The sequence below is a fragment of the Enterococcus columbae DSM 7374 = ATCC 51263 genome (assembly GCF_000406925.1).
Lineage (GTDB): Bacteria > Bacillota > Bacilli > Lactobacillales > Enterococcaceae > Enterococcus_E > Enterococcus_E columbae.
Map to the genome: position 1 here is coordinate 162,025 of NZ_KE136347.1, position 230,686 is coordinate 392,710.

Annotated in this window: 210 protein-coding genes, 3 tRNA genes, 1 pseudogene, 1 riboswitch and 1 other annotated feature (1 of these 216 cut by a window edge); of the genes and pseudogenes, 191 read left to right on the top strand and 23 right to left on the bottom strand. The window is 36.4% G+C overall.

Annotated features, from left to right (window positions below; all coding sequences use genetic code 11):
* Nucleotides 1-2: 2 nt before the first annotated feature.
* A tRNA-Gln gene (locus RK02_RS00825) sits at nucleotides 3-74 on the top strand.
* A 194-nt stretch (nucleotides 75-268) separates the two neighbouring features.
* Nucleotides 269-976 (top strand): GntR family transcriptional regulator, encoded by a 708-nt coding sequence (locus tag RK02_RS00830; protein WP_016182338.1) that lies wholly within the window; start codon nucleotides 269-271, stop codon nucleotides 974-976.
* A gap of 87 nt (nucleotides 977-1,063) precedes the next feature.
* Here the strand turns inward: RK02_RS00830 and RK02_RS00835 are convergent, their stop codons facing one another.
* The gene (locus RK02_RS00835; protein ID WP_016182339.1) at nucleotides 1,064-1,693 is read right to left on the bottom strand and encodes a YigZ family protein; all 630 of its coding nucleotides are present in this window, start codon (nucleotides 1,691-1,693) and stop codon (nucleotides 1,064-1,066) included.
* A gap of 178 nt (nucleotides 1,694-1,871) precedes the next feature.
* On the opposite strand from RK02_RS00835, the gene RK02_RS00840 reads away from it, so the two are divergent.
* The 19 genes from RK02_RS00840 (at nucleotide 1,872) to RK02_RS00930 (ending at nucleotide 20,334) form a co-directional block, all read left to right on the top strand.
* Nucleotides 1,872-2,204 carry a PTS sugar transporter subunit IIB gene (locus tag RK02_RS00840; protein ID WP_016182340.1) on the top strand — a complete coding sequence of 111 codons (333 nt, stop codon included), beginning with the start codon at nucleotides 1,872-1,874 and terminating at the stop codon, nucleotides 2,202-2,204.
* Nucleotides 2,205-2,325: 121 nt separating this feature from the next.
* A complete protein-coding gene (locus RK02_RS00845) occupies nucleotides 2,326-3,198 on the top strand; it encodes a DEAD/DEAH box helicase family protein (RefSeq protein WP_016182341.1) in 873 nt (290 codons plus the stop codon).
* Between the two features lie 587 nt (nucleotides 3,199-3,785).
* Nucleotides 3,786-4,937 (top strand): RNA-guided endonuclease InsQ/TnpB family protein, encoded by a 1,152-nt coding sequence (locus RK02_RS00850; protein ID WP_016182342.1) that lies wholly within the window; start codon nucleotides 3,786-3,788, stop codon nucleotides 4,935-4,937.
* A gap of 243 nt (nucleotides 4,938-5,180) precedes the next feature.
* Nucleotides 5,181-5,633 (top strand): helicase-related protein, encoded by a 453-nt coding sequence (locus RK02_RS00855; RefSeq protein ID WP_016182343.1) that lies wholly within the window; start codon nucleotides 5,181-5,183, stop codon nucleotides 5,631-5,633.
* Nucleotides 5,614-6,291, top strand: a complete 678-nt coding sequence (locus RK02_RS00860) for a ComF family protein (RefSeq protein ID WP_016182344.1) — start codon at nucleotides 5,614-5,616, stop codon at nucleotides 6,289-6,291. The genes RK02_RS00855 and RK02_RS00860 overlap by 20 nt, the downstream gene beginning before the upstream one ends.
* 144 nt (nucleotides 6,292-6,435) lie before the next feature.
* Complete coding sequence (hpf, locus tag RK02_RS00865; protein ID WP_016182345.1) at nucleotides 6,436-6,990, top strand: ribosome hibernation-promoting factor, HPF/YfiA family; 555 nt, start codon at nucleotides 6,436-6,438, stop codon at nucleotides 6,988-6,990.
* Nucleotides 6,991-7,216: 226 nt separating this feature from the next.
* Nucleotides 7,217-9,730: a preprotein translocase subunit SecA gene (gene secA / locus RK02_RS00870; RefSeq protein ID WP_016182346.1), complete on the top strand. Its 2,514-nt coding sequence runs from the start codon at nucleotides 7,217-7,219 to the stop codon at nucleotides 9,728-9,730.
* 99 nt (nucleotides 9,731-9,829) lie between these two features.
* Nucleotides 9,830-10,943, top strand: a protein-coding gene (gene prfB, locus RK02_RS00875; protein ID WP_143139390.1) for a peptide chain release factor 2 whose coding sequence is annotated in 2 segments (ribosomal slippage) — nucleotides 9,830-9,901 and nucleotides 9,903-10,943 — 1,113 coding nt in all. Because the reading frame shifts where the segments join, the coding sequence is not laid out codon by codon here.
* A gap of 100 nt (nucleotides 10,944-11,043) precedes the next feature.
* Nucleotides 11,044-11,730 (top strand): cell division ATP-binding protein FtsE, encoded by a 687-nt coding sequence (gene ftsE / locus RK02_RS00880; RefSeq protein WP_016182348.1) that lies wholly within the window; start codon nucleotides 11,044-11,046, stop codon nucleotides 11,728-11,730.
* The gene (gene ftsX / locus RK02_RS00885) at nucleotides 11,723-12,610 is read left to right on the top strand and encodes a permease-like cell division protein FtsX (RefSeq protein WP_026231387.1); all 888 of its coding nucleotides are present in this window, start codon (nucleotides 11,723-11,725) and stop codon (nucleotides 12,608-12,610) included. Before ftsE ends, ftsX begins: the two co-directional genes overlap by 8 nt.
* 348 nt (nucleotides 12,611-12,958) lie before the next feature.
* The gene (locus RK02_RS00890) at nucleotides 12,959-13,813 is read left to right on the top strand and encodes a phosphate ABC transporter substrate-binding protein PstS family protein (RefSeq protein ID WP_016182350.1); all 855 of its coding nucleotides are present in this window, start codon (nucleotides 12,959-12,961) and stop codon (nucleotides 13,811-13,813) included.
* Nucleotides 13,814-13,933: 120 nt separating this feature from the next.
* Entirely contained in the window at nucleotides 13,934-14,845 is a 912-nt protein-coding gene (pstC, locus tag RK02_RS00895) for a phosphate ABC transporter permease subunit PstC (protein ID WP_425387160.1), read from the top strand.
* A gap of 1 nt (nucleotide 14,846) precedes the next feature.
* Nucleotides 14,847-15,731 (top strand): phosphate ABC transporter permease PstA, encoded by an 885-nt coding sequence (gene pstA, locus RK02_RS00900; RefSeq protein WP_016182352.1) that lies wholly within the window; start codon nucleotides 14,847-14,849, stop codon nucleotides 15,729-15,731.
* 13 nt (nucleotides 15,732-15,744) lie between these two features.
* On the top strand, nucleotides 15,745-16,551 hold the full coding sequence (gene pstB / locus RK02_RS00905; protein ID WP_016182353.1) for a phosphate ABC transporter ATP-binding protein PstB: 807 nt from the start codon (nucleotides 15,745-15,747) through the stop codon (nucleotides 16,549-16,551).
* Nucleotides 16,552-16,571: 20 nt separating this feature from the next.
* Nucleotides 16,572-17,330 carry a phosphate ABC transporter ATP-binding protein PstB gene (gene pstB / locus RK02_RS00910; protein WP_016182354.1) on the top strand — a complete coding sequence of 253 codons (759 nt, stop codon included), beginning with the start codon at nucleotides 16,572-16,574 and terminating at the stop codon, nucleotides 17,328-17,330.
* Nucleotides 17,331-17,341: 11 nt separating this feature from the next.
* Complete coding sequence (gene phoU, locus RK02_RS00915; protein WP_016182355.1) at nucleotides 17,342-18,013, top strand: phosphate signaling complex protein PhoU; 672 nt, start codon at nucleotides 17,342-17,344, stop codon at nucleotides 18,011-18,013.
* 163 nt (nucleotides 18,014-18,176) lie between these two features.
* A complete protein-coding gene (liaX, locus tag RK02_RS00920; RefSeq protein ID WP_016182356.1) occupies nucleotides 18,177-19,661 on the top strand; it encodes a daptomycin-sensing surface protein LiaX in 1,485 nt (494 codons plus the stop codon).
* A 25-nt stretch (nucleotides 19,662-19,686) separates the two neighbouring features.
* Complete coding sequence (locus RK02_RS00925; protein ID WP_016182357.1) at nucleotides 19,687-19,983, top strand: PspC domain-containing protein; 297 nt, start codon at nucleotides 19,687-19,689, stop codon at nucleotides 19,981-19,983.
* Nucleotides 19,984-20,334: a phage holin family protein gene (locus RK02_RS00930; RefSeq protein WP_016182358.1), complete on the top strand. Its 351-nt coding sequence runs from the start codon at nucleotides 19,984-19,986 to the stop codon at nucleotides 20,332-20,334.
* A gap of 288 nt (nucleotides 20,335-20,622) precedes the next feature.
* Here the strand turns inward: RK02_RS00930 and RK02_RS00935 are convergent, their stop codons facing one another.
* A complete protein-coding gene (locus tag RK02_RS00935) occupies nucleotides 20,623-21,981 on the bottom strand; it encodes an ISL3 family transposase (RefSeq protein WP_016182232.1) in 1,359 nt (452 codons plus the stop codon).
* Between the two features lie 330 nt (nucleotides 21,982-22,311).
* Between RK02_RS00935 and hprK the strand changes: the two genes are divergently transcribed.
* The 6 genes from hprK to RK02_RS00965 are packed head-to-tail and all read left to right on the top strand — an operon-like array spanning nucleotide 22,312 to nucleotide 27,104.
* Nucleotides 22,312-23,247 (top strand): HPr(Ser) kinase/phosphatase, encoded by a 936-nt coding sequence (gene hprK / locus RK02_RS00940; protein ID WP_016182359.1) that lies wholly within the window; start codon nucleotides 22,312-22,314, stop codon nucleotides 23,245-23,247.
* Between the two features lie 8 nt (nucleotides 23,248-23,255).
* The gene (lgt, locus tag RK02_RS00945; RefSeq protein ID WP_016182360.1) at nucleotides 23,256-24,086 is read left to right on the top strand and encodes a prolipoprotein diacylglyceryl transferase; all 831 of its coding nucleotides are present in this window, start codon (nucleotides 23,256-23,258) and stop codon (nucleotides 24,084-24,086) included.
* Nucleotides 24,087-24,116: 30 nt separating this feature from the next.
* On the top strand, nucleotides 24,117-25,133 hold the full coding sequence (locus RK02_RS00950) for an NAD(P)H-dependent glycerol-3-phosphate dehydrogenase (RefSeq protein WP_026231315.1): 1,017 nt from the start codon (nucleotides 24,117-24,119) through the stop codon (nucleotides 25,131-25,133).
* A gap of 25 nt (nucleotides 25,134-25,158) precedes the next feature.
* Nucleotides 25,159-26,043, top strand: a complete 885-nt coding sequence (gene galU / locus RK02_RS00955) for a UTP--glucose-1-phosphate uridylyltransferase GalU (RefSeq protein WP_016182362.1) — start codon at nucleotides 25,159-25,161, stop codon at nucleotides 26,041-26,043.
* Nucleotides 26,044-26,055: 12 nt separating this feature from the next.
* Entirely contained in the window at nucleotides 26,056-26,487 is a 432-nt protein-coding gene (locus RK02_RS00960) for a DUF948 domain-containing protein (protein ID WP_016182363.1), read from the top strand.
* Between the two features lie 2 nt (nucleotides 26,488-26,489).
* Nucleotides 26,490-27,104: a YtxH domain-containing protein gene (locus tag RK02_RS00965; protein ID WP_016182364.1), complete on the top strand. Its 615-nt coding sequence runs from the start codon at nucleotides 26,490-26,492 to the stop codon at nucleotides 27,102-27,104.
* Between the two features lie 47 nt (nucleotides 27,105-27,151).
* Here RK02_RS00965 and RK02_RS00970 read toward each other — a convergent pair whose 3' ends face one another.
* A complete protein-coding gene (locus RK02_RS00970) occupies nucleotides 27,152-28,255 on the bottom strand; it encodes a M24 family metallopeptidase (RefSeq protein WP_016182365.1) in 1,104 nt (367 codons plus the stop codon).
* 186 nt (nucleotides 28,256-28,441) lie between these two features.
* Here RK02_RS00970 and ccpA point away from each other — a divergent pair, with 186 nt between their 5' ends.
* Nucleotides 28,442-29,446, top strand: coding sequence for a catabolite control protein A (gene ccpA, locus RK02_RS00975; protein WP_016182366.1), 1,005 nt, complete (start codon nucleotides 28,442-28,444; stop codon nucleotides 29,444-29,446).
* 89 nt (nucleotides 29,447-29,535) lie between these two features.
* Here ccpA and RK02_RS00980 read toward each other — a convergent pair whose 3' ends face one another.
* Nucleotides 29,536-31,935, bottom strand: a complete 2,400-nt coding sequence (locus RK02_RS00980) for a transglycosylase domain-containing protein (protein WP_016182367.1) — start codon at nucleotides 31,933-31,935, stop codon at nucleotides 29,536-29,538.
* Between the two features lie 174 nt (nucleotides 31,936-32,109).
* On the opposite strand from RK02_RS00980, the gene tyrS reads away from it, so the two are divergent.
* The 8 genes from tyrS to RK02_RS01020 all read left to right on the top strand — a co-directional run bounded on the left by tyrS (nucleotide 32,110) and on the right by RK02_RS01020 (nucleotide 40,895).
* Nucleotides 32,110-33,378: a tyrosine--tRNA ligase gene (gene tyrS / locus RK02_RS00985; protein WP_016182368.1), complete on the top strand. Its 1,269-nt coding sequence runs from the start codon at nucleotides 32,110-32,112 to the stop codon at nucleotides 33,376-33,378.
* 63 nt (nucleotides 33,379-33,441) lie between these two features.
* A complete protein-coding gene (locus RK02_RS00990) occupies nucleotides 33,442-34,347 on the top strand; it encodes an AEC family transporter (protein WP_016182369.1) in 906 nt (301 codons plus the stop codon).
* A 149-nt stretch (nucleotides 34,348-34,496) separates the two neighbouring features.
* Nucleotides 34,497-35,018, top strand: a complete 522-nt coding sequence (locus tag RK02_RS00995; RefSeq protein WP_016182370.1) for a hypothetical protein — start codon at nucleotides 34,497-34,499, stop codon at nucleotides 35,016-35,018.
* Between the two features lie 261 nt (nucleotides 35,019-35,279).
* The gene (locus tag RK02_RS01000) at nucleotides 35,280-36,167 is read left to right on the top strand and encodes a deoxyribonuclease IV (protein WP_016182371.1); all 888 of its coding nucleotides are present in this window, start codon (nucleotides 35,280-35,282) and stop codon (nucleotides 36,165-36,167) included.
* Nucleotides 36,168-36,267: 100 nt separating this feature from the next.
* On the top strand, nucleotides 36,268-36,489 hold the full coding sequence (locus tag RK02_RS01005; RefSeq protein WP_016251863.1) for a YneF family protein: 222 nt from the start codon (nucleotides 36,268-36,270) through the stop codon (nucleotides 36,487-36,489).
* A 118-nt stretch (nucleotides 36,490-36,607) separates the two neighbouring features.
* Nucleotides 36,608-38,362 carry an ABC transporter ATP-binding protein gene (locus tag RK02_RS01010; RefSeq protein WP_016182373.1) on the top strand — a complete coding sequence of 585 codons (1,755 nt, stop codon included), beginning with the start codon at nucleotides 36,608-36,610 and terminating at the stop codon, nucleotides 38,360-38,362.
* Nucleotides 38,362-40,152 carry an ABC transporter ATP-binding protein gene (locus tag RK02_RS01015; RefSeq protein WP_016182374.1) on the top strand — a complete coding sequence of 597 codons (1,791 nt, stop codon included), beginning with the start codon at nucleotides 38,362-38,364 and terminating at the stop codon, nucleotides 40,150-40,152. Before RK02_RS01010 ends, RK02_RS01015 begins: the two co-directional genes overlap by 1 nt.
* On the top strand, nucleotides 40,149-40,895 hold the full coding sequence (locus RK02_RS01020; RefSeq protein ID WP_016182375.1) for a GNAT family N-acetyltransferase: 747 nt from the start codon (nucleotides 40,149-40,151) through the stop codon (nucleotides 40,893-40,895). The genes RK02_RS01015 and RK02_RS01020 overlap by 4 nt, the downstream gene beginning before the upstream one ends.
* A 69-nt stretch (nucleotides 40,896-40,964) precedes the next feature.
* Here the strand turns inward: RK02_RS01020 and RK02_RS01025 are convergent, their stop codons facing one another.
* The gene (locus RK02_RS01025) at nucleotides 40,965-41,885 is read right to left on the bottom strand and encodes a MurR/RpiR family transcriptional regulator (protein WP_016182376.1); all 921 of its coding nucleotides are present in this window, start codon (nucleotides 41,883-41,885) and stop codon (nucleotides 40,965-40,967) included.
* Between the two features lie 177 nt (nucleotides 41,886-42,062).
* Here RK02_RS01025 and RK02_RS01030 point away from each other — a divergent pair, with 177 nt between their 5' ends.
* The gene (locus RK02_RS01030; RefSeq protein ID WP_016182377.1) at nucleotides 42,063-43,490 is read left to right on the top strand and encodes a 6-phospho-beta-glucosidase; all 1,428 of its coding nucleotides are present in this window, start codon (nucleotides 42,063-42,065) and stop codon (nucleotides 43,488-43,490) included.
* Nucleotides 43,491-43,554: 64 nt separating this feature from the next.
* Here the strand turns inward: RK02_RS01030 and RK02_RS01035 are convergent, their stop codons facing one another.
* Nucleotides 43,555-44,916, bottom strand: a complete 1,362-nt coding sequence (locus tag RK02_RS01035) for an MATE family efflux transporter (RefSeq protein ID WP_016182378.1) — start codon at nucleotides 44,914-44,916, stop codon at nucleotides 43,555-43,557.
* 114 nt (nucleotides 44,917-45,030) lie between these two features.
* Between RK02_RS01035 and trxB the strand changes: the two genes are divergently transcribed.
* The 6 genes from trxB (at nucleotide 45,031) to RK02_RS01065 (ending at nucleotide 52,565) form a co-directional block, all read left to right on the top strand.
* On the top strand, nucleotides 45,031-45,966 hold the full coding sequence (gene trxB / locus RK02_RS01040; RefSeq protein WP_016182379.1) for a thioredoxin-disulfide reductase: 936 nt from the start codon (nucleotides 45,031-45,033) through the stop codon (nucleotides 45,964-45,966).
* 292 nt (nucleotides 45,967-46,258) lie between these two features.
* The gene (locus RK02_RS01045) at nucleotides 46,259-47,983 is read left to right on the top strand and encodes a phospho-sugar mutase (protein ID WP_016182380.1); all 1,725 of its coding nucleotides are present in this window, start codon (nucleotides 46,259-46,261) and stop codon (nucleotides 47,981-47,983) included.
* A gap of 144 nt (nucleotides 47,984-48,127) precedes the next feature.
* On the top strand, nucleotides 48,128-49,384 hold the full coding sequence (locus tag RK02_RS01050) for a homoserine dehydrogenase (RefSeq protein WP_016182381.1): 1,257 nt from the start codon (nucleotides 48,128-48,130) through the stop codon (nucleotides 49,382-49,384).
* Nucleotides 49,385-49,388: 4 nt separating this feature from the next.
* On the top strand, nucleotides 49,389-50,447 hold the full coding sequence (gene thrC / locus RK02_RS01055) for a threonine synthase (RefSeq protein WP_016182382.1): 1,059 nt from the start codon (nucleotides 49,389-49,391) through the stop codon (nucleotides 50,445-50,447).
* Nucleotides 50,444-51,313: a homoserine kinase gene (gene thrB / locus RK02_RS01060; RefSeq protein WP_016182383.1), complete on the top strand. Its 870-nt coding sequence runs from the start codon at nucleotides 50,444-50,446 to the stop codon at nucleotides 51,311-51,313. The genes thrC and thrB overlap by 4 nt, the downstream gene beginning before the upstream one ends.
* Nucleotides 51,314-51,315: 2 nt before the next feature.
* Nucleotides 51,316-51,556 (top strand) — a binding site (T-box leader).
* A 61-nt stretch (nucleotides 51,557-51,617) separates the two neighbouring features.
* Nucleotides 51,618-52,565, top strand: coding sequence for a homoserine O-succinyltransferase (locus RK02_RS01065; RefSeq protein ID WP_016182384.1), 948 nt, complete (start codon nucleotides 51,618-51,620; stop codon nucleotides 52,563-52,565).
* Nucleotides 52,566-52,670: 105 nt separating this feature from the next.
* Here RK02_RS01065 and RK02_RS01070 read toward each other — a convergent pair whose 3' ends face one another.
* A complete protein-coding gene (locus tag RK02_RS01070; protein WP_016182385.1) occupies nucleotides 52,671-53,537 on the bottom strand; it encodes a pyruvate, water dikinase regulatory protein in 867 nt (288 codons plus the stop codon).
* Nucleotides 53,538-53,732: 195 nt separating this feature from the next.
* Between RK02_RS01070 and RK02_RS01075 the strand changes: the two genes are divergently transcribed.
* The 19 genes from RK02_RS01075 to glyS all read left to right on the top strand — a co-directional run bounded on the left by RK02_RS01075 (nucleotide 53,733) and on the right by glyS (nucleotide 71,760).
* On the top strand, nucleotides 53,733-54,173 hold the full coding sequence (locus tag RK02_RS01075; protein WP_016182386.1) for a Fur family transcriptional regulator: 441 nt from the start codon (nucleotides 53,733-53,735) through the stop codon (nucleotides 54,171-54,173).
* 141 nt (nucleotides 54,174-54,314) lie between these two features.
* A complete protein-coding gene (rpsU, locus tag RK02_RS01080) occupies nucleotides 54,315-54,491 on the top strand; it encodes a 30S ribosomal protein S21 (protein WP_002287321.1) in 177 nt (58 codons plus the stop codon).
* A gap of 24 nt (nucleotides 54,492-54,515) precedes the next feature.
* Nucleotides 54,516-54,962 carry a GatB/YqeY domain-containing protein gene (locus RK02_RS01085; protein WP_016182387.1) on the top strand — a complete coding sequence of 149 codons (447 nt, stop codon included), beginning with the start codon at nucleotides 54,516-54,518 and terminating at the stop codon, nucleotides 54,960-54,962.
* Nucleotides 54,963-55,146: 184 nt separating this feature from the next.
* Nucleotides 55,147-56,109, top strand: coding sequence for a PhoH family protein (locus RK02_RS01090; protein ID WP_016182388.1), 963 nt, complete (start codon nucleotides 55,147-55,149; stop codon nucleotides 56,107-56,109).
* 30 nt (nucleotides 56,110-56,139) lie between these two features.
* Nucleotides 56,140-58,341 carry an HD family phosphohydrolase gene (locus tag RK02_RS01095; RefSeq protein ID WP_016182389.1) on the top strand — a complete coding sequence of 734 codons (2,202 nt, stop codon included), beginning with the start codon at nucleotides 56,140-56,142 and terminating at the stop codon, nucleotides 58,339-58,341.
* Nucleotides 58,342-58,821 carry an rRNA maturation RNase YbeY gene (gene ybeY, locus RK02_RS01100; RefSeq protein WP_016182390.1) on the top strand — a complete coding sequence of 160 codons (480 nt, stop codon included), beginning with the start codon at nucleotides 58,342-58,344 and terminating at the stop codon, nucleotides 58,819-58,821.
* Complete coding sequence (locus RK02_RS01105; protein WP_016182391.1) at nucleotides 58,805-59,197, top strand: diacylglycerol kinase family protein; 393 nt, start codon at nucleotides 58,805-58,807, stop codon at nucleotides 59,195-59,197. The genes ybeY and RK02_RS01105 overlap by 17 nt, the downstream gene beginning before the upstream one ends.
* Nucleotides 59,198-59,314: 117 nt before the next feature.
* Nucleotides 59,315-60,214 carry a GTPase Era gene (gene era, locus RK02_RS01110; RefSeq protein ID WP_016182392.1) on the top strand — a complete coding sequence of 300 codons (900 nt, stop codon included), beginning with the start codon at nucleotides 59,315-59,317 and terminating at the stop codon, nucleotides 60,212-60,214.
* Between the two features lie 17 nt (nucleotides 60,215-60,231).
* The gene (gene recO / locus RK02_RS01115; protein WP_016182393.1) at nucleotides 60,232-61,002 is read left to right on the top strand and encodes a DNA repair protein RecO; all 771 of its coding nucleotides are present in this window, start codon (nucleotides 60,232-60,234) and stop codon (nucleotides 61,000-61,002) included.
* 151 nt (nucleotides 61,003-61,153) lie between these two features.
* On the top strand, nucleotides 61,154-62,701 hold the full coding sequence (gene hisG, locus RK02_RS01120; RefSeq protein WP_016182394.1) for an ATP phosphoribosyltransferase: 1,548 nt from the start codon (nucleotides 61,154-61,156) through the stop codon (nucleotides 62,699-62,701).
* Entirely contained in the window at nucleotides 62,698-63,978 is a 1,281-nt protein-coding gene (hisD, locus tag RK02_RS01125) for a histidinol dehydrogenase (RefSeq protein WP_016182395.1), read from the top strand. Before hisG ends, hisD begins: the two co-directional genes overlap by 4 nt.
* Nucleotides 63,975-65,039 (top strand): histidinol-phosphate transaminase, encoded by a 1,065-nt coding sequence (hisC, locus tag RK02_RS01130; RefSeq protein WP_016182396.1) that lies wholly within the window; start codon nucleotides 63,975-63,977, stop codon nucleotides 65,037-65,039. Before hisD ends, hisC begins: the two co-directional genes overlap by 4 nt.
* Entirely contained in the window at nucleotides 65,032-65,625 is a 594-nt protein-coding gene (hisB, locus tag RK02_RS01135) for an imidazoleglycerol-phosphate dehydratase HisB (protein WP_016182397.1), read from the top strand. The genes hisC and hisB overlap by 8 nt, the downstream gene beginning before the upstream one ends.
* A 57-nt stretch (nucleotides 65,626-65,682) precedes the next feature.
* On the top strand, nucleotides 65,683-66,306 hold the full coding sequence (gene hisH, locus RK02_RS01140) for an imidazole glycerol phosphate synthase subunit HisH (protein ID WP_016182398.1): 624 nt from the start codon (nucleotides 65,683-65,685) through the stop codon (nucleotides 66,304-66,306).
* The gene (gene hisA, locus RK02_RS01145; RefSeq protein ID WP_016182399.1) at nucleotides 66,303-67,028 is read left to right on the top strand and encodes a 1-(5-phosphoribosyl)-5-[(5-phosphoribosylamino)methylideneamino]imidazole-4-carboxamide isomerase; all 726 of its coding nucleotides are present in this window, start codon (nucleotides 66,303-66,305) and stop codon (nucleotides 67,026-67,028) included. Before hisH ends, hisA begins: the two co-directional genes overlap by 4 nt.
* Entirely contained in the window at nucleotides 67,018-67,770 is a 753-nt protein-coding gene (gene hisF / locus RK02_RS01150) for an imidazole glycerol phosphate synthase subunit HisF (protein WP_016182400.1), read from the top strand. Before hisA ends, hisF begins: the two co-directional genes overlap by 11 nt.
* Before the next feature lie 15 nt (nucleotides 67,771-67,785).
* Nucleotides 67,786-68,433, top strand: a complete 648-nt coding sequence (gene hisIE, locus RK02_RS01155) for a bifunctional phosphoribosyl-AMP cyclohydrolase/phosphoribosyl-ATP diphosphatase HisIE (protein WP_016182401.1) — start codon at nucleotides 67,786-67,788, stop codon at nucleotides 68,431-68,433.
* A gap of 341 nt (nucleotides 68,434-68,774) precedes the next feature.
* Entirely contained in the window at nucleotides 68,775-69,686 is a 912-nt protein-coding gene (gene glyQ, locus RK02_RS01160; RefSeq protein WP_016182402.1) for a glycine--tRNA ligase subunit alpha, read from the top strand.
* A 4-nt stretch (nucleotides 69,687-69,690) separates the two neighbouring features.
* A complete protein-coding gene (gene glyS, locus RK02_RS01165; RefSeq protein WP_016182403.1) occupies nucleotides 69,691-71,760 on the top strand; it encodes a glycine--tRNA ligase subunit beta in 2,070 nt (689 codons plus the stop codon).
* Nucleotides 71,761-71,820: 60 nt separating this feature from the next.
* Here glyS and RK02_RS01170 read toward each other — a convergent pair whose 3' ends face one another.
* The 4 genes from RK02_RS01170 to RK02_RS01185 form a co-directional block, all read right to left on the bottom strand.
* Complete coding sequence (locus RK02_RS01170) at nucleotides 71,821-72,501, bottom strand: metal-dependent hydrolase (RefSeq protein ID WP_016182404.1); 681 nt, start codon at nucleotides 72,499-72,501, stop codon at nucleotides 71,821-71,823.
* 74 nt (nucleotides 72,502-72,575) lie between these two features.
* Nucleotides 72,576-73,523, bottom strand: a complete 948-nt coding sequence (locus RK02_RS01175) for an AEC family transporter (protein ID WP_016182405.1) — start codon at nucleotides 73,521-73,523, stop codon at nucleotides 72,576-72,578.
* Between the two features lie 120 nt (nucleotides 73,524-73,643).
* Nucleotides 73,644-74,609, bottom strand: a complete 966-nt coding sequence (yidC, locus tag RK02_RS01180; protein WP_016182406.1) for a membrane protein insertase YidC — start codon at nucleotides 74,607-74,609, stop codon at nucleotides 73,644-73,646.
* 99 nt (nucleotides 74,610-74,708) lie between these two features.
* A complete protein-coding gene (locus RK02_RS01185; protein WP_016182407.1) occupies nucleotides 74,709-74,996 on the bottom strand; it encodes an acylphosphatase in 288 nt (95 codons plus the stop codon).
* A gap of 94 nt (nucleotides 74,997-75,090) precedes the next feature.
* On the opposite strand from RK02_RS01185, the gene RK02_RS01190 reads away from it, so the two are divergent.
* From RK02_RS01190 to RK02_RS01200, 3 genes are all read left to right on the top strand, one after another.
* Complete coding sequence (locus RK02_RS01190; protein WP_016182408.1) at nucleotides 75,091-75,855, top strand: TrmH family RNA methyltransferase; 765 nt, start codon at nucleotides 75,091-75,093, stop codon at nucleotides 75,853-75,855.
* Nucleotides 75,856-75,945: 90 nt separating this feature from the next.
* Nucleotides 75,946-76,437, top strand: a complete 492-nt coding sequence (locus RK02_RS01195) for an HD domain-containing protein (RefSeq protein ID WP_016182409.1) — start codon at nucleotides 75,946-75,948, stop codon at nucleotides 76,435-76,437.
* A 220-nt stretch (nucleotides 76,438-76,657) separates the two neighbouring features.
* On the top strand, nucleotides 76,658-77,380 hold the full coding sequence (locus tag RK02_RS01200; RefSeq protein WP_016182410.1) for a DUF5105 domain-containing protein: 723 nt from the start codon (nucleotides 76,658-76,660) through the stop codon (nucleotides 77,378-77,380).
* 54 nt (nucleotides 77,381-77,434) lie between these two features.
* On the opposite strand, the gene RK02_RS01205 is transcribed toward RK02_RS01200, so the two are convergent.
* Nucleotides 77,435-78,754 (bottom strand): serine hydrolase, encoded by a 1,320-nt coding sequence (locus tag RK02_RS01205; RefSeq protein ID WP_016182411.1) that lies wholly within the window; start codon nucleotides 78,752-78,754, stop codon nucleotides 77,435-77,437.
* A 218-nt stretch (nucleotides 78,755-78,972) separates the two neighbouring features.
* Between RK02_RS01205 and RK02_RS01215 the strand changes: the two genes are divergently transcribed.
* The 3 genes from RK02_RS01215 to RK02_RS01225 all read left to right on the top strand — a co-directional run bounded on the left by RK02_RS01215 (nucleotide 78,973) and on the right by RK02_RS01225 (nucleotide 81,845).
* Nucleotides 78,973-79,971 carry a Gfo/Idh/MocA family protein gene (locus tag RK02_RS01215; RefSeq protein ID WP_016182412.1) on the top strand — a complete coding sequence of 333 codons (999 nt, stop codon included), beginning with the start codon at nucleotides 78,973-78,975 and terminating at the stop codon, nucleotides 79,969-79,971.
* A 15-nt stretch (nucleotides 79,972-79,986) separates the two neighbouring features.
* The gene (locus RK02_RS01220) at nucleotides 79,987-81,177 is read left to right on the top strand and encodes a DEAD/DEAH box helicase (protein WP_016182413.1); all 1,191 of its coding nucleotides are present in this window, start codon (nucleotides 79,987-79,989) and stop codon (nucleotides 81,175-81,177) included.
* 62 nt (nucleotides 81,178-81,239) lie between these two features.
* Nucleotides 81,240-81,845: a VanZ family protein gene (locus tag RK02_RS01225; protein ID WP_016182414.1), complete on the top strand. Its 606-nt coding sequence runs from the start codon at nucleotides 81,240-81,242 to the stop codon at nucleotides 81,843-81,845.
* A 533-nt stretch (nucleotides 81,846-82,378) separates the two neighbouring features.
* Here RK02_RS01225 and RK02_RS12210 read toward each other — a convergent pair.
* Both RK02_RS12210 and RK02_RS01235 read right to left on the bottom strand, forming a co-directional pair.
* Nucleotides 82,379-82,528, bottom strand: coding sequence for a hypothetical protein (locus RK02_RS12210; RefSeq protein WP_018451610.1), 150 nt, complete (start codon nucleotides 82,526-82,528; stop codon nucleotides 82,379-82,381).
* Nucleotides 82,529-82,586: 58 nt separating this feature from the next.
* Nucleotides 82,587-82,787: a cold-shock protein gene (locus RK02_RS01235; RefSeq protein ID WP_016182415.1), complete on the bottom strand. Its 201-nt coding sequence runs from the start codon at nucleotides 82,785-82,787 to the stop codon at nucleotides 82,587-82,589.
* Nucleotides 82,788-83,176: 389 nt separating this feature from the next.
* Here RK02_RS01235 and RK02_RS01240 point away from each other — a divergent pair.
* The 22 genes from RK02_RS01240 to RK02_RS01345 all read left to right on the top strand — a co-directional run bounded on the left by RK02_RS01240 (nucleotide 83,177) and on the right by RK02_RS01345 (nucleotide 106,672).
* Nucleotides 83,177-83,250: transfer RNA gene (locus RK02_RS01240), tRNA-Arg, on the top strand.
* Between the two features lie 37 nt (nucleotides 83,251-83,287).
* Entirely contained in the window at nucleotides 83,288-84,205 is a 918-nt protein-coding gene (locus RK02_RS01245; RefSeq protein WP_016182416.1) for a peptidoglycan DD-metalloendopeptidase family protein, read from the top strand.
* A 177-nt stretch (nucleotides 84,206-84,382) separates the two neighbouring features.
* Nucleotides 84,383-87,094, top strand: a complete 2,712-nt coding sequence (locus tag RK02_RS01250; RefSeq protein WP_016182417.1) for an exonuclease domain-containing protein — start codon at nucleotides 84,383-84,385, stop codon at nucleotides 87,092-87,094.
* Nucleotides 87,095-87,187: 93 nt separating this feature from the next.
* Nucleotides 87,188-87,682: a cell wall elongation regulator TseB-like domain-containing protein gene (locus tag RK02_RS01255; protein WP_016182418.1), complete on the top strand. Its 495-nt coding sequence runs from the start codon at nucleotides 87,188-87,190 to the stop codon at nucleotides 87,680-87,682.
* Nucleotides 87,683-87,708: 26 nt separating this feature from the next.
* On the top strand, nucleotides 87,709-88,896 hold the full coding sequence (locus RK02_RS01260; RefSeq protein ID WP_016182419.1) for a pyridoxal phosphate-dependent aminotransferase: 1,188 nt from the start codon (nucleotides 87,709-87,711) through the stop codon (nucleotides 88,894-88,896).
* A 48-nt stretch (nucleotides 88,897-88,944) separates the two neighbouring features.
* Nucleotides 88,945-90,243 (top strand): asparagine--tRNA ligase, encoded by a 1,299-nt coding sequence (gene asnS, locus RK02_RS01265; protein ID WP_016182420.1) that lies wholly within the window; start codon nucleotides 88,945-88,947, stop codon nucleotides 90,241-90,243.
* 130 nt (nucleotides 90,244-90,373) lie between these two features.
* Entirely contained in the window at nucleotides 90,374-90,817 is a 444-nt protein-coding gene (locus RK02_RS01270) for a GtrA family protein (protein ID WP_016182421.1), read from the top strand.
* 114 nt (nucleotides 90,818-90,931) lie between these two features.
* On the top strand, nucleotides 90,932-92,170 hold the full coding sequence (mltG, locus tag RK02_RS01275; protein WP_016182422.1) for an endolytic transglycosylase MltG: 1,239 nt from the start codon (nucleotides 90,932-90,934) through the stop codon (nucleotides 92,168-92,170).
* A gap of 22 nt (nucleotides 92,171-92,192) precedes the next feature.
* Nucleotides 92,193-92,666 (top strand): transcription elongation factor GreA, encoded by a 474-nt coding sequence (gene greA, locus RK02_RS01280; protein WP_016182423.1) that lies wholly within the window; start codon nucleotides 92,193-92,195, stop codon nucleotides 92,664-92,666.
* Between the two features lie 92 nt (nucleotides 92,667-92,758).
* The gene (gene liaF, locus RK02_RS01285; protein WP_018451612.1) at nucleotides 92,759-93,499 is read left to right on the top strand and encodes a cell wall-active antibiotics response protein LiaF; all 741 of its coding nucleotides are present in this window, start codon (nucleotides 92,759-92,761) and stop codon (nucleotides 93,497-93,499) included.
* On the top strand, nucleotides 93,496-94,560 hold the full coding sequence (locus RK02_RS01290) for a sensor histidine kinase (protein ID WP_016182425.1): 1,065 nt from the start codon (nucleotides 93,496-93,498) through the stop codon (nucleotides 94,558-94,560). The genes liaF and RK02_RS01290 overlap by 4 nt, the downstream gene beginning before the upstream one ends.
* Nucleotides 94,557-95,186: a response regulator gene (locus tag RK02_RS01295; RefSeq protein WP_016182426.1), complete on the top strand. Its 630-nt coding sequence runs from the start codon at nucleotides 94,557-94,559 to the stop codon at nucleotides 95,184-95,186. The genes RK02_RS01290 and RK02_RS01295 overlap by 4 nt, the downstream gene beginning before the upstream one ends.
* Nucleotides 95,187-95,216: 30 nt before the next feature.
* The gene (locus RK02_RS01300) at nucleotides 95,217-95,882 is read left to right on the top strand and encodes a potassium channel family protein (RefSeq protein ID WP_016182427.1); all 666 of its coding nucleotides are present in this window, start codon (nucleotides 95,217-95,219) and stop codon (nucleotides 95,880-95,882) included.
* Between the two features lie 20 nt (nucleotides 95,883-95,902).
* Nucleotides 95,903-96,196 (top strand): HesB/YadR/YfhF family protein, encoded by a 294-nt coding sequence (locus tag RK02_RS01305; RefSeq protein WP_016182428.1) that lies wholly within the window; start codon nucleotides 95,903-95,905, stop codon nucleotides 96,194-96,196.
* Between the two features lie 140 nt (nucleotides 96,197-96,336).
* Nucleotides 96,337-97,134, top strand: a complete 798-nt coding sequence (locus RK02_RS01310) for a DUF1189 family protein (RefSeq protein WP_016182429.1) — start codon at nucleotides 96,337-96,339, stop codon at nucleotides 97,132-97,134.
* A 197-nt stretch (nucleotides 97,135-97,331) separates the two neighbouring features.
* A complete protein-coding gene (locus RK02_RS01315) occupies nucleotides 97,332-97,940 on the top strand; it encodes a superoxide dismutase (protein WP_016182430.1) in 609 nt (202 codons plus the stop codon).
* Between the two features lie 172 nt (nucleotides 97,941-98,112).
* Nucleotides 98,113-98,313 carry a cold-shock protein gene (locus RK02_RS01320; protein ID WP_016182431.1) on the top strand — a complete coding sequence of 67 codons (201 nt, stop codon included), beginning with the start codon at nucleotides 98,113-98,115 and terminating at the stop codon, nucleotides 98,311-98,313.
* A gap of 179 nt (nucleotides 98,314-98,492) precedes the next feature.
* Nucleotides 98,493-100,010 carry a phosphohexomutase domain-containing protein gene (locus RK02_RS01325; protein ID WP_026231321.1) on the top strand — a complete coding sequence of 506 codons (1,518 nt, stop codon included), beginning with the start codon at nucleotides 98,493-98,495 and terminating at the stop codon, nucleotides 100,008-100,010.
* Between the two features lie 282 nt (nucleotides 100,011-100,292).
* Nucleotides 100,293-101,432: an LCP family glycopolymer transferase gene (locus tag RK02_RS01330; protein WP_016182433.1), complete on the top strand. Its 1,140-nt coding sequence runs from the start codon at nucleotides 100,293-100,295 to the stop codon at nucleotides 101,430-101,432.
* 292 nt (nucleotides 101,433-101,724) lie between these two features.
* Nucleotides 101,725-103,791, top strand: coding sequence for a penicillin-binding transpeptidase domain-containing protein (locus RK02_RS01335; protein WP_016182434.1), 2,067 nt, complete (start codon nucleotides 101,725-101,727; stop codon nucleotides 103,789-103,791).
* Nucleotides 103,792-103,815: 24 nt separating this feature from the next.
* Nucleotides 103,816-105,714: an ABC-F family ATP-binding cassette domain-containing protein gene (locus RK02_RS01340; protein WP_016182435.1), complete on the top strand. Its 1,899-nt coding sequence runs from the start codon at nucleotides 103,816-103,818 to the stop codon at nucleotides 105,712-105,714.
* A gap of 10 nt (nucleotides 105,715-105,724) precedes the next feature.
* Complete coding sequence (locus tag RK02_RS01345) at nucleotides 105,725-106,672, top strand: thymidylate synthase (protein ID WP_016182436.1); 948 nt, start codon at nucleotides 105,725-105,727, stop codon at nucleotides 106,670-106,672.
* 50 nt (nucleotides 106,673-106,722) lie between these two features.
* Here RK02_RS01345 and trhA read toward each other — a convergent pair whose 3' ends face one another.
* A complete protein-coding gene (trhA, locus tag RK02_RS01350) occupies nucleotides 106,723-107,376 on the bottom strand; it encodes a PAQR family membrane homeostasis protein TrhA (RefSeq protein ID WP_016182437.1) in 654 nt (217 codons plus the stop codon).
* Nucleotides 107,377-107,509: 133 nt separating this feature from the next.
* On the opposite strand from trhA, the gene RK02_RS01355 reads away from it, so the two are divergent.
* From RK02_RS01355 to RK02_RS01425, 15 genes are all read left to right on the top strand, one after another.
* Nucleotides 107,510-108,352 (top strand): DegV family protein, encoded by an 843-nt coding sequence (locus tag RK02_RS01355; protein ID WP_016182438.1) that lies wholly within the window; start codon nucleotides 107,510-107,512, stop codon nucleotides 108,350-108,352.
* Nucleotides 108,353-108,449: 97 nt separating this feature from the next.
* On the top strand, nucleotides 108,450-109,334 hold the full coding sequence (locus RK02_RS01360; RefSeq protein ID WP_016182439.1) for an SGNH/GDSL hydrolase family protein: 885 nt from the start codon (nucleotides 108,450-108,452) through the stop codon (nucleotides 109,332-109,334).
* A complete protein-coding gene (locus tag RK02_RS01365) occupies nucleotides 109,327-109,956 on the top strand; it encodes a YpmS family protein (RefSeq protein WP_016182440.1) in 630 nt (209 codons plus the stop codon). The genes RK02_RS01360 and RK02_RS01365 overlap by 8 nt, the downstream gene beginning before the upstream one ends.
* Before the next feature lie 58 nt (nucleotides 109,957-110,014).
* Entirely contained in the window at nucleotides 110,015-110,533 is a 519-nt protein-coding gene (msrA, locus tag RK02_RS01370) for a peptide-methionine (S)-S-oxide reductase MsrA (protein WP_026231322.1), read from the top strand.
* Complete coding sequence (locus RK02_RS01375; RefSeq protein WP_016182442.1) at nucleotides 110,520-110,750, top strand: YozE family protein; 231 nt, start codon at nucleotides 110,520-110,522, stop codon at nucleotides 110,748-110,750. The genes msrA and RK02_RS01375 overlap by 14 nt, the downstream gene beginning before the upstream one ends.
* Nucleotides 110,751-110,938: 188 nt before the next feature.
* Nucleotides 110,939-112,333: a S41 family peptidase gene (locus tag RK02_RS01380; protein ID WP_016182443.1), complete on the top strand. Its 1,395-nt coding sequence runs from the start codon at nucleotides 110,939-110,941 to the stop codon at nucleotides 112,331-112,333.
* Nucleotides 112,334-112,447: 114 nt separating this feature from the next.
* Complete coding sequence (locus RK02_RS01385) at nucleotides 112,448-113,905, top strand: Y-family DNA polymerase (RefSeq protein ID WP_245555686.1); 1,458 nt, start codon at nucleotides 112,448-112,450, stop codon at nucleotides 113,903-113,905.
* Nucleotides 113,905-114,120, top strand: coding sequence for a hypothetical protein (locus RK02_RS01390; protein WP_016182445.1), 216 nt, complete (start codon nucleotides 113,905-113,907; stop codon nucleotides 114,118-114,120). Before RK02_RS01385 ends, RK02_RS01390 begins: the two co-directional genes overlap by 1 nt.
* A gap of 307 nt (nucleotides 114,121-114,427) precedes the next feature.
* Nucleotides 114,428-116,206 (top strand): sigma-54-dependent Fis family transcriptional regulator, encoded by a 1,779-nt coding sequence (locus RK02_RS01395; protein WP_016182446.1) that lies wholly within the window; start codon nucleotides 114,428-114,430, stop codon nucleotides 116,204-116,206.
* 362 nt (nucleotides 116,207-116,568) lie between these two features.
* Nucleotides 116,569-117,918, top strand: coding sequence for a dihydrolipoyl dehydrogenase (gene lpdA, locus RK02_RS01400; protein WP_016182447.1), 1,350 nt, complete (start codon nucleotides 116,569-116,571; stop codon nucleotides 117,916-117,918).
* A gap of 18 nt (nucleotides 117,919-117,936) precedes the next feature.
* A complete protein-coding gene (locus RK02_RS01405; RefSeq protein WP_016182448.1) occupies nucleotides 117,937-118,905 on the top strand; it encodes a thiamine pyrophosphate-dependent dehydrogenase E1 component subunit alpha in 969 nt (322 codons plus the stop codon).
* Between the two features lie 18 nt (nucleotides 118,906-118,923).
* Entirely contained in the window at nucleotides 118,924-119,955 is a 1,032-nt protein-coding gene (locus RK02_RS01410; RefSeq protein ID WP_016182449.1) for an alpha-ketoacid dehydrogenase subunit beta, read from the top strand.
* A gap of 15 nt (nucleotides 119,956-119,970) precedes the next feature.
* Complete coding sequence (locus RK02_RS01415; protein ID WP_016182450.1) at nucleotides 119,971-121,170, top strand: dihydrolipoamide acetyltransferase family protein; 1,200 nt, start codon at nucleotides 119,971-119,973, stop codon at nucleotides 121,168-121,170.
* 19 nt (nucleotides 121,171-121,189) lie between these two features.
* A complete protein-coding gene (locus RK02_RS01420; protein ID WP_016182451.1) occupies nucleotides 121,190-121,492 on the top strand; it encodes a DUF6506 family protein in 303 nt (100 codons plus the stop codon).
* 167 nt (nucleotides 121,493-121,659) lie between these two features.
* Nucleotides 121,660-123,042, top strand: coding sequence for an NAD-dependent succinate-semialdehyde dehydrogenase (locus RK02_RS01425; RefSeq protein ID WP_016182452.1), 1,383 nt, complete (start codon nucleotides 121,660-121,662; stop codon nucleotides 123,040-123,042).
* A gap of 159 nt (nucleotides 123,043-123,201) precedes the next feature.
* Here RK02_RS01425 and RK02_RS01430 read toward each other — a convergent pair whose 3' ends face one another.
* A complete protein-coding gene (locus RK02_RS01430; protein ID WP_016182453.1) occupies nucleotides 123,202-124,041 on the bottom strand; it encodes a MurR/RpiR family transcriptional regulator in 840 nt (279 codons plus the stop codon).
* A 119-nt stretch (nucleotides 124,042-124,160) separates the two neighbouring features.
* Between RK02_RS01430 and murQ the strand changes: the two genes are divergently transcribed.
* The 5 genes from murQ (at nucleotide 124,161) to RK02_RS01455 (ending at nucleotide 129,778) form a co-directional block, all read left to right on the top strand.
* Entirely contained in the window at nucleotides 124,161-125,066 is a 906-nt protein-coding gene (murQ, locus tag RK02_RS01435; protein ID WP_016182454.1) for an N-acetylmuramic acid 6-phosphate etherase, read from the top strand.
* 12 nt (nucleotides 125,067-125,078) lie between these two features.
* Nucleotides 125,079-126,503, top strand: coding sequence for a PTS transporter subunit EIIC (locus tag RK02_RS01440; protein WP_016182455.1), 1,425 nt, complete (start codon nucleotides 125,079-125,081; stop codon nucleotides 126,501-126,503).
* Between the two features lie 3 nt (nucleotides 126,504-126,506).
* Nucleotides 126,507-127,565, top strand: a complete 1,059-nt coding sequence (locus RK02_RS01445) for a MupG family TIM beta-alpha barrel fold protein (RefSeq protein WP_016182456.1) — start codon at nucleotides 126,507-126,509, stop codon at nucleotides 127,563-127,565.
* Between the two features lie 164 nt (nucleotides 127,566-127,729).
* Nucleotides 127,730-128,149, top strand: a complete 420-nt coding sequence (locus RK02_RS01450; RefSeq protein ID WP_081617806.1) for a PTS sugar transporter subunit IIA — start codon at nucleotides 127,730-127,732, stop codon at nucleotides 128,147-128,149.
* Between the two features lie 459 nt (nucleotides 128,150-128,608).
* Nucleotides 128,609-129,778, top strand: a complete 1,170-nt coding sequence (locus RK02_RS01455; protein WP_016182458.1) for a hypothetical protein — start codon at nucleotides 128,609-128,611, stop codon at nucleotides 129,776-129,778.
* Nucleotides 129,779-129,871: 93 nt separating this feature from the next.
* On the opposite strand, the pseudogene RK02_RS12420 reads toward RK02_RS01455, so the two are convergent.
* From RK02_RS12420 to RK02_RS01480, 4 genes and pseudogenes are all read right to left on the bottom strand, one after another.
* Nucleotides 129,872-130,816: pseudogene (locus tag RK02_RS12420) on the bottom strand (siderophore ABC transporter substrate-binding protein).
* Nucleotides 130,817-130,844: 28 nt separating this feature from the next.
* Nucleotides 130,845-131,603 carry an ATP-binding cassette domain-containing protein gene (locus RK02_RS01470; protein ID WP_016182461.1) on the bottom strand — a complete coding sequence of 253 codons (759 nt, stop codon included), beginning with the start codon at nucleotides 131,601-131,603 and terminating at the stop codon, nucleotides 130,845-130,847.
* Complete coding sequence (locus tag RK02_RS01475) at nucleotides 131,600-132,322, bottom strand: iron chelate uptake ABC transporter family permease subunit (protein ID WP_016182462.1); 723 nt, start codon at nucleotides 132,320-132,322, stop codon at nucleotides 131,600-131,602. The genes RK02_RS01470 and RK02_RS01475 overlap by 4 nt, the downstream gene beginning before the upstream one ends.
* Nucleotides 132,323-132,479: 157 nt before the next feature.
* Nucleotides 132,480-133,466, bottom strand: coding sequence for an AraC family transcriptional regulator (locus RK02_RS01480; RefSeq protein WP_016182463.1), 987 nt, complete (start codon nucleotides 133,464-133,466; stop codon nucleotides 132,480-132,482).
* Between the two features lie 163 nt (nucleotides 133,467-133,629).
* Between RK02_RS01480 and rhaB the strand changes: the two genes are divergently transcribed.
* The 13 genes from rhaB (at nucleotide 133,630) to RK02_RS01545 (ending at nucleotide 149,003) form a co-directional block, all read left to right on the top strand.
* Complete coding sequence (rhaB, locus tag RK02_RS01485) at nucleotides 133,630-135,090, top strand: rhamnulokinase (protein WP_016182464.1); 1,461 nt, start codon at nucleotides 133,630-133,632, stop codon at nucleotides 135,088-135,090.
* A 31-nt stretch (nucleotides 135,091-135,121) separates the two neighbouring features.
* On the top strand, nucleotides 135,122-136,375 hold the full coding sequence (gene rhaA / locus RK02_RS01490; RefSeq protein ID WP_016182465.1) for an L-rhamnose isomerase: 1,254 nt from the start codon (nucleotides 135,122-135,124) through the stop codon (nucleotides 136,373-136,375).
* An 18-nt stretch (nucleotides 136,376-136,393) separates the two neighbouring features.
* Nucleotides 136,394-137,209 (top strand): rhamnulose-1-phosphate aldolase, encoded by an 816-nt coding sequence (rhaD, locus tag RK02_RS01495; protein WP_016182466.1) that lies wholly within the window; start codon nucleotides 136,394-136,396, stop codon nucleotides 137,207-137,209.
* 154 nt (nucleotides 137,210-137,363) lie between these two features.
* On the top strand, nucleotides 137,364-138,515 hold the full coding sequence (fucO, locus tag RK02_RS01500) for a lactaldehyde reductase (protein ID WP_016182467.1): 1,152 nt from the start codon (nucleotides 137,364-137,366) through the stop codon (nucleotides 138,513-138,515).
* Nucleotides 138,516-138,786: 271 nt separating this feature from the next.
* Nucleotides 138,787-139,635, top strand: a complete 849-nt coding sequence (ylqF, locus tag RK02_RS01505) for a ribosome biogenesis GTPase YlqF (protein ID WP_016182468.1) — start codon at nucleotides 138,787-138,789, stop codon at nucleotides 139,633-139,635.
* The gene (locus RK02_RS01510; RefSeq protein WP_016182469.1) at nucleotides 139,628-140,398 is read left to right on the top strand and encodes a ribonuclease HII; all 771 of its coding nucleotides are present in this window, start codon (nucleotides 139,628-139,630) and stop codon (nucleotides 140,396-140,398) included. Before ylqF ends, RK02_RS01510 begins: the two co-directional genes overlap by 8 nt.
* Nucleotides 140,399-140,449: 51 nt before the next feature.
* On the top strand, nucleotides 140,450-141,328 hold the full coding sequence (dprA, locus tag RK02_RS01515) for a DNA-processing protein DprA (RefSeq protein ID WP_016182470.1): 879 nt from the start codon (nucleotides 140,450-140,452) through the stop codon (nucleotides 141,326-141,328).
* A 231-nt stretch (nucleotides 141,329-141,559) separates the two neighbouring features.
* Complete coding sequence (topA, locus tag RK02_RS01520) at nucleotides 141,560-143,638, top strand: type I DNA topoisomerase (RefSeq protein ID WP_016182471.1); 2,079 nt, start codon at nucleotides 141,560-141,562, stop codon at nucleotides 143,636-143,638.
* Nucleotides 143,639-143,655: 17 nt separating this feature from the next.
* Nucleotides 143,656-144,963: an FADH(2)-oxidizing methylenetetrahydrofolate--tRNA-(uracil(54)-C(5))-methyltransferase TrmFO gene (gene trmFO, locus RK02_RS01525; RefSeq protein WP_016182472.1), complete on the top strand. Its 1,308-nt coding sequence runs from the start codon at nucleotides 143,656-143,658 to the stop codon at nucleotides 144,961-144,963.
* A gap of 379 nt (nucleotides 144,964-145,342) precedes the next feature.
* Entirely contained in the window at nucleotides 145,343-145,891 is a 549-nt protein-coding gene (gene hslV, locus RK02_RS01530) for an ATP-dependent protease subunit HslV (RefSeq protein WP_016182473.1), read from the top strand.
* Nucleotides 145,892-145,902: 11 nt separating this feature from the next.
* Complete coding sequence (gene hslU / locus RK02_RS01535; protein ID WP_016182474.1) at nucleotides 145,903-147,306, top strand: ATP-dependent protease ATPase subunit HslU; 1,404 nt, start codon at nucleotides 145,903-145,905, stop codon at nucleotides 147,304-147,306.
* 22 nt (nucleotides 147,307-147,328) lie between these two features.
* A complete protein-coding gene (gene codY / locus RK02_RS01540; protein ID WP_016182475.1) occupies nucleotides 147,329-148,117 on the top strand; it encodes a GTP-sensing pleiotropic transcriptional regulator CodY in 789 nt (262 codons plus the stop codon).
* A 13-nt stretch (nucleotides 148,118-148,130) separates the two neighbouring features.
* On the top strand, nucleotides 148,131-149,003 hold the full coding sequence (locus RK02_RS01545) for an aldose 1-epimerase family protein (protein ID WP_016182476.1): 873 nt from the start codon (nucleotides 148,131-148,133) through the stop codon (nucleotides 149,001-149,003).
* Between the two features lie 82 nt (nucleotides 149,004-149,085).
* Here RK02_RS01545 and plsY read toward each other — a convergent pair whose 3' ends face one another.
* Nucleotides 149,086-149,715 carry a glycerol-3-phosphate 1-O-acyltransferase PlsY gene (gene plsY / locus RK02_RS01550; protein WP_016182477.1) on the bottom strand — a complete coding sequence of 210 codons (630 nt, stop codon included), beginning with the start codon at nucleotides 149,713-149,715 and terminating at the stop codon, nucleotides 149,086-149,088.
* Nucleotides 149,716-149,848: 133 nt separating this feature from the next.
* Between plsY and RK02_RS01555 the strand changes: the two genes are divergently transcribed.
* From RK02_RS01555 to RK02_RS01645, 19 genes are all read left to right on the top strand, one after another.
* On the top strand, nucleotides 149,849-150,271 hold the full coding sequence (locus tag RK02_RS01555; RefSeq protein ID WP_016182478.1) for a CoA-binding protein: 423 nt from the start codon (nucleotides 149,849-149,851) through the stop codon (nucleotides 150,269-150,271).
* 143 nt (nucleotides 150,272-150,414) lie between these two features.
* Nucleotides 150,415-152,439: a DNA topoisomerase IV subunit B gene (gene parE, locus RK02_RS01560; RefSeq protein WP_016182479.1), complete on the top strand. Its 2,025-nt coding sequence runs from the start codon at nucleotides 150,415-150,417 to the stop codon at nucleotides 152,437-152,439.
* 11 nt (nucleotides 152,440-152,450) lie between these two features.
* Nucleotides 152,451-154,910, top strand: coding sequence for a DNA topoisomerase IV subunit A (parC, locus tag RK02_RS01565; protein ID WP_016182480.1), 2,460 nt, complete (start codon nucleotides 152,451-152,453; stop codon nucleotides 154,908-154,910).
* Between the two features lie 275 nt (nucleotides 154,911-155,185).
* A complete protein-coding gene (gene pflB / locus RK02_RS01570; RefSeq protein ID WP_016182481.1) occupies nucleotides 155,186-157,468 on the top strand; it encodes a formate C-acetyltransferase in 2,283 nt (760 codons plus the stop codon).
* A 136-nt stretch (nucleotides 157,469-157,604) separates the two neighbouring features.
* Nucleotides 157,605-158,372 (top strand): pyruvate formate-lyase-activating protein, encoded by a 768-nt coding sequence (pflA, locus tag RK02_RS01575; protein WP_016182482.1) that lies wholly within the window; start codon nucleotides 157,605-157,607, stop codon nucleotides 158,370-158,372.
* Between the two features lie 92 nt (nucleotides 158,373-158,464).
* Nucleotides 158,465-159,394 carry a manganese-dependent inorganic pyrophosphatase gene (locus tag RK02_RS01580; RefSeq protein ID WP_016182483.1) on the top strand — a complete coding sequence of 310 codons (930 nt, stop codon included), beginning with the start codon at nucleotides 158,465-158,467 and terminating at the stop codon, nucleotides 159,392-159,394.
* A 172-nt stretch (nucleotides 159,395-159,566) separates the two neighbouring features.
* Complete coding sequence (locus RK02_RS01585) at nucleotides 159,567-160,382, top strand: DUF1803 domain-containing protein (RefSeq protein ID WP_016182484.1); 816 nt, start codon at nucleotides 159,567-159,569, stop codon at nucleotides 160,380-160,382.
* Nucleotides 160,383-160,814: 432 nt separating this feature from the next.
* On the top strand, nucleotides 160,815-162,704 hold the full coding sequence (glgB, locus tag RK02_RS01590; RefSeq protein WP_016182485.1) for a 1,4-alpha-glucan branching protein GlgB: 1,890 nt from the start codon (nucleotides 160,815-160,817) through the stop codon (nucleotides 162,702-162,704).
* A gap of 50 nt (nucleotides 162,705-162,754) precedes the next feature.
* Nucleotides 162,755-163,897, top strand: a complete 1,143-nt coding sequence (locus RK02_RS01595) for a glucose-1-phosphate adenylyltransferase (protein WP_016182486.1) — start codon at nucleotides 162,755-162,757, stop codon at nucleotides 163,895-163,897.
* The gene (gene glgD / locus RK02_RS01600; protein ID WP_016182487.1) at nucleotides 163,887-165,035 is read left to right on the top strand and encodes a glucose-1-phosphate adenylyltransferase subunit GlgD; all 1,149 of its coding nucleotides are present in this window, start codon (nucleotides 163,887-163,889) and stop codon (nucleotides 165,033-165,035) included. Before RK02_RS01595 ends, glgD begins: the two co-directional genes overlap by 11 nt.
* Nucleotides 165,036-166,469, top strand: a complete 1,434-nt coding sequence (gene glgA, locus RK02_RS01605) for a glycogen synthase GlgA (RefSeq protein ID WP_016182488.1) — start codon at nucleotides 165,036-165,038, stop codon at nucleotides 166,467-166,469.
* A 187-nt stretch (nucleotides 166,470-166,656) separates the two neighbouring features.
* Nucleotides 166,657-169,068: a glycogen/starch/alpha-glucan phosphorylase gene (locus RK02_RS01610; protein WP_016182489.1), complete on the top strand. Its 2,412-nt coding sequence runs from the start codon at nucleotides 166,657-166,659 to the stop codon at nucleotides 169,066-169,068.
* A gap of 3 nt (nucleotides 169,069-169,071) precedes the next feature.
* Nucleotides 169,072-170,883, top strand: a complete 1,812-nt coding sequence (locus tag RK02_RS01615) for a glycoside hydrolase family 13 protein (RefSeq protein WP_016182490.1) — start codon at nucleotides 169,072-169,074, stop codon at nucleotides 170,881-170,883.
* Nucleotides 170,884-171,020: 137 nt separating this feature from the next.
* The gene (locus tag RK02_RS01620) at nucleotides 171,021-171,773 is read left to right on the top strand and encodes a hypothetical protein (RefSeq protein WP_016182491.1); all 753 of its coding nucleotides are present in this window, start codon (nucleotides 171,021-171,023) and stop codon (nucleotides 171,771-171,773) included.
* 93 nt (nucleotides 171,774-171,866) lie between these two features.
* Complete coding sequence (locus tag RK02_RS01625; protein WP_016182492.1) at nucleotides 171,867-172,478, top strand: DUF4230 domain-containing protein; 612 nt, start codon at nucleotides 171,867-171,869, stop codon at nucleotides 172,476-172,478.
* Nucleotides 172,479-172,774: 296 nt separating this feature from the next.
* Nucleotides 172,775-173,992, top strand: a complete 1,218-nt coding sequence (locus RK02_RS01630; RefSeq protein WP_016182493.1) for a pyridoxal phosphate-dependent aminotransferase — start codon at nucleotides 172,775-172,777, stop codon at nucleotides 173,990-173,992.
* Nucleotides 173,993-174,064: 72 nt separating this feature from the next.
* Nucleotides 174,065-175,243: a hypothetical protein gene (locus RK02_RS01635; RefSeq protein WP_016182494.1), complete on the top strand. Its 1,179-nt coding sequence runs from the start codon at nucleotides 174,065-174,067 to the stop codon at nucleotides 175,241-175,243.
* 52 nt (nucleotides 175,244-175,295) lie between these two features.
* Nucleotides 175,296-176,618, top strand: a complete 1,323-nt coding sequence (locus RK02_RS01640; RefSeq protein WP_016182495.1) for a C1 family peptidase — start codon at nucleotides 175,296-175,298, stop codon at nucleotides 176,616-176,618.
* A 133-nt stretch (nucleotides 176,619-176,751) separates the two neighbouring features.
* Nucleotides 176,752-176,834, top strand: a tRNA-Leu gene (locus tag RK02_RS01645).
* Between the two features lie 64 nt (nucleotides 176,835-176,898).
* On the opposite strand, the gene proC is transcribed toward RK02_RS01645, so the two are convergent.
* A complete protein-coding gene (gene proC / locus RK02_RS01650; RefSeq protein WP_016182496.1) occupies nucleotides 176,899-177,714 on the bottom strand; it encodes a pyrroline-5-carboxylate reductase in 816 nt (271 codons plus the stop codon).
* 210 nt (nucleotides 177,715-177,924) lie between these two features.
* Here proC and nagA point away from each other — a divergent pair, with 210 nt between their 5' ends.
* The 49 genes from nagA to murC all read left to right on the top strand — a co-directional run bounded on the left by nagA (nucleotide 177,925) and on the right by murC (nucleotide 229,114).
* Nucleotides 177,925-179,082 carry an N-acetylglucosamine-6-phosphate deacetylase gene (gene nagA / locus RK02_RS01655; protein ID WP_016182497.1) on the top strand — a complete coding sequence of 386 codons (1,158 nt, stop codon included), beginning with the start codon at nucleotides 177,925-177,927 and terminating at the stop codon, nucleotides 179,080-179,082.
* A gap of 443 nt (nucleotides 179,083-179,525) precedes the next feature.
* Entirely contained in the window at nucleotides 179,526-180,485 is a 960-nt protein-coding gene (locus RK02_RS01660) for an aromatic acid exporter family protein (RefSeq protein WP_016182498.1), read from the top strand.
* A gap of 75 nt (nucleotides 180,486-180,560) precedes the next feature.
* Complete coding sequence (locus RK02_RS01665) at nucleotides 180,561-181,067, top strand: hypothetical protein (RefSeq protein WP_016182499.1); 507 nt, start codon at nucleotides 180,561-180,563, stop codon at nucleotides 181,065-181,067.
* A gap of 19 nt (nucleotides 181,068-181,086) precedes the next feature.
* On the top strand, nucleotides 181,087-181,698 hold the full coding sequence (locus RK02_RS01670) for a glycoside hydrolase family 73 protein (protein WP_016182500.1): 612 nt from the start codon (nucleotides 181,087-181,089) through the stop codon (nucleotides 181,696-181,698).
* 122 nt (nucleotides 181,699-181,820) lie between these two features.
* Nucleotides 181,821-181,918: riboswitch (purine riboswitch) on the top strand.
* Between the two features lie 80 nt (nucleotides 181,919-181,998).
* Nucleotides 181,999-182,580 carry a xanthine phosphoribosyltransferase gene (locus RK02_RS01675; protein WP_018451618.1) on the top strand — a complete coding sequence of 194 codons (582 nt, stop codon included), beginning with the start codon at nucleotides 181,999-182,001 and terminating at the stop codon, nucleotides 182,578-182,580.
* Between the two features lies 1 nt (nucleotide 182,581).
* Nucleotides 182,582-183,859, top strand: a complete 1,278-nt coding sequence (locus RK02_RS01680; protein WP_016182502.1) for a nucleobase:cation symporter-2 family protein — start codon at nucleotides 182,582-182,584, stop codon at nucleotides 183,857-183,859.
* A gap of 150 nt (nucleotides 183,860-184,009) precedes the next feature.
* Nucleotides 184,010-184,498 (top strand): 5-(carboxyamino)imidazole ribonucleotide mutase, encoded by a 489-nt coding sequence (gene purE, locus RK02_RS01685; RefSeq protein WP_016182503.1) that lies wholly within the window; start codon nucleotides 184,010-184,012, stop codon nucleotides 184,496-184,498.
* On the top strand, nucleotides 184,482-185,609 hold the full coding sequence (purK, locus tag RK02_RS01690; protein WP_026231325.1) for a 5-(carboxyamino)imidazole ribonucleotide synthase: 1,128 nt from the start codon (nucleotides 184,482-184,484) through the stop codon (nucleotides 185,607-185,609). Before purE ends, purK begins: the two co-directional genes overlap by 17 nt.
* Nucleotides 185,610-185,624: 15 nt before the next feature.
* The gene (gene purB / locus RK02_RS01695) at nucleotides 185,625-186,917 is read left to right on the top strand and encodes an adenylosuccinate lyase (protein WP_016182505.1); all 1,293 of its coding nucleotides are present in this window, start codon (nucleotides 185,625-185,627) and stop codon (nucleotides 186,915-186,917) included.
* A gap of 218 nt (nucleotides 186,918-187,135) precedes the next feature.
* A complete protein-coding gene (purC, locus tag RK02_RS01700; RefSeq protein WP_016182506.1) occupies nucleotides 187,136-187,849 on the top strand; it encodes a phosphoribosylaminoimidazolesuccinocarboxamide synthase in 714 nt (237 codons plus the stop codon).
* Between the two features lie 12 nt (nucleotides 187,850-187,861).
* Nucleotides 187,862-188,116: a phosphoribosylformylglycinamidine synthase subunit PurS gene (gene purS, locus RK02_RS01705; RefSeq protein WP_016182507.1), complete on the top strand. Its 255-nt coding sequence runs from the start codon at nucleotides 187,862-187,864 to the stop codon at nucleotides 188,114-188,116.
* Between the two features lies 1 nt (nucleotide 188,117).
* Nucleotides 188,118-188,795 carry a phosphoribosylformylglycinamidine synthase subunit PurQ gene (gene purQ / locus RK02_RS01710; RefSeq protein WP_016182508.1) on the top strand — a complete coding sequence of 226 codons (678 nt, stop codon included), beginning with the start codon at nucleotides 188,118-188,120 and terminating at the stop codon, nucleotides 188,793-188,795.
* The gene (gene purL, locus RK02_RS01715; protein WP_016182509.1) at nucleotides 188,795-191,014 is read left to right on the top strand and encodes a phosphoribosylformylglycinamidine synthase subunit PurL; all 2,220 of its coding nucleotides are present in this window, start codon (nucleotides 188,795-188,797) and stop codon (nucleotides 191,012-191,014) included. The genes purQ and purL overlap by 1 nt, the downstream gene beginning before the upstream one ends.
* Nucleotides 190,999-192,444, top strand: a complete 1,446-nt coding sequence (gene purF, locus RK02_RS01720) for an amidophosphoribosyltransferase (protein ID WP_016182510.1) — start codon at nucleotides 190,999-191,001, stop codon at nucleotides 192,442-192,444. The genes purL and purF overlap by 16 nt, the downstream gene beginning before the upstream one ends.
* A gap of 11 nt (nucleotides 192,445-192,455) precedes the next feature.
* Entirely contained in the window at nucleotides 192,456-193,499 is a 1,044-nt protein-coding gene (purM, locus tag RK02_RS01725; protein WP_016182511.1) for a phosphoribosylformylglycinamidine cyclo-ligase, read from the top strand.
* Nucleotides 193,496-194,068 carry a phosphoribosylglycinamide formyltransferase gene (gene purN, locus RK02_RS01730; RefSeq protein WP_016182512.1) on the top strand — a complete coding sequence of 191 codons (573 nt, stop codon included), beginning with the start codon at nucleotides 193,496-193,498 and terminating at the stop codon, nucleotides 194,066-194,068. The genes purM and purN overlap by 4 nt, the downstream gene beginning before the upstream one ends.
* Before the next feature lie 18 nt (nucleotides 194,069-194,086).
* On the top strand, nucleotides 194,087-195,628 hold the full coding sequence (gene purH / locus RK02_RS01735; RefSeq protein ID WP_016182513.1) for a bifunctional phosphoribosylaminoimidazolecarboxamide formyltransferase/IMP cyclohydrolase: 1,542 nt from the start codon (nucleotides 194,087-194,089) through the stop codon (nucleotides 195,626-195,628).
* Between the two features lie 15 nt (nucleotides 195,629-195,643).
* Complete coding sequence (purD, locus tag RK02_RS01740; RefSeq protein WP_016182514.1) at nucleotides 195,644-196,900, top strand: phosphoribosylamine--glycine ligase; 1,257 nt, start codon at nucleotides 195,644-195,646, stop codon at nucleotides 196,898-196,900.
* A gap of 106 nt (nucleotides 196,901-197,006) precedes the next feature.
* Entirely contained in the window at nucleotides 197,007-197,921 is a 915-nt protein-coding gene (locus RK02_RS01745; RefSeq protein ID WP_016182515.1) for an aldo/keto reductase, read from the top strand.
* A 165-nt stretch (nucleotides 197,922-198,086) separates the two neighbouring features.
* Nucleotides 198,087-199,064, top strand: a complete 978-nt coding sequence (gene guaC, locus RK02_RS01750; RefSeq protein WP_026231326.1) for a GMP reductase — start codon at nucleotides 198,087-198,089, stop codon at nucleotides 199,062-199,064.
* 173 nt (nucleotides 199,065-199,237) lie between these two features.
* Entirely contained in the window at nucleotides 199,238-199,726 is a 489-nt protein-coding gene (locus tag RK02_RS01755) for a LysR family transcriptional regulator (protein ID WP_033415303.1), read from the top strand.
* A gap of 543 nt (nucleotides 199,727-200,269) precedes the next feature.
* On the top strand, nucleotides 200,270-200,524 hold the full coding sequence (locus RK02_RS01760; RefSeq protein ID WP_245555671.1) for a hypothetical protein: 255 nt from the start codon (nucleotides 200,270-200,272) through the stop codon (nucleotides 200,522-200,524).
* 83 nt (nucleotides 200,525-200,607) lie between these two features.
* Complete coding sequence (locus RK02_RS01765; RefSeq protein WP_016182519.1) at nucleotides 200,608-201,195, top strand: LysE family transporter; 588 nt, start codon at nucleotides 200,608-200,610, stop codon at nucleotides 201,193-201,195.
* A gap of 430 nt (nucleotides 201,196-201,625) precedes the next feature.
* Nucleotides 201,626-202,732 (top strand): pyruvate dehydrogenase (acetyl-transferring) E1 component subunit alpha, encoded by a 1,107-nt coding sequence (gene pdhA, locus RK02_RS01770; protein WP_016182520.1) that lies wholly within the window; start codon nucleotides 201,626-201,628, stop codon nucleotides 202,730-202,732.
* Between the two features lie 2 nt (nucleotides 202,733-202,734).
* Nucleotides 202,735-203,712 (top strand): alpha-ketoacid dehydrogenase subunit beta, encoded by a 978-nt coding sequence (locus tag RK02_RS01775; protein ID WP_016182521.1) that lies wholly within the window; start codon nucleotides 202,735-202,737, stop codon nucleotides 203,710-203,712.
* A 22-nt stretch (nucleotides 203,713-203,734) separates the two neighbouring features.
* Nucleotides 203,735-205,663, top strand: coding sequence for a dihydrolipoyllysine-residue acetyltransferase (locus RK02_RS01780; RefSeq protein WP_016182522.1), 1,929 nt, complete (start codon nucleotides 203,735-203,737; stop codon nucleotides 205,661-205,663).
* Between the two features lie 7 nt (nucleotides 205,664-205,670).
* On the top strand, nucleotides 205,671-207,077 hold the full coding sequence (gene lpdA / locus RK02_RS01785) for a dihydrolipoyl dehydrogenase (protein WP_016182523.1): 1,407 nt from the start codon (nucleotides 205,671-205,673) through the stop codon (nucleotides 207,075-207,077).
* 223 nt (nucleotides 207,078-207,300) lie between these two features.
* Entirely contained in the window at nucleotides 207,301-207,513 is a 213-nt protein-coding gene (locus tag RK02_RS01790) for a helix-turn-helix transcriptional regulator (protein WP_016182524.1), read from the top strand.
* Nucleotides 207,510-208,265, top strand: a complete 756-nt coding sequence (locus RK02_RS01795; RefSeq protein ID WP_016182525.1) for a DUF3169 family protein — start codon at nucleotides 207,510-207,512, stop codon at nucleotides 208,263-208,265. The genes RK02_RS01790 and RK02_RS01795 overlap by 4 nt, the downstream gene beginning before the upstream one ends.
* Before the next feature lie 152 nt (nucleotides 208,266-208,417).
* A complete protein-coding gene (locus RK02_RS01800; RefSeq protein ID WP_016182526.1) occupies nucleotides 208,418-209,320 on the top strand; it encodes an ABC transporter ATP-binding protein in 903 nt (300 codons plus the stop codon).
* Complete coding sequence (locus RK02_RS01805) at nucleotides 209,313-210,575, top strand: ABC transporter permease (protein WP_016182527.1); 1,263 nt, start codon at nucleotides 209,313-209,315, stop codon at nucleotides 210,573-210,575. Before RK02_RS01800 ends, RK02_RS01805 begins: the two co-directional genes overlap by 8 nt.
* Nucleotides 210,576-210,760: 185 nt before the next feature.
* Entirely contained in the window at nucleotides 210,761-211,036 is a 276-nt protein-coding gene (locus RK02_RS01810) for a UPF0223 family protein (protein ID WP_016182528.1), read from the top strand.
* A 9-nt stretch (nucleotides 211,037-211,045) separates the two neighbouring features.
* Nucleotides 211,046-211,819 carry an inositol monophosphatase family protein gene (locus RK02_RS01815; protein WP_016182529.1) on the top strand — a complete coding sequence of 258 codons (774 nt, stop codon included), beginning with the start codon at nucleotides 211,046-211,048 and terminating at the stop codon, nucleotides 211,817-211,819.
* A gap of 121 nt (nucleotides 211,820-211,940) precedes the next feature.
* Nucleotides 211,941-212,093, top strand: a complete 153-nt coding sequence (locus RK02_RS12300) for a hypothetical protein (RefSeq protein ID WP_016182530.1) — start codon at nucleotides 211,941-211,943, stop codon at nucleotides 212,091-212,093.
* Nucleotides 212,094-212,214: 121 nt separating this feature from the next.
* A complete protein-coding gene (gene typA, locus RK02_RS01820; protein ID WP_016182531.1) occupies nucleotides 212,215-214,056 on the top strand; it encodes a translational GTPase TypA in 1,842 nt (613 codons plus the stop codon).
* A 106-nt stretch (nucleotides 214,057-214,162) separates the two neighbouring features.
* Nucleotides 214,163-215,203, top strand: a complete 1,041-nt coding sequence (locus tag RK02_RS01825; RefSeq protein ID WP_016182532.1) for a M42 family metallopeptidase — start codon at nucleotides 214,163-214,165, stop codon at nucleotides 215,201-215,203.
* 118 nt (nucleotides 215,204-215,321) lie between these two features.
* Complete coding sequence (locus RK02_RS01830) at nucleotides 215,322-215,621, top strand: DUF1507 family protein (protein ID WP_016182533.1); 300 nt, start codon at nucleotides 215,322-215,324, stop codon at nucleotides 215,619-215,621.
* Nucleotides 215,622-215,750: 129 nt separating this feature from the next.
* Nucleotides 215,751-216,914, top strand: coding sequence for an FtsW/RodA/SpoVE family cell cycle protein (locus RK02_RS01835; RefSeq protein WP_018451621.1), 1,164 nt, complete (start codon nucleotides 215,751-215,753; stop codon nucleotides 216,912-216,914).
* A gap of 575 nt (nucleotides 216,915-217,489) precedes the next feature.
* Nucleotides 217,490-220,912, top strand: a complete 3,423-nt coding sequence (locus RK02_RS01840) for a pyruvate carboxylase (protein WP_016182535.1) — start codon at nucleotides 217,490-217,492, stop codon at nucleotides 220,910-220,912.
* 176 nt (nucleotides 220,913-221,088) lie between these two features.
* Complete coding sequence (locus RK02_RS01845) at nucleotides 221,089-221,517, top strand: YlbF/YmcA family competence regulator (protein ID WP_016182536.1); 429 nt, start codon at nucleotides 221,089-221,091, stop codon at nucleotides 221,515-221,517.
* Nucleotides 221,507-221,854, top strand: coding sequence for a YlbG family protein (locus tag RK02_RS01850; RefSeq protein ID WP_016182537.1), 348 nt, complete (start codon nucleotides 221,507-221,509; stop codon nucleotides 221,852-221,854). Before RK02_RS01845 ends, RK02_RS01850 begins: the two co-directional genes overlap by 11 nt.
* A 64-nt stretch (nucleotides 221,855-221,918) precedes the next feature.
* Nucleotides 221,919-222,473 carry a 16S rRNA (guanine(966)-N(2))-methyltransferase RsmD gene (gene rsmD, locus RK02_RS01855; protein WP_016182538.1) on the top strand — a complete coding sequence of 185 codons (555 nt, stop codon included), beginning with the start codon at nucleotides 221,919-221,921 and terminating at the stop codon, nucleotides 222,471-222,473.
* A 17-nt stretch (nucleotides 222,474-222,490) separates the two neighbouring features.
* Complete coding sequence (coaD, locus tag RK02_RS01860; protein ID WP_016182539.1) at nucleotides 222,491-222,982, top strand: pantetheine-phosphate adenylyltransferase; 492 nt, start codon at nucleotides 222,491-222,493, stop codon at nucleotides 222,980-222,982.
* The gene (locus RK02_RS01865; RefSeq protein WP_016182540.1) at nucleotides 222,969-223,985 is read left to right on the top strand and encodes a SepM family pheromone-processing serine protease; all 1,017 of its coding nucleotides are present in this window, start codon (nucleotides 222,969-222,971) and stop codon (nucleotides 223,983-223,985) included. The genes coaD and RK02_RS01865 overlap by 14 nt, the downstream gene beginning before the upstream one ends.
* Nucleotides 223,986-224,026: 41 nt before the next feature.
* Nucleotides 224,027-224,422, top strand: coding sequence for a DUF1149 family protein (locus RK02_RS01870; RefSeq protein ID WP_016182541.1), 396 nt, complete (start codon nucleotides 224,027-224,029; stop codon nucleotides 224,420-224,422).
* Nucleotides 224,423-224,460: 38 nt separating this feature from the next.
* On the top strand, nucleotides 224,461-224,835 hold the full coding sequence (locus tag RK02_RS01875; RefSeq protein ID WP_016182542.1) for a VOC family protein: 375 nt from the start codon (nucleotides 224,461-224,463) through the stop codon (nucleotides 224,833-224,835).
* A gap of 121 nt (nucleotides 224,836-224,956) precedes the next feature.
* Nucleotides 224,957-227,137 carry a Tex family protein gene (locus RK02_RS01880; RefSeq protein WP_016182543.1) on the top strand — a complete coding sequence of 727 codons (2,181 nt, stop codon included), beginning with the start codon at nucleotides 224,957-224,959 and terminating at the stop codon, nucleotides 227,135-227,137.
* The gene (locus RK02_RS01885; RefSeq protein ID WP_016182544.1) at nucleotides 227,130-227,573 is read left to right on the top strand and encodes a SprT family protein; all 444 of its coding nucleotides are present in this window, start codon (nucleotides 227,130-227,132) and stop codon (nucleotides 227,571-227,573) included. Before RK02_RS01880 ends, RK02_RS01885 begins: the two co-directional genes overlap by 8 nt.
* 206 nt (nucleotides 227,574-227,779) lie before the next feature.
* Nucleotides 227,780-229,114, top strand: coding sequence for a UDP-N-acetylmuramate--L-alanine ligase (gene murC / locus RK02_RS01890; protein ID WP_016182545.1), 1,335 nt, complete (start codon nucleotides 227,780-227,782; stop codon nucleotides 229,112-229,114).
* Nucleotides 229,115-229,195: 81 nt separating this feature from the next.
* Here the strand turns inward: murC and RK02_RS01895 are convergent, their stop codons facing one another.
* Nucleotides 229,196-230,686, bottom strand: partial view of a fructose-bisphosphatase class III gene (locus RK02_RS01895; protein ID WP_016182546.1) — the 3' portion only. It continues 420 nt past the right edge of the window; only the last 1,491 of its 1,911 coding nucleotides appear in the window; the start codon falls outside the window, past its right edge; its stop codon occupies nucleotides 229,196-229,198.

The following is a 230,686-nucleotide window of genomic DNA, read 5'->3' on the forward strand; positions in this document are numbered from 1 at the left end:
ATTGGGGTATAGCCAAGCGGTAAGGCAAGGGACTTTGACTCCCTCATGCGTTGGTTCGAATCCAGCTACCCCAGTTATATTATTATGAAACAAGAGTTTATGCTCTTGTTTTTTTATGTTTAATCAAAATTAAGGAATCTAGTGAAAAAATACTAAGAGAGCTATTATCTCAAAGATAGAATATGCTATAATGAACGTAACTCAATTTCAAACAAGCATTTGATAGTGGGAATTGTTGATTTTATTTAGTGGATTAGAGGGAAGAGATATGGCTGATTCAATACCCATTTACATTAAAATACATGATGAGATAAAAGAAAAAATCGAGAATAATTATTGGCAAATAGGTGATCGGTTGCCATCTGAGCGTGAACTAGCGCTTTTTTTTGGCGTTAGCCGTATGACCTTAAGACAAGCTATTCAAGCTTTATCAGATGAAGGAATATTAGAGCGTAAAATTGGTTCAGGAACCTATGTAGCAAGGCAAAAAGTCCAAGAACAAATGAAAGGAACGACCAGCTTCACTGAAATTATGCTAAATCAAGGGCGTAAACCCTCGAGTAAAGTGTTGGCCTATTCCATTGTTGCGGCAAGTACGAGTGAACGCGAAAAGCTGCAATTGCCTGAGCAGGCGATGATTTTACGGATGGAGCGGATTCGTTATGCGGATATGGAGCCGATTTGCTATGAGGTGGCTTCAATACCGGCGGATCTAATTAAGCAATTTAGTAAAGAAGAGGTGACTGCTTCGCTTTATGCAACTCTGGCTGAAAAAGGTGGTTATAAAATAGGCGCGGCCAATCAAACGATTACTGCTGTATTAGCCTCTGAACAAATTGCGGAATATTTAGCAGTTAAAAGAGGCGATGCGATTTTGCGCATGAAACAATTGACCTTTTTTGAAGATGGAACACCTTTTGAATATGTTCGTTCGCAGTATGTGGGTAGTCGATTCGAATTCTATCTCGAAAAATAAAACTTCAGGTTGCGGCTCTTCAGCAAAAGGCTGATTGCTTTGCAAGCTGAAGTTTTTTTGTTAAATTGCCCAGTCAGTTGAAAAGGGTTAGATTCTTTGCTCTATGTAGCTTTTTTCCCCCAGTTCAATCGTTACTTGATTATTTAATAAATCAATCATTTCTGCAGTTAAATCGTCAAGTAATAGCTGATCACACATAATTGTCACAGTGATATTTTCTAAATAAGTCGTTTCTTTAATAAAGATGTTTTTTTGTTCAAGAAAATTTTGTAATCTACCTAATAAGGAATATTCGATGGTAAGCTTTACTTCCTGTTGTAAAATACCTTGAACAATCCCGATTTCTTTAAGCGCTTCAGCTACACTTGATGCGTAGGCTCTAATCAATCCTCCAGCTCCTAATTTGATCCCACCAAAATAACGTGTGACAACGGCTAAAACATTTTGTAGCTCATGCTTTTTTAATACCTCTAGCATCGGCACACCTGCAGTCCCACTAGGCTCACCATCATCTGAGCTCCGCTGAATCTCTTGGTTCTTACCCAAAACAAAGGCGCTACAATTATGATTAGCTTTCCAGTGTTCTTTTTTTATTCGTTGAATGAGTTCTTTTGCATGCTCTTCTGTTTCAATTCGATATAAGTGACAAATAAATTTTGATTTTTTTATTTCAATTGTATGTTCGCCGTCTTTTTCAATCGTATAATAATCTGCCAAATGAATGCCTCCTTGTAAAATCTCTTGTCATTAGTATAGAAAATTTTATGCGGATAGGCAACTATGGATAGTTGTAAAGAGTGGTTATAATAACTATAGATGAGATTTGACAAATTGTCTGAAAATTGACTATAATAGACGAAGATGAGTTTGAGTTAATGAGTGAGGAGTCTTTTCATTGGAATCAAAAGTGATTGTGATTGTATGTACACTTGGGATGAGTTCGAGTCTATTAATATCAAAGATGCAGCAGTATGTTTACGAAAGTGATTTGCCTGTAAAAATTCTAGCTGTTTCTTCGGAAGAGGCCCTAGAATATGCGAAGGACCATCAAGTTGATTTAGTCTTTTTAAGTCCACAGGTGCGTTTCTTAAAGAATAAATTTGTTGAAAGCTTGGCTAATCAACCTACCAAGATTGAGACGATTAGTATGTCAGATTATGGTTTGTTAGATAGTCGAAATATTTTGAAACAGGCTTTTCAGCTTTTAGCAATTGATGCACCATTATAAAAACGAAACAATCCTTATTATTTCTAAAAACTGTTTTATTGCTTTGGCGATAAAGCAGTTTTTTGCGTATTTAATAATTGAAGGTGGGAGTGCCTAATTATTGCTGAAAAGAAAGGGATGAATGCAAACGATGTATGAAGATGGTTATGTTCAGGTGTTAGATAGTACACAGTGTCAACAGCTCTCAAAAGATCAATGGTTCATTCGACCAGCTATTATTCCCCAAAAATTCAACGCCATTTGTACGAGATGTAATCAGCTGATTAGCGCTGACTATCAGTTAGCTGATGGCAGGTATTATTGTCCTTTTTGTCTATCATTCGGTAGATTAACAAGTCGAGATTATCTTTGTTCCAAAAAGCCAAGAGAGGCGACTAAGCGTATTGTTGAGTTGACATGGATGGGTCAATTAACTCGTTATCAACAACACATAGCTGATCAATTATGTCACAATTATCTCTTACAGCAGCACACGTTAATCTGGGCGGTCACTGGTGCTGGCAAAACCGAAATGCTGTTTCCTTTAATCTATCAGGTGCTTGCTGAAGGAAAGCGAGTGTGTCTTGCTTCACCGAGAATCGATGTTTGTCTTGAACTTTTGCCAAGAATTCAGCAAGCCTTTCAAAAGGAAGCAATCTTTTTGTTGTATGGCGATAGTGAGGAGGCTTATCAAGAAACAAATTTGTTAATTTGCACAACTCATCAATTGATTCATTTTTATCAATCGTTTGATCTATTAATCATTGATGAAGTCGATGCTTTTCCTTATGCCGATGATTTGTTGTTGAATTATGCAACGAAACAAGCTTTAAAGGTAACGGGCATACAAGTCTTTTTAACAGCCACACCTTCCAATAGATTATTAAAAGAAGTAAAAAAAGACCAGTCATTTGCGATTTGCAAGCTACCATTGCGCTTTCATCAGCGACCGTTGCTGCAACCTAAGTGTATATGGTTTAATCAATGGGTAACAAAACTGTTACAACAAATTTAAATAAATCTACGCAAATGTGCATAGAAGTATAGATTTTTTTGAACAGAAAGCCCTGCGTATCTGGTGACAGGTGCGTACTAAAGGAGTTAAAACGGTGGAAATCCTAAAGCCTTATTGACTACAACGTAACTAGAAATGGTAAGCGTGAAAGTTGCGAAAGCAGAAAAAACAATAAGGATAGTCTAAGTTGAAATAAAATCTAATTAGGTCTTATGAATGGATAAACGTGACACATAAGATACGTTAGGCACTAAGGACGGTAATAATGGAAGTTCCGTTACGAAAGCGCTAAGTCTTATTTTTAAGATATGCGAAACGTCTAACGACTAGCCCCTTGAGGGGGATGTACAACGCAAGCGAATGGCGTTGGAAAAATTCCGTTCTTTAATATATTTAAAGAAAAACATATAGTCTACGCTCATGTGAAAGCATGAGAGGTCTACTCGTAAGAGAAAGACTGCTATAAAAGTTGCGTTTTATAGTGAATGAGAAAAATATATACAATTCTAAATGAATATTTATAACCCCTTCTTTATTGGACAAATAAATCATTTATAATGGTTTTAACAAAGAAGGGAGGTACAGAAATGATAACAGCGATTAAAATAAGATTGAAACCGACAAAAGAACAAGAAATCTTATTTAGAAAATCATGTGGGGTAGCGAGATGGTCTTACAATTATTTTCTAGCTGAAAGCGAGAGTTATTATGCAGCGCATAAAAAGACACTCAAAGAAACAGAAGTTAGAAAATATATTAACAATGTATTAAAACCAACTACCCATACGTGGTTAAAAGAAGTCGGAAGCAATGTAATGAAGCAAGCAGTAAAAGATGCGAATTTAGCTAGACAAAGATGGTTTAAAGGTATAAGTGATAAACCAAAATTTAAAAGCAAACATAAATGTAAAGATAGCTTTTATGTGAATTATGAAAGTCTAAAAAGAACCAAAGATGGTTTCAGAGGAGAAAAGATAGGCAACGTTAAGACGTGTGGTTCATTACCTAAACTTAAAAAGAATGAGCATTATTTGAATCCTAGAATATCATTCGACGGTAAACATTGGTATTTGTCTGTTAGTTACGAAAAAGAATTTGAACAAGTTAAACTAACAGATGAAAGTTTAGGGATTGACTTAGGGATTAAAGACTTAGCTGTTGTTTCTAATGGTAAAGTTTATAAAAACATTAACAAGACTAAAAAAGTCAAACGTCTTGAAAAAAAGCTAAAACGTGAACAGCGAAAACTTAGCAGAAAGATAGAGAACAATATTTCAGGCTATACCAAAAACAGAAAACCTATCTATAAGAAACCGTTAAGAGAAATGAAAAATATAGGTAAACAACAAAAAGTGATTAAAAACCTATATAAAAGACTTTCAGACATCAGAAAAAACCATTTACACCAGACAACGAACGATATAGTGAAAACCAAACCGTATCGAATTGTAATGGAAGATTTAAATGTAAGAGGTATGATGAAAAACAAACATCTAGCTAAGGCTGTTGCTAGTCAGGGCTTTTATGAATTTAAAAGACAAATAAAGTACAAATCAGCAAGATTAGGAATAGCATTTGTAGAAGTAGACAGATGGTATCCTTCATCAAAAACTTGTTCACATTGTGGAAAAATCAAGAAGGATTTAAAACTAAGCGATAGAACATTCTGTTGTGAATGTGGATTCACGCTAGATAGAGATTTTAATGCTTCGATAAATTTAGCAAGTTATCAAATTTAAACTTAATCACCAAAAAGATGGTTTAAATATGTACCTATCGATGCTAGGGAATTTAAGGCTCTGGACTGTTATATAAACGAAAGTAGGAGTTCCAAAATCGGACAGGATGAACGAGCAAGGCACAAAACGAAAGTCTAAGGATATAAGTTGTGCCACAGTAGAAATATAAATATTTAAATAGAAATGTATATATTTTTCGCATCGGAGCAGATTCCGTTTAATCGATATAAAGGTCGAAAATTTATGCGCCTGTTGTTAAAACTTTGTGCAAGTCAACTGGTTTTGGTCTTTTGTCCGAGTATCCAATATAATCATCAATTATATTGCTATGTTCGTCAGCACTTACCGACCATTGAGATGACAGAGGTCTCTTCTATAGATGAACAGCGTAAAGAAAAGGTAATAAAATTACGCAAACATCATTATCAAATCATATTTACGACGACAATTTTAGAAAGAGGGGTGACGATTGACAATGTTTCCATTGTGATTGTAGGGGCGAACCATGAAATATTTTCTAAGTCAGCCCTAGTGCAAATCGCCGGACGCGCAGATCGCAAAGGTAAGATGAAAAATGGCGAGGTCTATTTTTTACTTTCTGATTATACGCCAGCGATTAGGCATGCTTGTCAAGAAATTGCAGCAATGAATCGATTAGCAAAGAAGTGGTTAGCAGATGAAGTGTATTTGGTGTAAGCAATCATTGACGAAAAATTTAACCTTTATGGAGATTTTAAATCCTTTTTTTGTACAGGAGCATAGGTTATGTGCTAAATGCCAACAAAAGTTTGAACCATTAATAGGTGGTTGTCAGTTGTGTGGCAAGCCAACTGTACAACCGATATGTTCCGATTGTCAATATTGGCAGCGAAAATATCCAACTTACGCCTTTAAGCATACGGCTTTATATCATTATAACGAAGGGTTTCATGAGTGGATGGAGCAATATAAGTATTTGGGCGATTATCAATTACGTTATACTTTTTCATACGAACTAAAACGTTATTTCAAAGATAAAAAGGACTGTTGGATTGTCCCTATTCCGTTAAGTAAGGAAAAAAGAGAGAAACGTGGCTTCAATCAAGTTGAAGGTTTTTTAGAAGCAATAGGTATTAAATATCAACCGATTCTATCTAAAAAAAACGATACTCTGCCGCAAGCTAAAAAAGGTCGTTATGAGCGATTAAAAATGAAACAACCATTTAGTTTGAATATTGATGGAGGATTAATTGCCAATCAAGATATTATCCTAGTTGATGATGTCTATACAACGGGTAGGACATTATTTTATGCGGCGGAGTGTCTGTTACCTTATCATCCAAAGAAAATAATGACATTTTCCTTAGCAAGATAAAAATAACTATAAATTTACCTAACAATCGTTTTTGATAGCGATTTATTTTGCAATTTTTGAAATATAGGTTATAATATAGATAAGAAGAAGATTAAAGAGTGGTCCTTTAAACTTCTTTAGTGGCAGATGAAAGGGGCAATTGTTATGTTTAGATACAATGTTCGTGGAGAAAATATTGAAGTTACTGAAGCAATCCGTAATTACGTTGAAAAGAAAGTAGGCAAGCTAGAACGCTATTTTGATAATGCACCGGATGCAACTGCTCATGTAAACTTAAAGGTTTATACTGAGAAAACAGCAAAGGTTGAAGTGACGATTCCTCTTCCTTACTTAGTGTTACGTGCAGAAGAAACTTCACCAGATCTATATGCAAGCGTTGATTTGGTTGTTGATAAATTAGAACGTCAAATTCGTAAGTTCAAAACAAAAATTAATCGTCGCACACGCGAAACAGCATTAGTTGATGTTGAACCAGTTTTTGCATTAGATGTTAATGCGGACGAAGAAACCAAAGAAGCTGAGATTGATATCGTTCGTACAAAACGCCTTTCATTAAAACCAATGGATAGTGAAGAAGCCGTTTTACAAATGAATATGCTTGGTCATAACTTCTTCATTTTTGAAGATGCTGAAACTAATGGAACAAGCATTGTTTACCGTCGTAAAGATGGCAAATATGGCTTAATTGAAACTAATTAATTAAAGACAAAAAAGGTAGCTGTAAGTTTGACTTGCAGCTACCTTTTTTGTCTTTAATGGGTTAAGAGTAAAAGGCTTCTCTTTCAAGACAAGCCTAGAATCAATCTTATTTTGAATAAATTACACCTTGATTGCAATTAAATTATTTCATTTATTCTATTTTAGTGATAAAATAGTAGGGAGATTGTGCTGTAAGCAATGAAACATTTAAAGGAGTTTATAATAAATGGCAAATATTATTCGTAAAATGGTTGAGAATGATAAAAAAGAATTAAAACGTCTTGACCGGATTGCTAATAAAGTTGAAAGCTATGCTGATCAAATGGCAGCGTTAAGTGATGAAGCTTTACAAGCAAAAACTGATGAATTTAAAACAAGATATCAAAAAGGGGAAACCTTGGACCAATTACTACCTGAAGCATTTGCAGTTGTCCGCGAAGCTGCTAAGCGTGTTTTAGGTTTATATCCATATCACGTGCAATTAATGGGTGGAATTGTCTTACATGATGGAAACATTCCGGAAATGCGTACTGGGGAAGGTAAGACTTTAACAGCTACGATGCCCGTATATTTAAATGCCTTAACTGGTTTAGGCGTACACGTAGTTACTGTAAATGAGTATCTAGCTACACGTGACTCAACTGAAATGGGCGAGTTATATAATTGGCTAGGTTTGACAGTTGGTTTAAACATTAATTCAAAAAGTCCAGAAGAAAAAAGAGCTGCTTATGCTTGCGATATTACTTATAGTACTAATAATGAACTTGGTTTTGACTATTTAAGAGATAACATGGTGGTTTATCGTCATCAAATGGTACAAAGACCATTAAATTATGCCATTGTCGATGAGGTTGACTCGATTTTAATCGATGAAGCCCGTACACCGTTAATTATTTCAGGACAAGCAGAAAAATCAACGGCTTTATATACTCGAGCAGATATGTTTGTTAAGAAATTAAAAGAAGAGGAAGACTATAAAATCGATATCCAATCTAAGACGATTAGCTTAACTGAAGCTGGGATTGAAAAAGCCGAAGAATACTTCACTTTGACCAATTTATATGACATTGAAAATACAGCTTTGACCCATCACCTTGATCAAGCTTTACGTGCAAATTATATTATGCTTAAAGACATCGATTATGTGGTGCAAGAGGGTAAGGTTTTAATTGTTGATCAATTTACTGGTCGGATTATGGATGGTCGTCGATATTCAGATGGTTTACATCAAGCGATTGAAGCCAAAGAAGGTGTTACAATTGAAGATGAAACCAAAACCATGGCGACGATCACCTTCCAAAACTTCTTCCGTATGTATAAAAAATTAGCAGGAATGACGGGTACTGCTAAAACCGAAGAAGAAGAATTCCGTGAAATTTATAATATTCAAGTTATTCAAATCCCTACAAATAAACCAGTTATTCGTGATGATCGTCCAGATATTTTGTATACAACGTTAAATAGTAAGTTTAAGGCTGTGGTTCAAGATATCAAAGAACGCTATCGTAAAGGTCAACCGGTGCTAGTAGGTACGGTTGCGGTTGAAACTTCAGAATTATTATCTGATTTATTAACAAAAGAACGCATTCCTCATGAGGTGCTAAATGCGAAAAATCACTTTAAAGAAGCAGAGATTGTCTTAAATGCTGGACAAAAAGGTGCTGTTACGATTGCGACAAACATGGCCGGTCGTGGTACGGATATCAAGCTTGGTTTAGGGGTGGCTGAACTAGGTGGTCTAGCAGTTATTGGTACCGAACGTCATGAATCACGTCGGATTGATAATCAGTTACGTGGTCGTTCAGGACGTCAAGGTGACCCAGGTGTTTCTCAATTCTATCTATCTTTAGAAGATGATTTAATGAAACGCTTTGGTTCGGATCGAGTGAAGAATTTATTCGACCGTATGAAATTGGCTGATGAAGATACAGTCATTCAAAGTAAGATGATTACTAGACAAGTGGAAGCTGCGCAAAAACGTGTTGAAGGAAATAACTACGACACACGTAAAAATGTCTTACAATACGACGATGTGATGCGTGAACAACGTGAAGTGATTTATGGTCAACGCCAACAAGTTATCTTAGCGGAAGAACCGTTAGATGAAGTTTTAATGAACATGGTTCGTCGGACAATCGATCGTATTGTTGATGCGCATACACAAGTCGAACAAAAAGACTGGAATTTAGAGGCCATTGTTGATTTTGCCAAAAATGCCATTGTTGATGAAGATAGTATTTCACTAGCAGATATTCAAGGCAAAACCCAAGCTGAGATTAAGGATGATTTATTTAATCGTGCGCAAGCCGTGTTTAATGAAAAAGCCAGTCATTTAAATAGCCCAGAACAATTATTAGAATTTGAAAAAGTAGTTATCTTGCGTGTAGTTGATGCCAATTGGACTGAGCATATCGATGCGATGGATCAATTACGTCAGTCAATTGGTTTGCGTGCTTATGGTCAAAACAATCCATTGGTCGCTTATCAAACAGAAGGCTTTACAATGTTTGAAGAGATGATCGGAGCAATTGAATTTGAAGTCACTCGTTTATTTATGAAAGCTGAAATTCGTCAAAACGTACAGCGAGAACAAACGCAAACCGTTCAACAAACCAATTTAGAGGATGCTAATTCGGCTGAGCGTAAGCCAATCCGTGTGGAAAAAGTTGGTCGGAATGATCCTTGTCCATGTGGTAGCGGCAAGAAATTTAAAAATTGTCATGGTAAAAATGTAAAATAGTATTTTTCACAAGGGTGAGTCATCGCCCTTGTGTTTTACTTTAGTAACCTTTCTAAATAGGCTATAATTTAGAAAAATAAGTAGATAAGGAGCGTTTTTATGGAAATCGCAGATATTAAATCACAGTTAGCATTGATTGCTGATAAAATTCAAAGCTTTAGGGGGTCTCTTTGACTTAGAAGGACTAGAAGAGGCAATTGCCCAAGCTGAGCATAAAATGGCAGATCCTAGTTTTTGGGATGATGCAGCAAATGCCCAACAGATTATTAATGAAAATAATCTGAATAAAGAAACTTATGAACAGTTTCAACAAATGAATCAAGCTTATGAAGATTTAGAAATTTTGCTTGAAATGTATGTTGAAGAAAATGATGCTGAAGTAGCAAAAGAATTGATTGAGGGTTTAGATAATTTAACTGAACAGCTAGAAAGTTATGAGTTATCCTTACTTTTAGATGAGCCGTATGATCATAATCATGCTATTTTAGAGCTTCATCCAGGTGCTGGTGGAACAGAATCCCAAGACTGGGGAAGCATGTTGTTAAGAATGTATACACGTTGGGCAGAAAAGCATCATTTTCAAGTGGAAACTTTGGATTACCTAGCTGGTGATGAAGCAGGAATCAAAAGTGTGACCTTGTTAATTAAAGGGCACAATGCATATGGTTATTTGAAATCGGAAAAAGGGGTGCATCGTTTAGTTCGGATCTCACCTTTTGATTCAGCCAAACGCCGTCATACCTCATTTTGCTCGGTGGATATTATGCCGGAATTAGATGCGAATATTGATATTGAAATTAATCCGGATGATCTAAAAATTGATACCTTTAGAGCAAGTGGTGCAGGGGGGCAACATATTAATAAAACCGAATCAGCGGTCCGGATTACCCACTTGCCAACGGGAATTGTGGTATCTAGCCAAGCACAGCGTTCACAATTAAAAAACCGTGAACAAGCGATGGGCATGTTAAAAGCGAAACTTTATCAATTAGAATTAGAAAAACAAGAACAAGAAGCAGCTGCTTTACGTGGAGAGCAAATGGAAATTGGCTGGGGCTCACAAATTCGTTCCTATGTCTTTCATCCGTATTCCATGGTTAAAGATCACCGTACGAACTATGAATCAGGAAATGTACAAGCTGTAATGGACGGCCAATTAGACGGTTTCATTGATGCTTATCTAAAATATCGCTTACAGCAAAAACAAGATTAAAAGTTATTATAATGAAATAAAATTGTAACTTACTGCAAGCAATTTGCAATAAAAAAATGCTATACTTGGAAAGTATGAATGAAGATTTGGAGAGATAGCCATGATTGAAATGAAGGATGTTATGAAAAAATATCCCAACGGTACAACAGCTATAAGAAATATTACAATCAATATTGATCAAGGCGAGTTTGTTTATGTAGTTGGCCCTTCAGGTGCTGGTAAATCAACATTTATCAAACTAATGTATCGTGAAGAAAAAGCAACAAAAGGTATTTTAAAAGTTGCTGATTATGATTTATTAAAAATAAAAAATCGCGAGGTACCTTATTTACGAAGAGAAATAGGGGTCGTTTTCCAAGACTATAAATTATTACCAAAGAAAACCGTTTATGAAAATGTTGCCTATGCGATGCAAGTAATCGGTAAAAAACCTCGAGAAATCAAAAAACGGGTAATGGAGGTTTTAGATTTAGTCGGCTTAAAGCATAAGGTTCGCGTGTTCCCAAGTGAGCTTTCTGGGGGCGAACAGCAACGTGTTTCAATTGCACGAGCAATCGTAAATATGCCAAAAGTTTTAATCGCTGATGAACCAACAGGAAATCTTGATCCTGAAAACTCTTGGGAAATTATGAAACTTTTAGAACGGATTAATGCACAAGGGACTACTGTTGTGATGGCAACACACAATAGTACGATTGTTAATACGATCCGTCATCGTGTAATCGCCATTGAAAATGGTCGTATTATTCGTGATCAGGTGGAAGGAGATTATGGATATGATGATTAGGACCTTTTTCAGACACTTATTAGAAAGTTTGAAGAGTTTAAAAAGAAATGGCTTAATGACCATTGCTTCAGCTACAGCTGTAACCATTAGTTTAACCTTATTGGGGATTTTTCTCGCGTTAATTATGAATGCAACTAAATTGGCTGAAGATATTGAAAATAATGTAGATGTTTCGGTTTTAGTTGATATCGGTACTTCTCAAGAAGATATCGATAAACTAAAGGATGAATTAGAAAATCTACCAAATGTAAAATCAGTTTCTTTTTCAAGTAAAGATGAAGAATTGAAAAAATTAGAAGACAGCATGGGTTCTGTTTGGTCTGTTTTTGAAGGGGATAGTAATCCACTTTATGATAATTTTATTGTAAAAGCCAAAGATCCTCAAACAATTAAAGCGGTAGCCAAGGCTGCTGGTAAATTAAAAAATGTTCATCGAGCAGATTACGGTGGTGCACCTTCAGATAAAATCTTGAAGATTACACAAGGGATGCGTACTTGGGGCTTAGGTGCTGCGGTATTATTAGTCTTTGTCGCTATTTTCTTAATTTCTAATACGATTAGGATTACGATTATGTCGCGTCAACGTGAGATTCAAATTATGCGCTTGGTAGGTGCGAAAAATGGGTATATTCGTTGGCCGTTCTTTTTAGAAGGAGCTTGGATTGGAATTATCGGTTCAATCATTCCGTGTGTAATCATTTTCTTTGGTTACCGTTCGGCCTTTAGAGTATTGAATCAACCCCAAATTTTAGGTTCAAGTTATCATCTATTACCACCAAGTACATTTACTATTCAAATTTGTGGTTTATTGGTATTAATTGGTATTTTAATTGGTGCATTAGGTTCAGTGATTTCAATGCGTCGTTTCTTAAAAATTTAAATTTAATCGATCGAGTCTTTTTAGGCTCGATTTTTTTTTATAGGTGATTTATAAAATGGCTAGGTAAGGTCAAATCAGTATGATCTAGCCAAAAATAGGAGAGTATCTATATTTGCTTTAGCTATCTTTGAGCGGTCAGCTATCTAGGAGGTAGCAATGTCAGTAGTTGAAGCTTTTGTAAAGATTCGGTTTATTTGTCTGGTTATAAAATACAAGTGTTGCTAAATTACTTATGTTATCAATGGTTGTTGAATGGTCTTGATTTGCGTAATGTAAAGAAAATGATACAATAAAATTGATTCAGAATGATTCTGATGGAATTATTGTAAAATAAGGAGCTTTATTTGAATGAAAAAATTAAAACTCATTTTACCAATTTTATTAGGTACAATTTTATTAAGTGGCTGTAGTAAGTGGGTCGATCACGGTCAATCGATTACCGCAGTTGGTTCGACCGCTTTGCAGCCATTAGTTGAAACGGTTGCTGAGGAGTATCAATCGAAACATCCTGGAAAATTTATTAATGTCCAAGGTGGCGGTAGTGGTACTGGTCTTAGTCAAGTACAATCTGGTGCGGTAAATATTGGGAATTCTGACGTGTTTGCTGAAGAAAAAAGCGGAATTAATGCGAAAGAATTGGTCGATCATCAAGTTGCGGTAGTAGGTATCACACCGATAGTAAATAAAAAAGTTGGCGTAAAAAATATATCTATGCAAGATTTACAAAAGATTTTTACCGGTGAGATTACCAATTGGAAACAAGTCGGTGGAAACGATGTCGATGTAGTTATTTTAAATCGTGCAAGTGGCAGTGGGACGCGTGGAACATTTGAACGTTGGGTGCTTGATGGGAAAGAAGCTAAGCCTTCGCAAGAACAAGATTCAAGTGGAACGGTACGCCAAATTGTCGCTGATACACCTGGGGCGATTAGTTATGTTGCTTTTTCTTATGTAACAAAGGATGTAGCGACCCTTTCAATTGATGGGATCGCACCCACAGTTAAAAATGTCACAACGAATCAATGGGTGATTTGGTCATATGAACATATGTACACTAAAGGACAGCCTAAAGATTTAACCAAAGCATTCTTAGACTATGTATTATCTTCTCATGTGCAAAAAAATCTAGTTGGTAAATTAGGCTATATTCCAATTTCTGCTATGAAGGTTAAGCGTGATTGGCAAGGAAATGTCATTGCCTAAATCTTTACACAAAATTTACAATCTTTACTCGGTTTTCACAAAAGCTTTATTCAAAATTGATATTGAAAAGGTAAACTTAGAAAAGATGAAAGAATTGGAGGAGGAAACCTCTTGGAAGATATGAAAGAAATTTTAATGAAGAAATCAAAAAGAGCAAAGATGGAGCAGCGCGGAAAGCTGATTAGCTTTATTTGTATTGCAATTATTGTCTTAGTCGTTGTTTCAATCTTTTATTTTGTTGCAAGCAAAGGCTTAGCTACTTTTTTTGTCGATAAAGTCAACGTTATGAACTTTTTATTTGGCACTGAATGGAATCCAGCTGAATTAGGTGCAAATGGGCAACCTAAAGTAGGGGCCTTACCAATGATTTTGGGCTCATTTCTCGTTACCTTTTTATCAGCGATTATTGCCACTCCTTTTGCAATTGGGGCTGCTGTTTTTATGGTTGAGATTTCACCTAAGCAGGGCCAAAAATTCTTACAGCCAGTTATCGAGCTGTTGGTAGGAATTCCTTCAGTTGTTTATGGTTTTATTGGTTTATCTGTCATTGTTCCTGCTGTACGTTCTGTTTTCGGGGGAACAGGTTTTGGTATTTTAGCAGGGACCTTTGTGTTGTTTGTCATGATCTTACCGACTGTCACAACGATGACTGTAGATGCATTAAAGGCAGTTCCAAGACATTATCGCGAAGCATCGCTAGCTTTAGGAGCAACGCGTTGGCAAACCATTTATAAGGTTGTTTTACGTTCAGCCGTTCCTGGTATTTTAACAGCCGTCGTTTTTGGGATGGCTCGTGCTTTTGGGGAAGCATTAGCGATTCAGATGGTTGTCGGCAATGCTGCCTTGATGCCAACTAGTCTAGTTACCCCTGCAGCTACCTTAACTTCTATTTTGACGATGGGAATTGGGAATACGATTATGGGAACTGTTGAGAACAATGTTTTATGGTCATTGGCCTTAATTTTATTAGCAATGTCATTAGTTTTCAATATCGTCATTCGAATGATTGGTAAGAGAGGAGCCTTAAAGTAAGATGAATGCAAAACGTGTAGATAAAATTGCTACTGGCATTTTATATGCCATTTCTGGAATTATTGTATTAATTTTAGCTGCCATGCTATTATATATCCTATTTCGAGGGTTACCTCATGTTTCATGGAAGTTTCTAACCTCGCCATCTAAAGCCTATCAAGCAGGTGGAGGGATTGGTATTCAGCTCTTTAATTCGCTTTATTTATTGCTGATTACCTTAATTATCAGCTTCCCTTTATCCTTAGGGGCAGGGATCTATTTATCAGAATATGCCAAGAAAAATTGGTTGACAGACTTAATTCGTACAGCAATCGAGATTTTGAGCTCTTTACCATCAGTAGTTGTTGGTTTGTTCGGTTTTTTAGTTTTTGTTATTCAATTTCAATATGGCTTTTCCATTTTATCCGGAGCCTTAGCTTTAACTTTGTTTAACCTACCTTTATTGACTCGTAATATTGAAGAATCGCTAAGAGCCGTTCATTTTACTCAGCGTGAGGCTGGTTTGGCCTTAGGACTTTCGCGTTGGGAGACAGTTATTCATGTCGTTTTACCAGAAGCTTCACCAGGGATTTTAACTGGTTTAATTTTGAGTTCTGGTCGTATTTTTGGTGAAGCTGCTGCTTTAATTTATACAGCAGGTCAATCAGCGCCAGCACTTGATTTTACCAACTGGAATCCATTGAGTGTTTCAAGTCCGATTAGTATTTTCCGTCAAGCTGAAACTTTAGCTGTGCATATTTGGAAAATCAACTCTGAAGGGACAATGCCGGATGGTGCAGCTGTATCTGCCGGTGCATCAGCAGTCTTAATCATCGCCGTGTTGTTGTTTAATTTTGGCGCACGTGCTTTAGGTAAGAGATTGCACAAAAAAATGACTTCAGCTTAAGGAGAGTAACAAAATGAAGACCTATAATTTAGATGATCGTCATGTCATTTCTTTAGAGGAAGGAAAAGAAATCGCCTTACATACTGAAGATTTACATGTGTGGTATGGGCAAAATGAAGCAATTAAAGGGGTAGATTTACAATTTGAAAAAAATAAGATTACGGCCTTAATTGGTCCATCTGGTTGTGGTAAATCGACCTATTTACGCTCATTGAATCGAATGAACGATAGTATTGCGAACACTAAAGTAACTGGCAAAATTATGTATCGGGGAGTAGATATCAACTCACCTGCCGTCGATGTGTATGAAGCAAGAAAGCATATCGGTATGGTGTTTCAACGACCAAATCCTTTTAGTAAATCAATCTATGAAAATATTACCTTTGCTTTAAAGCGTCATGGGTTAACTGATAAGCAGGAATTGGATGAAATTGTTGAAACGAGCTTAAAGCAAGCAGCCTTGTGGGATCAAGTCAAAGATAATTTAAATAAAAGTGCACTGGCCCTATCAGGTGGGCAACAACAACGTCTATGTATTGCTAGAGCGATTGCAATGAAACCAGATATTTTGCTGCTTGATGAGCCGGCTAGTGCGTTAGATCCTATTTCAACAGGAACCGTCGAAGAAACACTGATTCATTTAAAAGATTCATTTTCAATTGTGATCGTCACTCATAATATGCAGCAGGCTGCGCGTATTAGTGATTATACTGCTTTCTTTTATATGGGAAATGTGATTGAATATGATAAAACGAGAAAAATCTTTACGCGTCCAAAAATCCAAGCGACCGAAGATTATGTATCTGGACATTTTGGTTAAGAGAAGTGGAGGGAAAAATTTTGGCTGAAACGATTATTTCCTCTCGTGATTTACATTTGTATTACGGGAAAAAAGAAGCATTAAAAGGAATTAATTTAGATATTCATCAAGGTGAAATTACTGCAATGATTGGTCCTTCTGGTTGTGGCAAATCCACATATTTACGTTCATTAAATCGTATGAATGATTTAATTCCAACCGTCACCATTACTGGTAGTGTTCTATACAAAGGTAATGACATCTATAGTCCAAAAACAGATACGGTTGAGTTGCGTAAAGAGATTGGCATGGTTTTTCAACAACCTAATCCATTCCCTTTTTCAATTTATGAAAATGTGGTGTATGGTTTACGCCTAAAAGGGGAAAATGATAAACAAAAATTAGACCGAATTGTTGAAGAAAGTCTTAAAGCAGCCTCTGTTTGGGACGATGTAAAGGATAAATTACATCAAAGTGCGCTATCTTTATCTGGTGGTCAGCAGCAACGGGTTTGTATTGCACGTGTGTTGGCAGTTGATCCAGAAATTATTTTGTTAGATGAACCAACAAGTGCACTAGATCCGATTTCATCTGGTAAAATTGAAAACACTTTGTTAGAATTAAAAGAAAAATATACAATGATTATTGTCACTCATAATATGTCGCAAGCCTCACGTATTTCTGATCGAACTGCCTTTTTCTTAGATGGTCATTTGATTGAATGCGATAAGACAAAAAATATCTTTTTAAGTCCGAAGATGAAAGAGACTGAAGATTATATATCTGGAAGATTTGGTTAGGAGGAGCCTTTATGTTACGTTCACAATTTGAAGAAGATTTGCTAAATTTGCATAACCAGTTTTATGAAATGGGGATGTTGGTAAGTAAAGCCATCCATAAATCTGTTCGTGCATACGTCCAACACGATAAAGAATTGGCTAAAGAAGTTATTGCTCAGGACGAACAAATCAATAATATTGAGATACTGTTAGAAAAGAAAAGCTTTGAGATGATTGCTTTACAACAACCGGTGACGACTGATTTACGTCGAATTATTACAGTAATGAAAGCCAGCTCTGATTTAGAGCGTATGGGTGACCATGCAGTCTCTATCGCTAAATCGACTATTTTGGTTAAAGGGCAAAATCGGATTTTGGAAATCGAAAAAGAAATCTCTGAGATGTCTGATTCAGTGAAGAAAATGGTGGATAACGTCTTGGTTGCTTATGTTAAGATGGATGAAAAAGATGCACGGATGATTGCGGCGATGGATGAGAGAGTCAACCAACATTTTCGTGAAATTTATGATCATGCCATCAGCGCAATGAAAGCCAATCCAGAAACCGTAGTCTGTGGGACGGATTATTTAAATGTCGCGCAATATTTGGAGCGAATTGGTGATTATGTAACCAATATTTGCGAATGGATTGTATATTTGGCCACCGGGAAAATTACTGAATTAAATTCAAATCGAGCTCAATAAAAGCAGAAAGCTGCAATCAAAGTGATTTTGATTGCAGTTTTTATAGTTTAAGAAAGTTTTATATCAATCAAATGATAAAATTCGTCCTTAAGACCTATGTGTGTTTAAACAAAATCTGTCATACTATTAATGTAGAAAAACTACAATTAGGAGGCAATATGAAATGAACGAAAGAAAACGTATTTTTGATTTGGTTAAGCAGGGAGTTATCTCTACTGAAGAGGCACTAGTTCTTTTAGAAAATATTGCCAAAGAAACCGGTCATAACTCTTTAAGACCAGATGTTTCTAAAGCAACCATTTCTAAGAAAGAGTGGTTTCAAGTGCCTGAACAAGATGCAGCAAATGAAGAGTTTAAAGAAAGTGAATTTGAAGAATATACGGATCAATTAAGTCAAGCTTTAGCGGAGTTAGATTCAGTGAATGAAAAAATTGCTGATTTGAATCAACAATATACTGAATTAAATGAAAAAATGAATCAAGAAGCATTAGCAAATGCTGATCATGCTGAAGAGCAAACCAATCTTTTAGCGCAGCAGCATCAAATAGCTGATGAGCTTGCCCAGTTAACCAAACGGAAAAAAATACTTGAAGATAAGTTAGAACAAGTAACTAATGAAGAAAATCAAGAGAATTCAACTGCTTATACGGATTATAAATTTTCTGATGATTGGAAAGAACAGGCCAGTGAAACCTTCAATCAAGTCAGTGATAAGCTGACAGAAGTTGGTAGCCAATTAGGTCGCTTCCTAAAAAAATCATTGAAAAATGTTTCGCAAACAGTAGAAGAAAACGTCGAGTGGAAGTCAGTTAACATTAAAGTACCGGGGTTAGCAGTAGCTAGTGTGGAGCATGTATTTAAATATGAAGGTTTTCAACCCACTATTTTAGACTTTAAGGTAGCTCATGGAAAGGTTCAGTTTAAAACTTGGTCAGAAGATCACATTCAAATTTTAGCGAAAATGAAAATCTACGGTAAATTTGATGAGCATGATCCATTAGCGGCTATTTTAGCGCGAACAGATAGTGCGATTGATCAAGATTGCTTACGCTTTTATCTGACCAATAAACGAGTAAAAGCGGATTTGGAGGTCTTTTTACCTAGCAAAAATTACGATCATGTTGCTATTAAAATGTTAAATGGTCGTATGAATCTTGAACAAATTCAAGGCAAGGATTTCTATTTGAAATTAACCAATGGCGATATTTCCTTGAATGCTTTTGAAGCAACAATGTTGGAAATAGAAGGGACTAATGGTAATATTGAAATTACCAATAGTATTTTAGCTGATACGATTATTGAGACCGTCAATGGTAATGTAACGATGGATACAACACCTGTCGCTACTAAGATTAGTTTGATTAATGGAACGGTTCGTCTTTCTTATCGTGAGGAGAAACTAGAAAAACTAAATGTTAGTACGGTAAATGGCGATATCAAGTTATCACTACCACAAGGATTAGGCTTAGAAATGTCAGCCAAATCAACTTTTGGTAGCATTCAAAGTCGCTTGACTAATGTTGAACTGCTAAATGAAAAAAATGATAAGATGAATCGTTTGCTTGAACTGAGAAAGGTTGCTGATGCTATGGCTGATATTCAATTATCCAGCAATACAGGAACTATCTATTTAAAAAATAATGATTAATTTTAGATGAAATGAGTGAATGAAGATGAAAAAGCTGACCAAATCAAGTAATAAAGTAGTCAGCGGCGTTATAGGTGGATTTGCTGATTATTTTGGCTTTGATGCAACAATATTAAGAATTATCTTTGTTGTTTTTATATTCATCGCCGATTTTGGTTTTGTTTCAGCGTTGATTTTGTATATCTTGTTGGCAGTCATTATGCCTAAGCCAGATCAAAATGCTACGCCAATGAAACCTAAGCGTCAGAATCGCAATGTGAATGTTCGCCCACGAAAGGATGCTGAAAAAATTGATAATGAAGATGATTGGAGTGACTTTTAGATGTCCTATTTTGGAAAAATCGTTGTGACCATGCTTACTTTCATTGGCATTACTGTTTTTTTCCCAAATTTACTTTTTGTAGACAGCTTTATGACTGCCTTACTGGCGAGTTTTATTTTATCGCTACTTAATTTATTGGTTCGACCAATCTTATTATTATTAACCTTACCCTTGAATATCTTAACATTAGGGTTGTTTACCTTTATCGTTAATTCCTGTATGTTATTGATGACATCTAATATTCTAGGGAAAGATCATTTTTCATTCCCATCATTTTTATCAGCAATCGGCGTGGCTATTTTGATGACTATTGTTAATGCGATTGTCAATAATTATCATGCGAATCGATAAGCATGTGGTAATGGCAAATACTTACTTCTAACTTTAAAGCTAGAAGTAAGTACTTGCCTTTTTTAGGTTCTTTGTCAACTAGTGTTGTTGGCAATTAAGTCGATGGGAGAGGAAGTTATTTTTTCGATGACTTTCTCTCCTGTTTTTATTTTCTTTTTCAATCGATGCTTTTTGTCAAACAGGCAGCTAAGCGTGCAAGGGTGACCGAGACGAAGATCGGTCACTTGCAAAGCCCTTGCACAAGCGAAAGCTCGCCTGTTACAATAGCAGTCTGATTGAGAAAGAGATTTAGGCGGATTTCTCCCCACAATTTCTTTTAGTTGGTTGTTTTGTATGCCAATTTTCTTCGTATAAAAAGATTCTTCTTCGCATATTACTAAAGTTTCTAAATCCAAAAGCCACTCGCTGAAAGACCTTGATTAAATTGTTTTTCCCTTCTAATTTTCCGTTGGAGTAAGGGGATTGTATCGCATTTTTTATAGCGTGTGTATGTTTGATTAAATATTTCAGCGATTTTTTAAAGGCTATATCTAAGTCTTCAGGTAGCGTGTGAAGAATATGGAAGAATTCGTCTAGCTGCTTTTGATGAAAACAAGCAAGTAGCTCTTGATAAATCTGGTAACACTGTCTGAATGCATCATCAAAACTAAGTAACGTATCCACCACCTCAGTCTGTGTCACATATCTTCGATCGAATAAGGGATATTGTACATATTTCTCAAAGTTTAAGTGATCTTCAGGCATTAAAAGCAACTTCCAATAGCGTTTGAATTTATTGTAAGCACGTTGATTTTTATAGCGCAATGCTTTCATCACTTGAATTCTTTTTTTATTCAACGCTCGAGTGAGTTGTTGGATAATATGGAAACGATCAATGACAATTGATGCATTGGGCAATACTTCTTTAATGACATAAGGATAAGCGGCATTCATATCCATGACCACATATTTGACACGATTTCGACTTTCCAAACTAAAACGTAGAAAAAAGTCTTTAATTACGAAATTTCTGCGATCGTCTAAAATATCAATGATTTTCCCGGATTGTCCATCACTTAAAATAAAGCACATTTTCCCGTTACAATCGCTCGTTCCTTTGAATTCATCAATGAGCAGGCATTCTGGTAGTTGCATATGGTAAGGATTTAGCTCATAAGAGTAAGACTTTAAGATTCGTTCAACTGATTTAGGCGAGACAAAATAGCGCTTGGCGATATCCGTCATTGCACATTTTTGCTTCAAATCATGTAGGATAGCGAATTTCAATGCATTTGAAAGATAGCAACGTTCATCAACGATGTTTGTCGTAGCGGAAAACGTTTGTCCGCACGCTTTACAACGATAACGTTGCTTGTATAAACGCAGGTAGGTCGGCACATTTTGATAAGGAATCATTTGAATCAAACTAGCTTTAGGCGTATGCTTAATAACCGTACCTGACTTTCCACAAGAAGAACAACAATGGGGATTTTCAGGGTAGGAAAGCAAACCAGAAAAGACTTTAGAAAACACGCCATGGACCTTCTCGTCAGAAAATGCGTAAGCATAAGCAGGAAAAGTAATATGTTTATCCTTAATATTTAGGATATTTTTGATAAGATTCGTTGTACTTGCACAAGTTTTTTTGATATTATGTAAGAAAGACATCATGTTTCACTCCTTAATGGTTTTGGTCGACTTAATTATAGAGGAAACAGATGTCTTTTTCTATTGTTTCAAACAAAAAAAGATATTCAGCGTTATCCTCAATTTGAGTAACAACACTAAATATCATAGAACCCTTTTTTTGTTGGCGATGTAGCCGTTTTCTTTTATAATGGAATGAAAGATAAATGTTTGTTCATTTTTTTCATCTGATTATAAAAAACAGCAAAAATCCTTTAAAATAATCAATGAATTAGTGAATAAAGTAGTCATATTAGATGACAAATGGTAAAATGGAGATAAGTAGATTGTTTTAAAAAGAGGGTGTTATTTATGAGTGAAACCGTAAAAGTAATTGATTTAGTCAATGCTTTGCAGCTTGAAATGATTACAGAAGATGAACAAGCCTTACAGCGAGAAATAAAAATCAGTGATATTTCAAGACCAGGTTTAGAATTGACTGGTTATTTTACGTATTATTCATATAATCGAATTCAATTATTTGGTAGTAAAGAAATTACCTTTGCTCAAAAAATGTTACCAGAAGAACGTTTAATGGTTATGCGTCGCATGTGTGCGCCAGAAACGCCTGCTTTTGTCATCTCTCGAGGGTTAGAAGTACCTAAAGAGTTGATTCAGGCCTGTGAAGAAAATCAAATTCCAGTTTTACGTTCAAAGGTTTCAACTTCACGTTTACTTGGTCAATTATCTAGTTTCTTAGATAGTAAATTGGCTGTCCGTGAAAGTGTACATGGTGTTTTAGTGGATGTTTATGGTTTAGGAGTTTTAATCCAAGGAAGTAGTGGCATCGGGAAGAGTGAAACTGCCTTGGAATTGATTAAGCGAGGACATCGTTTGATTGCCGATGATCGTGTTGATGTGTATAAGCAAGATGATTTAACCTTAATTGGTGAACCACCTAAGATTTTAGAGCATCTAATCGAAATTCGAGGCATTGGCATTATTGATGTGATGAATCTATTTGGTGCCAGCGCAGTACGTGGTTCTATGCAGGTGCAACTAGCTGTGTATTTGGAAGCTTGGGACAAAGACAAGAAATACGATCGTCTAGGCTCCGATAATGAATCCGTTGAAATTGGCGAAGTGGCTATCCCACAGATTCGCATTCCAGTAAAAACCGGCCGAAATGTTGCGATTATTATTGAGGTTGCCGCAATGAACTTCAGAGCGAAAACGATGGGCTTTGATGCAACAAAAAAATTTGAAGAGCGCTTATCAATGTTAATCGCTGAAAACTCTGGAAAGTAGGAAAGACAATGAGTAGTGAACAAGTCAATCGCGTAGCTTTTGAATTATTTGGCTTACCGATTTATTGGTATGCAATTATTATGGTATCAAGCATTGCTTTAGCTATGTATCTGAGTTCTAGAGAGGCTGTTAGAGTTGGTATGAAGGCGGATGATGTATTCGATTTTATGCTAATTGGCTTACCCCTGTCTTTTATTGGTGCTAGGATTTATTATGTGGTATTTAATCTGCAGCCTTATCTAGCTGATCCAATCCAAATCTTTAATTTTAGAGCGGGTGGTATTGCTATTTATGGTGGGTTGATTGCAGGTGGCGCGTGGTTGTTTTATTATTGCTATACCCATTTGATTAATGTATGGACTTTTTTAGATATTGCTGCACCAAGTGTGATTTTAGCACAAGCAATTGGTCGTTGGGGAAATTTCATGAACCACGAAGCTCATGGTGGACCGACGACTCTGGCTTTTTTAGAAAGGCTCCATTTACCTAAGTTTATTATTGAAAATATGTATATTGATGGTCATTACTTTCAACCAACCTTTTTGTATGAATCACTTTGGAATTTAATGGGCTTTATTATATTAGTGCTCTTAAGAAAAAAGACGCACTTGTTAAAACAAGGCGAGGTATTCTTGCTATATCTTATTTGGTATAGTTTTGGGCGTTTCTTTATCGAAGGCATGCGTACGGATAGCTTGTATTTATTTGGACCAATTAGAGTTTCACAGGCTTTGTCATTTGTTTTATTTGTTGGCGCAATTGGCCTTTTGATTTATCGAAGAAAACAGCAGCTACCTTTTTATGATCGTAGTAAAGGACAAAATGAATGGATAGTTTAAGTTAGTATCAATCTATGAGGAGGAATTATGTTGAAACAAAAAATTGCGGTTTTAGGACCAGGATCATGGGGCAGTGCTTTAGCACAAGTATTAGCCGAGAATGGACATGAAGTAACAATTTGGGGGAATAATCCCGCGCAAATTGATGAGATCAATACCTATCATACGAATCGCCATTATTTACCTAATATAAAATTACCGAATACTATTATTGGTGAGAAGGATTTAGCCAAAGCGGTAAAGGATGCAGACGCAGTTTTATTTGTTGTCCCAACGAAAGCGATGCGCTCAGTTGCCCATGAATTTGCTAAGGTTTGTGAAAATACCCCTTATATTATTCATGCTTCAAAAGGGTTAGAGCAAGGGAGCCATAAACGAATTTCGGAAATTTTATATGAGGAGATCCCTCAAGCTAAACGCAAAGAAATTGTGGTGTTATCTGGTCCTAGTCACGCAGAAGAAGTTGCTGTGCATGATATCACAACGATTACAGCGGCAAGTGTGGATGAACAAGCAGCAAAGTATGTGCAACAATTGTTTACGAATGAATATTTTAGAATTTATACGAATACAGATGTGATTGGGGTAGAAACTGGCGCTGCCTTAAAAAATATCATTGCAATCGGAGCGGGTGCCATTCACGGTTTGGGCTTTGGAGATGATGCCAAAGCTGCAATTATGACTAGAGGTTTGGCTGAAATTAGCCGCTTAGGTGTAGCGATGGGCGCTAATCCATTGACCTTTATTGGCCTTAGTGGAGTAGGCGATTTGATTGTGACTTGTACAAGTGTTCATTCTAGAAACTGGCGTGCCGGTAACTTACTAGGTCAAGGTAAGCAATTAGATGAAATTTTGGAAAATATGGGCATGATTGTTGAAGGCGTGGCAACTACCAAGGCTGCCATGGAATTAGCTGAGCAATTAAATGTGGAAATGCCAATTACGCATACCATCTATCGCGTCTTATATGAAGGAAAGGATATTAGACAGGCAGCTAAGGAAATCATGCTACGCGATAGTAAGGTAGAGAATGAATTTACAATGTAGAATTGAAGAAAGAAGGTAGTTTTTTTTGAAAGTACGTAAAGCAGTAATCCCAGCAGCTGGGCTTGGTACCCGTTTTTTACCAGCCACAAAGGCGATGGCTAAAGAAATGTTACCAATTGTTGATAAACCAACGATTCAATTTATCGTTGAAGAAGCCTTAAAATCAGGTATTGAAGATATTTTGATTGTTACTGGTAAAGGCAAACGACCAATAGAAGATCATTTTGATGCCAATATTGAGTTAGAAACAAATTTAAGAGAAAAGGGTAAGGATGACTTATTAAAATTAGTCGAAGAAACCACCGATGTGAATCTACATTTCATCCGTCAGTCACATCCACGCGGTCTTGGCCATGCTGTTTTACAAGCCAAAGCCTTTGTTGGCAATGAACCATTTTTGGTGATGCTTGGCGATGATTTAATGGAGGATAAAATTCCTTTAAGTAAACAGCTAATCAATGACTATGAGCGCACACATGCCTCAACGATAGCAGTTATGGAAGTGCCACATGAGGATACATCAAAATATGGAATTATTAATCCGGGTGCACAGGTCGTTAAAGGTTTGTACAATGTGAAAAATTTTGTCGAAAAGCCCTCACCAGATAAGGCACCAAGTAACTTAGCAATTATTGGTCGTTACTTGTTAACACCGGAAATCTTTAATATTTTAGAAACACAAGCACCTGGCGCCGGTAATGAAATCCAATTGACAGATGCTATTGATCGCTTGAATCAAACCCAACGTGTTTTTGCTCGTGAATTTAAAGGTGAACGTTTTGATGTAGGCGATAAATTTGGCTTTATGAAAACTAGTATTCAATATGGCTTAAAGCATCCAGAAGTTAAGGATTCTTTACGTCAATATATTATTGAATTGGCAAAGGAATTGTCACAACCCAAAAAATAAGGAGGGATTTTTATGAATGGATTTGAAATTGCAGCATTGATTGCCGCGATTGCCTTTGCAGTGTTGATTTACTTTTTAATTCGATTAGTTGGGCAAGTGAATCAAGTGGTGGCTCGAGTAGGAAATACAATTGATGAGACAAATAAAACCATTCAGGTCGTTACTAAGGATGTGGATATTTTATCTCGAGAAGTAGAAGGCTTATTGGTAAAGAGTAATGAGTTACTTAATGATGTCAATCAAAAGGTTGCGACCATCGATCCATTATTTACGGCAGTGGCTGATCTAAGTCAAAGTGTGATAGATTTAAATGATGCTGGGCGTAATTTGGTTGCCCATGTGGAAACACTTGGTAAATCAACCGCCCAAGCCGCTGTTGCCGGTAAGGTTGGTAAAATGGCAATCAAATACATCAAAAAAAATAAAGAAACAACGGAGGGATAGTTATGAGTAATAAAGGTGGATTTTTATTAGGTGCATTAATTGGTGGAACAGCGGCAGCAGTTACTGCGTTGTTGTTAGCTCCTGAATCAGGTAAAGATTTGCGCAATCGTTTGGCCAAACAAGTGGATGATTTGTTAGACACTACTTCTGATTATGGTGATCAAGCAGCCAACAAAGCAGACGCCTTGAAAAAATATGCCCAAGAAAAAGCTGTTCAATTTGCGAAACAATCAGAAGAGCTTTCCGCACTATTGAAGGAAAAAACGGGTTATACAACCAATGAAATCTATCAAGATTTAAAAGAGCAAGTTACTGATTTAACTAAAAAAGTAAAAGATTCCGTTAAAGAGATTGATGAGGAAGTAATTGAGCCAGTTGCTGAAGATATTGTCTTAGATTTTGAAGCATTGGCCCAAGAAGAGCAAGAACAAGCCCAGACTGAAGAGGATGTCTTGATTGAAGATATTCATGCGATTATCGATCAAGTAGCTGCTGAAACTAAAGAAACGCCTGATACGACGATGGCTGATGCCATGGAAAAGGCAGTAGAGGCTGTCGATGATGTAAAGCAAGCAACTGAAAGTAAAGCAGTAGCTGAACTAGAAAAAGATAAATAGTAAAAAAGATAGCCTCCAAAGGAACGCTGACCTTTGGAGGCTATTATTTAGGCTAAAACTTGTAAAGCTTTTGGTGTTTTGGTTAATGGAATGCAACCATCCTTGGTGACATAAACGCAATCTTCAATACGTACGCCGACTTCATTTGGAATATAAATCCCGGGTTCAATTGAAAAACACATGCCTTCTTCAATTCTTAAGTCATTCCCCGCAACGATTGATGGATATTCATGAACGGTTGTACCGATACCATGGCCTAATCGATGAGTAAAGTATGGACCGAATCCTGCTTCAGTGATGATATCACGAGCAATTTGGTCTAATTCTTGTGCGCTAATCCCTGGTTTAACGGCTGCTTGAGCGGCTTGCTGAGCTTTTAAAACTGTTTCATAAACGGTTATTTGCTGTTGGGTGGGTTCCTTGAAAGCAACGGTACGAGTTGCATCGCTACAATAGCCTTTCCAAATCACGCCTAAGTCAAATAAAGCCAATTGATTTGCTTGAAGACTAAGTGCACCTGGTGTTCCATGTGGATTAGCAGCATTTTCACCAAATAATACAAGCGTATCAAAGGACATTTTGGCTACGCCACGACGTTTTAATTGATATTCAATTTCTGCAACCACTTCTTGTTCGCTGATATTTTCTTTTAATGCTTGAAAGCCGATTTCAAAAGCGACATCCGCCCAATTTCCGGCTTCAAGTAAGGTATCTAATTCATCTGTCGTTTTGATTAATTGCATTTTTTGTAAGACATTGGTGATATCAGCTGTAAAATCAGTATTTGTAAATGCTTGGGTTAAGCGTTCAAAACGATCGACAACCAAAGCATTTTTTTCCAAAGCCATACGTTGAGGGATTGAATAGCGGTTGGTAATTTCTTGAATAATGATTTGCCAAGGATCTTGCGTATCTTGATAACCAATCACATCAAAGCTAAAGCCGCTTGCTTTGGCGCTAGCTACTTCCATGGCTGGTGTAAAAAGAAAAGGATCTTTATCGCAAGGAATAAACAAGGCTAATACCCGTTCATGTGGATCGCTCTCAAAGCCAGAGAGATAAGCGATGGAGCTAGGGTGACTCACGTAACTTAAATCAACTTGTGCTTCTTTCATCCATTGTTGCAATTCTTTTATTTTCTTGATGTTCATCAAAAAACCTTCCTTCAATTGATTTAATTACATTGTAACCAATATTGTGAGAATCGCAAAGTAAATTTCAAAAAAAGATGAAAATAGTGTTAAAACGGTTGCAAATTGTTGGAAATTCTGCTATTCTAACAAAGAAATGTAAATGGTGTTTTCTGAAAACACGAAATTATTTAAAGGAGAATAACAATGGATAAACAAACAATTACGATTTATGACGTTGCTCGTGAAGCTGATGTGTCAATGGCAACCGTTTCACGTGTGGTAAATGGTAATCCGAATGTTAAACCAGCAACTCGTAAAAAAGTACTAGAAGTGATTGAACGTTTAGATTACCGTCCAAACGCAGTTGCCAGAGGTCTAGCAAGTAAAAAAACAACTACTGTGGGAGTAATCATTCCAGATGTAAGCAATATGTTTTTTGCTTCATTAGCTCGAGGCATCGATGATATTGCTACGATGTATAAATATAATATTATCTTAGCTAATTCAGATGGCGACAACTTAAAAGAAGTGAATGTATTAAACAATCTATTAGCCAAGCAGGTAGATGGCATTATCTTTATGGGTCATCATATTACTGATGAAATTCGTGGAGAATTCTCACGTTCTAAAACACCAGTTGTACTAGCTGGTTCAATCGATCCAGATATGCAAGTCGGTAGTGTAAACATTGACTATAAGGCGGCTAGTAAAGAAGCGGTTAGCTTACTTGCTAAAAACGGTCATAAGGAAATCGCCTTTGTTAGTGGCGCTTTAATCGATGCGATTAACGGTCATGAACGCTTAGGTGGATATAAACAAGCATTAGAAGAAGCCGGTATTGAATATAACGAAGGTTTAATTTTTGAAGCAGCCTATAGCTATAAAGAAGGAGTTCGTTTAGTTGAACGCTTAAGAAATACTGGTGCAACCGCAGCCTTCGTTTCTGATGATGAATTGGCTGTTGGTATTTTAGATGGTTTATTAGATCAAGGTGTCAAAGTACCAGAAGAATTTGAGATTATCACAAGTAATAACTCATTATTAACCGATGTAGTTCGTCCTAAATTGACGACCATTACGCAGCCTTTGTATGATATCGGTGCGGTATCAATGCGTTTATTAACTAAATTAATGAACAAAGAAGAAATTGAACAAAAAACGATTACCTTACCATTTGGTATTGCGAAAAAAGGTTCAACTAAGAATTAATCGTAAACTATCTTTCTGTCTAGCGCTTGGCTAGGCAGTTTTTTTATAGAGAAAAAAACTCAGGAGCAATGAAGCGCCTGAGTTTTTAATTAGTTTTCTTGATTTTTTTGCTCTTGATTTTCAGTTTTTTTGTCTTTTTCTTCTTTATCCTCAGTTTTTTTAGTAGAACTGAATTTTTTCCAATAATCGGTGTAATTGGCGTCAGTTCCGCCAATACCGAATTTAAAGGTAGTATCCACTGGTCCGTTTTTGGCCCAAAGTGAGGTTGTTTCTTCACCAAAGTTGGTAATTTCAGCATTATTTAATTTAACCGTGCCTTGATTTTTCTGACCAGTAAATTTAGCAACCTTTTCTTTTTGAACACTATCAGCTAAACTAAACGTTTCTCCATTACCAAAAACAGTCGGCTTGACTTGATAAATTCGGTTGACTAAATTAGCAAGATAAAGTGAGGTTCGTTTACCAGCATTGCTATTAGTTGCACGATTATCTTCATAACCTGACCAGCTACTAATTGTAATACTTGGTGTGGAGACAATTAACCATGAATCAGCCCAGTCGTTAGTAGAACCTGTCTTACCAACCCAATCAAAATTGGCTAGTTGCGCATTTAAGCTTGCTAAATTTGACTTGTAGCTAGTAGTGATTTGATCTTTTAAAACGCTGCGCATTAAGTCATTCATAATCGTCGCAGCTGCTTCAGAATAAACACGTACAGGATTGGCAGTATGCTGATAAATGGTTTCTCCTTTGGCTGATTTGATGGATTCAATCATATACCCTTGCTGATAGACCCCACGATTGGCTAGTGTTTGAAAACCATTTGTCTGGGTTAGGGCAGTTACGGTTGTAACACCAAGTGGAGCAGATTCATATTGCCAATTATTGGAGGCTGGATAATTCATTTTAGCAAGATAGTTCGTATAAACAAAACTACTATCGCCAGTTTGCTGAATAATATCTTGATAAATATTATAAGCTGGAATATTATTTGACCAACTTAGCGCTTCACGTACAGTTTGGAAAGTATTGCTGCCTTTATTGGTGGCATTAACAATTTCTTTACCAGCATCTGTCCCATTTTTCCAGGTAGTTGCGTAATCAGAAACCCGACTCTCAGAACCAATAAGTCCTAAATCGATGGCTGGACCATAGACCAGTACGGGCTTGATGGCCGACCCTGCTTGGCGTTTGGCATCGAAGGCATGGTTAAATTGATTGGTTTGGTAATCTCTCCCACCGACAAAACCGAGAATTTTTCCGGTTTGATTTTCCATCAGCACATTTCCTACTTCAACCGGATCGCCAGTTTGAATGTCTAACATATAGCCATAATCACTCACAGCCTCTTGCATCGCTTGGTATACATTGGCATCGATGGTTGTTTGTACGGTATAGCCACCATTAGCTAGCTTTTCTTGGGCGGTTTGTGCATATTCATTGTAGATGTCTGGATCATCTAGTTGAGAATTGGTTAAACCATCATCGGTCGCTAGTTTATTGATGAACAAGTCGATGGTTTGTGTCATGACTTCATCATAAAGATAGCCATGCGCAGTGTTCTCAGCTTGTTGTGGTGGTAAGAAATCTTTGGTTAAATCATAGTTTTTAGCTGCTTCGTATTCTTTTTTAGTAATATCGTGATTACGGTACATACTAAATAAGACAATATCTTTACGCTTTAATCCATAGGTAAAATCCTTCTTCAACTGGCCATCATTGGTATAGGGACTATAGATGATCGGACTTTGTGGTAGACCAGCGATAAAAGCCGCTTGCGGCAAGGTTAAATCATTTGCATTCTTACCAAATATGCCTAATGCAGCTTCTTGTACACCGGCAATATTTTGTCCTTGGTTATTCCGACCAAAAGGCGAAACATTTAGATACATCGTGATAATTTCATCTTTGGAAAAGTTTTTTTCGACTTCTAAAGCCAACAAAATTTCATTTGCTTTTCTTTTAAAGGTGGTTTCACTAGATAAAATTTGTTGTTTAACTAATTGTTGCGTTAAGGTTGAGCCACCACCACCAGCTCCCCCAATGGCTTCAGATAAAAGTGCACGCAAGACAGCTTTGGGTACGACCCCATGATGCTTATAAAAGTATTCATCTTCAGTTGCGACAATGGCCTTTTTTAGCCAAGGTGAGATTTGGTTAGAAGGGACATTGGTTCTACGTAAATCTGAGCGAATATCAGCAATGGGCGTCCCATCTGCATAGAGCAATTTAGAGGTTTGAGTAATATCTCCTAAATCTTGCTGCAACTCTACTTTAGTAGGTACTTTTGTATCTTCTACTAAAAAAGCAAAATAGCCCATGCCAATTCCTAGGCCTAAAGCAGTTAAAAGAATGATAAAGGCCATCATAACTAAAAATAGTGCCTGAATCACTCGAACAGAAATATTAAAAAATAGAAATTTATCTATTGAGGTCTTCTTGGGTTCTGGCTTTATTTTTGCATGATTCCTTGTGTTTTTGTCTGACACAAAATCACCTCTTGGTATTTTATCTTGTTGTATTATAGCAAAGTTTCATTAAAATAGGTAGTGTCTTTAACTGGAGGAAGAAAGGACTTTTTTGATAAGTTGTTAGGAAAAACTTTCCTTCACAGCTATTTTCAGTTATGATAGGAATGTATATTTTGCTAAGGAGGAAGAAAAATGACAGCTGACCTATTTCAAGAATTAAAGGAAAGAGGCTTAGTCTATCAGACAACTGATGAAGAAGCTTTAGTCAAACATTTAAACGAAGAGTCTGTCAAATTATATGTTGGTTTTGATCCAACTGCCGACAGTTTACATATTGGCCATTTATTACCAATCTTAATGTTGCGTCGATTCCAACAACATGGGCATGTGCCGATTGCTTTAGTTGGAGGAGGAACAGGTATGATTGGCGATCCATCTTTTAAAGATCAAGAACGCCAATTAAATACTTTAGATACCGTCAAAAATTGGTCCCAAAGTATTAAAGATCAACTTTCTCGTTTTATCGATTTCGATAACCAGGAGAATCCAGCCGTTATTGCGAATAACTACGATTGGTTTGGCAATATGAGTATGATCGACTTTTTACGTGATGTGGGTAAGAACTTTACTATTAACTATATGATGAGTAAAGAAAGTGTCAAACGCCGAATTGAAACCGGGATTTCTTATACCGAATTTGCTTATCAATTATTACAAGCTTACGACTTTTTAAAACTATATGATAACTATGGTTGTTTATTGCAATTAGGTGGTTCTGATCAGTGGGGAAACATTACCTCTGGGATTGAATTATTACGTAGAGAACGTGAGGTACAATCCTTTGCTTTAACGATGCCGCTTATTACTAAAGCTGATGGCACAAAATTTGGTAAATCAGAGGGCAATGCGGTTTGGTTAGACCCTGAAAAGACGACCCCTTATGAATTTTATCAATTTTGGATTAATACGGATGATCGTGATGTGATTAAATTCTTGAAATATTTCACTTTCTTGAGTTTAGACGAAATTGCAGCGATTGAAAAAGAATTTTTAGCGGCTCCGGAAAGTCGAGTAGCGCAAAAAGCATTGGCTAAAGAAGTAACGACCTTGGTGCATGGACAAGCTAGCTATGAGCAAGCGGTGCATATTTCACAAGCGCTCTTTAGTGGGGCGATTGCTGATTTAAGTTTGGCTGAAATTAAACAAGGCTTTAAAGGAGTTCCAAGCTATACCGTTGCTAAAGAAGCGGATTTGAAATTATTAGAATTATTAGTTACTTCTGGCTTAGTAAGTTCTAAACGCCAAGCTCGTGAAGATTTACAAAATGGTGCAATTTATATCAATGGTCAACGCATTCAAGATGTAGACTATGTTTTAAGTGACAAAGATAAAATTGGTGAGGAAGTGTGCGTCTTAAGACGAGGAAAGAAAAAATACTTCTTATTACACTTTGCTAAATAATTGATTAACTAAAAAACTATGGCCTAATTTGCGGTCATAGTTTTTTTAGAGAGAAGGGGAGCCATGCAGAAAGTTTTTATCCAATCATTTAGTTTGTTACTGATTATTAGTTTAGGCTATCTGATGAAGCGAATAAATCTATTGTCTAAAAAAGATGGGGATATTCTTTCTAAAATTATTGTGTATTTAACTTTACCGGCAGCTATTATTGTTAATCTCTGGCATTTAGCTGTTGATGTACATTTAGTCCAGCTTATTTTTTGGGGGATTATCTGGTCAAGCTTACAAATTGGCTTCGCTTATTTATTTAGTCGTCACCAAAATATTTTACAACAAAAATTTTTAATGTTTTGTGGCTCAGGTTTTAATATTGGTAATTTTTTAATTCCGTTTATTCAAAGCGTCAATCCTTTATTGGTCCCCTTTATTTCAATGTTTGATATTGGCAATAGTATCATGCTTACTGGGGGCACCCAAGCGATGGTTGAACGATTAACTAGTCGACGCGCAGATTTTTCTATCACTAAGCTATTCAGACAATTATTGCGCTCGCTTCCGTTTTTATGTTACATTGTAATGCTGATTTTTAGAAGTGCTGCTTTTAACTTGCCAGATCAGCTATTGGTGTTACTCACACCGATTGCCAATGCAAATATCTTTTTGTCAATGTTTATGATCGGCTTGTATTTGGATTTACGCATCCCTTTAAAAGCGATGAAAACGATCGGTCAACTGTATGCTTTGCGTTTTGGCGTAGGCTTGATATTGGTGGGGCTGCTTTATTTTAGTCCCTTACCTAGTCAGCTTAAGCTTATTCTTAGTTTGCTAGCGGTTTCGCCGATTCCTTTATTTGGGGTGATTAATGCTGTTTTAGCTGGAGTGGCTGAAGAAGAAGTCGGCTTTGCCTCATCACTTAGTTTTATTGTTAGTTTAGTTTTGATGACGACTGTTATGCTTTTTTTTAGTTGATGTCTAGGTTATCATTTGCAAAAATTTTATAGGTGAAGTTATAATAATGTCATGAGAAATCGTACGTACGTTACTCAATTTTAGTTACTATGAATCGTGAAAAATGAAGTGTTTGTCATTTGATAATTAAACAGGAAGGACGATACATTATGGTAAAAAAAGTTGCAGTAATTACTTTTGAACAATCAAGCACTGCGTATGAAGCATTTTCTAAAATTAAGAATTCTCAAGGAGCAGCTTATACAATCAAGCAATTTGCTGTAGTGGAAAAAAATGAAGCAGGTACACGCTTTACGGTAAAGGATTATCTTGATTTAGAGACACAAAATAAAGTCTTTACCGATGGCTTTATCGGTATGATTATCGGTATTTTAGTCGGACCATTAGGAATTTTATTTGGCTGGATTATTGGTGATCTAGTTGGGATGGGGCGTTCGGCTGCTTCTCAGAAAAAGACCCGTACGATTTTTGACGAAATCTCTGATCGGATAACTGCCGGCCAAACTGGTTTATTGATGTATTTTGATGAAGGCGATGAAGAATTGTTAGATACCATTGTCAAAACACAATTACATGGGGAAATTACGCGCTTTGATTATCAAACGGTAAAAGATCAAGTCGAAGCAATGAAAAAAGAACATGATAAAGCGGAAAAAGAATTAAAAGCGTAGGGGGATTTAACTAATAAAGGTTTAGTCTGCTAAAATACGCTTGTAAATATAAGCATTTCATCATCACCCAAAAAAGCTCTGGTTTCCAGAGCTTTTTTTATGTTTTTTGACTGATTGCATGAAAAATCAATGAATGAAGCGCAAGTTACTTGCTTTTTACCTCTATTTCACCTTAAGATTAATCAGTAGCTGTTTCACTGAATAGGTGGCGGCGTGCATTAAATGAGCTAGCAAATAAAAATAAATGCTTGGAGGAAAAAGATGTTAATTGGTTCACATGTATCAATGAGTGGGAAAGAGATGTTTTTAGGTTCTGTTAAAGAAGCCTTATCCTATCAAGCCAATACCTTTATGATTTATACAGGTGCCCCTCAAAACACAAGACGGAAAGCAATTAGTGAAATGAGAATTGATGAAGGCAAAGCATTGATGGCAGCCAATAATCTGCATACAATTGTCGTTCATGCCCCTTATATTATCAATTTAGGCAATACAGTAAAACTTGAAAATTTTGGTTTTGCTATTGAGTTTTTAAGAGCTGAGATTTTGCGTGCCCAAGCCTTAGGTGCCCAGCAAATAACTTTACATCCAGGGGCCCATGTGGGTGCTGGGGTAGATGCCGGTCTTGCCAAGATTATTGAAGGATTAAATGAAGTCTTAACCAAAGAACAAACCGCCCAAATCGCCTTAGAAACGATGGCTGGTAAAGGCACCGAGCTTGGTCGTAGCTTTGAAGAGTTGGCTCGTATTATCGATGGGGTCCATTTAAATGAAAAATTATCAGTTACCTTGGATACTTGTCATACGCATGATGCTGGCTATGCCATCAAAGAGGACTTTGATGGGGTATTAAATGAGTTTGACCATATTATTGGTCTGGATCGCTTAAAAGTCTTACATTTAAATGATTCTAAAAATATTCGCGGAGCACAAAAAGATCGACATGCCAATATTGGCTTTGGTGAAATTGGTTTTGCGGCATTAAACAAAATTGCGCATCACCCTCAATTAAGTCATATTCCTAAAATTTTAGAAACCCCTTATGTCGGTAAAGAAAAGAAAACTGCGCAAGCGCCTTATGGCAGAGAAATCGCCATGCTTAGAGAACAACAGTTTACAGCCGATATTTTTGATGATTGGTTAGTATAAATTGACAATTAAAGCAATAATCGTGAAGTAGGTGTTTCTTTTTTTCTTATTTTTTAGTAAAATATAGAATTGAGAGTAATCAAGAGAAAGGAAGAACATGATGGTATCTACTGGTATTTTAGTATTATGTATTGTCATTGCTTTAGCTGTCGGCGCTGTTGGTGGCTTTTTCTTAGCACGTAAATACATGCAAGACTATCTAAAACAAAATCCTCCAATTAATGAGGAAATGTTGCGTACAATGATGGCACAAATGGGTCAAAAACCATCTGAAAAGAAAGTACGTCAAATGATGCAACAAATGAAAAATCAAATGAAATAGTTGCACTTTAGCTTTAGAATTAGTCGGTATGGCAGATTATTCTTCTCATTAAGAAGAGATGCTATACCGATTTTCATTTTGTCTAAAAATTGATCAAAGGAAAAACAAGGAGAAAAATATGGCAATATTTAGAAAACTCTGGTGGTTTTTTGAACGTGAAAAAAAACATTATTTATTGGGAATTACGGCTTTAATTATTGTTGCACTAGCGCAATTACTGCCACCCTGGGTCATCGGTAAGGTAATTGATGAAATTGCTAGTAAGCATGTACATATGCGCAACATTCTTTTTTACATATTTCTACTGGTGATGTCAGCGATTGTCCAATATAGTTTTCGCTATATTTGGCGAACCAATATTTGGGGCAGTGCGGCTCGCTTAGAAAAAACCTTACGTGAGCGTTTGTTTGATCATTTTACCTTAATGGATCAAATTTTTTATCATAAATATCGTACGGGTGATTTAATGGCCTATGCAACGATGAATCTAACAGCTATTCAAAATGTCGCTGGTTCTGGAATCTTAACTTTTATCGATTCGTTTATTACTGGAACGATTACGATTATTGCGATGATGATTTTTGTGGATATTCGTCTGACTATTTTAGCTTTATTACCCTTGCCCTTACTTTCATTAATGGCGAAATTTTTAGGGGATCGTTTGCATGATGCCTTTCGTAAAGCCCAAGATGCCTTTTCAGATTTAAATGATAAGGTTCAAGAGAGTGTGACGGGAATTAAGGTGATTAAAACATTTGGTCAAGAAAAAGAAGATGTGCAAGATTTTAAAGAAAAAGTCAATCTTGTGATTGCTAAAAATAAAAAGGTTGCCTTATTTGATTCGTTATATGATCCCTTAATCACCTTAATCATCGGCTTAACCTATGTTGTAACGATTATTATCGGTGGGGGCTATGTGGTTAAAGGAACCATTTCAATCGGTCAGTTAGTTTCCTTTATGAGTTATATTGGTATGTTGGTTTGGCCAATGTTTGCGGTCGGTCAATTATTTAATGTCCTTGAACGCGGCAATGCTAGTTATGACCGTGTTTTTGAATTATTCAAAGAAAAAAGCCATATCATTGAAAAACAAACAGGTATTGCTGAAAAGGCACGGGGCACAATTCAAATAGACCTTGATGAATTTACCTATCCGGATGGCCAAAATCCTGTATTGCAAGACATTCATCTGCAAATCCCAACTGGTAAAACATTGGGCATTGTTGGTAAAACCGGTTCAGGTAAAACCACTTTATTAAGTCTGCTATTAAGAACCTATGATGATTATAAAGGCAGTATCTATTTTGGTGATTACAGTATTAAAGATTATCGTTTAGATGCGTATTTACCAGCGATTGGCTATGTTCCACAAGATCACTTCCTATTTTCAACGACGATTGCTGAAAATATATGTTTTGCCAATCCTGAATACGGTGAAGAAAAAATGATTCAAGCTGCCAAACAAGCAGCAATTCATGAAGATATTTTGCAGATGCCTAATGCCTATGAGACATTGGTTGGTGAACGAGGTATCTCGTTATCAGGTGGACAGAAGCAACGGATTTCCATTGCCAGAGCTTTTATTACTGAACCGAATTTATTGATTCTAGATGATGCATTATCTGCGGTGGACGCTAAGACAGAAGAAGCGATTTTAGAACAAATTCGTCAGAAGGAAAATCATTCCTCAATGATTATTGTGGCCCACCGCTTAAGTAGTGTGATGCATGCAGATGAAATTATCGTATTAGAGGATGGTCGGATTGCTGAGCGTGGTACGCATCAAGAATTATTAGCCAATCAAGCTTGGTATGCGAAGATGTGGCATCAACAGCAATTAGAAAATGATTTCGATCAAAGGGGGGCTGAATAATGCAACAACAATCAGAATGGGCCAAATCATTTACCTTAAAAGAGCAGGTTCGTATTTTAAAGCGAATCTTTCAATTTGCTCGCCCTTTTGCGCTGACTTTTTTCTTTGCGGTAATTTTTTCAATTAGTTTGGCAATTATCAATGTCTATATGCCACAAATTTTACAGTATTTTATGGATCATTATCTGCAAACAAAATCTGCTAGCATGCGTATTTTATATTTGTTTGCGGGTCTATACTTTGCAGCTTCTATCATCAAGGCTTTGATTTGGTTTGGTCAATGGTACCTATATTCAGTTGCCTCAATCAAAACCTTAAATCGAATTCGGGTTTTATTATTTGAAAAGTTACAAGAGCTAGGGATTCGCTATTTTGATCAAACACCAGCTGGCTCGATTGTCTCAAGAGTAACCAATGATACAGAAACCCTTTATGATTTTTGGAATGTCTTTATGATGGTATTGACAGGGATTTTATCTTTGGTAAGCTCATTTATTGCTATGTATAGCTTGGATAAAAAGATTGCCTTGATTAATTTGGCCTTTTTACCCTTGTTAATGTTAATTATCATTACCTATCAGCGCTTATCTTCAAAAATCTATCGCCAAATGCGTGAACGCTTGAGTGAGTTAAATACCAAATTAAATGAGTATATTTCAGGAATGCACATTATTCAGCAGTTTCGTCAGGAAAGTCGCTTGAAAAAAAGCTTTGAGCAGACGAATACAGATTATTTACAGACGCGTTATGCGATGATTAAGACCAATACTTTATTGCTGGCACCGATTATTAATTTTTTGTATGCGATTGGCTTAAGTATTAGCTTAACACTGTTTGGTATGCAGGCGACGAATATGGTTTTAGAAGTTGGGATGATTTATGCCTTTACGACCTATGTTCAAAACTTCTTTCGACCAATGACTCAAGTGATGGATTCACTTAGCACCTATACCGATGGCTTGGTCGCTGCTAGCCGTATTCTAAAATTGATGGATACCCAAGAATTAATTCCGGTCCAAAATCATTTAGCTAATGCCAAAATTACCAAAGGAAAAATTGAGTTTAAAAATGTCAGCTTTTCTTATGATGGTAAAAATCAGGTGTTAAAGGATATTAGCTTTGTTGCTGATGAAAACCAAACAGTGGCTTTAGTTGGTCACACAGGTAGTGGTAAAAGCTCGATTATTAATGTCTTGATGCGCTTTTATGAATTTGAAGAGGGGCAAATTCTAATCGATGACCAGGATATTCGTGATTTTACCTATCAAGAATTGCGTGAAAAAATTGGCTTGGTCTTACAAGATCCATTTATGTTTTACGGAACGATTGCGGATAATATTCGACTACTTAATCCAAATATTACAGATGAAGCGATTATTCATGCGGCCAAATTTGTCCAGGCAGATCAGTTCATCGAAGAATTAGCAGAGGATTATCAAGCTAAAGTGATTGAAAAAGGTGCAGCTTATTCAAGTGGGCAACGTCAATTATTATCATTTGCGCGTACCATAGTGACCAATCCTAAAATTTTAATTTTGGATGAAGCAACTGCCAATATTGATACAGAAACTGAAAGTCACATTCAACAAGGCTTACAGAACATGCGTCAAAATCGTACGACGATTGCCATCGCCCATCGTTTATCGACCATTCGCGATGCTGATTTGATTTTGGTATTAGATAAAGGTCGAATTGTAGAACGTGGGAATCATGAAGAATTATTAGCCAAGGGTGGCTTATACGCCCAAATGTATGCCTTACAAGCAAGCGGTGAAGGAGAAGACGAATGAATCAGTTTTTAGACTTAACCGATGAGAAATTAGTCATTTTTCAATCCTGGTCCAAGCATATGGTTCGCTATGGTTTAAAGGCTAAAATTGGCCGAGCATGGTTATCATCAAAGGGCGGAATAGCTTATCAAATCGGCTGTTTTCTTTTTTTAGCAGGTGAAGTCGATGACAGGCTTTTACCTTCGCAATTAGCCTACCTTATCTTGATTAGTGAACAAGAAAATTGGCAGGCTTATCTTAAAGAACAGAACCAATTTATCGGTTTTACACGGTATGCATTTGATTTACCTAATCAGCAGACTTTGAACACCTGCCAAAGTATACTGAATAACTTGTCAGGTAATTATCAACTTGAATCATTGTCTGCACCAAGCTTTATCGAGTGTCAAAAGCAAGAATGGTCGGCTGATTTACAAGGTGTTTTTACCAGCTTCAGTGATTTTAAAAAACAAGGTGCTCTAGGTTTTGTCATTTATAAAGACAGACAATTAGTTGGCGGTGTATCCTCTGCTTTTGTTTATCAGCAGGCATTAGAGGTTGAAATCGCTGTGCATCCTGAATTTCAGAGACAGGGGTTAGCCAAAATTTTGGGTGCAAAGCTAATCATTGAAGGATTCAAAAAAGGAAGATTACCGTTATGGGACGCACATAATCTCGCTTCTTATAAGGTAGCGATAGCTTTAGGTTATCGCTGTTTAGAAAGCTATTCAGCCTTTGAAATTTCAAATACGTGGGATAATTAAGCAGCAGATCTATAAACATTAAAAGACTGCCAAAAGTTAGTGTAAAAAGGCTAACTTTTGGCAGTCTTTTTAATTAGGCCGAAAAGAATCCTGAATTTGATAATGTATTTTTTGTTTTTCTTCCTGCATAATACTAGAGCTGCTTTGTCGAATGTCAATCATCTCTCCCATCTCCAATACATGATTCAGATTTTGTTGATAATTGATAGAAAAATATAAACCGTATAAAACATCTAGCAAATAAGCAATAGAAGTATTAATGGTAAAGCTAGCAATTTTAGAATATAATTTTTCTCTTGTTGTCAAAAAAAGTGTGCAGTCACTGTATTTAGAAAGTTGATTTTCACCAATACTTGTTAAAGCGATAATCGGTGTTTTTTTCTTTTTTAACATTTTGGCAATATTGATAATCATGGGATTTTCCCCCGTGTACGAAATTAAAATCGCACAGGTCTCAGGATTAGTATTGTAGGCTTGATATAAGGTTTCGCCAATCACATCTGACATTTCAACTGGACAATTTAATCGTTGCATTTTAAGCATAAAATCTTTAGCTACCATCAAATTCCCACTGCTACCAAAGATTTTGATTTGTTTGGTTGATTTAAAAATATTTTTGGCTTGTTTTAGTTTTTGAGGTGTCAACAGATCAAACGAATCCGTAATAGTGGCACTTTCGAGTCGAGCCAGATTATTAGCAATAAGCATTTCACTGTCATTTGCCGAAAAAGGAAGATTTGGATCGATGTCGTAAAAGTGCGTTTTTAAATAAAGCTGCTCTTCTTTAAAGGCTTGCCGTAAGCTCAACCAACCATCGAAGCCAAGCTTTTTAGCCAAACGAATAAAGGTAGAGGGATGAACAAATAATTGTTTGGCTAGCTGTTGAATGGAATACTGTTCTAATTCAAAAGGAAATTGATACATAAAATGAACAATATTTTGTTCGGCAGGGGCTAATTTACTTTGTTTCATTTTTTCGGTTAGTAGCATATAATTCACTCTTTTCCTTGATTAATGCAATTAATTACTGAAATGGTATTTACAAAAAAATATAGCATTGAAAGCGTATTTTGTAAATGCTATTGCATAATTAAGCCAAAATATTGTGTTTTTATTTACAAATAGGATAATAAAAATGTAAATAATTAACAGAAAGTAGGAATGAAAATGGGTTTTAGACAAGATTTCTTATGGGGTGGCGCAACAGCAGCCAATCAATGTGAAGGAGGCTATAATGAGGGCGGTCGTGGTTTAGCCAATGTGGATGTTGTGCCAATTGGTCCTGATCGTTTTCCAGTGATTACCGGACAAATGAAGATGTTCGATTTTGATGATGAACATTTTTATCCTGCCAAAGTAGCGATTGATATGTATCATCGTTATAAGGAGGATATTGCTTTATTTGCCGAAATGGGCTTTAAGGTCTATCGTTTATCCATTGCTTGGAGTCGAATTTTTCCAAAAGGCGATGAGCTAGAGCCAAATGAAGAAGGACTAAAATATTATGAAGATTTATTTAAAGAATGTAAAAAATATGGCATTGAACCCTTAGTGACCATCACCCATTTTGATTGTCCAATGCATTTAATCAAAGAATATGGTGCTTGGCGTAATCGTCAATTAGTTGAATTTTATGAACGTTTATGTACGGTAATTTTTAATCGTTATAAAGGATTGGTTAAATATTGGTTGACCTTTAATGAAATCAATATGATTTTACACGCACCATTTATGGGAGCTGGTTTATATTTTGAGGAAGGCGACAATCAAGAGCAGGTCAAATATCAAGCCGCTCATCATGAGTTAGTGGCTTCTGCTATTGCAACTAAAATTGCTCATGAGGTGGATCCGGAAAATAAAGTCGGCTGTATGTTAGCCGCGGGCGCTTACTATCCTTATACCTGTAAACCAGAAGATGTGTGGGAATCACGTAAATCAGACCGTGAAAATTACTTCTTTATCGATGTGCAAGCGCGTGGAAAATATCCGAATTATGTTTTAAAAGAATTAGAACGAAAAGGGATTACCATTGAAATGCAGCCAGGTGATGAGGAGTTACTCAAAGCACATACGGTTGATTTTGTTTCGTTCTCTTATTATTCTACGCGCGTCGCTACTGCGGATGCATTAGAAGAAACGCAAGGGAACATTTTTGCTTCAGTTAAAAATCCATATCTTAAAGCCAGTGAATGGGGTTGGCAAATTGACCCATTAGGCTTACGGATTACCTTAAATGACATTTACGATCGCTATCAAAAGCCGCTATTCATTGTTGAAAATGGTTTAGGTGCAGTCGATGTGCCGGATGAAGCTGGTTATGTAGCCGATGATTATCGCATTGAGTATTTAGCTAGTCATATTCAAGCGATGAAAGACGCAGTTGAATTGGATGGAGTTGATTTATTAGGCTATACCACTTGGGGCTGTATTGATTTAGTTTCAGCTGGTACCGGCGAAATGAAAAAGCGCTATGGCTTTATCTATGTCGATCGTGACAATGAAGGTAATGGTAGCTTAAAACGGACGAAGAAAAAATCATTTGACTGGTATAAAAAAGTGATTGCTTCAAATGGAGAAGACTTAGCGATGAATTAGACGACTAATAAAAAGGAAAACGGTGTGTTGTTCGAAATTGGCCAACACACCGTTTTCCTTTTTATTAAGCTTTGGCTTCGGTAATTACTTTTTCCTTCCATTTACCCGCCTTCCAACGACTAATCATCAAAATTGAACGTAAAGATTCATCTAAAGCATAGGCAATCCAAACACCGACTAAACCTAATTGACAAACAATTGCCAATAAATAAGAAAATGGCAGGCTAATTAACCATAAAACAATTAAGCTACAGGTAAGTGGAAATTTCACATCGCCACTCGCATTTAAAGAACCGACTAAAGTCATATTGACTGCTCGAGCAGCTTCTAAAATAATCTCAACTAAGAATACCCAACGTGCAATTTCAATAATTTCTTGGTTTTGCGTAAATATGTGCATAATCGGCTCTATTGCTAAATATGTAATAATGCAGATAGTCGTTGAAATGATTACACCTTGAATTGTCGAACGCATGCCACGTGTATAGGCGCGGTCAAATTGATGGGCACCAACATTACGGCCAATCATGATTTGATTTCCTTGACTTAGAGCGGCTGCAGTTAAAAAGACAAACTGCGTAATGGCAGCAACATAGGATTTAGCAATCAAAACATTGGCCCCTAATGAAGCAACAATCATTGTAACTACTACTTGAGAGCCTTGATAGGAAACTGATTCGCCTGATGAAGGCAATCCTAACTTTAGGATTTGTTTCAAAAATGTTCCGGAAACCTTGTGGAATCGAAAACTAGCGAGCGAAAAGCGCACATATTTTTTGAGTAAATTTGCAGCAATTATGCCAGCACAAAAATTACCAAAAATAGCGGATAGTGCTAGCCCCTTTACGCCTAAACTTGGTAAGCCAAAAGGTTGATATAAGGCAATATAATTGCCGAAAACGGCTAGAATACTAGCTGTCATAGGAACAATCAATGCTTGTTTAGTGAAACCATGTGTTCTTAAACAGGCAATCATAATGGCATTAATGGCCGAAATAAAGATTCCCCCGCCATAAATTCGGATATAAGGCACACCAATGGTAATGACGTGTTTAGGTAAGTTCATAAAAGCCAATAATTGATGCGGAAAAAGTGCAAAACACAAACTTAATAGGCTACCGATCATTAACGCGCCTAATAGTGCTGTTTGAATCACGGTCGGAATCTCTTTTTGGCGTTTGGCACCGATGAATTGTGCAATGACAATTTGGGTACCAATGGTGATGAAGCCATAGATATTTACAGATAATCCAAGCAATTGATTTGTAGCGCTTACAGAAGCGACCGCTAATTCATTATAATGCGAAATCATCCATACGTTGATATTGCCGATAATCACTACCATTAACAATTCTACAAAAATTGGCCAACTTAAGTAAAATAACTCCTTGTCAGAACGATTAAAAAAAGTAATTTTACTTGTCAAAAGAATTCCCCTCCTATAATATGGTTTATAGCTTTGAATAATCTAAGCGATAATGTATGAATGATTATACTACTTTTAATCAATGAGTAAAAGAGAATAGAGGAGATTATTTAAATGAATTATGATGTTATTATCATTGGTGCTGGTCCTGCGGGGATGACAGCAGCTTTATATACTGCCCGTGCTAACCTAAAGACCCTTCTTTTAGAAAGAGGAATTCCAGGTGGACAAATGAATAATACCGCTGAGGTGGAGAACTATCCAGGCTATGATTCTATTTTAGGCCCTGATTTAGCGTTAAAAATGTATGATGGAATTACTCGCTTTGGGGTAGAACATGGCTACGGTAATGTGACAGGAATCGAAGTGGTTGGCGCCTACAAGAAGGTGATGACCGAAGATGCCAGTTATTTAGCCAAAACAGTGATTATTGCGACAGGCTGCGAGCATCGCAAATTAGGCGTTGAAGGCGAAGAAACTTATTCTGGTAGAGGGGTTTCTTATTGTGCGGTTTGTGATGGTGCATTTTTCAAAAATAAAAAGCTAATCGTTGTAGGTGGCGGTGATTCTGCGGTTGAAGAAGCGATTTATCTAACGCAATTTGCTTCTGAAGTTAAAATCGTCCATCGTCGCGATGCGTTACGTGCCCAAAAAATCATTCAAGATCGTGCTTTTGCTAATGAAAAGATTTCTTTTATTTGGGATAGCGTAGTCGAAGAAATCAAAGGAAATAATCAAGTCGTAACAGGCGTTCAAATTAAAAATGTCAAAACAGGTGAAAAAGTTTTAGAAGACTGCGATGGTGTCTTTATTTATGTCGGATTAGATCCATTAACCGAGCCATTTGTAGCTGCTAATATTACTGATGAAGCTGGTTGGATTATCACCAATGAACGGATGGAAACAGCAATTCCTGGCGTTTTTGCCTGTGGAGATGCTCGTCAAAAAGAATTGCGTCAAATTACTACTGCAGTAGGTGATGGTGGCGTGGCTGGTCAAAATGCTTATCAATATATTGAAAGTAATCAAGCCAATTTTGTAAGTGAATAACAAATAAAAAATTAAATGAGCAAGAGTTGATAATCTATCAGCCCTTGCTCGTTTTTTTAGTTGGTTCGGTCAATTGTTAAAAAATATAAATCAAGGATGATTCATCATTTTTAGTCAGTAAAACTTCTTTGAAATAGCACTATTTAAAAAAATAAACCGGTAAGTGGTTATTTTAAAGTAGACAAGTGAAACTTTTGTAAATTGACTAGGATTCATCCTATAAAAATGTTATACTAACCGTGAGATATTTCTCTTTGATAACAGTCTTTAATTTTTGAAAGAGGTGTTTTGTATGTCTTGGGAACAAGTCTACCAACTGTGGAAAGAAAATGAAAATCTAGAATCGCATTTAAAAGAAGAGCTTTCAGTCTTGGCTGAAAACAAGACTGAATTAGAGGATGCATTCTATGCTCCATTAGAATTTGGAACAGCCGGAATGCGCGGAATTTTAGGCCCTGGTATTAATCGAATGAATATCTATACTATCCGTCAAGCAACAGAAGGCTTAGCTCGTTTTATGGATACACAAGATCCAGAGACTAAACGACGAGGGGTAGCTATCGCCTATGATTGCCGTCATTTCTCACCTGAATTTGCAATGGAAGCGGCCAAAACATTAGCAAAACACAATATTCCATCCTTTGTTTTTGAAAGTCTACGCCCAACACCAGAATTATCTTTTGCGGTAAGATATTTGAAAGCATTTACGGGTATTATGATTACTGCTTCACATAATCCGGCTAATTATAATGGGTATAAAGTATATGGCGAAGATGGTGGACAAATGCCCCCAGCTGATGCAGATGCATTGACAAAATTTGTTCGTGAAGTAGCTAATCCACTTGAAGTTGAAGTATTAAGTGAAGAAGAAGCCAAACATAGCGGTTTAATCAACATTATTGGTGAAGAGGTTGACCGTGCCTATTTAGAACAAGTCAAGAGTGTCACCATTAATCAAGCATTGGTGGATGAAATGGGCAAAGAATTGAAATTAGTCTTCACGCCTTTACACGGTACAGGTAAAATGCTAGGTGAAAAAGCCTTAAAACAAGCTGGTTTTGAAAAATTTGTGATTGAACCATCTCAAGCAGTGGCTGATCCGAATTTTAGCACCGTGAAATCTCCTAATCCAGAAGAGCATTCAGCTTTTGAATATGCGATGAAGCTTGGTCAAAAAGAAGATGCCGATGTTTTAATTGCTACTGATCCTGATGCCGATCGTTTAGGTGCTGCAGTGCGTTTACCTGATGGCAGTTATCAAGTGCTAACGGGTAATCAAATTGGCGCAATTATGACTAAATATATCCTAACCGCGCATAAGGAGGCAGGAACGCTTCAAGCCAATGCAACCATTGTGAAATCTATTGTATCTAGTGAGTTACCAGCAGCGATTGCTAAAAGCTTTGGCGCAACTACCTTTAATGTTTTAACTGGTTTTAAATTTATCGCTGAAAAAATTCAACAATTTGAAGATACGGGTTCCAATACTTTTATGTTTGGTTTTGAAGAAAGTTACGGTTACTTAGTCAAATCCTTTGTTCGTGACAAAGATGCTATCCAAGCTTTAGTGTTATTGGCTGAAGTTGCAGCTTACTATAAAAAACAAGGTAAGACTCTTTATGATGGATTACAAGAAATCTTTGAAGAATATGGTTATTATGCAGAAAAAACCATTTCTGTAACTTTAAGTGGCTTGGAAGGAGCAGCTAAAATTAAAGAAATGATGGCGACTTTCCGTCAAGCTGCTCCAACTGAATTTGCGAATATTCCAGTCGCTATTACTGAAGATTTCCAAGCGCTGACGAAAGTTTTTGTATCTGGTGAAAAAGAAGCCTTAACGACACCACCATCAAATGTATTGAAATATACCTTAGCAGATGAAAGCTGGATTGCTGTACGCCCATCTGGAACAGAACCAAAAATTAAATTCTATATTGGGGTTAAAGCGGATTCTAGCACAGCTGCTAATCAAAAAATTGCTGATCTAAAAGCTGCGATTGAAGCGATTACGGCTTAAATTATTGAAAAAATGAACAAAAAAACTAGAACTTTGAAAATTTATTTTAGAAAGTTCTAGTTTTTTTATGCTTTTTTTGATATGCTAATAGAAAAAATTATGAGAATTAAATGAATTATTTCTAATTCAAGGTAAGGAGTCTATATGAGCAAAACACTAAGAATTGGCTTATTAGGACTAGGTGTCGTGGGTGGCGGCGTTGTCCAGGTGTTAGCCAAAGAGAAGGAAAAATTACAAAAACAGACTGGTGTGGCGATTTCTATTGACAAAGCTTTAGTCAGGCCTGGCGAGGATAAATCTGCAATGGCAGCAAAGTACGGTTTTACGTTGACCACTGATTTTGACGCGTTAGTTGAAGATGAAAGCTTAGATGTAATTATCGAGTTAATTGGTAAGGTTCATCCAGCTAAAGAGTTTATTGAAGCGGCATTACGTCATGGTAAGCATGTGGTGACAGCTAATAAGGACCTGATTGCCCAGCACGGTGTATCTTTAAATGCATTAGCCAAAGAAAATAAAGTTTCATTATTTTATGAAGCCAGTGTAGCTGGCGGAATTCCCATCTTACGTACATTGACTAATAATTATTTAGCCGATGAAATTACAGATGTGATGGGGATTGTCAATGGAACAACCAATTATATGTTGACCAAAATGTTTGAAGAGCATCTTTCTTATCAAGCAGCTTTAGAAAAGGCGCAAGCATTGGGTTTTGCTGAATCTGATCCGACTAATGATGTTGATGGTATCGATGCAGCCTATAAAATGGTGATTTTATCACAGTTTGCTTATGGGATGGATGTGACAATGGACGATTTAGAGATTGAAGGGATTCGTTCATTAACTGAGCTAGATGTATATGCAGCCAAAGAGCTTGGCTATGAAATTAAATTGATTGGTCGAGCTAAAAAATATGATCAGCAAATTGCGGTATCAGTTGGTCCAACCCTTGTGCATGCAAGTCATCCAATTGCTTCAATCAAAAATGAGTTTAATGGTATTTTTATTGAAAGTAGTGGGATTCATCAATCGATGTTTTATGGCCCAGGAGCGGGGGCTTTACCGACAGCAACGAGCGTGTTATCTGATGTGGTGGCTATTGCGAAAAATAAGGCATTGAAGCTTGAAGCGCCGCTGTTTAATCAATTTTCACTGCCAACTGCTTTGGCTAATGATGAGCAACAGCTGAGTCGTTATTATCTAGCATTAAATGTGAAAGATTATGAACAATTAGAGCCAATCTTCTTAAAGTATACAATCAAGGTTGAACGCCAGCTTAAAAAAGATGCGCATCTGTTTGTTATTTGTGAACCAATTTCCAAGGCAAAATTAAAAGAATTTACCCAAAAATTAACAAATTATGCTAGAATTGAACGCGTAATGAAAGTGATAGGAGCGTAGGATCATGTATGAAGGATTACTAAAAAGATATAAGGAATATTTACCAATTACTGAAAAGACCCCAATGATTTCATTATGTGAAGGAAATACCCCATTGATTCCTTTGCATAATCTGTCTAAAGAGTTAGGCATTACTTTATATGGAAAATATGAAGGATTGAATCCAACTGGTTCATTTAAAGATCGTGGAATGGTCATGGCAGTGGCTAAAGCTGTTGAAGAAGGAGCGAAAGCAATTGTTTGTGCTTCTACCGGCAATACTAGTGCGGCAGCGGCTGCTTATGGTACAAGAGCCGGGGTAAAGGTTTATGTCGTTATTCCTGAAGGTAAAATTGCCATGGGAAAATTAGCCCAAGCGATTGCTTATGGTGCAGATATTATCTCCATTCCAGGTAATTTTGATGAAGCCCTAAAAGCAGTTCGTGACATTGCTAAAACCGAAGACGTTGCTTTAGTTAATTCTGTCAACCCATATCGTTTAGAAGGTCAAAAAACGGCGGCCTTTGAAATTTGTGAACAATTAGGCTTTGCGCCAGATGTTTTAGCTATTCCAGTTGGCAATGCTGGGAATATTTCAGCTTATTGGAAAGGGTTCAAAGAATGGCATGAAGTAAAAGGGACTAGCTTACCACGCATGCATGGATTTGAAGCCCAAGGTGCTGCAGCAATTGTTCGCAATCAAGTGATTGAAAAACCGGAAACAATAGCTACTGCGATCCGCATCGGTAATCCAGCTAGTTGGCATTTGGCAACAGCTGCTCGCGATGAATCCAACGGTTACATTGATGAAGTAAGCGATGAAGAAATTTTAAATGCTTATCGCAAAGTTGCGGCTATGGATGGTGTATTTGTTGAGCCGGGTTCAGCTGCTTCTTTAGCGGGTGTGATTAAGCATGTTCAAGCTGGTAAAATTAAACCAGGAGAAACAGTCGTTACCGTCTTTACAGGTAATGGCTTGAAAGATCCTGATACAGCAATCAAAGAAGTACATGCCGATATTCATCGCATGGCTGATGTTGAACAGATGCGTTTGCATTTACGTTCAGGAGTGGCCGAAGCATGAAAATCCAAGTGCCAGCAACTTCCGCAAACTTAGGACCAGGTTTTGATTCTTGTGGGATTGCACTAGCTAAATATCTAGTAGTTGAGGTGATTAAACCGCAAGAAAAATGGGAGATTATTCATCATCTAGGCAGCGAAATTCCAAGTGATGAAAATAATCTACTCATTCAAACAGCTTTACAGGTAGCGCCTGAGATTATGCCGCATCAATTGAGAATGATTTCGGATATTCCTTTGACAAGAGGCTTAGGTAGTAGCTCTTCAGTAATCATAGCGGGAATTGAATTAGCCAATCGTTTAGCCCATTTAAATTTATCTGCTGAAGAGAAGTTAACGATTGCTACTAAAATTGAAGGGCACCCTGATAATGTGGCTCCAGCTATTTTTGGTGATTTTGTGGTCGCTTGTTACGATGAAGCAACAGAACAAGTGCTCTCGGTGAAGCATTATTTCCCAGAATGTGAGATTATTGCCTATATTCCTAGTACAGAACTACTAACCAAAGAAAGTCGCCAGGTTTTACCACAAAGCTTTGAATATAAAGAAGCGGTTAAAGCAAGTGCGATTGCCAATGTGATGATTGGTGCTGTAATTAACGGCAATTTAGCGTTAGCTGGCCGCTTGATGGAGCAAGATTTATTCCATGAAAAATATCGGGCCAAGTTAGTTCCGCATCTTAGTCAAATTCGACAAATCTGTCAACGCAGTAAGGCTTTTGGCTGTTTTTTAAGTGGTGCTGGACCGACTGTATTAATTTTGACACCAAAAGAGGAAGTCGCTACATTGATGGACCAATTACGGTTATTAGATAATCATGCACAGATTGAACAACTAGCGATTGATCGTGAAGGGGTCCAAGTCTTTTAAATAAGTATACGATGAAAAGATAAGTAAAAGGATGTTGGATTTTACAGAGAATCTGAGTAGCTGAGAACAGAGAAATTCATTCCTTTGAAAATGGTCTTGGAGTATTAATTGTGAAACAATAGCAATTACGGTTTGTTTTCGTTATCAAACAGAAAATAATACTTTAAAAAGTATGTTTTCATTAAGACATTCAAAGATGAATGTGAACCAAGGTGGTACCGCGAAAAGATTTTCGCCCTTATTTAGGGAGAAAATCTTTTTTTGTGCTTAAGGAGTTATAAATTATTCAGAAAGGAAGATGATTATGCCGATTAAATTAACTGAAGGATTTCCAGCTGCCAAAATGCTAGAATCGGAGGATATTTTTGCCATTGAATATAAGCGGGCACAACAACAAGATATTCGACCATTAAAGTTATTATTACTTAATCTAATGCCGAATAAATTAGATACAGAACTACAGTTTCTCCGTTTAATCAGTCAAAGTCCTTTGCAAATTGATTTGGATTTTTTAAGAGTTGCCTCACATGAAGCCAAAAATGTTAGTGCGCATCATCTTTTAAAGTATTATTTAGAATTGAAAGATGTAAAAGATAAATGCTATGATGGTTTGATTATTACCGGTGCGCCGGTAGAAACCTTGGCCTTTGAGCAAGTCGATTACTGGGAAGAGTTAAAGCAGATTATGGACTGGAGTAAAACAAATGTTACCTCAGTTATCCACATTTGTTGGGGCGCACAGGCCGGGTTATATTATCATTATGGAATCGATAAAATCATGTATGAACAAAAATTATTTGGTATCTATCCGCAAGAGCTACAAATTCATCATCGTTTATTTAGAGGCTTTGATGATCGATTTTATGGGCCACAGTCAAGATATACTGGAATTAATGAATCACAAATTCAACCAGAAAAATTAAAAGTAGTAGCTAGTAATCCAGACATTGGTGCGACCATTTTAATTTCCGCTGATGATCATGATATTTTTCTATTAGGACATTTTGAATATGATACAGATTCATTAAAAAAAGAATACTTACGGGATAAAAAACGTGGTTTGGATACAGCTTTACCAGTAAATTATTTTGAAAATGATCAAATCGAGGGGCGCGTTTTTAACTGCTGGCGTGGCAACGCCCATTTACTTTACCATAATTGGATTAACGATGTTTATCAACAAACGACCTATGAATTAAGTGAAATTCCGCAGATGTTAGCCAAACGGCGAAAGAAATTAGCAACATACTAGAAAAATCAAGGATTAAAAGAAGACGTAGCGTCAAAGACAATAAGCAAAGTTCGATGCATGAGTCCTTTGCTTATTTTTGACTACTACGTCTTTTAATTCGCTATTTTACCTATAGAAATTACCAGCTTGATCATTATCGGTAATAAAATAACTATGATCTTCTAAATTCAGTTCATTTAAAATCATTGAGGCGGTTTCTTCAATGGATAAGGTAGCGACATTGATGACTACGCAACCAAGTTTTTCGTATAATTTATTGGCAAAATCAAGTTCTTCACGAATCTTATCAATATCTGAATAGGCGGTGTCTGGATCAAGCCCATATGCACGCATTCTTTCCTTACGAATCCCGTTTAATACCGCAGGATCATTGGTCAAGCCGACAATTTTTTTAGGATCAACCTGCCACAATTGTTCTGGAATTTGTGCTTGGGGCACTAAGGGTAAATTGGCCACTTTTAAATTTTTGTTAGCTAAAAATAAAGAGAGGGGTGTTTTTGAAGTACGAGAAACGCCTAATAAGACGATATCTGCCTTTAAAAAGCCTCTAGGATCTTTTCCGTCATCGTATTTAACCGCAAATTCCATCGCTTTAATTCTTCTAAAATAATTTTTATTTAAATGATGTAAGGCACCTGGCTCGCCCGTTGGTTCAATATTGGCTCTTTTACTAACTTCTTGAACAGGCGGGGTTAAAACATTGAAACTATAAATTTGTGCTTGTTCACAGAAATCTTCAGTTAGGGCGACCAATTCAGCATTAATAATCGTATAAATAACCATCGCATCTAACTTTTTCGCATCGGTTAGCGCTTGCATTAAGGCGTCTTTATCTTGAATAAAAGTCCGTCGATAGACTTCAAAGTCAACAGTCGGATATTGGGCCATTGTCGCTTGTGCTAATTTAGAGGCAGTTTCACCTGCTGAATCAGAGATGACAAAAATGATAATTTTTTTAGTCGATTCACTCATGTATAGACCTCATTTCTTAAAAATTATAGCTAAATTATAGCATAGAAAGCAGCTAAAAAGCGGATAAATTTAGAAGAATTTTGTGTATATTCCCTATTAATCATTTAATAGTAGGAGCAAGGATAAAGAGTATCAATCGAAAAATTTTTTAAATTGTGCTATACTCTACAATAGAAAAAATAAAGAGGGAAAAAAATGGATCATACAAAAGAAATTGTTCAACGAGCACTAGCCTTAATTAAAGAGCATGGCTTAAAGTATACTAAAAAAAGAGAAACCTTGATTAAATACTTGGCTGATAAAAATCGCTATGTCTCAGCTCGTGAAGTACATGAATATATGAATAGCGTGTTTCCAGGGTTAAGCTACGACACGGTCTATCGAAATTTACATGATTTTTCGGAGCTAGGTATTTTTGAAGAAACGGATTTTAATTCGGAAATGAAGTTTCGTCTGCATTGTTCACTGATGGGCGCTGATCACCACCATCATCATTTTATTTGTAAATATTGTGGCAAAACAAAAGAAATAAAAATTTGCCCTATGGATTTTTTTCAAGAGCAGTTGGTTGGCTGTACAATTGAAGGTCATCGTTTTGAAATCTATGGCCGTTGTGAACAGTGTCAAAATGTCTAAAAAAAGTTTGCTTGTCTTTTACAGATAAACTTGACAACTTTTCTTAACTTAGCTATAATTCCAAAAGGACAATGTTTTTTTTTGAAAGTTAATTTCGATAACAAAAACGGTTACTTTTTAAGCTCGGAGGGAGGGATTTACATGTCAAAAACAGTGGTTCGCAAAAATGAATCTCTTGACGATGCTCTTCGTCGCTTCAAACGTTCCGTGTCTAAAGCTGGTACTTTGCAAGAATCTCGTAAACGTGAGTTCTACGAAAAACCAAGTGTTCGACGCAAGAAAAAATCTGAAGCTGCTAGAAAACGTAAAAAATTCTAGGAGTAAAGAAATGGAGCTGGTAGTGTGTCACTACTAAGTACTTTGAACGATGACATGAAGACGGCGATGAAAGCGAAAGATAAGGATACTTTGCAGGTTGTCCGTATGCTCAAGGCATCGATTCAAAATGAACAAATCAAAGCAGGCCATGATTTAAGCGAAGATGAGGAACTAACTGTGTTGTCTCGTGAGATGAAACAACGACGTGATGCGCTCTCTGAGTTTGAACAGGCTGGTCGTGATGATTTAGTTGAAAAAGTAAAAGTGGAGATTGCAATCGTTGAAAAATATTTACCTGCTCAGTTAAGTGAAGCTGAGTTGCGTGAAATCATTCAAAACGCAATTAGCCAAGTAAATGCAAGTTCTGCTAAAGAATTTGGTAAAGTCATGGGCGTAGTTATGCCACAAGTTAAAGGCAAAGCCGATGGTAATCAGGTTAATGCAATCGTAAAAGAATTACTAAATAAGTAATCAAACACTTCAATTGAACAATGCAGCTGGTTTTTAACCAGCTGTTTTTTTTACTTGTTGGATAAAATAGTTGTTCAAAGTATCAACCATCGAATTTTACTGGAAATTATGTTATAATCAGCGATATAGTAATGCTTCATAAAAATGAGATGAATTAGTTTGATGATAAAAGGAGCGATTTTTTTTGCCGGAAGAAAAAAAGATACTGGATCTTAGATTTAATGCAGATACTGATTTGGGACTATTATTTGGGTCACACGATAAACATTTGAAAGTCATTGAAGAAAATCTAGACGTAATTATCCGTACAAGAGGAGAAATGATTCAAATCGAAGGAGAAGCGTTGTCAGTTGATGATGCAAAGGCTGTTGTAGATGGATTGGTGGAATTAATTGACCGAGGGATTCCGGTGCATACCCCTGACGTAGTGACGGCTTTAAACCTTTTAAAAAATGGTCGTTTAAATCAGTTTGTTGAACTTTACGAACAGGAATTACTAAAAGATCGTAATGGACGAATTATTCGCGTTAAAAATCGGGGTCAGCATCGCTATATTGAGGCGGTGAAAAATCATGATGTTGTCTTTGGCATTGGACCTGCAGGAACGGGGAAAACCTTTTTAGCGGTTGTGCTAGCTGTATTGGCCCTAAAACGTGGCGAAGTACAACGGATTATTTTAACACGTCCAGCAGTGGAAGCGGGGGAAAGCCTAGGTTTTTTACCTGGAGATTTAAAAGAAAAGGTCGATCCTTATTTGCGGCCTGTTTATGATGCTTTACATCAAATTTTTGGTGTAGAACATACTACACGTTTAATTGAGCGAGGAGTCATTGAAATTGCTCCGCTTGCTTATATGCGTGGTCGTACATTAGAAGATGCTTTTGTTATTTTGGATGAAGCGCAAAATACGACTATTTCCCAAATGAAAATGTTTCTAACCCGTTTAGGTTTTCAATCGAAAATGATTATTAATGGGGACACGAGTCAGATTGATTTACCAAAGGGTGTAATTAGTGGGTTAATGCATGCAGAAAAAACCTTGAAACATTTACCACAAATTGCTTTTGTCCATTTTGAAGCCAGTGATGTTGTTCGTCATCCGGTAGTTGCTCAAATTATTCAAGCGTATGAAAAGGCAAATCATTAGTACAACAACCGATAGCTAGGAGATGAAAATATGATTGTTGAACCTTTATGGAAGTTAAGACAACGTTTAGGACGTTGGTTGTTACCAGTAATTTTTTTGCTGTTTTTTGTAGCAACAACAGCACTCATCTTTTCTAGTGTAAAAACCAAGACAATCGATTATTATGAAGGTCAAGTAGTTGATGAAAGTATTCGTGCAAATAAAACGATTGAAAATGTTGCTGCTACTGAGAAACGTAAACAAATCGCTGCTGAAGCGGTGAGCCCTGAGTATACGTTTCAAGAGGATGTAGGAAAAAATCAATATAGCTTGGTTAGTCGATTGTTTGAATTGGTCACTAAGGTGAAAAAGCAAGCGCAAGAACAATACCAAGATGCGTTGGCTAATCAAAAAGCTGGCGACGTGGTACCTTCAATTTCGATAGCAGATGAACTCGTTGATTTAAAAAAACAATTTGAATCACTAGACACAGATAATTTAAACTTTTATCAAAAATTCGATGATACTTTCTATCAAAACCTATTTACGCTATCAGATGAGGAATATAATCAAGTTAAAAGTCTGGCATTGAAATATTTAACCAAGGAATATAAAAAGCAAATTAAAGAAGCCGATATCACCGCTATTCAAAAAGAATTAACTAATCAGGTTGCAAAGCTATCTTTAGATACGCCGGCCAAAAATATTCTAGAAACTATTTTTAAACAAGCAATTGTTCCTAATGCTTTTTTGAACGAAAAGAAAACCAATCAGTTACGTCAAAAAGCACGTGATGATGTGCAACCGGTCATGATTTATCAAGGGGAGATTATTGTTCGTGAAGGCTCGCAAATCGATGCGACTGCGATGGAAAAATTAAAGCTATTAGGCTTAACTTCACAAAAGGGTTCGGTTTTCCCTTTAGTTGCTTTAATTATGGCAATTATTTTACAGCTTTTAGTCTTGCTAAGTGTTGTTTTACAAGAAAGTAATTTGAAAAAACGCTTGGTCAAAATAGTTGCGTATTTGTGCCTGATGTTTAGTGGTTTATTAATTATGAAGGTCATTCAGGTAATTCAAAATGAATCCATTTCTTACCTATCTTTACTTTTTCCAGCCACATTTGTTCCTTTTACCATTAATGCTTTATTAGAGCGGCGATTAGCTATTTTGGCTGCGCTTTTTCAAGTATTGATGGCAGCATTTATTTATTATGATGCTGTGGGAACAAGTATTGTAACGATTATTTTTATTTCCTATTTATTTTCAGGTTTAATGGGTACGTTTGTTAAGAAAAGTACCATCTACCGTCAACGTTGGCAAACCTTGCTTTGGTCGGTTGCTTATCCTGTTTTGATGAGTTTAGTAATTGTGACGATGCAGGGAATGAGCTTTGTTGATTGGAAAACCTGGCTAACAATTATTTGTAGTGGGTTAGGCAATATCATCTCTTTATTGTTTATTGTGGGCTTGTTTCCATATTTGGAGTTATTGGTTTCTGATGATAGCATGATGGTCTTAAATGAATTAAGTAATCCAAATCATCCTTTATTAAAACAGCTATTAGAGGAAGCGCCTGGAACCTATCACCATAGCATGATGGTAGCTAATCTTAGCGCCAATGCGGTTGCTGCCATTGGCGGACGTTCGCTGTTAACTCGAGTGGCCTGTTATTATCATGATGTGGGCAAACTAAAGCATGCCAACTTTTTTGTAGAAAACCTGCCTCATGGCGCTGAAAACCCGCATAACTTTTTATTGCCTGAGGACAGTAAGCAGATTATTTTTGGTCATGTGATTGATGGAGCTAAAATTTTGGCTCAATATCATATGCCGCAGATGGTGATTGATATTTGTAATCAGCATCATGGCACGACCTTGATGAAGTATTTTTATGTAAAAGCGAAAGAGCGCAATCCTGAAGTAAAAGAACAGGACTATCGCTATCCAGGTCCCAAGCCACAAACCAAAGAAGCAGCAGTTGTAAGTATTGCCGATAGCTGTGAGGCAGCTGTAAGAGCTATGGATAATCCAACTAATCAAAAGATTAAAGAATTTGTTCATCAGTTGATTGAATCGAGAATTTTAGATGGCCAACTAGATGAATCAGGTTTAACACTAAATGAAATTCATACTATTGAACATTCAATTGTTAATGGCTTATGTAGTACATTCCATTCTAGAATTAAATATCCAAAAATGGAATCAGAAGCTAAGAGTATGAAAGAAGAACAAGAAAGAAGAGAAAATTAAATGGAAATCACCTTTATTGATGAACAAAATAGAGTAACTGCTACCAAGATTACTGAAATCGAAAAGTTATTACAATTTGCTGGTAGCTATCTATCATTGCCTGAAAATACTGAGATGTCGGTTACTTTTATGGACAATGAAGAAATTCGGATGATTAATCGAGACTATCGCAATAAAGATCAGGCCACAGATGTCATTAGCTTTGCGTTAGAGGAATTAGGCGAAGACGAGTTAGCGATTCATTTTGATGAGGAAGATGACTTTGACTTGCCACGAAATATAGGCGATATTATGATTTCAGTCGAACGTGCACAAGAACAAGCGCAAGAATATGGCCACAGTTTTGATCGGGAACTTGGATTTTTAGCTGTACATGGCTTTTTACATCTGAATGGTTATGATCATATGACACCTGAAGATGAGAAGGAAATGTTTGGCTTACAAGAGGAAATATTAACTGCCTATGGACTTAAAAGATAAACAGACAACAAAAAATAAGCATTTTAGCTATTCATTAGATTTTGCTATCAGCGGTCTTAAAGTAGCCTTCAAAGAAGAGCGAAATTTACGGTTTCATATTTGTTCATTAATAGCGGTCTGTCTATTAGGAGTGATTTTGAAGCTTTCATTAAATGAGTGGCTCTGGATATTATTAAGTGCAGTTTTGGTAATCGTGGCTGAATTAGCCAATACTGCTTTGGAGAATACGGTTGATATGGTGACCAACTATCATTTCCATCCCTTAGGCAAAAAGGTTAAGGACATTGGCGCTGGGATGGTTTTGGTACAAGCGTTGTTTGCTTTAATAGTTGGCTGCTTCATTTTTGTACCTAAGCTATATCATCTATTCTTTTAACTGATTGGGTTAAAAATTATCTCAATACGTGATAAACATCGTCATTGTCTATCATGTATTGAGCTTTGTTTTTATTATTTAATGACAAAAAAATAAAAAATAGAAAAGAGGATAAAAATGAGCATTGAAAAATCAGGCTTTGTAGCGATTGTGGGCCGACCAAATGTTGGAAAATCAACCTTATTGAATCGAATTGTTGGTCAAAAAATTGCTATTATGAGTGACAAAGCCCAAACTACGCGTAATAAAATTCAAGGGGTGTATACCACAGATAAGGTACAGATGGTATTCATTGATACGCCAGGAATCCATAAACCTAAGCATCGATTAGGTGATTATATGGTGGAAGCAGCTTACAGCGCTTTAAAAGAAGTCGAAGTCGTTTTATTTATGGTTAGTGCCGATCAAAAACGAGGAAAAGGCGATGATATGATCATTGAACGCTTAAGAAAATTACAGGTTCCTGTGTATTTAGTGATCAATAAAATTGATAAAATCCATCCAGATGAACTATTGCTTCAAATTGAAGATTATCAAAAGCAGATGGATTTTGCTCAGGTGATTCCAATTTCAGCAACTCAAGGCAATAATTTTGAAACTTTAATGCATGAATTAAGTGAGCAAATGCCTGCTGGACCTCAATATTTTCCAGATGATCAAGTAACCGATCATCCAGAATATTTTGTCGTATCAGAGCTCATTCGTGAAAAAATCTTACAGCTTACGCGTGATGAAGTACCCCATTCAGTAGCAGTTGTTATTGATTCAATGAAACGCAATCAAGATGATAAGGTTCAGGTCCAAGCAACCATTGTTATTGAGCGTGATAGCCAAAAAGGAATTATTATTGGTAAAGGCGGAGCGATGCTGAAAAAAATTGGTACGCAAGCACGTAAAGACATTGAACAGCTTTTAGGCGATAAAGTCTTTTTAGAATTATGGGTTAAGGTACAAAAGGATTGGCGCGATAAACAGACTTATCTAACTGATTATGGTTATCGCAAAGAAGATTATTAATATTAGGAGATGGAAAAATGGCGTTAGCTGAATCAAAGGGGCTGATTTTATTTACGCGTAATCACAAAGAACATGACATGTTGGTAAAAATCTTTACCGAATCGGCTGGGAAGCAAATGTTTTATGTGAAGGGAATTCATCGCAAAAATCATCCATTGAAATCAGCCGTTCAGCCGTTTACTGAAGCGATTTATATTGGTACCTTTAAAACAGAAAATCTTTCCTTTTTAAATAGTGCCAAAGCAATCCATCCCTTTAGTAATATTCAACAAGATATTTTTATGTCGGCTTATGCTACTTATTTGCTTAATTTAGCGGATGCAGCGATTGAAGATCGAATTTATGATCCTAACTTATATCATTTTTTGCGTGAAGCACTCTTTTTAATTGACCAAGGTTACGATGCTGAAATTATCACCAATATTTTTGAAATTCAAATTCTTCAACGATTTGGGGTTATTTTTAATTGGCAGCAATGCGCAGTATGTGGCCAAGCAAATCACCAATATTATTTTTCACATAAATACCATGGGTTGTTATGTGAAAAACATGTGATTTTAGATACTAAACATTATCCAACTAGTCCAAAGATCATGTACTTGGTTGGTCAGTTAGCTAATGTTCATTATGAACAATTAAATCATTTGTCTTTTAAACCACAAACCAAGCAAGAACTACGCAAGTTTATTGATTTTTTATATGAGGAATACGTGGGTATCCATTTAAAAAGCAAAAAATTTATTGATCAAATGAAAAACTGGCAGGATATATTAGAACCAAATCATTAAAAATAAAAAATGAAATAGATTAACCTTTGTTTAATGAATGTAACTCCATTAAACAAAGGTTTTTTTATGGCTTTAAAATTAAAGAGGTTGACTAAAATTTAATTTAAGTTTAATATTGTTTTAATAATTATCACAGATTGGAAGTGGAATAATGGAAGAATATTTAAAATATTTATCGACTGAAGAACAAAAAACCATTCAATTGAAGGCATTATTCCAGCATCATCACTTCCAGCGTTATTACTTAAGTGCTTTTGAAAGCTATGATGTATATGTGCAAAGTCGTAATTACCAAGCTGAACAAGAGGTGATTACCTTTATTGGTTCTAATGGGCAAGTGATGGCATTAAAACCAGATATTACGCTATCGATTATTCAAAATACTGGAGCTAATGAAGCAAAACGTTGCTTTTACGATGAAGATGTGTATCGACATGATTATAAAAATCAAGAGTATCGACGTATTCATCAATTAGGTGTTGAGCAAATAGGGCAACTAAGCTTAACAGATGAACAAGAAATATTACAGTTGGCAATTGATAGTTTACAGTTATTTGGGCAAGGTCAGATTGCTTTTTCACATCGCATTTTACTTGATGAAGTCCTTACTTGGTTTGATGATAAGCAAAAAGGCGCTGTTTCACAGGCACTCAAACAAAAAGCCGTTCACGAATTAAAGAAGTTAACCTTATTAATCCCCTTTGCTGATGAAAAATGGCAATTACTGCAAAAATTATTATTTACCGAAGAGACAGTTTTGCGACAAATTGAGGATGCCTTAATGCTTTTTAATGATTCAGCTAGCCAGCAGGTGTTGAATAATTTAAAACAACTGATGCGAACATTACCTAAGCAGGTTTTTCGTTTAGATTTATCGATTATTGACGACAAAGAGTATTACAGCGGATTGATTTTTCATGGTTTCTTACCAGATGTAGCTACGCCGGTTTTAATTGGTGGACGCTACGATCAATTATTATTACGGCAAGGTAAAAAACAGCAAGGAATTGGCTTTGCAGTTTATTTAGACGAACAACTTTTTCATCCAGCAAGCTTATCTTTGACAGCGGTGAAGGATGATTATGTGAAAGTGGCACTTCCTAAGGGACGGATGGCAGAAAAGGTTTATCAATGCTTTGTTGAGGCCAATTTATGTGCAGAAAATATTTTACAGGCGAATCGTCAGCTAATTTTTACAGATGAGATGAATAAACTTCAATTCTTTTTAGTGAAGCCTAGTGATGTGGCAATTTATGTGGAGCATGGAGTCGCGGATATTGGTGTAGTCGGTAAGGATGTTTTACTTGAAAGTACCCCAGATGTATTAGAATTATTAGATTTAAAAATGGGGCGTTGTTTTTTAGCAATCGCAGGGCCAAAAAATCAACAGGTGGATCAAACGCGTGCGTTAAAGGTAGCAACGAAATATCCGCAAATTACCCGGAATCATTTTTCAGCCCATGGGCAAGCGGTTGAATTAATCCAATTACATGGTTCTATTGAGGTAGCCCCCTTATTAGGCTTAGCTGATGTGATTGTCGATATTGTAGAAACAGGCCAAACTTTAAAAGAAAATCATTTATCAGTATTACAAAAGATAGCTGATTCGTCTGCTAGATTAGTGGCCAATCAGACAGCCTATCGCTTTAAAGGGAAAAAAATAAATGAAATTGTGCAGAAGGTGGCAAAGCAATTATGATAAGAAAATATACAACTAAAACGGATGCACTCACAACGATTCTTAAGAGAAAAGCTAGTGAAACACTCGATGTAACAGATAAGGTTCGTGAAATTATTGAGGCAGTAAAAACCAATCAAGATGATGCTTTGAAGCAGTTTAGCTATCAATTTGATCAATATCAAGCTACTGAGTTTCTAGTTAGCCCTACTGAGATTAAGCAAGCTTTTGAACTGGTTGATCCAGCGCTAGTTGAAGTTATGAAACAAGCATGGCATAGAATTTATCAATTTCATGAAAAACAAAAAAATAATGGTTATATTATGACTCAAGCTGGTCAGGTTATGGGACAACGAGTTTTGCCTTTAGATTGCGTAGGTGTTTATGTTCCAGGCGGGACTGCGGCTTATCCGAGTACAGTTTTGATGGATGTAGCCCCAGCTAAGGTCGCTGGTGTTGAAAAAATTATTTTAATCACACCACCAGATAAAGAGGGCAAGGTCAATCCGAATGTTTTAGTTGCTAGTCAAATTGCTGGTGTGGATCAAATCTATAAAGTAGGTGGAGCACATGGCATTGCCGCATTAGCCTATGGGACGCAAAGCATCCCTAAAGTTGATAAGATTGTTGGACCAGGGAATATTTATGTGGCTACGGCCAAACGATTGGTTTATGGACAGGTGGATATTGATATGATAGCTGGACCAAGTGATGTTTTAATCATTGCGGATGACTCGGCGAATGTTGAGTGGTTAGCGGCTGATTTACTCGCGCAAGCAGAACACGATACCTTAGCGCAGGCCATTTTATTAACTGATAGTCAACGAATTTTTGAACAAATATCAGAAGAACTACAAAAACAACTGGCCAACTTACCACGTAAAGCTATTGCTAGTCAATCCATTGAAAATAATGGCAAGGTGGTATTAGTAGAAAATATTGAAGAAGCTTGTCAAATAGCCAATAAAATTGCTCCTGAACATTTAGAACTAGCAGTTTTAGAACCGTTTGCCTATTTAGGACAAATCAAACATGCTGGCAGTATTTTCCTAGGTCATTATACACCAGAGGTTTTAGGAGATTATTTAGCTGGTCCAAATCATACATTACCAACGGAAGGGACAGCTCGTTTTTATTCAGCGTTAAATGTTGATGATTTCGTGAAGAAGAGTAGCTATTTATATTATTCAAAAACAGCCTTACAACAGCAAATTACTGCCATCGCTCATTTTGCACAGGCTGAAGGTCTTCAGGGCCACGCACAATCGGCACTGATTCGAAGGGAGGATGAACAATGAGTTTTTTCAATCAAAAATATCACAGCTTGATTCCTTATACGCCAGGTGAGCAAGTCAATGAGCAGCAAATTCTTAAATTAAATACAAACGAAAACCCTTATGATCCTCCACAAGCAGTTCTAGAAGCCGCTAAACAGGCAGCCATGACCTTATCTCGATATAGTGATCCGACTTGTCGGATGGTACGCCAACCCTTAGCCAAGCAATTAGGGGTCAAAGAAGAGCAAATTTTTATCGGAAATGGTAGTGATGATGTTTTAGCCCTACTTTTTCAAGGGTTTACGGAGCATGGGGTGGCTTTTCCAGATATTAGTTATGGCTTTTATGACGTCTATCGTCATTTTTATCAAGTACCAGCTAAAATTGTTCCTTTAAATGCAGCCTTTCAAATTGATTTAGCGGATTATGAAGGAAGCAGTGAGACGGTAGTGATTGCTAATCCGAACGCACCGACTGGTTTGGTTATTTCAAAAGAGCGCATCATTCAGTTTTTAAGCCAAAACCCTCATCGGCTATTAATTGTGGATGAAGCCTATGCTGATTTTGGTAAAGAATCAGTCGTTCAAGAGGTGGCGCATTACCCTAATTTGATCGTCGTTGGCACTTTTTCTAAGGCAAGACAGTTAGCTGGTGCTAGGTTGGGATATGCAATTGCTAATGAGCAAATCATTCAGGATATGAATCGATTAAAATTTAGTATCAATCCTTATAGCGTAAATACCATGAGCTTATACTGTGGAGCAGCTTCTTTAAACAGTCAGGATTATGTGGATGAATGTATTGAAAAAATTATTACGACCAGAGAGTATGTTTGTAGTGCATTACAACAATTATCCTTTGAGGTTTTACCTAGCCAAGCAAACTTTATTTTTGCAACACATCCTAAAATTACCGGACAGCATTTATATCAGCGATTAAAGCAAGACAATATTTATATTCGTTGGTTTGATCAAGAACGTATTCGTAACTTTATTCGTATTTCAATTGGTACCCAAGAAGAAATGGTTTATTTTATTGAAAAAATAAAAGAAATTTTGCAGGAGGAAAATATTCATGCGTAAGGCAAAAATTACTCGCAATACCGCAGAAACGAACATTCAACTTTCCCTAGCTATCGACGGCAAGGGAGATAGTCAAATTCAAACAGGCGTTGGCTTTTTCGATCATATGCTGACTTTATTTGCTAAGCATGGCCGTTTTGATTTACGCATTTCTTGTGATGGGGATATTCAGGTAGATGCGCATCATACAGTTGAGGATGTCGCCATTGTACTTGGCCGTGCTTTTTCTCAAGGACTAGGTAATCGTAAAGGGATTACTCGTTATGGTAGCATGCTTTTGCCGATGGATGAGGCCTTAGTTATGAGTGCGATAGATATCAGTGGGCGTGCGATGGCTGTCGTTGAATTACACATTCCAAGTGAAAAGATTGGTACACAATTTGATACAGAACTCGTGGAAGAATTTTTTATTGCTTTTGCTAGAGAATTAGGTGCTACGATTCATTTACATCAAATTGCTGGTAAAAACAGTCATCATATCGTTGAAGCAACTTTTAAAGGCCTAGCACGAGCCTTAAGTCAAGCTGTGGCGATTAATCCTGCTGCGCCAGAGGAAATCCCTTCAACTAAGGGGACGATTTTATAGCTTGTGTTAGATTTATATTTAACATGAAGCCTAGTTAAAGCATGAGGAGGAAATGATTTGATTGGGATTGTAGATTATGGAGTAGGAAATTTATTTAGTGTTGCTCGCTCCTTAGAATACTTAGCAATTGAACGCGTGATTACAAGTGATTGGCATATCTTAGAGCAATGTGATCAAATTATTTTACCAGGTGTTGGTGCCTTTAGTGATGCGATGAGTCAATTAAAAGCAACTAAGCTAATTGAACCAATTCAGCAATTAGCCAATCAGGGGAAACCCTTATTAGGAATTTGTCTTGGTATGCAATTGTTATTTGAAGAAAGTGAAGAATTTGGTTCACATCAAGGCTTAGGTCTTATTGGTGGACGGGTTGTCTCGTTAAAAAATGCCTTTAATGAACAAAATATTCAGCTAAAGGTGCCACATATTGGTTGGAATGCCTTAAAGTTTCAGCAAACTAGTCCTTTAATTAGCAAAATCACTGAAAATGATCAGGTGTATTATGTCCATAGTTTTTATGCCACGGATTGTGCGCATCAAATTGTGGCAACTAGTGAGTACGGGATTAACGTCCCGGGTATTGTCCAACAAAACAATGTCTTTGGCGCGCAATTCCATCCAGAAAAAAGTGGACAAGTAGGGTTAAATATCTTAAAAGCATTTTCGGAGGTGAAAGGATGAAGATTTTTCCGGCGATTGACGTGTTGAATCAAAAGGTCGTGCGTTTATATCAAGGCGACTATAATCAAAGTACAGTCTTTGGCGAAGATCCAGTGGCTTATGCCCAAAATTTTGAAGCGCAAGGGGCTAAATATCTGCATCTAGTGGATTTAGATGGTGCTAAAGATGGACAACAACGTTATTTTGAAGTAGCTAAACAAATTGCTGAAACGACGAATTTATTTGTGGAACTAGGTGGTGGGATTCGCGATGAAAAGGCGATTAAACGCTGCTTAGATTCTGGGGTTAGCCGGGTGATTTTAGGGACAATTGCGCAAAAAGATCCTGAATTTACGCAAAAAATGCTAGCGAAGTATCAAGATAAAATTGCCATTGGTGTCGATGCTAGAGAGGGGAAAGTCGCAGTAGAAGGTTGGCTGGAAACGACAGAAACCGACGCCTTTACCTTTTGTCAGCAACTAGCTAAATGGCAAGCTAAAACTGTGATTTTTACCGAAATTTCTCGAGATGGTACCGGACAAGGCTTGAATATTGAACTTTATCAAAAACTGCTGACGATCGAAGGTTTAGAGATTATCGCTTCTGGTGGCGTTGCTTCAATGGAGGATATTTTAGCCTTAAAAGCAATTGGGATTCATGGCGTCATTGTCGGTAAAGCATTATATGATCAGAGCTTAAAATTGGCTGAAATATTAAAGGTGGTTGATGAAAATGATAGCTAAGCGGATTATTCCCTGTCTTGATGTGAAACATGGTCGGGTCGTAAAAGGGGTCCAATTTGGTGATTTAAAAGATGTCAATGATCCCGTTGCTTTGGCCAAGTTTTATAACGATCAAGGTGCAGATGAGCTGGTTTTTTATGATATTACCGCTTCAGCTGAAGAAAGAGGCATTTTTACTGATATTTTAACGCAGGTAGCCTCAGAGGTGTTTATTCCTTTAACAGTAGGTGGCGGGATTAATCGTTTAGCTGACTTTGAACGTGTTTTACGTTGTGGTGCGGATAAGGTTAGTGTCAATTCGGGGGCCTTACGTCAACCTGAATTGATTGCTAAAGCGGCTAATCGTTATGGCAGTCAGTGTGTCGTTTTATCAGTCGATGTGAAACGTGTAGGCAATCAATGGCATGTTTTTGCTAAAGGTGGGAGAGAAGATACTGGGCTTGATGCCTTAGCCTGGATTCGACAAGGAGTAGAATTGGGCTGTGGCGAATTAGTCATCAATAGTATGGATACAGATGGTGTGAAACAAGGCTTTGATCTTCCACTACTACAAGCAGTCAGTCAAATGGTTGAGGTGCCAATTGTTGCCTCAGGTGGCGCTGGCAAGGTGCAAGATTTTATCGATTTATTTGCATTACCGAATATTGAAGCGGGTCTTGCTGCTTCAATCTTTCATTATGGAGAAGTTAAAATTCCTGATTTAAAACAAGCCTTACGTTTAAAAAATATTCCAGTGAGATAAAAGGTGGGTGACAAAATGCTTGCAATAGAGCGCTTAAAATATGATGAGCACGGACTAATCCCAGTAGTTGTGCAGGATGTACATACGAAAAAGGTTTTAACCCTTGCTTATATGAACGAGGAAAGTTTACGTTTAACCTTAAAAGAAGGACTGATGACTTATTATTCGCGCAGTCGAAAAAAATTATGGAAAAAAGGAGAAACCAGTGGTAATTTTCAACATCTGGTTCAGCTAAAGGCTGACTGTGATTGTGATGCTCTAGTGGCACTTGTGGATAAAGAGGGGCCTGCTTGTCATTTAAATACTGATTCTTGCTTTAATACCGTTATTGAGGAAAAACAGCATGTGGTTGATTTTTCCTTAGCTGAATTAACCCAATTAATTACCCATCGCAAGGTGCAGCCTAAAGAGGGAAGTTATACCAATTATTTATTTGATAAAGGCTTAGAAAAAATTCTTAAAAAAGTCGGCGAAGAGTCCACCGAAGTGATTATTGGTGCGATGAAACAAGATAAGCAAGAAACGATTTTTGAGTTGGCTGATTTAGCTTATCATTTATTGGTTTTGATGATCGATCAAGGCATTAGTCTGAACGAGGTTAGTCAGGAGTTAGCTAAGCGACATGTCATTGATCATAAGGTTAAACAAGAAACCATGCAATAATTCTTGATTTGTGCTTGACAAGATAAGTTTTTAACGAGTAAACTAAAGAAGAATTGAATAGCTACTAAGAACAATGGAAAGATGAAAATCTCTGTTATTAGCGAATTCGGGAGGGTGTGAGCCGAAAACATATTTTTATCTGTGGCAGTTGGGAGTAGCCAAATGAATGAAGTTGCCGATGATTCGGAAATAGGGTGGAACCGCGAAATTTGTTTTTCGTCCCTATAGTGATGCTTTTTGCATTGCTATAGGGGCTTTTTTATTTAACGATGTGAAGTCAGTCGATTGATATAGATTTCACAAGAATGTTTTGTTTAAAAACAAAGTAAAGGAGATTGTTCATGTCAACAAAATTAACCGTTCAAGAAATGATTTTAACGCTACAAAAATTTTGGTCTGATAATGGCTGTATGCTAATGCAAGCCTATGATACTGAAAAAGGGGCTGGAACGATGAGCCCATACACTTTTTTACGTGCAATTGGTCCAGAGCCATGGAATGCCGCCTATGTAGAGCCATCAAGACGACCAGCAGATGGCCGCTATGGAGAAAATCCTAACCGTTTATATCAACACCATCAATTCCAAGTGGTGATGAAGCCCTCACCAGAAAATATCCAAGAACTTTACTTAGAAAGCTTGAAATTATTAGGAATTGATCCTTTAGCTCACGATATTCGTTTTGTTGAAGATAACTGGGAGAATCCTTCGATGGGTTGTGCTGGTTTAGGCTGGGAAGTTTGGTTAGATGGTATGGAAATTACCCAATTTACTTACTTCCAACAAGTCGGTGGCCTAGCTTGTCAGCCAGTTACAGCAGAGATTACTTATGGCCTAGAGCGTTTGGCTTCTTATATTCAAGAAGTAGAAAGCGTCTATGATTTACAGTGGACTAAAGAGGTCAAATATGGGGAAATCTTCCGTCATCCTGAATATGAACATTCAAAATATTCTTTTGAGCTAAGTGATCAAGAATTATTACTAGCAAACTTCAATCGTTTTGAAGCAGAAGCCAAACGTTGTATTGCTGAGAATCTAGTTCATCCAGCTTATGATTATATTTTGAAATGTAGTCATAACTTTAACTTGTTAGATGCCAGAGGAGCAGTTTCTGTTACTGAGCGTGCAGGTTATTTAGCTCGTATTCGTAATATGGCTAGAGAAGTTGCTAAAATCTTTGTTGAAGAACGTAAAAAACTTGGCTTCCCACTTTTATCACGTGAAGAAGCAGAAAAATGGTTAACAGAGGAGTAAAACTATGGCTAAGAATTTTTTATTAGAAATCGGATTAGAAGAAATGCCAGCACATGTGGTATTTCCTAGTATGCAACAACTAAAAGAAAAGACAGAAAAATTTTTGGCTGAAAAACATTTGGCCTATGATGAAATAAAAAGTTATTCGACACCTCGTCGTTTAGCGTTATTTATTACCAATTTGGTAGAAAAGCAAGCGGATATTCACGAAGAAGTAAAAGGACCGGCTAAAAAAATTGCCATTGATGCTGAGGGAAACTGGACTAAAGCAGCACAAGGCTTTGTACGTGGTCAGGGCTTAACTACTGATGACATTACTTTTAAGGAATTAAAGGGAGTGGAGTATGTTTATGTAACGAAGCATACAGCTGGTAAAAAAACAACAGAGGTTTTACAAGAGTTACCAAGTGTGATTACTAGCTTGACCTTCCCAGTAACCATGCATTGGAATAAATATGATTTTGAATATATTAGACCCATTCATTGGTTAGTTGCACTTTATGGAAGTGAAGTTGTTCCATTTACTATTTTAGATGTTACTACCGATCGTTTTAGTCGTGGTCATCGTTTCTTAGGACAAAAAACTTCCTTTGAACAAGCGGACGATTATTTAGTAAATCTAGAAAAAGAATTTGTCATTGCCGACCAAGTCAAACGTCAAGCCATGATTGAAGAGCAAATTGCTCAAATTGCTAAGGAAAATAACTATCAAGTGAGCCTTGATCCAGAGTTACTAGAAGAAGTGGTGAACCTCGTTGAATATCCAACTGCCTTTGTGGGTAACTTTGATCCTAAGTATTTGGCTGTTCCTCAAGAAGTTTTAATTACATCAATGAAGGAGCATCAACGCTACTTCGAGGTAAAAGATCAACAAGGAAATTTATTACCACACTTTATCTCTGTGCGTAATGGGAACCAAGAACATTTGGCCAATGTGATTAAGGGCAATCAAAAAGTGTTAACCGCGCGTTTAGAAGATGCTGAATTCTTCTATGCAGAAGACCAAAAATTAACGATTGATTTTTGTGTGAACAAGCTGAAAAATGTAGCCTTTCATGAAAAAATCGGTAGTCTTTATCAAAAAATGCAACGTGTAACAGTCATTGCCGAATTATTCGGCCAACAAATCGGTTTATCTGCTGAAGAATTAGCTGATCTTAATCGTGCAAGTCAAATTTATAAGTTTGATTTAGTGACGAATATGGTCGGTGAATTTCCTGAGTTACAAGGAATTATGGGTGAAAAATACGCTTTATTGCAAGGGGAAAAAGCCAGTGTTGCAAAAGCGATTCGTGAGCATTATTTACCAATTGCAAGTGAAGGGGACTTACCAGCTTCTAAGATTGGGGCAGTTTTAGCAATTGCTGATAAATTAGATGCCGTTTTAACTTTCTTTGCAGCCGGTATGATTCCAAGTGGTTCAAATGACCCTTATGCTTTGCGTCGTCAAGCTTATGGAATTGTGCGAATTTTATTAGATCAACAATGGTCATTTGCTATCCGTACATTGATTCAAGCAATTGCCGCTAAATTAAATGAGCAAGTTGCTGAATTTGGTTTTTCTTTAGATAATATTACTGAAGAAGTAACTGAATTCTTTGCAGCTCGCTTGAAACAGGCTTTAAGCTTAGCAGAAATTCGTTATGATATTATCGATGCTAGCCTTTATAGCAATCAAGAAGATTTGCTATTACAAGCCAAAGCAGCCCAATTATTGCAAGCACATAGCCAAGCTGATAGCTTTAAGCCAGCAATGGAGGCTTTAACACGGGTAGTGAACCTAGCGAAAAAAGCGGATCAATCAGTTGAGATTGATGAATCACTATTTGAAACGGAGATTGAGCGTGAGTTTGCAGAAAAAGTTCAAACAACTCTAGCCGGCCTTTCTTTAGATAATCTAGCAGCTAACTATGAGGCGTTAGTAGCACTTGAGCCAGTTATTGTGAAGTACTTTGAAGAGACGATGATTATGGCAGATAACGAAGCTGTTCGTAATAATCGCTTGAGTTTATTGAAGCAGTTGGCGACTGAAGTGGAAAAAATTGCCAAATTAGACGTATTAATTACTAAATAAGTTATCGACAAAAAAGCTACAGTTGGTAAAATACTCACTGTAGCTTTTTTATTATTTTAATCAGATTTGATATATTTCACCCAGTGGCAAAACTATGCCTTTTGCCTCAGTCAATAAATCAATGAAGGCTTGCGGGTCTTGTTGAATGACCGGGAAGGTGTTGTAATGAATCGGCAATACCTTTTTTGCTTTGATCCGTTTGGCACAACGAGCGGCTTGTTTGGGTCCCATTGTATAATTATCACCAATTGGCAGACAAGCAAAGTCAATGTCAAAATCTTCACCAAGTAAATCCATTTCCATAAACTCAGCTGTATCACCGGCATGATAGAGGGTTTTGCCATCTGCTTCAATCATAAAACCAGCTGGATTACCTAAGTAGTGGACAGTTCCTTCATATTCTAAGCTAGAGGTATGTAAGGCATGTGTCATGCTTACTTTACCAAATGGAAATTCAAAGCTACCCCCAATATTCATTCCATGAACCTTTTGGCCTAGTTTGCCAAAGAAGTTAGCAATTTCAGCTACTGCAATGATAGTAGGTTGTTGGTGCTTGATTAACTCAAAAACACTTGCAACATGATCACTATGCCCATGAGTGAATAGGATATAATCGACTTTTAGATTTTCTGGTTGCCATTTTGCCGGTAGCTGATGGTCAATAAACGGATCAATGATTAATTTGGTTTGATCAGCCAGCTCGATATAAATGGTGGAATGCCCTAAATGTGCTATCTTCATAGAATCACCTCGTTTTTCTTTTATTATACTGCTTTTCCTTCAAATCTGTCATTTGGCTTGTTTACTCTTTTTAATTAAATATGTGGTAATAGTATTAATAACAAAGGAATATAGAATAAATAAATGAATACTGAAAAACTCATGGTACTAGCAGCAAAGGCCTCATCAGCTTGATAAGTCCTGGCTAAAATAGGAACCGAATTTTGTACTGGCATCGAGGATTGAACCAAAAAGACCAACAGCATCATTTTAGGAATATGAATCCACTGTGCACACAGCCAAACAATCAAAGGGGAAAGTAAAAAACGTCCTATTAAAACCAACAGCATTTCTCTATTGATTTTTAGGTTTTGAATTCCTTGGAAATACATCATAATGCCAATTGCAAACATGGATAAAGGGGTGGTCAGATTGCCTAAATGATTGCCTAAATGAATGACACTTTTTGGAACTGGCCATTGGCATAATACCCAAATTAAACCCACGATAAATCCGAGTAAAGCGGGTGAAAATAATTTTTTCAAAAAGACAAGTGGGTGAAAACTAAGAGTTGCTTGCTGATAATAGGGACTATCTTTGGTGATTTGAAAAACACCAAATGTCCAAAACAGACTTGTATTCACAATATAATAAAGTAAAACATAAGGGACTGCTTTTTCACCAAAAATAGCCAAATTGATAGGTAGCCCAATAAAAATCGTATTGGAGCAGGTAAACATAGTGACAAAAACCCCACGTCGATTTACCTGAACGAGTCGACTTCTACTAAGCAGGATGCCAATAAAGAACGTACAACTCATCGATAATAAGGGAATAATCATTCCGGAAAATAATGCTAGGAATTCTTGCTTAGTAAATTGAGAAGTAATATTAATGAACATATTACAAGGCAAGCCTAAATTTAGTACCATTTTTGAAAAGGTATCGGCAGTATGATTACTAAACCACTGTTTAAATGAAAGAAAGTAACCCAAAAACATTAAAATAAAAATCACAAAAATATTAAAATAGGATTGTAGCATGTATTTTTCCTCCTAATGTCTACTAGCTTAGTAAAATTTTGCGAATCAATCAATAGGATTGCGAAAAAAAGTAAATAAAAAAACCAAATGTAATCTTAAGACTACATTTGGCTTTTTTATTTATTTTCTTCGACGATTTTGTTTTCCGGCATTGCGTCCAGCGTTCTTAGTCGCCGCAATATTTTTAGGTGCCTGTTGATTGCGAGGTGGTCGTTTCTTATCGACAGTATTGTTTGGTGCTTCAGAAAGTGAATAATTTTCCGTTACAATAATTTTTGGTGGATGCAACTTCATTTCTTCAGCAATTTGTGCTTTAATTCTTGGTCGTAGAATAAAGTTGACAATTAATGTTTGGATACAAGCAATTACCCCACCGACTGTCCAATATAAAGCCACGCCAGCTGGTGAACTAAAGGAGAAGAAAATCATCATAATTGGTGATGCATACATCATGGTTTGCATTTGTTTTTTCTGCTCTTCTGGAATATTTAACATACTCAAATAGCTTTGTAAGAAATACAACGCTCCAGTAATGATGACTAAGAATAAGCTACTCTTACCTAAAGGAATGCCGTAGAAGCTAGCGCTAGCAATTCCAGGCGTATATCTTGCGGTAGCAAAAAGAGCGGCGAAGATTGGCATTTGAATTAACAGCGGTAGACAGCCAGCTCCCATTCCACCAAGCATGCTCACATTATTTTCGGCATAGATTCGTTGCATATCTTTTTGGGCTTTTTGCTGTTGCTCGACCGTTTTTGCTTCCTTCATTTTTCTTTGAATAATGTCTAATTGTGGTTTGATGAATTGCATCTTTTCAGATTGCACCGTCATCTTATGTGATTGATAGATACTTAGCGGTAAAATAATTAGACGTACAACAACGGTAATAAAGATAATCGCCCAGCCATAATTCCAATCAAAATGATTGACTAAATAATGAATAAGATTACCTAAGGGTTGAACTAAAAAGCGATAAATCAAACCGTTTGGGTCTGGATTGCCACTTTTATCTAATTTGACACAACCAGATAAAAAGACAATCATTGAAAGTAGACCACTAGTTAAAAGCCATTTTTTTAATTTCATCTGTTTCTTCCTTTGCATTTAATTTACACAAGAAATACTATACTAAAAAATAATGGCTATTTCAATGAATAGCGTGTAAATAATCATTTTTTTAAATTTTTAATTACGTATGCTAAAATTTTGTGAATCTTTGATGGTGCAATCTTTATTTATTGTCGTGTGTGTTACTTTACCAAAAGGAGAAGGGGAGGCTTTTACTTTTTCAATAAATTTGGCTAGTGTTGGATAATCACCAATCGCTTCAATTGTGACTGAACCGTCCATTTCATTCCACACCCCACCAGTTACCTTTAATTCATCAGCTAAAACTTTAGTCATATATCGAAACCCTACTCCCTGAACTTTTCCCTGAACATTGATTCGTAATTTTATTTTTGCTGCTGTCATGGTTGTTCCTTCTTTTCCTTTTTTCTTTCATTATAATTGATTTTCACTATTTGTGGGTAAGAAACTATGCTATAATTTTTTTCGAGGTGAAATTATGAAAGAAATTCTTTCAACCAAAAATGAGTTAATCAAAAAAGTGGTCAAACTACATAAACGTAAGTATCGCTATCAAGAAAGACAATATATTATTGAAGGGTTTCATCTAATTGAGGAAGCCGTTTTACATCAAAGCCAGATTGACTATCTGTTTGTGACGTCAAAAGCTTTAGCGCAATATGGCGATTGGTTTAATGAACAAACAATTGAAGTGATTGTAGTAAGCGAAGAGGTTTTGCAAAAGCTATCTGAATTACCGACTCCTCAAGGCATGCTAGCTGTAGTGGCGATGCCGATGCAGCCAACTACTCTTAAAAAAGGCAATTGGTTATTGCTTGATTGTGTGCAAGATCCGGGCAATGTCGGTACCATGATTCGTACTGCTGATGCGGCTGGGTTTGCTGGTGTCATTTTAGGAGAGGGCTGTGCAGACATCTATACGACTAAGACTTTACGCAGTATGCAAGGCAGTCAGTTCCATCTCCCTGTAATTCAGCTATCCTTAAAGCAGGCAATTGAACAGTTGCGTGCTTTAAAGGTGACCATTTATGGTACGGAATTAAATGAACAAGCGGTTCAATATCATCAATTACCTATGCAAGAAAATTTTGCTTTATTGATGGGCAATGAAGGACAGGGACTAGCTAAGGAATATTTAGCTTTGACAGATCAAAATATTTATATTCCCATTTTCGGTCAAGCAGAATCCTTGAATGTAGCCATTGCAGCAGGTATTTTGATGTATGGATTAATTAAAAAGTAAAATATCTTTTAAGATGAAAAAGAAATCTATTCAAGGCTATGTTCTAGTGGTATACTAGCAACAGATTGAAAAAAGTAAGGTGGCAATTGAATGACAAAAAAATGGCAATATGACCAGGAGTATTTGGCGTGTGTAGGGGATTTGTTGGCAACAGAAGAAGTACAGCGCTTGGCTGAATTTACACAGCATTTTCATTCAACGCGATTAGATCATTCAATAAGTGTATCTTATTATAGCTATCGTATCGCAAAAAAATTGGGTTGGAATGCCAAAGCAACTGCAAGAGCAGGTGTCTTGCATGATATGTTCTATTATGATTGGCGAACAACTAAATTTTCGCAAGGCTCTCATGCCTATATGCATCCTAGAATTGCAGTGAAAAATGCTGAAAAGATTACTGAATTATCAGACTTAGAACGTGATATTATCATTAAACATATGTGGGGCGCAACGATTGCTCCACCTAGATATAAAGAAGGCTATGTGGTGACTTTTGTCGATAAGTATTGTGCGATTAAAGAAGCTTTAACACCGATGCTACGAAAGTTTAAAGTCAAACCTTCGCAAACTATTGCAAGATAATATGTAAACTTCAATATTTAAGAGTGTGATGGATTTCGCACTCTTTTTTTTATTTTTAGGTTTAGAAATGATAGCGATTATCTGTTTTTTAGAAAAATTGAATAATATTCGTTTTATTTTTTTGTTTATTAGCTAGTAATAACTATGTAAAGGTAGCGAGTTGGTGCTTTATTTGTTTTAAGCTATAATAAAATTAGCGAAAGGATTGGAGATGAAAGTAATGAAAAAGTGGCTAGTTTTATTGTTTAGTTTGTTTTTTTTAACTGCGTGTAGCTCTAGTAAAGCATTGTCAGAAAAAGAAGCAGCGAGTGTTTTTATCGATGCAATTATCTATAATAAGCAAACACAATTGTTTAAGGAAAATTTTGTTGATGCGACTGAAGCGTTAAAGGTGATGCATGGAAAGGATGAAGAGGCATTTACTCAGGAGTTGATTCAAGGGATTATGCAAACATCGAATATTTCTAAAGATGAGGCTGCAACAATTTCTTCTAGTATGAAACAGGTATTAAAAGAGCAAACCAAATATCAAATTAAGTCGGTAAAAGAAAAAAAGAACCATGCTTATGAGGTAACCTATGAAATTTATGGGGTGGACTTTATTCAAGGTTTCAAAACGGCGATGACCAATATGTTTGAGCAAATGCTGAAAAATCCGGCGCTGGCTCAAGACACGAATAATTTAGCAAAAGAATTAGCAGTCGAGCTTAGTCAAGGGCTTAAGGATGCGGGGATTGTGAAAAAACCGGTTGAGGTCAAGGTTGAATTAACCAAGGAGAAGGACAAGTGGCGTATAGCCAACAGTCAGCTTAAGAACTTACAAAATTTAACCCTTGCCTTTTGGTTTGGGAAAAAAGATCAGCAAGACTTTATTAAAGAGACGATGCAGGTTATTACGGATCTTTCCAATGAGTTTCAAGAAAAAATGTTACAAGGACAATAAAGACAAAAAGCCAAAGTCAGACATGAGTGTCTTTAGACTTTGGCTTTTTTTAGCTTAAAACAGATTAGTGAAGAAGGCTTTTACTTTTCGACCGAAGATCACTAAGAAATTGGCTTTTTCAACTTTTTGAGTGGTTATTATCTTACCATAAGTGGCTTTTTCTAAATCTTTCGTTAAGTAACCATAAGGATCTGTTGGATTTTTGGGAATAATTTGACCGACAATAGTGCCTGAAGCTGCTGGGGCAATTAATTGCTGATCGCTAATTGCTTTACCAGACAATTGATAACTGTATTGAATATTTTTTAGGTCTGTACCATTTTGAACCCATAGCGTAATGGGTTCTTGATTTGCGACAGGTACCTTTTGCTCTTTACCATCAATGACATTGATTTGTTTTAAATTTGGCAAGGCTTGATTTTTGGGTAAGACTTCTACATACTGCCATTGCTCTAAGGCGTAATCCATTAATTTGCTAGTTTCAATAAAGCGCGCACTGCTATTATTAGGATGGTCATTCGCGTGTAAGACGACCGTAATCACCCGTCGATTATCCTTGGTAATAGTACCTACAAAACAAGCACCAGCTAAATCAGTTGTTCCGGTTTTTAAGCCATCCACACCTGATTTTTCATCGCTAAAGCCAGGCAACATTCTATTCCAATTGGTCATTATTGTCGGGGTAGCTGTATTGGCGCCAAAGGTTTCTTGAGTTATTTGACTAATTTGTAAAACTTCAGGATAGGTATTAATAAGATGTCTAGCTACTATAGCGACATCTTGTGCAGATAGCTCATTTTCATCCTCCGCACTTGATCCAGGATAAATCATATCCCCTAAATAACTATTATTTAAACCAGATACATTGACGATTTTAGCATCCTTAATCCCTAGTTTGATTAAAGTTTCTTTCATCATATCAACAAATTTATCTTGTGAACCCGCTACTTTTTCGGCTAAAGCCATAATGGCAGCATTGGCTGATTGGATTAAACTTGCATGAATTAATTCTTCGACAGTATAGCTTTGACCAGCAGTAAGTGCTACATTGGATAAATCAGGATGAACACTTATGGCTGCAATTTCTGGTGAAATAGTGACCGTATCTTGTAAAGAAAGTTTACCAGCCTTAAGCTGATCTTCTACTACCAATATACTGATAATTTTAGAAATTGAAGCAATGGGCAGCGGTGTTTTGGCATCCTGACTGTAAAAAATCTTGCCAGATTGAGCATCTACAGCAATTGCGGCCTTAGCATTGATAGAAAAAGTGCTAGTAGTTGAATCATCATCGGCCATTACTGGATGAACCCAGCCAATAAAAATTCCCACTGCAATAAGTAAGGTAAAAATAATTTTTTGTTTAAATTTCAAAATATTCTCCTCCCGAAAGTTATACCTAATACAAAATTCTATCAAAATCAAAAACTAATGGCAATGTATTCCGTAGAAAATGAAGAGTTTTATTACATTTTTTTAGTTGGAATCAAAAAATCTAGAAGAAATAAACTGATAAACCAGTGTTTTTGGCTTTTATTATTGGGATAAGGTATAATTGAAGTGAATAAAATAGGTGGAAAGGAAGATAAGATATGTTAAAATTAGGTATTATTGGTACAAATTGGATTACGGATCAATTTATTGAAGCTGCCTTGTCTACAAATTGTTATGAATTAACTGCCGTTTATTCCCGTCGTTTGGAAACAGCTAAGCAATTTGCTGAAAAATATGCAGGAGAAATTCGCTTATTCGATCAATTAGCATTGTTTTTTAAAAGCGATGTAGATGTCGTCTATATTGCTTCACCGAATAGCTTGCATTTTGAACAAACCAAACAAGCGATTTTAGCTGGAAAAAATGTTATTGTCGAAAAGCTAGCTTTTTCAACTCAAGAGGAGATGGCTGAAATTGTCGCATTAAGCCAGCAACAAAAGGTTTGTGTCATTGAGGCAGCTAGACATTTACAAGAGGAAAATTTTGCTTTAGTTAAGGAATTTTTGGCAAGTAAAACAATTATCGGTGCGAACTTTACCTATATGAAATATTCTTCTCGCTACGATCAAGTCCTAGCAGGAGAAGAACCAAATATATTTTCACCTAAATTTTCAGGTGGAGCAATTGCTGATATTGGCGTTTATCCAATCTATGCAGCAGTCGGTTGGTTTGGCAAACCAGCTGAAGCCTATTATTTTGCTCGAAAAATTGCTACCGGTGTTGATGGATTAGGGACAATTATTTTACGCTATAAGGATTTTGATGTAACGATTCAACAAGGGAAAATTGCGGATTCAAATTTACCATCAGAAGTCTATTTAACGGATGGTACACTTTATTTAAATGGGATTAATGCAATTGAACAGGCTAATTATTACAATCGTCAGGCTAAACAAACTTATCCAGTAGCTAATGGAGTGGCAAATAATCCAATGGTTGAGGAAGCTTTTCAATTTGCTAAAATTATTGAAAACATTGATGATAGAATCATGCAAGAAAAATATCAGCAATTACAAAGCCAGTCCATTATTGTAAATGAATTAATTACGACGATGCGCAAACAAGCAGGAATTGTTTTTGCTGCAGATAAAAAATAGATAAGGAATGATGAAATGCAAGTAAATCATTTGCCAGATGCTTGGCAAAAACGTTGGCAACAGCAACAATTTAGCCAACCAACAAAAATTCAAGAAGAGGCCTTCAATCGAATGATACAAGGTGAGTCATTTGTGGGGGTTTCGCCGACTGGTTCAGGTAAAACCTTAGCCTACCTTTTACCGGCTATGCTTCAGATAAAAGAGAAACAACTGACGCAAGTTTTGATTTTAACTGCCACCCAAGAATTAGCGATGCAGGTTACGGAGGTTGCTAGAGCTTGGGCGAATGATTTAGATTTAAAGGTGCAACCTTTAATTGGTGGCGCAAATATTAAACGTCAAATTGAAAAATTAAAAGAAAAACCGGAAGTGATTATCGGAACTGTCGGTCGGGTGGTTGAATTAGTCCAGCAACGAAAACTAAAGTTGCATTTAATCAAGACGTTAATTTTGGATGAAGCGGATCAGTTATTAGCCAGTAAAGAAGCGAGCTTATTAGGACATGTTATGAAAGCTGTCGATAAAAATGTTCAACTAACAGCTTTTTCAGCAAGTGGACAAAATTTACCTACATTATTTGCCAAATATTATCAAAAAAATCTATCACTTGTGGATGTGACTGATCAAGATGATAGTCAAGGGAGGATTTTCCATGGCTATATTATTTGGCCAAAACGCCAATCTGTAGATGCCTTGAGAAGGATTGCCCACATTCCATCGATGCAAGCTTTAGTATTCTTTAATCAATTAAGTGATTTAGGGGCTGCAGAGGATAAATTATTGTATCATCAATTAGCCGTTTCTTCTTTAGCATCTGATCAAAATAAACTGATGCGTAAGCTGGCTCTAACTGCCTTTAAGGAAGGAAAATCAACCCTATTACTGTCTACCGATATTGCAGCTAGAGGTTTAGATATCGTAGAACTGCCTTATGTAATCAATGTTGATATTCCTCAAGATAAAGCTAGCTATTTGCACCGTGCAGGCCGAGTAGGGCGAATGGGGCATGATGGAATGGTGCTTACGCTTCTTGAAGCGCATCAGGTACGCGAGTATAAAAAATTATTGCAGGATTTGGATTTAACTGCCGAGGAATACTATCTATACGCAGGGCAAGTTACCAAAGAAAAACCACAAAAAGAAAGTGGTGCAAAAACACCTAAAATAAAAAAGAAAGATAAAAATAAAAAAATTCGTAAAAAATAAAAATTTCAAAACCTAGGTCAGCAGACTTAGGTTTTGTAGTCTACAAGTTGGAGGAATGTATGATGGAAAAGTTGAAAAGGCTACTTCTGTCTACAAAATTTTTAGATGTAATAACTTTTGTTTGCTCTTTTCTAATTTGTCGATGGTTCTATATGAACTTTGTCTATTTTTATGCTATTGGCATTATTGGCTTTGCTAATAGTGGCGTTGATTTTTGGCGTCCTTTAATAATGATACTTATTCTTACTATTATTTTATTTTTGTGTATCAGGACTGTTTATACGAGGCAACTAAGCTTAAAATTAATTATCTTGTTATATGTTATCTATTTTTTAGGGATATTTTTCGTGTTGTTTTTGAAAAGTCGTGGTGTCCAAGGGTTGAATCTTAATGTAGTAACCTATTTTAAGGATATGGCTAGCATAGATTTTTTGGTTCCACTTTTCAATCTACTAATGTTTGTTCCACTAGGCTTACTTTTTAAATTGAATTATAAAAATATACTCTTATTCATAGCTTTTATTTTTTTCTGTGAAGTTTTACAGTATAGCTTAAAGGTGGGAGTGTTTGATATAGGTGATCTTTTATTAAATACTCTAGGTTTTATTTTTGGCTTACTAGTATCATGTAGCAAATGTGGGAACTATGTCAAAAAATGGATTAAATAATCGAATGATTGAAAGCTTAAATACGAAAAACTATCTTGGAAAGGTATATGACCTTTTCAAGATAGTTTTTTTAGTAAAGACAATTAGATTAGTCAGCTGGGCAGAAAATTTGCCAGTCTTGAATAAATTTTTTACTTTTTCAAGACTGAGTAAATTCCAATTTTCTCATGTTTAACCAACTTGTTTCACACTTTTAAATAAAAATAAAAAAGTCTATCGTTAAACGATAGACTTCAATAGAGCTAATAAATATTATTCTATGAGTGAACTACTCTCCACTTAGCTAAACCTAACGGTTCTTAACGCTTGAAGTGGGAGCTTCTTGGGAATAGAGCATACTTGATAGCTTATTTTTTCACTAACAGCGGTGTCTCTTATATACCAAGCTATCCCCGTAGTTCCTACGGTTTTTTTTGATTTATTTTTATCGTCGGTCGAAATAATAACCACACAACGTTATGATAGATTCAGTTTGTTTTTCACTCTAGTCATAATCATTGTTACACTCGCATCGTCACGAATGTCTTCAAGTCTTACAGTTTTACTTGTGGCGCTAACTCAATATCTTTCACTTGAGCGCCTTCACACTGGAATTGCACCATCATGCTTGGAATCAAACTAATTGTAGCATTTATCTTTTCGGTCTTCGAGTTACCAACAGTAACCCTCATACCGAATGGCATTCATCACCCACCTATAGAGGATGGGCGATGAATGCCTGAATTACGTTAAAATTTATAATTAGCCTTTTACCACGTTTGTCGCTTGTGGTCCGCGTGCGCCTTGTTCTACATCAAAAGTAACAGATTGTCCTTCTTCTAATGTTTTGAAACCTTCGCCTTGGATAGCTGAAAAGTGTACAAATACGTCGTTTCCATCTTCACCTGTGATAAATCCGAATCCTTTTTCAGCGTTAAACCATTTAACTGTACCTGTTTGCATAAATAAATATCCTCCTTGTGTTAAAACACATACTTTATTGCAATTACTTGTTCAGGCGAACTTGTGGAAGATGTTTATTATTCGATGAAACAAGCTACCATAAATTACCATTACAAAAAACTACAATGTTATTGTAACATATATTTTTATAATTTGATAGCGATTTTCACTAAAAATACAAAAAAATCGAAAAAATTAATAATATTAGGCAGAAATTGCAAAATATTGTTCGCCATTCTCTTTCAAAGAGGCTTTTTGTTCCTTTAATTTTAAATAATGCTTAGTTTTTAGCTGAAGATTGCTGGTTTGCAAATTTTATTATTGGCGGAAGTGCTTGAATTTATAATCAACAAATAGTAGAATAACTTTTGTTAATTAATATTTCCATTGTCCTCGTACCTCAGTAGGATAGAGGGACCGCCTCCTAAGCGGTATGTCGCTGGTTCGATTCCAGTCGGGGACGTATTTTACAATAAATTAATGAATTAGGACTGAGAAAAATGAAGAAGTTATTAGGTTTTACTTTAGCAACAGTCTCACTATCAGTATTGCTATTTTTCCCAACCCTTACTAAGGCTGATGTTCAAGCTAAGAGCATGTATCGTATGTATAATCCAAATAGTGGGGAGCATTTCTATACTAGTGCACTAGCTGAGAGAAAAAATTTAGTTAGTCTAGGTTGGAAATATGAAGGTGTTGCTTGGTATGCGCCAGCAAATGGGCAACCGGTGTATCGTTTATATAATCCTAATGCAGGAGATCATCACTATACTTTAGATGGGAATGAACGTCAATTTTTAATTCGAGCAGGTTGGCGTGATGAAAATATTGGGTGGTATTCTGATTCTAATCAAGGAGTACCTATTTATCGAGCTTTTAACCCTAATGCGAGGGTTGGTACCCATAATTTTACTGCAAGTTTAGGTGAGCAAAATGCACTTGTTAAGCTAGGCTGGCACGATGAAAAAATTGCATGGTATGGTTTAGCTAATATACCACAATTTCAATCACCTTTAAAAACACCATTATATGTTACCAGTCCGTTTGGCAATCGAGAAGATCCGACTGGCCAATCGGGGACTCAGCATGATGGCATTGATTTATATGGAACAAGAAATCAAGAAATTCTAGCTGCTAGAGAAGGGGTTGTGGTAGATACTGGTAATCACTATAGTGCCGGTAATTATGTCGTTTTACAACACGATAATGGCTTGTATTCCTATTATTTTCATTTAACCAAGAGTTTGGTGGTAAAAAATCAAGAAATTACAACTGGTCAGGTTATTGGATTAATGGGGGATACTGGTTATGCGACTGGTGTTCATTTACATTTTGGTTTATCCAAACAATTCTGGCGTGAATATATTAATCCACAGCCTTACCTTGAATCATATATTCAAGATTGGTTTTGGAGTTAAGGGCAGCTATTGCTATATAGTTTGGCGCTTATTGAGTTTTTCTCGATGTTAGTGCTTTATCTAGATAGCAATACTGTTTTTTTATTGTTTTTTTTCCTAAAAATTGGTTATACTAGGTAAGTGTAATCTTGTAATAATGATGTCCAGATAATTAGGCTAATAGGAAGGAGGATTCATTTGGGAAAAATCTATGCAGTTGTCGATATTGAAACGACAGGAACAAATGCTAAGGAAGACCAGATTATCCAGTTTGCTTGTACTTTAGTGGAAAATGGGCAAATGATTCATACCTTTGCTACCGATATTAATCCTGGCAAACCGATTCCTAAAATGATTCAGCGATTAACACATTTAGATAATCGTCGGTTAAAAAATGCTCCGTATTTTGAGGATGTCGCTGAAACCATTTATCATTTATTAGCTGGAACTATTTTTGTAGCCCATAATGTTCATTTCGATTATACTTTTTTATCTAAAACCTTTGTCAAATATGGGTTTCCAAAGCTTACAATTGATGCAATCGATACGGTTGAATTGGCTCAAATTTTTCTACCAACAGCCAAAAGCTTTCGTCTAAACGATTTAGTTGAAAGCTTAGGTTTTAAGCATGACCGTCCACATCAAGCGGATAGTGATGCTTATGTAACGGCACAATTATTTTTGCATTTAACTGAGAAAATAAAAAGCTTGCCCTTAGCCACCTTGGGACAAATTTTACCTTTAGCGCCTAATTTAAGCCGACAAACAGGTGAATATATTCAAAAAATTTATCACCAAAGAGAGGTCGCACCCGAGATTTTTGATCCAAAGCAATTTTTTAAAGTGGACGACTTGGTTTTAAAAAGGCGAACAGTTTTAAATGAGCGCCAGTTCGCCATAGACAGCAACCTTTCATTTCCTAAAACCAAAAAAGGCAAGGAAAAGTATTTTGCCAATCAGTGGACACTAGGTAAAGAACAAGCTAAGCTGATGAATTTGTTACATCAACAATTTTCAACTGAAGGACAAACAGAACCCCTGCTAATTGAATTGTCGGCTAGTCAATTTACGCCTAGACTTTTCTTCTTGCCAATTGAATTTCAAGTGAGAGCAAATCAGCCGATTATTTTGAGTTACGCCTCAGATGAATTTGTTAAAGAGTGGTATGCCTTGAGTTCAAATGAGCAGGTACAATTTACTTTTATGAATCAAATGATGAATTATTATGCTGAAGAGTCCTACATTGATTTATTTAAGTTTAAGTTAAGCCTCGAAAAAAAAACTGATCAGAAATTAACTGCTTTATATCAAATGATGATTTTGGTTTGGCTGACGGAAACGACGACTGGCGAATGGAGCGAGCTTGGCTTATATAACGAAGACCAACCGTTTTTTAAAGAAGTTTCTTGTCAGAAAGACCAAACGATTAAGTTGCCGTCTATATTTGAGCAGGCTGATTTTATTACCTGGCGCAACCAACGTTTGTTGACCAGTCAAGTTGTTTTAGTGAATCATCAGCAATTATGTGAACGAAAATTAGATGATTTATTAGCAAATGAACGTTTTAAGCAGATTTTATTTGCTGAGTTTCAATATTTATTGGCTACTCTCACTAATCGTCCGGCTATGGTATTTAATAATAAACAAGCAGATAAATTATTAGCCCGTGTGTTAGAGTGGGCAAATGCGCAACGTCCATTATTAATCGAGCCAATTAAGCAATCACTAAATCATTTGGCGGCAGTTGTAAGACTAGTTGATGAAATACAACGACAATTTTTTGAAGAATGGATTGAATATTTCAATCATCCTTCAGAACAAATTTGGACCCAAGCAAGGGCTACTCAATTACCTGTGCGCTTATATCGAAATAGTCAACAATTATTGAAAGCCTATGCCGAAATTGTTACTTTAATTGACCAATTAAAAACGCAAGCAAACAATAAACAGAATCATTCGGAGGTAGACTATCCTTTTGTTAAAGAATGTTTTGAATATGCCCAAGCGTTACAAGAACATCAACAAATTTTAAAAGATTGGTTTGAAGATTGGCAGACACCGACACTACATACGTTTTTAATTGATGCTGCCAAGCAACAGGTCACGCTAAATTACTATGCTTTTGCTCGTTTACATCCAATGTTTGCTTATTTAAATGAGCAATTTACTAAGGTGATCGCTGTTGGCAGTGGGTTTTATCTACCTTTTGATAAAGACTATATTCAACGTCGCACACATATTCAAGCGCCGATTAAGCGCCTAACCTTTGCTGAAGAAAATTTACAGGTAAAGCTTTTGGTGCCCAAAAACGGACTATCTATACCAGAAGCTGATACGGATAGTTATGTTGATTATCTTTCAAGTAAAATTAGGCAAGCATTAGTCAAAGAAGAAGCTTGTCTGGTTGTGTTCAATTCACAAGAAGTGTTGACAGGAGTCTATCAAGCAATTCATGAGCAACTAACTAAGCAAGGCCAAGAAATTTTGGCAGTAGGGGTGAATAGTAGTTTAGCTAAAATCTTGAAACGCTTTGAATCAGCGAATCATCCATTAGTCTTTATATTGATGCAGCATCTAGTTGATAGTAATTTAAGCAAGCTACATTTTCCTAAGGTGATTATTGCTCGTTTGCTGTTTAGTAATCCTACATCAACAAAGACCAAATGGTATTATGAATATTTAAAAAAACAAGGGCTAGATCCTTTCTACAATGATTCCTTGCCGCAAGCAACTTTGCGTTTAAGACGTGCTTTTGATTTGCTAGATTTTTCTAAGGAAAGTACCTTAATGGTATTAGATAAGCGCATTGTAACGACCGCTTACGGGAAGAAAATGCAGAAGATTTTACCTAAGCAATTGCACTGGCAAGAATATTTAGTGCTTGCTGATGAAAGTGATGAAAAAAATTAAATTTCTTTCTATTTATTTTTGAAAATAGCAGTAATTACTGGATAATCTGCTATAATAATAAATGCCAAAAATGGAAAGGAGATAGGAAGTTATTTGAAACGAAGCAAAGCAAAAGAACATAAGCTAAATATTTTCTTGCTAGGCGGAATTTATTTTTTATTAGCAATTATTTTATTGAGTTGTCTATTTTATTTAAAAGCGACTAAGCCCTATCGCCAAGCTCGCAGTGAGGCTAGTGAAATCGCGACAAAATACGCTAAAATTGCTGAGATTGATCAATTTTATTGGTTTAATCGTAAAGCGACCTATTTTAGTGTGTTAGGTAAGGATGATACTGGAAAATCCAAGCTAGTCTTGATTAATCAAAAAAGTGGTAAAGTGCACATTTATAATCAAAAAGATGGCTATAGTGAAGCTGAGATTTCTCAGCAGGTGGCTAATGATTATCCGAATGAAAAGATTACTAAACTAGCGATTGGTATGAGAAGAAAACAGGTGGTTTGGGAAGTAGTCACCAAAAATAGTGAAGGAATTTTTCAATATCATTTTTATGGTTATAAAACTGGTGAAAAATTAAAAAATGAGTAAGACAATAGAAAAAAGGGATGAGTGAAATGAATTTATCAAAAAAAGTTCAAGCGTTAGCACCATCTGCTACTTTAGCAGCGGCTGCTAAAGCCAAGGCATTAAAAGCACAAGGAATTGATGTTTTAAGCTTAACGGTTGGTGAGCCTGATTTTGCAACACCAGAAAATATTCAAAAGGCGGCTATCGCAGCGATTCAATCAGGAAAGGCAAGCTATTATACACAATCTGCAGGTATTCCGGAATTAAGACAAGCGGTTGTTGATTATATGCAGAAAAATTATGGCTTGACATATAATGTAAATCAGACGATTATTACAGATGGGGCAAAATTTGCTTTATATCTACTTTTTCAAACTATTTTAGATGAAGCAGATGAGGTCATTATTCCACTACCTTATTGGGTAAGTTATAGTGAGCAAGTAAAATTAGCTGGCGGGGTACCTGTTTTTGCTACCTCTGATGAAGAAGATAGTTTTAAAGTGAGTGTGGCTGATTTAGAAAAGGTGCGTAGTGCTAAGACTAAAGCAATCATCATTAATTCCCCCTCTAATCCAACTGGCATGATTTATAGCCCAGAGGAATTACAAGCGATTGGTCAATGGGCAGTAGACAATCAAATCTTAATTGTAGCTGACGATATTTATGGTCGCTTAATTTATGGTGAGCATACCTTTACTTCAATTGCGATGCTAGGTGAAGCGATTAAAGACAATACAATTGTCATTAATGGTGTTTCTAAAACCTATGCAATGACTGGTTGGCGAATTGGTTTTGCAGTAGGAAAAGAAGAAATTATCCAAGGAATGATTAAGATTGCTTCTCAGTCTACGAGTAATCCAACGGCAGTTAGTCAATATGCAGCTTTAGAAGCCTTAACGGGTGATCAGTCTTCAGTGGAAGCGATGCGTAAAGTATTTGAAGAACGGCTCAATCGCCTTTACCCGCTATTAAAAGAAATTCCAGGGTTTAAGGTTCAAAAACCACAAGCTTGTTTTTATTTCTTTGTCAATGTTAGCGAAACCTTGAAGTTGTGTGGTTATCAAGAGGCAAGTAGCTTTGTAGAGGACTTGCTAAATGAAGCACATGTGGCTTTAGTTACTGGTGCTGGTTTTGGGATGGATCAATATGTCCGAATTAGTTATGCAACTGATTGGGAAACAATAGAAAAAAGTGTTCAACGGATCAAAGCTTTTGTTGAAAGAAAAGCTCAATAATCATCCGTTAATATATATTTTTTGAAAAGATAGATTGGAGAGACTCTCGTGAAACAAATTCAAATTGCTGATTCAAGAAATCACGTTGGTGAAGTTGTTAAGATCGGTGCTTGGGTGGCTAATAAGCGTTCAAGTGGGAAAATTGCTTTCTTACAGCTTCGTGATGGAACTGCGTATTTCCAAGGCGTAGTGGTTAAAAGTGAAGTGCCTGAAGAGGTATTTCAATTAGCTAAAGGATTAAACCAAGAAACCTCTGTTTGGATTATTGGTGAAATCAGAGAAGATGCTCGTTCAAAATTTGGTTATGAAATCGGCATTCAAAATATCGAAGTAATTGGTGAAAGTCATGAATATCCAATTACGCCAAAAGAGCATGGAACAGACTTTTTAATGGATCACCGTCATTTATGGTTACGTTCATCAAAACAACATGCGATTATGCAAATTCGTAATGAAATCATTCGTGCATCCTATGAGTTTTTCAATAATCATGGTTTTGTAAAAGTAGACCCACCTATTTTAACTGGTTCTGCGCCTGAAGGTACGACTGATTTATTTGAAACGAATTATTTTGATCAAAAGGCTTACTTATCACAATCTGGTCAATTATATATGGAAGCTGCTGCAATGGCGATGGGACGCGTGTTCTCGTTTGGGCCAACCTTCCGTGCTGAAAAATCAAAAACGCGTCGTCATTTGATTGAGTTTTGGATGATTGAACCAGAAATGGCGTTTATGCATCAAGAAGAAAGTCTAGAAATTCAAGAGCAATATGTGGCTTATTTAGTTCAAAATGTTTTAGATCATTGTGATTATGCTTTAGATGTTTTAGGAAGAGATCGCAGTGTATTAGAAAAATATACTAAACTACCATATGCGCGTATTAGCTACGATGAAGCGATTGAACGCTTGCAAGCAAATGGCTTTGATGATATTCAATGGGGAGATGATTTTGGCTCTCCACATGAAACATTTATCGCTAATTCCTTTGAACAACCAGTATTTATCATGAATTATCCAAAGGCAATTAAGCCGTTTTACATGAAACCACATCCAACACGAGATGATGTGGTAATCTGTGCCGATTTAATTGCACCAGAAGGTTATGGTGAAATTATCGGAGGTTCAGAACGGGCAACTGACTATGACTATTTACTAGCGCAAATTAAGCAACACGGCTTGGACGAAAAAGAATATGCTTGGTACTTAGATTTACGTAAATATGGGACTGTGCCACATTCTGGTTTCGGTTTAGGCTTAGAAAGAACCGTGACTTGGATTGCTGGTATTGACCATGTGCGTGAAGCCAGCCCATTCCCACGTTTATTAAACCGGATTTATCCATAAACTATTTTAGACACGAGCTTAAATGGCTTGTGTCTTTTTTAAGTGGTTTAAAGCTTAAATTTTTCTTTTGTGATTTGCTATTTTAGAGTAAATTGGTTACAATGGTCTGGTGTAAATTAGTGAGGTGAAGATGTTGCGCCTAATTGTGCAGGTGAAAAATTATTTAGAAGAAAAAAATTTGTGGGAAATTATCGCCTATCTTTTTTTTGGCGGTCTGACTTTTTTGGTTAATTTTGTTACCTATTTTGTATTTTTAAGTATTTTGGATGTGAATTACGTTGTCAGTAATTTTATCTCTTGGGTAGTTTCGGTGCTGTTTGCTTATATTACGAATAAGTTGTGGGTATTTCAGTCGAAAAATAAAACGTATTCGGAAACGTTGAAAGAGTTAGTTTTATTCTTTGCTGCTCGGATTGTTACTTTAGGATTAGATATGGGTTCATTATCTTTTTGTTTAGAGATATTAAAGACAAATAACTTTATTGCTAAGTTTGTTTCGCAATTTATTGTCATTGTCTCTAATTATGGATTTAGTAAATTGGTTATTTTTAAAAAAGCAAAAGAGAAAATATAAAATAACTTAAAATTTATAAAATGATAAGAACTTTATAAAAAATATTTCTATCTTAAACAGTTTCGTGTATAATAAAACGAGTTAGTAGTAATTTGTATTAAGGAGGCTTATGTTTTGAGTAAACAGCCAACTAATGAACAGACGTCAGTTAATCGTTCAGAGACTGCTTCGACACAGGAAGCATCAGCCAGACGTCAATCTCGTCAGCATTATCGAAAAATTACACCTGAAATGCGTGCGAAATATCAAAAAGAAAAAAGACTGAATCGACGTAACACTGAAGATAGAATTGTAAATAAAATCGTAACGATCGTCGTCGTCGTTTTGGTTTTAATTATTTCTATTTTAGGTTTTACGGTTTTTAGATATGTACAATCAAGCTTAAATCCGTTAGACCCTCAAAGTACAAAAAAAGTAGAAATTACCATTCCAAATGGTTCGTCGAATAAAATGATTGGCGAAATCTTAGAAAAAGGGAAAATTATTAAGAGCGGTTTGGTCTTTAACTATTATACTAAGTTTAATAATTTAACTGGTTTTCAAGCAGGAACCTATCAGTTAAGTGCCAATATGACCTTAGATACCATTAGCAAGAAGCTACAAGGTGGGAAGGGTCTTAGTGTAGCTGATGTGAAATTAACCATTCCAGAGGGCTTTACGGTTGAACAAATCGCTGATAAGCTAGCTGATAAAACAGAATTGAAGAAGAAGGCTTTCTTGAAGCTGATGAATGATGATCAATTCTTTGAGCAAATGTTAGCCAAATATCCTAAATTGTTAACCTCAGCTAGCCAAGCACAAAATGTGAAGTATCGTTTGGAAGGCTATTTATTCCCAGCCACCTATGACTATCTAAAAGGAATGTCATTAGAAGATTTGGTTGGTCAAATGATTGCTAAGACCGATGCGATAATGCAACCTTATTATGATCAGATTGCACAGAAGAATATGACCGTACAACAAGTGTTAACCTTAGCTTCTTTGGTCGAAAAAGAAGGGGTTAATGACAGTGATCGGAAAAATATTGCGCAAGTCTTTTATAATCGTTTGAACAATAATATGCCGTTGCAGTCCGATATTTCGGTTTTATATGCAATCGGTAAGACGAAAGAAGTCGTAACGATTAAAGATACGCAAGTAGACTCGCCCTATAACTTATATCAAAATACAGGCTTTGGCCCAGGACCTTTCAATAATCCGGGTGAAAAATCGATTCAAGCAGTCTTAAATCCTATCAGCAATAACTACTTTTACTTTGTTGCTGATGTGAAAACAGGCAAGGTTTACTTTGCTGAAACTTTAGAAGAGCATAATCAATTAGTAGAAGAATATGTTAATCAAAAGAATGATTAGTTAGTGATAAAGGAGAATTCAAATGGTAGAAAAAGTTTATCCAATGACCCAAGAAGGTAAAGAAAAATTAGAACGTGAATTAGAAGAATTAAAAACAGTTAAGCGTGGAGAAATTATCGAGCGAATTAAAATTGCTCGTAGCTTCGGTGACTTATCTGAAAACTCAGAGTACGAATCAGCTAAAGATGAACAAGCTTTCGTTGAAGGTAGAATTACTACCTTAGAAAATATGATTCGTTTTGCACAAATCATTGATAATGATGGAGTAGCTCAAGATGAAGTATCAATTGGTAAAACAGTTGTCTTTAAAGAATTGCCAGATGGTGAAGAAGAAGAATATACTATTGTAGGTAGTGCGGAATCTGATCCATTTGCGGGTAAAATTTCAAATGATTCACCAATTGCTCAGGCTTTAATTGGTAAAAAAGTCAACGACGAAGTAAGCATTTCAACTCCTGGTGGCGATATTTTAGTCCAAATTATCTCTGTTCAATAGAAGAAAATAGCAAGATTCGTTGGTTTGAAATGAAAATGAGGATGTGTTCGCAAAGTCGACTACATCCTTATTTTTTTAAAAAGAGGTGATTGATGATGAGGATGATGAACTCTTGGCGCTTTTATATTGTAGTGAATATTCTGTTAGTCATTCTATCTTTATGGCAAATTGTAGGCGACATTGATCTAACTATCTTTTTGCTATTAGGGAGCCTGAGTTTGTTTTTACATTATACGCGCAGAAAAAAAGTAAAAAATATCAATTTATTACTATGGATTGGCTGTGTTTTTATTTTCATTAGTTTAATCAATAGTTATGCCTTTTGGTTAATTTTAATTTTTAACGTTTTATTCTTGGCGCTTAAAGGTTTTGAATTTGCCGATATTGATTTTTCCTCTCTCTTTTTTTGGCGAAAAAAGCAAATTATTATGGTTGCAACAAAAGAACCAGAAAAACAGCCTGAACCAATTACACGACAAAAATATTTTGGTAGTCAGATTATTGGCAATCAAGTTTATGCTTGGGATGACATTAACCTCAGTGTGTTAGCAGGCGATACCATTATTGATTTAGGGAATACCTTATTGCCTAAAAAGCAAAATATTATTTTATTAAGAAAAGGCTTTGGCCGGACACGGATTTTAGTGCCTCAAGGAATTGGTCTTGAAATTCAACACGTAGCTTTTCGTGGAGATTTACATGTGGATAATACTGTCTACGCTTTAAATCAAGAGCAGATAATCATACATGAGACGCTTTATACTGAAAGTGAACGTAAATTAAAGATTATTTCTAACGTTTTTATCGGTGATGTAGAGGTGATTCGTATATGATGAATACCCGTTTATTTCGGCGAATGCTTTATTTAGGCCTATTCTTTTTAGCCAGTTATCTCTTTGTTTTATTTGCTTATCTTTTTGCTAAAGGACATCAAAGCTGGCTATTAGAAATTATCACGGCTAAAATTTTATTTGTGCCGTTGATTGTCTACCTTATCATTTTATCTTTTGGCTTGTCCATTGTATTATGTGTCATGTGGTCTTTTAGTCAAAAAAGCTTGCTGCAATCAATTCAAAAACAAATGAAACTGATGAAAGAAGGCAAAGAGTTAGCGCCTATTCAAAAAAATAGTCGCTATGTTCATCGGTTACATAGCGAAATTATGCATGATTTAATCGAGACGCAAAAGCAATTAAATTCGATGGCTTTAGAGTTGCAAGTGCAGCACCAAAAACAAGAAATGCTTCAAGGGGAAAGTCGTGAAGAAATCTTGGAAAAAGAACGCCATCGTTTAGCACGTGAACTGCACGATTCAGTCTCTCAGCAGCTATTTGCAGCGATGATGATAATGTCGGCATTAAATGAGATGACTAATCCAGCAGTTGTTGGTGAAAAATATCATCAACAAATTCAAATGGTTGCCAAAATTTTGACGATGGCGCAATCGGAAATGCGTGCTTTACTGTTACACTTGCGACCGATTTCTTTAGAAGGTAAGAGTCTTAAGCAAGGAATTGAGCAATTATTGACGGAATTACATTCAAAAGTAGAAATGAAGATGACTTATGAAATTGAAGAGATTAGTATCCCAACTTCTATTGAAAATGAATTATTCCGCGTGATTCAAGAATTACTTTCTAATACGTTACGTCATGCTAAAGCCAATGAATTAGAGGTTTATCTAAGTCGGGTTCAGCAACAGTTAATTCTGCGTTTAGTGGATGATGGAGTCGGTTTTGATCAAAGTCAACCTAAAGCTGGCAGCTATGGCTTGTTAAATGTTAAAGAACGTATTGCAAGTATCGGTGGAAGTGTTAAAATTATAAGTATTCTAAAACAAGGAACAAGTGTGGAAATCAAAGTTCCGTTGGTTAATAATGAGGTGAGTGAATGATTCGAGTGTTATTAGTTGATGATCATGAGATGGTTCGATTGGGGGTATCATCTTATCTATCAATTCAAGAAGATATCGAGGTTGTGGGTGAGGCTGAAAATGGCAGACAAGGGGTAGAAAAAGCCTTAGAACTGCGTCCAGATGTTATCTTAATGGATTTAGTGATGGAAGTGATGGACGGTATTGAAGCCACGAAACAGATTATGTCAGCCCGGCCTAGTGCTAAAATTCTTATCGTAACGAGCTACATTGATGATGAAAAAGTCTTTCCAGCCCTTCAAGCAGGCGCAAGTGGTTATTTACTAAAAACTTCCTCTGCAAGTGAAATTGCTGCAGCGATTCGAGCAACCGTAAATGGTCAACGAGTGATTGAAGATGAGGTCAATGAGAAAATTCAAAATCAAAGCTATGCGGAACAATACTTTCTACATGAAGAATTAACCAATCGTGAACGAGAAGTATTAGATTTAATTGCACAAGGCAAGAGTAATCAAGAAATTGCTGAAGAGTTATTCATCACCTTAAAAACAGTCAAAACACATGTATCTAATATTCTTTCAAAATTAGCTGTTGAAGATCGAACACAGGCGGCAATCTATGCTTTTAAACATGGTTTAGTGAAATAAGAAAGACCAAATCGGAAGGAGAAAAAAACAGTGAAACAAAATTATGCAATTATTGGCTTAGGCCGATTTGGCGGTAGCATTTGCCGTACATTAGTTGAATCAGGCCAAGAGGTTTTAGCGATTGATTCAAATGAAGAACGTGTAAATGAATATATGAATATTGCCACTCATGCAGTGGTTGCAAATGCCCAAGATGAAAGCACCTTACGTTCATTGGGGATTCGTAATTTTGACCATGTCATTATTGCGATTGGGGAAGATATTCAAGCCAGTATTTTAGTAACCCTGATGGTCAAAGAGATGGGGGTACCCAACGTATTGGCGAAAGCGCAAAATGAATATCATGCCAAGGTGTTAGAGCGTGTAGGGGCTGATCGGGTCGTCCATCCAGAACGGGATATGGGGGTTCGGATTGCCCATAATTTAGTCTCGCGCAATATTTTAGATTTTATCGAATTATCTGATGAATTTTCACTGGCTGAAATCAAAGTATCGAACCCTAAATTCTTTAATAAATCGCTAATTGAAGTGAATTTCCGTCAAAGATTTGGCCTAACCATTGTAGCCATTCGTCGTGCAGATGGTCAAGTTGTTGTATCACCACCGGCTAATGAAATTGTTTGTGAAAATGACAATCTTTTAGTTATTGGTAGTACGGTGAATGTCGATAATTTAGATGAAAAATTGAATGATTAATCAAAAGTGAGGGGAACAAAATGAAGTTAACGATTTCTAAGGAAGCTCAAAGTTGGTTTGATCAAGAAATTATTTTACATGAAAATCAAGGGATTCGTTTCTATGGCAAGGTTTATGGGAGTACACCGATTCATGAAGGCTTTTCAGTTGGCCTAGCAGTGGACACCCCTCAACAGCCGATTGTAAAAACGATTGTAAATGATAGACTGTATTTTATTGAGGAAACAGATCAGTGGTTCTTTGCTAACCATGATTTAATCGTGGATTATGATGAAAAACTAGATGAACCCTGCTATCGTTTTGTTCAACCATAAGTTGTGATGAATGAAGTTAAATTTTTTTTACTTCATTCATTTTTCTTTTAATCTTTTTAAGATCGTTTGGGATTACTTGTTTTATTTACAAAACTTGGGTACAATACGTTTAATGATTGCTAAAGGGGACTACCAATTTTATGATACAAATTATGAAGGATTCGGTGATACATTTCAATCGAATTAAAGAAATAAAAAGATTACCATTCGGAAAGTTAGTCGGTTATCTTTTACTATTAAGCTTATTGATGGCGATTCCGTTAGCTACGCAGGTAAATCAAGTTTTTTCAGAAATTAAGCAAGATAGTATAGAAGTTGCCAATCACCTGCCGGATTTTCATTTTGAAGATGGCAAGCTGATTCTTGCTGATCTTTCTCAAAAGGGCTTTATTTATCAAACGGATTCAATTATCTTTACCTTTGATCCTGATGGCAAGCGAAGTGTAAATGATATTGCAACTGATCGCTTAGGAAATGTATTGAGTGCGGGCTTGACGAAAGATAAATTTGTGCTATCCTTTCCGGCAAGCGAGTTTACGCATACCATGTTAGGGAGTAATCAGCTTGTTATTGATTATGATAACCCGGTATTTGCTCAGTTGACGGGTAAAAAAATACGCACTGAAATCAAAAATAGTCAGTTTCCTATATGGATGTATGTGGTCATGTTGATTATGGTTTTATATCCATCTTTTGTTAATTTAGCGATTACTATTTTTACGGTGGCTTTGATTGCAAATATTTATAGTCATATGCTACGTTACAAAAATGGATTTATCGATAATTTAAAAATGATGATTGCCTGTGCTAGTTTGCCAGTGGTATTAGCATTGCTTATTTCCACTGTCTTACCAGATTTTGATAGTAATCTATTTATTACTCTAGGTAGCTTCTTTATCTTTACGCAGGCGATTAAAGAAGAACAACGAATCGTTTAAAAAATACAAAGATTGCTCGATGATAAATGACTAAGGCTAGTCAATTGTCAACATTGAGCAATCTTTTTTAGCTCTTTTTACATTTAAGCAACTAGTAGAGCAATAGAAACTTTTGAAATTTTTTGAGCAGATTTTTTGCTGAATAACACTCTTTTTGATACTCTTACAGTGTAATAACATTTTAGGAGGTTTTATAGATGACTTATCAATTACCAGAATTACCTTACGCTTACGATGCATTAGTACCAACAATCGATGAAGAAACAATGCATCTACATCATGAAAAACATCACAACACTTACGTTACTAATTTAAATGCTGCAATTGAAAAACATCCAGAATTTGGTACCAAGACAGTTGAAGAATTAGTGGCTGCAATTAATGAAGTGCCTGAAGATATTCGTACGGCTGTCCGTAACAATGGTGGTGGTCATGCGAACCATTCATTCTTCTGGAAAATTATGTCTCCAAATGGTGGCGGTGAACCAGTTGGTGAATTAAAAGCTGCCATTGAAGAAGCTTTTGGTAGCTTTGATGAATTTAAGGCTCAATTTAAAGCAGCAGCAGCAGCTCGCTTTGGCTCTGGCTGGGCATGGTTAGTAGTCGATAACGGTAAATTAGCAATTATTTCAACAGCAAACCAAGATAATCCATTAATGGAAGGTAAAGTACCTGTCGTTGGCTTAGACGTTTGGGAGCATGCTTACTACTTAAACTACCGCAACGTTCGTCCTAACTATATCGATGCATTTTGGAATGTAGTGAACTGGGAACAAGCGAACGAAAATTATTTAGCAGCTAAATAGTGCAACGATTAAAGGAGATCATCTATAGATAGGTGGTCTCTTTTTTAGTTGTATTTTTGAAAAAAGAAAGCAAATGTTAACAAAAATAATTGCGAACGTTTTCAATGTGTTATATAATGCTTATTGAGCAGACGAATACTTGCTCAAACGATTTTTTGGAGGTTTTTAGGTAATGGAACACGGTAAAGTGAAATGGTTTAACAATGATAAAGGTTTTGGATTTATTACAACTGACGCAGGAAATGATATTTTTGTGCATTTTTCTGCTATCCAATCTGAAGGCTTTAAAACACTAGAAGAAGGACAAGAAGTAACTTTTACTGTTGTTGAAGGTCAACGTGGTCCTCAAGCAGCAGAGGTTGTTAAATTATAATAATAAACAAGAAGGCTGAAGTTTGTTCAGTTGAAAGGAGAATGGTTGTTGCAATCTTTCTCCTTATTTTTTTAGTTTATACTGACTCATTAGAAGAAAAAGGAGTGTCTACTTTTTGCGGAGTTGGAGCTGATTTTTGGTCTTTGATGAAGCAAGGTGATAAAGGAGAGAAAATGACGATGACAAATAATATTCTTGATTTACAAAATGGTTCAGATATTCGTGGAATTGCTATTTCAACAGATGAATTGACTGCTAATTTAACGGTACCAGCAGTAAAACAAATTGCTGTGGGTGTTTTAAATTGGGCCTCATCTAAGCTTGGCAAACAAGCTAGCGAATTAACGTTTGGTTTAGGCTGTGATAGTCGTTTAAGTGGACCAGAATTAAAGCAAGCGATGATTGATATGTTTACTAAAGCTGGAGCAAAGGTCATTGATTTTGAACTGGCGACGACGCCAGCGATGTTTATGGCGACGCAATTTGCGGCGTTTGCTTGTGATGTCACCTTAATGCTGACAGCGAGTCACCTACCTTACTATTATAATGGAATTAAATTATTTACGGCTAAAAGTGGGGTCGAAAAAAGCGATATTCAAGAAATTTTAACCTTAGCTAGCAACAGTGAGCTAGTCGAAGTTAAAGCGCAGCAGCCTGTTCAAACAGCTGATTTATTGACTCCTTATGCTGATTTTCTAGTTGAAAAGATTAAAAGTGGTAGCCGAACTAATGTAGACCAACCTTTAGCTGGCTGGCATATTATTGTAGATGCAGGTAATGGGGCGGGTGGCTTTTTTGCTGAAAAAGTTTTAAAACGCCTGGGTGCTGATATTAGCGGTTCACAGTTTTTAACCCCTGATGGACATTTTCCAAATCATATTCCTAATCCGGATAATAAAGAAGCGATGGCTAGTATTAAGGCTGCTGTTTTAGAGCATCAAGCGGATTTAGGTGTTATTTTCGATACAGATGTTGATCGAAGTGCAGTTGTAACAAAAAGTGGTGCATTGCTGAACCGCAACAATTTAATTGCTGTTTTAAGTCGAATTATTTTAGCGGAACATCCACATACCCGAATTGTTACGAACTCACCCACTACGAATCATTTAAAAGATTTTATAGAGTCTTTAGGTGGGAAGCAGGTTCGCTATATATCAGGCTATCGGAATGTAATTAATAAAGCGATTGCTTTAAATGAGCAGGGACTAGATACACAGCTAGCGATTGAAACGAGTGGTCATGCAGCGTTTAAAGAAAATTATTTCTTGGATGATGGCGCTTATGTTATTGCCAAAATTTTGATGCTTTTACCTAAATTAAAAGCTAGCAATCAAACCTTGGATGATTTAATTGCTACCTTAAAACAACCTATTGAAACACAAGAGGTACGTTTTAAATTAGAAACAGCCGATTATCGTCAACTTGGGCAACAGGTAATTCGTGATTTAGCCGATTATTCAGTTGAGGGCTGGACAATTGATCCAGAAAACGAAGAGGGAATTCGTTTTACCTTGACAGCTCCTTATGGGGATGGTTGGTTCTTATTACGGATGAGCCTACATGAACCGTTACTTGTTTTACAAGTTGAAAATGATTTAGCCAATCAAATTCAGCCTGTTTTAATTGAAATCCAAAAATTCTTGAACCGTTATCCACAGGTGAACCAAGAAAAATTAAAAGAAATTTTAACAAAATAGTATGCTTGATTTAGTTTTGAGTCATCCAATGTTTGCCGATTGGATGGCTTAAAAGCTTTAAAAAGTCTTTTTAGATGCTTTTTATGTATCATTGCGAATATTTCGTTTTTGTTAAATTTTTGTAATAAACCATAGGATGTATTGCTCAAAGGGGACAAATATGGCAAAATCTACATGATATATCTCCATATTTTACTGGATGTATATAATCGCTATTAATTGTGAGGAGGTTAACAAAGATAGATTCCTCCCTTATTTAGTAGACATTTAAAGAGGTGTTCTATGAAATTATATCAAAAAATTATTATTGCTATCTTGAGTGTGTTAGCCATTACTGTCACAAGTGCTACAGTATGGGCTGCCTTTGCTTATAAAGATGCAAATGCCACTTTTGCAGCAATTAGTAAACATGTGGAACGTAAATCAACTAAGCGAACAACATCGGTTAGCTTAGAAGATCGAGATCCAATAACCATTGCTTTATTTGGTATCGATACGGGTGGTTTAGGACGAACAGAGCAAGGACGTTCTGATACCATGATGATTGTTACCTTAAATCCTAAAGAGAAAAAGACGACTGTCGTGAGTTTAGACCGTGACATTTATACCAAAATTGTTGGTTATGATTCTTATGATAAATTAAATCATGCCTATGCCTTTGGTGGAGTAAAGATGGCGCTTGATTCAATTGAGTACTTATTAGATGTACCAATTGACCATTATGTTTCAATTAATCTACAAGGCTTAACTGATTTGATTGATGCGGTTGGTGGAATCGAAGTCAATAATAAAATTGATTTTACGCTTGATGGGGTTCATGTACCAGAGGGTAAACAACATTTAGATGGTACCTCCGGATTAGCCTATGCCCGGATGCGTAAGCAAGATCCAGAAGGGGATATTGGTCGCCAACGACGTCAACGTGAGGTTGTTTCTAAAATTGTACACAAAGTTTTAGGTTTAGATGGTATTTCAAAATATAAGGAAATTCTAAAAGCTGTGCAAGACAACTGTACTACCAACTTAACTTGGGATCAGCTATTAGATATTTCTAAAAATTATGTACCAGCTTTAGAAAATATTCAAAGCTATCAATTAAGTGGGGAAGAACCCTCATGGCAAAGTGATGTCTACTATCAAGTTTTAGGGAAACATGAATTATTAAATATTCAAAACTTGATTAAGTCTGAATTAGGCTTACCAACTAAGAGTGAATTAACGATTTCAGATGGTTATAGTGAGGGGTATAACCCTGATCAACTTTATGATGATGAGGATACACCATTAGAATCAGATGAGCAGACACAAAAAGAAGCTAAAACACAAACCCAACAGTCTACTGCTTCAAGTGATAGTGTGACTAATGTTAATAACACACAAACTGACTATGTTACTGATGAAAATGTGGCAGTCAATCAATAAATAAACGATTAATCGCAATGCTAGCAAGAGCGGACAGATTCGTTCGTAGGCGCATTGCGATTTTTTAATTTATTTGAAAATATTATCGAAAATAGCTAGTTTTGTGATAAAATATTTCAAGTAGTCTAATGGCTGAATTTAAATATTCAGTTAAATATTGAGATAATTTTAACCATCTATCAAACTGTATTATATAATGCTTAGTGATCAACTAGAATAAAGCCCAAATTGCTAAGAAAAAAGTTTGAGATAATAAGTAATTTTACTTGTTTAGATAAAGGAGAGCCTTAGTTTGAAAAACGTAAAAAAATCACACATTCCCTTTCGATTAAATTTTCTATATTTATTAATTTTTGTATTATTTGTCGCTTTGATTTCCAGATTAGGTGTCTTGCAATTAGCGAATACCGATAAATATACGAGTAAGATCAATGCGCTTTCAGTTATTGAGGTAAGTGAAAGTACGCCAAGAGGAAATATTTATGATGCCAATCAAAAACCACTAGCGATTAATCATACTTCACCAGCTATTACCTTTACTCGAGGGGTGAATACATCGGCAGCTACTTTATTAGCTTTAGCCAATAAGCTGAATCAATACATTGATATGCCTATTGATGAGCAGTTGACAGATCGTGATTTACGTGATTTTTGGTTAGCAGACAAAAATAATTTAAAGAGCATGCAAAAGCAATTGACTAAAAAAGAACGTGAATTAAGTAATAGTGAGCAGTATAAACGCATGGTTGCGTTAGTGCCAGCTGATCAGCTAAACTTTGATGATAATCAAAAAAAGATTATTACTATTTTTAAACGTTTAAATAGTGCGCAGTCTTTAAGTACTGTGTATGTTAAAAATGAAGGAGTGACTGACCAAGAATTAGCTGTTGTGGCAGAGCATGCAAGTGAGCTGCCAGGTATTTCTACTGGGAATGACTGGGACAGAGAAGTCGTCGCCCAGGGTAGTTTAAAAAGCTTAATTGGTAAAGTTTCTACAGAAAAACAAGGCTTACCAGCCGAAGAAGTCGATAGCTATTTAGCAAAAGGCTATGCTCGTAACGACCGAGTAGGAACGAGTTTTATTGAAAAAAGCTATGAAGATTATTTACAAGGGAAAAAAGCGAAATATGAAATTACTGTAGATGGCAAAGGCAATGTCACCAGTAAACAAGAAAAGGCAGTTGGTGCTAAGGGTCAAAATATTGTCTTATCGATTAATGCTGATTTTCAGGCAAAGGTAGATGAGATTCTTCAACGGAATTATCAGGCTTTGGTTGATAGTGGGATGGCAGCTTATTCACCTGGTATTTATGCTGTAGCGATGGATCCAAACACAGGTGGTATTTTAGCGATGAGTGGTTATTATCATGAAATACTATCTAATGAAATTGAAGAAAATGCAATTGGAACCTATATTAATGCCTTTGTACCGGGGTCTGTTGTTAAGGCGGGTACGCTAACGGCTGGTTGGCAGGCTGGCGTAATTAATGGCAATCAGACTTTGCTAGATGAGCCTATCTATATTCAAGGGACTGCAGCCAAAACCTCTATTTTTAACCGTACGGGTGGAGCCAATATGTATCTAACCGCCGAAAAAGCTTTAGAAGTTTCTTCTAACAGTTATATGATGAAGGTTGCTTTAAAATTAATGGGTCTAGAGTATCAACGCAATATCAGTCTACCGTTAATAAAAAATCAAGCTAGTGCTTATGAAGCGCTTCGTAAGGCTTTTGCAGCCTATGGCATGGGAGTTAAAACCGGTTTAGATTTACCAAATGAAGGAACCGGGGTTCAACCAGCTGTTGATCAACTTTCTGAAAAAGATAATGATGGCGGGAAAATCCTTGACTTATCTTTTGGACAGTTTGATACGTATACGACCATGCAGTTGGCACAATATGTGGCGACAATTGCTAATGGGGGCAATCGTGTAGCTCCTCACGTGGTTTCCGCAATTTATGATAATAGTGAAGATGGTCAATTAGGTAAAAAAGTGAAAGAGATTAGTACCAATGTATTGAATAAGGTCGATATTTCAGCAGAGAATTTGGCTATTATCCAAAAAGGGTTTTATGATGCAGTCCATGGTAGTAGTGCTTATACCACAGCCACTGCTTTACGTTATGCTAAAATGAACCTCTCAGCTAAAACAGGTACGGCTGAAACAACGGTAACAGATAATGGGAAGGTAATTGATGTAGTCAATTTAAATGTGGTTGTTTATGGTCCCTCAGATGATGCCAAGGTTTGCTTAGCTGTGATGATTCCTCAACTTAAAGATAGTGCCGGCCATCCTAATTTGACGATTGCTAAAGAAATCATGGATGCTTATGCGGATATTTATCAAGTAGGTCAATAATCATAAAAAAGGAAGGGTGATTATTTGAAAGAGTTAAAAGTTGCTAATCTTACAAAAACTTATGGTGAAAAGGAATTGTTCAAATCTATTTCCTTTATGGTTCATGAAAAAGATCGAATTGGCTTGATTGGTATTAATGGTACAGGTAAGAGTAGTTTATTAGCTATTTTGGCTGGCTATGATCAAGCTGATGGTGATTTAGCAGTTATTGATAAAGCCAAGGATTACACAGTAGGCTGTGTTTTACAAGCAAGTGATTTTCCTGAGGAGCTTTCAGTTTTAGAAGTGATTTTCCAAGGGGATAGTCCACAAATACGTGCAGTAAAGGCCTATGAACAAGCTTTATATGCTTTAAGCTTAGATCCACTAGATGAACAAACCCAAAGACAATTTACTTTAGCGGAACAAAAAATGAATGAATTAGATGCTTGGCAAACGGATACCAACGCGAAGATTATCTTGCAAAAATTAGGGATTCAAGATATGAATCAATCGTTTGGTCAATTATCTGGTGGACAGAAAAAGCGCGTGGGCTTGGCGCAGGTATTAATTGATGAGCCAGATTTATTATTACTAGATGAACCAACCAACCATTTAGATTATGAGACAATTGCTTGGCTAGAAAATTATTTGTCTCAGTATAAAGGTGCGATTATAGTGGTTACTCACGATCGTTACTTTTTAGATCGCGTGGCTAATCGCATTTTTGAATTAGCGCATGGTCGATTGACCGAGTATAGTGGCAATTACGAGCAGTATGTGTTGAAGCGCTCAGAACAGCAACGAATTGAAGTTGAACAAGAAAATAAACGGATGCAACTATATAAACAAGAATTAGCTTGGATGCGAGCTGGGGCAAAAGCACGTACGACTAAGCAACAGGCACGTATTCAGCGTTTTGAAAATTTAAAAGAGAATCTTCATCAAGTAAAGACGAATGAAACTATTGAAATCGATTTGGCAACGACTCGCTTAGGCAAGAAGGTCTTGGAAATCAAACAAGGTAGTCTGTCTTTGGGAGAACAAAAGCTGTTTGAGAATTTAGATTTGTTGATTCAAACCAAAGAGCGCTTAGGAATTACTGGTAAAAATGGTGCAGGAAAATCTAGTCTTTTAAACGTGCTTGCCCAGCGCTTACCACTCACTTCAGGAAAACTAATTGTAGGTGAAACCGTTCGTTTGGCTTATTATACTCAGCAAAATGAAGCGATGGATGAAAATCAACGGATGATTCAATATCTACAAGAGGCGCTTTCGCAAGCGAAACAAGCAGATGGTAGTCAAATCAGCGTCACTGAATTACTTGAACGCTTTTTATTTCCTAGATATATGCATGGTACACTAATTGGTAAGCTATCTGGCGGTGAAAAACGGCGCTTGTATTTATTAAAGCTATTAGTTCAGCAGCCAAATGTTTTATTACTAGATGAACCAACGAATGATTTAGATATTGAAACACTAACCATTCTTGAAAATTATTTGGAGACATTTCCAGGGGCCGTTATTACGGTTTCGCATGATCGCTATTTCTTGGATAAGGTTGCCAAAAAGCATTTGATTTTTGAAGGTAGTGGTCACATACAAACCTTCTACGGTGCCTTTAGTGATTATCTTGCATTAAAGAGTCAAGAAGCAATTCAAGAGTCGAGCAACGCTTCTAAAGAAGTCCCCGTTGCTAAAAAAGCCCAGCCTGAAAAGAAAAAGCAAAAGTTAACCTATATGGAACAAAAAGAGTGGGCAACAATTGAAGAGGAGATTGCTCAGCTAGAAGAGGCAATCAGTGATTACCAGGAACAAATGTTAGCCTGTGGCGATGATTTTACTAAATTACAGGAATTGCAAAGTAAAGTGGATCAACAACAAGCCCTACTAGATGAGAAATATCTACGTTGGGAATATTTAAGTGAGTTTGCAGAAGATTAAGGGGTGTAGTATGGAACAGGCATATTTAGATTTAGGACGAAAAATTTTAACCGAGGGACATTTGAAAAATGATCGTACCAATACTGGGACGAAAAGCATTTTCGGTTATCAAATGCGTTTTGATTTAAGCGAAGGGTTTCCTTTATTGACAACCAAACGAGTCCCATTTGGATTAATTAAGAGTGAATTACTGTGGTTTTTAAAAGGTGATACCAATATTCGCTTTTTACTTGAACACAATAATCACATTTGGGATGAATGGGCATTTAAAAATTATGTCGAAAGTAGCGACTATACTGGTCCAGATATGACTGATTTTGGTCGTCGTTGTTTGGTAGATGAAGCTTTTAATCAATTGTATCAAGTAGAGCTACAAAGCTTTTGTCAAAGAATCTTAGCGGATAAGGACTTTGCTGAAAAATATGGTGATTTAGGTAAAGTTTATGGCTATCAATGGCGAAATTGGCAGACTAGTCAAGGCGAGACAATTGATCAAATTAAAGATGTCATTGAAATGATTAAAAACTCGCCCGATTCAAGACGCTTAATCGTATCGGCATGGAATCCAGAAGACATTCCATCGATGGCCTTGCCACCTTGCCATACCTTATTTCAATTTTATGTGGCTGAAGGCAAATTAAGCTGTCAGCTGTATCAAAGAAGTGCGGATGTCTTTTTAGGCGTACCGTTTAATATTGCTAGCTATGCCTTGCTTACTCATTTAATCGCTCATCAAACGGGCCTTGAGGTTGGTGAATTTGTGCATACATTAGGTGATGCCCATCTATATACCAATCATTTTGAACAGATGCAAGAACAATTAAGGCGCCAGGTACGACAAGCGCCTAAGCTTTGGCTAAATCCTGAAAAAAGAGATATTTTTGATTTTGAGATGGATGATATCAAAGTAGAAGGCTACAACCCACATCCAACTATTAAAGCACCGATTGCTGTTTAAAATAATAGCCGACGTTATCGACAAGCTTTAGTCGATAGCGCCGGCTAATTTTAGGTATAAAGTAAAACAGAAAAATACATCAAAATGGCTCCTAGCATAACAAAAAGATGCCAGACAACATGCATGAATTTTATATTTTTGAGACTATAGAAAAAGGCACCTACCGTATAGGCTACACCACCAGAGGCTAATAAAATGGTTCCTACCAGTCCTAGATTTGTCACTAAAGGCTTAAAAGCGATTAAGCATAACCAGCCCATGATGATGTACACAATCGTTGAAAAGTGAGAAATCTTTTTCACTCGATGAAGCGTAATTGATTTATAAACGATGCCGACAATTGCCATTGCCCAAATTAAGCCAAATAATAGCCAACCTAACCAGCCTTTAATCGTCAACAGACAATAAGGGGTATAGCTACCGGCAATTAATAAGAAAATCGAATCATGATCAAAAACTTGAAAGACTTTTTTGGCTTTAGTAAAAATTAAGCTATGAAACAAAGTGGAGAATAGAAATAGTAAAATCATGGTTGATCCATAAATACAGTAGCTGACTACATGAATCGCTGAGCCTAAGCGTGCGCCTTTAATAATCAATAAAACCAATCCGGCAATACTTAGGCCAAAACCAATTCCGTGAGTGACAGCGTTAAATATTTCATTAATAATTAAATATTTTTTAGAAAACTTTGGCATATCCATTAAACTACCTCCTATAACTAAGTGAAATAGATGAAAATTTGGCTAGCGTCTGTTATACTATCTACTATAGTCTTTATTTTAACTCAAAATTTGGTAAAATAATAGCAGTATTAAAGAGAGAGTGGATGGATTCATGAGAAAATTAAAAATTGTTACGGATTCTTCATGTACAATGGAGAAACAAACACGTGATGATTTACAAATTCACGTTATGCCTTTATCAGTAATGATTGATGGGGTAATTTATGCCGACGATGACCAGTTACCTGGTGAAATATTTATGGATAAAATGGCCGCTGCCAGTGAGCTACCTAAGACTAGTCAACCACCAATTGGCCAATTTATTGAATTATACGATCAACTTGGTGCAGATGGGTCAGATATTTTATCTATTCATATGACTAAGGGATTAAGTGGAACGGTGGAGGCAGCGCGACAAGCCGCCCAATTATCTAAAGCCAATGTTGTGGTGATTGATTCAGATACAACTGACCAAGGACTTTCTTTTCAAGTAATCCGTGCTGCTCAATTAGCGCAAGAAGGTAAAAGCATAGAGGAAGTATTGCCAGTAGTTGAAGATATTCGTAGCAAAACTAAATTATATATTGGTGTATCTATGTTAGATAATTTAGTTAAAGGAGGACGAGTTAGTCGTGCTAAAGGCTTGATTTCAAGCTTTTTAAATGTTCGTGTAGTCATGAATTTTGAGCATGGCGAATTACACCCAGTGATTAAAGGTCGAGGAGCTAAGGCTTTTAGTAAATGGTTTGACGGCTTTTTAGATGAAATTGCTAAAATTCCTAATATTCAACAAATTGGGGTTTCTTATGCGGGTAGCCATGAACAAATTCTACATTTTAAAGAAGAATTGCAAGCTAGATTTCCTAAAATGCATATTCCTTTTCTACATACAACGCCAATTATTGCGACACACACGGGTGATGGCGCTTTTGCTATCACTTATTACTATGAATAATCAGCATAGCCAAGCTTGAAGGTAAGTCGGATAAATAGTAGCTAAGTCTACTTTATCCGGCTTATTTGAGATAACGTAAGAAAGGAATGAAGAACAGATGAAATCATCTTTAAAAGGTTTATTCTATACTTTAGTCATTTTTCTTTGTGCCTTTTGCCTTTTTTTACAAATCATTCCCAAACAGCCTAGTTTGTTAAAAACTTCGACCAATCCCCCCACTCAAAAAGTTAAACGTTTGACCTATGTTGCCTTAGGAGACTCGCTTACTCAAGGGGTAGGTGATGAAACGAAGCGTGGCGGCTTTGTACCTTTAGTTTCAGACCAATTACAACAAGCTTATCAATTAAGCAGTATTGATTATGAAAATTTTGGTAAAGCCGGTGATCGGAGTGATCAAATTCTTGCACGCTTGAAAAAAAGTACAACAATGCAAAAAAGTTTAAAACAAGCCAATGTGATTACGCTAACTTGTGGGGGAAATGATTTGTTAAAGGTTATCAAGGATAATCTGTTTCACTTAAAGAAAAAGACTTTTAAAAAGCCTTTAAAAAAATATCAACGACAAGTAGCTAATTTAATTGAGGAAATTAGGAAATATAATGCACATGCGCCGATTTATCTATTGGGCATTTACAATCCGTTTTATTTAAATTTTCCAGAATTTACCCAAATGCAAGAAATCGTTGATGAATGGAATCAAGGTACCAAACAGATTGCTGCTGACTATCAAGCGGTTTATTTTATTCCTATTAATGACTTATTGTATAAGGGGTTAGATAACCAAGTAGGGATTGTAGATAGTAAAGCGGATGATTTGGCTGCTAATGGTGAGAGTCCGACTATCTCCAATCATTTGCTATCAGAGGTAGATCGTTTTCACCCCAATAATATTGGCTATCGGCTAATGGCCCAAGCTGTGATAAATGAAATCAAGCAAACGGAAAAAATATGGCAACCGAAAGAGTGGAAAAAGAATGAATAATAACAAAATAGAATTTCGTAAGCAAAAAAAGCAGCCGAATTATTGGAAGTGGGCTTTTTTAACGTTAGTTGCGCTTTTAATAGCATTGGCTATGGTTGTATTTGTTCGGATGAACGAGCCTAGAGAAAGCCAAGAAACCCTATCAGCATTGACTGCTTCTAAAAAACAATCAACAGCAGCTGTTTTTACGATTAATACGACTAAAAAAGAAGTGAATACGTTAATCGATGACTATTTAAAGGACTTAAATAAAAAGACGCCGATTAATTATTCTTTTGTGTTAGAAAAACAAGCACTATTGACTGGCAAGTTTGAAGTACTAGGCTTTCCGTTGACCTTTTATTTGTATTTTGATCCTTATGTGATGGAAGATGGAAATATTCAATTAAGAGCCAAAAGCTTATCGATAGGTTCTCTAGGTGTTCCGATTAAAGAAGTGATGAAGATGATTAAAAGAAGTTATCACCTGCCTTCATGGATTACGATTCAACCAGAGGATCAATATATCTTGCTGCATTTAGATAAGCTAAAGCTGACTGGTCAATTGAAGCTAAGAGCTAAAACAATTGATTTAGTCAATGATCAGCTACAGTTAGAAGTCTATATGAGTAAAACTAACTAGCATAATTGATCAATCTAGTGTAGAATAAATGGCAAATGAAAAATTAGAGGTGATGAGTTTGGAACGAGCGATTTTTGCGGGGGGCTGTTTTTGGTGCATGGTGCAACCATTTGATGAGCTACCAGGCATTCATTCTGTATTATCAGGCTATACGGGTGGTCATGTACCTAATCCAACCTATGAACAGGTCTGCAGTAAAACAACTGGTCATACTGAAGCGGTAGAAATTATTTATGATCCAGCGTTGATTACTTTTGCAGATTTGGTAGAAATATATTGGCAACAAACCGATCCAACTGATGCATTTGGTCAGTTTGAAGATCGTGGAGATAATTACCGTCCAGTGATTTTTTACTTTAATGAAGAGCAAAAACAAATTGCTGAAGAAAGTAAACAACGCTTAGCTAACAGTGGTCGATTTGATCAGCCAATCGTAACGAAAATCGAACCAGCCCAAGAGTTTTATGTGGCTGAATTATACCATCAGGAATACTATAAGAAAAATCCCGCTAACTTTGCTAGAAATCATGCTAGACGTGCAGCCTTTTTAAAGGAGCATTGGAATGAGCAAAACTAAGAGTTTTTATCAGTATCTGATGGCCAAAAAGGGACCCAGTCATACTGATCGATTACAATTATTTGCCACCGCGGTCAGCGCGGATTCTCAATTTCCCAAGCATAGCAAGGATTATGATGAAATTTCGAGCTATTTAGAATTAAATACCGATTATTTAAGTAATTTGAGCTATTTCGATGATTTTTGGGAAGCCTATCTCAATGATAGTAATTACTAATATGTCTGACAGTTATAATCGTTGATAAAACCTTAGAAGGATTTATCAACGATTTTTTTTAAATAGCGAGGCAAATTTTTTGCATAGCTAAGCAGTGAACACTTTTTATCAGCCAGTCACTTTACTTATCTGCAATCGCTAAATCGTGGTATAATGAGACGAGAATTTAAGGATAATTGGAGTTTTATATGAAGGATTTAAAAAAAGTCGTTTTATTATGTATAGCCAGCGCAATCATTGCTGCTAGCTTAACTGGTGGTGGAATCTTTTGGTTTATGCGTCAAAATCAAGATCGTGAACTAGCTAAGATTAGTGAAGTCTATCGTGATATTCAAAAAAATTATTATGAGCAAGTGGATCAAAAAAAGTTAAGCGATGGGGCGATTAAAGGAATGTTGGCTGCTTTAGATGATCCTTATACAACTTTTTTAGATCGCAATCAATCAGCGGCTTTTACGCAAAAACTAAGTGGTGAAATTGGTGGGATTGGTGCGACGATTACTAAAAAAGAAGGGCGTTTTTTGCTAGTTGATGATCCACAAAAGACAACACCCGCTTATAAGGCCGGCTTAAAAGCTGGCGATGAAGTCATAGAGATTAATCAGCAGCCCATCAGCCACTTGACTTTAAAAGAAGTTGTCGAAAAGGTTCGTGGCAAAATAGACAGTAAAGTGACCTTAAAGATTAAGCGGCAGACAGAGGAATTTGAGGTTTCTATTGTTAGAGCGCCCATCCATGTTTCAACTGTTTCAAGTGTAATTGATGAAAAACATCCATCAGTGGCTAAAATTCAAATTAAGACCTTCTCATCTGGAACCGCGGAGGATTTGCAAAAAGAAATTACTGCTTTGCGTAAAAAAGAGGTTAAGCAGTTTATCCTAGATTTACGTCAAAACAATGGTGGTTTTCTACTTGAAGGCGAGAAAATGGCAAGTATGTTTTTAAAAAATGGACAATTAATTGTTAGACTTGAAGAAAAAGGGCAGGTTGTTGAAACCGTTAAAGCAAATAAAAGCTTAGATGATGGTTTTAAGATTACAGAACCAACCATTGTATTGGTTGACGGACAGACCGCTTCATCAGCCGAAATAGTAGCGGCGGCCCTAAATGAGAGTGGGAATAAGCTAGTTGTTGGGCAGCAGACATTTGGTAAAGGCACGGTTCAATCCATTAATCATTTAACGAAGCATACGGAAATTAAGCTGAGCACCCAAAAATGGTTGACCCCAAAAGGAAATTGGCTGCACCAAAAAGGGCTAACCCCAACGATAAAAGTGAATCTGCCAACAGCTGAACAACTAAATGTCCTAAATAATAGTTTAAATGATGCCAATCATTATTCAGATAAGCAAAAAAAATTATTAATTCCGCTAATGCAATTTCTCGGTTATCATGTAACCTTAGAACAATTTGATCAAGATTTTAAGCAAGCGCTAATAGATCTTCAAACAAAAAATCAATTAGAGGTGACTGGAGAAATGAATCAAGCCACCATTGAAAAAATGAATGAGTTAATTTTTGGTAAATATCTAAAGGAAGATTTAGCCTATGAATTAGCCTTAGATCAACTAATTAAAACATAAATCAAATGAAAAGATGAAAAATAAAGGATGGCAATGCTTTATTTTTCATCTTTTTTTTGCAATCAGTTCATAAAGATGATAAAATTTATGCGAACGTATATTCGTATAAAGTGGGTGGGAATTTTGGCAGTTTATTTGGCAATTGATTTGAAGTCTTTTTATGCTTCTGTAGAGTGTGTGGAGCGTAATTTAGATCCGTTAGAGCAATTGGTTGTAGTAGCCGATCAAAGTCGTAGCGACAAAACCATTTGTTTAGCCGTCTCGCCAGCGTTAAAGGTGTTAGGCTTCCCGGGAAGATTAAGATTGTTTGAAGCTAAAGAAAAATTAAAACAAATCAATCATCATCGGAGAAAACTAGCTCCGAATCAACGCTTGGTTAAGCCGACGACGAGTCTTAGAAAATTGCAGCAGTATTCCTTTTTAGCAGCGGATATGCTCATTGTGCCACCTAGAATGCAATTATATATTGATTATAGTGTGAAAATTTATCAAATTTATTTACAGTTTGTCGCTGCAGCAGATGTCCACGTTTACTCAATCGATGAGGTTTTCATTGATCTCAGCCCTTATTTGAAGCTTTATAATCAGTCACCTATAACGATTGCTGAACAAATCGCTCAGGAAATCTTTGAACAAACAGGGATTATCGCTACGATTGGTATAGGAACAAATCTATATTTAGCCAAGGTCGCTATGGATATTTTGGCTAAGAAACAAAATGCCAACGAACATGGCACGCGTTTAGCTTATTTGGATGAAAAACGTTATCAAGAGCTACTTTGGCAGCATCAGCCTCTGACTGATTTTTGGCGAATTGGCAGAGGAATTAGCCAACGTCTGGCTAAATATAGTATCTTTACAATGGAAGATTTGGCGATGACGGCACTGCAGCCATTAGAACAACCGATAAATATCTACACATTGTTCAAAGAATTTGGCATTCAAGCAGAATTGCTGATTGATCATGCCTTTGGTAAAGAGAGCTGTTCCTTAACAGCGATTAAAAATTATCATCATAAAAGCAAAAGTATGAGTATGGGGCAGGTTTTACCGCATAGCTATCCTGCTGACAAGGCTTGGTTGATTGTTCGTGAAATGACAGAGCAATTATATTTTCGCTTAATTACCCAACAACAGGCAACTACCCATTTGCATTTGTCTATGGTCTATCAAAAGGATACGCAAAAGTCGAAACGAGAAGGTGTTCGTGGACAAGTGCGCTTTAAGCAATTAACTGCTGATTATCAGGAAATGATGATTGAAATAGAAAAACTCTATTGGCAAATTGTGGATATCAATAAGACAGTGAAAAAAATTTATCTAACCGTTTATCCGGTGGTTCCCTATAGCTTTCAATTAATGCAACAGTTATCTTTATTTGATGAGATTGAGGAACACCAATTACAAATAGCTAAAAAGCATCAGCGCTACCAAAAAGAAAGGGAGCTATATTTAACCATTGAAGCCATTCAAAAAAAATATGGAAAAAATGCCGTTTTAAAGGCTTCAAGTTTATTAGACTATTCAACAATTAGGATAAGAAATCAACAGATTGGAGGGCACTTAGCTTAATGAAAAGGAAAATAGAAGCAAGTAACGCTTTGACTAAGGACTTAGACATTGAAGTACTTTTTGCTCAATATCGCCAAAAAATGCCAGTTTTTCCGATGAGTATTGAACAAAGGGCTGCGCAGTTTTTACCTTTTGCTGCTCTAAATGGTTTTGAAAAAAGCATCCAATCGGTGACTGAAAGCCAAGATGAGTTAAGCAATCATCAGCCTATTTAGTAGGTACTTTGTGTAAAAATAAAATGAAGCAAAGCAAGGAAGTCTTCTTATTTAGTAACAATTGTATTTAGAAAAATTCTTAAATAATGCATAAAAATAGCTAAAGTTGTGTTATAATTGAGATGTGAGCTACCACGATTATTTGGATAAAATCGAAATATTCGTGGTTTATAGCTAGAAAAATAGCTACATAGTTTAACTAGTAATTGATTAAATGAATAACATTATTGTTGCTAATTAACTTATATCATTTAAGCTTCTCTTTTTAAATTTCACAAATGTAAGCGTTTTAAGGTGGTGGCTGATGATGAGAGAGGATACGTGGAAAAGATTTATCAATGGGGATGAGGCTGTGTTGACTAGATTACCTACGAATATCGCGGATTCGTGGAAAAATTGTCATAGTCATCAGGTTGATCCATTTTTGCGTAAACCACGAAAAATGATGACCTTGACTGAACTAAAGGAAAAACAACGTGAAAATAAGATTTTGATTCAGCTAGTCAAAGAAGAAGTCAAAAAAATTAAATATCTTTTTAACATTCAATATCCATTGTTTATTTTAACGGATAATGAAGGAACGATTCTGTGGCGTGACGGCCATCATCAAGCCAAAGATTATGCCAATGATATTTATTTTAACATAGGTAGTCGTTGGTCAGAGCTAGATGTAGGGACGAATGCGATTGGCATGGTATTGACCTCTAAAAAAGATGCAACCATGGCACTCAGTGATCACTATGCAGTAGCTTCTAGAAACTGGGGCTGTGCTGCCTCGCCTATTTTTGATTGCGAACAAAAATTAATTGGTGTTTTAGATATCTCAACTTATAATAATGATTCCGTTCAAGAATCTATCTTTTTATTGAATACATTAACCCAAAGAATTAGTAACGATTACATTCATGATGAATTACAAAAAAAGGTCGAGCTCTTAAAATATGCTAGTCGTAGCTTATCTGAAGAGATTCTTTGTGATTTACATTTTCAAATTGTTTATTTGCCAGAGCAGCTTCAAGAAGAGTATCAATTAAATCAAGATATTCGTTTACAGCTAGCCAAAGAAGAGATTTATGAAAAACAAGAGATTTATCTATTAGACGAATTAATTGGTTATCGCTTCAAAATTTATCCAACATTAAAACGTAAGCAGCAGCCACACTTTCAAGTGGTTGGTATCCAAAGTAAAAATGCCGGTTATCAAGCCTTTTTAAGAAAGGTTGAACAATTATCCAATAGCACTGTTCCGGTTCATATTTACGGTGAATCAGGTAGTGGTAAAGAGATTATTGCTAAGACCGTTCATCTAAATAGCCCTTTTAAGGATGGCCCATTAATTGTGGTTAACTGTGGGGCGTTGAGTGAAAATCTATTAGAGAGTGAGCTTTTTGGTTATGCACCAGGCTCTTTTACGGGGGCAAATAAAGAGGGCTATGAAGGAAAAATTTTACAAGCCAATCATGGCAGTCTTTTTTTAGATGAAATTGATAGTATGTCTTATAAAATGCAGACAGCTTTATTGCGGGTGTTAGAAGAAAAGAAAGTGATGCCTATTAATGGCAAACAGCAAAGTGTGACTTTTCGCTTGATTACTGCAAGCAATCAGGACTTGCGAAAACGCGTGATAAATAAGCAATTTAGAGAAGACTTATTTTATCGAATCTATGTCGGTAAGGTAGAAATCCCACCATTACGCTGCCGATTAGAAGATTTACAGCCATTAATTGATCTATTTTGTCAGCGTAAAAATTGGTATATTCCTTGGAAGGACAGCATCTATGAAGTAGCCAAAACTTTTCGTTGGCCAGGAAATATCCGTGAATTTAATAATTTTTTGGAAAGACTCTATATTTTTTATCCCGATAGAGAGCCGACGAAAGAGGAAATTCATGAAATTATTCAGCTAGGTAGTCTAAATGAACTGGCTGAAAAAGAAGCTAATCCCAAAGAGGATAAGCAAAAACAAGCGATTCTAAATGCCTTAGCCTCAACACATTATCATGTAACGAATGCAGCTAAAGAACTAGGTATCTCACGCGCAACACTTTATCGAAAAATGAAAGAATACCAGATTAATCAAAAATAAACGCTTTTATCAGCACTTAGAATAGGAGAAAAGCCTTAATAGTTAGCCTTAGCTTCACTATTGAGAATTGACTATTCTAGGTGCTTTTTTAATAGTTGCCAGGCTTTTGTCTCATCGTCTCAAGCCAATGAGACAAAATGTCTCAATCAAATTGCAACAAAAATTCTTTCTTAAAAAAGGGGAATACATATGTGAAAAAAATATTTTAGAAAACGCTTACAAATCAAAGCTAGAGGATTTTGTAGATAGATATTGTGAAAAAATGAATATGTAAAAAGTTGGCACGTTTTTTGCTTCTATACAGGTGAAAGCAAAAGAAAGGGGTGTTTGATCATGACATTGTTGAAAAAGGGGGGAGCTAGATGCAAAGATATGATTTAGTGGTGATTGGTGCAGGGCCGGGTGGCTATGTTGGTGCGATTAGAGCCGCTCAAAACGGGTTACGTGTAGCCGTGATTGAAAAAAAGGCAGTTGGCGGTACTTGCTTAAACGTAGGCTGTATTCCATCTAAAAATTATCTAGAGCATGCACACTGGGCTTTGACCTTTAAGGAAGCTGAAAAATATGGTTTTACTTTTTCAACACCTAGTTTTGATTATGCACGTTTAGTCAAACATAAAAATCAAGTGATTAAAAAGCTACAAGGAGGGATTCAGCATTTATTTAAACAGCATGCGATTGATTACATTGAAGGTCAAGCAAGTGTTATCGACCAAAAGTTGTTAGTAGATGGCAAGGAAATCGCCTATGATAAGCTACTGCTGGCAACTGGTAGTCATCCATTTGTGCCACCAATTAAGGGAATTGAGACGGTAGATTATCTAACAACAGATACCTTTTTTGATTTAGAAACCCTACCAACCGAATTGGCAATTATTGGTGGTGGCGTGATTGCGGTTGAATTGGCTTTTGCGATGCAGCCGTTGGGAACAAAGGTGAGCTTGATTGAAGTGGCACCGGATATTTTACTAACAGAAGATCCAGAAGCTAGACAATTAATCAAGCAACAATTGTTAGCTATGGGAATTAAGGTGATTACCAAGGCTAAGATTGAACAGGTCACTAAACAAAAAATTCGCTTAAATGATCAAGAAATAACCTTTAGTCATTTATTAGTGGCAGCCGGGCGCAAACCTAACCTAGAATTAGTCCAACAGTTAGCTATTGATTTAGATGCTAATGGACGCTTTGTTAAAGTCAATCCATATTATCAAACAAGTCGGGAAAATATTTATGCAGTTGGGGATTTGATCGGGGGGTATCAATTGGCGCATGCAGCTAGTGCAGAAGCGCTAAAAGCAGTGGCGGCTATTTGTAAGCAACCAACTTATCCGGTATTAAAAGAAGATGTACCAAGATGTATTTATACCACTCCAGAGGTTGCTAGCTTTGGTTTAAGCGAACAAGAAGCCAAAGAACAATATCAAGAGATTAAAGTAAAGAAAGTGCCTTTTGCTGGCAATGGTAAGGCGATTGCCACCGAGCATACACAAGGCTTTGTTAAATTAATCATTGATCAACAATATCATCAATTATTAGGGGCGGTGATTGTTGGTTCTGGTGCTACGGAAATGATTCATACCTTACTAGCAACCAAACAAGCTGAGGGAACTATTGATGAATTAGCAAATATGACATTTGCTCATCCAACCTTATCTGAAGTAATTGGTGAAGGGGCAAATGGCTTATTGGGACAAGCCATTCATGGATAAAATAGAGGAGGAATTTTCATGAAAAAAATAAGTAAGGAAAAAGCACAATGGATTTTGAAAACAATGTATGATATCCGCCATTTTGAAGATGAAGTGCATCGTATTTTTACTTCTGGTGAGATTCCTGGATTCGTACATTTGTATGCGGGTGAAGAAGCCATTGCTACTGGGGTATGCGCGCACTTAACTGATAGCGATTACATCACTAGTACACACCGCGGCCATGGTCACTGTATTGCTAAGGGCTGTGATTTAGACGGGATGATGGCAGAAATCTACGGTAAAGAAACTGGTCTATGTAAAGGTAAAGGCGGTTCCATGCATATTGCTGACATCGATAAAGGAATGCTTGGGGCAAATGGTATGGTTGGGGGAGGTTTCCCAATTGCTGTAGGAGCTGGATTACGTAATAAATATCTAAAAACGGATGATGTAGCAATTTGCTTCTTTGGTGATGGCGCAGCCAACGAAGGAACTTTCCACGAAGGCATTAATCTGGCTTCTATTTGGAAACTACCAGTTATTTTTGTAAATGAAAATAACCAATTTGCTGAATCAACACCACAAACTTATTCATCAGGTTCAAAAACGATTGCTGAAAGAGCAGCTGCTTACGGTATTCCTGGCGAACGTGTGGATGGTAAGGACTTAGTGGCAGTCTATGAAGCAGCTGGTCGTGCAATTGACCGGGCAAGAAAAGGTGAAGGACCAACTCTTTTAGAATGTGTGACTTATCGTAATTATGGACACTTTGAAGGTGACGAACAAAAATATAAAGCACCATCAGGTAAGGAAAAGGATTTTGCCGATCGTGATTGTATCGTAGAATTTGCTGATTATCTTCGTAAAGAAAAGATTTTGTCTGATGAAGAAATTCAAGCAATTGAAAAACAATCCACTGATGACATCCAACATGCGATTACCTTTGCTCAAAACAGTCCAATTCCTCGACCAGAAGCGTTGTATGAAGACGTTTATGTCAATTAATTGAAAGGAGATCTTACCATGACAAGAAGAATTACATTTATGAGTGCCATTAACGAGGCTTTAGAACAATCAATGGAAAAAGATGATCGTGTGATTTTACTCGGTGAAGATATCGCCGGAGGAGCAACAATTGAGCATTTGGCCGAACAAAATGAAGATGCTTGGGGAGGCGTTTTCGGAGTAACCAAAGGCTTAATGCAAAAATTTGGCCGTGAAAGAGTTATCGATACACCAATTTCTGAAATGGGCTATATGGGCGCTGCTGTTGGGGCTGCTGCAACAGGCTTACGTCCAGTACCAGAATTGATGTTTAACGACTTTATGGGCTTTTGTTTTGACACCATCTTAGCTCAAGGTTCAAAAATGCGTTATATGTTCGGTGGAAAAGCAAAAATTCCAATGACTGTGCGTACTTGCCACGGTGCCGGTGCGAGTGCTGCTGCTCAGCACTCTGGATCTTATTATGGTATGTTTGGTTCAATACCAGGTTTGAAGGTAGTTGTACCATCTAATCCTTATGATGCAAAAGGTCTATTAAATGCGGCAATCGCCGATGATAATCTAGTTGTATACTTTGAAGATAAAACACTTTATGGTCTCAAGGATGAAGTGCCAGAAGAATACTATACGGTTGAAATCGGTAAAGCAAAGGTTAAACGTGAAGGAACAGATTTAACGATTGTTACAATCGGTAAGATGCTGTACGTTGCTTTAGAAGTCGCAGATAAATTAGCTAAAGAAGGTGTCTCAGTAGAAGTAATTGACTTAGTGACTGTAGCGCCATGGGATCAAGAAACGATTATCAATTCTGTGAAGAAGACTGGTCGATTGATTGTGGTTGATGAAGCAAACCCACATAACAATACGGCAACTGATATTGCATCAGTTGTAAGTGACAAGGCCTTTGATTATTTAGATGGACCGGTTAAATGTGTTTGTGCACCAAATACACCAGTACCATTTGCAACTAATTTAGAACAATTATACATTCCAAATGCAGAGAAGATTTTAAACGTTGCTGCAGAAATTATTGATGATTTGAAAAAATAAGGAGGTGCGTGATGAATGGCTACAGAAGTTTTGATGCCTAAATTAGGATTAACCATGACTGAAGGGACGGTTGATCAATGGTTCAAAAATGAAGGAGACTACGTTGAAAAAGGAGAGGTTATCTGTACGATTAGTTCAGAAAAATTAACTCATGATGTAGAAGCTCCGGAAGCTGGCGTACTTTCGCAACTTCTTGTAAAAATTGGTGAAGAGGTTCCTTGCCAACAAGCGATTGCCATTATTGGCGAAGGCGCAACTAAAACAGAGGCAGCTAAGCCAGCTGAAGAAGTAAAAGTTGAAGAAAAAGAACAAGTAGCACCACCAGTAGCGAAAAATGCTGAACCAATAAAAAGAGAGCCAACCGACCGCATTTTTATTACCCCATTAGCTAAAAAAATTGCTGAAAGTAAAGGCATTGATTATCGCCTAATTACTGGTACGGGTGGTAACGGTCGAATTACTAAACGCGATGTTGAAAATTATCAACCAGTTGCTCAAAGCGTAGCGGTTGCTGCTACGGTACCTGCTTATGGTGCGGGCTTGACTGGTATGCGTAAGACGATTGCTGAACGGATGATGACAAGCTTACATCAAAGTGCACAGGTTACCTTACATCAAAAAGCAGATGTCAGCAAGCTAATGGCCTTTAGAGCAGAATTAAAGGCAAAAGCCGATATGCCGTTAGTCGATGGACAAACCAGCATTACCACCTTGCTTGCTAGAGCAGTAATCTTAGCTTTAAAAGAAACTCCTGCAATGAATGCTTGGTATCATAACGGTGTCTATGAAGAAAAAGAGGCTGTCCATTTAGGCATGGCGGTTGCTTTACCTGATGGCTTAGTTGTACCAGTCGTTGAAAATGCTGATAATATGAGTTTAACGATGTTGGGTCGTACTTTAGCTGATCGTATTACTAAAGCGCAAAGTGGCACCTTGGCTGGCCAACATTATACTGGTTCAACCTTTACTATTACAAATATCGGTAAAACCGGAGTAGAATACTTTACGCCGATTTTAAATACGCCAGAAGTAGGAATCTTAGGGGTGGGTACTTTAATGAGTGAGTTAGCCTTAGTTGAAGGACAAGTTGTTGAAAAACAAAAATTACCACTCAGCTTGACCTTTGATCACCAAGTCATTGATGGTGCACCGGCTGCTGATTTCCTAGCAAAAGTAATTCATTATCTAGAACATCCATATGCACTAGTATTATAAGCGAGAGAAGGTGAATAAGATGAAATTAAAAGCAGCTTTTATCTTTTTAGCACCAGAAGCAGATTTTCATGTACACCAAACAACCATTGATACACCACAAGTTGAATTAACGACTGTAGGGGTGAAAAATTATGCTGATGCTGTTAGTGCTGCAGTTGAGCTAGAACAGTCAGGTATTCAAGCCATTGAATTATGTGGTGGCTTTGGAATAGAAGGAGTCGCCAAAATCAAACAAGCCCTACAAAAAACAACTGCGGTCGGCGTTGTTCGCTTTGATATACATCCTGGATTAAATAACCAAAGTGGCGATGAGCTGTTTTAATACACGCTTTGACTGCTAAATGGTCATAATTGAAAAACGTTCCATTCCATTAATTTGGAAGGGAACGTTTTTTAAAAATTAAAACACACATATTTTAAAGCGTTTTCTAAAGTGGTATAATAATAGGTGTTACGTTTAATGTAATGCAAGTCAAAGGAGGAAATTTTATGACTTATCAAACGATTTATCCATACACCAATGAGGTATTAGCAACCTTTGAAGATGCAACCGAGTTAGATTTAGAAACAGCTTTGACTAATGGCCATCTTTTATATAAAAAATGGCGTAAAAATGATTTGCTGGCTCAACGTAAAGAGCAATTACAACAAATCGCCCAGCTATTACGCCGTGATATTGACTACTACGCCGAAGTATTAACGAAGGATATGGGCAAATTATTTACGGAGGCCAAAGGGGAAATCGCTTTATGTGCAGACATTGCCGATTACTATGCTGAAAAAGCTGAAACCTTCTTAAAACCCAGAAAACTAGAAGAGGTACATGGCCAAGCTTATTATGTCAAACAAGCAACAGGTGTATTAATTGCCGTCGAACCATGGAATTTTCCTTTTTATCAAATTATGCGTGTGTTTGCACCTAATTTTATGGTAGGGAATCCAATTATTTTAAAACATGCCTCGATTTGTCCTAAATCAGCACAAGCTTTTGAAGAGTTGGTCACTGAAGCCAATGTTGAAACAGGTGCCTTTAAAAACTTATTTTTATCTTATGATTTAGTAGGTAAAGCAATTGCTGACCCTAGAGTTGTAGGTGTTTGTTTAACTGGCTCAGAACGTGGTGGCGCAAGCATTGCCCAAGTGGCTGGTGCCAATCTTAAGAAAACATCGATGGAATTAGGCGGAAATGATGCCTTTATTATTTTAGAAGATGCGGATTTTGATTTATTGGCAGAAACCATTCTTTTTGCTCGTTTATATAATGCCGGTCAGGTTTGTACCTCATCAAAACGCTTTATTGTGGTAGGAAAAGAAAATTATCAACGCTTTGTCGAGCTTGTTGTCGAAAAATTTAAATCAGCTAAATGGGGTGACCCAATGGATCCTATCACAACTTTAGCACCGTTATCTTCGGCAGCTGCGAAAAAACAAGTCCTAGAACAAATTCAGTTAGCAAAAGAGCATGGCGCAACAATTGTTTACGGTAATGAAGCGATTGATCATCCTGGTAATTTTGTTATGCCAACCGTTTTGACGAATATTACCAAGGATAATCCGATTTATAACCAAGAAATCTTTGGTCCAGTGGCTTCGATTTATCAAGTTGACTCAGAAGAAGAAGCCATTGAACTGGCGAATGATTCGAGTTATGGTTTAGGTGGCACCGTGTTTTCTAAAGATTTAACTCATGCCAAAGCAGTCGCAGAAAAGATTGAAACCGGCATGACCTTCATCAATTCTGGCTGGGCTTCGCATCCAGAATTACCATTTGGCGGCATCAAAAATTCTGGCTATGGTCGCGAGCTAAGTGAACTAGGCTTTGACACCTTTGTCAACGAACACTTGGTCTTTGTGCCAGAAGCAGTACTTTGATCAAAAATAAACGAAGTATCGTCATCTTTAATATGATTTATATTAATATAGAAGTTTAATTAGATATGTTCATAGTAAAAAGAGAGGTTTTACCAATTGAAATTTTAAGGTATCCCTCTCTTTTTCTATCGATTCTTTTAAAATAAAATTACTTATTTATTAGTTATTAATCTCCTCAATCAACTTACGACTATTGTATATTTTTTCGAAATATTGCTCGTTCTTTTGAAGAAAATTGTAAAAGATTGTATCGACTACAAGTAGCTGTGCAAAGAGTGAGTTAGTAGCTGCACTACGTAAAAAAGCCTCTTTTGGAATAGAAGTTTGGATGCAGTGAGAGGCTAATTTAATTAACGGATTTTTTCCTAGCATGGTTTGAGCGATGATTGGAACGGCCGCTTTTTTAGCAATTTGAGCTGCTTTGACAACTTCTTTAGTCAATCCTGAATTAGAAATCAGCCAAATTGCGCTATTTTCTTTATTACTAGAAAGCATAGCTGCTAAGATATGTAAGTCTTTCTCAAAAAAGACAATTTTTCCAATTCTACCCCATTTTTGATAAATATCTTCTGCAATAATTGAACTAGCCCCGATACCAAAAACAAATAGCACTTCTTTTTCTTCTAATAATTGAATCAGATTATTAATTTGCTCTTCTTTTAATAATTCACATGTTTCTTCTAATGTCAGCATTGCATTATTACATAATTTACGTTTAGTGATCTCAAAAGAATCCTCTAAATTAATATCATCATATTTTTGCTCACGCATTTCGTTTTTTTCACCGTAGATTGATAGCTTCAATTCATTGATTGAACTAAAACCAATTTTTTTGACAAAACGTACAACACTAGGGGCACTAGATTGTGTTCTTTCACCGATTTCTTTAGCAGTTGCATTAATGATTTCTTCAGGATATGTCAAGATATATTCAGCAATTCTCTTTTCTACATCGGTTAATTTATTATTCAGTAAATGAATTCTAGCTTGTACACTCATTAAAAGACTCCTTTCATCAATGGAACAAAATTTCACATTTATAGAAATAATATTGAAATAAAATTTCTTTAGGTATATAATAATTATATCATAAGAAAACGCTTAAAAGGAGAACTGATATGGAAAACTTGAATTTATCTACACTTAGTACAGAAAAACGAAATCAAAAAAGCTTACAACTAGATGAGTTGACCTCTAAAGAAGCTTTAATACTTATGAATCAAGAAGATAGTAAAGTGTCTGTCGCTGTTGCTAAGGTGATACCAATGATTGATGAGGTTGTGCAGAAAGTAATAGAGGTGTTGTCAACTGGTGGTAGATTAATTTATATGGGAGCGGGTACAAGTGGACGTTTAGGCGTGCTTGACGCAGTAGAATGTCGCCCGACCTTTGGAACATCTGATGATCAAATCATTGGTTTGATTGCAGGTGGCAATGATGCAATGTTTCGTGCTCATGAAAATATTGAAGACCAGCCAAAATCAGGAGCAGATGATTTGAAAGCGATTCATTTAACTGAACATGATATTGTTGTGGGAATTGCTGCAAGTGGTCGGACACCTTATGTGATTGGTGGATTACAATATGCCAGTGAAATTGGTGCACAAACAGTGGGGCTTGTTTGTAATTTAAATTCACCGATTAAGCAAATTGCCCAAATGACAATAGAAGTAGATTGTGGCCCTGAAGTTTTGACTGGTTCAACTCGTCTCAAGGCTGGTACGGCGCAAAAACTAATATTAAATATGATTTCAACGGTTAGCATGATTGGATTGGGAAAAGTTTATCAGAATTTGATGGTCGATGTGCAACCAACAAATGAAAAACTACGAGAGCGTTCTTTACAAATATTAATGGAAGCTACAGATATCAGTCGGAATCAAGCTAAAGAAATTTATGAACGAGCGAATAATAATCTAAAGGTGGCAATATTGATGCAATTGTTGGATGTAACAATTGAAGAAGCACAACGACGTTTGAAACAAGAAAATGGACATGTAAAAAAAGCATTGGATATGAAGTAGAGGTGAATAAAAATGGATAAAAATCAAAAATTAGCGGAAGAAATTTACAAAGCTATCGGTGGAAAAGATAATGTTAATAAAATCATTCACTGTATGACGCGTGTTCGTATAGCTATTAAAGATTATACTCGTGTTAATATGGATGAACTAAAGAAAATTGAGGGAGTCATGGGGGTTGTTGAAGATGAAATGCTACAAGTTGTTGTTGGTCCTGGTACTGTAAATAAAGTTGCTAATAATATGGTTCAAATGGCAGGTGTAGAGTTAGGTGAAGAGTTTCCATCTAATCACCAAGAAAATAAACAACTTGTTAACGAAAAAGCCAAAGAAATAAAACAGCAAGTCAAGGGGAAAAATCAACATAGATATTCTAAAATTTTGAAATCAATAGCGAATATTTTTGTTCCTTTACTGCCTGCTTTTGTAGGATCAGGTATTATTGGTGGGGTTGCCTCTGTATTAAAAAATTTAATTGCTTCTGGTCATCTTAGTGGTGATGTATGGGCAAATGTAGCAACGGTTTGTGGATTTATTCAAAGTGGTGTTTTTGGTTATCTCGTTATTTATGTAGGTATTTATAGTGCAAAGGAATTTGGCGCTTCTCCTAGTCTTGGTGGGGTAATAGGTGGGGTTACCACCTTGGCTGGTATGAATCCTGAAGCACCATTAAAAAACATTTTTACGGGTAATCCACTTTCTGCTGGACAAGGAGGTATTATTGGTGTTATTTTGGCAGTTTATATTTTGTCTTTAATTGAAAAATATTTACACAAAAAGGTACCTGAAGCCTTAGATATTATTATTACGCCAACTTTAACATTACTAGTTACTTCTTTAATCACTATTTTTCTATTGATGCCTTTTGCTGGATTGGTTTCAAGTAGTTTGGTTTCTAGTATTAATTGGGTTTTAGGTGTAGGAGGCGCTTTTTCTGGATTCATTTTAGGGACATTCTTTTTACCAATGGTTATGCTTGGTCTACACCAGATACTAACTCCTATCCATCTAGAAATGATTCAAAATGATGGAATGACGTTACTTTTACCTATTTTAGCAATGGCAGGTGCGGGTCAAGTAGGTACAGCAATTGCATTGTGGATAAAATGTCGTAAAAATAAACAACTTATCAAGATGATCAAAGGAGCATTACCTGTTGGAATTTTAGGTATTGGAGAGCCTTTGATTTATGGGGTAACCTTACCTTTAGGGCGTCCATTTATTACTGCATGTTTAGGTGGTGGAATAGGTGGTGCGGTAATTGGTTTATTCCAACATGTAGGAGCAATCTCTATTGGTCCTAGTGGTGTAGCTTTGATTCCATTAATTAATGGAGGTTATCAATTCAAATATATTTTAGGTTTGCTTGCTGCATATATAGGCGGATTTATTTTAACCTATTTGTTCGGTACTACAAAAGAAATGCAGGAAGGAATATGATCTATGTTAGGTTTTTCTATTTATCTGAATGAAACAAATGATACAATTTCTAAAAAAATTAATCACATGAAATCTCATGGTTTTTCTGTTATTTTTTCTTCGATAAATTTACCTGAATATAATAAAGTACAAGTTGATGATAAAATTAACTTTTTATTATCTATAATTAAGAACATGGGAATGAAACTTATTCTTGATGTCAATAATGTGACAGTGAATGAATATTCAATTATTGAGAAAATTGCATATTTTGATTTAACTAGTCAAGTTTATTTACGATTAGACGATGGATTTTCTTTGGAGAAAATAATAAATATCGCTGAAAAAAATCAAATAGTATTGAATGCTAGCACACTAACAACTGAATTAATATTAGAATTAGAGAAACAAAACTTAGACTTTACTAAAGTTTTAGCATGCCATAACTATTATCCTAGAGAAGATACTGGATTAGATGAAAAATATTTTCAAACAATAAATAAACAATTACGGAATAAAAAAATTAAAACCATTGCATTTTTTGGAAATTCAGATGCTACTTATGCTAGAGGGCCAATATTCTCTGGATTGCCAACATTAGAAATTCATCGTTATTCACATCCTTTAGTTAGTGCAATCAATTTATTAGAAAAGTATAATTGCGATTATGCTATTTTATCTGATTTAGGATTATCGAATGAAATGTTAGATCAATTTGATTATTATTTTTGTGAGAAAACAGTGTTACTTAGAGTTACAGAGGTAAATTTTGAATTTCAAGCTGAACTTTTAAGTACGCATTGCTCCAGAAATGATATCAGTAAAAATGTTATCAGATGTCAGCAAAGTCGTAGGAGAAATAATGGAGTTATCCGTGCAGATGTTTATCCAAAAGCTAGAGTTGTTGGGTCCGTTACTTTAGATAATGAAAATTATTTACGTTATATGGGAGAGCTACAAATTACCAAAATTCCATTGGCTGCTGATAGAAGAGTAAACAAGATTGCACAAGTAATTGATGAAGATTTAGAATTGTTATTATATATAACTTCTGGTAGGATATTCAAATTTAAAATAGTCTAATAAAATTAGAATAGTATATGTTTGATAAAAAAATTACTTTTTAATTGTTATTAAGTAAAATATGTTAATTATATTTACTTAAATTAGAAAAAGAATTATTACAAAATTTATTATTGAACTATTTGGTAGCTAAATTCGACTAAGTATATTGAATAAATATTTCAATAGATGAAGTATTAAAAGGAGAATTCCTTCCACTCTCTCAATTAGCAGATGAAGTCTTTTCAAGTGGCGCTATGGGGAAAGGAATTGCAGTTAAACCAACTGCAGGTGTTGTTTATGCTCCGTTTGACGGAAAAGTAACTGCTCTTTTACCTAGTAAACATGCCATTGATTTAACCAATAATCAAGGTGTAGGGTTATTGATTCACATTGGTAAGGATACAGTTGAGTTAAATGGTAATCATTTTGAAGCTTATGTTTCCTTAAATCAATTGGTGAAAAAAGGCGATAAGTTACTTTCATTTGATATTGATCAATTAGTATCAGAAGGTTATACCGTAACTACACCAATCATAATTACTAACACTGCAGAATATAGCGCTGTTACTTTTGAAGATGGCAATATAAAAATTGAAGTATAGTCTTCTTTAATACTAGTCAATAGTTATCGTGTTTAATAGATAGCTATTGACTAGTTTTTATTTAAAGTTGCAAAGAAGTTCGGCTAGACACGAGCAGATGAGTTTTCCAGTCTGGCAGAAAAGTTTGAAAAGTTGTAAAGACTTTTCTGGTCAGGTTGGTATATACGCCAAAGTGTTAGGCGGGTGAATACGGATGATTTAGATAAAGTGGGGCTTAGTAATTAATTAAAAAGATGTTTTTAATATTGTAAATTTTTTTTTGGAATAACAATAAATATTTATTTATGTATAACGTTTCTCAAAAAAGAAGGTATGTATGTATTCATTTGAATATTTGATTTTTTCGTTGATAAACAATGATGCTATTAAAGGATTAAGAAATAATTATTTAATTTTCTATCCTATCGAAATAAGTGTATAATGATTCTGTGATAGATTAATTGCGAAAGAGGGTCAGCAATGGTTAACAAAAATTTAGAAGATTTTTATTATCAAGCATTCGTAAAATGGATATTTTCATTAACAGATGAGGAAAAGGTGCATATTTTATCATTTTGGTCTGAATATGATGATTTAGAAGATACATTAAATGAATTAAAAAAACAATTGAGCGCCTTTTATCAATATTCTCCCTTTCAATATGAAATGGTTTATGAAAAAAAGGTTAAAGATCCGGTGAAGCATACTTTTGACAAGCTTCAGAGCGTATTTTCTTCTATATCTGGGAAAAAGCCTTTAAAAAATCCAACAATTGAAAAATCGATGCAACGGATATTAGCAAATGCTCAAAATGGGCATTATAAAATGGCGATGCTGCGATTAGTTGATTATCAAGCATTTGACAGTGAAGATCCTGTATTGATGCTTTGGCTGCAATCAATGATGGAAGTTCAACGTATTCCATATGATTTTATTTTAAATGAAAAGTTAGATTTTTATAGTCTTGAAGATTTATGTGAAGATTTAGCAGCTCAAAATCGCTTAACTCAATTAGAAAAGGAAGCAAAGGGTTCAATTGAAAAGCATCCGCGATTTGCTGAGATCTATGAAGAAAATAAAACCAAAAACTTTTTAAAACAGATGAGTGTGGATGTTGTTTGTAGTCTAGACTCTGAATTTTTAGTAGAAATATTATCGGAAACACCAGCAAATGACTATCCTAAGATTGTAGAATTGATTTTTACAAAAATGGAATCAGCATTGTTTATGGCAGCGACCATGTTAACGATTGATGAAGAAATCGTGATGAATTATGTTTTTAATTATATGAATGATTATTTAGAGAAGCTTGCCAAAAATGCAAATTTACTATTAAACTACAAGAAAATCAATAAGGAAATGACAACAAGTGAACGCTGCATTACCTTTGCACGAGCTATTCAGACTGAAGAGCGTTTTCAAGAGTTTATTGATGAATTACAATCAACCATTTCATCAGCTATTTTTGTTGAACTTGAAGAAGCGAATAATCTGGACTTTGATGAGGAATTTGGTGAGGATCAGTTTAGTAAATATCAGCTGATGGTCGATTTAGTGATGGAACAAGTCATGACACAAATTTTAAGTGAAGTAGTTTTAGATTTGCTTGATGATGATACCATTGATGTCGAACTAATTTTTGCAGATTAAAAATACTTTCAATTTAGTAAGATTATTGACTAATAATTTGTCCAGCCCAATTTTGTTGAGCTGGACATTTTTAATTATGAAAAACCGGGTATGTTAAAGTGCTTTGCTGACGTCTTCAATCATAATATCCAGCGCCTGTAAGCCAGAACCAGCTAGATACCAGACTTGTGGATTGAGATTAATTATCTTATTAGTTTGACCAGCTTTGGTTTGTTTGACTAAATCATTGTCATTGACTGCTTGTGAAGTAGTATCTCCACCAATAGCTTTGGTTCGATCCATGACAAATATAATATCAGGATTCGTTTTTAGGACATATTCATAGGAAACGCTTTGGCCGTGTAAGGAAGCTTGGATGTTGTCATCAGCTGAGGTAAAGCCAAAGGTATCAAATACTACACCAAAGCGTGAGCCATTCCCAAAAGCTGATAGCGATCCTTCATTGTATAAAACAAATAGTGCTTTTTCGTTTAATTGGCTTACTTTGTTTTTTAATTTTGTAATTTTTTGATCTAATTGTTCAAGTTTTTTATCGGCTAGTTTTTCTTTATTGAAAATTTTACCAATTGTTTGGATATTTTGTTTGATTGATTAATAGGTTTTTGTGTTATCAATAGATAGATAAATAGTTGGGGCAATCTTACTTAACTGTTCTTTAAAGTCAGCTTGGCGACCAGAAATAATGATTAGATCCGGTTTTAAGGCGTTAATTTTTTCTAAATCAGGTTCTTTGATGCCACCTGCTGATTCAACAGAGCGAAATTTTTTTAAGTAATCAGGTAAGTTTTGTGTAGCGGTACCGACAACCTTGTTACCTACACCTAGCTGATTCATTGTATCTAGAGTATTTGCATCAAAAACAACTACTTTTTTAGGATTCAATGGAATTTTCTGTTTGCCATCAGTATCTGTAATTGTAATTGTTTGTTGGGAAGTTGATTGGCTATCTGCTGTTTGATTCGTTTTGGCTGTATTTTGACAGCCTGAAAAAAAGACTGTAAATAGTAATAAAATAGAAATTAAAAAGTTTTTTTTCATTTTTTTCCTCCGTATATCTAAAATAGAATCAAGTAAAGTATAGACAAAATTTTTTATCTTGAATTTGATGTATCGTAATTGGAAATTCAAAAATTTGTGTTAAAATCTCGGTTTGGATGATTGTTTCAGTAGTACCGTGGGTAAAAATTTTACCATCTTTCATCGCTACAATATAATCAGCAAAATTAGCTGCAAAATTGATGTCATGCAAAACGATGATAATTGTTTTATTGAATTGTTGTACTAAAGTTTTCAAATAATGCATAAAGTGATTTGCATGGGATAAATCCAAGTTATTTAAAGGCTCATCAAGTAGTAGATAGGGTGTATCCTGTGCCAAGACTAAAGCAATCAACGCGCGTTGTAATTGGCCGCCGGAGAGCTGACTAATTGGTTGTTTTCTCATGTCTTTTAATTGCATCGCCTCAATTGCAAGCTCAATATGTGTGTTATCTTGTTGGGTAAATTTATTTCTGCTATAAGGATAGCGACCAAAGGAAATGAGTTCTTCAACAGTAATCTGTAAAGGTAAATGGTTCGTTTGCCTTAAGATAGCTAATTTTTGAGCTAGTTTTTTATGATTCCATTTTTGAATTTCCGTTTGATTGATGAAAATATCCCCACTACTTGCTTTTTGTAGTCGACCAAGTAAAGATAAGAGACTGCTTTTTCCAGCTCCATTTGGGCCAATCAAAGCAATGAGCTGGTTTTGAGGGAATTCCTGTGTTAGCTGATCTAAAATTATTTTTTTAGATAAGGCATAGTGTACGTCTTTTATTTGAATCATCGCCAGTTCCTTTCCATTAATATTTTTGTAATGAAGAAACAACCACCTACAAATTGAATGACAGTGCTAATCGTGGTTTTTAACTGAAATACGTGTTCTACTAATAGTTGTCCTCCTACCAAGGCAAATACACCGACAAAAATTCCAAAAATAAATAACCATTTATGTTGATAACCGCTATAAATTTGATAAGATAGTGTACTAATAATAAATCCTAAAAAAATAGTTGGCCCAACTAAAGCTGTGGCTACCCCAGTTGAAAGCGCTACGGAAAAAAGGAGCATCCGTTGAGTAAATAATGGATTAATTCCTAAACTGGTAGCTTGAACATTCCCTAGGTGTAAAATATCTAGTTCTGGTGCGAAATAAAATTGAACCAGACTAGCTAGAATAATCAGGATGGCATCAATGAATAAATGATTTGTTTGTACATTGGCAAAGCTTGCAAATAACTTTCCTTGTAATAGGTCGTATTCATTAGGATCCATGATTACTTGTAAAAAGGTACTAATACTTGAGAAAAAAGTGCTACTAATTCCCCCAGTCATTAGTAGTAAATATAAATTGTTAGTTGTTTTATTCATAAAAAAACTAAATAAAATGACACAAAACAGACACATAATCAGTAATTGACTAAGGAAAATGAAAAGGCTTTGCTGTTGTAGGGCGAAAGTTCCGCCACCCCATAAATGATAATGGTTTTCATTATCGTTTAGCATTTTAAGCTAAAACAGCTATTTTTTTCAAGATGTTTTTTAATTGTTTTTTAATTAAAAATAGCATCAAAGAATAATTTTTAGATCAAAAAACTACAGTAGCGATGCTTTTGCAAGGTTACTGTAGCTTAGAAATTTATGTGTAAAAATAGGGTATTGTCTAAGGAAAATGTACACTTTTTGCTTTTCGCCAATTTTTGGGAGTGGTTTGGTAAGTTTCTTTAAATAATTGATAAAAGCGTGTCCGATTTTGTAAGCCGATTTTTTGTGTAATATTTTCAATAGTATCGTTAGTGTTTTCTAATAAAAAGCAAGCTTGGCGTAGGCGCACTTCATTTAAAAGCTGACCAAAGTTTTTGTCGGTTAATTGCTTAATTTTACTACTTAAATAGTTAGGGTGATAGCCTAACTCATTGGCTAATTTTTGCAGAGTGACTTGTTGGTAGTCATTTTCAATCATCTGCAGGATATTTAAAAGTAATCGCTGATCAGGAGAGATCATCTTGGGCATTTGAAATGAGACATTGGCGATTAGTTCTGTAATCAAAATTGGGATATATAGTTTAATCATCTGGTCAGCTAATTCCTGAGATAAATAATAAATTTGAATCATCCGGCTTAAAATTTCTTGAACGTGTTGATTTTCTTGACTGTGAAATAATAAAAACTGTCCATTCTCTTTCACTTTATTTTGAGCCAAAAAGAAATCTAACACAAAGCTATTTTTTTTACTTAAGGTGGATAACCAGTCTAAATTGATGTTCTCACTATAAAAGATGATATTGATCAACCAGTCTTCTTGGTTTAATTGCGCAATTTCGTGTTGACTTCCACGATCTAAAAGGAGTAATTCGCCTTCTTTTAAGGTAATCGGTTGCTGATTTACAATCTGTTGGCAGCTGCCCTTTAACATATAATTAAATTCTAAAAATTCATGGGTGTGTAAGGGATACGCTGCAAAACGGTTGTGCTTATTTATATAAATTTGCTGATTTCCTAAAAAATACTCCTGACTAAAAATCATTTCTTGCTTATCATTTAAAATAGAGGCATTCGGATAGTTAAAGATAAATTGTCCGGATGCTTTTTGCTTTGTTTCAATTTCATTTAAGGTTGAAAAGTATTCTTCAATAATTGTTGGTAACATGATTTTTCCCCTGATTTTTTTGTTTATATTCAGTATAACAAGTTCGTTCTTTGAAGACAAACGATATATGAGATTTGGTTACAAAATGAATGAAGAATGGATATTGTTTCTAGTCGTACAATCCTTGATAATATGAGTAGAAAACATAGAAGAAGGGGATAGGATGAAACATTATGTTGCTGTAGATATTGGTGCTTCAAGTGGACGATTGATGTATAGTCAGCTAGTTGAGGGTAAAATTACCTTAAAAGAAGTGCATCGATTCAAAAATGGCTTTACCAATATTGCTGGCCATGATCGTTGGGATATTGAACACCTTTTAGAAGAAATTCTGATTGGTTTAGCGAAATTAAAGCAAAATGGCATTACAGAGTGTATCTTAGGAATTGATACATGGGCGGTGGATTATTGCTTAGTGGATCAACAGGGGAATTTACTTTTTCAACCAATTGCTTATCGCGATGAACGAACGAAAACGGCGATTACCGATTTTTCCAAGCATTATTCTTTAGATCGATTATACACGCGCACAGGTATTCAGCTGCAACCGTTTAATACGCTCTTTCAATTGTGGGTAGAAGATAGAGCACTTTTGCAGCAGGCTGATAAATTGCTGTTAATTCCTGATTATTTAGGTTTTTGTTTAACTGGTAAAATGGTTACCGAAAAAACGAATGCTTCAACAACCCAATTATTAAACGTTCATACGAAAACATGGGATGAGGAATTACTCGAATTATTGCAGTTACCAAAATCGTTATTTGCTCCTTTAGTGGATGCGGGAACGACTTTAGGAGAGCTTAAACAGGAGCGATTTGCTGCTTACGATTTACCTAAGACAATAGTTGTCAATGTAGCCAGTCATGATACCGCTTCTGCTATTATCGGTACACCTGGTCAAAGCAGTAATTGGGCCTATCTAAGTAGTGGCACTTGGTCATTGTTAGGAGTGGAAAGTAGTGTTGAAAATATCAGCCAGGCTGCTTTTTTAGCTAACTATACCAATGAGTGGGGAGCGCATAATACGATTCGCTTTTTAAAAAATATTATGGGGATGTGGCTAATTCAAGAGGTCGCTAGAGAAGATCATTATACTCATAGTTATGCTGAAATCGCGCAAATGGCAAGTGAGGTACCAGCCTTTCAACAGCTAGTCGATGTGAATGCAGCCGCTTTTTTAAATCCTACAAGCATGACTCAGGCTTTCAAAGACTACTGTCAACAGACCAATCAAAAAGTGCCACAAACTTTAGCTGAAGTTGCTCACTGTATTTATGATAATTTAGCTCTTTGTTATGCTTACGAGTTAGAACAATTGATGAAATTAACTCAAACCGAAAATAAAATTGATGCGCTACATATTGTTGGCGGGGGCTCCAATAATGCTTTTTTAAATCAATTAACTGCAGATATTGCACAAATTAAGGTGATAGCTGGCCCGGCTGAGGCAACGGCTTTAGGAAATATTATGATGCAAATGATTAATCAAGGAGAATTTCAGTCTATTCAAGAAGCACGTAAAGCTTTAGCACATTCTTTTGATTATGCAAGCTATTTACCGCAAGCCTTAAATCAAGATATTTTAGCTAACTATCATCAATTTATGACTACAAATAGGAACTAACTATCAATCGTTTAGAAAGAGGATGAAGAAAATGACTACTATTGCGGAAAAATATGCACAAGCCAAAGAAAAATACGCACAAATCGGTGTAGATACTGATGAGGCTTTAAAAAAACTACAAGATGTGAAAATATCTATGCATTGCTGGCAAGGAGATGATGTCAAAGGTTTTCTGTTTCCAGATGGCGATTTAACCGGCGGAATTATGTCAACTGGTAACTATCCCGGAGCAGCCCATACGCCAGAACAATTACGTCAAGATTTAGAAAAAGCCTTTTCGCTAATTCCTGGAAAGCATAAATTGAATTTACATGCGATTTATCTGGATACTGATGAAAAGGTGGATTTAAACGAAATTGAACCTCGACACTTTGAAAAATGGGTAGATTGGGCTAAAGAACAAGGCATTGGTTTAGATTTTAATCCGACCTTCTTTTCACATCCGATGCTTAAAGATGGCTATACCTTGGCTCATCCTGATAAAGAAGTGCGTGATTTTTGGATTGAACATGGGAAACGTAGTCGTAAAATTGCTGCTTATTTTGGTAAAGAGCTAGGGCAGATCAGCATCAATAATTTCTGGGTACCAGATGGGATGAAGGATAATCCAATTGACCGTTATACGCCTAGAAAGCGTTTGATGGCATCTTTAGATGAAATTTTTGCTGAAGAATTACCTGAAAAATATACTCAAGAAGCAGTGGAAAGTAAATTATTTGGTGTTGGTGCAGAGAGCTATACAGTTGGTTCACATGAATTTTATATGGGCTATGGCTTAACTCGGAATAAATTGATTTGCTTAGATGCCGGTCATTTCCATCCAACTGAAGTGATTTCTAATAAGCTTTCTTCATTAGCGCTATTTAGTAAAGGGATTATGCTACATGTCAGTCGTCCGGTTCGCTGGGATAGTGATCATGTAGTGATTATGGATGATGAACTACAAGAAATTGCCAAAGAGCTTGTTCGTAATGACTTGTTGGCTAAAACCAATATCGGACTAGATTTCTTTGATGCAACGATTAATCGGTTAGCCGCTTGGGTGATTGGTACTCGCAATACGCAAAAAGCTTTGCTCAAAGCAATGTTAGAGCCAACCGAAAAATTAAAACAAATGGAATTATCTTTTGATTTTACTGCGCGTTTAGCCTATACCGAAGAATTAAAAGATTTTCCATTTGCGGATGTTTGGAATTATTTCTGCGAATTAAACGGTGTACCAGTCGGTCTAGCTTGGTATGACGAAGTAAAAAAATACGAACAAGAAGTACTGTTAAATCGTTAATAAAGGAGTAAATAACTGATGAAAGATGTCATTAATGCTAAATTTGTCCAAGAAATGATAGAAGTAACTAGTAATATGTATCGCCTAGGTTGGGATGAAAGAAATGGTGGAAATGTTTCTTATCTCTTAGATGAGAATCAAGTGGCTGAAGTTTTAGATGTTCGCCAAGTTATTCGTACCATGAAGCTAGATTTTGATGCCAGCAAACTAGCTGGTCGTTACTTTATCGCTACAGGTTCTGGTAAATATTTTAAAAATGTGGCTAGCCATCCTAGTGAATGCTTAGGGATTTTTCGTATCGCCAAAGATGGTCACGCACTTGAATTATTATGGGGCTTTGAAAATAATAGCAAACCAACGTCAGAATTGCCTTCTCATTTGATGAGCCATATCGCTCGTTTAAGTGTGGATCCTGAAAATCGTATTGTTATGCACTGTCACGCCACGCATCTATTAGCGATGACCTTTACCCATTCATTAGCAGAACGTGATTTTACACGTACCTTATGGCAAATGTGTACGGAATGCTTAGTGGTCTTTCCTGAAGGAGTGAGCACCATTCCATGGTTGGTTCCTGGTACAAGTGAAATTGGCGAAGCAACGGCAGCTAAAATGAAAGCAACGCGTTTAGTTGTCTGGCCATTCCACGGCATTTACGGTAGTGGTAAGGATATGGATGAAACCTTTGGCCTAATTGAAACTGCCGAAAAGGCTGCTCAAATTTATACATTAACTCAAGCACAAGGCGGCGTGAAGCAAACCATTTCTGATACTGATTTACACAACTTAGCTGCTGCTTTTCATGTAACCCCACGTGCTGGTTATTTAGATTAAGAAAACTACCCCAATCGATTCTTCGAGAGGGGGGATTTTCTTAAAAACATTAGTGAAAAAGCACACTATAAAAAGTTTGGATTCAACGATTTTGGGTGCTATTTTATCTGTTTTTGCTCAATATCGAACAAATATATATTAAGGAGACATTGTTATGACAAACCGAATGATTTTAAACGAAACATCCTATTTTGGTAAAGGAGCAATTCAACACATCCCTGAAGAAGTAACCAAACGCCAATTAAAAAAAGCCTTGATTGTTACTGATAAAGGATTGGTCAAAGCAGGGCTTTTAGCAAAAATTACTGATTTATTAGAGGCGAATCAATTAGCTTATGAAGTCTATGATGAAATTGTGCCAAACCCAACTGTTGCAGTGGTCAAAAAAGGTATTGAGGTTTATCAAGCTAGTCAAGCTGATTATCTATTAGCTTTAGGTGGAGGTTCTTCAATGGACACGGCTAAAGCAATTGGCATTATTATTAACAATCCTGAATTTAGTGATGTTGTTAGCCTTGAAGGCGTTGCACCAACGAAACATCCAAGTGTGCCAATTTTAGCGATTCCAACTACTTCTGGTACAGCCGCTGAAGTAACGATTAACTATGTGATTACCGATGAAGAAAAGAAACGTAAATTTGTCTGCGTGGATGTTCATGATATTCCGGCGGTAGCTTTTGTAGATAGTGAAATGATGCTAGGAATGCCTAAAGCTTTAGCTGCAGCAACCGGAATGGACGCTTTAACTCATGCGATTGAAGGTTATATTACTAAAGGTGCTTGGGAAATGACCGATATGTTGCATCTTAAAGCAATTGAAATTATTGCTCACTCCTTACGTGCATCAGTTGAAGGTGATTTGAAGGGGCGTGAAGAAATGGCTTTAGGACAATATATTGCTGGAATGGGCTTTTCTAATGTTGGGTTAGGTCTTGTCCATGGTATGGCACATCCTCTTGGCGCTTGGTATGATACCCCACATGGTGTGGCTAACGCGATTTTATTACCAACTGTGATGGACTACAATAAAGAATTCACTGGCGAAAAATATCGTGATATTGCTAAAGCGATGGGAGTTAAGGGTGTGGATGACATGACCTTAGATGAAGCTAGAACAGCTGCCGTAGATGCCGTTCGTCAATTAGGTAAAGATGTTGGTATTCCAAGTACTTTAACCGAGGTTGGTTTTAAAGAAGAGGATATCGAATTAGTCGCTAAAGATGCCTTAAATGATGTCTGCACAGGTGGTAATCCTCGTGATACCAACGTAGAGGAAATCATTGCATTATACAGATCATTACTATAATTTTTACTATTAAATTTCTCGGTAGGGGTGCAAACTTACCGAGATTTTTTAGCGATGTAAAGCGAGTTGTTCAACTACAAAAAATTTGAGTAATACTTGCCGTATGAAAAAATGAAAGATTCGTGATGGCTGTAAAATGATGCAAGGAATGTGATATCTTTTCCTAATAGTTGCTCATATCGATTCTCGTGTTATAATGTCAAGAGATTCATTTTTTATCAATTGTGTGTAAATATATTATAATAGTAGAAAAAGAAAGGAATAGATAGATATGGCAACGATTCAGTGGTTTCCTGGGCATATGGCCAAAGCCAAGCGCGAAGTGAGCGAGAAACTAAAATTTGTTGATATTGTGTTTGAGCTAGTGGATGCGCGCCTGCCTTTATCTTCAAGAAATCCCTTATTAAACCAAATCTTACAGCAAAAGCCCAGAATCATTTTATTGAACAAGGCTGATTTAGCTGATCCAAAACAGACAACTCAATGGATTGAGTATTTTAAAAATCAAGGAATTACAGCCTTAGCAATTAATGCTCAGGAAAGTCAGGGGATTAAACAGATTGTTCCTTTGGCTAAAGAAGCGTTAAAAGAAAAAATGGCTAGGGATAAAGCTAGAGGCTTAAAACCACAAGCTATTCGAGCGATGATTTTAGGAATTCCAAATGTTGGTAAATCAACATTATTGAATCGTTTAATCGGTAAAAAGATCGCTCAGACAGGAAATAAGCCAGGAGTAACAAAAGGGCAACAATGGTTAAAATTAGGCAACGAACTAGAATTATTAGATACACCGGGAATTTTGTGGCCAAAGTTTGATGATGAAGCCATCGGTATGAAATTAGCGCTAACGGGTGCAATCAAAGATCAATTATTACATTTAGATGATTTAACCATTTATGGATTAGACTTTTTTGCACGCTATTATCCAGGACATATTAAAACCCGTTATGCTTTTGCTGATGAAAGTCTACTAGGTGGCGAATTAATTATGCAATTGTCACAAGGACTAGGTTTTAGAGATGATTATGATCGTGCCTGTGAACGAATTATTCATGATATTCGCCAGGGAAAATTAGGTCGTTTTACTTTAGATCGAATCGAGGAAGTTGACTATGAGTGAAAAGCAAACAATTGCAGCGATTAAAGCTAAGCTGATGACCATTCATGAGCGCAATCATCCTGATTTATTGTTGTTTGCTAAAGATGAACGTGCAGGTGTCAAGCAGGCGGTAAAGCAATGGATGAAACGGATGGAAAAAGAAGAACAATTGCTGCTTAAAGCGCAAGAAATGAAGGAATATGAACGTTTAGCTTATACGCAAGGCTATAAGGCGATTGCAGGGATAGATGAAGTAGGGCGTGGTCCTTTAGCTGGGCCAGTTGTCGCGGCAGCGGTCATTTTACCAAAAGATGAAGTGATTTTAGGCTTAAATGATTCTAAACAGTTATCAGAGAAAAAACGGGAGCAATTATATGATGAAATTCAAGAAAAAGCCCTAGCTATTGGGATAGGTGTAGTGGATAATCAACAAATAGATCAAATAAACATTTATCAAGCAAGTAAAGAAGCGATGAAAAAAGCTCTCGCACAGCTATCAGTAGAACCAGATTATCTTTTAATTGATGCAATGAGTTTAGAAGTCCCGATTGCCCAAGAAGGGATTATTAAAGGGGATGCAAAATCGGCTTCAATTGCGGCAGCTAGTATTGTTGCTAAAGTTTATCGTGATCGTTTAATGCAAGCATATGATCAAAAATATCCTGGCTATGGCTTTGCAAAAAATGCTGGTTACGGTACTAAGGAACATTTAGCTGGTTTACAGACATTAGGCATCACACCGATTCATCGGTTAACCTTTGCTCCAATAAAAGAGATGATTTAAAAAAATATTCTCTCCTTTTGTAGTATTTATATATAAAAGGAGGGATTTTTTGTGTTTAGTGAATTAACCCCACAGGAGCAATTATGTTTAAAATTAAGTTATCTACCTTTAAGTATCCAAAAAAAATGGTGCTGTATCGATTATTTTCGAGATAAACCGGATGAAAATGCTATAAGTTATCCAGCTGAAAGGATAGCAACAATTTTACAAATTCAACGAAATCTGGAGAAATTCAGGCAATATTGGGAGTATTTAACCGTTGAACGGTTGACTGATTTATTAAAAGATCAACAATATATTACCTATTTTTCAAGTGATTATCCTTTTTTATTAAAGCAAAGCTATCAGCCACCGATAGTTTTATACTATATTGGCAATCTTGCCCTTATTCATCAGCCCCAGATTGCTTTTGTTGGTTCAAGGCAGGCGTGTAATTATTCATTACAAATACTAGAAACTTTGATTCCTCCACTTGTAGCGAAGGATTTTTGTATCACTAGTGGGTTGGCTAAAGGAGTGGATGTGCATAGTCATTTGACCGCGATGAATCATCAAGGGCATACAATCGGAGTAATTGGCTGTGGTTTAGATATTTGCTATCCCAAAGAAGTGCTTTCAACTTATGAACGAATGAAAGGTCAACAATTAATTATTAGCGAATACCCAAAAGGGACTCTGGTAAAACGTTATCATTTTCCGTTGCGTAATCGGATTATTGCCAGTCTATCCCAAGGTGTGTGTGTCATTGAGGCTAAAGAAAAGAGCGGCTCATTGATTACCGCTCAAATTGCTTTAGATGAAGGAAGGCAAGTCTTTATTGTTCCTGGCGATGTATTAAGTGGCCGATTCAATGGTGGCTTAAAATTAATACAAGAAGGTGCTAAGTGTGTCATGAATGCGTGGGATATTTTAGAAGAGTTTAGTTATTAAAAAAACACGACCTCTAGGTGAGCGGCACTTGTTTTAGGTTAAATATTTTTTAGAAAAACAGTTTAAATGACTATTAAAAGAAATTAAGGAAATACGTGATTTTTCTTTTTTCAAACATAAGATTCTTGACAAACGTTTATTGACTAGTTATTATGAGTTACGATTTATGTTGTCAATTGTAGCAAATATATAATATATATAGTAGAAATTTGCAGGAAGGAGCAACAATCGATGGCGTATAAATATTTGGTAATCGTAGAATCTCCAGCCAAAGCAAAAACAATCGAAAAATATTTAGGAAAAAATTATAAAGTAGTCGCTAGCGTGGGACATGTTAGAGATTTACCTAAAAGTAAAATGGGAATTGATGTAGAAAATAATTATGAACCACATTACATTTCGATTCGCGGAAAAGGCGATGTGATTAAGAGTTTAAGAGCAGCGGCTAAACGTGCTGATAAAGTTTTTCTAGCAAGTGACCCGGATAGAGAAGGAGAGGCAATTGCTTGGCATTTGGCTCATATTTTAGGGTTATCGTTGTCAGAAAAAAATCGCGTTGTTTTTAATGAAATTACAAAAGATGCAGTAAAGGCGGCATTTAAAGAGCCTAGAAGCATTAATTTAGATTTAGTTGATGCCCAACAAGCGAGACGTGTATTGGATCGCTTGGTCGGTTATTCTATCAGTCCGATTCTTTGGAAAAAAGTGAAGAAGGGCTTGAGTGCTGGTCGGGTACAATCAATCGCCTTAAAAATGATTATTGATCGCGAAAACGAAATTCGTCAATTTGAACCAGAAGAATATTGGAGTATTGATGGCAATTTCAAAAAAGGTCGCCAAAAATTCAAAGCAAGCTTTTGGGGTGTAGCTGGCGAGAAGGTCAAGCTAGCTAACGCTGAGGATGTCCAAGCTGTTTTACAAAAAGTAATCTCTGATGAATATCAAGTAACGAAAGTTGAGAAAAAAGAACGCAAGCGTAATCCAGCAGCACCATTTACAACAAGTAGCTTACAACAAGAGGCTGCAAGAAAATTAAACTTTAGAACGCGCAAAACGATGATGGTGGCGCAACAACTTTATGAGGGAATTTCGTTAGGTAAACAAGGAACGGTTGGGTTAATTACTTACATGCGTACAGACTCCAAACGAATTGCAGATACGGCAAAGCAGGAGGCAGCAGCCTATATTGAAGAAGTGTTTGGCCAGGAATATGCTGCTCATGATAGTAAAAAAGTTGTCAATGCACAAGGAGCACAAGATGCACACGAGGCAATCCGACCAACCAGTACCTTACGCACACCTGAAAGTATCGAGCAGTATTTAGATAAAGACCAAATGAAGCTCTATCGTTTAATCTGGTCACGTTTTGTGGCTAGTCAAATGACGCCGGCTGTTTTGGATACAATGAAGGTTTCTTTAGAACAAAATGGGGTGACTTTTATTGCCAATGGCTCCAAGGTGAAATTCCAAGGCTTCATGAAAGTGTATATCGAAGGTCGTGACGACGGAAAAGAAGAAAAAGAGAATTTATTGCCTGAGCTAGTTGAAGGTGAGATAGTGCAATCTGTAGATGTTGAACCAAAACAACATTTTACGCAACCACCAGCGCGCTTTAGTGAAGCAACTTTAATTCGAACTTTAGAAGAAAATGGTGTAGGTCGTCCATCGACTTATGCACCAACTCTAGATACCATTCAGCGCCGTTATTATGTAAAATTGGCACAAAAACGTTTTGAGCCAACTGAATTAGGGGAGATTGTGAATACATTAACCGTGGACTTTTTCCCTAAAATCGTGGATATTCACTTTACTGCTGATATGGAAAATAGCTTGGATTTAGTTGAGGAAGGAAAAGAAAATTGGGTTCAAGTAATTGATAGTTTTTACCAACCATTTGCTAAAGAGTTAGCAACAGCGGAAGAAAAAATCGAAAAGATCCAAATCAAAGACGAACCAGCAGGATTCAATTGTGATGAATGTGGTCATCCGATGGTCATTAAACTTGGTAAATATGGTAAGTTTTATGCATGTAGTAATTTCCCAGAATGTCGGAATACCAAACCGATTGTCAAAGAAATCGGTGTAGTTTGTCCGAAATGTCATCAAGGACAAATTATTGAACGAAAATCTAAAAAAAATCGTGTCTTCTATGGCTGTAATCACTATCCAGAGTGTGATTTTGTTTCATGGGATAAACCAATTGGTCGCGATTGTCCAAAATGCAACCACTATTTAGTCGAGAAAAAGGTTAAAGGTGGTAAGCAAGTGGTTTGTCCAAATGGTGATTATGAAGAAGCCGTGCAAAAGTAAAGAGATTGGAGAAAAGAATGAGTTTTGTAAATGTAATAGGTGCCGGTCTTGCCGGTAGTGAAGCCGCTTGGCAAATCGCCCAAGCTGGTGTTGAGGTGAGATTGTATGAGATGCGTCCGAAAAAATCAACCCCTGCCCATCATACTTCGCAGTTTGCTGAATTAGTTTGTTCTAATTCATTACGTGGAAATAGCTTACAAAATGCAGTAGGAGTATTAAAAGAAGAAATGCGCCGTTTAAATTCGGTGATTTTAGCTTCTGCTGATGCAACCAGTGTGCCGGCGGGGGGCGCTTTAGCGGTTGACCGTGAGACTTTTTCAGCAATGGTCACAGAAAAAGTGAAGAATCATCCTTTAGTAACCGTGATTGAAGAAGAGGTAACCACATTTCCAGAAGGGATTACAGTTGTAGCAACAGGCCCACTTACTTCAGAGGGATTATCCAAAACAATTAAAGATTTCAATGGTTCAGATGGCTTTTATTTTTATGATGCAGCCGCACCAATTATTGAAAAATCTTCAATCAACTTTGATAAAGTATATTTAAAATCACGTTATGATAAAGGTGAAGCAGCCTATCTAAATTGTCCAATGACTAAAGAAGAGTTTGAAGCTTTCCGTGAAGCTTTAATTAGTGCTGAAGTAGCACCATTAAAGGAATTTGAGAAAGAAAAATACTTTGAAGGTTGTATGCCAATTGAAGTAATGGCGGCTCGTGGAGAAAAAACGATGTTATTTGGCCCAATGAAGCCAGTCGGTTTAGAAGATCCTAAAACGGGTAAACGTCCATATGCTGTTATTCAATTGCGTCAAGATAATGCAGCCGCTTCACTATATAATATCGTCGGCTTTCAAACCCATCTAAAATGGGGCGAACAAAAACGAGTATTTCAAATGATTCCTGGTTTAGAAAATGCTGAATTTGTTCGCTATGGTGTGATGCATCGTAATAGCTTTATGAATTCCCCTGAATTGTTGTTGCCAACCTATCAATCGAGAAAAGATGAACGAATTTTCTTTGCTGGTCAAATGACGGGAGTAGAAGGCTATGTAGAAAGTGCAGCTAGTGGACTAATTGCGGGGATGAATGCCGCTCGTTTAGCTAAGGGCGAAGAACTAATTGAATTTCCTAGAGAAACGGCGATTGGTAGTATGGCGTATTACATTACGCATGCAGAAGGCAAACATTTCCAACCGATGAATGCTAATTTTGGGTTACTACCTGAATTACCAGAACGAATTAAAGATAAGAAATTACGTTATGAAACCCTAGCCAATCGTGCTTTATCTGCTTTGGAAACCGTAAAAGATCAATATCAATTATAGGTAAAATAATCGAAGTATCATTTTGTGAATAAATATTAAAAAATTTAACTGTGTATATATCTTTGCAAAAGGCTTCTTAGCTATCTCAATCATTTAGTTAAGATCGTGTTAAAACCATTAATCAATGGCTATTTTTTGCTGGATAGTGCACAGTCTTTTTTTTTAATGATAAATATTTTATTAAGTTTTTAACGAAAATAACTAACTTTTTTGCGAAAATATGATAACATTTTTATTATTGTAGCTGTGAAAAAGAAAATTCTGACAATTGATTGTAATTTTAGAAAAGCTATGTTAAAGTGTAAATTGTATAAGCAGTTAGAAAATTCTGTAAAATTAAACAGTTTAGATATTTATTTGCTTACAAGGAGGAAATTCAATGGTTGAATCACAATTTCATTCAACAACGATTTGTGCAATTGAAAAAGATGGAAAGTTTGCGATGGCTGGTGATGGCCAGGTAACTATGGGCGAAAAAATCGTGATGAAAGGAACTGCTCGTAAGGTTAGAAGAATCTATAATAATCAAGTCGTGGTAGGTTTTGCTGGTAGTGTTGCCGATGCATTCACTTTAGAAGAAAAATTTGAAGGTAAATTAAATGAGTTTAATGGAAACTTACAAAGAGCAGCTGTTGAATTAGCTCAAGAATGGCGGACCCAACAATCTATGCAAAAATTGGAAGCGATGTTAATCGTCATGAATGACAAAGAAATGCTATTAGTTTCTGGAACAGGTGAAGTGATTGCTCCTGATGATGGGATTTTAGCCATCGGTTCTGGTGGCAATTATGCAATGGCAGCGGCAAGAGCGATGAAACAATATGGCGATCCTAATCTATCTGCCAGTCAAATTGCTAAGAATGCCTTGAGTATTGCTGCAGATATTTGTGTATTTACCAATCATAATATTATTGTAGAAGAATTTTAGGAGGATATAACGTGTTGAATCAAGTACAAACACCTAGAGAAATTGTTGGTGAATTAGATAAATATATTATTGGTCAAGCAAAAGCCAAACGCTCTGTTGCAGTAGCGCTTCGTAATAGATATCGTCGCATGCAATTAGATGAAAAAATGCAACAGGATGTCACACCTAAAAATATTCTAATGATCGGACCAACCGGAGTCGGTAAGACAGAAATTGCTAGACGTCTAGCTCATATTGTTCAAGCGCCATTTATCAAAGTTGAGGCGACAAAATTTACTGAAGTCGGTTATGTTGGTCGCGATGTCGAGTCAATGGTTCGTGATTTAGTAGAAAATGGCATTCAAATTGTTAAAAAACAACAATATGCGCGTGTACGTGTACAGGCAGAGAAGAAAGCCAATCGTCGTTTAGTGAAGGCATTGGTACCTGGAATTAAAAAAGAACAAAAGAAATCCACTAATCCGTATGAACAAATGATGTCGATGTTTCAAGGAATGCAAGGGCAAGCACAAGATGAGGTTAAAGAAGAATTAACTGATGAAATTAGAAGTACGCGTCAAGCAGTCTATGAACAGTTAGAAAAAGGCTATCTTGATCAAAAAGAAGTAACGATTGAAATTGATGAACCAAAAGTACAAATGCCTAGCTTAAATAATGGGTTAGAGCAAATGGGGATTGATTTACAAGAAACACTAGGTGCGTTGAAGCCAAGAAAGAAAATCTCTCGTACTTTGACGGTTAAAGAAGCTAGAGAATTACTAATTAATGAAGAATCTTCTAAACTTGTTAATGACGCAGATATTCATTCAGAAGCGTTGAAATTAGCTGAAACATCAGGAATTATTTTTATTGATGAAATTGATAAAATTACTTCAAAATCAAAACAATCTGGAGAAGTGTCACGTGAAGGAGTCCAACGCGATATTTTACCAATCGTTGAAGGTTCGCAGGTAAATACAAAATATGGACCGATTCAAACCGATCATATTTTATTTATCGCTTCAGGGGCCTTTCATTTATCCAAACCAAGTGACTTGATTCCAGAATTACAAGGTCGTTTTCCAATTCGCGTTGAATTAGATGATTTGACAGCTGAAGATTTTGTTAAAATTTTAACTGAACCAAACAACGCCTTAGTGAAGCAATATATCGCTTTATTGGCTACGGAAAATATTCAGGTTACCTTTACTAAAGAAGCGATTGAAAAAATTGCACAAATTGCTTATCAGGTCAATCGAGATACCGACAATATTGGCGCTAGACGTCTGCATACGATTTTAGAAAGGTTATTGGAAGATTTGTTGTTTGAAGCCTCTGATATGCAAATGGGTGAAATTACTATTACTGAAAGCTATGTAGCTGAAAAATTAGATGACATTGCTCAAGATGAGGATATGAGCCGTTACATTTTATAAAATAGAGTTAGGGGTAGATGAAATGACGACTTTATTACAAAAAACGCGACAAATCAATGAATTGCTGCAGCAAAAAAATACATTGATTAATACAAGTGGGTTACCGTACAATCGTATGGCGATGATTTTGGGAGATATTTTGGACACCATCACTTATATTATTAGTAGTGAAGGTAAGTTATTAGGTGTAAATGAAAAGCATGATGTCAATAATGATCGTGTGAAAAAAATGTTGACGGAAAAACAATTTCCAAAAAACTATACGGACATGGTTGATCACATCGAAAAAACAGTAGCGAATATTCCAGTTAGTGATGATTTAACGGCTTTTCCTATTGAATTTAGAGAATTATATCCTAATGGGCTGACAACAATTATTCCTATATTTGGTGCAGGTGAACGATTGGGAACAATTATTTTGTCTAAATTAGATCATACGTTTAATGAAGATGATTTAGTTTTAGCTGAATATAGTGCGACTGTAGTTGGGATGCAAATTTTGTACCAAAAATCGCGAAATATTGAAGAGGATATTCGTAGTGCAACGGCTGTTCAAATGGCTATTAATACTTTATCTTATTCAGAATTAAAAGCAGTGCAAGCAATCTTTAGTGCTTTAGAAGGCGATGAAGGTCGACTAACCGCTTCTAGTATTGCAGATGAAATTGGTATTACTCGTTCGGTTATTGTTAATGCACTACGTAAGTTAGAATCAGCAGGGATCATTGAATCGCGCTCATTAGGAATGAAGGGGACTTATCTTAGAATTATCAATCAACGCTTCAAAGATGAGTTAAATAAAATAGGATAAACGAGGAAAAAATATGTATTCGATTCAAAATCAATATTTAAAAGCAAGTTTTGAAAGTAAGGGTGCAGAGTTACAGAGTTTATTTCACTTGCAGCATCAAATAGAATATCTATGGCAGGCAGATCCTAATCATTGGGGGAAGCATGCACCAATTTTATTCCCTATCGTAGGGGCTTTGAAGGATAATCGTTATCAATATGAGCAACAAAGCTATAGTTTATCTCGTCATGGCTTTGCTCGGGATATGATTTTTAGTGTGGTCGATCATCAAACAAGTGAAATCACATTCTGTCTGAAGGCTGATGAACAAACCCACAAACATTTTCCCTTTTTATTTGAATTATATGTTTCTTACCACTTGGTCGATGAGTCATTGATTGTTGAGTATAAGGTCGTCAATAGTGATGAAAAACCGATGTATTATGGTATCGGTGGACATCCAGCCTTTAATGCACCATTGGAGTCAGGTTTGAGTTTTGAAGATTATCAGCTTATCTTTGAAAAAGGTGAATTTTTAAAACAAATCCCATTGGTTGATAATTGCTTAGATTTATCAGCGGCTACTCAGCCTGAGAATACTGTCTATCCACTAAGTCATGAGCTATTTAAAAATGATGCATTAGTCTTTGAGACTACGCAAGATGAAGTACAGATTACTTTACAAAGTCTAAAAGGTAAACGTAAGGTGAGGGTCTCTTATCGGGATTTACCTTTTGTGGGCTTATGGTCAACATATCCAGTCGCATCAAATTTTGTCTGTATTGAGCCTTGGGCAAGTGTGGCTGATGTAACGACAACAAATGGACAATTGGTTGAAAAATATGGGATTCAAACGTTAAATGCCAAACAGGCTAAACACTATCAATATATCATAACCGTTAAATAATCAGCGGATTGTGGTAATTACATCATTTATAGAAATAAAAAAAGTCATTGGTAAACCAGTTGAGGTAAACCAATGACTTTTTTTATTTTTTCTTGCGTAAACCAAAAGGAACTTTATTTTCAGTTCCTGATAAAATTCGTTGAATATTATCTTTGTGTCGATAAAAAATAAATACACTTACTGCAATTGCGATGACAGTTAAGAGCCAACTATGATTAGGTAAGATCAATGGACAAATATTCGGCAAAAAAATCGTTGAGAGGGTAATCAAAACGGCTGCGATCATACTTGATAAACTAACCATACTAGTGCAGTATAGACAAATGATAAAAATGAAACAGGAATAAATAAAAAAGAGAGGTTGATAACCCAGCAACATTCCTGCACTAGTCGCCACAGCTTTGCCACCTTTAAAGTTGGCAAAAATTGGAAACGTATGACCTAAAATAGCCGCAACGCCATACCAAAGCGGATTAATATTTTGGATATGGAAAATTTGTGGTAACAAGGTCGCTAACGTTCCTTTTAGAATATCGATAAATAAAACAGCGATGCCTGCTTTTTTTCCAAGTACGCGAAAGGTGTTGGTTGTCCCAGTATTTCCGCTACCATGTTTACGAATATCCGTTTGATAAAATAGTTTACCAATCCACACGCCTGATGGGATGGAGCCTAACAAATAAGCAACAATAAATAAAAAGTATTTTAGCATAATTTCCACCTTTAAATAAAAACTACCATGATTGTATCATGAAACATAACGAACAACAATCTTTCTTTTTGAAAGCTTTATCTCTAAATGTGGTATAATAAAAGGGTAGCGTTTAAATGAGGAGTGATTTGTGATGGAATTATCAGATGAAAAATTAACAAGCTATTTAAAAGAAAGTCATACAATTGCAGTAATTGGCTTAAGTGAAAAAGAAGAAAAAACCAGTCATCGAGTTAGTGCCTTTATGCAAGATAAGGGCTATAAAATTATTCCGATTAATCCTAAAATGGCCGGGCAAACCATTTTGGGTCAAAGGGTGTATGCTTCTTTACAAGAGGTAGAAGAACCCATCGATATTGTAAATATTTTTAGACGTAGTGAATTTTTGCCAGGAATTGCAGAAGAATTTATTCAAACGAAGGCTAAAATTTTTTGGGCACAACTAGGAATCGAAAATGAGCAAGCGGCTGAAATATTAACGCAGGCTAATCGCTTGGATTTTGTGATGGATCGCTGTATTAAAATTGAATATCAACGCTTGATTGAACAGCCTTAGTCGATTAAATCGATAAAAAGATTGACACTGTGACTATAAAATATGATAAAATAGCGTTTAGTGTTGGAAACACTTTGAAATGATTAACGCAGTTTCGAGGTGTTTCTTAGTTTATGAAGAGAAAGTAAAAAGGAGCGTTCATTTTGGCAAAACAAACCAATGAATATAATGATCAATCCATTCAGGTATTGGAAGGTCTTGAGGCGGTTAGAAAACGTCCAGGAATGTATATCGGCTCAACAGATGGTCGAGGACTACATCATTTAGTTTATGAAATTGTCGACAATGCTGTTGATGAAGTTCTAGCTGGTTTTGGCGATAAAATCAATGTCACAATTGAAAAAGATAATAGTATTACGGTGCAGGACTTTGGTCGGGGAATGCCGGTGGGAATGCATGCTTCTGGAATTCCAACCGTGGAAGTTATTTTTACTGTATTACATGCTGGAGGAAAATTTGGCCAAGGTGGCTATAAAACTTCAGGTGGTCTGCACGGAGTTGGGGCGAGCGTGGTGAATGCTTTATCTAGTCATTTAGATGTTACAATTGTCAGAGACGGTCAAAAATACCAACAAGTATTTGCAGACGGTGGCAAACCGGTTACAACCTTAAAATCTTTAGGGAAAACCAAAGAAGCCAACGGGACGACGGTACACTTCAAGCCAGATGCTAAGATTTTTTCAACGACTCAGTTTTCTTATGAAACTTTAGCTGAACGCTTAAGAGAATCAGCCTTTTTACTCCGCAATGTTAAAATCACGTTGACTGATTTAAGAGGCGCTGAAATTGTTGAAGAGGTTTTCCATTATGAAGAAGGAATCAAAGAATTTGTCGCTTATTTAAATGAAGAAAAAGATACGCTAACTCCAGTCATTTATTTCTCAGGTGAAAAAGATGGCATCGAGTTAGAGGTTGCTTTCCAGTATAACGATGGTTACTCAGAAAATATCCTATCCTTTGTTAATAATGTGCGAACTAAAGATGGTGGAACACATGAGGTTGGTTTCAAGACAGCTTTAACTAAATCTTTTAATGAATTTGCTCGTAAGGTTAATTTACTAAAAGACAAAGATAAAAATCTTGAAGGTAGCGATTTTCGTGAAGGGCTGGCTGCAGTATTGTCAGTCAAAGTGGTTGAAAGCTTATTACAATTTGAAGGGCAAACCAAAGAAAAATTAGGTACTTCAGCCGCTCGTACAGCTGTGGATACGACAGTAGCAGAACAATTGAGCTTTTTCCTTTTAGAAAATAATGAAATGAGTCAAATGCTTGTTCGTAAAGCAATCAAAGCTAGAGAAGCTAGAGAGGCTGCCAGAAAAGCACGTGAAGAAAGTCGAACAGGTAAGAAAAAGAAAAAAGGTGAGTCTCTTTTATCTGGAAAATTAACACCGGCTCAATCAAAGAATGCCAAGAAAAATGAATTATACTTAGTCGAAGGGGATTCTGCCGGTGGTTCGGCTAAACAAGGACGTGATCGGAAATTCCAAGCGATTTTACCATTGCGTGGGAAAGTCATTAATACCGAAAAGGCCAATATGCAAGAAATTCTAAAAAATGAAGAAATCAATACAATGATCTACACGATTGGCGCAGGAGTTGGCCCTGAGTTTTCCGTTGAAGATTGTAATTATGATAAGATTATCATCATGACCGATGCGGATACAGACGGTGCACATATTCAAGTATTACTACTTACTTTCTTTTATCGTTATATGAAACCTTTAATTGAAGCAGGAAAGGTTTATATTGCTTTACCCCCACTTTACAAGGTTTCTAAGGGAAGTGGCAAAAAATCTGTCATTGAGTATGCTTGGACGGACGATGAGTTAAGCGCTAAAATTAAAAAAGTTGGTAAAGGCTACATGCTACAACGCTATAAAGGATTAGGTGAAATGAATGCCGAACAGCTTTGGGAAACCACCATGAATCCAGAGACAAGAACCTTAATTCGTGTTCGGATTGATGATGCGGCCCAAGCAGAACGTCGCGTAACTACCTTGATGGGTAGCAAAGTTGAACCTAGACGTAAATGGATTGAAAATCATGTGCAATTTACTTTAGAAGAAGAAGGCAGCATTTTGGAACGCCGAACAGTAGATGAACCGACATCTACCACTCAAACAGATGAGTCAACACAATACGAAGAAATAAGCATCTTTGATTTGTAGGAGGGCTATGATTGGAACAAGAAAAGAATATTGAAGAACTGACACTTGAAGATGTCATGGGTGATCGTTTTGGTCGTTATTCTAAATATATTATTCAAGAACGTGCTTTGCCGGATATTCGTGATGGCCTAAAGCCCGTTCAACGCCGGATATTATTTGCTATGAATAAAGATGGCAATACCTTTGAGAAGGCCTTTCGTAAATCAGCTAAATCAGTTGGAAATATCATGGGCTTTTTTCACCCACATGGCGATAGTAGTATCTATGAAGCGATGGTCAGAATGAGTCAGGATTGGAAACTCCGTGAAATCTTGATTGAAATGCATGGGAATAACGGAAGTATGGATGGGGATCCACCAGCAGCGATGCGTTATACCGAAGCACGATTATCCGAATTAAGTGGAGAATTACTAAAAGATATTGATAAAGAAACCGTAGAATTAGTTTGGAATTTTGATGATTCAGAAAAAGAACCAACTGTTTTGCCGGCTAAATTTCCCAACCTATTGGTAAATGGCTCAACAGGGATTTCCGCTGGTTATGCAACGGAAATTCCCCCACATAATTTAGCGGAAGTGATTGATGGGACTATTTATTTAATTGATCATCCTGATGCTTCGTTAAAACAATTAATGCAATATATTCCTGGTCCAGATTTTCCAACTGGAGGCATTCTACAAGGAACGAAAGAGTTAGCGCAAGCCTACGAAACGGGTCGAGGAAAGGTTATCTTACGTTCAAAAACGTTTATTGAAAATATTAAGGGAAATAAACAGCAGATTGTTATTAATGAAATTCCTTATGAAGTCAATAAAGCCAATTTAGTTCGAAAAATTGATGAAATCCGTATTAATAAAAAAATCGAAGGAATTGCTGAAGTACGTGATGAAAGTGACCGAACTGGTTTGCAAATTGTAGTTGAGTTAAAAAAAGAGGCCAATGCAGAAGGTATATTAAATTATTTATTTAAAAATACTGAATTACAAATTAACTATAACTTTAATATGGTGGCGATTGATCAAAAACGTCCGCAACAGGTTGGGTTAAAACATATTTTGACTAGCTATATTCAGCATCGTAAGGAAGTTGTATTAAAACGCAGTCAATTTGAATTGAAAAAAGCGCAAGCTAGACAACATATTGTTGATGGCTTGATGAAAGCTTTGTCGATTTTAGATGAAGTGATTCAAACGATTCGTGCAAGTAAAGATAAAAAAGATGCGAAGAATAACTTGATTATCCAGCATCAATTTACTGCCGAGCAAGCCGAAGCAATCGTTAATCTGCAATTATACCGCTTAACGAATACGGATATTACCCAATTGCAAAAAGAAGCAGAAGAACTGGCACTTGAAATTGCAACTTTACAAAAAATCATTGCGAACGAAGCTGAATTATTCAAGGTTATCAAACAAGAATTAAAAGACATTAAGAAAAAATATGGTAATGAGCGTCTAACGAAGATTCAAGCTGAAATTGAAGAGATTAAAATCGAAACAGAAGTCTTAATTGCTGCTGAAGACGTGATGGTTACGGTAACCAAAGAGGGCTATGTGAAACGCAGTAGCTTGCGTTCATATGCGGCATCGAATTTCGATGAATTGGCGATGAAAGAATCGGATTACCTCATTATGTGTCAGCAATTAAACACTCTTGATCATTTATTGTTAGTAACAAATAAAGGAAATGTCATTTACCGACCAATTCATGAATTACCTGATTTAAGATGGAAGGAAATTGGCGAACATATTTCGCAAACGATTTTAAAGCTTTCTGTGGATGAAAATATCATTGCAGCTTTTAGCTATAAGGAATTGTCAGCTGTCGCTACTTTTGTTTTAATCTCTAAACAAGGGCTGATTAAGCAGGTAAAAATGGATGAATTTACTCCTTGGCGCACCTATAAGACTCGCTTTGCTACGATGATGAATCTAAAAGAAAATGACGAAGTGGTAAATGTTTATCTAACAGAAGAACAGGCCCTGCAAGATGTTTTTGTTGTAACTAATCAAGCCTATGCTTTACGATTTAATTTAGAACAAGTGCCGATTTCAGGTCCAAAAGCATCTGGGGTCAAATCAATTAATTTAAAAAATGATGATTATGTTGTCAATGGTTTATTGGTTTATTCAAATGGCGATACCCCTATTCTATTGGTCTCTCAACGCTCAGCAGTTAAACGAATGTTGGCCCAAGAGCTGCCAACAACTGGACGAGCAAAACGTGGCTTGATGATCTTTAGAGAATTAAAGAAAAATCCACACCGCGTAGTCTTTATGGCTGAAGGGGACACTCAAGGCTATACGATGTTCAATCAAAAAGGTCAAAGCTATCCATTCACTGGACTTGATTTCCCAATTGCTGAACGGACATCGAATGGGTCGATGATGCTAGATGAACAAGATGGAGGCCTTGTTATTGCTGTTCAGCCAATCATTACTGCTCCACAAGAAGATTTGCCAACTGAATAAGTAAGCTGTTACAAAACAAATAGCACAGAAGAAATCTGTATCAAGACAGATTTTTCTTCTGTGCTAAATTTATAAAAAAATACACAAAAAAATAATTACATAATTCACAAAATGAAAACCTTGTCATATCAACGATTCCTAGAATAACAGCTATTATTTTAGCTTTTTTGTTAAAAAAAATTGTATGAATGGGCTTGCAAAAACGGAGGTATGTGTTATACTGAACATGTAAAAACTGTTACATACTTTTTATAAGTATTAAGGAGGACCTGATAATGACATCAGTTACAAACAAATTAGAAACTTTTAACGAATCTGCTTGGAAGGGCTTTAAAGGAAGCGACTGGAAACATGAAGTAAATACTCGTGCTTTTATCCAACAAAACTACACTGAATATCGTGGGGATGATAGCTTCTTAGAACCAGCTGCACCAAGTACTGAAAAACTTTGGACAAAACTTCAAGAGTTGTTTGAAATTCAACACCAACAAAATGGTGTATACGACATGGATAACAACATTCCAGCAACAATTACATCACACGGTCCTGGCTATTTAATCAAAGAAGAAGAAAAAATCGTTGGTTTACAAACAGATGTACCATTGAAACAAGCGTTTATGCCATTTGGTGGTATTCGTATGGCCAACACAGCGTTAACTTCAAATGGTTATGAAGAAGATCCTGAAATGACAAAAATTTTCACAGAATGGCGTAAGACACACAACCAAGGTGTATTCGATGCGTATACTGATGAAATGCGTTTAGCACGTAAGAACAAAATTATTACTGGTCTACCAGATGCTTACGGTCGTGGACGTATCATTGGAGATTACCGCCGTGTCGCTTTATATGGTATTGACTTCTTAATGGAACAAAAGAAGAAAGATCATGATTTAACTGGTAACAAAGTAATGACGGATGATGTTATTCGTTTACGTGAAGAAATTGCTGAACAATACCGTGCATTAAATGACTTGAAGAAAATGGCTGCTTCTTACGGATTTGATATTTCTCGTCCAGCTGAGAACGCACAAGAAGCTATCCAATGGTTATACTTCGGTTACCTAGGAGCGATTAAATCTCAAAACGGTGCGGCTATGTCAATCGGTCGTATCTCAGCATTCTTAGATATCTATATTCAACGTGACTTAGAAAACGGTGTAATCACTGAATTTGAAGCACAAGAATTAATTGACCACTTAATTATGAAATTACGTATGGTTAAATTTGCTCGTACACCTGAATACAACCAATTATTCTCTGGTTATCCAATTTGGGCTACTTTATCAATCGCTGGTATGGGCTTAGATGGTCGTTCATTAGTTACTAAGAATGATTTCCGTATCTTACACACTTTAACAAATATGGGACCTTCTCCAGAACCAAACTTAACTGTACTTTATTCTTCACATTTACCAGAAGGATTCAGAACTTATGCAGCTAAAATCGCTAAACAAAGTTCTTCAATCCAATTTGAAAATGATGATTTATTACGTGCAAACTGGGGTTCTGATGACTGTGCAATCGCATGTTGTGTATCTGCAACTGTAATGGGTAAAGATATGCAATTCTTCGGTGCACGTGCGAACCTTGCAAAAGCGGTTCTTTATGCAATCAACGGTGGGGTCGATGAAAAGACTAAGATGCAAGTTGCACCTAAATTCCGTCCAATGACTGGTGAAACCTTAGACTTCCATGAATTTATGGAACGCTATAAAGATATCTTAGATTGGTTAGCTGAATTGTATGTAAATACATTAAATGTCATTCACTATATGCATGATAAATATGCTTATGAAGCACCACAATTAGCCTTCATGGATTCTAACCTACGTCGTACATTTGCGACAGGTATTGCTGGTATTTCTCATGCTACTGACTCAATCATGGCGATTAAACATGGTAATGTGAAAGTTATCCGTGATGAAGATGGTATGGCTATTGACTATGTACCACAAAACGAATTCCCAACTTATGGTAACGACAATGAAGAAGCCGATGCAATGGCAAACTGGATCTTAGAATACTTCATGACTCAAATTAAACGTCAACATACTTACCGTAACTCTACACCTACTACGTCATTGTTAACAATTACATCTAACGTAGTTTATGGTAAAGCTACTGGTAATACACCAGACGGACGTCGTGCAGGTAAACCATTAGCGCCAGGTGCAAACCCTTCATATCAAGATGGTAAGTTCTTGGGCGAAAAGAACGGTTTATTAGCTTCATTAAACTCAACAGCTCGTTTGAACTACCGTAACGCTTTAGACGGTATTTCAAATACCCAAACAATTAATCCTAATGGTTTAGGTAAAGATGATGAAACACGTATTAACAACTTACGTAACGTGTTAGATGGTTACTTCGATAAAGGTGGTTACCACTTAAACGTAAACGTATTTACAAATGAATTATTACTAGATGCACAAGCTCATCCAGAAAAATATCCAAACTTGACTATTCGTGTATCTGGTTATGCCGTTAAGTTCCGTGATTTAACTCCTGAACAACAAGCAGACGTTATTTCAAGAACTTCACACGACAGACTATAATCGTTTGAATGTAATGAGAGGATGACAAGCAATTGTCATCCTTTTTTACTTAAAAGTTTTCTCATTAATTATTGAATATTGTTCAATATTGCAGTAGCTTTTAAGTGAAATGATGCAGATTGGAGAAGAAAAAACTATGTCAAATTCAGCACTTGGTATGATTCACTCAACAGAAAATTTTGGTACCGTCGATGGTCCTGGCGTACGCTTTGTCATTTTTACACAAGGATGCAAGATGCGTTGCCAATTCTGTCATAATCCTGATACTTGGATGATGAAAACTGATACATCCAAAGAACGTTCAGCAGATGATGTTTTACAAGAAGCATTAAAGTATCGTGCGTACTGGGGAAAAGATGGCGGTATTACAGTTAGTGGTGGAGAACCTTTATTACAGCTTGATTTCTTAATTGATTTATTCAAAAAAGCTAAAGAACAAGGCATACATACGACTTTAGATACTTGTGGCAAACCTTTCACTAAAGAGGAACCTTTCTTTAGTAAATTCAATGAATTGTTAACGTATACTGATTTAATTTTATTTGATATTAAACATATTGATAATGAAGGTCATAAGCAATTAACAAGTTTAGGCAATGAAAATATTTTAGAAATGGCTAAATACTTATCTGATGTGAAACAACCAGTATGGATTCGTCATGTTTTAGTACCTGAAAGAACGGATTATGATGATTTATTGATTCGCCTCGATCAATTTATTCAGACGTTGGAAAATGTTGAGAAAGTCGAAGTTTTACCTTATCACACAATGGGGAAATTCAAATGGGAAAAACTTGGTTTAGACTATCCATTAGAAGGAATCAATCCGCCAGAAAAAGAACGCGTGGAAAATGCCAAACAATTATTGCACGTCGATCAATATAAAAAATATCTAGAAAAATAGAAAAAAATCGAGAAAGCAATCATTAGATATTGATTCTTTCTCGATTTTTGTTATGATGAATTGGTAAACATTGATGAATAGGAGCGAATGATATGTCAAAAATTTTAGTTTTCGGACATCAAAATCCAGATACTGATGCAATTGGCGCAGCGATTGCATTTGCCAATTTACAAAAAGAATTAGGTAAGGACGTAGAAGCGGTAGCCTTAGGTGAACCAAATGAAGAAACAGCTTTTGCTTTAAATCATTTTGGTTTAGCAGCACCAAGGGTTGTGACTACTGTAGCGAACGAAGTAGAACAAGTTATGTTAGTCGATCACAATGAATTTCAACAAAGTGTTGCGGATATTGAAAATGTTGAAGTTTTAGCAGTGGTTGATCATCACCGTATTGCTAACTTCCAAACAGCCGATCCATTATATTATCGTGCTGAACCAGTTGGCTGCACTTCAACCATTATTTTAAAATTATATAAAGAAGCAAATGTTGAAGTGCCAAAAGCAATTGCCGGTATGATGTTATCAGCGATTGTTTCTGATACCTTATTATTTAAATCACCAACCTGCACCCCTGAAGATGTGGCTGCTGCTAAAGAGCTTGCAACCATTGCTGGTGTAGATTTAGAGACTTATGGTTTAGAAATGTTAAAAGCAGGGACTAATTTAGGCGATAAAGCTGCTGCTGAATTAATTGATTTAGATGCGAAAAGCTTCCCAATGGCCGATAAAAACGTACGTATTGCTCAAGTGAATACCGTTGATTTAGCAGAAGTGTTTGCTCGTCAAGCTGAGTTAGAGGCTGCGATGCAAGCGGCCAATGAACAAAATGGCTATGATTTGTTTGTTTTAGTTGTAACCAATATTTTAGATAGCGATTCTGAGATCTTAGTGGTGGGTGAACCGAAAGAAAAAATCGAAGCAGCTTTTGATGTGAAATTGGTGAATCAACGTGCTTTGCTTAAAGGTGTGGTTTCACGTAAGAAACAAGTTGTTCCTCAAATCACAGCAGCTTTCCAAGCCTAAAAACTATCAATAGCGATGATCCATGAGAAAGTTTGTCAAATAAACACTAAAATTGGTGTATGTTATGTGGCTTGCTTTTTCATGGATTTTTTTGCCTTGAAGAAACAAAGCGGTTTAAAGTTTGTTGATTTTAATAGAAAAAAATAAAATTATTATGAGGAGTTTTTTACCAATGATGAATTACCTGTATGGGAAAAACTATCAAACTGTTCAAGCAATTATTGAAAGTCCTTTTTTTGATCGATTAGTTGATTATTTAATCAATCATGATTCAGTGATTTTACGAGAGTTAAAAAAGCAATTTGCTGATGAACATCTTTTTGAAAAGAATTTAGAAAAGCTTATTGCGGCCAAGATTATCATTCGTGAAAATCGCCGCTATACTTTTGGTGGGGAAATTTTGAACGAAAAGAGTAGCTTAGTTGATCCGCAATTTTCGGTTGATCCTACTTTATTGAACCGTCATTTACTGATGCAATTGGCTAATCGGCTAAAAGCCATTAGTGCTGAGGATTTTTATTTAGTGAAGACTGACCAACTTGCCTATTTCAAGACCTATCAAACGCCATATTTTAGTTGGCAAATTCTATATAAAAATCCCAGACAGACGAATGTTGCAACTTATTTTACGGCTTGTGCTACCCAAAATCATCTCGATGCTCACCAAGAGATGTATACGTTAATTGGTGATGTTGACGTGATTTATTATCTCGATCAGATTGAAGTGCTAATTGAAAAAATCAAAAAAGGTCGGCGGCGTATTCGTGGATCAATTTTTGTATCATCAGCAGAAAAGTTTGGTTTAATTCAAGCTGTGGATGAACGGCTAATGATTGCGAAAGATGTCATAGTGGGTGAAGAAGAGACACTTGAGAATTTTGAAGCTATTTTTCAACTGTTTGATAATTATTCAGCAATTGAACAGCGACAAATATTGGCGGATTTAATGCAACAATTAAATGTTGAACAAGTCCAAAAAATTAAATAAATGACTAGAATGCAAAATAACCTGTTTTTTCTAAAAATATTTTTATTTTCAGAAAAGTTAACAGGTTGTTTTTTTGTTTTTATTTTGTTTTCTTATAATAAGAAATGTTTTCTGTATATAGATATGAAAATTTCTTTTTTTAACATATTTTTCCATCGTTTTCAGCAAGCGTTTACTTTTTTGGAGTCTGATTTTAAATAAAAGGACTGTTTGATAGGATGTCAAGGGAAATTTTTTAATAAAATTAGCAATATAGACTAATCTTTTTAAGATAAAACAGTTTACCGATGATATTTCATCATTTTTTAAATTTATTTAATAAATTAGTTAGTTATTCACAAAATAAAGTGATATACTATACTTATAAAAGGTTTGTGTTATTTATCAAATAGGCTAGTACGTTTAATATTATGAATAGGGAGTAAGGAATAGATGATGAATATATCTGAAATGTTGGATGCGGCACAAAGGTTTACCACTGGTGAAAATTTTTATTTACATCATTTATTAGGTTGTCATATCGAAAATGATCAGGCTGTTTTTCGCGTATGGGCACCTAATGCGCAGCAAGTTTGGCTACAAGGTGACTTTAATCAATGGAATGATAGTAATCCTATGACCAAATATGAAGAATTTGGTATTTGGGAAGCAAAAATTACCGATTTTCAGGTGGGGCAGCTGTATAAATATAAAATCATGCAGGCAAACGGTGAGGTGGTAATGAAGTTTGATCCAATGGCGATTCGCTTTGAAGCTCGCCCTGGTAATGCAGCGGCTATTTACCGTTTACCTGAAAGAAAGTGGCGGGATGGTTTGTGGCGTGGTCGACAAAAGCGCGCTAATACCTTTAAGCGTCCTTTAAATATTTACGAGGTGCATGCTAGTTCATGGAAACATCACGAAGATGGTCGGCCGTATACCTTTAAAGATTTAACCGAATATTTAGTACCTTATTTAGTGGAAATGAATTATACGCATGTTGAATTTATGCCGCTAACTGAGCATCCATTAGCTGCTTCTTGGGGCTATCAAACAACAGGCTTTTTTGCTTTAGCTCATGAATATGGCCAACCAGAGGAATTGCAAGAATTTGTTGAAGCGTGTCATTTAAATAATATTGGCGTGTTGATGGATTGGGTACCTGGTCATTTTTGTGTAAACTATGATGCATTGGCTTATTACGATGGTACACCAACTTATGAATATTATGATGAAATTCGAGCCAAAAATATTCGTTGGGGGGCCTTGAATTTTGATTTAGGAAAACCACAAGTACAAAGTTTTTTGATTTCTAGTGCGATGTATTGGTTAGAAACGTTCCATATTGATGGTATTCGTGTGGATGCAGTATCTAATATGATTTATCGTGACTATGATGAAGGTCCTTGGCAAGCCAATCATGAAGGTGGCAATCGCAATTTCGAGGGATATTATTTCTTACAAAAATTAAATGCAGTCATTAAACTTGCCCATCCTAACGTAATCATGATTGCAGAAGAAAGTTCTGCTGATACCAAAGTTACTGGCATGATTGAAACAGGGGCGTTAGGTTTTGATTATAAATGGAATATGGGTTGGATGAATGATATCCTTAAATTTTATGAAATGGATCCTGTTTATCGAAAATATCACTTTAATCTTGCCACTTTTTCGTTTATGTACATGTTTAATGAGAACTTTATTCTTTCACTATCCCATGATGAGGTAGTGCATGGTAAAAAGAGTCTAATGCATAAAATGTGGGGTGATCGTTATAAACAATTTGCCCATTTACGTAATCTTTACACCTTCTTAATGACTCATCCTGGTAAAAAATTATTATTTATGGGCAGTGAATGGGGACAATTTCTGGAATGGAAATTTGCTGAAGGCCTGGAATGGTGCGACTTAGCTGATCCATTGAATCATAAGATGCAGCATTTTACGAAAGTATTAAATGAACTGTATCGTCAAGAAAAAGCTTTGTGGGAGTTAGATAATCAAATAGAAACCATTGAATTTATTGATGCAGATAATGCAGAAGATTCAGTTTTGAGCTTTATTCGTCGTGGTAAAACGAAGAAAGATTTTGTAATTGTTGTATTAAACTTTGCTCCAGTTGAAAGAAAGGATTTTGTTATAGGCGTTCCATATCCTGGTGAATATGAAGAAATTTTAAATACCGAAATGGCTGAATTTGGTGGTACATGGGTAAAACCTAACGCGGACATGACTACTCAGAAAAAGCCATTTAAACAGTATGCTCATCAGATTCAAACGATTCTTCCATCTTTGGGCGCATTAATTATTCGTCCAAAGCATGTGAATGTTCGTTCGAAATAAATTTTTGTTGTGTTGTGAAAGGAGGGAAAGGTGATTTTATCACCGAATGAATGAAAACAGAAATGCTTGCAATGATTCTTGCGGGAGGGCAAGGTACGCGTTTAGGTAAATTAACCAAAAATATTGCTAAACCAGCCGTTCCTTTTGGAGGTAGATATCGAATTATTGATTTTACCTTGAGTAATTGCGCAAATTCCGGCATTAAAAATGTCGGTGTCGTTACGCAATATCAGCCTTTAGCTTTGAATAGCCACATAGGCAATGGGGCTAGCTGGGGCTTAAGTGGAATTGATTCGGGAGTGACTGTGCTCCAACCATACTCTAGCTCTGAGGGAAGTAAGTGGTTTGAGGGAACTGCCCATGCTATTTTCCAAAATATTGATTATATTGATCAAATGGATCCACAATATGTGCTCATTTTATCAGGAGATCATATCTACAAGATGGATTATGAAGATATGCTGATGAATCATAAGAAGAATAATGCCTCCTTATCAGTAGCGGTAATTGAAGTACCAATGAAAGAAGCTTCACGTTTTGGAATTATGAATACAGATGACAATGATCGAATCATTGAATTTGAGGAAAAACCAGCTGTTCCTAAAAATAATTTAGCTTCGATGGGAATTTATATCTTCAATTGGGGTAGATTACGCGAAGTGTTAATGAACAGTCATTCTAAAGAAAATGATATGAATGACTTTGGCAAAAATGTCATTCCATTTTACTTAGACAGCGGTGAAAATGTAGTTGCTTATCGTTTTAGTGGCTACTGGAAGGATGTAGGTACGATCGATTCATTGTGGGAAGCGAATATGGAATTTATCGATCCAAAATTAGAATTAGCTATGCGTGATAAATCATGGCGAATTTATTCAAAAAATAGAATTGCCCCTCCTCATTCCTTTACTGAAACAGGGTCAGCTACACAGTCATTGATTTCTGATGGTTGCTATATTGCCGGTAAAGTTGAGCATTCCATTTTATCAGATGACGTTCAAGTCAAAGAAGGGGCAATTGTTAAAGACAGTGTAATTATGTCAGGAGCTACCATTGGTAAAAATGTGGTGATTGAACGAGCCATTATTGGGGAAAATGCCATTATTGGTGATAATGCAGTAATTGATGGCAAAGATGAAATTGCCGTGATTGGATATTCTGAAGTGATAGGAGTTGCTGTTGATGAAGACTAATAGAATGTGTGCTTTTTTAGGAAATCTCCATAATTACACTGGACTTGCGCCACTGACCAATTATCGTCCAGTAGCTACTTTGCCATTTGATAGTAAATATCGTTTAATTGACTTTAATTTATCTTCAATTGCTAATGCCAATATTCATTCCGTGTTTATGGTATTTAATTATGATGAAAGTCGTTCGGTTTTTGACCATCTAGGCGGGGGAACTGAATGGAATCTTGATGGAATCAACAATCGCTTTTTCATTCATTTGTTTGAGCAAGAAGCCGAAAAACTAAAAGATCACAACGGTTACTATAATGCGGTCATTGATTACTTAGAAAAAGCTAACTCTAAGTATATGGTCTATTTTAGTAGTAAAATCTTATGTAATATTGATTTAAAAGCCTTATTGAATATTCATCTTTTACATGAAGATAAAAGTGACTTAACGGTTGTTTATAAAAAAATGCCAAAACAATCAATCTATGACACGGATTTAGTCTTGAATTTTGGCGAAGACGGTAAGGTTATCGGTAAGACTAGTGGTAGTCAAATCAAAGAAGGGGAAACTGCCAATCTATGCTCGGATATATATATTGTGAAAGTTGAGCGCTTATTAGCTGCATTAAGAGAGAGTCAAAATAAAGGTGTTTGGACGCACGTAGAAGCTTGTTTGCGTAACATGATTGATGAAAATACAACTGCTTATGAGTATACTGGTTATTTAAGCAATATTTTCGATATTCAGAGATACTATCAAGCGAATATGGATATGTTACAACCAGCTAAATTCAACTCTTTAATGTATGCGAATCAAAAAATTTATACCAAAGTCCACAATGAATTTCCAACTTACTATACTGAAGCGGCAACTGTAAAAAATAGCCAATGTGGTACAGGATGTGTGATCGATGGTGCGGTAAATAACTCACTACTTGGGCGAAATGTATCTGTAAATCAAGAGGCTCATGTGGAATATTCGTTAATTCATTCTTCAACAACAGTTGGTCAAGGTGCGCAAATTGCTTACGCTATCATTGATAAAGGCTGTACGATTGCCAAAAATGTTAAGATTCAGGGCTCGCCAGAAAAACCGATTGTTGTGGCTAAGGGTTCATACATTACTGAAGATATTATTGGAGGCAAATAGATGAAAATATTATTTGCAGCGAGTGAATGTGCGCCTTTTTTTAAAACAGGCGGTCTGGGTGATGTTGCTGGTGCTTTACCCAAAGCTTTAGTTACAGAAGGGGTAGAAGTTGCTGTTGTTCTCCCTTATTTTTCAAAAATTGCTGAAAAATATCGTGAACAAATGACCGATGTACTATCGTTTGAAGTTCATGTAGGCTGGCGAAAACAGTATTGTGGGATTAAAGCCTTACGACTAGAGCATGTTCAATATTATTTCATCGATAATCTGTATTACTTTAATCGGGATCAATTATATGGTTATTATGATGATGGTGAACGTTTTGCGTTTTTCCAACAGGCGATTATTGAGATGATGGAGAAAGTTGATTTTATTCCAGATGTTCTTCATGTTAACGATTATCATACTGCAATGATTCCCTTCTTGTTGAGGGAAAAATACCACTGGATTAAAGCTTACCAAGACATTCGAACAGTTTTAACTATTCATAATTTAGAGTTCCAAGGTAAATACGATCGGCAGGTTTTACCAGATTTATTTGGTATGTCAACCGAACGTTTTGATGATGGCACGATTGAATTTGATCATGCGGTGAATTTCATGAAGGCTGGGATTTTATATGCGACAAAAGTCACAACAGTCAGCCCTTCTTATGCTGAAGAAATTAAGACTTCTGCATTTGGTTGTGGATTAGAAGTTATTTTACAAATGGAAAGTAATAAATTGATGGGTATTTTAAACGGGATTGATACCTTAACGAATAATCCGGCTACTGATGAGCATTTGGCATTCCATTACAATGTGAATGATTTGACAGGTAAGGCTAAAAATAAACAATTATTACAAGAAAAAATGGGCTTACCCGTTAGAGAAGATGTTCCAGTGATTGGAGTGGTCAGTCGCTTAACCTACCAAAAAGGATTTCACCTGGTCTTGGAAGAATTGCATAATTTACTCCAATTTGATGTACAGTTTGTCTTATTAGGTACAGGCGATCCGAGGTTTGAAGAAGCCTTTTATCAAATTGGCCAACAGTATCCAGAAAAATGTGCAATGAATATTGATTTTAATTTAAGTTTAGCACAATTGATTTATGCGGGTGCCGATATGTTCTTAATGCCATCAGCCTTTGAACCATGTGGTTTGTCACAAATGGTTGCCATGCGTTATGGGACTTTACCTGTTGTGCATCAAATCGGTGGACTAAAAGATACCGTTGAACCTTATAATCCGATTACTAATACAGGTACAGGATTTGGTTTTGAAGATTTTCGTCCATTTGTCATGATGCAAACACTAGTCCAAGCGATTGATTTGTATCAAAATCATCCTACCATTTGGCAAAGTTTGGTTGAAAATGCGATGAAAAAAGATTTTAGTTGGCATCAAAGTAGTTTGATTTATTTAACTTTATATCGTTCAATTATCGCTTAGACGAAATTGAAGCAATAAGTTTTCATTTCTCGATTCTTTCAGTAAGCGAGAGTGGTGTGAAAGACTGGGAGAAAGTTTTTCCCAGTCTTTCTGTTCATTAAGTGAATCGAAAAATAGTTAATTGCATTGATTGATTTAGTAAGCTATTACTAGATAATTAGGTTACCCATATTGAGGAGGAGATTGAATGACACGTGAAGAATTTATAGAAGATTTACGAAATCGCGTACGTGAAAGTTTTGCTATGGAATTAGAAACAGCTACACCAAATGAATTATTTGTTGCTATTGGACAGATTGTCCGTGCTTGCTATGCAAAGTCCTGGCATAATACTAGACAACGTTATTTAGTCAATAAACAAAGACAATCGTACTATTTTTCGATTGAATTTCTACCTGGACGCATGTTGAAGAGTAATCTGATGAGCTTGGGATTATTGGACATGGTTCGTTCGACTGTTGAAGAATTAGGTTTTGAATTTGAAGAGGTATTAAATGTTGAAAATGATATGGCCCTAGGAAATGGTGGTTTAGGACGTTTGGCTTCATGTTTTTTAGATTGCTTAGCTTCTCGTGAATTGCCAGGTAATGGTAATGGGATTCGTTATGATTATGGTCTTTTTAAACAACAATTTGTGGATGGCTATCAAGTTGAATTACCTGATGCTTGGCTAAAAAGTGGCAATGTTTGGGAGGTCCGTCGAGAAAGTGAAGCTGTTGAGGTGCGCTTTGGAGGTAATGTGTACATGCAGCCGACCAAAGACGGTAAATTAAAACCAGTTGCTGAAAATGAACGGATATTAAGAGCTATCCCTTACGATACAGGGGTAGTTGGTTACCATAATGATACGGTAAATACTTTGCGCTTATGGAGTGTTGAGGTACCTGAATCAGAAGAAGGTAAATATCGGAGCATTGAAGAACGACGTATGGTTGAAGATTTAACCGCCGTTTTATATCCGGATGATTCCAATGAACAAGGCCGCTTAACGCGCTTATCGCAAGAATATTTCTTTGTTTCGGCGGGCATTCAAAGTATTGTTCGCTATTATAAGAAGCTGAAAATGCCAATTAGTCGCATTAATGAATACGTGGCAATTCATATTAATGATACCCATCCTGCTTTATGTATTCCAGAAATGATGCGTATTTTACTAGATGAATTTGATTTATCTTGGGAAAAGTCTTGGGGCTTGACCGTTAGTATGATGAGCTATACAAATCATACCATTATGCAAGAGGCTTTAGAAAAATGGCCATTACAAATGGTAAAATATCATTTACCAAGAATGTTCCAAATTATTGAAGAAATTGATCGTCGTTTTGTGACGAATTTAACTGGCTTATATCCAGATGATTTAATTCAACGGACTCGGATTATTCAAGGTGATCAAATTCATATGGCTAACCTTTGTATCATTGGAAGCCATAGTACCAATGGGGTAGCTAAACTACATTCTGATTTATTGAAATCAGTGGTTTTACATGATTTCTATGTGTTATATCCAGAACGCTTTAATAATAAAACTAATGGGATTACTCAGAGAAGATGGTTACAACAAGCCAATGAACCATTAGCTAATTTAATTGATAAAACGATCGGTACTTCATGGCGAAAAGAACCAACCGATATGGAACGCTTAATGAACTACTGCGAGGATAATGAAGTATTAGTTGCTTTTGAACAGGCAAAACAACAAAATAAACTGGCGCTAGCTAAATATATCGAAAAAACGACTAACATTAAAGTTCAACCTAACGCAATTTTTGATGTGCAGATTAAACGACTCCACGCTTATAAACGTCAGTTACTCAATTTGATGCATATTTTAAAATGCTATTTTGATTTAAAGGACAACCCTGAAATGGATTTTGTGCCTCGAGTTTGGATTTTTGGTGCGAAGGCTGCACCTAGCTATACCTATGCTAAAGCGATTATTAAGGCGATTAATGAAGTGGCTAATTTAATCAATCATGATCCGATAATCAATGATCGTATGAAAGTGGTATTTTTAGAAAATTATAATGTTAGTCTAGCAGAAAGAATTATCCCAGCAGCAGATGTCAGCGAACAAATTTCATTAGCAACCAAGGAAGCTTCTGGTACAAGTAATATGAAATTAATGTCGAATGGTGCGATTACTGTGGCTACTATGGATGGTGCAAATGTGGAAATCAGAGCAGCGGTTGGCGATGAGAATATCTATACATTTGGCTTAACGGAAGAAGAAGTGTATCGTTATTATGAGCAAGGAAATTATTCCGCACAAGCGATTTATGATCAAGATCCAGTGATTCAAAGAGTGTTAAATGCGTTTGTTGATGGGACGATTCCTAACATTCAACGTGAAGGTCAAGAGATTTTTGATTCACTATTGCGTTATAACGATGAATTTTTCTTGCTAAAAGATTTTGTCCCATACTGTCAAGTACAAGCAAAATTAAGTCAAGATTATTTAAACCGTGAAAAATGGCAAAAAATGAGTTTGATTAATACTGCTAAATCTGGTATTTTTTCTGCTGATTATACAGTGCAAAGATATGCTGATGATATTTGGCAAATTGCTCCAGTGGATTTACACAAAGAAAAGAGGAATTAGATTTTGAATATTTACTATAATGCCTGGTCTAGTAAATATAAACAACCGTTTGGTGCCGTTCAAGCCGGTAAACCGGTCGATTTTTGGTTAGATGTTGTCCATGAACAGGTTCAGCGAGTGAGCTTGTCTATTCATAAAGATGGTCACCAAAACCATCAAATCTCAATGCAAGAAATTGAAAAGAACCGCTATCATACACAGTTTACTTTGGAAGAAGGTCCGGGTTTATATTTTTATTGTTTTGAGATTATTTATCGTGAAAATGATCTAGTCAAATCACTCTATTATGGTACGAATGAATGGGGAGGAGTAGGTTCTACCTATGAATGCGTTCATGATGTTTGGGATTATCAGCTGACTTGTTTTGAGTCAGCTGACCCAGCACCTAATTGGTATCGGAATAGCATTTTTTATCAAATTTTTCCTGATCGCTTTTTTAATGGGAATGATCAAGGAATAGTTGCTGGTAAAAAGCCAAATAGTTTTATTTATGGTACGTATGATGATGAGCCAATGTATATCAAAAATGCTTCGGGTGAGGTCGTTCGTTGGGATTTTTACGGAGGGAATCTTAAGGGGATTATGCAAAAAATCCCTTATCTAAAAGAATTGGGCATCAATGCACTGTATTTAAATCCCATTTTTGAAGCCCGTAGTAATCATCGTTATGATACAGCCAATTATTTTCAAATAGATAGTCTATTAGGTACGCTGGATGATTTTACTTTATTGGTTGAAGAACTTCACAAAAATGACATGCATATTATTTTAGATGGGGTATTTAGTCACGTTGGTCGGCATAGTCAATATTTTAACTATGACGGGGCTTATGGTAAAAATAATGGTGCTGCCCAAAATCCACATAGTATTTATTATGATTGGTTTGATTTTGATCATTATCCTGATGAATATAAATCATGGTGGGGAATTAAAGATTTACCACAAATTAATAAAGAAAATAAACATTATCAACAATTTATCTATGGTAATAAAGAAAGCGTGATTGCCTACTGGTTATCTCAAGGGGTAGATGGCTGGCGTTTAGATGTGGCGGATGAATTACCTGATAGCTTCATTAAAGGAATCCGTGCTTGTTTGGCTCGTTATCCGAATAAGGTGTTAATAGGTGAGGTTTGGGAGGATGCTTCCAATAAAATTTCTTATGACCATCGCCGAAACTACATTTTAGGTAGTCATCTACATAGTGTAATGAACTATCCATTGCGCGAAATTTTACTAAATACACTATTGCAGGAGAGTACACCTAAAAAAGCTGCCCATCAGTTGATGCAATTAGCTGAAAATTATCCTAAAGACATATTTTACAACTTATTTAATAATTTGGGTACGCATGATACTGAGCGGATTTTGACCAAATTAAATCGAAATATCCGCCGATTAGATCAGGCTATCGCCTTGCTTATCTTTTTACCAGGTGTGCCTTGTGTTTATTATGGAGATGAGGCGGGTTTACTAGGTGGAAAAGACCCTGAAAATCGTAAGTTCTTTCCTTGGCAACATGAAAACCAGCATATTTATCAATTATGGCACAAATGGTTACATTTTAGAATGCAAGAGGAGAATTTGAAAGAAGGGGAGTTTGCTATCTTTTATGATGAAAATCTTTTAGGAGTGATTCGTTATCGTAATTTACAGATGAATCTATTAATGGTGAATCTAACCTCCGTCAATCAGCATGTTGAAGCAAATCGTCTTACTTTTTTAAATACACCAAATGAAGTAGCGCAAAAAATTCGCTTAGCTGTGAATGAATTGACCATTCTCCCACAAGGATTGATTGATCTTACCTTATAATGTTCAGGCTGGCTAAACTCATCGTTCCAATAATGGTGCTTATCTTGGGTTTAGCTAGCTTTTTCATGTGTAAGGTGCTGATAAAATTTTGGGTTTGTGTTATGATAGTGAAAAGCAAGTAAAAAGGATGAGATTTAATGAGTGATTACACGGATATTAAACGCAATCATTTCCGTTTTCCAGCATTTTCTGATGAGGAAGGTGTGAAACTACAGGACGGAACTTTTCGGAAACCCTTCTCTTTTGAAGATGATTGGATTTTAACCGATGAAGACATTGATCGCAAAGCCAATCGATTGAAAGAGTCCTATACCTCTCGTCGTGGGAATAAAAGCGTTGCCCATAAAGCTGGTCATAGTGTACAACAAATGGAAGAGCTAAAAAAACATCGCGAAAACCTACCAACCTATTCACGACATCCAAAGGTTGAAGTGAGTGCAACCGGTCGTAAGAATTTATTTGGTAATGCCCATCTTCATGCAACGTATAAAGTGAAGAATCAAAAAGAAGTTGCCAAAGAGCATGTATCAACGAATGATCGTTCGGATGTTCATCAAAAAGCGGTATTTAAACCTAAATACATTCCAGCATCGTTAATTCAAGAGCAAGCGCCAGCTACAGTTGCCCAAGACGAATTAATCCATGCGATGCAAAAAAATAAAGACAGTTACATGTTGTTTGATACTGAACCATCACCTTATCAGATTAAACACGAAGAAAATGAGCCAACTGTAAAAAAATTTAGAGTGCCACAAGGTGAAAAACAAAAAAATGAGTTAACCAGAGCACCGCAAGCGGCGATTAGTCGTAAAAAATCAGTTTTAGGTTCTTTAGATACAATGATTGAAGAAGGACAACACGAAAAGAGAAATACTAAATATTTCAATTAATTATTATCGATTGGCTGATATTCATTTATGGATATTGGTTAATCGATTTTTATGAATTTTTAGTGAATGGTGGATAAAAATGGAAGTGATTTTATGGAGAGAAAACAAAAGATAAATAAAATAAGTTGGGTAATCAAACATTGGCGTCTTACTATATTTGGCGTACTTCTTGCTTTTATTGTAGTTTCCTTGGTGTCTATCGGCGTGTATAAACAAATAACTAGTCAATCTACTAGCGTTGGCTTAAAGGATATCGGTGAATTATCAACGCAATCGGCTATTGTAAGAGAAGTTAATATGATTGACGAGTCACGAACTATTTTTGGGATGCAGGTTCCGTTTACCAATTCTAAACAGCTCTATAGCTATGAGGTTGAAATTAAGGCAGGTTATGATTTTAGTAAGATTCGTTTGGAAAGAAATACAGCTAGCAAGCGTTTGACTGTAATCTTACCTAAGCTGTCTATTACCAGTAAATCATTAGTAGACGGTTCATTGAAGGTTTATTATGATAAGCAAAGTATTTTTAAACCGATAAATGTGGAAGAAACCGAAGAAGCTAGACAAAAGATGATTCATGCAGCGATTAAAACAGCGAAAAAAACAAAACTATTTGAAAATGCAAGGCAAAATGCTGAGCGATTAATCACTGAATTTTTAAAGAGAGATCAGGCAAATAAGGACTATGAAATTATTTTTAAATAAGTAGGTGGAGATAGAATGAAAAAGTGGCAAAAGAGTATACTTTGGTTGATAGGAATCGTTATTTTAGCAATCCTTGGTTTTTACTTTTATCTTTTTTTAACGAGATATTAAATGAAGCGTTTAATACTGGCTTTGACAATAAAAGGATAAATGGGGGCCCTTGTTTATCCTTTTAGGATGGATTAGTTGTTTCTTAAATTTTCAAAATATTTAGTGTTTTCACTATCAAAATGTGGATAAATTGATATAATGGACGAAAGACTACTTTGCTGGTAGTAAAGAAAAGAGGAAGACGAATGAGAAGGTTTGAAAAATCACATAAATTAGACCACGTTAGCTATGATGTTCGTGGCCCTGTTTTGGAAGAAGCCGAACGTATGCAAGAAAATGGTATCTCAATTTTGAAATTAAATACGGGAAATCCTGCCCCATTTGGTTTTGAAGCGCCAAATGAGATTATCCGAGATTTAATTATGAATGTCAGACACTCAGAAGGCTATTCTGATTCAAAAGGTATTTTTTCTGCACGTAAAGCGATTGAGCAGTATTATCAATTATTGAAATTTCCTAATTTATCAATTAATGATATTTATACGGGTAATGGGGTGAGCGAATTAATCACCATGTCCATGCAGGCTTTGTGCAATAATGGGGATGAGGTATTGGTACCAATGCCTGATTATCCACTATGGACAGCTTCTGTTTCACTAGCTGGAGGGAATCCTGTTCATTATATCTGTGATGAAGAAAGCGAATGGTATCCAGATATTGCTGATATTCGTTCTAAAATTACTGCTAAAACTAAGGCAATTGTCTTGATTAATCCTAATAATCCGACTGGTTCCGTTTATCCAAAAGAAATTTTAGAACAAATTGTTGAAATTGCTCGTGAATTTGAGCTGATGATATTTTCTGATGAGATATACGATCGTTTGGTTATGGATGACTATAAGCATATTCCAATTGCAACCTTAGCACCTGATTGTTTTGTGGTCACTTTTGGCGGCTTATCTAAATCTCATCGGGTGGCAGGTTTCCGTGTGGGTTGGATGGTCTTGACGGGTAAAAAATCAATCGCTAAAGATTACATCGAGGGCTTAAACATGCTGGCTTCTATGCGTTTGTGTTCAAATGTGTTATCACAGCAAATCGTCCAAACAGCTTTGGGTGGAATTCAAAGTGTAGATGAATTATTATTACCAGGGGGTCGCATTTATGAACAACGCGAATTTGTTTATAAAGCGGTAAACGACATTCCTGGATTATCCGCAGTTAAACCTAAGGCTGCCTTTTACATGTTTCCAAAAATTGACACCAAAAAATTCAATATCACCAATGATGAGCAGTTTGTGTTAGACTTTTTACACGAACATCATGTACTAATGGTTCATGGTGGCGGATTTAATTGGTTAAAACCTGATCACTTTAGAATTGTTTATTTACCAAATCTGGATGATTTAAAACTGACGATGGATAAGATGCGTACCTTCCTAGCAACTTATCGTCAAAAATAATGAATTTTACATGGCCTTGAAAGTGAATATAGCTTGCTAGGCCTTTTTTTATGACTAGAAAGGGTAGAATATATGCACGATTTTTTAGATACATATTTTCAGTGGTATCCTGATACCAAGCTAGAGAGCTATCCCACAGCTTTTCATCAGACCTTAAGTCAGCAGCAAAGAACCGCCTTTTACCTGGAATTATCTGCTGAGCAACAAATTCAATTAGAGCATCATCGTAAATATGAATTACGTTCACGCTTTACAACCTATGACTATCTTAAAGCGACCAATTGGCAATTTGATGAATATATTGTGGATTATCATTATCCGCATAGCAATCCCGGGTTACATTGTCAATGTGGCAAAAAATTAAAATATCAGTTTATATTAGTTTCAAAAGATCATCAAGAAAAAATGGCCTTGGGGATTCAACATTTTTCTGATCATTTGGGAGTATCTACCAAGGTTGCTAATGAAATAAAAAAAGGCTTATCCCAAGTTGATTTTGGTATTGATGAAATTTTATGGTTATACCATCAAAATCGTCGTTTTCCACAAGAGTTGTGGCGGCGCTATTGCTTTGCGCATTATCGCAACAGTTTTTTAAGTAAGCCTATTGCGTTTAATCATCAATTAGCCAAGCGACTAGCAGCGTTTAAACAAGCGGACTTGCCCATTTATATTGTTGATTTTCAAGCGGCTTTACGTGAAATAAGGTTAGTTAATCAAGCCTTTCATCAATTGGAAAAACCACTAAAAACCATCGGGACTCAAGAGAATTTTCAACATTTCTTGCAGGATTTTGGCAATGATTTATTAACCAGTGACTTTAATTATTGGCAGCCTGAAAAGCACTGTTATACATCTACTGCTAGAACTTTATTTAAAACGAAGCGACTTTCTCAACAAGTCTTGTATCAAAAGTTAATCGAACAATTATTAAGCTTAAATCAATTGCCTACTATCGAACAAAAGCAAGCGATTTTTCAGCAACAAGCGCAGCAATTTCCACTAAATAGCTTTACTAAGGAGTGTCTTGATTTTATCCTAGCTAAATATCTTCAATATGGGTTCAAGCGAAATTTTTTTGTTAGCTTACCACGAAATTTACGGCAAAAGCTCCAAAAGGGGATTAAATTGCAACAGGCTAAACCACAGATTAACCAATATGTGCAGTCATTAGCAGATCACTTAGCAGATGTTCCGAAGCTTTACCAACGAATCGTCCTTGAGCAATTATTGGAAAAATTATCAAGATAGCTTGTATTCTTTAGATAACAGGTGTAGGATATAGAACAAAAGGGGTGTTCATATGGAAATTACATTAGAAAATTTAGCGACCTTACAAGCCGACTATTTAAAAAATGAAAAATTAATCGCAATGCAAAATGCATTATTTGAAAATGATTTAACAAAAATCGCTTCTAGTCAACAGGCTAAAGCACAACAGCCTTTTGTCTTTTCGATTGATTTAAAAACACATGGCGTTACTTCACAATTGCAATCAGGACGTTGCTGGTTGTTTTCTGGGTTAAACGTCTTAAGAGAGGCTTTAATTAAGGAGTTAAAGATTGAAGGGGATTTTGAACTTTCTCAAAATTATCTAGCCTTTTATGATAAATTGGAAAAAGCAAATTGGTTTATGGAATGTGTGAAAAAAGAATTAGCACATGATTTGGACAGTGAAAAAATGCGCTTTTTATTAGAAGGGGCAGTAAGCGATGGCGGACAATGGAACATGCTTGTTTCCTTAATTGAAAAATATGGTATCTGTCCGAAAGATGCCTATCCAGAAAGTTTTCAAGCTGGTCATACCCGTAAAATGAATCGTTTAATTAATCGTCGGTTACGTAAATTTGCTGCTGAGGCAAAAGCAGCTTTTGATCAAGGTCAGCAAGATAAAATCGATCGTTTGCAAGCACAAACTTTAAAAGAAGTCTATCAGTTTATCGCTGCAAATTTTGGTGTGCCACCGAAAGAATTTGTCTTTGAATATTATGATCAAAATCATCAAGCGAAAGCTAAGCATTTAACTGCTCATGAGCTTTATCAATTAACTAATTTAAATTTGGCCGATTATGTCAATGTCATTCATGGACCAACTCAGGATAAACCTTTTTATCAGACTTTTACGGTTGAATATTTAGGAAATGTGGTTGACGGTCAAAAAGTACAATTGCTTAATTTGCCGTTAGATGAGTTTAAGCAAGCTGCAATTAAACAAATGCAAGCCGGTGAGTTTGTTTGGTTTGGCTGTGATTGCTCACAAGATGGTCATCGAGAAGCTGGACTATGGGATGATGCCTATTTCCAATATGAACATGCGTTTGATTTAGATTTACAAATGTCTAAAGAAGCGATGTTAATCAGTAAAGAAAGTGCCATGAATCATGCCATGGTCTTTTCAGGGGTTCATTTGGTCGATGATGTTGCGAAACGTTGGAAAATCGAGAATTCTTGGGGTGAAAAAGTCGGTCATAAGGGGTACTTTATTGCAAGTGATTCTTGGTTTGATCAATACGTGTATGTGGTGGCGATTCACAAACGCTTTTTATCTGAAAAAGCTTTGGCTGCTTTAGAGCAAGAAGCAATAATGTTGAAACCATGGGACGCATTTGGCACATTAGCCGATTAAATCAGTTTTTTTATTCGGATGCAATCAAGTTAAAAAGTAGTCGCTATTGGTAAACGGTAGTGGCTACTTTTTATAATAACTGAAAGAATTGACATTTACACAAGTAAACGTTAAAATAAAAAGGTATTTTAATGCAGATGTGGTGGAATTGGCAGACACGCACGCTTGAGGGGCGTGTGAGCATCGCTCGTGTGGGTTCGAGTCCCATCGTCTGCATTTTATTGAAACAAAGGATAGCGATTGTAATGAGTATCGTTACTTATTACAATCGCTATCTTTTTTATTTTTTATTTTGCATTTCTTGATCTTTGTTGATAGTAGCATCAATCCCTTTAACGACACTAGTCATAAAATTCGCTTCTTCCATAGCCAATAGACCAGCCACAGTCGTTCCACCAGGTGAACAAACGGTATCAATCAAATCCCATGGAGACTGATTCGCATCTAATACCATTTGTGCACTACCTAATACAGCTTGAGCTGCAATTTGAGTACTTAACTGTTTAGGTAAGCCGTGTTTAACTGCTGCGCGAGCCAGTGCATCGATAAAAAGATAAGCATAGGCTGGTGAGCTACCAGCAATTGCCGTAAAAGCTGAAAAATCTTTTTCGGCCAATACCCAAGCTTTTCCTACAGCATTAAACATTGCAACGATTTGTTCAAGCTTATCATCAGTTGTATACTCATTGCCACAAATAGCTGCCGCTCCTAAACCAACCATTGCATTGACGTTTGGCATGATACGAATAATCGGTAGCGTACAATCCTGACCAATTGCATTTTTCAGCTGACTTAAGGTTGTACCAGCTGCAATCGAAAGGATGGTCAACTGTTTTTCTTTTATTAAATCAGCATATTTACTGATTAAAGAAAGAATAATATTGGGTTTGACCGCAAACATTAAAGTATCGACCTGGTTAATAACCTCGGTTTCACTTTGGCAAATTTGTAAGTGATAGTCTTTAGCTAATTGTGCTAACCGTTTAGGATGATGGTCATAGACATAAATCGCCTCACCCTTAATAAAATCTTTTTCGACAATGCCTTTAATAATTGCACTAGCCATGTTACCGACACCAATAAAGCCTAATTTCATCAAGCGTTCACCTCATACATTCCTAACAAAACGTAAGTCTAATCTAAACAGTAAAATAGAGCTTTTGTTGGAATTATTTTTATTTATTATATAAGCATACACGAAAAAGTGCAGAAAAGCTACCTTGCAAAATGGTATATACCGATATTGACAATTGACGATAAAAAGCGTATGGTAAAGGTAGTAAAAGAGTTTAAGGAAGTGGAACGAATGAAACAATATATCCATGCCGCCCAGTTTTTCTTTACTTCTGGGGTCAAAACAGGAGGGTATTTGGCTATTATCGACGGAAAATTTGGCGAATATGTTGAAAATCGGCCAAATGATGGTGAAATCATTGAATATCCTAATTCTTGGATTGCGCCAGGCTTGGTGGATACCCATATTCATGGTTATAAAAATCATGATGTGATGGATAATGATGCAAATGGAATACAAATCATGTCAGAGGCTTTATTAGAATGTGGCGTAACCTCATTTTTACCCACAACATTGACGTCTAGTCGTGAGCGTTTGTTAGCTGTAGCTAAAACAGTTGGTGAGGTAGCGACTCAAGTGAAAGGGGCAAAAATCCCTGGAATCTATTTTGAAGGGCCCTTTTTTACTGAAAAATATAAAGGAGCACAAAATCCTAATTACTTTTCAGATCCCTCTTTAGAAGTCTTTCACGAATGGCAAGCAGCAAGTGGCAATTTGATTAAGAAAATTGCCTTGGCACCAGAAAGAGAGGGAGTTGAAGCTTTTGTTGAAGCCTTGACAAAAGAAGGCGTAGTAGTAGCTTTAGGCCATAGTGATGCAACCTACGAGCAAGCACGTCAAGCAATCGATGCAGGCGCAAGTGTTTTCGTTCATGCGTTTAACGGAATGCGTGGTTTTACTCATCGTGAATTAGGAATGGCGGGTGCGATGTTAACTATCAAGGAAGTATTCGCTGAACTAATTGCGGATGGACATCATGTGCACCCTAAGGCAGTAGAATTATTAATTCATTCGATTGGTTATGAAAAAGTGGCGCTAATTACTGATTGCATGATGGCCGGTGGAATGCCAGATGGAGACTACATCTTAGGTGAATTTCCGGTAAAAGTGGCCAATGGAACTGCACGCTTAAAAGAAGGAAATTTAGCTGGTAGTATCTTAAAATTATACCAAGGTATGCAAAATGTAGTGAAATGGGGAATTGCCACCCCTTATCAAGCAGTTATGATGGCTAGTTATATTCCAGCAGTGAGTTGTAATATTGCGGATGTCTGTGGAGAAATCCGCAAAGGTCGAGCAGCTGATTTTATCGTATTGGATCAACAGATGAATTTACAAGCAACTTATTTGGATGGCGTTCAACGTTTTGCTGTTAAAGAAAATAAATAATTGATTTTAAAGGTGTTGACTTGAGTAAGTCAACACCTTTTTACCTCAAGGATGTTTAACGACTCGCCCAGCTACGAGAAAATTTGAGTGTTACTCGCCGTATGAAAAATGGTAGATTTATTTTTTTCAAACGGCGAGGCAAATTTTCCGAGTAGCTAGTCGTAAAACACAGATTACCTCAAGGATGTGAAGTAGCTCGCTCAGCTACGAGCAAATAAGCTCCAATCCGGCAATAAAATCCATAGTTTTTGAAGATTTTACTGCCAGATTGGCTTATTTGATGAAGTAGCTGCTTACAAAACACGGATTGTATAAAAGATGTGAAGTAGCTCGCTCAGACACGAGCAAATTTACGTGCTACTTACTTAGCTATTTTTTTGGAATTCAAGCAATAATCATGATACAATCACTCTTAAATAGAAAAGTAAATAGAGGTGGAACATTTGAAAATTGGTCTTAGGACGCTAAAGACAGTGGTAGCTAGTGCGTTAGCGATGTTTATCGCTCAACAATTACATTTACTTTATGCATCGGCTGCCGGCATTATTGCTATTTTAAGCTTGGGCAATACTAAGCGTGCATCGCTATCAGCTGGATTAGGGCGAATTTTTTCCTTATTCATTGCGATTATCATTGCATTTATTTGTTTTCATTTATTCGGTTATTCTCCTTGGTCATTTGGCTTATTTTTATTAGTTTTTATCCCCGTTTCTGTACAGTTGAAAATTTCAGATGGTATTGTGGTGAATTCGGTATTGATTACACATTTTCTAGTGGAAAAGAGTTTTTCTCTACAAATGCTAATCAATGAGTCGCTACTAATGTTAATAGGGGTTGGTCTTGCCTTATTGATGAATCTTTATATGCCTAGTATGCAAAAGGATTTGGAACAGGATATAGAGAAAATTGAAGAAGACTTTCGGACAATTATTTATGATTTAGCTGCTCATTTAAATTTAGAGAAAATTGCACCATTAGAAAAAAATTGTGAACGATTAAAGCAAAAAATCAGATTAGCTCAAAATCGCGCGCTTGTTCATCAAGAAAATCGTTGGACCTATGAGCAAGATTATTATACCGAGTATTTTTCGATGCGTAGAACGCAGGTCCGTTTATTAGTGGATATGGTAACGTTACTGAGTGAAATTAATGTGGATGGTCTCTTTGTGGATGATTTACGTAAGGTCTTGATAATGACGGCGCAGAATTTTGCCGAAGAGAATGATGGTCAACAAATTCTAGCAGAAATAGAAAAAGTTTATCAAGCCTATCGTGAAAAGGCCTTACCTCAATCGAGAGCGGAATTTGAAAATCGTGCATTATTGTTTCAATTTTTACAATCTTTTAAAAGTTTTGTAGAAATTAAAGCTGTTTTTTATCAGGGAAAAGTAAAGTCTTTTTAAAGTTTTAGTTTAAAAGTGCCAGAAAGTGGGCAAATGAAGAGGGATTCGCTAAAATAATTAAGAGGAGGTAAGATTATGAATGATGTCTATTTAGCAATTATTCTCGATGTGATTAATGAAAAATATTATTCAGAAAAGGTTTTTTGTCAAAATCAGTTGGCAATTGAAGAAAAGGATTGGCAGGCCTGGAAGTCAGGTCAGTATTCACTGACTCCTGAGCAAACGCAAAAAATAAAGAATCTATTCACTGATTATGAGTGGATGCTTTTTCAAAAAGTGTTAAGACAAACAGTTATTTATCCAGAAAAACGTAGTCAAGGTGTAATGGAATATCGTCAAATGAAGCTACAAATTGCCAGAAAATGGATGGATGGACAATTGGCAAAAATTGAATTATTAAATGACAGTTTAGAAAATCAGGAGTTCCAAGCTTTATTAATCGCTGTGGGGATTGATTATGAACAATGGGGCTTTGATGATATTTTAACCTTTAGAATTCCAGCCCGCCTGCAAAAACAATTAGCCAATGATCAAGTAAAATTACTTGATTGGTTTGATGCACAGATTCAAGAATTACAGTAATTTTGAGTGGGAGTGAAGAATGAAGAAATATCCTAGAAAAAAAAGAAAACTACCCATACCATTCGTTTTATTAGCTATTCTGTTTATTTTTATGAGCTTTGTGTTTGTCTTGTCTGTTTTAACCACTGAAGTAGAGGAGCAACCGACGCAACAATTAGATCCTAAGGCTGAGCAACATCAATTTATTGAACGCCTAGCACCGTATGCCAAGCAGCTACAGCAAAAGTATGGGGTGTTACCAAGTATTACTTTAGGTCAAGCAATTTTAGAATCTGATTGGGGAAAAAGTGAGTTAGCTAGTAAATATAATAATTTATTTGGTATTAAGGCTTTTGGCAATCAACCTAAAGTCACTTTATCAACTAAAGAATATGTTAACGAACAATGGATAACCATTCAAGGGGATTTTAGGGTGTATCAATCTTACGAAGAATCAATGGATGATCATGCACAGTTATTTGTTCGAGGAGTAGATTGGGATCCGAATAAATATCAACCAGTGATTCAGGCGAAAAATTTTGAGCAGGCAGCTGATGCTTTACAACAAGCAGGTTATGCGACTGATCCGACCTATGCTGAAAAAATTAAGCAGGTTATTATTGCGCATCAATTACAAAAATATGATGAATAAAAAGGGTGAATGTTCGGATTTTTCTAATCATTCTCCCTTTTTTATGAGAAATTTCTCTTTTTTTCAATTTTTTTAGGCATTTTTATTGTTTTTTTCATGAAACTCATTCATAATATCAATGTGTTTTTCATAATTAATACGCTTATATATCGTCGTAATATGGTCGACAGTTTCTACCCAATACCGTAAATGTTGGACTATAAGCAAAATTCGTTGCATGCAACGCTTTTTTGCTTATCCAAAAAAGCGTTGTTTTTTTATGGTTGTAAATAGGCACAATAAATGTAAGGAGATTGAATGATGCAAGCATTAATGGAACGAATTATGCAAGATGGCAATATTTTAAATGATGGAGTATTAAAAGTAGATAGCTTCGTGACGCATCAAGTGGATCCTGATTTAATGGCAGCGATTGGTCAACGTTTTGCTGAAGTATTTAAAGAGTATGGCATAACCAAAGTGGTCACCATTGAATCATCAGGTATTGTACCAGCTATTTATACAGCGCAAGCTTTACAGGTACCGATGATTTTTGCCAGAAAATCCAAAAGTTTAACGATGAACGAAGAATTATTGACTGCTTCCGTTTATTCATTTACCAAACAAGTGACAAGTACCGTCTCTATTTCTCGAAAGTTTCTATCAAAAGAAGATAAAGTGTTGATTATTGATGACTTTTTAGCCAATGGTCAGGCAGCAAAAGGATTGGTTGAATTATGTCAACAAGCCGAGGCAAAAGTGCTAGGGATTGGTATCTTAATTGAAAAATCATTTCAAAATGGTAGACAGTTATTAGAAGAGATGCAGCTTAAGGTGGTTTCTTTGGCTAGAATTTCTTCATTAGCTGATGGAAAAATTCAATTTTTAGAAGGAGACGCATAAAATGAATCAAGTGACAAACGGTAAAGCGGCTGTGTTGGGACTACAGCATTTATTAGCAATGTATGCAGGAGCGGTTGCTGTTCCTTTATTAATTGGGATGGGCTTAGGCTTTGATGAAGCGCAAATGACTTATCTTATTTCGATAGATATTTTTATGTGTGGAGTAGCCACCCTTTTACAATTAATGGTCAATAAATTTTTTGGGATTGGATTACCAGTTGTTTTAGGCTGTGCAATTCAAGCCGTTTCACCACTGATTATTATCGGCTCTAAAAATGGCGTAGGGGCTATTTACGGTTCGATTATTGCTGCAGGTATTTTTGTGGTATTGATTGCAGGGTTATTTTCAAAGGTAAAAGTATTCTTTCCACCAATCGTTACCGGAACAGTGATCACCGTTATTGGTTTGACCTTAATCCCAGTGGCTATAACGAAGATGGGTGGTGGTGATGCTAGCGTAAAAAGCTTTGGAAATCCCAATAGTTTAATCCAAGCAGCTATCACTGTTTTACTGATTTTAGGGGTACAGGCTTTTGCTAAAGGTTTCATTCGTTCAATTTCTGTTTTAATTGGTTTAGTCGGTGGTACGATTGTAGCTTGGTTGATGGGCAGTGTTAGCTTTTCGGCAATTGGGCATGCACCAATTTTTCATGTTCCACAACCGTTTTATTTTGGTTTGCCAAAATTTGATATTTGGTCAATTTTGCTGATGATAATTATTTCTACCATTAGTATGGTAGAATCAACGGGAGTTTACTTTGCTTTAGGTGATATTACCGGTAAACCGGTTCAAGAAGATGACTTGAAACGTGGTTATCGTGCGGAAGGTTTAGCAGTTATCTTAGGCGGAATTTTTAATACTTTCCCTTATACTGGCTTTTCGCAAAATGTTGGGTTGGTTCAATTATCTGGTATTAAGACAACACGACCAATTTATTTTTCCGCAATTTTCCTAATTATTTTAGGTTTATTCCCTAAAGTTGGCGCTGTTGCGCAAATTATTCCAGAACCTGTTTTAGGTGGTGGAATGCTAGTGATGTTTGGCATGGTTGCGGTTCAAGGCATGCGGATGCTTTCAAAGGTTGACTATGCTGATGATAAGAACTTATTAATTGTTGCTTTATCCATTGGGCTAGGCTTAGGCTTTAATAGTTTGCCTACCTTATTCCAACATTTGCCAGCAACGGTACAAATGTTCACTGGTAATGGAATTGTGATGAGTAGTGTGACAGCTATTATTTTAAATCTATTATTTCATGGGATAAAATCAACAAAATAGGTTAAACGAGATGGTTTATTCAATCAAGAATAAACCATCTTTTTTTACGAACAATAGAAAAAAAGAGGTGATAATTATTCGAATATTCTTTGACTTTTGGCGACCTTGCTTGCTAAAATAAAGCTGAATCAACTTAAAGGAGCGAACAAAATGAAACCGTTAGTTGCTGTAGTAATGGGAAGTACTTCTGATTGGTCAACGATGAAGGAGGCTTGTCAAATTTTAGAGGAGTATCAAATACCTTATGAAAAAAAGGTGATTTCTGCTCATCGAACCCCTGATTTAATGTTTCAATTTGCGGAAACGGCACGCCAAAATGGTTTGAAAGTGATTATTGCTGGAGCTGGTGGAGCGGCTCATTTACCTGGAATGATTGCAGCCAAGACTACTTTGCCTGTTATTGGTGTACCGGTACAATCGAAAGCGTTAAATGGCTTGGATTCATTGTTATCGATTGTCCAAATGCCAGGTGGGGTACCAGTAGCGACCACTGCAATTGGAAAATCTGGAGCGGTTAATGCGGGAATACTTGCAGTTGAGATGCTTTCCATGTATGATTTAAAGGTAGCAGAAAAATTGCTTGAGAAAAGACAACTTACTGAAAAAATTGTCATAGAAAGTAGTGATCAACTTGTTTAAACCAATTATGCCTGGAGAAACGATTGGGATTGTCGGTGGTGGGCAATTAGGTCGTATGATGGCATTAAGTGCAAAAAAAATGGGGTTTAGAGTAGGAATTTTAGATCCAACTGAAGATTGCCCTGCAGCACAGGTAGGTGATTGGCAAATTGTCGCCAGCTATGAGGATACCTATGCGCTTGAAGAAATGGCTCGTCGTTGTGCTGTTTTAACGTATGAGTTTGAAAATGTTAGTGTGGAAAGCTTAAATGCAATTTTACCAATGGCCTATCTACCACAAGGAACGGATTTATTGGCGATTACGCAAGATCGATTGTTAGAAAAAGCTTTTCTTGAAGCAAATAATATCGTGATTGCACCTTACGCAACGATTATTCATCCAACTGATATTCAAGAAGCAATTGAAGGAATTGGCTATCCCTGTGTTTTGAAAACGACGCGTGGTGGTTATGATGGTAAGGGACAATATGTTTTATATGGAACCAAGGATTTAGCACCATCAATGAACTTGTTGCGTCAAGGAACCTGTGAATTAGAAGCTTGGATTCCTTTTGAAAAAGAAATTTCAGTGATGGTTGCTGGGAATGGTCAAGAATATATTACTTTTCCAGTAGTTGAAAACATTCATCGTAATAATATTTTACATGAGACGATTGCTCCAGCCAGAATTGCTGATGAAGTGGCACAGGAAGCGCAAAAAATCGCTTTAAGCATTGCTCAAGCGTTGAATTTGCGTGGAGTATTAGGGATTGAAATGTTTTTAACTAATACGGGTAGTATCTATGTCAATGAATTAGCGCCACGTCCACATAATTCGGGACATTATTCGATTGAAGCTTGTGATATGGATCAATTTGATTTGCATATTCGAGGAATTTGTGGTTGGCCAATTGCTACACCTAAATTACTTAGTCCAGCTGTCATGGTAAATGTTCTTGGTGAGCATCATGCTGCTTGTCGAGAGTTAATTTTAAAAGAACCAAGTTGGCAGTTTCATGATTATGGTAAAAAAGAAGTGAAGCCTGGACGTAAGATGGGGCATATTACGATTATCACTGATGATGTTGAACGTACACTTACACAAATTCAACAGACAAACATCTGGAAATAAAAAGGGGATTATAGAATGTTAGCGCGTTATACAAGAGAAGAAATGGGTAAAATTTGGACAGATCAAAACCGTTATCAAGCCTGGCTAGAAGTAGAAATTCTTGCTGATGAAGCTTGGGCTGAGCTAGGTGAGATTCCAAAAGAAGAGGTTGCATTAATCCGTGAAAAAGCGTCATTTGATATTCAACGAATCTTGGAAATAGAAGAGCAAACCAGACATGATGTGGTGGCATTTACACGTGCAGTTTCGGAATCGTTAGGTGAAGAACGAAAATGGGTGCACTATGGATTAACTTCAACTGATGTGGTAGATACTGCTTATGGCTATTTAATTCGTCAAGCAAATGATCTGTTACGTGTAGGTTTAAAACGTCTAGCTGATGTCATTGCAAAAAAGGCTAAAGAGCATAAATATACAGTGATGATGGGAAGAACACATGGTGTCCATGCTGAACCAACTACTTTTGGCTTAAAATTAGCACTGTGGTATTCTGAGATGAAACGCAATATTGAACGCTTTGAGCATGCTGCTAAAGGTGTGGAAGCCGGAAAAATCAGTGGAGCAGTGGGTACTTTTGCGAATATTCCTCCGTTTGTAGAAGCTTATGTTTGTGAAAAATTAGGAATTCGACCACAAGAAATTTCTACTCAGGTTTTACCGCGTGATTTGCATGCTGAGTATCTTGCGACGATGGCGTTAATTGCGACGAGTATCGAAAAATTTGCTACTGAAATTCGTGGGTTGCAAAAATCAGAGACACGAGAAGTAGAAGAATTCTTTGCTAAAGGGCAAAAGGGCTCTTCAGCGATGCCACATAAACGTAATCCAATTGGTTCAGAAAATATGGCAGGATTAGCGCGTGTGATTCGAGGACATATGCTAACAGCCTATGAAAATGTGTCTTTGTGGCATGAACGTGACATTTCACATTCTTCTGCAGAACGCATTATCATTCCTGATACGACGATTTTGTTAGATTACATGTTACATCGTTTTAGCAATATTGTAGAAAAATTAACCGTCTTTCCTGAAAATATGAAGCGCAATATGGATGCAACTTTTGGTTTGATTTATAGTCAGCGTGTGATGTTGAAATTAATTGATCGTGGCTTAACTCGTGAACAAGCGTATGATTTGGTTCAACCGAATACAGCAAAGGCTTGGGATGAACAGACTGCCTTTAGACCGTTGATTGAAGCGGATGAACAAATCATGACCCACTTAACGCCAGAAGATTTAGATGATGCTTTTGATTACAATTATCATTTGAAAAACGTTGATGTAATATTTGAACGTGTTGGCTTATAAAAAAGCACTGAAAAACATATTTTACGTATGTTTTTCAGTGCTTTTGTTTTATTGTACTAGAATTTAAATTTATCCTCTATAAGTTTATCGATTTAAACACGAACATTATTGAAAATTTATTTGTTAATTATCAATAAATAATTGATATTGCTGCTAGTCTGACTTAGAATGTGAATAGATGAATTAGTTTTACCAATTTTTATATGTTGAGGTGCAAAATGGAAAAGAAAGACTTGCTTTACCAAGGAAAAGCAAAAAAATTATACCAAACAACTGAAGAAGATGTGATTTTAGCGGAGTATATGGATCAAGCAACTGCATTGAATGGACAGAAAAAAGATGCCATTTTAGGGAAAGGTGCGATGAATAACCAAATTACTTCGCTTATTTTTGACAAATTAGCGCAAAGTGGTGTGCCAAGCCACTTTATTCGTAAAATATCAAAAACCGAACAATTGATTAAGAAGGTAGATATTATCCCTTTGGAAGTTGTTGTTCGGAATGTGGCAGCAGGAAGCTTTAGCAAACGTTTGGGAATTAAAGAAGGGACACCGTTATCTTTTCCAATTGTTGAATTTTACTTTAAAGACGATGCGTTGAACGATCCATTTATCAATGATCAACAGGTTTTAGTGTTAGCGATTGCTACGCAAGCAGAAATTGAACAAATAAAAGCGTTAGCCTTAAAGGTCAATGAGGTGCTAAAAGCGTGGTTTTTAAGCTTAGATATCCAACTGATTGACTTTAAAATCGAAGTTGGTCGGACAAAAGATGGCAGTATATTATTAGCAGATGAGATTTCACCTGATACTTGTCGTTTATGGGATGTGCATACGCATGCGCATTTAGATAAAGATATTTATCGTCGAGATTTAGGTGATTTAGTACCAGTTTACAAAGAAGTTTTACGTAGAATTGAAAATAATCAATAAAGGAGTACAATCATGGTTTTCGTTAAAGTTTATGTTACTTACAAAGAGTCGGTTTTAGATCCTCAAGGAGAGGCGGTTAAAGGGGCATTGCACCGTATGGGATATAGCGAAATTGAAGAGGTTAGAATTGGAAAATATTTTGAAATGCAGGTCAATCCAGGTACACGTCCGCTTGAAGAAGTCATTGAAGAAGCTTGTGATCAATTATTGGCTAATGTAAATATGGAAACTTATCGCTTTGAAATTGTCAATACGGAGGAAGCCTAGCATGAAATTTGCAGTAATCGTTTTTCCAGGATCTAATTGTGACTTAGATATGTTATGGGCGATTAGAGATATCATGGGAGCGGATGCCGAGTATGTGCGACATGATGCAACAAGCTTAGCTGGCTTTGATGGTGTTTTTTTACCGGGTGGTTTCTCTTATGGCGATGCTTTAAGATGTGGAGCAATTGCCCGCTTTTCGAATATTATGTCAGAAGTGATTCGTTTTGCGAATGAAGGCAAACTTGTTTTTGGTACGTGTAATGGTTTTCAAGTGTTAACTGAAGCAGGCTTGCTTCCAGGTAGTCTGATTAGAAATCGTTCATTGCATTTTGTCTGTAAAACAGTGGGTTTAAAGGTCGTTAATAATCAGACAAAATTTACAAGTGAATACGAAAAAGATGAAGTGATTTATATTCCAGTCGCTCATGGTGAAGGAAACTACTATTGTGATGAAGCGACTTTAGCTAAATTAAAGGCCAACAATCAAATCGTCTTTACATATGAAGAAGATATCAATGGCTCTGTGGAAAATATTGCGGGAATTTGTAATGAAAAAGGCAATGTATTAGGTATGATGCCACATCCAGAACGAGCAATGGAGGAATTGCTTGGTAGTGCAGATGGCAAACGTTTCTTTGCCTCTATTTTGAAAAACTTCGGAAAGGTGACACAAAACTAATGAAGAAATTTATCGAACCGACTCCTCAAGAGATTAAAACGCAAAAAATTTATGCACAATGGGGCTTAACGGATGAAGAATATGCAATGATCGAAAAGATTTTAAATCGTTTGCCGAATTATACAGAAACTGGTCTATTTTCGGTAATGTGGAGTGAGCATTGCTCTTATAAAAATTCCAAGCCAGTCTTAAAGAAGTTTCCAACCTCTGGTAAGCAGGTTTTACAAGGACCTGGTGAAGGAGCTGGGATTGTTGATATCGGTGATGGACAGGCGGTGGTTTTTAAAGCGGAAAGTCATAATCATCCATCAGCAGTCGAACCTTATGAAGGTGCAGCAACTGGTGTCGGTGGGATTATTCGGGATATTTTTAGTATGGGGGCGCGACCAATTGCTATTTTGGATTCGCTGCGCTTTGGTGAATTGGATAATAATCGTACCAAATATTTATTAGAAGAAGTCGTCGCTGGAATTAGTGGCTATGGTAATTGTATTGGGATTCCGACAGTTGGTGGTGAGGTTGCTTTTGATCCTTGTTATGAAGGAAATCCATTAGTCAATGCCATGTGTGTAGGGTTAATTGATCATAAAGATATTCAAAAAGGGCAAGCCAAAGGTGTCGGCAACAAAATTATGTATGTGGGTGCGAAAACGGGTCGTGATGGTATCCATGGGGCAACCTTTGCTTCTGAAGAGTTTGTTGAGGGAGAAGAACAACAGCGCTCAGCTGTCCAAGTAGGCGATCCATTTATGGAAAAACTATTACTAGAGGCTTGTTTGGAGCTTATTTTAGAGCATGCGGATATTTTAGTTGGTATCCAAGATATGGGTGCAGCCGGGTTAGTTTCATCTAGTTCAGAAATGGCTTCTAAAGCTGGTTCAGGTTTGAAATTATATCTTGATGACGTTCCACAACGCGAAAGCCACATGACCCCTTATGAAATGATGCTTTCTGAATCACAAGAAAGAATGTTGATTTGTGTGAAGCAAGGCTGTGAAGAGCAAGTAGTGGAGCTTTTCAAGAAATATGATTTAGATGCCGTAGCCATTGGTGAAGTGACTGATGATGGGCTGTATCGTTTGTATCATCATGGCAAAGAGGTGGCCAATATTCCAGTCGATGCGTTAGCTGAAGATGCACCGGTTTATCATAAGCCTTATCAAGAACCGGCGAGAATCAAGGAATTTCAAGCAATGGCAGATTTTGTGCCAGATGTAAAGGATGCTAGTCAGACCTTCTTGGATTTATTGCAACAACCAACCATTGCCTCTAAAAAATCAATTTATGAAACGTATGATTATCAAGTACGTACTAACACAGTGGTGACACCAGGTAGCGATGCAGCGGTTTTGCGAATTCGCGGAACCAATAAAGCTTTGGCAATGACTACGGATTGTAATGCTCGTTTTTTATATTTAAATCCAGAAATTGGTGGACAAATTGCAGTTAGTGAGGCCGCGCGAAATATTGTAGCTAGTGGGGGGCGTCCTTTAGCGATTACTGACTGTTTGAACTACGGATCTCCAGATAAACCAGAAGGATTTTGGGAATTATGGACTTCGGCAGATGGTATTGCGAAAGCCTGTGAAGTCCTAGATACACCGGTTATTTCTGGAAATGTATCACTATATAATGAAACGAACGGTAAAGCCATCTACCCAACACCGATGATTGGTATGGTTGGTTTAGTTGAACAATTAGCGCATATCACTACCCAAGATTTTAAACAGGCGGGTGATTTGATTTATGTTATTGGTCAAACAAGCGGGGATTTCAATGGTTCAGAATTGCAAAAAATGTTACTTGGGAAAATTGAAGGGCGCTTGATGGCTTTTGATTTAGTAACCGAAAAGGAAAATCAGCATCTTGTTTTACAAGCGATTCAAGCTGGCTTAGTGGCAAGTTGTCATGATTGCAGTGAAGGTGGTTTAGCTGTAGCGATTGCGGAAAGCTGTTTTAAAAATGAGCTTGGGGCTAATGTAGCCTTTGATTTTGAACAAGCCTGGTTATTTGCCGAAACGCAATCACGCTTTGTGTTATCAATTAAACCAGAAAACCAAGTAGCATTTGAAAAATTAGCTGGGAACAAAGCCCAATTGGTCGGTCAAGTCACAGCAGAAGACAAAATAGAAATGTCAGGGACAGATGGGAAGATTACTGCTTCTGTCAAACAAGCGAAACAATTATGGGAGGATGCGATTACGTGTCTTATGAAGTAAAAAGCTTAAATGAAGAATGTGGCATTTTTGGCGTTTGGGGCCACCCTGATGCTAGTAAAGTGACCTATTTTGGTTTGCATAGTCTGCAACATCGTGGACAAGAAGGCGCAGGCATTGTTTCAACGGATGGAAAGAAGCTTTATGGTCATCGTGATTTAGGATTATTAGCTGAAGTGTTTTCAGATGAACGTAAGCTTAATCAACTGATTGGTAATGCAGCAATCGGTCATGTGCGTTATGCCACAGCAGGTAATGGTAGCGTTGATAATATTCAACCGTTTCTATTTAAATTTTATAATGGAAGCTATGGCTTGGCGCACAATGGCAATTTGACCAATGCAAAAAGTTTGCGCAAACGTTTAGAACAAGAAGGGGCGATTTTTCATTCTAATTCTGATACGGAAATTTTGATGCATTTGATTCGCAAAAGTCATCGTCCAACTTTAGTCGATCAATTAAAAGAAGCGCTTAATCAAGTGAAGGGCGGCTTTGCTTATCTGTTGTTAACGGAAGAGGCGATGATTGCGGCCCTTGATCCGAATGGTTTTCGTCCGTTAGCAATCGGCCAAATGAAAAATGGGGCCTATGTCATTGCTTCTGAAACTTGTGCCTTAGAAGTCATTGGGGCAAGCTTTGTTCGTGATGTTAAGCCTGGTGAAATAATTATTATCAATGATGAAGGCATTCAAATTGAACAATATACGACAGATACTCAATATGCGATTTGCTCGATGGAATTCATTTACTTTGCGCGACCAGATTCAAATATTGCTGGAGTCAATGTACATACCGCGCGAAAAAATATGGGGCGTATACTTGCTAAAGAAGCGGCAGTTGAAGCGGATATGGTAATCGGTGTACCTAATTCTTCACTTTCGGCCGCTAGTGGTTATGCTGAAAGCTCAGGGATTCCTTATGAAATGGGCTTGGTTAAAAATCAATATGTTGCTAGAACCTTTATTCAACCGACTCAAGAATTAAGGGAACAAGGGGTACGGATGAAGCTGTCAGCAGTGCGTGGAGTAGTGGAAGGCAAACGATTGATTTTAGTAGATGATTCAATTGTCCGAGGTACAACGAGTCGGCGAATTGTTCGTTTGCTTAAGGAAGCTGGTGCCAAAGAGGTGCATTTACGAATTGCTTCTCCACCGTTAAAATATCCATGTTTTTATGGTATTGATATTCAGACACGTAAGGAATTGATCGCAGCTAATTACTCAATTGAGCAGATGCGTGAAATGATTGGTTGTGATAGCTTAAGCTTTTTAAGTGAACAAGGCTTGATTGATGCGATTGGACTAGATTTTGATGCGCCTTATAGTGGGCTTTGTATGGCTTATTTCAACGGTGATTATCCAACCCCGCTTTATGATTATGAAGATCAATATCGTCGTTCGCTCAAAGAGAAGACAGAATTTTTTAAAGGATAAGGAGATAAATGATGGGCAATGCATATGCGAAAGCCGGCGTTGATGTAGAAGCTGGCTATGAAGTGGTAAAGAGAATTCAAAAGCATGTACAAAAAACTGAACGTTTAGGTGTAATGAGTGCTTTAGGCGGCTTTGGCGGTTGCTTTGATCTAAGTGCACTTAAGATTAAAGAGCCTGTCTTGGTTTCTGGAACAGATGGTGTTGGTACCAAATTAATGATTGCGATTCAAGAAGATATGCACGAGACAATTGGGATTGATTGTGTGGCTATGTGTGTAAATGACATTGTTGCCCAAGGTGCGGAGCCGCTATATTTCTTAGACTATATTGCAACGGGGAAAAATATTCCTGAACGTTTAGAAAAAGTTGTAGCCGGTGTTGCTGAAGGGTGTGTGCAGGCGAATGCGGCTTTAATCGGTGGCGAAACCGCTGAGATGCCTGGAATGTATGGGGAAGATGATTATGATTTAGCTGGCTTTGCAGTAGGAATTGCTGAAAAGTCTGCGCTTATTCAAAAAGAAAAGGTTAAAGCTGGGGATGTATTAATCGGCTTACCCTCATCAGGTATTCATTCCAATGGTTATTCACTTGTTCGTAAGGTTTTCTTTGAGCAAAATGATTTTCATGGCGAAACAATATTGCCAGAGCTTAATCAACCCTTAAAAGAGGTCTTATTAACACCAACTAGAATTTATGTCCAAGCCTTGTTACCATTGATTAAGCAAGGGTTAATCAATGGGATTGCGCATATCACTGGCGGTGGCTTTATTGAAAATGTGCCTAGAATGTTTGCGGATAATCTAGCTGCTCAAATTCAAGAGGGGACTTGGCCAAATTTACCAATTTTTGACTGTCTAGAAAAATATGGAAATATTAATCATACAGAAATGTTTGAAATTTTTAATATGGGCTTAGGCATGATTTTAGCTGTTTCACCTGAACAGGTTGACCAAGTGTTGCAGATTTTACAAAGGAATCATGAATCGGCTTATATTATTGGTAAAATGGTCGAAAAAGCAACGACAAGTGTGGAAATTGTGGAGGAAAATAAATGAAGGTGGCAATCTTAGCTTCTGGAAATGGGAGTAACTTTGAAGCTTTAGCGCAGCAATTTCAAGCTGGATTACTTGCAGCTGAGCTAGCCTTTGTTTTTAGTGATCATCATGACGCTTATGTGCTTGAACGGGCGAAACGGTTAAAGGTTCCTTTTTATAGCTTTGAGGTCAAAGAATTTGCGAATAAGCAAGCTTATGAAGAAGCATTGCTAGCACTTTTAGAAAAGGAACAAATTGATCTAATTGTTTTAGCGGGTTATATGCGAATTATCGGTAAAACCCTACTGGCTAAGTTTAGCAATCGGATTATTAATATTCATCCTTCCTTATTGCCGAGTTTTCCTGGACTGCATGGGATTAAGGATGCTTTTGACTATGGGGTAAAGGTCACCGGTGTAACGGTGCATGTCGTTGATGACGGCGTAGACACAGGTCCAATTATTGCACAGGAGCCCGTCATGATTTCACCTATGGATACGTTAGCTACGCTAGAAGAGAAAATTCATCAGGTGGAGCATCGCCTTTATCCAAATGTTTTACGTAAAATCATCAATGAAAAAAATCAATGAAATGGGGAATAAATGTTCATGAAAAGACGTGCCTTACTAAGTGTATCTGACAAAACAGGATTAGTGGAATTTGCTCGCGTATTAGTAGCTGCGGGTATTGAAGTGATTTCGACTGGTGGAACCAAAAAAGTATTAGATGAGCAAAATATTCCAACCATTGGTATTGAAGAGGTAACTGGCTTTCCAGAAATGCTAGATGGTCGGGTTAAAACCTTACATCCAAAAATTCATGGTGGCTTACTTGGTCGTCGCGATCTTGCTAGTCATCTAGAAGCGATGCAAGCACACGAGATTACGCCAATTGATTTTGTGGTGGTCAATTTATATCCGTTTAAAGAAACGATTGTAAAGCCTGATGTAACTGAAGCGGATGCGATTGAAAATATCGATATCGGTGGTCCTAGTATGTTGCGTTCGGCGGCGAAGAATTTTGCTAGTGTTACCGTAATTGTTGATCCAAGTGACTATGACAAGGTAGCTGAAGAAATTAAAGTAACTGGACAGACTAGCCTTGAAACCCGTAAAAGCTTGGCAGCCAAAACTTTTCGTCATACAGCGAGCTATGACGCTTTGATTGCTCAATACTTTAGCCAAATTGTTGGTGAAACCACTCCTGAAAAACTAACGTTGACTTATGATTTACGCCAAACATTGCGTTATGGCGAAAACAGTCATCAACAAGCGTCGTTTTATCGTTCGATCTTACCTAAGGCTTATTCAATGGCCAGCGCTACGCAATTAAATGGTAAAGAATTATCCTATAATAATATCAAAGATGCCGATGCAGCTATTCGGATTATTCGTGAATTTACAGAACCGACTGCTGTTGCTTTAAAACATATGAACCCGTGTGGAATTGGTACAGGACCAACGATTAAAGCAGCGTTTGATCGCTGTTTTGATGCCGATAAAGTTTCTATTTTTGGTGGCATTATCGTCTTAAATCGTCCGGTTGATTTACCGACGGCTGAAGTGATGCGTTCAATTTTCTTAGAATTAATTATTGCCCCAAGCTTTGAAGCGGATGCTTTGGCTTTGCTTGCCCAAAAGAAGAATTTACGGCTTTTAACGCTTGATTTTTCAGAAAAGAATACCGAGGAAGATGAATTTGTTTCTGTATTGGGCGGTTTATTAGTACAAAATCAAGATGTCATCGAAGAAAATCCTGAAAACTGGCAAGTCGTAACAAAACGTCAACCAACTGAAACAGAAATGCAGGCTTTAATTTTTGCGTGGAAAGCAGTGAAGCATGTGAAATCTAATGCTATTCTTTTAGCGAATGAGCACCAAACAGTCGGGGTTGGTGCTGGTCAAATGAATCGGGTAGGTTCTGTGAAAATTGCTGTTGAGCAAGCGAAAGCAGCTGGCAAGCTTGAAGGCGCTGTGATGAGTTCGGATGCATTTTTCCCAATGAGTGATTCAGTTGAATATGCTGCTCAAAATGGGATTCAAGCAATTATTCAACCTGGAGGAAGTATAAAAGATCAAGATTCTATTGATATGGCTGACAAATACGGTATTGCAATGGTGTTTACTAACGTTCGTCATTTTAGACATTAAGAGAGGAATCGACAAATGAAGATATTAGTGATTGGTAGTGGTGGTCGTGAACATGCCATTTGCCGTAAATTATTAGAAGATGCACAGGTTGAAGCGGTCTTTTGCGCGAAAGGCAATCCAGGAATGCTAAAGGATGGCGTTCAGCTAGTTGATATTGCTGAAAATGATCATGAAGCTTTGATTAAATTTGTAAAAAGACAGCAGATTGACTGGACATTTGTTGGACCAGAAATTCCACTTCTAAACGGGATTGTGAATGATTTTCAAGCTGCAGATTTAAAAATCTTTGGTCCAAACCAAGCTGCTGCTATGATTGAAGGGTCAAAAGATTTTGCGAAACAGCTAATGATTGATTATCAAATTCCAACTGCAAAATATCAGACCTTTAGTGACTTTGAAGCGGCGAAAGCCTATGTTTTAGCAAATGGTGCGCCAATTGTCATTAAAGCAGATGGTCTAGCTGCCGGTAAAGGTGTGGTTGTTGCAATGGATGAAACAGAAGCAATTCAAGCCTTAGAAGCCATGTTAGTCAATCACAAGTTTGGTAAAAGCTCAGCTAAGGTGGTCATTGAAGAATTTCTTGAAGGTGAAGAATTCTCCTTGCTTTCTTTTGTTAAAGGCAAACAAGTCTATCCAATGGTGATTGCCCAAGATCACAAACGTATTTTTGATGGGGATAAAGGTCCAAATACTGGTGGAATGGGGGCTTATTCGCCAGTCCCTCAAATTCCAGCTGAAATGGTAGCTGATGCCATTGATCAAATTGTGCAAAAAGCTGCAGATGGTATGGTTGATCGCCAAACGCCATTTACGGGTATTTTATATGCTGGGTTGATTGCAACAGCTGAAGGGCCAAAGGTGATTGAGTTCAATGCGCGATTTGGTGATCCAGAAACTCAAGTGGTGTTACCGCGCTTAAAATCAAGCTTGGCTCAGATTATTGATGATTTACTAAATGATCGCACGCCTCTGATTGAATGGCATGACTTTGCTACCTTAGGCGTTGTTGTCGCAGCACCAGGCTATCCGGATGAGTATCAAAAAGACATTCCTTTACCGGTATTAGCAAATACCGATATCCAGCAAGTCTATTATGCCGGCGTGAAAGAGCAGCAAAATCAGTTATATTCAAATGGTGGTCGGGTCTTTTTGGTGTCAGCGCAAGGGAAAAATCTAGAGGAAGCACAAAAAAACGTTTATGACTATCTCAATAAGCAACAATTAAACGAATTTTATTATCGCAAGGATATTGGCTTCAAAGCATTTAAATAACTATAAAAAATATCGAAGCATACTCTTTTATGCTTCGATATTTTTGTAGAAAACGCTTTACATCAAATAAAAAGTGTTCTAAAATGAACCTTTGGAGGTGTGTAAAATGAAAAAAATTAAATTTGGTACAACTAACGAACAAGTGTCAGCTGTTGTGTTTGGTTGTATGCGCTTAAATAAAGCGAAAGATCCAGTTGAAGTGATTCAAACGGCATATGATCATGGAATTACTTTTATTGACCATGCGGATATTTATGGTGGAGGCGATTGTGAAACGATTTTTGCTGATGCTTTAGCAAAGACTTCAATTAAACGAGAAGATTTATTCATCCAATCAAAATGTGGGATTATTCCAGGAAAGCTATTTGATTTTTCAAAAGAACATATTATTGAAGCGGTAGAAGGTAGTCTAAAACGTTTACGTGTGGATTACTTAGATTCTTTATTATTACATAGACCGGATACTTGGATGGATCCATTTGAAGTGAACGAAGCGTTTGAAGCTTTGCACCAAGCGGGTAAAGTGCGTTATTTTGGTGTAAGCAATCAAAATCCTATGCAAATTGAATTTTTGAAAAAGGGTGTTCAACAACCTTTAGTAGCGAATCAACTACAATTTGGCTTGATGCATACGGGCATGATTGATCAAGAGTTACAAGTGAATATGAAAACACCAGGTAGCTTTGATCATGATGGCGGATTATTGATGTATTCGCGTTTACATGATATGACGATTCAAGCATGGTCACCTTACCAATATGGTTTCTTTGAAGGCGTCTTTATTGGCAATGAGAAATTCCCAGAGTTAAACCAAGCCTTAGAAGAAATGGCTGAAAAATATGGCATTACACCAACTGGCTTAGCGAGTGCCTGGATTTTAAGTCATCCAGCTAATTTCCAAGTAATTGCTGGTACAATGACCCCGAGTCGTATCGTTGAAATTGCGAAAGCTAGCGAGGTGCAATTAAGTAAAGAGGATTGGTATAAACTTTATCTTGCTGCTGGCAATATGCTACCTTAAGAATCTTTTAAGGAATGTTCGGATTTTTACGAACATTCCTTTATTTTTTTATTGATTTACACTAAAATTGCTTGCAATTATAGGTGACTATTCGTTAAACTACTCAATGGTGTTAAGAAAACACTATATTTTGCCTCGTTGAAAGGATGAGAGAGAATGTTTGATATGAAAGTTTTTGATTATGAGGATATTCAACTGATACCAAACAAATGTATTGTAAATAGCCGTTCAGAATGTGATACAACGGTAACTTTAGGAAAGCATCGTTTTAAAATGCCAGTGGTTCCAGCTAATATGCAAACCATTATTGATGAGCCTATTGCGGAATTCTTAGCTGAAAACGGCTATTTTTATATCATGCATCGTTTTGACGAAGAAGCGCGTATACCTTTTATCAAAAAAATGAAGGCTAAAAATTTAATTACCTCAATTTCTGTAGGTGTAAAGGCTGGCGAATATATCTTTATTGAACAGCTTGCTTCTGAAAACTTAGTCCCTGACTATATTACAATTGATATTGCACATGGCCACGCTAATTCAGTTATTGAAATGATTCAACACATTAAACGTTTGTTACCGGATACTTTTGTAATTGCTGGGAATGTTGGTACACCTGAAGCTGTTCGTGAACTTGAAAATGCAGGTGCTGATGCAACCAAAGTTGGAATTGGTCCAGGTAAGGTTTGTATTACCAAAATTAAAACCGGTTTTGGTACAGGCGGTTGGCAGCTTGCTGCTTTGCGTTGGTGTGCTAAGGCCGCACGTAAACCTTTAATTGCTGATGGAGGCATTCGCACACACGGCGATATCGCTAAATCTGTACGTTTTGGGGCAACGATGGTGATGATTGGTTCATTATTTGCCGGCCACGAAGAATCACCTGGTGAGACAAAAGTAGAAAATGGAGTTGTCTATAAGGAATACTTTGGTTCAGCCTCAGAGTTTCAAAAAGGTGAACGTAAAAATGTTGAAGGGAAAAAGATTTGGATTCAACACAAAGGTTCTTTAAAAGATACATTAATTGAAATGCAACAGGATTTACAATCTTCCATCTCTTATGCAGGTGGGAAAGATTTAGAAGCCATTCGTAAAGTGGATTATGTCATCGTGAAAAATTCTATCTTTAATGGCGATACCATCTAATCAAAACATTACAAAAGTAAAGAAGTAGTGAGCGATACTGCTTTGCTAATTTGAAGCTTTAAGATAAAGGTTGAAAAATTTTTATCTTAGGGCTTTTTTTAATTTCTTTTGGTTCAAGGCTTGAAAAATGTTATAATCATTAAACAAAATATTTTTTGAAAGTGGGTGATTAAATGACGATACAACAGTTGAGGTATATGGTTATGGTAGCAGAATGTGGATCAATTACCGAAGCGGCTAAAAAACTTTTTATCTCACAGCCAAGTTTATCCAATGCAATAAAAGAAATTGAAAAAGAAATAGGCATCATCATTTTTGTACGTAGTCGCTTAGGGATTACGCTTACAAAAGAGGGAATGGAGTTTATAGGATATGCTCGTCAAGTCATTCATCAAATGGAATTGCTTGAAGATCGTTATGTTACTTCATTGCCAGCTAAAGTAAAATTTAGTGTTTCAGCACAACATTATACCTTTGCGGAAAATGCTTTTGTTGAATTGGTTAAACAATTTGGTGAGGCAAGATATGAGTTTTATTTCAATACTTGTGACACACATCAAGTACTTGAAGATGTAAAAAATAGAGTAAGTGATTTAGGGATTATTTTTTTATCAGATGAAAATAGAGTGGTAATTCAAAAAATAATTGATCGTATTGCGTAAAATAATGTTTTATGGAAATTTGGTCTGCGTATTTAGAAATGAGTACGTATCAATAAAGGAAATCGAATTGCGGGAAAATCCTAAAGCGAATGAAGCGACCATGTGGTTTTGAAAGAAAGACCAACATAAACGCGGTGAAAACAGAAAAAATTCATACGATGATATATGGTTAAAGCCTAAGTATTATGAAAAATGGATAATCTGCAGCCAAGCTTCGAAAAGAAGAAGGTTCAACGACTATTCCTCGTAAGGGAAGTACACCACAAGCGATGGGTGGTGGAAGTGGTTTCGCCGTACTGGGTTATGCCAACGGATAAGAGATAGTCTGTGCTCGCATGAAAATGTGAGGAGTTCATTAGCGAACCGTATCAAAAGTAGCGTTTTGATATGAACAAACACCTCCGAAAATAGTTTGAAAAGTGACAGTCAAGATCCAAACACATATGGATTTGATCTGTAATACTTTAAAAGAATATGGATACTTGGAGGTTCAGTCAAGGTAATTATGAATCAGTATATTATGCTGAAGAAATGTATAATTCAATGTCAACAGATAAACAAATTCGCATCAGTGATCGAGGCGCGATTGTTAATTTTATGTTAGGTTTAAATGCTTATACTATTTCAAGTGGTATTTTTCCTAAATACTTACACGGGGATGCCATTGTGGCACGTGAATTAGCAGTAGAAGATTGGTTAACGATTGGTTATCTTCAACCCGCTAATCAAGAATTAAGTAAGCTGGCAAACATCTATGTTTCAGAATTACGTAAATATGGAGACGGATACATAGTTTGAAACTATAAAATATTATAAAAAATAAGTCTTACCTTTTTTAGTCAAGTGCTTTTATAATGACTTTAAAGGTGGTGGATGATAAAGTGTCAATCTATATTTTTTATAATTTTGTTATTTATTGTGTTATTAATGCTTTTACACCGGGACCTGGTAATATTTTAGCGATGAATACAGTACTAAGTCATGGTGTCAAAAAAGGTAGACCTTTATTTTTAGGTATTTTTCTAGGATATTATGTCGTGCAATTATCCTGCGCTATATTGATGTATGCGTTGAATACAACTTTACCAGGTTTAATGGAGATACTAAAATATATCGGTGCGGCGTATATTTTATGGCTAACATTTCATATTGTAATTTCTAAACCTAGTCAATCGCAAGATCAAGTGAATGTATCCTTGATGAAGGGCTTTGTCTTACAATTAGTGAATGTTAAAATCTATCTATTTGGTATTTCGGCATTAACAGTTTATGTCGTTCAATATTATCAGTCCTTACCAATGTTTATTATTTTTGAATTATTAATTGCAACTTTTGGAACGGTTGCGACATTGAGTTGGATTTGGATTGGTAATGCTATTCAAAAATTCTATATCCAACATTATCGATTAATCAACATTGTATTAGGTCTAACCTTACTCGAATGTGTTTATAGTATTCTTAAAACATAATCGTATAGAAACAAAAGATAATCACTGTAGCTATTTAGCTATTTTGATTATCTTTTTTTGTTTTTGAAAAAAGCTGTTGGTGATTAAAGAAAGTTATTCAAATCAGAGGAGGGAAATAAATAAAAGGTGTAATTAAATAAAGTCTCAAGCGTAACAGAAAATTTTTTGTTCAATTTTTAACAGATAATAATACTGTATTATTCCCTGATTTAAAAAGCTAGGTAAAACAACGATAAAACGAAAGCGTTTGCTAAATGTGATTTATTTCACGAAAACATCTGTGTTTATCCTGTTTTTTTCGAAAGAATTTTGTGCATAATACTTGTCATTCATAAAAAAAAATGATAGCTTATATTTGTAAACGATTGTATTAGTGATACAGATTAGTTAGGCTGTTACAATTAAAGTAAATTTAAGGAAGTGTGATCAGATGACAAAGAAAACAACAATTGACTTTGAGGCTTTGTTAGAAAAAGTAAATGCTGATTTTCCAACTTATCAAGTACTTGATCAAGATGGAAATGTAGTAAATCCCGACTTAATGCCTGAATTAAGCGATGAAGAATTAGTCGAATTAATGACACGTATGGTGTGGTCTCGTGTATTACATCAACGCTCAACTGCATTAAATAGACAAGGTCGTCTTGGTTTCTATGCGCCAACTGCTGGACAAGAAGCTAGCCAGTTAGCCAGTCATTTTGCTTTTGAAAAAGAAGATGTATTATTACCAGGCTATCGTGATGTCCCACAATTAATTCAACACGGATTACCGTTAAAAGAAGCATTTTTATGGTCACGTGGACATGTTGCAGGAAACCTTTATCCTGAAGAATTGAAAGCATTACCACCTCAAATCATCATCGGAGCGCAATATGTGCAAGCTGCCGGTGTTGCTTTAGGTCTTAAAAAACGTAATAAGAAAAATGTTGTCTTTACCTATACTGGTGATGGAGGTTCTTCACAAGGGGATTTCTATGAAGCAATCAATATTGCCGGAGCTTATAAAGCCAACGCAGTCTTTTACATTCAAAATAATGGATTTGCCATTTCAACTCCTCGCGATAAACAAACCAGTGCAGAAACATTAGCTCAAAAAGCAGTTGCTGCGGGGATTCCAGGTATCCAAGTAGATGGTATGGATCCACTTGCCGTTTATGCGGTATCAAAATTAGCTCGTGATTGGTCAATTGCTGGTAATGGTCCAGTGTTAATTGAAACGTTAACTTATCGTTATGGTCCACATACATTATCTGGTGACGACCCAACACGTTACCGTTCAAAAGAAATGGATGATGAGTGGGAACTAAAAGATCCATTGATTCGTTTCCGTAAATACTTAGAAGCAAAAGGCTTATGGTCTGAAGCGAAAGAAGAAGCGGTAATTGAACAAGCGAAAGAAGACATTAAAGAAGCGATTGCAGAAGCTGACCGTGTTCCAAAACAAAAAGTTTCTGATTTCTTAAAGAGCATGTTTGAAGTTCAACCACAAACAATTAAAGAACAAATTGAATTTTATGAAGCGAAGGAGTCGAAATAATTATGGCACAAAAGACAATGATTCAAGCAATCACTGACGCCTTAGCCTTAGAGTTAGCAAATGATGAGAATGTATTAATTTTTGGTGAAGACGTTGGTAAAAACGGAGGGGTATTCCGTGCGACTGAAGGCCTACAAGAAAAATTTGGTGAAGATCGTGTATTTGATACACCGTTAGCTGAATCTGGAATTGCTGGTATGGCATTTGGTTTAGCTTTAGAAGGTTATCGCCCAGTACCTGAGTTACAATTCTTCGGTTTCGTTTTTGAAGCGATGGATGAAGTTGTTGCACAAATTGCCCGTACTCGTTACCGTATGGGTGGCACACGTAATATGCCAGTGACTATTCGTTCACCATTTGGTGGTGGGGTGCATACGCCAGAATTGCACTCAGATAACTTAGAAGGTTTGATTGCGCAATCACCTGGTATTCGTGTAGTGATTCCTTCAAATCCATATGATGCAAAAGGATTATTAATTGCTTCTATTCGTAGCAATGATCCAGTTGTTTTCTTAGAACATATGAAATTATATCGCTCTTTCCGTGAGGAAGTGCCAGATGAAGCATATGAAGTGCCATTAGATAAAGCAGCAGTTACTCGCGAAGGAAAAGACGTTTCTATCATTACTTATGGTGCGATGGTACGTGAAGCAATTAAAGCAGCTGATAATTTAGCAAAAGAAGGTATTGATGCTGAAATTATCGACTTACGTACAGTGGCTCCATTAGATATTGATACAATTATTGCTTCTGTTGAAAAAACAGGTCGAGTGGTAATCGTTCAAGAAGCGCAACGTCAAGCGGGTGTTGGTGCGATGGTTGCTTCTGAAATTGCAGAACGTGCAATTCTTTCATTAGAAGCACCTATTGGTCGTGTAAGTGCTCCAGATACAGTCTTCCCATTTGGTCAAGCTGAAAATATTTGGTTACCAAATGCTACTGACATTGAAGAAAAAGTGAAAGAAATCGTGAATTTCTAGGCTTAAGAAAGGGAGAAAATCAATGGCATTTCAATTTAAATTACCAGATATTGGTGAAGGTATTGCAGAAGGCGAAATCGTAAAATGGTTCGTTAAAGTCGGCGATACCATCAATGAAGATGATACTTTATTAGAAGTACAAAATGATAAATCAGTGGAAGAAATTCCATCTCCAGTAACCGGTGTGGTAAAAAATATCTTAGTTTCAGAAGGTACAGTAGCTAGTGTTGGTGATGTATTAGTTGAAATTGATGCACCTGGTCACGAAGACAATGCTGCTCCAGCTGCTGCACCAGCTCCTGCTCAAGAAGCAGCACCTACAGCAAATGCAGGTAGCTTCTTCCAATTTAAATTACCGGATATCGGTGAAGGGATTGCAGAAGGTGAAATCGTAAAATGGTTTGTTAAAGTCGGCGATACCATCAATGAAGATGATACTTTATTAGAAGTACAAAATGATAAATCAGTGGAAGAAATTCCATCTCCAGTAACCGGTGTGGTAAAAAATATCTTAGTTTCAGAAGGTACAGTAGCTAGTGTTGGTGATGTATTAGTTGAAATTGATGCACCTGGTCACGAAGACAATGCTGCTCCAGCTGCTGCACCAGCTCCTGCTCAAGAAGCAGCACCTACAGCAAATGCAGGTAGCTTCTTCCAATTTAAATTACCGGATATCGGTGAAGGGATTGCAGAAGGTGAAATCGTAAAATGGTTTGTTAAAGTCGGCGATACCATCAATGAAGATGATACTTTATTAGAAGTACAAAATGATAAATCAGTGGAAGAAATTCCATCTCCAGTAACCGGTGTGGTGAAAAATATCTTAGTTTCAGAAGGTACAGTAGCGACAGTTGGTGATGTGTTAGTTGAAATTGATGCACCTGGTCATAATGGCCCAGCTACTGCGACTGCAAGTGCGCCTAGTGCTGAAACTGCTACACCAGCTTCTCAAGCTCCAGCAACTGTGGTAACTGCAGCTAATCCAAATAAACGTGTATTGGCAATGCCATCTGTTCGTCAATATGCACGTGAAAAAGATGTTGATATCACTTTAGTTACACCAAGTGGAAAAGGTGGACGTGTAATTAAAGCGGATATTGACCAATTCTTAGCTGGTGGTGCTCCTGTACAAGCTGCTGCTGCGACTGCAAGTGCTCCTGTCCAAGAAGTACAAGCAACAACAACTCCAGCAGCTGCTCCAGTAAAAGCACCTGAAGCGAAGAAACCATTTACTTCAAATCTTGCTGAGCTTGAAACACGTGAGAAAATGTCAGCTACACGTAAAGCAATCTCTAAAGCGATGGTTAACAGCAAACATACAGCGCCACATGTTACGTTACATGATGAAGTGGAAGTATCTAAATTATGGGATCAACGTAAGAAATTTAAAGATGTTGCTGCAGCAAATGGTACTAAATTAACCTTCTTACCATATATCGTTAAAGCATTAACTGCAACAGTGAAGAAATATCCTATCTTGAACGCTTCAATTGATGATGCAAGTCAAGAAATTGTCTTCAAACATTATTACAATATCGGTATTGCAACAGATACAGACCATGGTTTATATGTACCGAATGTAAAAGATGCAGATCGCAAAGGCTTGTTTGCTATTGCGGACGAAATTAATGCCAAAGCTAAATTAGCTCATGAAGGCAAATTAGCTGCTGAAGATATGCGAAATGGTTCAATTACCATCAGTAATATTGGTTCTGTTGGTGGTGGTTGGTTCACACCAGTTATTAACTATCCAGAAGTGGCTATTTTAGGTGTCGGTACCATTACCCAACAACCTATTGTCAATGCTGAAGGTGAATTAGCTGTTGGTCGTGTGATGAAATTATCACTAAGCTTTGACCACCGTATTGTTGATGGTGCAACTGCCCAACAAGCGATGAATAATATTAAACGTTTATTAGCTGATCCAGAGCTATTATTAATGGAAGGATGATAGATAAATGGTAGTAGGAGATTTCGCTGTAGAATTAGATACAGTCGTAATTGGAGCTGGACCTGGTGGATATGTAGCTGCAATTCGTGCTGCACAATTAGGTCAAAAAGTTGCCATTATTGAACGTGAATATATCGGTGGGGTATGTTTAAATGTCGGATGTATTCCATCTAAAGCATTGATTGCTGCAGGGCATCATTATCAAGAGTCTTTAGATTCAACGATGTTTGGCGTGAGTGCAGAAAATGTGACTTTAGATTTTGAAAAAACACAAGATTGGAAAGATAATGGCGTTGTTAAAAAATTAACAACTGGTGTCTCTTTCTTACTTAAGAAAAATAAAGTTGAAGTGATTACTGGTTCTGCCTTTTTCGTTGATGACCATACTTTACGTGTAATCAACGATGATGCTGCGCAAACTTATTCATTTAATAATGCAATTGTGGCAACTGGTTCTCGTCCAATCGAAATCAAAGGCTTCAAATTTGGCGGTCGCATTTTAGATTCTACTGGTGGATTGGCATTAAAAGAAGTGCCTAAGAAATTTGTCATCATCGGTGGTGGGGTTATCGGTGCTGAATTAGGGGGCGCTTATGCTAACCTAGGTGCTGAAGTGACTATTTTAGAAGGTTCGCCACAAATCTTGCCAACCTTTGAAAAAGATATGGTGAAACTTGTTGAAGATGACTTTAATAAAAAAGGCATTCAAGTGATTACCAATGCGATGGCTAAAGAAGCAATCGACAATGGTTCATCTGTAACGGTTAAATATGAAGTCGATGGCAAGGAGCAATCAATCGTAGCTGATTATGTGATGGTTACAGTTGGTCGCCGTCCGAATACAGATGACATGGGCTTAGAGCAAGCGGGTGTTGAAATTGGTGAACGTGGTTTAATTCCGGTTGATGCTCAAGGTCGTACCAATGTGAAAAATATCTACGCAATCGGTGACATTGTTCCAGGTGCTGCGCTTGCACATAAAGCAAGTTATGAAGCCAAAATTGCTGCTGAAGCAATCTCTGGTAAGAAAGTGGCAGTTGATTACAAAGCAATGCCTGCTGTAGCCTTTACTGATCCTGAATTGGCAACTGTTGGTATGACTATTGCTGAAGCAAAGGCTGCTGGATTAAAAGCTAAATCATATAAATTCCCATTATCAGGTAATGGTCGTGCTATTTCTTTAGGTAAAACGGAAGGCTTTGTCCGTCTAGTTACTACTGAAGAAGATAATGTCATTATCGGAGCACAGGTTGCTGGTGTGGGTGCAAGTGATATGATTTCTGAATTATCACTGGCTGTTGAATCAGGTATGAATGCCGAAGATATCGCCTTAACGATTCATCCACATCCATCTTTAGGTGAAATTGTGATGGATACTGCTGAATTAGCTTTAGGCTTACCAATTCATATTTAATCTATTTGGTTATCAAAAGAGGAATTCTTAGTGAGTTCCTCTTTTTTTATGTAGCTTTAATCGTTGGACGATTGGTTACTTTGATATTACTTCTTGTGAAAACGCGAACATTATTGACAAAGAAATTTGTCAAAATCAATTGACAAGTTTCTTTGTCAATGTTAGACTATTTATGACAAGAATAGTTGTCATAAATAGAGAATATTCTAACGAGGTGAAAAAGGTGGGATTATCTAATCGTTTAAAGGAATATCGCTCTTCTTTAGGATTAAATCAGACAGAATTAGGTAAATTAGCCGGCGTTTCAAGACAAACGATTAGTCTAATTGAACGTGGTGATTATTCACCTTCTGTTGCCTTGGCTTTAAAGCTAGCTCAGATTTGTGAGGTAAAAGTAGAGGATATCTTTCAATTGAGAGAGGATGAAGAAAGTTGAAAAGTAATTTTGCAAAGAAGCTATGGACGAAGCTATTGTTAGCTGGAGGAATTGGTGGAATCATCGGCGGGATGGTAAGGATTTTAGGTGATCGTTTCATTAAAGCTACTTCTTTTAATCTAGTGGCACTACTTCACTCACTCATCTTTCCTAGTATTATTGTCTTAACTGTTTTTAGTGTGAGTACTTGTCTAATATTAGAGTACTTCTTGAGAAAAATGAAACAACTCTTTTATTTGTTTGATGAATCCGATGATGAGAAAATCGATTGGTTAGAAAATCAATTTGAACGTTACCATATCTATGGTGAGCTTTTAAACTTTCTAGTGATCATTGCCTGTTTACTTATTCTTGCCTTGATTATCTGTTTTGCGAATACAAATCAATTTGTTTTTTCAGTTGTGATTATAGTTATTGAACTATTAGCAATTTCTTGGACAAACCGACTATATCGTCTATTAGCCCAAGTCTTTCCAAGTAAAGCTGAGGTAGATTACACTAAGCAAAATGCAATGGATCAATGGTTAGCTCACAGTGATGAAGGTGAAAAGCAGCTCTATTATCAGAGTAGTTATTATGTATTTTCTAGAATGAATTTAGTTTATGCTTTTGTTTTGCTTGTATTGTTGGTTTCTTTGAATTTTTCGGATAAAGGATTAGTGGCAATGTTTATGGTTAGTGGGTTAACAATAGCTGAAAAAGTGCTTTTTTATCGACATTATCTAAAATTAAGAAAACAAAAAATTAGCTAAATAAAAGGATCGGTCTGCAGCGATAAGAGTGAAAAGCAGTCTGCTGGTTGTTGCTATTTTGTATTTACTGCATATTATTGGTTATTACTATCGATAGTATCAGTTAATAAAATAAAATGAAAATTATCTATTTAAAGTAAGGGGTGTTTATTGTGTTAACGGTGCGAAATTTAACTAAGACTTTTGGTAATTATAAGGCTTTAGATCAACTATCATTTACAATCCAGCCTGGGTCAATTTTAGGCTTAATTGGCCAAAACGGTGCAGGTAAGACCACTACGTTTCGCTTGATTTTGGATTTTATTCAAGCAGATATGGGGACGGTTTTGTGGAATGGGCAGCCAATTGGTGAAGCGGACTATGATAGGATTGGGTATCTTCCTGAAGAACGCGGACTATATCCTAAGCTGACGATTGAAGAGCAATTATTGTTTTTTGCCGAATTACGTGGGAAATCAAGAAAAGAGATTGCGCCACAAATTGATGCTTGGTTAGAAAAATTCCAAGTTAAAGGGAAAAAGACGGATAAAATTCAGACGCTATCCAAAGGGAATCAACAAAAGGTGCAATTGATTGCTACCTTGATTCATCAACCACAATTGGTGATTTTAGATGAACCATTTAGTGGTTTGGATCCGGTGAATGCGCAATTGATGAAAGATGCGATTATTGAGCTACGCAAATTAAATGCCTGTGTGATTTTTTCTAGTCATAATATGGATAATGTCGAACAAATTTGTGATCAATTAATTATGTTAAAAAATGGCAAAACGGTTTTAAATGGAACGGTACAATCGATTCGCGAATCCTTTGGCAAAACACGCCTATATTTACAAGGTGAATCGCTGGATGAAGAGCAACTAAGATTGCATTCAGGGGTAGTAGCCCTTGCTAGACGTGAAGATCAAAGCTTGGTCTTAAAGCTAGCTGATGCTGAGGTTGGTAAAGAAATTTTTTCACTCGTTACACAAAACGGGTACCTGCCTATGTTTAACCAGCAACCGCCGACTTTAGAGGAAATTTTTAAAATGAAAGCAGGTGAAAAGGATGAATAAGTTTTTAATCATTGCGTTAAATGTCTATAAAAAACAAGTGCGTTCTGGAGCGTTTTTGGTGATGATTTTGGCCCCTTTAGTGATGTTTGCCCTTTATTATGGTATGGGAAAATTTATTGACAGCTCTAATGAAATTTCTACCGTTGCTGTCTATGCCAATCAGCCAACCATTGCCCAAAGTGTCCAAAAATTACCTGATTATAAGGTAAAAATAGTGTCGTCAATTGAAAAAGGAAAGCAAGCGCTAGCAGATGAAAAAGTGGATCTTCTTTTGACTATCCATAATCAAGAAAATAATCTTTCGGCTAAGATTTTAAGTCGTGGACAGGTGGATACGACCTTTGAATTTCAATTGAAGGAGCTACTTAATCAAATGCAGTCTCAATTGAAGGCAGCTAGCTTAGGATTAACTAGTGAACAATTTGCACAATTAAAAGCACAGGTACCTTTAACGATTCAAAGAGTACAGTTAAATGACCAAGGAAAGCTAGTGATGAAACATGAGGATGGCAAAATTGTACAGATGATTATCGCATTTGTATGTACGATTTTATTATTTATCTTTGTAATGAATTATGCCAGTGTAATCGCCCAAGAAATTGCTACTGAAAAAGGTAGTCGAATTATGGAAATTATCTTATCTAGCACGAAAGCAACCACGCATTATTATGGTAAAATCTTTGGCGTTTTATTAGTTGGCTTGACCCAAATGATTATCTATATTCCTATTATAATTGCTGCTCTTTATGTGGCGAAGGATAATGCCACGCTCAAACCATTCTTGAGTGGCTTGTCAGCGGGAAATTCATTTAATATAAATATTATTTGGAATACCTTGTTGATTGTTTTATTTATTATTTCTGGTATTTTACAATACGCCGTGTTATCCGCTTTGGCTGGTTCGTTGGTCAATCGTGCAGAAGAAAGCTCAAAAGCGATTATGCCTGTAACTTATTTAGCTTTGATTGGCTATCTGGGTGGGATTACCTTTAGCGTAACCAATATTCAAAATCCAATCTTAAAAGTGACCTCATATATTCCGTTTTGGTCTGCATTTGGTATGCCCATTCGCATTGTCAATGAAGTGGTGAGTTATCCACTAGCGTTGGTTAGTTTAGTCTTAAATATCCTTGTAACTTTCATCGTGATGCGCATCTCTTCTAGAATGTATAAGGCAAATGTCCTTATCTATGATGATAAAGGCGTATTTTCAGCCTTAAAACAATCCTTTAAATTAATGAAAACAGTCAAATAACTATGAAACAATTAACCAATTGCTAAATTCTTTAAAGAAGGGCAATTGGTTTTTATTTTAACTAGGCTTGTTTTTTTATAAACCGTTACGCTTAAGCATTCTTCCAAAACTTTAAATTGCCAGAGGAAGCGTATCTTGTATATAATAAAGAAGAGAAAACTATTTGTTAGAAAAGAGGATTTTATTTGCAAAATTATCAATATCCCATTGATTTACAATGGTCTACTGAAGAAATGATTTGCGTGGTGGAGTTTTGGAGCTGCTTAGAGCAAGCTTATGAAACAGGGATTGACCGTCAAACATTTCTTAATCAATACAAACAATTTAAAACAGTCGTGAAAAGTATCGGTGAAGAAAGACGCTTAGGCAAGGAGTTTGAAGAATTGACCGGCTACTCACTATACCAAACGCTTAAACAAGCACAGCAAACTGATGCTAAACGTTTAAAAATGAAAGGATAAGAATCGTAAATGGATGAATTAGCAACCAAAGTCATTGATATTATTTATGCAGCAGCGATTAAAATTAAAGAGCAGTTGAAAACGAAAAAGCTAGTTGTATCGACAAAATCTAGTCGAACGGATTTTGTTACAAATATAGACACCCAAATCCAAGGTTTTATTATCGATGAGTTTATGAAGGCAAATCGTGGTTATCAAGTCTTAGCTGAAGAGGGAAGTTATAATACCCTTAACGAATTAACCGGCAAGGTGCTGATTATCGATCCAATTGATGGGACAAATAACTTGATTTTAGAGCGCCAGAATTTTTGTATCATGGTTGCCTTATATGAAAATGGTGAGGGTAAATACGGTTTTATTTATGATGTGATGGCGGATAATTTGCTTTGGGGTGGACCGGAAGTAGGGGTTCATTATAATGAAGGAAAAATTCGTTCCGTACCTAATTTACCATTGAGTGAGGGCTTGGTTGGCTTTAATAGTGCGATTTATCGTCGTAATGCTTATCGGGCACATCAGATTGGTGATGAATCATTAGGCGTTAGAATGTCAGGCTGTGCTGGCTATGAATTGATGAATTTAGCTTTAGGGCGAAGAGTCGCTTACATTTCTAATCTACAGCCTTGGGATTATGCGGCAGGCAAGGTGATTTTAGAAACACTCGGCTTAAAAGTAACCAATATTTATGGGAACGCCTTAAAGCTTAAAGATCGAGAATTATTTATTGCTGCCACTCCACTTGCTCATGAACGAATCCTAGAATTAATTGATTCGATTAAATAGTCGATATAGTCAATGATTCTAATGTATTAATTACTTGGCAAATTGGGCTAATCAAAGTGTTTGATGATGTTGCAAATGATTTTTTTACTTAGGATGGTATCATTTTAAGGAGCTGTTTATTATGGGAAATATCGATCATCTAGGCTTATATGTAGCCTTAGCGATGAAAAATTTATATTTTTTAAATGTGCAAATTGAGAATGTAGTATCTGAAGTTCAAAGGCTTGCTAAGCATTTGCGGGTAGAAGAGGTAAGCGCTCAGTTACAAAAATGAACTAGACGCTCTTTTTGGCTATAATTTGTCTAAATAAGCAATTTCTCTTTTTTTTATGAAAATTTTCTGCTATAATTACATTTTGAGTGAAAGTCAATCTGATTTAAAGGAGTCAATTAAATTGAAATATAGAGAAGATATACGCAATATCGCCATTATTGCCCACGTTGACCATGGGAAAACTACGCTTGTTGATGAGCTATTAAAGCAGTCTGATACCCTAGATGCCCGTACGCAATTACAAGAACGTGCGATGGATTCAAACGCTTTGGAAAAAGAACGTGGGATTACGATTTTAGCCAAAAATACAGCTGTTGAATATCAAGGAACCAAAATCAATATCATGGATACACCTGGACACGCCGATTTTGGTGGAGAAGTAGAGCGTATCATGAAAATGGTTGATGGTGTATTGTTAGTTGTCGATGCCTATGAAGGTACCATGCCACAAACGCGTTTTGTATTGAAAAAAGCGCTAGAACAAAAGGTAACACCGATTGTCGTGGTAAATAAAATCGATAAACCATCTGCACGCCCTGAGCATGTGGTCGATGAAGTTTTAGAATTATTTATTGAATTAGGCGCTGACGATGATCAACTAGATTTCCCAGTTGTCTACACTTCAGCTATAAATGGTACTTCAAGTCTTTCAAGTGATCCTGCTGATCAAGAAAAGACAATGGCCCCCGTTTTTGATACGATTTTAGAACATATTCCAGCACCAGTCGATAACTCTGATGAACCACTACAATTTCAAGTTTCATTACTTGATTATAATGAGTATGTTGGTCGTATCGGTATTGGCCGCGTATTCAGAGGAACGATTAAAGTTGGCGATCAGGTTGCCTTGATGAAATTAGATGGTGATGTGAAGAAATTCCGTGTAACGAAGATTTTTGGTTTCTTTGGCTTAAAACGTTTAGAAATTCAAGAAGCAAAAGCCGGCGATTTGATTGCTGTATCTGGAATGGAGGATATCTTCGTTGGGGAAACAGTCACACCGGCTGACCATCAAGAAGCCTTACCAATCTTGCATATTGATGAGCCAACCTTACAAATGACCTTCTTAGTGAATAACTCACCTTTTGCTGGTCGCGAAGGGAAGTTTGTTACTGCGCGTAAAATTGAAGAACGTCTAATGGCACAATTGCAAACCGATGTTTCTTTACGTGTTGACCCAATTGGACCAGATTCATGGATTGTTTCTGGACGTGGGGAATTACACTTGTCTATTTTAATTGAAAATATGCGTCGTGAAGGTTACGAGTTACAGGTATCTCGTCCAGAAGTCATTGAACGTGAAATCGATGGTGTCAAATGTGAACCGTTTGAACGTGTGCAAATTGATACGCCAGAAGAATATATGGGTGCGGTCATTGAATCATTAGGGATGCGTAAAGCTGAGATGCAAGATATGATTAATACAGGAAATGGTCAAGTTCGAATTATCTTCTTGGCACCAGCTCGTGGCTTGATTGGTTATACTACTGAATTCTTATCAATGACACGTGGTTACGGTATTATGCACCATACCTTTGATCAATATCTACCAATGATTCCTGGTCAAATCGGTGGTCGTCATCATGGTGCATTAGTTTCCATTGATACTGGTAAAGCGACAACTTATTCAATCATGAGTATTGAAGAGCGTGGAACCGTATTTGTTGAACCAACAACAGAAGTCTATGAAGGGATGATTGTTGGTGAAAACTCACGCGAAAATGATTTAACAGTTAATATTACAAAGGCAAAACAAATGACTAACGTTCGTTCAGCAACCAAAGATCAAACAGCTGTTATCAAAAAGCCTAGAATTTTAACCTTAGAAGAATCATTGGAATTCTTAAATGATGATGAATACTGTGAAGTAACTCCAGAAAGTATTCGTCTACGTAAACAAATTTTAAATAAAAATGAACGCGAAAAAGCTGCGAAAAAACGTAAACAGGCAGAGCAAGCTTAATTAGTAAACTTTGAAGGAAGAATCAGGTGTCGTTAGACGTGGCTTGATTCTTCCTTTTGTATATTTAAGTGATTTACTTTGTAGTTCATGAGAAAGGAAGAGATTGATGAGTCAACCAACTGTAGAATATTTAAAACAATTAACGGCTATTGCGTCACCAACTGGCTTTACTGATCAAATTATTCAGTATTTACAAAACGAATTACAATCAATGGGCTATGTTGTAAAGAATAGTAATAAAGGTGGCCTGATTGTAACCGTGATAGGTGAAAATCAAACGCAGCATCGTTTTGTTACGGCCCACGTGGATACCTTAGGAGCAATGGTTCGAGCAATCAAGCCAAACGGTCGTTTAAAAATTGATTTAATCGGGGGTTTTACCTATTCTTCGATTGAAGGCGAGAATTGTCTGATTCACTTGGCTGAAAATAACCAAACCATCTCAGGAACGATTTTAATGCATCAGACAAGCGTGCATGTCTATAAGGATGCGAGAACAGCTGAACGAAATCAAGAAAATATGGAAGTGCGTTTAGATGAAAAGGTAAGCACGGCTCAAGAGGTTCAAGATTTAGGCATTCAAGTCGGTGATTTTATCTCTTTTGATGCAAGAACAATTGTTACGCCAAACGGTTTTGTGAAGAGCAGGCATTTAGATGATAAAGTGAGTGCAGCAATCTTGATGAATCAGCTAAGGTTAATCAAGGAAAATCAGCTAACTTTACCTTATACTACCCATTTTGCTTTTAGCACATATGAAGAAGTAGGGCTTGGTATGAATAGTGGTATTCCTAGTGAAACCGTCGAATACTTAGCAGTTGATATGGGTGCGATGGGAGATGATCAACAGACAGATGAATATTCAGTTTCCATCTGTGTCAAAGATGCTTCAGGCCCTTATCATTATGGGTTACGTAAGCATTTGGTACAATTAGCACAGGCTCATCAAATTCCTTATCAATTAGATATTTATCCTTACTATGGTAGCGATGCTTCAGCGGCAATGCGTGCAGGTGCCGAGGTGAAGCATGCCTTATTGGGAGCAGGAATTGAATCAAGTCATGCCTATGAACGTACCCATTTAGAGTCGATTCAAGCAACTGAGGCATTAGTTCATCACTATTTATTTAGTCCTTTAGCTGATTAAGCCTTCGTATTGTGTAATATGGGATTTTAAAATAAGGAAATTGTGCTATAATAAAGGCACTAATGTATTTTAAATGAAAAATATACTTGATTTATGAGATAGATAAGGAGGAAATCACATGGAGATGGTTTCAACAGCCGCAGCGCTTGAATTATTGCAAACAGAAGCAGATAGAATCCGATGTTTGATTTCTAATCAAAAAAATTGTCTGTGTGTCGCTCATTGTAAAGCTTTTGAAGAGGTCGTGGATACGCAAATGTATGGTTTGTCCAGACAAGTAGCTTATGCTATTCAATTAGGTATTTTAGAAAATGCTGTTGGTCAGCAATTGTTAAGTGATCTTGAACGTGATTTAGATCGTTTATATAGTGAAATTTATGATGGAAGTCGTGTCAGTGAACCGGCAAATGAGATTTAAATAAAGTGTAATTAAATAATAGTGATTTTGGGGAAATAACAATTTGGTTGATAGAACTTGTTATTTCCTCCTTTCACTTAGTATGTAGAAAGGAAAAGCTATATCAAAATGATATAGTCGGTTGTTGTAGTGCCTAAAAAAGTAAGAAAAAGACATTTTTTAGACTATAGTTTATTCATCCCTTATTTGATTTTAAATGTTTTAGGACTGATGATGGTATATAGTGCTTCATCTTATTCATTAATTTCTGAAGGCAAAAATCCAATTACTGATGTGGCAAAGCAAGCAGTATTTTTGGTAGTAAGTATTTTCTTAATTGCTTTCTTGTATAAAATGAAATTAGCAGTATTAAAAAATGAAAAGTTTGTCCGGATTTTTGCGGCGATTGTTCTAGGGCTGATGATTATTGCCTTTATATTTCCAAAGGTTAATGGAGCTCACGGTTGGATTCCTTTACCTGGACTTGGAACTATTCAACCGGTTGAATTTTGGAAGTTTGTGATGATTTGGATGCTCTCGGTACAATTTGCCGACCGTCAAACCCAAATTGTTCATCAATTAGGGACAGCTATTCGTGTACCGGTGGCTTTGTGTTTGGCCTCTATTGTGATCTTAGGATTATATCCTGACTTTGGGAATGCGGCAATTATCGGGTTATTGTTAATTGTGATGTTAATGATTAGTGGCGTGAATTATTTGTATGGATATATTGCAGTCATTGGTACGACTGTTTTTAGTATGATCGCTATTTTTATTATTCGGATTACAAATGGTAGTTTTTTACCTAGCCACGTTGCTTCACGTTTTAGAGTGTTTTTAAATCCCTTTAAAGCAGAATATGGAGATGGGCACCAATTAGTTAACGGTTATTATGCCATCTATAATGGAGGGTTATTTGGTTTAGGTTTAGGAAATAGTATTCAGAAAAAAGGCTTTTTAAGCTTTGCTGCTTCAACTGACTTTATCTATGCGATTGTAGTTGAAGAACTAGGATTAATTGGAGCTATTGTGATACTAGGTTTATTATTATTTTTAGTTGGTCGAATTATTTTAATTGGCATACGTTCTAACGACCCATTTAATTCCATGGTTTGTATTGGAATTGGCGCATTGTTTTTAATTCAAATTTTTATTAATCTAGGTGGAATTACCGGTGTGATTCCGTTAACTGGGATTACCTTCCCGTTTTTCAGTCAAGGTGGTTCTAGTTTGATTATGCTATCTGCCTGTGTGGGAGTAGCGATGAATATTAGTGCAGATGAGAAAAGAAAACAATTGATGACTTTGATGTAATTAGCTTAGAAGGCTTGACACATAGTCTCTGGATTAAACGGCATGAGCCAGCTAGTCACTCGACAAATAAGTCAAAGTGCTGGAAAAGTCTTAAAAGTAACGGACTTTTCCATCCCTTTGAAGCTTATTTGCTCGTGCCTAAGCGAGCTGTCTCATAGCCTCTAAATAAACGGCATGAGCCAAGCTGGTTTTCGGCAATAAGCTTGCAGTCGAAAAAGTGTTAACATACACGCACTTTTGTCGCCTGCTACGACTTATTGCTCAAACCAGAACGCTTGTCTCATAGCCTCTAAATAAACGGCATCAATCGAGCTGCTATTCGGTAAATAAGCAACTATCCCCAAAAAGTGTTAAAAGTTGTGCACTTTTGGTGTCTAGTTAGACTTATTTACTCATAGCAAACCGCTCGCTTGATAGCCACTAGGATAAACGGCATGTTGTTGAGCTGATACTCGGTAAATAAGCCAAGTTGCTGAAAAAATCTTAAAATATGGAGGATTTTTCCATCCACTTGGAACTTATTTACTCGTATCAAAACGCTCAACACATAGCCTCTAAAATAAAGGAGTGGTTTGATGAAGAAAGTTTTAGTTGCTAATCGTGGTGAGATTGCTATTCGGGTTTTTAGAGCCTGTTCTGAATTACATATTCAGACAGTAGGTATTTATGCTGCTGAAGATGAATATTCGGTGCATCGTTTTAAAGCAGATGAGGCTTATTTAGTTGGCGAAGGAAAACGGCCAATTGATGCCTATTTAGATATTGAAGATATTATTCGGATTGCTAAAGAGGCAAATGTTGATGCTATTCATCCGGGATATGGTTTTTTATCTGAAAATTTAGCTTTTGCCAAACGTTGTGCTGAAGAAAATATTACTTTTATCGGGCCAAGTCTACATCATTTAGATATTTTCGGTGATAAAATCAAGGCTAAAGAAGCAGCGATTGCAGCCGGCATTCAATCAATTCCGGGTTCTGATGGTCCAGTTAGCTCGGTTGAAGAGGTGTTAGCTTTTGCCCAGGAATATAAATATCCGATTATGATTAAGGCAGCTTTAGGTGGCGGTGGTCGCGGTATGCGCGTGGCTTTTGATGAAAAGCAAGCTAAAGAAGGTTATGAACGTGCTAAAAGTGAGGCTAAGGCTGCGTTTGGTAGTGATGAAGTTTATGTTGAAAAATATATTAGTAATCCTAAGCATATTGAAGTGCAAATCTTGGGGGATACGCATGGGAATGTCTTGCATCTTTTTGAACGTGACTGTTCTGTTCAAAGACGTCATCAAAAAGTAGTTGAGGTGGCTCCTTGTGTTTCGTTAAGTGACCAACAGCGTGAAGCAATTTGTCAGGCTGCTGTGCAATTGATGAAGCATGTTGGTTATGTTAATGCGGGTACCGTAGAATTTTTAGTAGATGAGGAGGATTTTTATTTCATCGAAGTCAATCCACGCGTTCAAGTCGAACATACCATTACGGAGCTGATTACCGATATTGATATTGTGACTAGTCAAATTTTGATTGCTCAAGGCAAAGATTTACATGCGGATTTGCATTTACCTAAACAAGAAAATTTAACCTATCGTGGAGCAGCTATTCAATGCCGAATTACCACAGAAGACCCATTGAATCATTTCTTGCCGGATACTGGTAAAATTGATACCTATCGTTCACCAGGTGGCTTTGGTGTACGTTTAGATGTTGGTAATGCCTATGCTGGTGCGGTGGTGACGCCTTATTTTGATTCATTATTGGTTAAGGTATGTACCCATGGAGCTACTTTTGATCAGGCGATTCAAAAGATGGCACGTTGTTTACGAGAGTTTCGTATTCGTGGGGTCAAAACCAATATTCCGTTTATGCAAAATGTGATTCTTCATCCGACTTTCCAAACCGGTGAGGCTAAGACCACTTTTATCGATGAAACGCCAAGCTTATTTGTTTTTTCAAATACTAGAGACCGTGGGAATAAGACGATGAAATATATTGGTGAAATTACCGTTAATGGTTTCCCTGGCATTGAACAAAAGGCCAAACCGTTTTTTGAAATTCCACGCATGCCCAAGCATTTAGTTGAGCATCAAGAGATTGTTTCAGCTAAGAATATACTAGATGCTTCAGGAGCTGAAGCGGTAGTTGATTTTGTTAAGCAGCAAAAGCAAGTGCTATTAACTGATACGACCTTTAGAGATGCACATCAAAGTTTACTAGCAACACGTGTGCGTACGCATGATTTAGTTAAAATTGCCCAAGCAACTGAAAAAGCTTTACCTCAACTATTTTCAAGTGAAATGTGGGGCGGAGCAACTTTTGATGTGGCTTATCGTTTCTTAAATGAAGATCCATGGGAAAGATTACGCAAGCTACGCCAAGAAATGCCAAATACATTATTACAAATGTTGTTTAGAGGCTCCAATGCTGTCGGTTATTCAAACTATCCGGATAATGTGATTACTCGCTTTATTGCCGAAGCGGCCAAACAAGGAATCGATGTCTTTAGGATTTTTGATAGTCTGAATTGGTTGCCGCAAATGGAAAAAAGTATTTTAGCGGTTCGTGATAGTGGTAAAATTGCCGAAGCAGCAATCTGTTATACTGGCGATATTGATGATAGCAGTCGTAGTAAATACAATGTTGATTACTATAAAAATATGGCTAAAGAGTTAGCCAATGCGGGTGCGCATATAATTGCCATTAAAGATATGGCAGGTCTTTTAAAACCTAAGGCTGCTTATCGTTTAATCAATGAATTAAAGGCAACAGTAGACTTGCCGATTCATTTGCATACGCATGATACGAGTGGCAATGGTTTAATGACTTACGCCCAAGCAATTAAAGCCGGCGTGGATATTGTCGATGTAGCGATTAGCGCGATGAGTAGTAGTACAAGTCAACCAAGCTTAAGTAGTTTGTATTATGCTTTAGCCAATGATGAACGGATGCCGAATATTTCAATTGAAAATGCCCATCAGTTAAACCATTATTGGGAGGACGTCCGTCATTTTTATCAACCATTTGAAAATGGCTTAAATGCGCCACAAACCGAAGTCTACTTCCACGAGATGCCAGGTGGTCAATATTCTAATCTACAACAACAAGCGAAAGCGGTTGGCCTTGGCGATCGTTGGGATGAAATAAAGCAAATGTATCATACGGTCAATAGGATGTTTGGCGATATTGTTAAGGTAACGCCATCTTCTAAGGTAGTTGGTGATATGGCTTTATTTATGGTCCAAAATCACTTATCTGAACAAGAGATTTATGAAAAAGGAGCTGAGTTAAGCTTCCCTGAATCTGTTGTGAAATTCTTTGAAGGCGAGCTTGGTCAACCAGTCGGTGGCTTCCCAGAAAAGCTACAAGCGATTATCCTCAAAAATCGCCAAGCTTATACTTGTCGCCCAGGCGAATTAGCTGCACCAGTTGACTTTAATCAAGTAAAAGCTGAGCTAAGTGAAAAAATTGGTTCTGAAGCAACTGATGAACAAGTTTTGAGTTATCTGATGTATCCACAAGTCTTTTTAGATTATTGTGCCTCTTTTGAAAAATTTGGTGCAGTAAAATTATTAGATACACCAACCTTCTTTAATGGTATGCGCTTAGGTGAAAAAATCAATGTTGAAATTGAAAAAGGAAAAAATTTAATTATTCGTTTAGATGAAATTGGCGAACCTGATGTGGAAGGTAATCGCGTCCTCTTTTTCAATTTAAATGGTCAACGTAGAGAGATTATGATTAAAGATCAATCCATTCAAAGTACAGTAACACATCGTAAGAAAGCTGAACCAACCGATAAAAATCAATATGGGGCTACTATGTCAGGTTCAGTTTTACAAGTTTTAGTGCGTAAAGGTGAACCAGTTAAACGGGGCCAAGTGTTAATGGTTACCGAGGCGATGAAGATGGAAACTGCAATTGAAGCTCGTTTTGATGGGGTAGTGGATCATTTATATGTTCAAGCCGGTGATGTCATTCATTCTGGTGATTTATTAATTGAATTGAAATAATAAATCAATAAAAGATAGCAGAATTGCTAACGTCGATCCTAGCTGATTATGCATTCAGTTAGGATCGATTTTATTAATAAAAATACAAAAAACTATCTATTGCATTTATAGTAAAAAATTGATAGTCTTATCTTTAGATGATAAAATAAGATTATTGATTGAAAGAAGGAAAGTAATTGATTATCAATGAATCGTTTGTTCAAATTGATACCCAGATTGATGAGTTGGTTCAAGCAATTCATGATTCATCAACTTATCAACAATATATTGATTTTTTTCATAAAATATATGCCGATGAAGAAATTATACAATTAATGGCACAGTTTAAGGAAAAGAAAGCCGCATTTGAGCGAATTGAAGCGTATGGCAAGTATGCACCGGATTTTAGACAAACGCAACGGGAAGCTCAGCGCGCTAAAAGAAAATTAGATTTACATCCTACAATGACTGATTTTCGGGTAGCTGAAACGTCATTTCAAGGCCTTTTAGATGAATTGTGTCTGAATTTAGCCAACGATATATCAGCTACCATTAAGGTGGATGCAGGGAATCCATTTTTTGAAAAAAGAAATCATGCTTGTGGAGGGCATTGTCATGTCAGCTGAAAATACTCATTTAACGATTACTAAGCGTCGCGGCATTGTTGTTTGGGTTTATAGCTTAAGACAGCTAAAAAGTCTAAAACGCTACGGCTTAGTGCATTATGTTTCAAAAAAATCTAAATATGTCTATTTATATGTGGATGAAGAATTGGTTGAACCAACAATTGAAAAAATAAGCAAGCTACACTTTGTTAGACACGTTGAACCATCTTATCGACCAGATGTGGAGATGAATTTTGCTGAAAAAATTGGGACTAAACGAGCTTATCAAGTCGATGACGATGGCTTTGAAGTAGAAGAATTAAACACGAAAATTCGCTTAGCTGAAGAGGTAATTTAAAAGAAAAGGCTGGTCCAATTCAAACCAGCCTTTTTTGACGCAAGAGGAATCGGAGGAATAGAGTATGCGAGTGATTTCAGGTAAATATCGTGGACGTAGATTAAAAAGCTTGTCTGGTGATAACACGCGACCAACCACAGATAAGGTGAAAGAATCCATGTTTAATATGATTGGCCCTTACTTTGAAGGTGGGATAGTGTTAGATTTATTTTCTGGTAGTGGTGCATTAGCGATTGAAGCCATCTCAAGAGGAATGGATCAAGCTTTTTGTGTGGAGAAGAACTACTCAGCCCTAAAAATTATTAAAGAAAATGTAGCGTTGACGAATGAAAGTAGCAAATTTACGCTGCTAAAAGAAGATGCCAAAAAAGCAATCGCCCGCTTTGCTAAGGAAGGATTGACCTTTGATATAGTTTTTTTAGACCCTCCTTATGCTAAGCAAGAAATTGAAGCAACAATAGAAAAGCTACAAGAATTAGGATTACTAGCTGCAAAGGCAACGATTGTTTGTGAAACGGATAGTCAAGTTGACTTAAAAGATGAAATTAAACAGGCTCACATGATACGTCAACAAACTTATGGAATCTGTAAGGTCTCCATTTATCAATTTGATGCTTAGAAAGAAGGAACAACTCGATGAAAAATATTGCCTTATTTCCTGGTAGCTTTGATCCATTAACTTTAGGTCATCTAGACACTATTGAGCGTTCAGCCAAACTATTTGATGAATTAATTGTCGGTATCTTCGTTAATACCAATAAACAGTCCTTTTTCTCAATAAGCGAGCGAATGAGCTTAATTCAAGAGGCTGTTTGTCATTTGCCAAATGTTAAGGTGATTGCTCGAGAATCCGATTTAACGGTAAATATCGCAAGAGAATTACAAGCAAATTATTTAGTACGTGGTATTAGAAGTGTCAAAGATTATGAATATGAGCGTGAAATCATGGAGATGAATTATCACCTTGCGCCTGAGATAGAAACTGTCTTTTTATTAGCCAGTTCAAAATATACGCATATCAGCTCAAGCTTGATTAAAGAAGTATTATATTTTGATGGTGATGTGAAAGCCTACTTACCAGCAAATGTTTATGAAGCCATCAGGAGGAAGCAACGTGAAAAAGCCTAATAGACAATTGAAAAAGTGGTTACTTGGCAGTTGTATAGCGGTTCTGTTGCTGATCTTTTTCTTTTTTCCTTTAAATGCTTATATTGAAAAACCTGGTAAGGCCGTCGCTTTAGCTGATTTAATTTCAGTTGATGGAAAAACCGACAAAGAAAGTGGTTCGTTTTCATTGACTTATGTCTCTATGATTCAAGCAACGCCATTTAGCTATTTAAAGGCTAAGGTGACTCCATATCAAAAAATCATCAGTTCAAAAGAATATTTGGCGGGCAGTTCTAATCAAGAAAGTTATCAGGAATTACAGGATTATTATACACAATCATCCAAAATAGCCGCTGAAAAGCAAGCGCTCAGTGCAGCAGGTTTGGATTATCAATTAGACTTTAAGGGACTTAAAGTAATTGATATGAATAATCAATCGGATTTTTATCAAAAAGTGGCCTTAGGTGATGTAATTATAAAGTTCAATCAGCAAAGCTTTAATAGCTTGGCAGACTTTCTGCAATTGCTGCAAAAAAATACAAAAAATACGTTTACCTTAACACTTATCCGGAATCAAAAGCAATTAACAGTTACAGGTAAGCTAGTAACAATTGATAAACAATTGCGCTTAGGTTTAGGCTTAGGTGGCGCGTATGAATTGTCTACAACTAAAAAAATTCATTTTGAAACGGAAGGCTATAGTGGCCCATCGGCTGGCTTGATGTTCAGCTTAGAATTATATGAACAACTAACTAAACAAAATATTCGTAAAGGTAAGCAAATTGCTGGAACGGGTACCATAGAATTAGATGGCTCAGTTGGCCAGATTGGCGGCATTGAACAAAAGGTTGTAGCTGCGGCAAATTCCAACATGGATATTTTCTTTGCACCAAATGATCCAGAAACTAAGGATAATAATTATACTAAAGCATTAGCCACTGCTAAAGCAATTAAAACGGACATGAAGATTGTTCCTGTTACTAGTTTTCAAGATGCATTGGACTATTTAGCCAAAATGAAGTAAATTAATTATGAATAAATAATAAAAATGAGGGATAATAAAAAATGGAAATTTTAAGAGAAAAACCAATTGTTGATGCATATCATTTTGATCATGGCGTTACGCCTGATGAACAAACCCAAATTAATGTAGGTTTTGTACCGTTAGTAGCCAATAATCCTGAATATCCAGAAAACAATACGTTGCTAGGGGCCCAATTAGAATTCAAAATCATTTTGCAAAACTTCAAAATTTCTGGTCAGGTTCGTCAAGTAAATCATATTGTTAATCGAAAAATTAATTCGCCAGAGGATTTAACTCAAGAAGAATCAGAAGAATTAGTTGAGCCGTTATTTGATATTTTACGACGTTTAACGTATGAAGTGACTGAAATTATTACTGATGAACCAGGAATTAATTTAGAATTCAATTCCCAACATGAACAGCCACAAGCTGAATAAGGTTAAAATTATTTGTAACAATGAAATGAGGAGAATTTATGTTTACAAATCAAGCCCAACTGGTATTATATGTTGAAGATGTACAGGCTGCTGCTGATTTTTGGCAAGCAATCGGATTTACTGTATTAAGTCTAGAAAATATGGATGGTAGTTTGGTAGCAGAGATTGCTCCAACAGCAGATAGTCCGTTAACCTTTACTTTATATGATAAAAATTTTGTAGAAACACATGCGCAAAATATCAATACTTCTGCACCGCAAATCATGTTTTTTGCCGAAAATATTCTTGCTTTATATCAAAAAATGCAATCACTTTCTATTCAACTGGGGGAGCTCATTCACTTAGAAGATCGTTATGTCTTTAATTTTGTTGATATGGATGGTAATTATTTTGCAGTAACCGGTCAAGAATAAAATAAGGGGTGATTTTCAAAAGGACAGCATTCTTTTAAGCAGCTAAAAATAGCATTTAAGAGAAAATACTTTTGAAAATCGACTCTTTTTTGTTTCATTAAAAAAGTTTGGAGAAGTATTTATGGAAGAAAAAATCGATAATCAAGTATTGGCAACATTAACTACTGAGTTATCCGGTATTAACAAAAAACAAATCGAACAAACGCTAAAGTTATTATTAGCAGGGAATACAGTTCCTTTTATTGCAAGATACCGAAAAGAGGTAACGGGTAGTTTAGATGAAGTACAAATTAAGTTAATTGAAGAACGTTATCAATACTTAATGAATTTAAATAAACGCAAAGAAGAAATCATCGCTTCAATTAGTGAACAAGGTAAGCTAACCGAGACATTAAAAAACGAAATTATGTCTGCTTCGGTTTTACAACGTGTGGAAGATTTATATCGACCTTTTAAACAAAAGCGTCGAACGAAAGCAACTATCGCTAAGGAAAATGGGTTACAGCCACTCGCTGATGCCATCTTTAGCCAAGCAAGTGATTTAGTCGTTGAGCAATTGGCAGGGCAGTTTTTAAATGAACAAATTGTCGATATCACTCAAGCACTTGCTGGGGCACATGAAATATTAGCAGAACAGATTGCTGATTCTGCACAATTTAGACAATGGATTCGTCAATATACCTTTAATCATGGGGTCTACACTAGTACGGTAAAAGATGAAACCTTAGATGAAAAGCAGGTTTATCAAATGTATTACGATTTTGAACAACCTTTAAAGACGATGGTTTCTCATCGGACATTGGCGACAAATCGTGGGGAAAAAGAAGGAATTTTGAAGGTAGCCATTGTTGTCGCAGCTGAAGCCATTGAGCAGTATTTTGAAAAACAATTAATTACCAATCCGCAATCACCAGCTTATCCGTTAATCGTTGAAGCTTATAAGGATGCATATAAACGTTTTATTCAACCGGCTATTGAACGTGAATTACGTAGCGAATTAACACAAAGAGCAGATGAACAAGCCATTGATGTATTTGGTGACAATTTACGTAATTTACTCTTACAGGCACCACTTAAAGGAAAAGTAGTGATGGGCTTTGATCCTGCTTATCGTACAGGCTGTAAGCTAGCAATTTTAGATGAAACAGGTAAAGTGTTGGCGATTGATGTCATCTATCCTCACAATCCAGCGCCTAAAGAAAAGCAAGCACAAGCCGGTCATAAATTGCTTGATCTATTGGAAAAGTATCAAGTTGAAATGATTGCTATTGGGAATGGGACCGCTTCAAGGGAATCCGAACAATTTGTTGCTGATCAACTCAAAAAATTAAAACGTAAGGTGTATTATGTCATTGTGAATGAGGCAGGTGCTTCGGTTTATTCAGCAAGTGAAGCTGCTAGAATGGAATTTCCGGATTTACAGGTCGAACAGCGTAGTGCTGTAAGTATTGGCCGTCGCTTGCAAGATCCACTAGCTGAATTGGTTAAAATCGACCCTAAATCAGTAGGTGTCGGCCAATATCAACACGATGTAGCCCAAAAGCAATTAAATGAAAAATTAGATTTTGTTGTCGAAACCGTCGTAAACCAAGTAGGTGTCAATGTGAATACCGCTTCTAGTGAGTTGTTAACTCATGTTGCTGGTCTTAATAAGACGATTGCCCAAAATATTGTTACTTATCGACAAGAAAATGGGCTCTTTACCAATCGCAAGCAATTGGCTAAGGTACCACGTTTAGGTCCAAAAGCCTTTGAACAAGCGGTTGGCTTTTTAAGAATTCCTGATGGTCAATTGATACTAGATAATACTGAAATTCACCCTGAAAGCTATGACTTGACCGAACAGCTTTTAGCAAAGTGTCAGATTTCTTTAGCTGAAATCGGTCGTCCAGCTACCCAAAAGAAATTAGCTGAGCTCAACGTAGCCCAGCTTGCTGAACAACTAGCTACTGGAGTAGAGACATTAAATGATATTATTCAATCACTACAAAAGCCTGGACGAGATTTGCGGGATGAAATGGAAGCCCCACTTTTACGTTCGGATGTTTTATCTATTGATGATCTACAAGTGGGAATGGAATTAGAAGGAACGGTTCGTAATGTGATCGACTTTGGTGCATTTGTTGATATTGGAGTGAAACAAGATGGGCTAGTCCATATTTCTAAAATGAGTCGTTCATTTGTGAAGCACCCAAGCGATGTTGTGGCGGTAGGTGAGATTGTCCATGTGTGGATTACTCAGGTTGACCGTGAGAAAGGACGAATTGGTTTATCGATGATTCCAGTTGAACTAGATGACTAATGAAGCCCTACAACAGCTGGTTGAAAAAATCTCTTTAGAGTTTTTTAAAAGACCGTTTGTTCATCGTGCTTATTTCAACGCTCGCTTAAAAACTACAGGTGGTAGATATCATTTAAAAGACCATCATTTAGACTTTAATCCACGATTGTTAAATTTAGACGAGACGGTTTTAATCGGTATTATCAAACACGAGCTGTGTCATTATCATCTGCATTTGACTGGACAAGGCTTTGAACATAAAGATGAAACTTTTAAAAAACTTTTGGTTCAAGTCGGTGGTTTGCGCTATACGCCACGCTTAGAAGTAGCAAAGTATCACTATCAATGTCAGGATTGCGGTCAACTTTATCATCGTCAGCGTAAGATGAATTTGCGTCGCTATTGTTGTGGTAAATGTAAGGGACGATTGCAATTCGTTCAGAATGATGAAAAATAAAAATTCTTTCTGAAAAATAATTGCTATTTTGCGTATTTTGTTAGATAATGAAAAACGGTTCAATTCCATCTTTTATTCAACTTTTCAACGCTTCTTAATCTGAGTCTTCAGACAAGATATTAGACAATCGGTAAAAGATCTGCTACGTTGAAACTGTGTGATAGAAAGTAAAAGTATGGATGTTTTTTAGAAGAGAGGCTAAATAAATGTTTAAAAAAGATAATATTTACCATTTTGTTGGCATTAAAGGTTCTGGAATGAGCTCATTAGCTTTGGTCTTACATCAAAAAGGCTACCATGTTCAAGGTTCTGATGTGGAGGAATATTTCTTTACCCAACGCGATTTGGAAAAGGCAAATATTCTGTTATTACCTTTTAATGCTGATAATGTTAAAGCTGAATATATTGTGATTGCGGGCAATGCTTTTCCTGATAGTCATCCAGAGATTGCTCGTGCAAAAGAAATTGGCGCTACAGTCATTCGCTACCATGATTTTCTTGGTCAGTTTATTCAAGAATTTACGAGTATCGCGATTACTGGCTCACATGGAAAAACAAGTACCACTGGATTATTAGCCCATGCATTATCAGGGGTGACACCAACAAGCTATTTAATTGGTGATGGGACCGGTCATGGTGAACCAGAAGCGAAGTATTTTGTCTTTGAAGCTTGTGAGTATCGTCGTCATTTCCTTGCTTATTCACCAGATTATGCGATTATGACGAATATTGATTTCGATCATCCTGATTATTATGAAAGTATTGAAGATGTGTTTTCTGCTTTCCAATCATTAGCCCATCAAGTGAAAAAGGCTATTTTTGCTTACGGGGATGATGTTTATTTAAGAAAATTGCAAGCAGAGGTACCAATTTATTACTATGGCTTGGCTGATACTGACGATTTTCAAGCGAAAAATATTGTTCGTAGCACATCAGGTTCTCAATTTGATGTTTACCATCAGGGAGAAACTATTGGTACGTTTACTATTCCAGCTTTTGGTGAACACAATATTAAAAATGCGCTAGGTGTAGTGGCCGTTGCTTTTGTTGAAGGCTTTGACATGCAGCTAATTGCTGAACAACTGAAAAGCTTTGCTGGCGTTAAGCGTCGTTTTAGTGAAAAGAAAGTTGCTGATGTGACGATTGTTGACGATTATGCACACCATCCAGCTGAGATAAAGGCAACAATCGATGGCGCGCGTCAAAAATATCCTGAAAAACAAATTGTTGCTGTTTTTCAGCCACATACATTTACTAGAACCATTGCTTTACTTGATGAATTTGCGCAAGCGCTGGATTTAGCCGATGAAGTGTATTTATGTGATATTTTTGCTTCAGCTAGAGAAACCTCAGGCCAAGTAAGTATTGAGGATTTATCTAAACGAGTAACTAAAGGTGGTACCGTACTTAAAGAAGAAAATATGTCCCCATTATTAAATCATGAAGATAGTGTTATTATCTTTATGGGTGCAGGGGATGTTCAAAAATTTGAACGCGCTTATGAAAGCCTATTGAGTAAAACTACAAGAAATGTTTTATAAACGATAATTAAAGGATATAATCAAAAACTACCCTTATTGACTGAAGTATACTGGACTTTAGTCGTAAGGGTAGTTTTTTGATTAATTTCGCTTGCCTTGTTCAGTAAATAGATTTAATTGTGTAATCAAGGCTTGTTTTTGGGCTAAAATTTGTTCACCAATCGTTGTTTCTTTAATTAAGGTTCGGTAATTAACCTGATCAATGACGCGTTTTACAGAGGTAATGATTTCGCCAGTTGCTAATAATTGATCAGCACCTGGAAAAGCTTGGTGCGTCACTAGCTGAAAGCCATAAGAATTATTCAATAATGAATAGCCAGCAATACCGGTTTGTTTTTGATAAGCCTTGGATAACCCTCCATCGATAACAAACAATAAGCCTTCTCCACGAATAGGCGATTCCCCTTTAAGCGTTTTAACTGGGGTATGTCCATTGATAATTCTCGATTTCAATGGATTTAACTGGAATTCCTCCAGAATCATCTCACAAATTTTAGCTGAATTACGATAAGTATAGTAGGCATTTTTTTCTTCATAATGGGTGGTGTTATCTTGAATGAAATAACGCTCGAAGGTGGTCATTTTTTTCTTGCCAAAGAGGGGAGAAAACGCACCACACCAGCAATACCAAATCAAATCGGTTGAAAAATCTTCACGACTATATTGGTTTTGGCTACTTTTACGAATATGATATTCAAAGAAATCGAAAAGCTCTTTTCCACGATAACTACAATCATGCACCTGAAATGCTAAAAATTCACCCGATTCAGCTAATGGCATACAACCATGATAGAGTAGCTGTTGATTATAAATTAAATACATCGATCCTTTTTGTAACAAAAAGTCAATATGCTTTTTCATTTTGGGTGAATTTTGAAAGGATTGCATCAAGCTATCCAATACAAAACGTTCCTCGACAGTTAGTGCTAACGGATTTTTTGGATCAATGGTTTGAAAACAAGTATGTGTTAGCTTATATTGCTTACCGGCTAGATGGATGGTTTGGTTCGGATAATCGATTTGTTGTAGATAATTTTGCTCTTGCATTTGAAACTCTGGTCGGCGTTTAATCAGTTGTTGCTCAATTTTAAATTGAATGATGGCTAATGCTTGATGCACACGGACTAGGATTTCTTTTTCTGATTGTAAGCGATAGACGGAAGCTTTACTTTCCTTTGGTTGAAAAGCGGGATTGTCTTGATAGGTTTTTTCAGCAAATAAAAATAACGGACGAAGATTAATCCCATAGGCGGCTTCAATTTCGTACAAATATTGATATCTTGTAGCAATTCTTAAGAGATTTAATAAGCAAGCTTCTGAACCGAAAAATGCCCCCATCCACAGTATATCGTGATTGCCCCATTGAATATCAACAGCAGGAAGATCAATTAAGGTATCCATTATTTTTTCAGCCTCTGGGCCACGATCAAAAATATCACCGACAATATGAATATGATCTATCACTAATGTCCGAATGGATTGGGCTAGGGCTTTAATAAAGGGCATGCCTTCTTTTAATTGCAGGAGGTAGTCAATCATATTTTGTCGATAATGCGCTTTATCGGCAAAATG

Excerpts from the sequence above, each read along its gene's own strand:
- murC (WP_016182545.1), top strand. The coding sequence starts at position 227,780 with ATGTTTAAAAAAGATAATATTTACCATTTTGTTGGCATTAAAGGTTCT.
- RK02_RS01190 (WP_016182408.1), top strand. The coding sequence starts at position 75,091 with ATGAAAGAAATTCTTTCAACCAAAAATGAGTTAATCAAAAAAGTGGTC.
- RK02_RS01005 (WP_016251863.1), top strand. The coding sequence starts at position 36,268 with ATGGTATCTACTGGTATTTTAGTATTATGTATTGTCATTGCTTTAGCT.
- lpdA (WP_016182523.1), top strand. The coding sequence starts at position 205,671 with ATGGTAGTAGGAGATTTCGCTGTAGAATTAGATACAGTCGTAATTGGA.
- RK02_RS01020 (WP_016182375.1), top strand. The coding sequence starts at position 40,149 with ATGAATCAGTTTTTAGACTTAACCGATGAGAAATTAGTCATTTTTCAA.
- RK02_RS01780 (WP_016182522.1), top strand. The coding sequence starts at position 203,735 with ATGGCATTTCAATTTAAATTACCAGATATTGGTGAAGGTATTGCAGAA.
- RK02_RS01675 (WP_018451618.1), top strand. The coding sequence starts at position 181,999 with ATGCAAGCATTAATGGAACGAATTATGCAAGATGGCAATATTTTAAAT.
- RK02_RS01355 (WP_016182438.1), top strand. The coding sequence starts at position 107,510 with ATGAGAAAATTAAAAATTGTTACGGATTCTTCATGTACAATGGAGAAA.
- purE (WP_016182503.1), top strand. The coding sequence starts at position 184,010 with ATGAAACCGTTAGTTGCTGTAGTAATGGGAAGTACTTCTGATTGGTCA.
- pdhA (WP_016182520.1), top strand. The coding sequence starts at position 201,626 with ATGACAAAGAAAACAACAATTGACTTTGAGGCTTTGTTAGAAAAAGTA.
- RK02_RS01295 (WP_016182426.1), top strand. The coding sequence starts at position 94,557 with ATGATTCGAGTGTTATTAGTTGATGATCATGAGATGGTTCGATTGGGG.
- RK02_RS01270 (WP_016182421.1), top strand. The coding sequence starts at position 90,374 with ATGTTGCGCCTAATTGTGCAGGTGAAAAATTATTTAGAAGAAAAAAAT.
- RK02_RS01175 (WP_016182405.1), bottom strand. The coding sequence starts at position 73,523 with ATGCTACAATCCTATTTTAATATTTTTGTGATTTTTATTTTAATGTTT.
- RK02_RS01885 (WP_016182544.1), top strand. The coding sequence starts at position 227,130 with ATGACTAATGAAGCCCTACAACAGCTGGTTGAAAAAATCTCTTTAGAG.
- hpf (WP_016182345.1), top strand. The coding sequence starts at position 6,436 with ATGTTTAGATACAATGTTCGTGGAGAAAATATTGAAGTTACTGAAGCA.
- phoU (WP_016182355.1), top strand. The coding sequence starts at position 17,342 with ATGTTACGTTCACAATTTGAAGAAGATTTGCTAAATTTGCATAACCAG.
- RK02_RS00925 (WP_016182357.1), top strand. The coding sequence starts at position 19,687 with ATGAAAAAGCTGACCAAATCAAGTAATAAAGTAGTCAGCGGCGTTATA.
- RK02_RS01775 (WP_016182521.1), top strand. The coding sequence starts at position 202,735 with ATGGCACAAAAGACAATGATTCAAGCAATCACTGACGCCTTAGCCTTA.
- RK02_RS01455 (WP_016182458.1), top strand. The coding sequence starts at position 128,609 with ATGGTTAACAAAAATTTAGAAGATTTTTATTATCAAGCATTCGTAAAA.
- RK02_RS01390 (WP_016182445.1), top strand. The coding sequence starts at position 113,905 with ATGAAAAGGAAAATAGAAGCAAGTAACGCTTTGACTAAGGACTTAGAC.
- RK02_RS00960 (WP_016182363.1), top strand. The coding sequence starts at position 26,056 with ATGAATGGATTTGAAATTGCAGCATTGATTGCCGCGATTGCCTTTGCA.
- RK02_RS01445 (WP_016182456.1), top strand. The coding sequence starts at position 126,507 with ATGTTAGGTTTTTCTATTTATCTGAATGAAACAAATGATACAATTTCT.
- RK02_RS00850 (WP_016182342.1), top strand. The coding sequence starts at position 3,786 with ATGATAACAGCGATTAAAATAAGATTGAAACCGACAAAAGAACAAGAA.
- RK02_RS01555 (WP_016182478.1), top strand. The coding sequence starts at position 149,849 with ATGGAATTATCAGATGAAAAATTAACAAGCTATTTAAAAGAAAGTCAT.
- RK02_RS01050 (WP_016182381.1), top strand. The coding sequence starts at position 48,128 with ATGAGCAAAACACTAAGAATTGGCTTATTAGGACTAGGTGTCGTGGGT.
- purC (WP_016182506.1), top strand. The coding sequence starts at position 187,136 with ATGGAAAAGAAAGACTTGCTTTACCAAGGAAAAGCAAAAAAATTATAC.
- RK02_RS01415 (WP_016182450.1), top strand. The coding sequence starts at position 119,971 with ATGGCTACAGAAGTTTTGATGCCTAAATTAGGATTAACCATGACTGAA.
- RK02_RS01665 (WP_016182499.1), top strand. The coding sequence starts at position 180,561 with ATGAATGATGTCTATTTAGCAATTATTCTCGATGTGATTAATGAAAAA.
- ftsE (WP_016182348.1), top strand. The coding sequence starts at position 11,044 with ATGATTGAAATGAAGGATGTTATGAAAAAATATCCCAACGGTACAACA.
- lgt (WP_016182360.1), top strand. The coding sequence starts at position 23,256 with ATGAGTAGTGAACAAGTCAATCGCGTAGCTTTTGAATTATTTGGCTTA.
- hprK (WP_016182359.1), top strand. The coding sequence starts at position 22,312 with ATGAGTGAAACCGTAAAAGTAATTGATTTAGTCAATGCTTTGCAGCTT.
- RK02_RS00965 (WP_016182364.1), top strand. The coding sequence starts at position 26,490 with ATGAGTAATAAAGGTGGATTTTTATTAGGTGCATTAATTGGTGGAACA.
- pstA (WP_016182352.1), top strand. The coding sequence starts at position 14,847 with ATGAATGCAAAACGTGTAGATAAAATTGCTACTGGCATTTTATATGCC.
- codY (WP_016182475.1), top strand. The coding sequence starts at position 147,329 with ATGACGACTTTATTACAAAAAACGCGACAAATCAATGAATTGCTGCAG.
- RK02_RS01635 (WP_016182494.1), top strand. The coding sequence starts at position 174,065 with ATGCACGATTTTTTAGATACATATTTTCAGTGGTATCCTGATACCAAG.
- ccpA (WP_016182366.1), top strand. The coding sequence starts at position 28,442 with ATGGATAAACAAACAATTACGATTTATGACGTTGCTCGTGAAGCTGAT.
- purM (WP_016182511.1), top strand. The coding sequence starts at position 192,456 with ATGGGCAATGCATATGCGAAAGCCGGCGTTGATGTAGAAGCTGGCTAT.
- hisB (WP_016182397.1), top strand. The coding sequence starts at position 65,032 with ATGCGTAAGGCAAAAATTACTCGCAATACCGCAGAAACGAACATTCAA.
- liaF (WP_018451612.1), top strand. The coding sequence starts at position 92,759 with ATGATGAGGATGATGAACTCTTGGCGCTTTTATATTGTAGTGAATATT.
- greA (WP_016182423.1), top strand. The coding sequence starts at position 92,193 with ATGGTAGAAAAAGTTTATCCAATGACCCAAGAAGGTAAAGAAAAATTA.
- RK02_RS01475 (WP_016182462.1), bottom strand. The coding sequence starts at position 132,322 with ATGCTAAACGATAATGAAAACCATTATCATTTATGGGGTGGCGGAACT.
- RK02_RS01290 (WP_016182425.1), top strand. The coding sequence starts at position 93,496 with ATGATGAATACCCGTTTATTTCGGCGAATGCTTTATTTAGGCCTATTC.
- RK02_RS01065 (WP_016182384.1), top strand. The coding sequence starts at position 51,618 with ATGCCGATTAAATTAACTGAAGGATTTCCAGCTGCCAAAATGCTAGAA.
- pflB (WP_016182481.1), top strand. The coding sequence starts at position 155,186 with ATGACATCAGTTACAAACAAATTAGAAACTTTTAACGAATCTGCTTGG.
- RK02_RS01430 (WP_016182453.1), bottom strand. The coding sequence starts at position 124,041 with ATGAGTGTACAAGCTAGAATTCATTTACTGAATAATAAATTAACCGAT.
- RK02_RS01420 (WP_016182451.1), top strand. The coding sequence starts at position 121,190 with ATGAAATTAAAAGCAGCTTTTATCTTTTTAGCACCAGAAGCAGATTTT.
- RK02_RS00995 (WP_016182370.1), top strand. The coding sequence starts at position 34,497 with ATGGTAAAAAAAGTTGCAGTAATTACTTTTGAACAATCAAGCACTGCG.
- nagA (WP_016182497.1), top strand. The coding sequence starts at position 177,925 with ATGAAACAATATATCCATGCCGCCCAGTTTTTCTTTACTTCTGGGGTC.
- RK02_RS01045 (WP_016182380.1), top strand. The coding sequence starts at position 46,259 with ATGTCTTGGGAACAAGTCTACCAACTGTGGAAAGAAAATGAAAATCTA.
- RK02_RS01425 (WP_016182452.1), top strand. The coding sequence starts at position 121,660 with ATGACTTATCAAACGATTTATCCATACACCAATGAGGTATTAGCAACC.
- ylqF (WP_016182468.1), top strand. The coding sequence starts at position 138,787 with ATGGCAACGATTCAGTGGTTTCCTGGGCATATGGCCAAAGCCAAGCGC.
- RK02_RS01755 (WP_033415303.1), top strand. The coding sequence starts at position 199,238 with ATGACGATACAACAGTTGAGGTATATGGTTATGGTAGCAGAATGTGGA.
- purL (WP_016182509.1), top strand. The coding sequence starts at position 188,795 with ATGAAGAAATTTATCGAACCGACTCCTCAAGAGATTAAAACGCAAAAA.
- rhaA (WP_016182465.1), top strand. The coding sequence starts at position 135,122 with ATGACTACTATTGCGGAAAAATATGCACAAGCCAAAGAAAAATACGCA.
- plsY (WP_016182477.1), bottom strand. The coding sequence starts at position 149,715 with ATGCTAAAATACTTTTTATTTATTGTTGCTTATTTGTTAGGCTCCATC.
- era (WP_016182392.1), top strand. The coding sequence starts at position 59,315 with ATGAGCATTGAAAAATCAGGCTTTGTAGCGATTGTGGGCCGACCAAAT.
- RK02_RS01195 (WP_016182409.1), top strand. The coding sequence starts at position 75,946 with ATGACAAAAAAATGGCAATATGACCAGGAGTATTTGGCGTGTGTAGGG.
- RK02_RS01375 (WP_016182442.1), top strand. The coding sequence starts at position 110,520 with ATGAGCAAAACTAAGAGTTTTTATCAGTATCTGATGGCCAAAAAGGGA.
- hisF (WP_016182400.1), top strand. The coding sequence starts at position 67,018 with ATGATAGCTAAGCGGATTATTCCCTGTCTTGATGTGAAACATGGTCGG.
- RK02_RS01200 (WP_016182410.1), top strand. The coding sequence starts at position 76,658 with ATGAAAAAGTGGCTAGTTTTATTGTTTAGTTTGTTTTTTTTAACTGCG.
- RK02_RS01880 (WP_016182543.1), top strand. The coding sequence starts at position 224,957 with ATGGAAGAAAAAATCGATAATCAAGTATTGGCAACATTAACTACTGAG.
- RK02_RS00855 (WP_016182343.1), top strand. The coding sequence starts at position 5,181 with ATGCGCCTGTTGTTAAAACTTTGTGCAAGTCAACTGGTTTTGGTCTTT.
- RK02_RS01030 (WP_016182377.1), top strand. The coding sequence starts at position 42,063 with ATGGGTTTTAGACAAGATTTCTTATGGGGTGGCGCAACAGCAGCCAAT.
- RK02_RS01015 (WP_016182374.1), top strand. The coding sequence starts at position 38,362 with ATGCAACAACAATCAGAATGGGCCAAATCATTTACCTTAAAAGAGCAG.
- recO (WP_016182393.1), top strand. The coding sequence starts at position 60,232 with ATGGCGTTAGCTGAATCAAAGGGGCTGATTTTATTTACGCGTAATCAC.
- RK02_RS01330 (WP_016182433.1), top strand. The coding sequence starts at position 100,293 with ATGAAATTATATCAAAAAATTATTATTGCTATCTTGAGTGTGTTAGCC.
- RK02_RS01410 (WP_016182449.1), top strand. The coding sequence starts at position 118,924 with ATGACAAGAAGAATTACATTTATGAGTGCCATTAACGAGGCTTTAGAA.
- RK02_RS01630 (WP_016182493.1), top strand. The coding sequence starts at position 172,775 with ATGAGAAGGTTTGAAAAATCACATAAATTAGACCACGTTAGCTATGAT.
- proC (WP_016182496.1), bottom strand. The coding sequence starts at position 177,714 with ATGAAATTAGGCTTTATTGGTGTCGGTAACATGGCTAGTGCAATTATT.
- lpdA (WP_016182447.1), top strand. The coding sequence starts at position 116,569 with ATGCAAAGATATGATTTAGTGGTGATTGGTGCAGGGCCGGGTGGCTAT.
- RK02_RS01215 (WP_016182412.1), top strand. The coding sequence starts at position 78,973 with ATGTTAAAATTAGGTATTATTGGTACAAATTGGATTACGGATCAATTT.
- glgB (WP_016182485.1), top strand. The coding sequence starts at position 160,815 with ATGATGAATATATCTGAAATGTTGGATGCGGCACAAAGGTTTACCACT.
- RK02_RS01815 (WP_016182529.1), top strand. The coding sequence starts at position 211,046 with ATGGATGAATTAGCAACCAAAGTCATTGATATTATTTATGCAGCAGCG.
- hisC (WP_016182396.1), top strand. The coding sequence starts at position 63,975 with ATGAGTTTTTTCAATCAAAAATATCACAGCTTGATTCCTTATACGCCA.
- RK02_RS00845 (WP_016182341.1), top strand. The coding sequence starts at position 2,326 with ATGCAAACGATGTATGAAGATGGTTATGTTCAGGTGTTAGATAGTACA.
- hslV (WP_016182473.1), top strand. The coding sequence starts at position 145,343 with ATGGTTGAATCACAATTTCATTCAACAACGATTTGTGCAATTGAAAAA.
- RK02_RS01870 (WP_016182541.1), top strand. The coding sequence starts at position 224,027 with ATGGAAATTTTAAGAGAAAAACCAATTGTTGATGCATATCATTTTGAT.
- RK02_RS01670 (WP_016182500.1), top strand. The coding sequence starts at position 181,087 with ATGAAGAAATATCCTAGAAAAAAAAGAAAACTACCCATACCATTCGTT.
- trhA (WP_016182437.1), bottom strand. The coding sequence starts at position 107,376 with ATGGATATGCCAAAGTTTTCTAAAAAATATTTAATTATTAATGAAATA.
- RK02_RS01745 (WP_016182515.1), top strand. The coding sequence starts at position 197,007 with ATGAAAAAAATTAAATTTGGTACAACTAACGAACAAGTGTCAGCTGTT.
- RK02_RS01010 (WP_016182373.1), top strand. The coding sequence starts at position 36,608 with ATGGCAATATTTAGAAAACTCTGGTGGTTTTTTGAACGTGAAAAAAAA.
- RK02_RS01580 (WP_016182483.1), top strand. The coding sequence starts at position 158,465 with ATGTCAAAAATTTTAGTTTTCGGACATCAAAATCCAGATACTGATGCA.
- RK02_RS12210 (WP_018451610.1), bottom strand. The coding sequence starts at position 82,528 with ATGCCATTCGGTATGAGGGTTACTGTTGGTAACTCGAAGACCGAAAAG.
- RK02_RS01830 (WP_016182533.1), top strand. The coding sequence starts at position 215,322 with ATGGAGATGGTTTCAACAGCCGCAGCGCTTGAATTATTGCAAACAGAA.
- hisG (WP_016182394.1), top strand. The coding sequence starts at position 61,154 with ATGGAAGAATATTTAAAATATTTATCGACTGAAGAACAAAAAACCATT.
- purS (WP_016182507.1), top strand. The coding sequence starts at position 187,862 with ATGGTTTTCGTTAAAGTTTATGTTACTTACAAAGAGTCGGTTTTAGAT.
- RK02_RS01585 (WP_016182484.1), top strand. The coding sequence starts at position 159,567 with ATGATGAATTACCTGTATGGGAAAAACTATCAAACTGTTCAAGCAATT.
- RK02_RS01850 (WP_016182537.1), top strand. The coding sequence starts at position 221,507 with ATGTCAGCTGAAAATACTCATTTAACGATTACTAAGCGTCGCGGCATT.
- glgD (WP_016182487.1), top strand. The coding sequence starts at position 163,887 with ATGAAGACTAATAGAATGTGTGCTTTTTTAGGAAATCTCCATAATTAC.
- RK02_RS01610 (WP_016182489.1), top strand. The coding sequence starts at position 166,657 with ATGACACGTGAAGAATTTATAGAAGATTTACGAAATCGCGTACGTGAA.
- RK02_RS01365 (WP_016182440.1), top strand. The coding sequence starts at position 109,327 with ATGAATAATAACAAAATAGAATTTCGTAAGCAAAAAAAGCAGCCGAAT.
- RK02_RS01025 (WP_016182376.1), bottom strand. The coding sequence starts at position 41,885 with ATGCTACTAACCGAAAAAATGAAACAAAGTAAATTAGCCCCTGCCGAA.
- RK02_RS01680 (WP_016182502.1), top strand. The coding sequence starts at position 182,582 with ATGAATCAAGTGACAAACGGTAAAGCGGCTGTGTTGGGACTACAGCAT.
- RK02_RS00860 (WP_016182344.1), top strand. The coding sequence starts at position 5,614 with ATGAAGTGTATTTGGTGTAAGCAATCATTGACGAAAAATTTAACCTTT.
- glgA (WP_016182488.1), top strand. The coding sequence starts at position 165,036 with ATGAAAATATTATTTGCAGCGAGTGAATGTGCGCCTTTTTTTAAAACA.
- RK02_RS01640 (WP_016182495.1), top strand. The coding sequence starts at position 175,296 with ATGGAAATTACATTAGAAAATTTAGCGACCTTACAAGCCGACTATTTA.
- trmFO (WP_016182472.1), top strand. The coding sequence starts at position 143,656 with ATGAGTTTTGTAAATGTAATAGGTGCCGGTCTTGCCGGTAGTGAAGCC.
- RK02_RS01260 (WP_016182419.1), top strand. The coding sequence starts at position 87,709 with ATGAATTTATCAAAAAAAGTTCAAGCGTTAGCACCATCTGCTACTTTA.
- glyQ (WP_016182402.1), top strand. The coding sequence starts at position 68,775 with ATGTCAACAAAATTAACCGTTCAAGAAATGATTTTAACGCTACAAAAA.
- RK02_RS01185 (WP_016182407.1), bottom strand. The coding sequence starts at position 74,996 with ATGACAGCAGCAAAAATAAAATTACGAATCAATGTTCAGGGAAAAGTT.
- RK02_RS01000 (WP_016182371.1), top strand. The coding sequence starts at position 35,280 with ATGTTAATTGGTTCACATGTATCAATGAGTGGGAAAGAGATGTTTTTA.
- RK02_RS01620 (WP_016182491.1), top strand. The coding sequence starts at position 171,021 with ATGAGTGATTACACGGATATTAAACGCAATCATTTCCGTTTTCCAGCA.
- RK02_RS12300 (WP_016182530.1), top strand. The coding sequence starts at position 211,941 with ATGGGAAATATCGATCATCTAGGCTTATATGTAGCCTTAGCGATGAAA.
- topA (WP_016182471.1), top strand. The coding sequence starts at position 141,560 with ATGGCGTATAAATATTTGGTAATCGTAGAATCTCCAGCCAAAGCAAAA.
- RK02_RS01105 (WP_016182391.1), top strand. The coding sequence starts at position 58,805 with ATGGACTTAAAAGATAAACAGACAACAAAAAATAAGCATTTTAGCTAT.
- RK02_RS01235 (WP_016182415.1), bottom strand. The coding sequence starts at position 82,787 with ATGCAAACAGGTACAGTTAAATGGTTTAACGCTGAAAAAGGATTCGGA.
- fucO (WP_016182467.1), top strand. The coding sequence starts at position 137,364 with ATGACAAACCGAATGATTTTAAACGAAACATCCTATTTTGGTAAAGGA.
- RK02_RS01225 (WP_016182414.1), top strand. The coding sequence starts at position 81,240 with ATGGAAAAGTTGAAAAGGCTACTTCTGTCTACAAAATTTTTAGATGTA.
- RK02_RS00970 (WP_016182365.1), bottom strand. The coding sequence starts at position 28,255 with ATGAACATCAAGAAAATAAAAGAATTGCAACAATGGATGAAAGAAGCA.
- RK02_RS01595 (WP_016182486.1), top strand. The coding sequence starts at position 162,755 with ATGAAAACAGAAATGCTTGCAATGATTCTTGCGGGAGGGCAAGGTACG.
- hisIE (WP_016182401.1), top strand. The coding sequence starts at position 67,786 with ATGCTTGCAATAGAGCGCTTAAAATATGATGAGCACGGACTAATCCCA.
- RK02_RS01360 (WP_016182439.1), top strand. The coding sequence starts at position 108,450 with ATGAAATCATCTTTAAAAGGTTTATTCTATACTTTAGTCATTTTTCTT.
- RK02_RS00890 (WP_016182350.1), top strand. The coding sequence starts at position 12,959 with ATGAAAAAATTAAAACTCATTTTACCAATTTTATTAGGTACAATTTTA.
- RK02_RS01325 (WP_026231321.1), top strand. The coding sequence starts at position 98,493 with ATGACAAATAATATTCTTGATTTACAAAATGGTTCAGATATTCGTGGA.
- purH (WP_016182513.1), top strand. The coding sequence starts at position 194,087 with ATGAAAAGACGTGCCTTACTAAGTGTATCTGACAAAACAGGATTAGTG.
- RK02_RS01380 (WP_016182443.1), top strand. The coding sequence starts at position 110,939 with ATGAAGGATTTAAAAAAAGTCGTTTTATTATGTATAGCCAGCGCAATC.
- RK02_RS01440 (WP_016182455.1), top strand. The coding sequence starts at position 125,079 with ATGGATAAAAATCAAAAATTAGCGGAAGAAATTTACAAAGCTATCGGT.
- RK02_RS01345 (WP_016182436.1), top strand. The coding sequence starts at position 105,725 with ATGGAACAGGCATATTTAGATTTAGGACGAAAAATTTTAACCGAGGGA.
- RK02_RS01245 (WP_016182416.1), top strand. The coding sequence starts at position 83,288 with ATGAAGAAGTTATTAGGTTTTACTTTAGCAACAGTCTCACTATCAGTA.
- RK02_RS01625 (WP_016182492.1), top strand. The coding sequence starts at position 171,867 with ATGGAGAGAAAACAAAAGATAAATAAAATAAGTTGGGTAATCAAACAT.
- liaX (WP_016182356.1), top strand. The coding sequence starts at position 18,177 with ATGAACGAAAGAAAACGTATTTTTGATTTGGTTAAGCAGGGAGTTATC.
- guaC (WP_026231326.1), top strand. The coding sequence starts at position 198,087 with ATGAAAGTTTTTGATTATGAGGATATTCAACTGATACCAAACAAATGT.
- thrB (WP_016182383.1), top strand. The coding sequence starts at position 50,444 with ATGAAAATCCAAGTGCCAGCAACTTCCGCAAACTTAGGACCAGGTTTT.
- RK02_RS00930 (WP_016182358.1), top strand. The coding sequence starts at position 19,984 with ATGTCCTATTTTGGAAAAATCGTTGTGACCATGCTTACTTTCATTGGC.
- coaD (WP_016182539.1), top strand. The coding sequence starts at position 222,491 with ATGAAAAATATTGCCTTATTTCCTGGTAGCTTTGATCCATTAACTTTA.
- RK02_RS01170 (WP_016182404.1), bottom strand. The coding sequence starts at position 72,501 with ATGAAGATAGCACATTTAGGGCATTCCACCATTTATATCGAGCTGGCT.
- purD (WP_016182514.1), top strand. The coding sequence starts at position 195,644 with ATGAAGATATTAGTGATTGGTAGTGGTGGTCGTGAACATGCCATTTGC.
- trxB (WP_016182379.1), top strand. The coding sequence starts at position 45,031 with ATGAATTATGATGTTATTATCATTGGTGCTGGTCCTGCGGGGATGACA.
- RK02_RS01510 (WP_016182469.1), top strand. The coding sequence starts at position 139,628 with ATGAGTGAAAAGCAAACAATTGCAGCGATTAAAGCTAAGCTGATGACC.
- RK02_RS01545 (WP_016182476.1), top strand. The coding sequence starts at position 148,131 with ATGTATTCGATTCAAAATCAATATTTAAAAGCAAGTTTTGAAAGTAAG.
- secA (WP_016182346.1), top strand. The coding sequence starts at position 7,217 with ATGGCAAATATTATTCGTAAAATGGTTGAGAATGATAAAAAAGAATTA.
- rhaB (WP_016182464.1), top strand. The coding sequence starts at position 133,630 with ATGAAACATTATGTTGCTGTAGATATTGGTGCTTCAAGTGGACGATTG.
- rhaD (WP_016182466.1), top strand. The coding sequence starts at position 136,394 with ATGAAAGATGTCATTAATGCTAAATTTGTCCAAGAAATGATAGAAGTA.
- RK02_RS01760 (WP_245555671.1), top strand. The coding sequence starts at position 200,270 with ATGTCAACAGATAAACAAATTCGCATCAGTGATCGAGGCGCGATTGTT.
- RK02_RS01395 (WP_016182446.1), top strand. The coding sequence starts at position 114,428 with ATGAGAGAGGATACGTGGAAAAGATTTATCAATGGGGATGAGGCTGTG.
- RK02_RS01480 (WP_016182463.1), bottom strand. The coding sequence starts at position 133,466 with ATGTTACCAACAATTATTGAAGAATACTTTTCAACCTTAAATGAAATT.
- rpsU (WP_002287321.1), top strand. The coding sequence starts at position 54,315 with ATGTCAAAAACAGTGGTTCGCAAAAATGAATCTCTTGACGATGCTCTT.
- pstB (WP_016182353.1), top strand. The coding sequence starts at position 15,745 with ATGAAGACCTATAATTTAGATGATCGTCATGTCATTTCTTTAGAGGAA.
- purQ (WP_016182508.1), top strand. The coding sequence starts at position 188,118 with ATGAAATTTGCAGTAATCGTTTTTCCAGGATCTAATTGTGACTTAGAT.
- RK02_RS01875 (WP_016182542.1), top strand. The coding sequence starts at position 224,461 with ATGTTTACAAATCAAGCCCAACTGGTATTATATGTTGAAGATGTACAG.
- RK02_RS01305 (WP_016182428.1), top strand. The coding sequence starts at position 95,903 with ATGAAGTTAACGATTTCTAAGGAAGCTCAAAGTTGGTTTGATCAAGAA.
- purN (WP_016182512.1), top strand. The coding sequence starts at position 193,496 with ATGAAGGTGGCAATCTTAGCTTCTGGAAATGGGAGTAACTTTGAAGCT.
- ybeY (WP_016182390.1), top strand. The coding sequence starts at position 58,342 with ATGGAAATCACCTTTATTGATGAACAAAATAGAGTAACTGCTACCAAG.
- RK02_RS01805 (WP_016182527.1), top strand. The coding sequence starts at position 209,313 with ATGAATAAGTTTTTAATCATTGCGTTAAATGTCTATAAAAAACAAGTG.
- RK02_RS01470 (WP_016182461.1), bottom strand. The coding sequence starts at position 131,603 with ATGATTCAAATAAAAGACGTACACTATGCCTTATCTAAAAAAATAATT.
- RK02_RS01310 (WP_016182429.1), top strand. The coding sequence starts at position 96,337 with ATGATACAAATTATGAAGGATTCGGTGATACATTTCAATCGAATTAAA.
- RK02_RS01220 (WP_016182413.1), top strand. The coding sequence starts at position 79,987 with ATGCAAGTAAATCATTTGCCAGATGCTTGGCAAAAACGTTGGCAACAG.
- RK02_RS01825 (WP_016182532.1), top strand. The coding sequence starts at position 214,163 with ATGAGTCAACCAACTGTAGAATATTTAAAACAATTAACGGCTATTGCG.
- rsmD (WP_016182538.1), top strand. The coding sequence starts at position 221,919 with ATGCGAGTGATTTCAGGTAAATATCGTGGACGTAGATTAAAAAGCTTG.
- RK02_RS01075 (WP_016182386.1), top strand. The coding sequence starts at position 53,733 with ATGGATCATACAAAAGAAATTGTTCAACGAGCACTAGCCTTAATTAAA.
- RK02_RS00935 (WP_016182232.1), bottom strand. The coding sequence starts at position 21,981 with ATGTCTTTCTTACATAATATCAAAAAAACTTGTGCAAGTACAACGAAT.
- hisA (WP_016182399.1), top strand. The coding sequence starts at position 66,303 with ATGAAGATTTTTCCGGCGATTGACGTGTTGAATCAAAAGGTCGTGCGT.
- tyrS (WP_016182368.1), top strand. The coding sequence starts at position 32,110 with ATGACAGCTGACCTATTTCAAGAATTAAAGGAAAGAGGCTTAGTCTAT.
- pstC (WP_425387160.1), top strand. The coding sequence starts at position 13,934 with ATGAAAGAAATTTTAATGAAGAAATCAAAAAGAGCAAAGATGGAGCAG.
- RK02_RS01405 (WP_016182448.1), top strand. The coding sequence starts at position 117,937 with ATGAAAAAAATAAGTAAGGAAAAAGCACAATGGATTTTGAAAACAATG.
- thrC (WP_016182382.1), top strand. The coding sequence starts at position 49,389 with ATGTATGAAGGATTACTAAAAAGATATAAGGAATATTTACCAATTACT.
- ftsX (WP_026231387.1), top strand. The coding sequence starts at position 11,723 with ATGATTAGGACCTTTTTCAGACACTTATTAGAAAGTTTGAAGAGTTTA.
- RK02_RS00990 (WP_016182369.1), top strand. The coding sequence starts at position 33,442 with ATGCAGAAAGTTTTTATCCAATCATTTAGTTTGTTACTGATTATTAGT.
- glyS (WP_016182403.1), top strand. The coding sequence starts at position 69,691 with ATGGCTAAGAATTTTTTATTAGAAATCGGATTAGAAGAAATGCCAGCA.
- pflA (WP_016182482.1), top strand. The coding sequence starts at position 157,605 with ATGTCAAATTCAGCACTTGGTATGATTCACTCAACAGAAAATTTTGGT.
- murQ (WP_016182454.1), top strand. The coding sequence starts at position 124,161 with ATGGAAAACTTGAATTTATCTACACTTAGTACAGAAAAACGAAATCAA.
- RK02_RS00830 (WP_016182338.1), top strand. The coding sequence starts at position 269 with ATGGCTGATTCAATACCCATTTACATTAAAATACATGATGAGATAAAA.
- RK02_RS01070 (WP_016182385.1), bottom strand. The coding sequence starts at position 53,537 with ATGAGTGAATCGACTAAAAAAATTATCATTTTTGTCATCTCTGATTCA.
- RK02_RS01315 (WP_016182430.1), top strand. The coding sequence starts at position 97,332 with ATGACTTATCAATTACCAGAATTACCTTACGCTTACGATGCATTAGTA.
- RK02_RS01095 (WP_016182389.1), top strand. The coding sequence starts at position 56,140 with ATGATTGTTGAACCTTTATGGAAGTTAAGACAACGTTTAGGACGTTGG.
- purB (WP_016182505.1), top strand. The coding sequence starts at position 185,625 with ATGTTAGCGCGTTATACAAGAGAAGAAATGGGTAAAATTTGGACAGAT.
- RK02_RS01840 (WP_016182535.1), top strand. The coding sequence starts at position 217,490 with ATGAAGAAAGTTTTAGTTGCTAATCGTGGTGAGATTGCTATTCGGGTT.
- RK02_RS01320 (WP_016182431.1), top strand. The coding sequence starts at position 98,113 with ATGGAACACGGTAAAGTGAAATGGTTTAACAATGATAAAGGTTTTGGA.
- hisD (WP_016182395.1), top strand. The coding sequence starts at position 62,698 with ATGATAAGAAAATATACAACTAAAACGGATGCACTCACAACGATTCTT.
- yidC (WP_016182406.1), bottom strand. The coding sequence starts at position 74,609 with ATGAAATTAAAAAAATGGCTTTTAACTAGTGGTCTACTTTCAATGATT.